The 230,686-nt window shown below is 40.5% G+C and carries 201 protein-coding genes, 6 tRNA genes, 6 rRNA genes, 4 pseudogenes and 1 riboswitch (1 of these 218 only partly in view); of the genes and pseudogenes, 100 read left to right on the top strand and 117 right to left on the bottom strand.

Translation table 11 applies throughout. From position 1 onward, the window contains the following. The first annotated feature begins 631 nt into the window (after positions 1-631). The 5 genes from QE422_RS18590 (at position 632) to QE422_RS18610 (ending at position 5,027) form a co-directional block, all read left to right on the top strand. Entirely contained in the window at positions 632-1,201 is a 570-nt protein-coding gene (locus QE422_RS18590) for a DUF4840 domain-containing protein (RefSeq protein WP_307461635.1), read from the top strand. 189 nt (positions 1,202-1,390) lie between these two features. Further along, positions 1,391-1,936, top strand: a complete 546-nt coding sequence (locus QE422_RS18595) for a DUF6134 family protein (protein WP_307461638.1) — start codon at positions 1,391-1,393, stop codon at positions 1,934-1,936. A gap of 262 nt (positions 1,937-2,198) precedes the next feature. Then, on the top strand, positions 2,199-2,696 hold the full coding sequence (locus tag QE422_RS18600; protein ID WP_307461640.1) for a hypothetical protein: 498 nt from the start codon (positions 2,199-2,201) through the stop codon (positions 2,694-2,696). 1 nt (position 2,697) lies between these two features. Continuing rightward, a complete protein-coding gene (locus tag QE422_RS18605; RefSeq protein ID WP_307461643.1) occupies positions 2,698-3,963 on the top strand; it encodes a hypothetical protein in 1,266 nt (421 codons plus the stop codon). After that, positions 3,954-5,027 carry a glycosyltransferase family A protein gene (locus tag QE422_RS18610; protein ID WP_307461646.1) on the top strand — a complete coding sequence of 358 codons (1,074 nt, stop codon included), beginning with the start codon at positions 3,954-3,956 and terminating at the stop codon, positions 5,025-5,027. Before QE422_RS18605 ends, QE422_RS18610 begins: the two co-directional genes overlap by 10 nt. A 554-nt stretch (positions 5,028-5,581) precedes the next feature. Here QE422_RS18610 and QE422_RS18615 read toward each other — a convergent pair. Both QE422_RS18615 and mce read right to left on the bottom strand, forming a co-directional pair. Next, positions 5,582-5,655, bottom strand: a tRNA-Ile gene (locus QE422_RS18615). Positions 5,656-5,716: 61 nt separating this feature from the next. Beyond that, positions 5,717-6,115 (bottom strand): methylmalonyl-CoA epimerase, encoded by a 399-nt coding sequence (gene mce, locus QE422_RS18620; RefSeq protein WP_295222142.1) that lies wholly within the window; start codon positions 6,113-6,115, stop codon positions 5,717-5,719. An 89-nt stretch (positions 6,116-6,204) separates the two neighbouring features. On the opposite strand from mce, the gene rbfA reads away from it, so the two are divergent. From rbfA to QE422_RS18660, 8 genes are all read left to right on the top strand, one after another. Continuing rightward, a complete protein-coding gene (gene rbfA, locus QE422_RS18625; protein ID WP_307461649.1) occupies positions 6,205-6,564 on the top strand; it encodes a 30S ribosome-binding factor RbfA in 360 nt (119 codons plus the stop codon). A gap of 3 nt (positions 6,565-6,567) precedes the next feature. Next, positions 6,568-7,806, top strand: coding sequence for an ABC transporter permease (locus tag QE422_RS18630; protein WP_307461652.1), 1,239 nt, complete (start codon positions 6,568-6,570; stop codon positions 7,804-7,806). A gap of 49 nt (positions 7,807-7,855) precedes the next feature. Next, entirely contained in the window at positions 7,856-9,658 is a 1,803-nt protein-coding gene (locus tag QE422_RS18635; RefSeq protein ID WP_307461655.1) for an endonuclease, read from the top strand. Between the two features lie 62 nt (positions 9,659-9,720). Continuing rightward, positions 9,721-10,458: a shikimate dehydrogenase gene (locus tag QE422_RS18640; RefSeq protein ID WP_307461659.1), complete on the top strand. Its 738-nt coding sequence runs from the start codon at positions 9,721-9,723 to the stop codon at positions 10,456-10,458. A 78-nt stretch (positions 10,459-10,536) separates the two neighbouring features. After that, positions 10,537-12,342 carry a DUF349 domain-containing protein gene (locus QE422_RS18645; RefSeq protein ID WP_307461661.1) on the top strand — a complete coding sequence of 602 codons (1,806 nt, stop codon included), beginning with the start codon at positions 10,537-10,539 and terminating at the stop codon, positions 12,340-12,342. A 59-nt stretch (positions 12,343-12,401) separates the two neighbouring features. Continuing rightward, positions 12,402-13,433 (top strand): bifunctional diaminohydroxyphosphoribosylaminopyrimidine deaminase/5-amino-6-(5-phosphoribosylamino)uracil reductase RibD, encoded by a 1,032-nt coding sequence (gene ribD / locus QE422_RS18650; protein ID WP_307461663.1) that lies wholly within the window; start codon positions 12,402-12,404, stop codon positions 13,431-13,433. Positions 13,434-13,583: 150 nt separating this feature from the next. After that, entirely contained in the window at positions 13,584-13,733 is a 150-nt protein-coding gene (locus QE422_RS18655) for a hypothetical protein (protein ID WP_307461666.1), read from the top strand. Between the two features lie 125 nt (positions 13,734-13,858). After that, a complete protein-coding gene (locus tag QE422_RS18660; RefSeq protein WP_307461669.1) occupies positions 13,859-14,461 on the top strand; it encodes a YigZ family protein in 603 nt (200 codons plus the stop codon). Here QE422_RS18660 and QE422_RS18665 read toward each other — a convergent pair. After that, a complete protein-coding gene (locus QE422_RS18665) occupies positions 14,458-15,147 on the bottom strand; it encodes a zinc metallopeptidase (protein WP_307461672.1) in 690 nt (229 codons plus the stop codon). The two genes, QE422_RS18660 and QE422_RS18665, sit on opposite strands and share 4 nt — an antisense overlap. Before the next feature lie 104 nt (positions 15,148-15,251). Between QE422_RS18665 and QE422_RS18670 the strand changes: the two genes are divergently transcribed. The 18 genes from QE422_RS18670 (at position 15,252) to QE422_RS18755 (ending at position 33,629) form a co-directional block, all read left to right on the top strand. Next, positions 15,252-16,379, top strand: a complete 1,128-nt coding sequence (locus tag QE422_RS18670) for a GNAT family N-acetyltransferase (protein WP_307461674.1) — start codon at positions 15,252-15,254, stop codon at positions 16,377-16,379. A gap of 40 nt (positions 16,380-16,419) precedes the next feature. Beyond that, positions 16,420-16,596 carry a hypothetical protein gene (locus QE422_RS18675; RefSeq protein WP_307461676.1) on the top strand — a complete coding sequence of 59 codons (177 nt, stop codon included), beginning with the start codon at positions 16,420-16,422 and terminating at the stop codon, positions 16,594-16,596. 121 nt (positions 16,597-16,717) lie between these two features. Next, the gene (locus QE422_RS18680) at positions 16,718-17,089 is read left to right on the top strand and encodes an NADH-quinone oxidoreductase subunit A (protein ID WP_100378322.1); all 372 of its coding nucleotides are present in this window, start codon (positions 16,718-16,720) and stop codon (positions 17,087-17,089) included. A gap of 102 nt (positions 17,090-17,191) precedes the next feature. Further along, the gene (locus QE422_RS18685) at positions 17,192-17,752 is read left to right on the top strand and encodes an NADH-quinone oxidoreductase subunit B (RefSeq protein WP_149248588.1); all 561 of its coding nucleotides are present in this window, start codon (positions 17,192-17,194) and stop codon (positions 17,750-17,752) included. 5 nt (positions 17,753-17,757) lie between these two features. Continuing rightward, positions 17,758-18,252 carry an NADH-quinone oxidoreductase subunit C gene (locus QE422_RS18690; RefSeq protein WP_294300051.1) on the top strand — a complete coding sequence of 165 codons (495 nt, stop codon included), beginning with the start codon at positions 17,758-17,760 and terminating at the stop codon, positions 18,250-18,252. Positions 18,253-18,319: 67 nt separating this feature from the next. Beyond that, entirely contained in the window at positions 18,320-19,543 is a 1,224-nt protein-coding gene (gene nuoD, locus QE422_RS18695; RefSeq protein ID WP_307461684.1) for an NADH dehydrogenase (quinone) subunit D, read from the top strand. Positions 19,544-19,644: 101 nt separating this feature from the next. Continuing rightward, complete coding sequence (nuoE, locus tag QE422_RS18700; protein ID WP_294198523.1) at positions 19,645-20,154, top strand: NAD(P)H-dependent oxidoreductase subunit E; 510 nt, start codon at positions 19,645-19,647, stop codon at positions 20,152-20,154. 79 nt (positions 20,155-20,233) lie between these two features. Beyond that, entirely contained in the window at positions 20,234-21,592 is a 1,359-nt protein-coding gene (gene nuoF, locus QE422_RS18705; protein ID WP_307461686.1) for an NADH-quinone oxidoreductase subunit NuoF, read from the top strand. A gap of 1 nt (position 21,593) precedes the next feature. After that, positions 21,594-22,490, top strand: coding sequence for a hypothetical protein (locus QE422_RS18710; RefSeq protein WP_307461689.1), 897 nt, complete (start codon positions 21,594-21,596; stop codon positions 22,488-22,490). A gap of 41 nt (positions 22,491-22,531) precedes the next feature. Then, complete coding sequence (locus tag QE422_RS18715) at positions 22,532-23,530, top strand: 2Fe-2S iron-sulfur cluster-binding protein (protein WP_294224835.1); 999 nt, start codon at positions 22,532-22,534, stop codon at positions 23,528-23,530. Between the two features lie 168 nt (positions 23,531-23,698). Next, positions 23,699-24,763 (top strand): NADH-quinone oxidoreductase subunit NuoH, encoded by a 1,065-nt coding sequence (gene nuoH / locus QE422_RS18720; protein WP_294224832.1) that lies wholly within the window; start codon positions 23,699-23,701, stop codon positions 24,761-24,763. 111 nt (positions 24,764-24,874) lie between these two features. After that, a complete protein-coding gene (locus QE422_RS18725) occupies positions 24,875-25,432 on the top strand; it encodes an NADH-quinone oxidoreductase subunit I (protein WP_149248595.1) in 558 nt (185 codons plus the stop codon). Then, positions 25,432-25,929, top strand: a complete 498-nt coding sequence (locus QE422_RS18730) for an NADH-quinone oxidoreductase subunit J (protein ID WP_294300079.1) — start codon at positions 25,432-25,434, stop codon at positions 25,927-25,929. Before QE422_RS18725 ends, QE422_RS18730 begins: the two co-directional genes overlap by 1 nt. A 4-nt stretch (positions 25,930-25,933) precedes the next feature. After that, a complete protein-coding gene (gene nuoK / locus QE422_RS18735; RefSeq protein ID WP_027380123.1) occupies positions 25,934-26,263 on the top strand; it encodes an NADH-quinone oxidoreductase subunit NuoK in 330 nt (109 codons plus the stop codon). Positions 26,264-26,265: 2 nt separating this feature from the next. After that, complete coding sequence (nuoL, locus tag QE422_RS18740) at positions 26,266-28,179, top strand: NADH-quinone oxidoreductase subunit L (RefSeq protein WP_307461699.1); 1,914 nt, start codon at positions 26,266-26,268, stop codon at positions 28,177-28,179. Positions 28,180-28,181: 2 nt separating this feature from the next. Beyond that, entirely contained in the window at positions 28,182-29,675 is a 1,494-nt protein-coding gene (locus QE422_RS18745) for a NuoM family protein (protein WP_307461701.1), read from the top strand. 16 nt (positions 29,676-29,691) lie between these two features. After that, on the top strand, positions 29,692-31,077 hold the full coding sequence (locus tag QE422_RS18750) for an NADH-quinone oxidoreductase subunit N (RefSeq protein WP_307461703.1): 1,386 nt from the start codon (positions 29,692-29,694) through the stop codon (positions 31,075-31,077). Positions 31,078-31,328: 251 nt separating this feature from the next. Beyond that, positions 31,329-33,629, top strand: a complete 2,301-nt coding sequence (locus QE422_RS18755) for a GAF domain-containing protein (RefSeq protein ID WP_307461706.1) — start codon at positions 31,329-31,331, stop codon at positions 33,627-33,629. 59 nt (positions 33,630-33,688) lie between these two features. Here the strand turns inward: QE422_RS18755 and QE422_RS18760 are convergent, their stop codons facing one another. Next, positions 33,689-34,861 (bottom strand): Pycsar system effector family protein, encoded by a 1,173-nt coding sequence (locus QE422_RS18760; RefSeq protein WP_307461710.1) that lies wholly within the window; start codon positions 34,859-34,861, stop codon positions 33,689-33,691. Between the two features lie 38 nt (positions 34,862-34,899). On the opposite strand from QE422_RS18760, the gene QE422_RS18765 reads away from it, so the two are divergent. Continuing rightward, on the top strand, positions 34,900-38,604 hold the full coding sequence (locus tag QE422_RS18765) for a metallophosphoesterase (RefSeq protein WP_307461713.1): 3,705 nt from the start codon (positions 34,900-34,902) through the stop codon (positions 38,602-38,604). 522 nt (positions 38,605-39,126) lie between these two features. Here the strand turns inward: QE422_RS18765 and QE422_RS18770 are convergent. The 11 genes from QE422_RS18770 to ruvX form a co-directional block, all read right to left on the bottom strand. Then, positions 39,127-39,999 (bottom strand): hypothetical protein, encoded by an 873-nt coding sequence (locus tag QE422_RS18770; RefSeq protein WP_307461716.1) that lies wholly within the window; start codon positions 39,997-39,999, stop codon positions 39,127-39,129. A gap of 4 nt (positions 40,000-40,003) precedes the next feature. Then, complete coding sequence (locus tag QE422_RS18775; protein WP_307461718.1) at positions 40,004-41,083, bottom strand: FUSC family protein; 1,080 nt, start codon at positions 41,081-41,083, stop codon at positions 40,004-40,006. Beyond that, a complete protein-coding gene (mazG, locus tag QE422_RS18780; RefSeq protein ID WP_307461722.1) occupies positions 41,084-41,851 on the bottom strand; it encodes a nucleoside triphosphate pyrophosphohydrolase in 768 nt (255 codons plus the stop codon). A gap of 748 nt (positions 41,852-42,599) precedes the next feature. Beyond that, positions 42,600-42,761, bottom strand: a complete 162-nt coding sequence (locus tag QE422_RS18785) for a hypothetical protein (protein ID WP_307461725.1) — start codon at positions 42,759-42,761, stop codon at positions 42,600-42,602. Positions 42,762-43,101: 340 nt separating this feature from the next. Then, a complete protein-coding gene (locus QE422_RS18790) occupies positions 43,102-43,326 on the bottom strand; it encodes a hypothetical protein (protein WP_307461727.1) in 225 nt (74 codons plus the stop codon). 657 nt (positions 43,327-43,983) lie between these two features. After that, positions 43,984-44,919 (bottom strand): DNA adenine methylase, encoded by a 936-nt coding sequence (locus QE422_RS18795; RefSeq protein WP_307461729.1) that lies wholly within the window; start codon positions 44,917-44,919, stop codon positions 43,984-43,986. Positions 44,920-44,921: 2 nt separating this feature from the next. After that, positions 44,922-46,478, bottom strand: a complete 1,557-nt coding sequence (locus tag QE422_RS18800; protein WP_307461730.1) for an ATP-dependent endonuclease — start codon at positions 46,476-46,478, stop codon at positions 44,922-44,924. Positions 46,479-46,788: 310 nt separating this feature from the next. After that, positions 46,789-47,439, bottom strand: a complete 651-nt coding sequence (locus QE422_RS18805) for a hypothetical protein (protein WP_307461734.1) — start codon at positions 47,437-47,439, stop codon at positions 46,789-46,791. A gap of 350 nt (positions 47,440-47,789) precedes the next feature. Next, positions 47,790-48,353 carry a DUF5606 domain-containing protein gene (locus tag QE422_RS18810; RefSeq protein WP_307461737.1) on the bottom strand — a complete coding sequence of 188 codons (564 nt, stop codon included), beginning with the start codon at positions 48,351-48,353 and terminating at the stop codon, positions 47,790-47,792. 98 nt (positions 48,354-48,451) lie between these two features. Beyond that, positions 48,452-49,024 carry a peptide deformylase gene (gene def, locus QE422_RS18815; protein ID WP_307461740.1) on the bottom strand — a complete coding sequence of 191 codons (573 nt, stop codon included), beginning with the start codon at positions 49,022-49,024 and terminating at the stop codon, positions 48,452-48,454. Further along, positions 49,021-49,437: a Holliday junction resolvase RuvX gene (gene ruvX, locus QE422_RS18820; protein WP_307461743.1), complete on the bottom strand. Its 417-nt coding sequence runs from the start codon at positions 49,435-49,437 to the stop codon at positions 49,021-49,023. Before ruvX ends, def begins: the two co-directional genes overlap by 4 nt. 229 nt (positions 49,438-49,666) lie before the next feature. Between ruvX and QE422_RS18825 the strand changes: the two genes are divergently transcribed. Further along, positions 49,667-50,143, top strand: coding sequence for a histidine phosphatase family protein (locus QE422_RS18825; RefSeq protein WP_307461745.1), 477 nt, complete (start codon positions 49,667-49,669; stop codon positions 50,141-50,143). A 204-nt stretch (positions 50,144-50,347) separates the two neighbouring features. Here the strand turns inward: QE422_RS18825 and QE422_RS18830 are convergent, their stop codons facing one another. Next, the gene (locus QE422_RS18830; protein ID WP_307461747.1) at positions 50,348-51,892 is read right to left on the bottom strand and encodes a serine hydrolase; all 1,545 of its coding nucleotides are present in this window, start codon (positions 51,890-51,892) and stop codon (positions 50,348-50,350) included. Positions 51,893-51,978: 86 nt separating this feature from the next. Between QE422_RS18830 and QE422_RS18835 the strand changes: the two genes are divergently transcribed. The 5 genes from QE422_RS18835 to QE422_RS18855 all read left to right on the top strand — a co-directional run bounded on the left by QE422_RS18835 (position 51,979) and on the right by QE422_RS18855 (position 55,270). Then, on the top strand, positions 51,979-52,476 hold the full coding sequence (locus QE422_RS18835; protein WP_307461750.1) for a metallophosphoesterase: 498 nt from the start codon (positions 51,979-51,981) through the stop codon (positions 52,474-52,476). A 54-nt stretch (positions 52,477-52,530) separates the two neighbouring features. After that, positions 52,531-53,025: a Smr/MutS family protein gene (locus QE422_RS18840; RefSeq protein ID WP_307461753.1), complete on the top strand. Its 495-nt coding sequence runs from the start codon at positions 52,531-52,533 to the stop codon at positions 53,023-53,025. Between the two features lie 18 nt (positions 53,026-53,043). After that, entirely contained in the window at positions 53,044-53,760 is a 717-nt protein-coding gene (locus QE422_RS18845) for a DUF3822 family protein (RefSeq protein WP_307461756.1), read from the top strand. 60 nt (positions 53,761-53,820) lie between these two features. Next, positions 53,821-54,405, top strand: a complete 585-nt coding sequence (locus QE422_RS18850) for an RsmD family RNA methyltransferase (protein WP_307461759.1) — start codon at positions 53,821-53,823, stop codon at positions 54,403-54,405. A gap of 262 nt (positions 54,406-54,667) precedes the next feature. Beyond that, entirely contained in the window at positions 54,668-55,270 is a 603-nt protein-coding gene (locus QE422_RS18855) for a nitroreductase family protein (protein ID WP_307461762.1), read from the top strand. Between the two features lie 51 nt (positions 55,271-55,321). On the opposite strand, the gene murI is transcribed toward QE422_RS18855, so the two are convergent. The 5 genes from murI to QE422_RS18880 all read right to left on the bottom strand — a co-directional run bounded on the left by murI (position 55,322) and on the right by QE422_RS18880 (position 60,624). Continuing rightward, positions 55,322-56,152: a glutamate racemase gene (gene murI / locus QE422_RS18860; protein ID WP_307461764.1), complete on the bottom strand. Its 831-nt coding sequence runs from the start codon at positions 56,150-56,152 to the stop codon at positions 55,322-55,324. Between the two features lie 65 nt (positions 56,153-56,217). After that, positions 56,218-57,342: a radical SAM family heme chaperone HemW gene (gene hemW / locus QE422_RS18865; protein ID WP_307461767.1), complete on the bottom strand. Its 1,125-nt coding sequence runs from the start codon at positions 57,340-57,342 to the stop codon at positions 56,218-56,220. 52 nt (positions 57,343-57,394) lie between these two features. Further along, complete coding sequence (locus QE422_RS18870) at positions 57,395-58,345, bottom strand: type IX secretion system membrane protein PorP/SprF (RefSeq protein ID WP_307461770.1); 951 nt, start codon at positions 58,343-58,345, stop codon at positions 57,395-57,397. A gap of 51 nt (positions 58,346-58,396) precedes the next feature. Then, positions 58,397-59,470: an RluA family pseudouridine synthase gene (locus tag QE422_RS18875; protein WP_307461773.1), complete on the bottom strand. Its 1,074-nt coding sequence runs from the start codon at positions 59,468-59,470 to the stop codon at positions 58,397-58,399. 71 nt (positions 59,471-59,541) lie between these two features. Beyond that, positions 59,542-60,624, bottom strand: a complete 1,083-nt coding sequence (locus QE422_RS18880; protein ID WP_307461776.1) for a PASTA domain-containing protein — start codon at positions 60,622-60,624, stop codon at positions 59,542-59,544. Positions 60,625-60,779: 155 nt separating this feature from the next. Here QE422_RS18880 and QE422_RS18885 point away from each other — a divergent pair, with 155 nt between their 5' ends. From QE422_RS18885 to QE422_RS18895, 3 genes are all read left to right on the top strand, one after another. Next, complete coding sequence (locus QE422_RS18885) at positions 60,780-61,766, top strand: D-alanine--D-alanine ligase (RefSeq protein WP_307461778.1); 987 nt, start codon at positions 60,780-60,782, stop codon at positions 61,764-61,766. 5 nt (positions 61,767-61,771) lie between these two features. Next, on the top strand, positions 61,772-62,239 hold the full coding sequence (gene coaD / locus QE422_RS18890) for a pantetheine-phosphate adenylyltransferase (RefSeq protein WP_307461780.1): 468 nt from the start codon (positions 61,772-61,774) through the stop codon (positions 62,237-62,239). A gap of 85 nt (positions 62,240-62,324) precedes the next feature. Continuing rightward, positions 62,325-62,957, top strand: coding sequence for a trimeric intracellular cation channel family protein (locus QE422_RS18895; protein WP_307461783.1), 633 nt, complete (start codon positions 62,325-62,327; stop codon positions 62,955-62,957). Between the two features lie 482 nt (positions 62,958-63,439). On the opposite strand, the gene QE422_RS18900 is transcribed toward QE422_RS18895, so the two are convergent. Further along, positions 63,440-64,009: a DUF2892 domain-containing protein gene (locus QE422_RS18900; protein ID WP_307461786.1), complete on the bottom strand. Its 570-nt coding sequence runs from the start codon at positions 64,007-64,009 to the stop codon at positions 63,440-63,442. 101 nt (positions 64,010-64,110) lie between these two features. Next, entirely contained in the window at positions 64,111-64,596 is a 486-nt protein-coding gene (locus QE422_RS18905; RefSeq protein WP_307461789.1) for a dihydrofolate reductase, read from the bottom strand. 78 nt (positions 64,597-64,674) lie between these two features. Between QE422_RS18905 and QE422_RS18910 the strand changes: the two genes are divergently transcribed. The 5 genes from QE422_RS18910 to QE422_RS18930 all read left to right on the top strand — a co-directional run bounded on the left by QE422_RS18910 (position 64,675) and on the right by QE422_RS18930 (position 69,449). Continuing rightward, positions 64,675-65,283: a LemA family protein gene (locus QE422_RS18910; RefSeq protein ID WP_149248286.1), complete on the top strand. Its 609-nt coding sequence runs from the start codon at positions 64,675-64,677 to the stop codon at positions 65,281-65,283. Beyond that, entirely contained in the window at positions 65,283-65,714 is a 432-nt protein-coding gene (locus QE422_RS18915; RefSeq protein ID WP_307461791.1) for a TPM domain-containing protein, read from the top strand. The genes QE422_RS18910 and QE422_RS18915 overlap by 1 nt, the downstream gene beginning before the upstream one ends. Then, entirely contained in the window at positions 65,695-66,498 is an 804-nt protein-coding gene (locus tag QE422_RS18920) for a YgcG family protein (RefSeq protein WP_307461795.1), read from the top strand. Before QE422_RS18915 ends, QE422_RS18920 begins: the two co-directional genes overlap by 20 nt. Positions 66,499-67,046: 548 nt before the next feature. After that, positions 67,047-67,568, top strand: coding sequence for an NAD(P)H-dependent oxidoreductase (locus QE422_RS18925; protein ID WP_307461798.1), 522 nt, complete (start codon positions 67,047-67,049; stop codon positions 67,566-67,568). 3 nt (positions 67,569-67,571) lie between these two features. Next, positions 67,572-69,449: a monovalent cation:proton antiporter-2 (CPA2) family protein gene (locus QE422_RS18930; protein ID WP_307461801.1), complete on the top strand. Its 1,878-nt coding sequence runs from the start codon at positions 67,572-67,574 to the stop codon at positions 69,447-69,449. On the opposite strand, the gene QE422_RS18935 is transcribed toward QE422_RS18930, so the two are convergent. After that, positions 69,450-70,268: a head GIN domain-containing protein gene (locus QE422_RS18935; RefSeq protein ID WP_307461804.1), complete on the bottom strand. Its 819-nt coding sequence runs from the start codon at positions 70,266-70,268 to the stop codon at positions 69,450-69,452. Between the two features lie 234 nt (positions 70,269-70,502). Here QE422_RS18935 and QE422_RS18940 point away from each other — a divergent pair, with 234 nt between their 5' ends. The 4 genes and pseudogenes from QE422_RS18940 to QE422_RS18955 all read left to right on the top strand — a co-directional run bounded on the left by QE422_RS18940 (position 70,503) and on the right by QE422_RS18955 (position 74,025). Beyond that, positions 70,503-70,868 (top strand): SPW repeat protein, encoded by a 366-nt coding sequence (locus QE422_RS18940; RefSeq protein ID WP_307461807.1) that lies wholly within the window; start codon positions 70,503-70,505, stop codon positions 70,866-70,868. Positions 70,869-70,998: 130 nt separating this feature from the next. Next, positions 70,999-73,141: pseudogene (locus QE422_RS18945) on the top strand (M3 family metallopeptidase). A 106-nt stretch (positions 73,142-73,247) separates the two neighbouring features. Next, positions 73,248-73,568, top strand: coding sequence for a superinfection immunity protein (locus QE422_RS18950; protein WP_307461810.1), 321 nt, complete (start codon positions 73,248-73,250; stop codon positions 73,566-73,568). Between the two features lie 79 nt (positions 73,569-73,647). Further along, positions 73,648-74,025, top strand: coding sequence for a YchJ family protein (locus QE422_RS18955; RefSeq protein WP_307461813.1), 378 nt, complete (start codon positions 73,648-73,650; stop codon positions 74,023-74,025). A gap of 466 nt (positions 74,026-74,491) precedes the next feature. On the opposite strand, the gene QE422_RS18960 is transcribed toward QE422_RS18955, so the two are convergent. From QE422_RS18960 to QE422_RS18970, 3 genes are all read right to left on the bottom strand, one after another. Further along, positions 74,492-74,992, bottom strand: a complete 501-nt coding sequence (locus tag QE422_RS18960) for a peptidylprolyl isomerase (RefSeq protein ID WP_307461815.1) — start codon at positions 74,990-74,992, stop codon at positions 74,492-74,494. 110 nt (positions 74,993-75,102) lie between these two features. Next, complete coding sequence (locus tag QE422_RS18965) at positions 75,103-75,354, bottom strand: VF530 family DNA-binding protein (RefSeq protein ID WP_149248297.1); 252 nt, start codon at positions 75,352-75,354, stop codon at positions 75,103-75,105. A gap of 62 nt (positions 75,355-75,416) precedes the next feature. Further along, on the bottom strand, positions 75,417-76,271 hold the full coding sequence (locus tag QE422_RS18970; protein WP_307461821.1) for a hypothetical protein: 855 nt from the start codon (positions 76,269-76,271) through the stop codon (positions 75,417-75,419). Between the two features lie 67 nt (positions 76,272-76,338). On the opposite strand from QE422_RS18970, the gene QE422_RS18975 reads away from it, so the two are divergent. The 5 genes from QE422_RS18975 (at position 76,339) to QE422_RS18995 (ending at position 80,636) form a co-directional block, all read left to right on the top strand. Further along, positions 76,339-77,430, top strand: coding sequence for a sensor histidine kinase (locus QE422_RS18975; protein WP_307461823.1), 1,092 nt, complete (start codon positions 76,339-76,341; stop codon positions 77,428-77,430). 6 nt (positions 77,431-77,436) lie between these two features. Beyond that, positions 77,437-78,111 carry a LytTR family DNA-binding domain-containing protein gene (locus QE422_RS18980; protein ID WP_307461826.1) on the top strand — a complete coding sequence of 225 codons (675 nt, stop codon included), beginning with the start codon at positions 77,437-77,439 and terminating at the stop codon, positions 78,109-78,111. Positions 78,112-78,482: 371 nt separating this feature from the next. Next, positions 78,483-79,232 carry an intradiol ring-cleavage dioxygenase gene (locus QE422_RS18985; RefSeq protein WP_307461828.1) on the top strand — a complete coding sequence of 250 codons (750 nt, stop codon included), beginning with the start codon at positions 78,483-78,485 and terminating at the stop codon, positions 79,230-79,232. Between the two features lie 130 nt (positions 79,233-79,362). Further along, complete coding sequence (locus QE422_RS18990; protein WP_307461830.1) at positions 79,363-80,004, top strand: hypothetical protein; 642 nt, start codon at positions 79,363-79,365, stop codon at positions 80,002-80,004. A 134-nt stretch (positions 80,005-80,138) separates the two neighbouring features. After that, positions 80,139-80,636 carry a hypothetical protein gene (locus QE422_RS18995; protein ID WP_307461832.1) on the top strand — a complete coding sequence of 166 codons (498 nt, stop codon included), beginning with the start codon at positions 80,139-80,141 and terminating at the stop codon, positions 80,634-80,636. A 162-nt stretch (positions 80,637-80,798) separates the two neighbouring features. On the opposite strand, the gene QE422_RS19000 is transcribed toward QE422_RS18995, so the two are convergent. From QE422_RS19000 to QE422_RS19010, 3 genes are all read right to left on the bottom strand, one after another. Further along, positions 80,799-81,824 carry an LLM class flavin-dependent oxidoreductase gene (locus QE422_RS19000; protein ID WP_307461834.1) on the bottom strand — a complete coding sequence of 342 codons (1,026 nt, stop codon included), beginning with the start codon at positions 81,822-81,824 and terminating at the stop codon, positions 80,799-80,801. 173 nt (positions 81,825-81,997) lie between these two features. Next, positions 81,998-83,065 (bottom strand): acyltransferase, encoded by a 1,068-nt coding sequence (locus tag QE422_RS19005; RefSeq protein WP_307461836.1) that lies wholly within the window; start codon positions 83,063-83,065, stop codon positions 81,998-82,000. Positions 83,066-83,079: 14 nt separating this feature from the next. Then, complete coding sequence (locus QE422_RS19010) at positions 83,080-85,221, bottom strand: S9 family peptidase (RefSeq protein WP_307461838.1); 2,142 nt, start codon at positions 85,219-85,221, stop codon at positions 83,080-83,082. A gap of 425 nt (positions 85,222-85,646) precedes the next feature. Here QE422_RS19010 and QE422_RS19015 point away from each other — a divergent pair. Together QE422_RS19015 and ygiD are read left to right on the top strand one after the other, a co-directional pair. Further along, a pseudogene (locus tag QE422_RS19015) lies at positions 85,647-86,160 on the top strand (YceI family protein). A gap of 78 nt (positions 86,161-86,238) precedes the next feature. Continuing rightward, complete coding sequence (gene ygiD / locus QE422_RS19020) at positions 86,239-87,066, top strand: 4,5-DOPA dioxygenase extradiol (RefSeq protein ID WP_307461841.1); 828 nt, start codon at positions 86,239-86,241, stop codon at positions 87,064-87,066. 52 nt (positions 87,067-87,118) lie between these two features. Here the strand turns inward: ygiD and QE422_RS19025 are convergent, their stop codons facing one another. The 5 genes from QE422_RS19025 to hutH form a co-directional block, all read right to left on the bottom strand. Beyond that, positions 87,119-87,388, bottom strand: coding sequence for a hypothetical protein (locus QE422_RS19025; RefSeq protein WP_307461843.1), 270 nt, complete (start codon positions 87,386-87,388; stop codon positions 87,119-87,121). Positions 87,389-87,783: 395 nt separating this feature from the next. Next, positions 87,784-89,280, bottom strand: coding sequence for a S8/S53 family peptidase (locus QE422_RS19030; RefSeq protein ID WP_307461846.1), 1,497 nt, complete (start codon positions 89,278-89,280; stop codon positions 87,784-87,786). Between the two features lie 109 nt (positions 89,281-89,389). Then, positions 89,390-90,124: a hypothetical protein gene (locus QE422_RS19035; protein ID WP_307461849.1), complete on the bottom strand. Its 735-nt coding sequence runs from the start codon at positions 90,122-90,124 to the stop codon at positions 89,390-89,392. Between the two features lie 29 nt (positions 90,125-90,153). After that, positions 90,154-90,621 (bottom strand): DUF2059 domain-containing protein, encoded by a 468-nt coding sequence (locus QE422_RS19040; protein WP_307461851.1) that lies wholly within the window; start codon positions 90,619-90,621, stop codon positions 90,154-90,156. Positions 90,622-90,629: 8 nt separating this feature from the next. After that, the gene (gene hutH, locus QE422_RS19045; protein ID WP_307461854.1) at positions 90,630-92,117 is read right to left on the bottom strand and encodes a histidine ammonia-lyase; all 1,488 of its coding nucleotides are present in this window, start codon (positions 92,115-92,117) and stop codon (positions 90,630-90,632) included. 132 nt (positions 92,118-92,249) lie between these two features. Here hutH and QE422_RS19050 point away from each other — a divergent pair, with 132 nt between their 5' ends. Further along, the gene (locus QE422_RS19050) at positions 92,250-93,011 is read left to right on the top strand and encodes a hypothetical protein (RefSeq protein ID WP_307461856.1); all 762 of its coding nucleotides are present in this window, start codon (positions 92,250-92,252) and stop codon (positions 93,009-93,011) included. Positions 93,012-93,092: 81 nt separating this feature from the next. Beyond that, positions 93,093-94,883, top strand: a complete 1,791-nt coding sequence (uvrC, locus tag QE422_RS19055; RefSeq protein ID WP_307461859.1) for an excinuclease ABC subunit UvrC — start codon at positions 93,093-93,095, stop codon at positions 94,881-94,883. A 179-nt stretch (positions 94,884-95,062) separates the two neighbouring features. On the opposite strand, the gene QE422_RS19060 is transcribed toward uvrC, so the two are convergent. The 4 genes from QE422_RS19060 to QE422_RS19075 all read right to left on the bottom strand — a co-directional run bounded on the left by QE422_RS19060 (position 95,063) and on the right by QE422_RS19075 (position 100,765). Next, positions 95,063-97,942 (bottom strand): T9SS type A sorting domain-containing protein, encoded by a 2,880-nt coding sequence (locus tag QE422_RS19060; protein WP_307461862.1) that lies wholly within the window; start codon positions 97,940-97,942, stop codon positions 95,063-95,065. An 82-nt stretch (positions 97,943-98,024) separates the two neighbouring features. Continuing rightward, a complete protein-coding gene (locus QE422_RS19065; protein WP_307461864.1) occupies positions 98,025-98,783 on the bottom strand; it encodes a hypothetical protein in 759 nt (252 codons plus the stop codon). Positions 98,784-98,791: 8 nt separating this feature from the next. Further along, a complete protein-coding gene (locus QE422_RS19070) occupies positions 98,792-99,874 on the bottom strand; it encodes a PorV/PorQ family protein (RefSeq protein ID WP_307461865.1) in 1,083 nt (360 codons plus the stop codon). 12 nt (positions 99,875-99,886) lie between these two features. Beyond that, positions 99,887-100,765: a DMT family transporter gene (locus tag QE422_RS19075; protein WP_307461868.1), complete on the bottom strand. Its 879-nt coding sequence runs from the start codon at positions 100,763-100,765 to the stop codon at positions 99,887-99,889. A 400-nt stretch (positions 100,766-101,165) separates the two neighbouring features. Here QE422_RS19075 and QE422_RS19080 point away from each other — a divergent pair, with 400 nt between their 5' ends. Continuing rightward, positions 101,166-102,794 (top strand): acyl-CoA carboxylase subunit beta, encoded by a 1,629-nt coding sequence (locus QE422_RS19080; protein WP_307461871.1) that lies wholly within the window; start codon positions 101,166-101,168, stop codon positions 102,792-102,794. Between the two features lie 145 nt (positions 102,795-102,939). On the opposite strand, the gene QE422_RS19085 is transcribed toward QE422_RS19080, so the two are convergent. The 12 genes from QE422_RS19085 to QE422_RS19140 all read right to left on the bottom strand — a co-directional run bounded on the left by QE422_RS19085 (position 102,940) and on the right by QE422_RS19140 (position 118,698). Then, positions 102,940-104,379 (bottom strand): AAA family ATPase, encoded by a 1,440-nt coding sequence (locus QE422_RS19085; protein WP_307461873.1) that lies wholly within the window; start codon positions 104,377-104,379, stop codon positions 102,940-102,942. 57 nt (positions 104,380-104,436) lie between these two features. Next, positions 104,437-105,558 carry a VWA domain-containing protein gene (locus QE422_RS19090; protein ID WP_307461876.1) on the bottom strand — a complete coding sequence of 374 codons (1,122 nt, stop codon included), beginning with the start codon at positions 105,556-105,558 and terminating at the stop codon, positions 104,437-104,439. 495 nt (positions 105,559-106,053) lie between these two features. Beyond that, a 5S ribosomal RNA gene (gene rrf / locus QE422_RS19095) occupies positions 106,054-106,162 on the bottom strand. Between the two features lie 151 nt (positions 106,163-106,313). Next, a 23S ribosomal RNA gene (locus tag QE422_RS19100) occupies positions 106,314-109,073 on the bottom strand. 158 nt (positions 109,074-109,231) lie between these two features. Beyond that, a tRNA-Ala gene (locus QE422_RS19105) sits at positions 109,232-109,305 on the bottom strand. Between the two features lie 80 nt (positions 109,306-109,385). Continuing rightward, a tRNA-Ile gene (locus tag QE422_RS19110) sits at positions 109,386-109,459 on the bottom strand. 222 nt (positions 109,460-109,681) lie between these two features. Continuing rightward, positions 109,682-111,198, bottom strand: a 16S ribosomal RNA gene (locus tag QE422_RS19115). The 16S, 23S and 5S rRNA genes sit together here with 2 tRNA genes alongside, the layout of an rRNA operon. 2,355 nt (positions 111,199-113,553) lie before the next feature. Further along, positions 113,554-113,662 (bottom strand): 5S ribosomal RNA (rrf, locus tag QE422_RS19120). Positions 113,663-113,813: 151 nt separating this feature from the next. Further along, a 23S ribosomal RNA gene (locus QE422_RS19125) occupies positions 113,814-116,573 on the bottom strand. A 158-nt stretch (positions 116,574-116,731) separates the two neighbouring features. Next, positions 116,732-116,805: transfer RNA gene (locus QE422_RS19130), tRNA-Ala, on the bottom strand. 80 nt (positions 116,806-116,885) lie between these two features. Beyond that, a tRNA-Ile gene (locus tag QE422_RS19135) sits at positions 116,886-116,959 on the bottom strand. A gap of 222 nt (positions 116,960-117,181) precedes the next feature. After that, positions 117,182-118,698, bottom strand: a 16S ribosomal RNA gene (locus tag QE422_RS19140). Between the two features lie 814 nt (positions 118,699-119,512). Between QE422_RS19140 and QE422_RS19145 the strand changes: the two genes are divergently transcribed. Next, a complete protein-coding gene (locus QE422_RS19145; RefSeq protein ID WP_307461569.1) occupies positions 119,513-119,650 on the top strand; it encodes a hypothetical protein in 138 nt (45 codons plus the stop codon). Positions 119,651-119,865: 215 nt separating this feature from the next. Continuing rightward, a complete protein-coding gene (locus QE422_RS19150; RefSeq protein ID WP_307461879.1) occupies positions 119,866-120,267 on the top strand; it encodes a hypothetical protein in 402 nt (133 codons plus the stop codon). A gap of 164 nt (positions 120,268-120,431) precedes the next feature. Here the strand turns inward: QE422_RS19150 and QE422_RS19155 are convergent. From QE422_RS19155 to greA, 7 genes are all read right to left on the bottom strand, one after another. Further along, positions 120,432-120,505 (bottom strand) — tRNA-Met (locus QE422_RS19155). A gap of 44 nt (positions 120,506-120,549) precedes the next feature. Then, entirely contained in the window at positions 120,550-121,836 is a 1,287-nt protein-coding gene (locus tag QE422_RS19160) for a TlpA disulfide reductase family protein (protein ID WP_307461882.1), read from the bottom strand. Positions 121,837-121,897: 61 nt separating this feature from the next. Continuing rightward, positions 121,898-122,125 carry a signal peptidase gene (locus QE422_RS19165; protein WP_307461886.1) on the bottom strand — a complete coding sequence of 76 codons (228 nt, stop codon included), beginning with the start codon at positions 122,123-122,125 and terminating at the stop codon, positions 121,898-121,900. A 5-nt stretch (positions 122,126-122,130) separates the two neighbouring features. Then, on the bottom strand, positions 122,131-124,095 hold the full coding sequence (locus QE422_RS19170; RefSeq protein WP_307461888.1) for a T9SS type A sorting domain-containing protein: 1,965 nt from the start codon (positions 124,093-124,095) through the stop codon (positions 122,131-122,133). A gap of 77 nt (positions 124,096-124,172) precedes the next feature. Further along, positions 124,173-125,360: an ATP-dependent Clp protease ATP-binding subunit ClpX gene (gene clpX, locus QE422_RS19175; protein WP_307461889.1), complete on the bottom strand. Its 1,188-nt coding sequence runs from the start codon at positions 125,358-125,360 to the stop codon at positions 124,173-124,175. Positions 125,361-125,431: 71 nt separating this feature from the next. Next, positions 125,432-125,821 carry an HIT family protein gene (locus QE422_RS19180; protein ID WP_307461890.1) on the bottom strand — a complete coding sequence of 130 codons (390 nt, stop codon included), beginning with the start codon at positions 125,819-125,821 and terminating at the stop codon, positions 125,432-125,434. A 27-nt stretch (positions 125,822-125,848) separates the two neighbouring features. Further along, positions 125,849-126,319: a transcription elongation factor GreA gene (greA, locus tag QE422_RS19185; RefSeq protein WP_307461892.1), complete on the bottom strand. Its 471-nt coding sequence runs from the start codon at positions 126,317-126,319 to the stop codon at positions 125,849-125,851. 109 nt (positions 126,320-126,428) lie between these two features. Here greA and QE422_RS19190 point away from each other — a divergent pair, with 109 nt between their 5' ends. The 3 genes from QE422_RS19190 to QE422_RS19200 are packed head-to-tail and all read left to right on the top strand — an operon-like array spanning position 126,429 to position 128,047. After that, complete coding sequence (locus tag QE422_RS19190) at positions 126,429-126,881, top strand: hypothetical protein (protein WP_307461895.1); 453 nt, start codon at positions 126,429-126,431, stop codon at positions 126,879-126,881. A 3-nt stretch (positions 126,882-126,884) separates the two neighbouring features. After that, positions 126,885-127,334: a D-aminoacyl-tRNA deacylase gene (dtd, locus tag QE422_RS19195; RefSeq protein WP_307461898.1), complete on the top strand. Its 450-nt coding sequence runs from the start codon at positions 126,885-126,887 to the stop codon at positions 127,332-127,334. Positions 127,335-127,363: 29 nt separating this feature from the next. Continuing rightward, a complete protein-coding gene (locus tag QE422_RS19200) occupies positions 127,364-128,047 on the top strand; it encodes an FKBP-type peptidyl-prolyl cis-trans isomerase (RefSeq protein WP_307461899.1) in 684 nt (227 codons plus the stop codon). Between the two features lie 82 nt (positions 128,048-128,129). Here the strand turns inward: QE422_RS19200 and QE422_RS19205 are convergent, their stop codons facing one another. The 29 genes and pseudogenes from QE422_RS19205 to QE422_RS19345 all read right to left on the bottom strand — a co-directional run bounded on the left by QE422_RS19205 (position 128,130) and on the right by QE422_RS19345 (position 152,453). Next, complete coding sequence (locus QE422_RS19205; protein ID WP_307461902.1) at positions 128,130-128,642, bottom strand: hypothetical protein; 513 nt, start codon at positions 128,640-128,642, stop codon at positions 128,130-128,132. Positions 128,643-128,691: 49 nt separating this feature from the next. Continuing rightward, positions 128,692-129,231 carry a hypothetical protein gene (locus QE422_RS19210; protein ID WP_307461904.1) on the bottom strand — a complete coding sequence of 180 codons (540 nt, stop codon included), beginning with the start codon at positions 129,229-129,231 and terminating at the stop codon, positions 128,692-128,694. Between the two features lie 125 nt (positions 129,232-129,356). Then, complete coding sequence (locus QE422_RS19215; RefSeq protein WP_307461906.1) at positions 129,357-130,730, bottom strand: DUF4153 domain-containing protein; 1,374 nt, start codon at positions 130,728-130,730, stop codon at positions 129,357-129,359. Between the two features lie 10 nt (positions 130,731-130,740). Beyond that, the gene (locus QE422_RS19220; protein WP_307461908.1) at positions 130,741-131,037 is read right to left on the bottom strand and encodes a hypothetical protein; all 297 of its coding nucleotides are present in this window, start codon (positions 131,035-131,037) and stop codon (positions 130,741-130,743) included. Between the two features lie 2 nt (positions 131,038-131,039). Beyond that, positions 131,040-131,525, bottom strand: coding sequence for a Coq4 family protein (locus QE422_RS19225; RefSeq protein ID WP_307461910.1), 486 nt, complete (start codon positions 131,523-131,525; stop codon positions 131,040-131,042). Positions 131,526-131,625: 100 nt separating this feature from the next. Then, on the bottom strand, positions 131,626-132,465 hold the full coding sequence (locus QE422_RS19230; RefSeq protein ID WP_307461912.1) for a metallophosphoesterase: 840 nt from the start codon (positions 132,463-132,465) through the stop codon (positions 131,626-131,628). 12 nt (positions 132,466-132,477) lie between these two features. Further along, on the bottom strand, positions 132,478-132,768 hold the full coding sequence (locus tag QE422_RS19235; protein WP_307461914.1) for a hypothetical protein: 291 nt from the start codon (positions 132,766-132,768) through the stop codon (positions 132,478-132,480). 66 nt (positions 132,769-132,834) lie between these two features. Beyond that, entirely contained in the window at positions 132,835-133,125 is a 291-nt protein-coding gene (locus tag QE422_RS19240) for a transcriptional regulator (protein WP_307461917.1), read from the bottom strand. Positions 133,126-133,130: 5 nt separating this feature from the next. Beyond that, entirely contained in the window at positions 133,131-133,601 is a 471-nt protein-coding gene (locus tag QE422_RS19245; RefSeq protein WP_307461920.1) for a hypothetical protein, read from the bottom strand. Position 133,602: 1 nt separating this feature from the next. Further along, positions 133,603-134,220, bottom strand: coding sequence for a hypothetical protein (locus QE422_RS19250; protein ID WP_307461922.1), 618 nt, complete (start codon positions 134,218-134,220; stop codon positions 133,603-133,605). A gap of 187 nt (positions 134,221-134,407) precedes the next feature. Beyond that, on the bottom strand, positions 134,408-135,172 hold the full coding sequence (locus tag QE422_RS19255; RefSeq protein WP_307461924.1) for an enoyl-CoA hydratase/isomerase family protein: 765 nt from the start codon (positions 135,170-135,172) through the stop codon (positions 134,408-134,410). Positions 135,173-135,482: 310 nt separating this feature from the next. Then, the gene (locus tag QE422_RS19260) at positions 135,483-136,169 is read right to left on the bottom strand and encodes an SMUG2 DNA glycosylase family protein (RefSeq protein WP_307462403.1); all 687 of its coding nucleotides are present in this window, start codon (positions 136,167-136,169) and stop codon (positions 135,483-135,485) included. Positions 136,170-136,226: 57 nt separating this feature from the next. After that, a complete protein-coding gene (locus QE422_RS19265; protein WP_307461927.1) occupies positions 136,227-136,772 on the bottom strand; it encodes an SMI1/KNR4 family protein in 546 nt (181 codons plus the stop codon). Between the two features lie 66 nt (positions 136,773-136,838). Beyond that, a pseudogene (gene paaZ / locus QE422_RS19270) lies at positions 136,839-139,335 on the bottom strand (phenylacetic acid degradation bifunctional protein PaaZ). A gap of 79 nt (positions 139,336-139,414) precedes the next feature. After that, the gene (locus QE422_RS19275; RefSeq protein WP_307461929.1) at positions 139,415-140,245 is read right to left on the bottom strand and encodes an alpha/beta hydrolase; all 831 of its coding nucleotides are present in this window, start codon (positions 140,243-140,245) and stop codon (positions 139,415-139,417) included. Positions 140,246-140,275: 30 nt separating this feature from the next. Continuing rightward, positions 140,276-140,869: a transferase hexapeptide repeat family protein gene (locus QE422_RS19280; protein ID WP_307461932.1), complete on the bottom strand. Its 594-nt coding sequence runs from the start codon at positions 140,867-140,869 to the stop codon at positions 140,276-140,278. Between the two features lie 152 nt (positions 140,870-141,021). Next, positions 141,022-142,230, bottom strand: coding sequence for a 3-oxoadipyl-CoA thiolase (gene pcaF, locus QE422_RS19285; RefSeq protein WP_307461934.1), 1,209 nt, complete (start codon positions 142,228-142,230; stop codon positions 141,022-141,024). Between the two features lie 37 nt (positions 142,231-142,267). Then, positions 142,268-142,681, bottom strand: a complete 414-nt coding sequence (locus QE422_RS19290; RefSeq protein WP_307461938.1) for a PaaI family thioesterase — start codon at positions 142,679-142,681, stop codon at positions 142,268-142,270. A 272-nt stretch (positions 142,682-142,953) separates the two neighbouring features. Next, the gene (locus tag QE422_RS19295; protein ID WP_307461941.1) at positions 142,954-143,265 is read right to left on the bottom strand and encodes a hypothetical protein; all 312 of its coding nucleotides are present in this window, start codon (positions 143,263-143,265) and stop codon (positions 142,954-142,956) included. Positions 143,266-143,339: 74 nt separating this feature from the next. Beyond that, the gene (locus QE422_RS19300; RefSeq protein ID WP_307461944.1) at positions 143,340-144,482 is read right to left on the bottom strand and encodes a 3-hydroxyacyl-CoA dehydrogenase NAD-binding domain-containing protein; all 1,143 of its coding nucleotides are present in this window, start codon (positions 144,480-144,482) and stop codon (positions 143,340-143,342) included. Between the two features lie 40 nt (positions 144,483-144,522). After that, positions 144,523-144,876, bottom strand: coding sequence for a four helix bundle protein (locus QE422_RS19305; RefSeq protein WP_294244552.1), 354 nt, complete (start codon positions 144,874-144,876; stop codon positions 144,523-144,525). 35 nt (positions 144,877-144,911) lie between these two features. Next, positions 144,912-145,712 carry an enoyl-CoA hydratase/isomerase family protein gene (locus tag QE422_RS19310; RefSeq protein ID WP_307461949.1) on the bottom strand — a complete coding sequence of 267 codons (801 nt, stop codon included), beginning with the start codon at positions 145,710-145,712 and terminating at the stop codon, positions 144,912-144,914. Between the two features lie 186 nt (positions 145,713-145,898). After that, positions 145,899-146,336 (bottom strand): 1,2-phenylacetyl-CoA epoxidase subunit PaaD, encoded by a 438-nt coding sequence (paaD, locus tag QE422_RS19315; RefSeq protein ID WP_373463443.1) that lies wholly within the window; start codon positions 146,334-146,336, stop codon positions 145,899-145,901. A 194-nt stretch (positions 146,337-146,530) separates the two neighbouring features. Then, positions 146,531-147,280: a 1,2-phenylacetyl-CoA epoxidase subunit PaaC gene (gene paaC / locus QE422_RS19320; RefSeq protein WP_307461953.1), complete on the bottom strand. Its 750-nt coding sequence runs from the start codon at positions 147,278-147,280 to the stop codon at positions 146,531-146,533. 72 nt (positions 147,281-147,352) lie between these two features. Beyond that, entirely contained in the window at positions 147,353-147,634 is a 282-nt protein-coding gene (paaB, locus tag QE422_RS19325; protein WP_002981782.1) for a 1,2-phenylacetyl-CoA epoxidase subunit PaaB, read from the bottom strand. 103 nt (positions 147,635-147,737) lie between these two features. Next, positions 147,738-148,673: a 1,2-phenylacetyl-CoA epoxidase subunit PaaA gene (paaA, locus tag QE422_RS19330; RefSeq protein ID WP_307461975.1), complete on the bottom strand. Its 936-nt coding sequence runs from the start codon at positions 148,671-148,673 to the stop codon at positions 147,738-147,740. Between the two features lie 137 nt (positions 148,674-148,810). Continuing rightward, the gene (locus tag QE422_RS19335; protein ID WP_307461978.1) at positions 148,811-149,896 is read right to left on the bottom strand and encodes a 2Fe-2S iron-sulfur cluster-binding protein; all 1,086 of its coding nucleotides are present in this window, start codon (positions 149,894-149,896) and stop codon (positions 148,811-148,813) included. Next, entirely contained in the window at positions 149,896-151,212 is a 1,317-nt protein-coding gene (locus QE422_RS19340) for a phenylacetate--CoA ligase family protein (protein ID WP_307462405.1), read from the bottom strand. The genes QE422_RS19335 and QE422_RS19340 overlap by 1 nt, the downstream gene beginning before the upstream one ends. A 632-nt stretch (positions 151,213-151,844) precedes the next feature. After that, positions 151,845-152,453: a TetR/AcrR family transcriptional regulator gene (locus QE422_RS19345; protein WP_307461980.1), complete on the bottom strand. Its 609-nt coding sequence runs from the start codon at positions 152,451-152,453 to the stop codon at positions 151,845-151,847. A 461-nt stretch (positions 152,454-152,914) separates the two neighbouring features. Here QE422_RS19345 and clpB point away from each other — a divergent pair, with 461 nt between their 5' ends. The 6 genes from clpB (at position 152,915) to QE422_RS19375 (ending at position 159,861) form a co-directional block, all read left to right on the top strand. Further along, positions 152,915-155,509: an ATP-dependent chaperone ClpB gene (gene clpB / locus QE422_RS19350; protein WP_307461983.1), complete on the top strand. Its 2,595-nt coding sequence runs from the start codon at positions 152,915-152,917 to the stop codon at positions 155,507-155,509. Between the two features lie 426 nt (positions 155,510-155,935). Further along, positions 155,936-156,490 (top strand): hypothetical protein, encoded by a 555-nt coding sequence (locus QE422_RS19355; protein WP_307461986.1) that lies wholly within the window; start codon positions 155,936-155,938, stop codon positions 156,488-156,490. Positions 156,491-156,541: 51 nt separating this feature from the next. Then, positions 156,542-157,156: a hypothetical protein gene (locus QE422_RS19360; protein WP_307461990.1), complete on the top strand. Its 615-nt coding sequence runs from the start codon at positions 156,542-156,544 to the stop codon at positions 157,154-157,156. After that, positions 157,135-157,920: a sensor histidine kinase gene (locus QE422_RS19365; RefSeq protein WP_307461993.1), complete on the top strand. Its 786-nt coding sequence runs from the start codon at positions 157,135-157,137 to the stop codon at positions 157,918-157,920. The genes QE422_RS19360 and QE422_RS19365 overlap by 22 nt, the downstream gene beginning before the upstream one ends. Further along, complete coding sequence (locus QE422_RS19370) at positions 157,917-158,558, top strand: response regulator transcription factor (protein ID WP_307461995.1); 642 nt, start codon at positions 157,917-157,919, stop codon at positions 158,556-158,558. Before QE422_RS19365 ends, QE422_RS19370 begins: the two co-directional genes overlap by 4 nt. A 304-nt stretch (positions 158,559-158,862) precedes the next feature. Then, positions 158,863-159,861 carry a zinc metalloprotease gene (locus QE422_RS19375; RefSeq protein WP_307461998.1) on the top strand — a complete coding sequence of 333 codons (999 nt, stop codon included), beginning with the start codon at positions 158,863-158,865 and terminating at the stop codon, positions 159,859-159,861. Positions 159,862-159,923: 62 nt separating this feature from the next. Here the strand turns inward: QE422_RS19375 and QE422_RS19380 are convergent, their stop codons facing one another. From QE422_RS19380 to QE422_RS19395, 4 genes and pseudogenes are all read right to left on the bottom strand, one after another. Next, complete coding sequence (locus tag QE422_RS19380) at positions 159,924-161,786, bottom strand: M1 family metallopeptidase (RefSeq protein WP_307462000.1); 1,863 nt, start codon at positions 161,784-161,786, stop codon at positions 159,924-159,926. 1,119 nt (positions 161,787-162,905) lie between these two features. Continuing rightward, complete coding sequence (locus tag QE422_RS19385) at positions 162,906-163,739, bottom strand: endonuclease/exonuclease/phosphatase family protein (protein ID WP_307462003.1); 834 nt, start codon at positions 163,737-163,739, stop codon at positions 162,906-162,908. Between the two features lie 171 nt (positions 163,740-163,910). Then, positions 163,911-166,110: pseudogene (locus tag QE422_RS19390) on the bottom strand (M1 family metallopeptidase). Between the two features lie 143 nt (positions 166,111-166,253). Beyond that, positions 166,254-167,135, bottom strand: coding sequence for an SDR family oxidoreductase (locus QE422_RS19395; RefSeq protein ID WP_307462004.1), 882 nt, complete (start codon positions 167,133-167,135; stop codon positions 166,254-166,256). Between the two features lie 245 nt (positions 167,136-167,380). Here QE422_RS19395 and QE422_RS19400 point away from each other — a divergent pair, with 245 nt between their 5' ends. Continuing rightward, positions 167,381-169,015: a DUF1800 family protein gene (locus QE422_RS19400; RefSeq protein ID WP_307462006.1), complete on the top strand. Its 1,635-nt coding sequence runs from the start codon at positions 167,381-167,383 to the stop codon at positions 169,013-169,015. A gap of 4 nt (positions 169,016-169,019) precedes the next feature. Then, the gene (locus QE422_RS19405) at positions 169,020-170,639 is read left to right on the top strand and encodes a DUF1501 domain-containing protein (RefSeq protein WP_307462008.1); all 1,620 of its coding nucleotides are present in this window, start codon (positions 169,020-169,022) and stop codon (positions 170,637-170,639) included. 77 nt (positions 170,640-170,716) lie between these two features. Here the strand turns inward: QE422_RS19405 and QE422_RS19410 are convergent, their stop codons facing one another. Beyond that, positions 170,717-171,130 (bottom strand): DUF1573 domain-containing protein, encoded by a 414-nt coding sequence (locus QE422_RS19410; RefSeq protein ID WP_307462010.1) that lies wholly within the window; start codon positions 171,128-171,130, stop codon positions 170,717-170,719. Positions 171,131-171,286: 156 nt separating this feature from the next. On the opposite strand from QE422_RS19410, the gene QE422_RS19415 reads away from it, so the two are divergent. The 3 genes from QE422_RS19415 (at position 171,287) to QE422_RS19425 (ending at position 175,969) form a co-directional block, all read left to right on the top strand. Continuing rightward, the gene (locus QE422_RS19415) at positions 171,287-172,534 is read left to right on the top strand and encodes a sensor histidine kinase KdpD (protein WP_307462012.1); all 1,248 of its coding nucleotides are present in this window, start codon (positions 171,287-171,289) and stop codon (positions 172,532-172,534) included. A 14-nt stretch (positions 172,535-172,548) separates the two neighbouring features. Beyond that, on the top strand, positions 172,549-173,229 hold the full coding sequence (locus tag QE422_RS19420; RefSeq protein ID WP_307462014.1) for a response regulator transcription factor: 681 nt from the start codon (positions 172,549-172,551) through the stop codon (positions 173,227-173,229). 433 nt (positions 173,230-173,662) lie between these two features. Further along, on the top strand, positions 173,663-175,969 hold the full coding sequence (locus QE422_RS19425) for a GH92 family glycosyl hydrolase (protein ID WP_307462017.1): 2,307 nt from the start codon (positions 173,663-173,665) through the stop codon (positions 175,967-175,969). A gap of 79 nt (positions 175,970-176,048) precedes the next feature. On the opposite strand, the gene QE422_RS19430 is transcribed toward QE422_RS19425, so the two are convergent. Further along, positions 176,049-176,426, bottom strand: coding sequence for a helix-turn-helix domain-containing protein (locus tag QE422_RS19430; RefSeq protein WP_307462019.1), 378 nt, complete (start codon positions 176,424-176,426; stop codon positions 176,049-176,051). A gap of 111 nt (positions 176,427-176,537) precedes the next feature. Here QE422_RS19430 and QE422_RS19435 point away from each other — a divergent pair, with 111 nt between their 5' ends. Then, positions 176,538-177,143, top strand: a complete 606-nt coding sequence (locus QE422_RS19435) for an FMN-dependent NADH-azoreductase (protein WP_307462022.1) — start codon at positions 176,538-176,540, stop codon at positions 177,141-177,143. Between the two features lie 60 nt (positions 177,144-177,203). On the opposite strand, the gene QE422_RS19440 is transcribed toward QE422_RS19435, so the two are convergent. Beyond that, positions 177,204-178,535 (bottom strand): dihydroorotase, encoded by a 1,332-nt coding sequence (locus QE422_RS19440; RefSeq protein ID WP_307462025.1) that lies wholly within the window; start codon positions 178,533-178,535, stop codon positions 177,204-177,206. Positions 178,536-178,701: 166 nt separating this feature from the next. On the opposite strand from QE422_RS19440, the gene QE422_RS19445 reads away from it, so the two are divergent. The 9 genes from QE422_RS19445 to QE422_RS19485 all read left to right on the top strand — a co-directional run bounded on the left by QE422_RS19445 (position 178,702) and on the right by QE422_RS19485 (position 186,415). Continuing rightward, complete coding sequence (locus QE422_RS19445; RefSeq protein ID WP_307462028.1) at positions 178,702-180,120, top strand: lipopolysaccharide biosynthesis protein; 1,419 nt, start codon at positions 178,702-178,704, stop codon at positions 180,118-180,120. 150 nt (positions 180,121-180,270) lie between these two features. Beyond that, on the top strand, positions 180,271-181,287 hold the full coding sequence (locus QE422_RS19450) for a sugar phosphate nucleotidyltransferase (RefSeq protein ID WP_307462030.1): 1,017 nt from the start codon (positions 180,271-180,273) through the stop codon (positions 181,285-181,287). A gap of 105 nt (positions 181,288-181,392) precedes the next feature. Further along, on the top strand, positions 181,393-182,238 hold the full coding sequence (locus QE422_RS19455) for a DUF4292 domain-containing protein (protein WP_307462033.1): 846 nt from the start codon (positions 181,393-181,395) through the stop codon (positions 182,236-182,238). Further along, on the top strand, positions 182,235-183,800 hold the full coding sequence (locus QE422_RS19460) for a peptidoglycan DD-metalloendopeptidase family protein (protein WP_307462035.1): 1,566 nt from the start codon (positions 182,235-182,237) through the stop codon (positions 183,798-183,800). The genes QE422_RS19455 and QE422_RS19460 overlap by 4 nt, the downstream gene beginning before the upstream one ends. A 30-nt stretch (positions 183,801-183,830) precedes the next feature. After that, complete coding sequence (locus QE422_RS19465) at positions 183,831-184,037, top strand: twin-arginine translocase TatA/TatE family subunit (protein ID WP_307462038.1); 207 nt, start codon at positions 183,831-183,833, stop codon at positions 184,035-184,037. Between the two features lie 14 nt (positions 184,038-184,051). Then, positions 184,052-184,666, top strand: a complete 615-nt coding sequence (locus tag QE422_RS19470) for a DUF4254 domain-containing protein (RefSeq protein WP_307462041.1) — start codon at positions 184,052-184,054, stop codon at positions 184,664-184,666. Beyond that, the gene (locus QE422_RS19475) at positions 184,663-185,121 is read left to right on the top strand and encodes a hypothetical protein (protein ID WP_307462044.1); all 459 of its coding nucleotides are present in this window, start codon (positions 184,663-184,665) and stop codon (positions 185,119-185,121) included. The genes QE422_RS19470 and QE422_RS19475 overlap by 4 nt, the downstream gene beginning before the upstream one ends. A gap of 16 nt (positions 185,122-185,137) precedes the next feature. After that, complete coding sequence (gene ribA / locus QE422_RS19480; protein WP_307462045.1) at positions 185,138-185,734, top strand: GTP cyclohydrolase II; 597 nt, start codon at positions 185,138-185,140, stop codon at positions 185,732-185,734. A gap of 141 nt (positions 185,735-185,875) precedes the next feature. Continuing rightward, complete coding sequence (locus tag QE422_RS19485; protein ID WP_307462048.1) at positions 185,876-186,415, top strand: hypothetical protein; 540 nt, start codon at positions 185,876-185,878, stop codon at positions 186,413-186,415. Positions 186,416-186,921: 506 nt separating this feature from the next. Here the strand turns inward: QE422_RS19485 and QE422_RS19490 are convergent. Then, positions 186,922-187,446, bottom strand: a complete 525-nt coding sequence (locus QE422_RS19490) for a hypothetical protein (protein WP_307462051.1) — start codon at positions 187,444-187,446, stop codon at positions 186,922-186,924. 117 nt (positions 187,447-187,563) lie between these two features. Between QE422_RS19490 and QE422_RS19495 the strand changes: the two genes are divergently transcribed. From QE422_RS19495 to bshA, 3 genes are read left to right on the top strand one after another with little or no spacing between them, the layout of a single operon-like run. Beyond that, on the top strand, positions 187,564-189,255 hold the full coding sequence (locus QE422_RS19495) for a glycoside hydrolase family 3 protein (RefSeq protein ID WP_307462053.1): 1,692 nt from the start codon (positions 187,564-187,566) through the stop codon (positions 189,253-189,255). A gap of 14 nt (positions 189,256-189,269) precedes the next feature. Further along, positions 189,270-189,917: a hypothetical protein gene (locus tag QE422_RS19500; RefSeq protein ID WP_307462055.1), complete on the top strand. Its 648-nt coding sequence runs from the start codon at positions 189,270-189,272 to the stop codon at positions 189,915-189,917. An 18-nt stretch (positions 189,918-189,935) separates the two neighbouring features. Further along, entirely contained in the window at positions 189,936-191,084 is a 1,149-nt protein-coding gene (gene bshA, locus QE422_RS19505; protein ID WP_307462058.1) for an N-acetyl-alpha-D-glucosaminyl L-malate synthase BshA, read from the top strand. Positions 191,085-191,148: 64 nt separating this feature from the next. On the opposite strand, the gene QE422_RS19510 is transcribed toward bshA, so the two are convergent. Then, positions 191,149-191,337: a hypothetical protein gene (locus QE422_RS19510; protein WP_307462059.1), complete on the bottom strand. Its 189-nt coding sequence runs from the start codon at positions 191,335-191,337 to the stop codon at positions 191,149-191,151. Positions 191,338-191,384: 47 nt separating this feature from the next. After that, entirely contained in the window at positions 191,385-191,519 is a 135-nt protein-coding gene (locus QE422_RS19515) for a helix-turn-helix domain-containing protein (RefSeq protein WP_307462061.1), read from the bottom strand. Positions 191,520-191,743: 224 nt separating this feature from the next. Here QE422_RS19515 and QE422_RS19520 point away from each other — a divergent pair, with 224 nt between their 5' ends. From QE422_RS19520 to QE422_RS19545, 6 genes are all read left to right on the top strand, one after another. After that, complete coding sequence (locus QE422_RS19520) at positions 191,744-193,345, top strand: hypothetical protein (RefSeq protein ID WP_307462064.1); 1,602 nt, start codon at positions 191,744-191,746, stop codon at positions 193,343-193,345. A 17-nt stretch (positions 193,346-193,362) separates the two neighbouring features. After that, positions 193,363-193,926, top strand: a complete 564-nt coding sequence (locus QE422_RS19525) for a DUF6705 family protein (RefSeq protein ID WP_307462065.1) — start codon at positions 193,363-193,365, stop codon at positions 193,924-193,926. 44 nt (positions 193,927-193,970) lie between these two features. Next, the gene (locus QE422_RS19530) at positions 193,971-194,939 is read left to right on the top strand and encodes a hypothetical protein (protein WP_307462068.1); all 969 of its coding nucleotides are present in this window, start codon (positions 193,971-193,973) and stop codon (positions 194,937-194,939) included. A gap of 230 nt (positions 194,940-195,169) precedes the next feature. Beyond that, positions 195,170-196,447 (top strand): DUF2851 family protein, encoded by a 1,278-nt coding sequence (locus QE422_RS19535; RefSeq protein ID WP_307462069.1) that lies wholly within the window; start codon positions 195,170-195,172, stop codon positions 196,445-196,447. Beyond that, positions 196,437-196,658: a PspC family transcriptional regulator gene (locus tag QE422_RS19540; protein ID WP_307462071.1), complete on the top strand. Its 222-nt coding sequence runs from the start codon at positions 196,437-196,439 to the stop codon at positions 196,656-196,658. The genes QE422_RS19535 and QE422_RS19540 overlap by 11 nt, the downstream gene beginning before the upstream one ends. Before the next feature lie 2 nt (positions 196,659-196,660). Continuing rightward, the gene (locus tag QE422_RS19545) at positions 196,661-197,173 is read left to right on the top strand and encodes a GNAT family N-acetyltransferase (RefSeq protein ID WP_307462073.1); all 513 of its coding nucleotides are present in this window, start codon (positions 196,661-196,663) and stop codon (positions 197,171-197,173) included. A 30-nt stretch (positions 197,174-197,203) separates the two neighbouring features. Here the strand turns inward: QE422_RS19545 and QE422_RS19550 are convergent, their stop codons facing one another. After that, positions 197,204-197,983 (bottom strand): carboxypeptidase-like regulatory domain-containing protein, encoded by a 780-nt coding sequence (locus tag QE422_RS19550; protein ID WP_307462074.1) that lies wholly within the window; start codon positions 197,981-197,983, stop codon positions 197,204-197,206. Positions 197,984-197,988: 5 nt separating this feature from the next. Beyond that, on the bottom strand, positions 197,989-198,735 hold the full coding sequence (locus tag QE422_RS19555) for a carboxypeptidase-like regulatory domain-containing protein (RefSeq protein WP_307462077.1): 747 nt from the start codon (positions 198,733-198,735) through the stop codon (positions 197,989-197,991). Positions 198,736-198,919: 184 nt separating this feature from the next. Between QE422_RS19555 and QE422_RS19560 the strand changes: the two genes are divergently transcribed. Continuing rightward, a complete protein-coding gene (locus QE422_RS19560; RefSeq protein WP_307462079.1) occupies positions 198,920-202,060 on the top strand; it encodes an exodeoxyribonuclease V subunit beta in 3,141 nt (1,046 codons plus the stop codon). A 56-nt stretch (positions 202,061-202,116) separates the two neighbouring features. Here QE422_RS19560 and QE422_RS19565 read toward each other — a convergent pair whose 3' ends face one another. The 7 genes from QE422_RS19565 to folE all read right to left on the bottom strand — a co-directional run bounded on the left by QE422_RS19565 (position 202,117) and on the right by folE (position 211,258). Next, a complete protein-coding gene (locus QE422_RS19565; RefSeq protein WP_307462081.1) occupies positions 202,117-202,626 on the bottom strand; it encodes a ferritin in 510 nt (169 codons plus the stop codon). Positions 202,627-202,755: 129 nt separating this feature from the next. Further along, the gene (locus tag QE422_RS19570; protein ID WP_307462084.1) at positions 202,756-203,217 is read right to left on the bottom strand and encodes a hypothetical protein; all 462 of its coding nucleotides are present in this window, start codon (positions 203,215-203,217) and stop codon (positions 202,756-202,758) included. Between the two features lie 176 nt (positions 203,218-203,393). Beyond that, complete coding sequence (locus QE422_RS19575) at positions 203,394-204,461, bottom strand: hypothetical protein (protein ID WP_307462085.1); 1,068 nt, start codon at positions 204,459-204,461, stop codon at positions 203,394-203,396. Between the two features lie 136 nt (positions 204,462-204,597). Beyond that, positions 204,598-207,246, bottom strand: a complete 2,649-nt coding sequence (locus QE422_RS19580; protein WP_307462086.1) for a 4-alpha-glucanotransferase — start codon at positions 207,244-207,246, stop codon at positions 204,598-204,600. Between the two features lie 126 nt (positions 207,247-207,372). Further along, positions 207,373-208,539 (bottom strand): T9SS type A sorting domain-containing protein, encoded by a 1,167-nt coding sequence (locus QE422_RS19585; RefSeq protein WP_307462088.1) that lies wholly within the window; start codon positions 208,537-208,539, stop codon positions 207,373-207,375. Between the two features lie 333 nt (positions 208,540-208,872). Next, positions 208,873-210,339 carry a cysteine--tRNA ligase gene (gene cysS / locus QE422_RS19590; protein ID WP_307462089.1) on the bottom strand — a complete coding sequence of 489 codons (1,467 nt, stop codon included), beginning with the start codon at positions 210,337-210,339 and terminating at the stop codon, positions 208,873-208,875. A gap of 253 nt (positions 210,340-210,592) precedes the next feature. Next, entirely contained in the window at positions 210,593-211,258 is a 666-nt protein-coding gene (gene folE / locus QE422_RS19595; RefSeq protein ID WP_294301902.1) for a GTP cyclohydrolase I FolE, read from the bottom strand. Between the two features lie 98 nt (positions 211,259-211,356). On the opposite strand from folE, the gene QE422_RS19600 reads away from it, so the two are divergent. Together QE422_RS19600 and QE422_RS19605 are read left to right on the top strand one after the other, a co-directional pair. Next, the gene (locus QE422_RS19600; RefSeq protein WP_307462091.1) at positions 211,357-212,511 is read left to right on the top strand and encodes a hypothetical protein; all 1,155 of its coding nucleotides are present in this window, start codon (positions 211,357-211,359) and stop codon (positions 212,509-212,511) included. Between the two features lie 21 nt (positions 212,512-212,532). After that, entirely contained in the window at positions 212,533-213,021 is a 489-nt protein-coding gene (locus QE422_RS19605) for a hypothetical protein (RefSeq protein WP_307462093.1), read from the top strand. Positions 213,022-213,080: 59 nt separating this feature from the next. Here QE422_RS19605 and metF read toward each other — a convergent pair whose 3' ends face one another. From metF to QE422_RS20040, 8 genes are all read right to left on the bottom strand, one after another. Beyond that, the gene (metF, locus tag QE422_RS19610) at positions 213,081-214,040 is read right to left on the bottom strand and encodes a methylenetetrahydrofolate reductase [NAD(P)H] (RefSeq protein WP_307462095.1); all 960 of its coding nucleotides are present in this window, start codon (positions 214,038-214,040) and stop codon (positions 213,081-213,083) included. A gap of 81 nt (positions 214,041-214,121) precedes the next feature. Further along, on the bottom strand, positions 214,122-216,782 hold the full coding sequence (gene metH / locus QE422_RS19615) for a methionine synthase (protein ID WP_307462097.1): 2,661 nt from the start codon (positions 216,780-216,782) through the stop codon (positions 214,122-214,124). A gap of 7 nt (positions 216,783-216,789) precedes the next feature. After that, the gene (locus QE422_RS19620; protein ID WP_307462100.1) at positions 216,790-217,881 is read right to left on the bottom strand and encodes a fatty acid desaturase; all 1,092 of its coding nucleotides are present in this window, start codon (positions 217,879-217,881) and stop codon (positions 216,790-216,792) included. Between the two features lie 86 nt (positions 217,882-217,967). Continuing rightward, entirely contained in the window at positions 217,968-218,978 is a 1,011-nt protein-coding gene (locus QE422_RS19625; protein ID WP_307462102.1) for a homocysteine S-methyltransferase family protein, read from the bottom strand. Between the two features lie 103 nt (positions 218,979-219,081). Next, entirely contained in the window at positions 219,082-219,534 is a 453-nt protein-coding gene (tnpA, locus tag QE422_RS19630; RefSeq protein WP_307462105.1) for an IS200/IS605 family transposase, read from the bottom strand. 345 nt (positions 219,535-219,879) lie between these two features. Then, on the bottom strand, positions 219,880-221,040 hold the full coding sequence (locus QE422_RS19635) for an O-succinylhomoserine sulfhydrylase (RefSeq protein WP_307462108.1): 1,161 nt from the start codon (positions 221,038-221,040) through the stop codon (positions 219,880-219,882). A gap of 142 nt (positions 221,041-221,182) precedes the next feature. Next, positions 221,183-222,724, bottom strand: coding sequence for a homoserine dehydrogenase (locus QE422_RS20035; RefSeq protein WP_373463428.1), 1,542 nt, complete (start codon positions 222,722-222,724; stop codon positions 221,183-221,185). A 3-nt stretch (positions 222,725-222,727) separates the two neighbouring features. Next, on the bottom strand, positions 222,728-223,666 hold the full coding sequence (locus QE422_RS20040; RefSeq protein WP_373463429.1) for an alpha/beta fold hydrolase: 939 nt from the start codon (positions 223,664-223,666) through the stop codon (positions 222,728-222,730). A 57-nt stretch (positions 223,667-223,723) separates the two neighbouring features. Then, positions 223,724-223,832: riboswitch (SAM riboswitch) on the bottom strand. A 187-nt stretch (positions 223,833-224,019) separates the two neighbouring features. Here QE422_RS20040 and QE422_RS19645 point away from each other — a divergent pair. Continuing rightward, positions 224,020-226,632: a glucosidase gene (locus QE422_RS19645; protein WP_307462111.1), complete on the top strand. Its 2,613-nt coding sequence runs from the start codon at positions 224,020-224,022 to the stop codon at positions 226,630-226,632. Positions 226,633-226,863: 231 nt separating this feature from the next. After that, the gene (locus tag QE422_RS19650) at positions 226,864-228,552 is read left to right on the top strand and encodes a T9SS type A sorting domain-containing protein (protein ID WP_307462114.1); all 1,689 of its coding nucleotides are present in this window, start codon (positions 226,864-226,866) and stop codon (positions 228,550-228,552) included. Between the two features lie 77 nt (positions 228,553-228,629). On the opposite strand, the gene QE422_RS19655 is transcribed toward QE422_RS19650, so the two are convergent. The 3 genes in view from QE422_RS19655 to QE422_RS19665 are tightly spaced (at most 32 nt apart) and all read right to left on the bottom strand, a layout consistent with a single transcriptional unit that may run on beyond the window. Further along, positions 228,630-229,055, bottom strand: coding sequence for an OsmC family protein (locus tag QE422_RS19655; RefSeq protein WP_307462117.1), 426 nt, complete (start codon positions 229,053-229,055; stop codon positions 228,630-228,632). Positions 229,056-229,061: 6 nt separating this feature from the next. Beyond that, entirely contained in the window at positions 229,062-229,769 is a 708-nt protein-coding gene (locus tag QE422_RS19660; protein WP_307462119.1) for a phosphodiester glycosidase family protein, read from the bottom strand. A 32-nt stretch (positions 229,770-229,801) separates the two neighbouring features. Continuing rightward, positions 229,802-230,686: the 3' portion of a DUF58 domain-containing protein gene (locus QE422_RS19665; protein ID WP_307462122.1), read on the bottom strand. 438 nt of this gene lie beyond the right edge of the window; only the last 885 of its 1,323 coding nucleotides appear in the window; its start codon lies beyond the right edge, outside the window; its stop codon occupies positions 229,802-229,804.

Consider the following 230,686-nt stretch of genomic DNA (forward strand, 5'->3'; position numbering starts at 1 on the left):
ACGGTAGCTTATCCGGTTTAAATCACTTCCTAATTCCCATTCAGAGCTATATGCTGGCAATTCCCTGTCTTCATATGGTCTGAGCCAAATTTAAACCAGACGTCGTATTTAAGGTTTTATGAGTCTCCATTCTGATTTACTCTTCATATTTATTTATGAAGCTGATGATTTATTTAAATCGTATTCAGCATACTGTCATTTACCGAAATAGTAAAAGCAATCAAAATTGATTTCTAACTGATCTCATCCATCAACTATAGCTATCAATAAAGCCATAGATTTTTTATTTATAAAATTACCGTCACTTTTGGAAGTTATTTTTTCTATCACCTGTTTTTAAAAGGTTCTTATAGGTTGGATTAAATATAAAATCTCTGACGGATATTTTGCCATTCCATTTCTCTTCGCCAACTTATTTAAGTACCCTTCGACTAGATTATAAGTTCCGGTTTTCCCTACCCGAAAGCGATGCATACAATGTGATTAATGGTAAGTATTTAAAATTAATTAACTGCAAATCAATAATTTATTTAAATACCTATATTTTTCATGCAAGGTTTTTAAAAAGCTGCATTTATTAAATGAGTACTCAAGATAATTACATTAATCAAATCATTAATCACACACAAAAATGAGAATTTCAACAATATCAAAAACATTAACCGCAGTTCTGGCTATATCAGCTCTTTGTTTCACTTCCTGTAAAAAAGATACCTTTATTACCACGGACAATACACAGGCTGTAGGAGGCGAATATTCAGGAGAACTTAGTGTAAAAGGGAGTGCTATAAAAAAATATACTACCAAATTCAGTATTGGGGGCGTAGGCATAGAGCTGAGCCAAATCCCCCTGGACGAGATTATTCCATTGGTTGTAAAAGACAGTAAGCAGGCACAGGCAGCACTGGCTAAAACACCGTTCGGTTTGCTCACCATGGATTACTCAGCAGTTTCAATTGAGTCCGGAATAATCGATGTATATGCTACCCCGGAGCAAATGAAATTTGATGTCCTTGAAGATGGGAAAACGAAGAAAGTTGCTGTAACCTTTAATGTATATAAGCAGCCGGTATATAACGCTTATACAAAGTTGATCAACTTTGAGTTACAGGTTACTCAGATTTCCGTGGATGGAAAATCTGTAACTGCCGCTCCGGTAAATTTCAATTTCATTCAATGCAAAAATCTCAGTGCCAAATAGCATAAAGATCCTGAGAATACCCCATGCCGTAGTGAATGGGGTGCTTAACACTTTATTAGATGCAAAACAAAGCATCAGAAACAGCTAGCTGAGTTTACTATACTTAGCGTTTCAACCGGTAATAAAAAAGAACTACATATGAGAACTTACTGTATCCAGTCACTGGTATTTTTAATATTCATTTCAACAATGGCATCCGCGCAAAACACGGTTCTATATTATGACGTCATTCATCATGATAAGGTGGTAGGCAACACCGTTGTTAAAAAGATGGGTAATGATCAAAATTTTAATATCACGTTGCACTTCTCTGCAGATATTAATTTTCTTATTAAAAGAGTGGTCATTCAAGGTAAAGAACACGCACGGTTTGAAAATGGAATTTTGCAATATGGTTCCATATTTCGACAAGCCAATGATAAAATTAAAACCGACAAATCAATAAAACGCTTAGGAAGTTCTTACACGGTACATGATGGGAACCAGTCCCGCACAGTAGGGTTAGGAGAAATACACGATAATATGCTAAGTCTGCTGTTTAACGAACCCCAAAAAGTTAATGCAATATATTCCGATAACCAGCAGAAACTGGTCAATGTAAAAGAAACTTCTCCCCATCAATATATTATTCCGGGAAAAGATGAAAGCAGCAGTACCTATATTTTTCAAAATGGACAATGCAGCAGGATTATTATTAAAAGCGACCTGTTGACTTTACAATTAGTACGAAAATAAAAATCTGGTCGAGAACCATGCTAAGACTTCTGACATTGTTAAGAATAATTTCAGAGATAAGAATAATGCGCGCAAGAAAACCATCAACGTCTTAGCTTCGAATTTCTGCTTTACGGCTTTTTTCATTTTATTAAATAGGGTCTCTAGGACTAGATATCTGTATTAATCCTTTATCCTAATTAACCGTTACGAACTGTCGATCACTACACGATAATCAAATGTATTTGATTAATCTTTCCTGTAAACTGTCAAAACTAAACTTATGAATAAAACCAAAACAACTGCTCTTATTTTAGGAGCGCTATTTTTTGCATTCCATCTAAATGCGCAAAAAAAAGAATTTAAAAACGATTCAGAAAAAAGAAAGCTACAACACCTGCCAGATCCTATTCCTTTTAAGGTGGCCCACGGGTATTTTATTAATTATTCAGTTAAAGGTAAAATCACGGAATCCAAGGTTGAAACTCAGGCCCAGTTTGATAAAATATTTAGTTCCGCTGCAGTGATGGGTGAAGATGGACTACCTACTAAAATTGACTTTACAAAACAATACGTGATTGCCGTAGTGAAGCCAGATACCCAGAAAGAGACTAATTTAATTCCGTTAAGCCTCCAAGACAACAGGGATGGAAAAATAATATTTACCTACGGTGTTAAACTTGGAAAAATCCACTCCTACATTTCATCTCCTCTTTTGCTAATTATTGTTGATAAGGACCATAATGGAAATATTGTAATTAACGAAAAATTTGTTCGGTAATATGATACTCAATCTATCCAGAAAAAAAACGAGCTGTTCTTTATTTTTATTTTTTTCGCTAATTATAGCATGCTCACAGATAGCAGCATGTTCAGAACGTGAAGATCCATTTTTTCCGGAAAACGTACCCACTATTCCGGACAACAAAAAGGAATATACAGGTGTTATCGAATACTTTACCGATAAGGGTACCATTAACATTAACACTCTTGCAAATGCAAATTATCCCGGTAAAAATGAGTCTTCCCTGATCAAAAACATCAGCAATCCAAATTTTAGCTATTGCCACCCGGATGTGGAATATTTTCCCTCCGGATTCAACGGATATAAATACTGGATGGTCTTCACGCCATTTTTTGGCAGTGTGGGAAATGTAAAACTATCTACAAGATTTGAAAATCCTACAGTTGTTGTTTCAAATGACGGACGTAACTGGACCTGTCCCAAAGGTAATTGTGGCCCTATACAAATGGCTCCAAGCATTGGTGAAAGTTTCAGAGAGAGAAAAGGAGAGGAAGTTCAGGGGTTCTGGTCTGATGTAGATTGGAATTATGAACATGGAGAATTTTCGCTTTATTTCAGAGGCAGCATGATAAAGGCCCAGGCATTAAGGAAAAGAGGAGCAAAAAGCATCAACAATAGCAGAAAATTAATGAAGAATGCCCAACGCACCATTGTGCGCCAGACCTCTAAAGACGGAGTTTCCTGGACGCCAATGGAAGTTGCTTATACCAGCAATCCACCTTATTCGCCAAAAAACAACCATATCCTATCGCCATCTTTTGTGTATAACGGCAGTCAGTATATAAGCTTTGAAGTGGAGAATAATATCAGTTCCAATTTTCCCGGAAATAATCCTTCCTACGTCATCAGAAGAACATCCGCCAATGGTTTGGATTTCTCTGAATTTAAACAAAGTAAAGTGGTGAATTTTATAAATAAACCCTGGAAAAAAGACAATCCCCAAGATGCACCCTGGCATCTGCAGGCATCCTATGTGGATGGATATTATTTTTTATGCATTGCGGTAGGAGATGTGAAAAGGTATACCTCGGAAAGTCTCTATCTCGCGGTATCAAAAGATGGTCTGAATTTTAAAGTTTTCCCCAAGCCCATGGTAGAGCATAATGCCTACCGATCATGTGTATTTCCGATGCATAGCACTACTGAGCTGATAGATTTTGGCGCTGTAATCGGGTTTAAAAATGGTGTTTTTACCTACAGGGAATTTCATATAAACAAATCAAACCTTAACCAATGGATATAAATAAATCTGCTCAGAATAGAAAAGATTTTCTGGTATCAGTAGTCATGCCAATATTTAATACGAGTGAATTTTTATCAGAAGCAGTAAACAGTGTACTCTGTCAAAGTTTAGAAGATTTTGAACTGATTTTAGTAAATGATGGAAGTACTGATAATTCCGCGGATATCTGCCAGGAATTCTTGAGACATGACAAAAGAATAAAATATTTTCATCAAAATAATGCAGGAGTTTCGGCTGCAAGAAATCTGGGGCTCAGGCATGCTACCGGACAATACATCTTTTTCATGGATTCAGATGACACTATTGGTATAGAGTTTCTTGAAACATCATATGTTGTTTCCATATATCAAGACACTGACATCACTATATTGGGTAGTTATTTCTGTAATAGTAATGTTCCCATCCCTGCACTTCCGACCTGCGCTATGTTTTTAAAAAGGGATTTTTTAAGATCATATAAAGAGATCCAATTTCCAGAAGGTATACAACCGTGTGAAGATGGTTTATTTTCCCATCAATTACTTGCTTTAACATCCCGTATCGGTGAAAATCCAAACGCTATTTATCATCATAGAAGCCATGAGAATCAAAATCACATAATAATCAATGGAGACTGCGATAGTGTATTGATTCAGATATATCAATGGAGAGAAATTTTGGAAAAATTTTATATGAAATTTGATCTATATCCAAAAAAATACTTCCACTTAGCTCTTTTCATTCAGCACGAACCCTTTGAATTAAGGTATATAGGAATGCCGCTTGATAAAGGGCAAAAATATTTGTTGCATAACCTTATAAAATGCTGGATGTTCCCTGTTTTTCAAAATTTAAAGAAAGAAGAAATCAGAATGCTGTCAAAACCATTTTTATACTTCACCACCACTGATAGCCCTACTGATTTTGACCAATTTTTTGAAAAATACCGATATTGGAGAAGGATAAAAAAAGGAGTCTTTCAATTTTTGGTTCGCTTTATTGTTATAAAGAGCGTGAGAAGAAAGTTAAGGCATAAAATCAATGAAAATTTTAGAAAGGATGACGATCTTATTTATAGAGCATAAGCAGTTCTCCTAATGGCAGTGGAACTATACATCCTTAGTAAGTAAACGCAGGAGATCTCACACTCTACTTGTTTTTTCAGAGACATTCTTACTTTGGAAAATTTGTTAAAAGCTTAAAAAGAAATGAAGCGGCTGAAGGATCAGTCGCTGCCGAAAAACAAAATCAGTATGTAGAAAAGATAAAGGCTTTAAAAATAGCAAATTAAGAAGTATGACTGAATTTTAAAGTTTTCCCCAAGACCATGGTAGCATAACGCGTACCTATCGTGTGTATTTCCTATGAATGGCAATTCTCAGAAAATAGAATTTGGTGCAGTAATTGGGTTTAAAATGGCATTTTTACTTATCGAGAATTTAGTCTTAGTAAATCGTATCTTAATCTCTGCGTATAATGAAAATAATATCTAAACGAAAATAATTTTTTAAATATAGATTGTAATTCCGATAGTCATACAGGTAAATTTTATTTTACAATAAATACATTTGCAATAAAAGTTTAAATCTTAATAATATAAAAACTAAAAAGCACTTACAGTTGTAAGTGCTTTTCAACGTGGTCCCACTTGGGCTCGAACCAAGGACCACCTGATTATGAGTCAGGTGCTCTAACCAACTGAGCTATAGGACCGCAAAATTGGCTGAATTTTGTGACTGCAAAAATAACAAAATTTCCGGCATTACAAAATTTTTTATGGTTTTTCTTGGCACAATTCTACCAGGACGCCGTTGGTGGATTTCGGGTGAAGGAAGACAACGAGTTTATTATCAGCACCTTCTTTGGGTTCTTCAGAGATAAATTCAAAACCTTCTTTTTTCAGTCTTTGCACTTCGGCCGCAATATCTTCTACTCCGAAAGCCAGATGGTGGATGCCCTCCCCTTTTTTGCCGATGAATTTGGAAACCGGACTGTCTTCCCGGCTCGCTTCCAACAGCTCGATCTTGCTTTCACCGGCGGCATAAAAGGAAGTGGTTACCCCTTCCCGTTCCACCGATTCTTTTTTGTAGGATTCTTTTCCCAGCAGCTTCGCAAAAAGTTCGTCGGAAACCCCTAAGGATTGTACGGCAATCCCGATATGTTCTAATTTCATAAAGAATAAATAAATTAAGTCGTAATTTTGAGTCGGCTACCAGATTTCGGGGTACCAATTCAAACAAAAGTACTAAATTTGCAGAAATTATGGAAAGTAACAGACAAAGAAAAGTAGCCCAGATTATACAGGAAGATTTCGCAGAGCTTTTCCGCAAGCAGGCATCAGAAAGCAAGCAGAGCATTCTGGTATCGGTTTCGGATGTAAAGGTGACGCCGGATCTCAGCATTGCCAAGATTTATTTAAGCATCTTCCCGCAGGAACACCGTAAGGCGGTAATGAAAGAGATCGAGGAAAACAAGGCCCAGTACCGCAATTTTATCGGCCAGAAAATGGCCAAGCAGGTGCGCGTGATCCCGAATCTTAATTTTTACCTGGATACCACGCTGGACGATGTTGAAAAACTGGAGCGCGAACTGAGAGGCGAAGGCGATAATCCTATTTTGTAACCCTTGAAAAACATTGCCTTTTATATTGCTTCCCGATACCTTTTGTCAAAAAAAGGCAGCACGGCCGTGACCTTTATTACCTGGTTGGCGGTCGGTGCAATGACGGTAGCCGTTACGGCAATGTTTGTGATCATCTCCGTATTTTCAGGACTGGAAGATCTCAACAAGGACCTGATTTCCAACCTTCACGCCGACCTGACCATCAAAAGCACTTCCGGAAAGACGCTGAAAGACCTGGATCAGATCACTTCGGTTTTAAAAAACAACAATGAGATCAGCCATTTTTCCAGGGTCATTGAGGAAAAAGTCTACATCAGCTTTAACGGAAAAGGCGATATCGCCTATTTACGCGGCGTTGATTCGGCTTATACGACCGTCAACCCGATCAATAAAGAGATTTTTTACGGCGTTTATCCCAGCTTTAAGTATTCCAATGAAGTCCTGATGGAAAATTCACTGGACATCCGGCTGTCTGTTCCGGTAGCTACGGAAAACGGCTATGCCACGGTATTCATGCCGAAGCCGGGAACCGGGATCATCAACAAGGAAGAGGATATTTACAATAAAAAAGACATTTTGGTCACCGGACTTTTCCCCGGAAAAGACCAGCTCGACAATTACATCATCGCGCCGATCGAACTGACGCAGGAATTACTCAATCTTCCGAAAAATTCAGCCTATCAGATCGTGATCAGGCTGAAAAACCCTGAAAATGCCGATGCCGTAAAACAGCAGCTTACCACTTCTCTCGGAGGCAGCCTTACAGGTGAAAAGACACCTTCAGGAAAAGAGATCGAAATCAAAACCAAACAGGAAGAGAATGCCGCATTCTGGAAAATGATCAATACCGAAAAGTTATTTATCTATTTAATTTTTGCACTGGTTATTTTCATTACCACCTTCAACCTGGCAGGTGCCATCATTATCCTTCAGCTGGATAAGAAAGAACAGGCCAAATCTTTGGTCTCATTAGGTTTCCCATTAAGCCATCTGCGGCAGGTATATTTTTATACCGGAATCCTGATCGTCGTATTGGGAATCATTTCGGGGCTGATCCTGGGAACAGGCCTTTGCTACTTCCAGCAGTACACCGAATTCTTTAAAGCCAACGAAACCCTACCTTTCCCGGTAAAAATTGTCGGCCAGAATTACCTGATCGTTGCCCTTACCGCCTCCTTGTTTGGATTTGGTATTTCGTGGGTATTTTCAAAAATCAGCAGGGAGTATATTACTAAAAATTAACACGTTCCCGTGTTCGTTTTTTTGTACCTTTACGCCCCAATTTTTAAAAATGAAACGAAATCTATTCCCCTTTTTACTGATTTTTGCGTTTATCAGCACCTTTGCGCAAATTCCGACCGGTTATTATGACGGAACCGCAGGCCTTACCGGCGCTGCTTTGAAAACCAAACTTAAACAGATCATTACCAACGGACATGTAGACCATGGCTACGGTGGACTTTGGAACGGCTATCAGACCACAGACCGCGATAATATCGCGATGTCAGGTTATGAAAATGACAACACGATCCTGGACATCTATTCCGAAAACCCAAACGGTACCGATCCTTACACTTATAACTATCCAAGCGGACAATGCGGATCATACAACAGTGAAGGCGACTGCTACAACAGGGAACACGTTGTCCCTCAAAGCTTGTTCAACAGCAATGCTCCGATGGTTTCCGATATCAATTTTATCCGGCCTACCGACGGAAAGGTAAACGGGATGCGGTCCAACTTCCCTTACGGAAAAGTGGGCTCCGCCTCTTACACTTCCCAGAACGGATCAAAATTAGGGACTTCCTCTTCTCCTGGATATTCCGGGACGGTTTTTGAGCCGATCGATGCCTTTAAAGGAGACATTGCCCGAATGATCCTGTATTTTGTAACGAGGTATGAATCTCAGCTTTCCGGCTTCGGAACTGGAAATATGCTGGGCGGTTCGTCTTTTCCGGGATTACAGACCTGGGAGCTGAACCAGCTGCTGGCATGGCATGCGGCAGACCCGGTTTCCGCGACGGAAATTTCCAGAAACAACGCCTCGTATAATTACCAGGGAAACCGGAACCCGTATATCGATCATCCTGAATATGTAGCGCAGATCTGGGGTACACCGGTTGCCGATACCCAGGCTCCTACCGCTCCTACGAATTTAGCGACAAGCAATCCTTCTTCAAATTCCATTTCTTTAAGCTGGACAGCTTCTACGGATAATGTGGGGGTAACCGGTTATGATATTTATAAAGACGGAAACTTTTATGCAACCGTTACAGGAACAACCGCTACGGTTTCGGGATTGAATCCATTGACGACTTACAGTTTCTACGTAATCGCGAAGGATGCGGCAGGAAATGCTTCTGCAGCAAGCAACACCGCTCAGGGCACTACTCTTGCGGGAGGACAGCCTGGAGGAAGCTGTGGAACGGAAGATTTCTCCAATATTCCATCAGCAAGCTCTTCTTACACCACCCAGAACTGGACGAGTAACAACATCACCTGGACGGCTACTGATGCCAGAACCGACCAGAATATCAACGGGACCGGAGACAAAGCCATTACCATCAGAAACGGAAACTTAACAAGTTCTACCATTTCCGGAGGAATCCAGAGCTTGACGGTAAAAGCACAGTTAAAGTTTTCAGGTACCGCAGGTAACTTGGATCTAAAAATAAATGGTACGACGGTGGGTACAATTCCTTATTCCTCTACTTCAACCCAGTCATTTACCATTAACAATATTAATGTGAGCGGAAACGTTGTAATCAGCATTGTAAATCCTGTAACCGATAACAGAGTTGCCATTGACGATTTAAGCTGGACCTGCTACGGCGTTCTGGGAACGGCGGAAATTTCAAAAGATCAATCGTCTTTCAGCATCTATCCGAACCCGGTAAAAAACAATGAATTGTTTGTAAAGGGGGAAAACCTGAGCCGCATTTCGAAAGCGCAGATCTATGATTTCTCAGGAAAGCTGATTGAAACCTTTGAAAATCCTTTCAGACATTCAAATAAAATCAATCTTAAAGGTTTGGTTAAAGGAAACTACATCCTGAAAACGGATGTCTTCTCCGCGAAATTTATTGTAGACTAAGATTTAAGAAATATTTCATCCTGAAGACCGGTTTTTTCCGGTCTTTTTTTTATTTTTATCCTATGGATTCCAATAAAAAATTAGGGCTGATCGGGAAAAATATTTCCTATTCCTTTTCAAAAAAATACTTTGAAGACAAATTCCAGAAACTGATGCTGAAAGGCTATTCGTACAGCATTTTCGACTTACCGGAACTCCATGAAGTGGAAAATCTTTTTTCCAATCCCGAATTATTGGGATTCAACGTTACCATTCCGTACAAGGAAAAAATCATCGGATACCTGGATGAATTAAGTGATGAAGCGCAACAGATCGGCGCCGTCAACTGCGTCCTGATTGAAAACGGTAAAAAAAGAGGCTATAACACGGATGCATTCGGATTCGAAAAAACATTGATGCTCCATAAAAAGCCGCACCAGCATTCCGCGCTCATCTTAGGAAACGGCGGAGCGGCCAAAGCCGTAAAATATGTGCTGGATAAATACGGGATCCCTTCTCTTACCGTTTCCAGGACTACGGAGATCAATTATGAAAATTTGGATAAAGAAACCGTGGAACAGCACCAGATTATCATTCAGTGCACTCCGGTGGGTACGTTCCCGAATGTGGAAGACTGCCTGCATTTTCCTTTTGAAGGAATTACCAAAGACCACCTGATCATCGACTTAATCTACAATCCGAACTACACGAAATTCATCATCAATGCTTCCGAAAAAGGAGCAAAAACCGTGAATGGCTATTATATGCTCGAACAGCAGGCAGAAAAAGCCTGGGAAATTTGGAATTTTCAAAAAAAATAACTTAACTTAGTATTGTATTTGGCTTTTTAGCCATATATTTAGAGGATATTATAATGCCACTCACATAAACGATTTGCTATGATTACAGAAAACAATCTTTCTGAAAACGAGGAGAACAAGAACGACCAGGAAATCCCTCAGGAAAAAACATCAGAAAATGTCTCATCCCACGATGAAAACATTCCCCATGAAGAGCCGGAACATGAAGAAGAACATGCAGATGTGGAAATCTCTCTGGCTGATGCGCTGAAAGAAATGGAAAAAATCATCAATTCGCCGAATGCCGGTGAAGATTTTAAGAAATTCAACCAGCTGAAAGAAAAAGCAAGTCATTACATCCATGATGAAGTGGAAGATAAAAAGCATGAATACGTAGAAGCCGGAAATGCCCCTGAAAACTTCAGTTACGAGCATCCTTCCCAGGCGAGGTTCTCCGCTTTGGTGAATATCTTCAGAGAAAAGCACGACGATTACCAGAAAGGCCAGGAAGAAGAGCAGAAGAAAAATCTCGATCACCGCCAGAGCATTATCGAAAGGCTGAAAAACCTGTATACCAATTCCGAACCGGGTACCAACCTTTTCAAATCCATCCGTGAGATCAAGGAAGACTGGTCCAATGCCGGACAGGTGGCCAAATCGGAATTCAGAATCCTGAACAACAACTACTTCCATCACCTGAACCAATTCTATCAGATGCTGGACCTGAATAAAGAATTCCTGGAGCAGGAATACAGCCATAACCTGGAAAAGAGACAGCACATCATCGAGCGTGCCAAGCAGCTTGAACATGAGCCGGTAATCCAGAAAGCGCTGAATGAGCTTCAATACCTGCACAAGCTTTGGAAAGAAGAAGCTGAGCCGGTAGCAGAAGAATTCCGTGAAAAGACTTGGGAAGAATTCAAGGAAATTTCCAACAAAATTCACGAAAGAAAATCCGAGCTTTCAGCAGCCATCGAGACAGAACAGGCCGGTAATCTTGAAAAGAAAAACCAGATTATTGCGGAGATTAAAAAACTGTCTGAGCCTGCGGAAAATCCTAACCACAACTACTGGCAGAACGCCATCCGAAAAGTGGAGGATCTCCGTACCGAATTTCTGAAAACCGGAAGTGTTCCGAGAAAGCTTTCCAACCAGAACTGGAATGACTTCAAAACTACCCTTAGAAATTTCAACACGACAAAGAATACCTATTATAAATCGTTAAAAGGATCTCAACAGGCCAACCTGGAAGAAAAATTAAAGCTCATCCAGACGGCAAAAGACAACCAGAACAACGAAGAATGGGATATCGCCGTTCCTTTATTTAAAAAGCTTCAGGAAGACTGGAAGAAAATCGGACATGTTCCGAAGAGCATGACCAATAAAATCTGGGACGAGTTCCGCGATGCCTGTAACGCGTTTTTCAATAATTACCGTGAAAAGAGCAATGCTTCTACCGACAACTGGAAAGAAAATTACAAGCAGAAGAAAGCCATCCTTGAAGAGCTGAAAACCGTAACCAACGAAGACGGCAGCATCGAAAGGATTGAAGCCATCAAAACGGCCTGGAACAACATCGGGAAAGTGCCGAGAGACAAAATCTCCATCAATACCGAATTCAACAAAACATTGAGAGAGAAACTGAAGCTCAACAAAATCAATGAATTTGAGCTGAAAGAAGAAGGTCTTTCTGAAAACCAGTTGACTGATAAGGCCAGAAAAATGAAGAGCCAGATCTCTGATCTTGAAGCCGAAATCGTGAAGCTGGAAAACAACCTGGCATTCTTCAAAAACCCATCCAGAGAAAACCCGCTGCTGAAAGATACGTACAACTCCATCGACGAGAAAAAGGCACACCTGGAAAACTTAAAACAAAGTCTCCACACCATTATTGCAGGAGAATAAAAAATAATCTTAAATCTTAAAAGCGGAGCAAAACATTTGACTTCGCTTTTTTCATGAGTATGCAGGACGAATTTTATATCAAAAGAGGAATTGAGCTGGCCCAGAAAGCCCTGGGCAAGACCTATCCCAACCCTTTGGTCGGAAGCGTGATCGTACACAACGGTAAAATCATCGGGGAAGGCTATCACTATAAAGCTGGGGAAAACCATGCGGAAATCAATGCCATCGAATCGGTGGAAGACAAATCCCTGATTCCGGAATCTACGATTTATGTTACACTGGAGCCTTGTGCGCATTACGGAAAAACGCCGCCGTGCGCTTTAAAGATAAAAGAACTCGGCTTCCGTAAAGTGGTGATCGGAGCCATGGATTCCCATGACAAAGTAAACGGAAAAGGAAAAAAAATCATCCAGGATGCCGGGATCGAAGTAGTGTCTGGGATTTTAGAAGAAGAATGCATCAAGTTGAATAAAAGATTCTTCACGTATCATGAAAAGAAGCGGCCATACATCATCCTGAAATGGGCACAGTCAGCCGACGGTTTTCTTGATAAAAATTTTCAACCCACGGCAATTTCCAATTCGTTGGTGAATCAGTTCGTGCATCAGCTGAGAGCCGACGAACACGCGATCCTGGTAGGAACCCAAACCGCTTTGAATGATAACCCGAGCCTGACGGTGCGAAATGTGAAGGGCGTAAATCCGGTAAGAATATTAATTGATTTTGATTTGAAAGTCCCTTCGAATTTCAGCATTTTTAATCAGACGGCGAAAACCATCGTTATCAATTCCGTAAAGGAAGAAACTCATGAGAATATTCATTTTATTAAGATTAAAAAAGAGAATTTCCTTCAGGAACTGATGGACGCTTTATACAGAGAGCAGATCCAATCCGTGATTATTGAAGGCGGAAGATTTACCCTCCAGCAGTTCATCGACGGAGATCTCTGGGACGAAGCGATCATCATTAAAAACGAAAACCTCAGGCTTGAAAATGGGACTGAAGCACCTCAATTTACCGGCAGGAAACCCTTACGCACAGAAGATTTCAGAGACAACAGTATTGAATTTTATCAATATCAGACAACATAACAGATTCATTATCAAAACATAAATTAACAAATACATGATAATTTTTCACTGTTGTTTGAAATTAATTAAGTAACTTCATGATCCATTTAAACCAATACATCATGAAAAATTTAAGAAAATTATCAAAGAAAGAATTAAAATCCGTAAACGGTGGAATCCAGACCTGCGATCAGTATTGCAACCCGGAATCTTACAGATGTTGTATTCCACGAAAGGCATATTATTGCGCTCCCATTGGCAGCCCATGTCGATAGAGCGGAATACTTGGCTGATCCGATGGAATCAACTTGGATAAGCTAAAAAATGAAAAATTACAAAAAAGAGAGCTTTAACAGTTCTCTTTTTTGTTTAGGCCTTTCAATTAAAAATTTTACCTTTGAAAAATAATTCTAAAATAACAGGCAGAAGCATTTTCCTCATTACCTATGTTCAGTTTTAAAACGATAGAATCTCCGGTTGAAAACACCTTATTAAAAGAAAAGGGAAGCAAGTTCATCGGCTTTGCCTTTCCGGTGAACAATGAAGAAGAACTTAAAAATGCTTTGGAAAAGATCTGGTCCGAACATCCGAAAGCAACGCATCATTGTTACGCTTTCAGAATAGGACTGAATGGAGAAAACTACCGTGCCAACGACGACGGCGAGCCATCCGGAAGTGCTGGGCTGCCGATTTACAACCAGTTATTGGCCAATGAAATCACCAATGTCCTGGTGATTTCCGTACGCTACTATGGCGGAACAAAACTCGGAGTTTCCGGTTTAGTAAAGGCTTACAAAGAATCGGCTAAAATCACGCTGGAAGAAGCCCGGATTATGACAAAGGAACTGGAAACCGTAGTACAGATCAGTTTTAATTTTAATCAGCAGAATGTAATTTTCACTCTGCTGTCGAAGTACGATGCAAAAGTTCTACAATTCGATGCCAACGAAAACTGTATCGTGACGGCTGCTTTAAAGCTTTCCCAAAAAGAAAGCATCTCGGAAAAACTTTCCGAGATGCATTATGTTTCATTTGAATTTACAAATTAATTCCTTCTTCCTCCCATCAGTAAGGAAACGAAGTATAACAACTGGACCAGTGATCCGATCGCAGCCACCACATAGGTTCTGGCCGCCCATTTCAGGCTGTCCTTTACGCCGACATATTCCTCTGAAGTTACGGTTCCCGTATCTCTGAGCCACTTCATTGCTCTGTTGCTCGCATCATACTCCACAGGAAGCGTTACGAAAGCAAAAAGTGTTGTTAACGCGAACATAATAACACCAATCGTCAGGATCAGCTTATTTCCGCTCATTGCCATCACCAGGATACCGCCCATGATAACAAACTGCATCAGGTTTGAGCTGATGCTCACTACCGGTACCAGTTTTGAACGCAATTGTAACATTGAATATCCTACTTTATGCTGTACCGCATGTCCGCACTCATGAGCCGCAACAGCCGCTGCCGCTGCATTTCGCTGCATGTAGACTGCTTCAGAAAGATTTACCGTTTTATTTTCAGGATTGTAATGATCTGTCAACTGCCCTGGAACCGACATTACCTGTACATCGTTGATTCCGTTATCCCTCAACATCTTTTCCGCCACCTCCTTACCAGAAAGCCCGTTTCGGAGATGCACCTGCGAATAGTGCTCAAATTTTGATTTCAACCGCCAGGAGACATACCAGCTCACCGCCATTGAAATGATTATGATTAAATAATAACCGCCCATCTATAAACTTTGTAATATATTTTTTCAACCGAGATGATGTAAAAACTGTGCCAAAGTTTTATATTAATTTATTTATATTTGTCCTATAATTCCCCTAGAAAATCATGTCAGAAATTTCAGTTATTGAAGTAAAAAGTGCTGATCAGCTCAAGCAGTTTGTAAGATTTCCGATGGATCTGTATAAAAACAATCCCTATTATGTCCCTTCTTTTGTGAATGAGGAAATCAACATCTGGAATCCGGCAGAAAATCCCGCAATGGAATACTCGGAGGCAAAACAATTTTTGGCTTACAAAGACCGCGAGCTTGTGGGCAGAATTGCTGTAATGATCAATCATAAGGAGGAACATGAACTAGGGATCAGAAAGGTACGTTTCGGATGGATCGACTTCATTGATGATGAAAAGGTTTCAAAGGCCCTGATCCAGAAAGTAATAGAATACGCCGGAGAAAAGAACATCGGGAAAATAGAAGGACCGATGGGGTTCACGAACCTGGATAAGGCCGGAATGCTGACAATGGGCTTCGATAAGCTGGCCACAATGATCGGAATCTACAACCATGCCTATTACCCGGAACATCTGGAAAAACTGGGCCTGACCAAAGAAAAGGAATGGGTGGAATTCGAGCTGCAATTCCCGGAAGTATTGCCCGACAAGATACACAAATTCAATGAGTTGATTTCCCAGAAGTACAAACTGAAGGTATTGGATTTCAAGTCGAAAGAAGAGATTATTGAATATGTGGATCCGATGTTTGACCTGTTGGATGAAACCTATAAACATCTGTCCACTTACACTCCGATTTCGGACGAACAGCGGAAAACATACAAAGAGAAATATTTTAAACTCATCGATAAGGATTATATCGTCTGTGTTGCCGATGATACGGACCAGCTGGTGGCTTTTGCTATTACCATGCCTTCCTATTCCAAAGCGTTGCAGAAATCCAAAGGAAAGCTGCTGCCCTTCGGATGGTGGCATTTTCTGAGAGCCGGAAAGAAAAACGACCGGGCGAATTTTTACCTGATCGGGATCCATCCGGATTATCAGAGAAGAGGCGTTACTTCGATCATCTTTAAGGAAATATGGAAGCTCTTCCGCAAAAAGGGCGTAAAATACCTTGAAACAAACCCTGAACTGGAAGAAAATAAAAGCGTTCAGCTGCTGTGGCAGGACTATGGTCCGGTGAACCATAAGCGAAGAAGAACCTATTCCCTGGAAATTAAATAATTCCCTCCTCAAAAAGTAGACTTATCAGAAATTCTAAGATATGAAACCACACCTTATCGTTTTCGGAATTTTAATTGCCGGATTTATTGCGTACAACTTATTTTTCCAGGCTGCGGACGAACGAACGAATACGGCCATCAACATCATTTACGCCAGTGTGCTTTTTGCTTATATTTCATTTATGGCCTACTCGCTCCTCAGAAAAATGAAGAAATAAGCGTTATTTTTACTGATTCTAAATTATACGTTTCATCCATTTTCCAGCCACATTTAACCTCATAAATTTCATGCTTTCTTGTTTATTCGCTAAATTTGCAAATTGAGATAATAATGCAAAAATGAATTTACCTGAAAGTTATATTCCAATCCTTTTACAGGCAGGTGTTGCGATAGGTTTCGTAGCCATTTCTTTGCTTGGAGCGCATTTTTTAGGTCCGAAACAGAAAAAAGGAAATTCTGTGAAGAACCAGAGCTGGGAATGTGGAGTCCCGGTAGAAGGAAATGCGAGAACACCGTTTTCCATCAAATACTTTTTAACAGCGGTATTGTTCGTATTATTCGATATCGAAATCGTATTTTTTTACCCGTATGCGGTAAACTTCAGAGAATTCGGAATGGAAGGATTCCTTGCGGTACTTACCTTTGTAGCCATCTTTTTCATGGCATTTTTCTATGTATGGAAAAGAGGAGCACTGGATTGGGATAAGTAGAGGAATAGAAATTGTAAATGACTGTTTTAGACAATACGAGTGGCTTGAAAACTAACATTAACACTCATTTCTGATCTAAAATTAAAATCTTAAATCAATCAAATGTCAGATAACAAACCAGTAATAAGAACAGATGCACCGGCTCCGGAAGGATTTGAAGGAGAAGGCTTTTTCGCAACGAAACTGAGCAGTGTAATCGGGATGGCCAGAAAATTCTCTCTTTGGCCGCTGCCTTTTGCAACCTCTTGCTGCGGCATCGAGTTTATGGCAACCCTGAACCCAACGTATGACGCTTCTAGATTCGGGATGGAAAGAAACTCTTTCTCCCCGAGACAGGCAGATTTACTGATGGTTTGCGGAACCATATCCAAGAAATTAGGACCGGTCCTAAAAGAAGTATACACCCAGATGGCTGAGCCGAAATGGGTAGTTGCCGTAGGTGCTTGCGCATGCAGCGGTGGTATTTTTGACACGTATTCCGTATTGCAGGGAATCGATAAAATAATTCCCGTGGACGTATACGTTCCGGGATGCCCTCCCCGACCTGAGCAGATCATCGAAGGGGTAATGCAGGTTCAGGCTCTTGCAGAAAGCGAAAGCATCAGAAGAAGAGATACACCTGAATACCAGAAACTATTAGATTCTTACAATATTAGCAACTAACGGAAATGACCAACGAATTTGTATTAGAAGCCATCACAAGAGAATTTCCGGAATCCGTTATCGCAAGTTCGGAACCTTACGGGATGCTGACGGTTGAGGTAAAAAAAGAAGACCTGAAAAAAATCGTTCATTACCTGAAAGATTCTTCGCTGGAAATCAATTTCCTGACGGATGTATGCGGCATTCATTATCCTGAGTTTCCGGATAAGGAAATCGGAGTGGTTTACCACCTGCAGAATATGATGGCCAATTTCAGACTCCGTCTGAAAATCTTTATGTCCAGAGAAAACGTAGAAGTGGATTCTTTAGTGGATCTGTATGCAGGAGCCAACTGGATGGAAAGGGAAACCTATGATTTCTTCGGAATTAAATTTAAAGGCCACCCGGACCTCAGACCGATTCTGAATATGGAAGACCTGGGTTACCATCCGATGCTGAAGGAATACCGACTGGAAGACGGGACAAGGACCGATAAGAACGATGATATGTTCGGAAGATAAAAATATAAATGATTAATGATGATTGATCAGTAATCAATTATCACTTATCGATTATCAATTATATATTATGAAAGATAACTCATTATCTAATATACTTAACCAATACGAAAGTAAGGAACAGATTGACGGACAACTGTATACCCTCAATTTAGGACCTACCCACCCTGCAACGCACGGGATTTTCCAGAACATCTTAACGATGGACGGAGAAAGAATCCTTCACGCAGAGCAGACCGTGGGATATATCCACAGGGCATTTGAGAAAATTTCCGAAAGAAGGAATTATTCTCAAATCACTACCCTTACCGACCGTATGAATTACTGTTCTGCGCCGATCAATAACCTGGGTTGGCATATGACGGTTGAAAAACTGATCGGTGTTGAAGTTCCGAAGCGTGTAGACTATATGCGTGTGATTTTAATGGAACTTGCCAGAATCGGTGACCACCTGATCTGTAATGGGGTAACCGGGATGGATTCAGGAGCGATTACAGGGCTTACCTATATGTTCATCGAAAGAGAACGTATTTACGATATGTACGAGCAGATCTGCGGGGCAAGGATGACCACCAATATGGGAAGAATCGGAGGTTTTGAAAGAGATTTCACTCCGAAGTTCCATGAGCTGATCAAGGATTTCCTTAAAACCTTCCCTCCTAGATTTAAAGAATTCTGTACGCTTCTTGAGAGAAACAGAATCTTTATGGACAGAACCATCGGTGCAGGAGGCATTTCTGCAGAAAGAGCATTAAGCTACGGGTTTACCGGTCCGAATTTACGTGCAACAGGCGTCGACTATGATGTGAGAGTCGCACAGCCTTATTCTTCTTACCAGGATTTCGACTTTATCATCCCTGTGGGGACATCCGGAGATACTTACGACCGTTTCATGGTTCGTCAGCAGGAAATCTGGGAATCGATCAAAATTATCAAGCAAGCATACAAAAATCTTCCTGAAGGACCGTTCCACGCGGACGTTCCGGATTTCTACCTGCCAGAAAAAGCAGATGTATACCAGAAAATGGAAGCATTGATCTACCACTTCAAAATCGTAATGGGAGAAACCGACGTACCGAAAGGTGAAGTTTACCATGCGGTAGAAGGAGGAAACGGAGAATTAGGATTCTATCTGGTAAGTGACGGCGGAAGAAGCCCTTACCGACTGCACTTCAGAAGACCTTGCTTCATCTACTACCAGGCATATCCTGAAATGATTACAGGTTCTGTAATTTCTGATGCGATTGTTACCATGTGTAGTATGAATATCATTGCGGGAGAATTAGACGCATAAAACGGTAAAAAGTACAGTGTACCATGTGCAGTGTACTTAAAAATATAAACAGATAATAATACTTTGTACTTTGTACAATGTACATTTTACAACAAAATAAAATGAGCGAAACAATAGCTTTTAAACCGGAAAGTTTAGCACTGGTGCACAAGATGATGGCAAGATATCCTGAGGGAAGACAAAAATCGGCCCTTATTCCTGTACTTCACCTGGCACAGAAAGAATTCGGAGGATGGCTGGACGTTCCGGTAATGGATTATGTTGCGGAACTGCTGAGCATCAAGCCCATCGAAGTATACGAAGTGGCTACTTTCTATACCATGTTCAATATGAAACCGGTAGGTAAATATGTACTGGAAGTTTGCAGAACGGGGCCTTGCATGGTTTCGGGAAGCGAAAAAATCCTTAATCATATCCGAACCAAACTGAACATTAAGGACGGGGAAACTACGGAAGACGGAATGTTTACCCTGAAGCCGGCCGAATGCCTTGGAGCGTGCGGATATGCTCCGATGATGCAGCTGGGGAAATTCTTCCACGAAAATTTAACGATTGAAAAAGTAGACGAAATCCTTGATCTTTGCAGAGAAGGACAGGTTGCTTTGGACTAATTGAATTTTAATATCAAATAAATAAGAAGCGTACCACCGGAGCCAAAAGCTATCGGCCATTCGCTAAAAGCAAATAAAAATGAGTAAAAAACTTTTACTTAAAGACGCACATGTTGAAGGCATCCGCTATTTCGAAACCTACCGCAAGCAAGGAGGTTACGGAGCAGCAGAAAAAGCCCTGAAAATGACACCGGACGAAATCCTGGAAGAAGTAAAAGCTTCGGGACTTCGCGGACGTGGAGGCGCAGGATTCCCGACCGGGATGAAATGGAGCTTCCTGGCAAAACCGGAAGGCGTTCCGAGACACTTGGTGGTAAATGCCGACGAATCGGAGCCTGGAACATTCAAAGACCGTTATCTGATGGAATTCCTTCCTCATCTTCTGATCGAGGGAATGCTGATTTCATCATACTGTTTAGGTTCCAACACTTCGTACATCTATATCCGTGGGGAATATTCATGGATTCCGGATATTTTAGAAGAAGCGATTGAAGAGGCCAAAGCAGCAGGATTTTTAGGTAAAAATATATTAGGAACAGGTTTCGATCTTGAAATCTATGTTCAGAGAGGTGCCGGAGCCTACATCTGTGGGGAAGAAACGGCCTTGCTCGAATCTCTTGAAGGAAAAAGAGGAAACCCAAGACTGAAACCGCCATTCCCGGCTGTAAAAGGACTTTGGGAAAGACCAACCGTAGTAAACAACGTTGAATCGATTGCGGCTATTGTTCCGATCATCGATATTACCGGAGCGGAATATGCTAAAATCGGCGTAGGAAGATCTACCGGTACCAAACTGATTTCTGCCTGCGGAAACATCAACAAACCGGGCGTTTATGAAATCGATATGACGATTACCGTTGAAGAATTCATTTACTCAGAAGAATATTGTGGCGGAATTAAGGACGGAAAAAGACTGAAAGCCTGTATCCCGGGTGGAAGTTCCGTTCCGATCGTTCCTGCCAATTTGTTATTAAAAACCGTAAACGGAGAACCGAGATACATGAACTACGAATCTTTGGCTGATGGTGGTTTCGCTACCGGAACCATGATGGGTTCAGGAGGGTTCATCGTGTTGGATGAAGACCAGTGTGTGGTGGAACATACCATGACTTTGGCAAGATTCTACAACCACGAAAGCTGCGGACAATGTACGCCTTGCCGTGAAGGTACGGGATGGATGTACAAGATTTTGAAGAAAATCGAGAAAGGAGAAGGAAAAATGGAAGATATCGATCTGCTTTGGGACATCCAGAGAAAGATCGAAGGAAATACGATCTGCCCATTGGGTGATGCGGCGGCATGGCCGGTGGCAGCAGCGATCCGTCACTTCAGAGACGAGTTTGAATGGCACGTGAAAAATCCTGAGTTGTGTAAAACCCAGAATTACGGGCTTGCCCATTATGCAGATCCAATCCCTGCTGTTGAGAACAATGCTTAAGATGAAAAGTTTACTGGTAGCTGGGTTAATGATTTCGGGTTTTATCTTTGGACAAAGAGCGACAAATGATACGATAGGAGAATCAACCCTTGAAGAAGCTTGTGCTTTTCCTGGCAGATTATCTATTAAGCAAAAAGAAAAACCTTTACCATTAAGCAAAAAAGGACAGATGTTCGCTTTCTTCGGTTGGAACAGAGGCGCTTTCAGCAACTCGGACATTCATTTCACCGGAAACGGCTATGATTTTCAGCTGAACAATGTATCTGCAAAAGACAGACCTACGAAATTGGGGATTGTATATATCGATCCGTCTTGGTTTACCGTAGTTCAGTATAATTTCAGAGCAGGTTATTTTATTAAAGATAATTTGGCTTTGGTACTGGGAATCGATCACATGAAATATGTGATGAATCAAAACCAAACGGTTGATTTTTCAGGAACAATTTCAGATCCTAAATATGCAGCCATGGTACAGAACGGACAGGTAAATCTATCTGATGAGCAGTTCCTTACCTTTGAGCACACAGACGGTCTTAATTATGAAAATTTAGGACTTGAGAAATATAAAAATCTTGTTCACAAGAAAAATATAGACCTGGTATGGTCTTACGGAGCCGGTCTAGGTTTCATGTTTCCGAAAAGTAATGTAAAACTTTTTGGCAATGAACGGAGCGACCGTTTCCATGTAGCCGGTATGGCAACCGATCTGAGATCGAGTTTAAACCTGGTTTTCTGGAACCACTGGATGATCAGGGCAGAAGCCAAAGCCGGGTACATCAATATGTGGGACATTAAAACCACATTGAACAACAAACCGGATAAAGCCCGTCAGGATTTTGTTTTCGGACAGGTGCTGGCAGGAATCGGATATACATTTAATACGAAAAAGTATAATTAAACAGAGCTTAATGGCTAAGGCATAAGCGAAAAGCATAGAATATGAGCGAAGAGGTTAAAAAATTTAAAATAACTATAGACGGACAGACCACCGAAGTTTTGCCTGGAACTTCTATCCTGGAAGCTGCCAGACAGATCGGCGGAAAATCCGTACCTCCGGCAATGTGCTATTACAGCAAATTGGAAACCAGCGGAGGAAGATGCAGAACTTGCTTAGTGGAAGTTTCCAAAGGATCTGAAGCAGATCCGCGTCCTATGCCGAAATTGGTGGCAAGCTGCAGAACCAATGTAATGGACGGGATGGAAGTGAAAAACCTTTCTTCCGAAAAGGCACAGGAAGGCAGAAAAGCCGTAACTGAGTTTTTACTCTTGAACCACCCGTTAGACTGCCCGATTTGTGACCAGGCAGGAGAATGCCACCTTCAGGATCTTGGCTATGAGCACGGCGTGGAAAACACCAGAACGGAATTCGAAAGAAATACTTATGATGCCGATGACTTGGGGCCTCACATCAAACTGAATATGAACCGTTGCATCCTGTGTGCAAGATGCGTACTAGCTGCTAACCAGCTTACCGGAGAAAGAGAGCACGGAATCCTTTTCAGAGGAGATCACGCTGAAATTTCAACATATCTGAATAAAGCCCTTGATAATGATTTTATCGGAAACGTAATCGACGTTTGTCCGGTAGGGGCATTAACAGACAGAACCGCACGTTTTGCGAGCAGAGTATGGTTTACCAAACCGATGAATGCTTCTTGCAACTGTGGAAAATGTTCCGGAAAAGCAGTGGTTTGGATGAAAGGAGACGAAATTGTAAGGGTAACGGCCCGAAAAGACCAGTGGGGTGAAGTAGAAGAATTTATCTGCGATACCTGCCGTTTCGAAAGAAAGAGCCTGAGCGACTGGAACATCGAAGGTCCTAGACATATCGACAGACATTCGGTGATTTCACTCAACCATTACGAGAAGCCTAAAGACGAATTGAGAGTCCTAGATAATCCGATGGCAAAAGAGATCAGCGAAAAAGACGAAAAATAAAGAGTTGGATGCTGGAAGAAGGAAGCCGGAAGTTTAATATAAAACTCACCTACTGCTTTCAACATCAGCTGTTTAAAAATATAAAAAATTGGTAATGTGATGATGAGTCGATGCCACGATGTACTGAACATCCAGCTCCGGCTCCCATCTTCAAACATTTAAATAAAAATGGATTTAATTACATTTAAACTTATACTTGTATTAGCACTTTTCCTGCTTTCGCTGACGATCGCAGCCTACTCTACCTGGGCGGAAAGAAAAGTAGCATCTATCATGCAGGACAGGATCGGGCCGAACAGAGCCGGGCCTTTCGGATTGCTGCAGCCTCTTGCGGATGGTGGAAAGTTTTTCTTTAAAGAAGATTTCACCCCTGCCAATGCGGAAAAATTCCTTTTCGTGTTGGGTCCGGCATTGGTGATGTTTATTTCATTGATTACCGGAGCGGTTATTCCTTGGGGTAAAAGTTTAAATATCGCCGGTACTTCGTACGATCTTCAGGTGGCAAACATCGACGTAGGAGTTCTTTTCATTATCGGAATGGCTTCTATCGGGGTTTACGGGATTATGATCGGAGGCTGGGCTTCCAACAACAAATATTCATTACTTGGGGCCATCCGTGCTTCTTCACAGATGATTTCTTACGAATTGGCAATGGGATTGGCTTTGCTTTCCATCATTATGATGACGGGAAGTCTTGATCTTAAAGAAATTACGGCAAGCCAGACCAACGGAAAATTGTGGGGCTTTATTCCATGGGTTTCCGGACTGAACTGGAATATCTTTTATCAGCCGATTGCTTTCCTTGTTTTCTTCGTTGCTGCTTTGGCAGAAACCAACAGACACCCTTTTGATTTACCGGAATGTGAATCTGAATTGGTAACCGGATATTCTACGGAATATTCTTCGATGAAATTAGGATTGTACATGTTCGGTGAATATGTGAATATGTTTATCTCCAATGCTTTCATGGTCGTTCTTTTCTTCGGAGGATACAATTATCCGGGAATTGAATGGGTAACGCAGCACTGGGGTGAAAATACCGCAGGAATTTTAAGTGTTGTGGCATTTTTAACCAAGACGGTAATCGGAATCCTGATCTTCATGTGGATCAGATGGACACTGCCGAGATTCAGATACGATCAGTTAATGCACCTGGGATGGAAAACGCTGATCCCGATGGCATTGGTAAATTTATTAATTACAGGAGCCGTAATCTTAGCTTTTGCCAATTAATCATCTGAAATAAATTAATTTGAAAATTTGATAATGTGACGATGAGCTGCTGTGACGATGAAATTTCCATCTCTCCGCCTCCATCTTCTAACATTTAATAATAAAAAATAAATGAAACTTACAAACAGATCAAAAGTTGTTTCCAATAAAGAAATGACCCTTGCTGAAAAAATCTACCTGCCTGCAATCTTTACAGGGATGGGGATTACCTTTAAGCATGCTGTAAGAACCGTACTGAAAGGAGCACCCGCTGTATATGCGTATCCGGAAGTACAGAAGCCGAGAGCAGAAATCTGGAGAGGCCAGCACGTTTTGAAAAGAGACGAAGAAGGCAGAGAAAGATGCACCGCTTGCGGACTTTGTGCGGTGGCATGCCCTGCAGAGGCCATTACCATGACGGCTGCTGAAAGAACAAAAGAGGAAAAGCACCTGTACCGGGAAGAAAAATATGCATCGGTATATGAAATCAATATGCTAAGATGTATCTTTTGCGGGATGTGCGAAGAAGCCTGCCCGAAATCTGCGATCTATCTTACCGACCGTTTGGTAGACGTGGAAACCAACAGAGGTTCTTTCATTTACGGAAAAGACAAATTGGTGGAAAAAATAAATGAAAGGATTGATATCACTGAAAGACAGTCCGAGAAACAAAAAAATGCGGTAAAATAATGGATCAGTTTTTATTTTTCTTGGTGGCGTTTTTAGCAGTGGCAAGTGCGGTGTATTTCGTATTTGCAAGAAATCCTCTCTATGCTATTTTGTCATTAATTGTTACAATGTTTTCGATTGCGGGTATGTACATTCTCCTGAATGCACAGTTTCTTGCGATTATCCAGATTATAGTATATGCCGGGGCGATCATGGTATTGTTCCTGTACATCCTGATGATGCTTAACCTTAATAAGCAAGACGAAAGTAAGAAGAACAATACTTTAAAGTTTGCCGGTGTTTTTACGGCAGGTCTTCTGTTAATTGGAGTTTTGGGAGTATTCAGAGGCGTACAGCAGAATCATGTGGCTGTAGCAGATGCTGATGGAAGCATCGGGCTTACCAAAAACCTGGGCAGACTTTTGTTTAATGAATATGTTTTACCGTTTGAGCTTGCATCCATCCTTATTCTGGCAGGTATTGTAGGTGCGGTATTAATCGGTAAAAAAGATTTATAAAATTATGGGAGAAGTAAATACATTTATACAAAGCATCCCTCTGAACTACTTCATCATCCTTTCGTCAGTATTATTCTGTCTGGGCGTGTTGGGCGTATTGCTGAGAAAAAATGCTATTGTTATTTTGGGTTGTGTAGAGCTTATGCTGAATTCGGTAAACCTTTTACTCGCTGCATTTTCGGCGTACAAAGGAAACGGCGACGGACAACTTTTAGTTTTCTTCATTATGGTGGTGGCTGCTGCGGAAGTGGCAGTAGGTCTGGCAATTATTGCTATGCTTTATAGAAATACCCGTTCTGTTGATGTAAGTATATTTAATAAATTAAGAGGATAAGAATGGAAAATTTAGTGTATGCAATAATACTTTTACCACTTTTAGGTTTTCTTATTAACGGGTTATTCGGGAAAAATCTTCCAAAAATTGTTGTAGGGAGTTTGGCTACGGCAATGGTTTTTGCCTCTTTCTGCATCGCAGTAAGTATTTTCCTGGGTTTCAATTCCGAAAGCCAGCCTGTAATTGTAAAAGCTTTTGAATGGTTCAGGGTAAACGGGGTTCAGATCAATTTCGGATTCCAGATCGATCAGCTGTCTTTGATGATGGTGATGATCATTACAGGAATCGGTTCTTTGATTCATCTCTACTCTATCGGATATATGAGCCACGATAAAGGTTTCTATAAGTTTTTCACTTATCTGAACTTGTTTATCTTCTCCATGTTACTTTTGGTAATGGGAAGCAACTACCTGATCCTGTTCATCGGATGGGAAGGCGTAGGATTGTGTTCCTATTTACTGATCGGGTTCTGGTATACCAACGAAGAATACGGTAAAGCAGCAAGAAAAGCATTCATCATGAACAGAATCGGTGACCTTGCGTTGCTGATCGGGATTTTCATGTTGGCTTCTCAGACCAATGCTGTCGATTATCTTACCATTAGAGAAAATGCAGGAAAATTTGAACTGGACGGAAGCGTAATCATCTTTATTACGGCAAGTTTATTTATCGGTGCTACCGGTAAATCGGCTCAGGTTCCTCTATATACATGGCTTCCGGATGCGATGGCCGGCCCTACCCCTGTTTCTGCGTTAATTCACGCGGCGACGATGGTAACGGCAGGGATCTATCTGGTGGTACGTTCCAACTTCTTATTCACACTGGCGCCAAGCGTTCAGGACGGAATTTTATTCATCGGCTTCCTAACGGCTGCGCTGGCAGGATTCTACGCCCTGCGTCAGAACGACATTAAAAAAGTTTTGGCCTACTCTACCGTTTCACAGCTTGGATTCATGTTCATTGCTTTAGGATTGGGTGCTTATACAACTGCCATGTTCCACGTAATGACACACGCTTTCTTTAAAGCCCTGTTATTCTTAGGAGCAGGATCTGTAATCCACGCGATGAGCAACGAACAGGATATGCGTTTCATGGGAGGATTGAAAAAATACATTCCTCTTACGCATGCTACTTTCCTGATCGGAACCCTTGCTATTTCAGGATTCCCTCTTCTATCGGGGATGATCTCAAAAGACGAAATTCTGGTAGCTGCCTTTGCTAAAAACCCGATCTATTGGGTAATGTTATTTATTTTAGCGGCAGTTACGGCAACTTATATGTTCAGACTGTATTATCTTACTTTCCACGGGGAGTTCAGAGGTACGGAAGAACAGAAACATCATCTGCATGAAAGCCCGTCTAATATGACGCTGCCTTTGATCGTACTGGCTATCTTTTCCGTAGTAGGCGGTTTTATCAACCTTCCTCACTTCATCGGACATGGTCATTACGCCAAATTAATGGAATGGCTTAAGCCGGTGCTTACTGAGGAGAGCTACAACCAGATGGAAGCTACCCTTTCGGGAGTTCCTTTCGGTACTGAAATGATTCTTTTAGGCGCAACGGTTTTAATGTTCTTCTGTGTTTGGTTTTTTGTTAAAAATACATACGTCAACAAGAAAAAGCAGGCCTTGCCGGAAGAAATGTACACCGGATGGGAAAAACTGTCTGCCAAGAAATTATATGTTGACGAACTTTACAATGCGATTATTGTAAAAACTGTTGAAGGATTAGGACGCGGAGGAAGAATGTTTGATAAAGGAATTCTTGACCGTTTTGTAGACTTCGTAGGCGACGGCGCTGAAGACAGCGGAAGAGCCATGAAGCGTATCCAGAACGGAAATGTGGAGAACTATATTCTTATCATGTCTTTGGCGGTGGGAATTATATTAATTGTTAACTTTTTATTACAATAATAATGTCGGGTTTGTTATTAACATTATTGCTATTACCTCTGGTAGGTTCGGGATTAGTTTTTGCCTGGAAAAACAATTCCAGCAAATATTTGGCACTGGGAATTGCGTTGGTACAGATGCTCGTTACCTTCTACATTGCAGCGGATTTTGATTTTAATCCGACGGTAGACAGCGTATTGCAGCACGAGATCAATTACCCTTGGTCACAGTTTATGAAGAGCTCTCTTCACTTCGGGATCGATGGGATGAGCCTTCTTCTTTTATTGCTGACGAATATTTTAACGCCGATTATTATTCTATCTTCTTTCAATGAAAATGTAAGCTACAGAAATACATTCTACGGACTGATTCTGATGATGCAGTTCGGGTTGGTAGGTGTTTTCACATCGCTGGACGGATTGCTGTTCTACATTTTCTGGGAAGTAACCTTGATTCCGATCTGGTTTATTGCCGGGCTTTGGGGTCAGGAAAATAAAAGACTTGAATTCACAACGAAGTTCTTCGTCTATACCTTTGTAGGATCATTATTTATGTTAGCCGGATTGATCTATGTGTACAACCACTCTGCATCATTCGCGCTTACGGACTTATATAATGCCCAGCTGAACGAAACGCAGCAAACGGTGGTATTCTGGTTTATCTTCTTTGCTTTTGCAGTGAAGTTACCGGTATTCCCTTTCCACACCTGGCAGCCGGATACCTATACGTATTCACCGACTCAGGGATCGATGCTTCTATCGGGGATCATGCTAAAAATGGCGATTTACGGGGTGATGCGTTATTTACTGCCGATCACACCGCTTCCTATTGCTGGGATTTCGGGGCAGATCGTAATTATTCTGGCTATCGTAGGAATTGTTCACGGTGCTTTAATCGCGATCATCCAGACCGATATGAAGAAGATCATTGCTTATTCTTCTTTCTCCCACGTAGGACTGATGGTGGCGGGTATTTTTGCTTCTGCCGTAATTTCCCTGAGAGGAACGTTCAACATCGAAGGAGCTGAAGGAGCTTTGGTACAGACTTTTGCCCACGGTATCAACGTGGTGGGTCTGTTCTACTGCTGTGATATTTTATATAAGAGATTTAAATCGAGAGACATCCGACAGATGGGAGGGCTTGCAAAAGTAGCACCGAAATTTGCCGTATTGTTCCTGATCATCATTCTGGGTTCAATGGGCGTTCCATTGACCAACGGATTTATCGGAGAATTTATCTTGTTGAAATCTGTGTATGATTTTAACGGGTTAGCAGCAGTAATCGCTGGTCTTACGGTAATCCTTGCCGCAGTCTATCTGTTGAGATTCTACGGAAAGGCGATGTTCGGACAAGGTGATGAAGCCGTATTGAGTACAGCAAAAGACCTTTCGGCAGTAGAATTCTCGGTATTGGCCAGTTTAGCGGTTTTTGTGATCGTATTCGGTATTTTCCCGCAGCCGATCATCGAGATGGTGAATAGTTCGTTGAAGTTTATCTACCAATCAATGGTAAGCTAATTTGATATTTTAAAAAATGAGTGTTTTAATTATTGTTTTCCTAACGGCAGTTGTTGCGTTATTTTCAGGAGTTTTTGAACAAGGGAAATTCGCAAGATACATTGGGATTTTGGGATTAATCATCGCATTATGGGTAAGTTTTATGCCGGAACTTTCGTTCTTCGGACAGTACAGGCATATGTATGACTATACCGAAAATACGGCGCTGTTCACTAAAATATCAATCGTAACGACTTTATTGTTGTTCTTTTTGGGAGGGTTTGCCTTCAGCAACCACAGAAGCCACCAATCGGAACTGTACGCTTTGATGCTTTTTGCTCTTTGCGGTGGGATCATCCTTTTCGGATACCAAAACCTGGTAACGCTGTTCCTGGGAGTGGAAATTCTTTCGATTCCTTTATATGTAATGGCCGGAGCCAACAAAACGGATCTGAGATCTAACGAAGCTTCGATTAAATATTTCTTAATGGGTGCATTTGCGACAGGTTTCTTACTGTTTGGTATTGCATTCATCTACGGAAGTACAGGAAGTTTCGATTTATATAAAATCCAGGATTTCGGAGTTTCGAATCCTAAAGATGTGATGTTTATTCTTGGGGTGTTGCTTATTCTATGTGCTCTGGCATTTAAAGTAGCATTGGCACCTTTCCACATGTGGAGCCCTGACGTATATTACGGAGCACCTTCACTGATCACAGCCTTTATGGCAAGTGTGGTGAAGATCTCAGGATTTTTTGCCCTGTTCAGACTGATGACTATCGGATTTGGAGGAGTAACGGCAGAATGGATCAACGTTTTCGGGGTATTCCTGATCATTACTTTACTATTGGCGAATGTAATGGGTCTTGCCCAGACCAACGCCAAAAGAATGCTGGCTTACTCTTCGGTTTCCCACGCGGGATACATCGGATTGGTATTCTTCGGAATGACGAGCCTTTCCACTTATAACCTGGCATTCTACCTGTTTGCTTATGCTTTATCAACCGTAGGGGTTTTCATGTGCCTGATCTATGTTGAAAAACTGAAAAGAGAAACATCTTTCGGAGCTTTCAAAGGATTGGCAAAAACAGAACCTCTGCTTGCAACGGCAGCAGCAATTTCCATGCTTTCCATGGCAGGGATTCCTTTAACAGCCGGTTTCATGGGTAAATTTGCCTTGTTTTCCCAGGCAATGAACTCCAATCACGGGGTATTCCTGGTATTGGTCGCGGTATTAGGCTCCGCCCTTTCTATTGCTTATTATTTAAGACTGATCATTTCCATGTTCTTCTTTAAAGAAAGCTCATTCAAATCTTCTGAAAAGGTAACCCTTACTTATAATATTGTAGCGGTATTTGTTATTGCTTCGATTATTGTATTGGGTGTGTTCCCGGATCTATTTGCAAGACAGTTCGGATTATAAAATATTTTATAAATCCTCACCATATAAAAGCACAGCCTTCAGGGTTGTGCTTTTTTTCTTACAAATCCGAAAGACAGAAAAAGATTTCGAATACAATAAAAGCTTAGTTTAAATAAATACGTTTTACTTCAACGTTGTGCATGAGCCTGAAAACTTTATTGGGACTTTTTTTAAGCTAAAACTCTTATTCAAAGCTCCGGATTCGTCCTACCAATCATAGTTTTTTCATACCTTTACTTTAAATTTCAGCTTTGTCGGACCTCTATAAAAAAGACACTCCCTTTCAGGTTTATATTTCATTCAAAAAATATTTGGATGTATTGGAACATATCCGGTACAACGACCGCCTGGAGTACCGCGTCAATTATGCTGAATCCCTGATTGAAAAAACAAAAAACTTCCGCGAACTGAGGGACGGGTTCGAGGATACCCGCTTGCTTGAAAAAAATGAAGACCTCATCCGGCTTCTTCTGGCAGACCTCTTTCCTACAGGTCTAACCAATAACGAAATAAAAGCAGCCGGTATTCCCCTTTCCAACATTACTTTCAACTATACCGAAAGATTTAAGGCGATACTGAAAGATGCCGGAAAAGACTTTGAAATAGAGCTTCGGAATATCGACGATGATGAGTTTTACGTATTCTGTTGCTGCCTGATCTTACAAAGTTATTTTAAAAGAGACATTAAAAGCACCCTCCCGCTATACTATGACATTCCCAACAGGCAGGGAATCATGAAGCATTATAAAATTTCGGTGAATGCCGATTTTACGGAAGTCTATCCTACGGAAGGCGCCCGAATCCCTTCGGAGGAAGTAATCGATATGCTTCTCGAAAACCTGGATGATTTCAAGCTCTGGAAGAAATATTTCCCTTCCAAATCCTGGGTTTTAACAGGCTTTTCAATCGTTTCTCTGGTCGACTGCACTTCTGAAGTAGCCTTGTCAGACCTTAAGTCCAGCATGATCCAGATCGATCCCGAAAACCTGAAGCCGGACGAAAACCTCAGGGAAATTTTCAAATCTTATTTCGATGTTGCCCAGCTGAGCTTCGGGCTCATGCTCTTCAATGAAAAAGACCAACGGCTGGAAAAGCTCCCGATCTATGAAAACGTCTTTACCAACCACATCTTGGATTTCTGGATCAATACCTTTGATGAAGAAATCCGGAAAAATACATTTACCAATCTGAATCATAATTCCAGGCCGATTGTGGTTTCCAATATCGAAAACCTGGACGATGAGATCAAATCGCTGCCCTCATTCAGGATCCTGAGAGACAACGAGATTAACAGCTTTATGGTAATTCCGATTATGAAAGACGGCGCGCTGATCGCCATGATGGAATTTACCTCCCCTATTCCGAACAGCTTCAACGGACTGAAACTGAAAAAAATGGAATTTTTTACGGATATGATCCTGTTCTCGCTCAATCGGTTCAGCTTTGAGAAGAACTATCAGATCGAAGCAATTATCCAGAGGGAATACACCACCATCCATGACAGTGTGGTCTGGAAATTCAGGAATGAAGCGGAACGGTATTTCAACGCCTCGCTGGCCAAAAAGATCTATACCTTAAAACAGATAGCCTTTAAAAATCTTACACCGCTTTTCGGCTTTTCCGACATCCGGTCTTCTTCGGAGAAAAGGTACTACCTGATGCTTGAAGATCTTAACCAGCAGATCCATTGCCTCCAGGAAATTTTTGCTCTGATCAATTCGGACTCAGAGAAATACATCCTGGCCCTTGACATTTTTGAAAACGAACTGAACCATGAAATAAAGGCAGATACCGAGCAGCGATTCCAGAGATTGCTGCGGGACGAGATCCACCCTTTTCTTCAGGGCAAGCTTGAAATAAAATCATCCAGTGAAGTAAAGGCCAAAATCAAAGATTATTTCACCCAGGTTTTTGTGCAGAACGGGCTTTTCTACGCAAAAAGAAAAAGCCTGGACGATTCCATTACCCTGGTCAACCGAAAGCTGGCGGATGTACTGGATGAAGCCCAAATCAAGGCCCAGCAGATCTTCCCGCATTATTACGAAAGATTCAAGTCCGACGGCGTTGAACATAATCTGTATACAGGACAGACCATTGCTCCCGATCTGAATTACCATTTTAAAGTAGTCCATAAGCTGAGATACTGGCAGCTAAAGACCATCTGCAATATGGAACTCGAATTCCGGAACTTCAGAAAGGATCTTCCCATTCATCTTGAGATCGCTTCCCTGATTTTTGTTTACAACGAAAAAATAGACATCCGCTTCAGAATGGATGAAAAACGTTTTGATGTAGACGGTGCTTATAATTCGTATTACGAAATCATCAAAAAACGCCTGGACAAAGCGCATATAAAAGATTCCGAAGACCGGATTACCTGTCCCGGAAAAATCACCGTGGTGTATTTTGGTATGGAAAACCAACGGGAATATCTGGATTACATCAGCAGGCTTCAGAAAAAAGGAATTCTTCAGAACGACACGGAGTTTTTTAAGGTAGAAGACCTTCAGGGTATTACCGGGCTCCTGGGATTGAGGGTTTCTTTAGCATAAAAAACTCATCCAAATTACTGAATGAGCTGATATTTCTTATCTTCTGTTTTACTTTGCCTCTAAAGACTTAAAAAAGCATATCCGAATGACAGTACGGAAATAATAATTCCGGCCATAAAGATCTGGTAAGTGATCGACAGCAACCTGTATTTCCTGTCCAGTACTTTCCCTAAATAATAAAGGTCTTTCACCATAGAATCATAGATATAATCCCGGTCTTTGATGAGAATATGCATCGCATTCTGGTAATCGTCGAAAATCATCCGGTTGAAATTTCCGAAGAATAAAAGATTGACTTTTCTGTCGGTTACGTCCTGTGCCGTAAACCGCACTTTGGTAACGTTCGGCTTTGTGGATAAAATCGCAAAAATAATTGTAAGAACACTTGATACCAATAAAATAAAGCTCGGAATAATCAGGTGTGAATTTCGTGGTGCATCCAGCTTCGGAACCAATACGGAAAGGCAGACGGAAATAATAATGGCATTAACGGACAAAAGAATGTTTGCCTTACTGTCTGCAATATCACTCAGTCTCGTGTGGTTGCCCAGAGTTACCCGGAACAGCGTATCTACGCTGCGGTCGGACTTCGGCTCTTTTTCTTTGTCCTTCTTGCTTTCGGATGCTTCTTTCTTGCCGTCATCCTTATCCAGCTTTTTCTCTATTTTTTTGATGTTCTTTTCTTTCAGAGGCTGCCAGTTCTTTTTGGCATAATCGGTATAGAATTTATGCTTGTTTTTAAGCATATCCAGGTTTCCTGAATTCCATTCGTCGTTGGAGTAACATCGGACATTCGTCAGTTCCCACTCTTTTCTCAGCGTATCGGAAATTTCATTGTAATCATGGCTGGCAAAATGGCTGCAGTCGGCATCTTTTACAATTTTTTCCAGTAAGTTCTGCGGCTGATAGGTAATTTTGGTTGCCAAAATCAACCGCGAAACCTCATCGATATCATTTTCCGGATAGCCTTCCTGCTCGAGAAAGCTTCTTGCAATTTTTACGCCTGCTTCCTCATGCTCTTTGGCACATTCTATGTATCCAGTATCATGAAACCACAGCGCCAGCAGGACTTTTTCCTGATCTTTCTCTGAAACCTCCGTATTTCGCAGAATTTCCTCAGCTTTATTTACCGTGAATGTAGTATGTATGAAATTATGATAAAAATATACCGAAGATAGTTTATCTTTGAATAAGGCTTCAACATAATCTTTGGCTTTGTGTAAAATATGCATCACCGAAATTTTATTAATGTAAATTTATGAATTTATACTTGAAAACGCATCTAAAAAATACTTCTGTTGCTCTCAGGTTAGTACTGTCTGCCGGAGTGCTCTATTCCTGCGCAACATATAACGTAAAAAAGGGCAAAAACGTATCTGAAGTACAGCGCTCCGACCTACTGGCCGGCAACGATTTCAAGCTTTTTCTGGTAGGTGATGCAGGAAATGCCGACGAACCCCAGGCACAGCAGACCCTTGATTTACTGAAAAACCAGCTCGAAACAGCAGACACGAATTCGATGCTGATCTTTCTTGGCGACAATATTTATCCGAAAGGAATGCCGGCGAAATCCGACAAAAATTATGAAATTGCGAAAAAAAAGCTGGAAGATCAGTTAGCTTTAACAAAAAACTTCAAAGGCCGCACCCTGGTAATCCCGGGAAATCATGACTGGTACAGCGGGCTTGAAGGGATAAAGGCGCAGGAAAATTTTGTAAAAAATTATCTAAACGATAAGAAAGCCTTTTTGCCGAAAAATTCATGTCCGATCGATGATATCAGCCTGACCAAAGACATCAAACTGATTGTGATCGATTCCGAATGGGCATTGCTGAACTGGGACAAATACCCGGGCATCAACAAAGACTGCGATATCAAAACCCGCGAAGACCTTTTTACAGAATTCAAGGATTTAATCAATAAAAACCAGGATAAAAGGATCATCGTTGCCCTGCACCACCCGGTGATCAGCAGCGGAACCCATGCCGGATACACTTCTGCAAAATCGAACCTTTATCCTTTAAAAAGCAAAATACCGGCTCCCGGTGTGGCAAGCCTCATCAATGTTGTGAGAAGCGCTTCAGGAGCCAGCCCGGAAGATATCAACAACCGGCATTATGCGGATCTGGCAGGCCGCATCAGAAGTATCGTGCAGGATAAGGATAACGTTATTTTTGTTTCCGGACATGATCATAATCTACAATATCATAAAAGCCGTAACATCCGGCAGATCGTTAGCGGTGCCGGCTCCAAGGTCGACCCGGCTTCCATTAAAGAAGATACCGATTTTTCTTACGGAGGAAGCGGTTTTGCCGTTTTAAACCTCCGGAAAGACCAGAGTTCCGATGTGGAATTTTTTTCCACGAAAAACAATACGGCAGAAAGTCTCTCCCATATTCAGGTAACTGAAAAGCCGAAAGAATTCGTGAACAATTATCCCGATACCTTTCCTTCGGCTGTGTCCTCCTCCATTTACCCGGAACGATTAACAAAGAAAGGGAATTTCTACACCTGGCTCTGGGGCAAGCATTACAGGAAATATTACGCGATGCCTGTTGAAGCTCCTACAGCCGATATTTCAACGCTGGACGGCGGTTATACCCCCTTCAGGGAAGGCGGCGGGAACCAGTCGAACAGCTTAAGGCTGAAAGCAAAGGACGGGCAGGAATTTGTAATGCGGGGTGTTAAGAAAAGTGCCGTCCGCTTCCTCAACAATATGGCCTTCAGGAAAAGTACCTTTGGAAACGAGCTGGACAATACCTTTCCCGAAAGGTTCCTTCTCGATTTTTATACAACCAACCATCCTTTCACTCCGTTTGCTGTAGGAAATATGGCCGATAAAATCGACCTTTACCACAGTAATCCGAGGTTGTTTTATATTCCGAAGCAGAAAGCTTTGGGAGCATACAATCAGCATTATGGTGATGAAATGTACATGATCGAAGAACGTTTTTCATCCGACCCGAAAACCCTGGCTTCACTGGATCATGCAGACGATATCGTCTCAACGAATGATGTCCTGAAAAATTTTAATAAAAGCTACAAATATTCCGTCGATCAGGAAATGTACATCCGCGCACGGATTTTCGATATGCTGATCGGCGACTGGGACCGCCATGCCGACCAATGGAAATGGGCGGAATACAAAGACGGCGATAAAGTGGTCTACAAACCGATTCCGAGAGACCGGGATCAGGCTTTCAGCAATTATGACGGCGCAGCCTTTAAGGTCATTATGAATATCCCGGCCATACGCCACATGAAAACCTTTAAAGACGATATCAAAAACATAAAATGGTTCTCCATGGAGCCTTACCCGCTGGATCTCGTTTTTCTGAAAGGAGCCACTGAAGAAGACTGGATTGCCCAGGCAAAATACATTCAGGAGCATCTGACGGATCAGGATATTGACGCAGCTTTTACCAATCTGCCGAAAGAAGTACAGGATGAAACCATTACCGACATTCAGAGAAAGCTGAAAAGCAGAAAGACGAAACTGGAAAATTATGCTTCGCAGTACTATCAGGTCCTGCAGAAAAAAGTACCGCTGGCCGGAACCGTACATCCTGATAAATTCGTGATCACAAAAACCGGGAATTCCGTTAATGTAAAACAGTTTAAATTAGATAAAAACAAGGAAAATCCCGAATTGGTTTTCGAAAAGACCTACGACGATTCCAAAACAAAGGAACTCTGGATCTACGGGCTTGAAGATGACGACATCTACGAAGTTTCCGGTGACGGCAGGCCGAAAACGAATATCCGTCTGATCGGAGGGTATAATCATGATACTTACAATATCTCGGACGGCAGTAAGGTTAAAATTTACGATTTTAAATCCCAGAAAAATACGTACAATACCAAAGGTGCCTCAAAGCATATCTCTGATGATTACAATGTCAATACATACGATTATAAGCATCCGAAATACAATTTCTTTGCAGGCTATCCGAATGCCAACTTCAATCCGGACGACGGCGTGATTTTAGGGGTTGTTGCCAACTATACGGTAAACAATTTCATCCGCGATCCATATACGCAAAAACACAGCCTGAGAGCCAATATGTATACTGCTACCGGAGGCTTTAACGTCGGTTATAAAGGAATCTTTAAAAAGGCCATCGGAGGCTGGGATGCAGGCATCGATGCCTCGTTTACCACCCCATACTTTGCACGGACCTTCTTTGGGTTGGGCAATGAGACCATTTATGATAAAGATGCAGTAGACAGAGATTATAACCGGGTTAGGATTTCACAGATTAAATTTGCACCTTCGGTTTCAACCACCAGCTGGCACGGGCTGAAACACCAGTTCCAGCTCAATTTTGAACATGCTGAAGTACAGAGAAACGACGACCGTTTTATTGCCGTTTCGCCTGATGTACGTCCTGAAGTATTCAACGGACAGCAGTTTGCCGGTGCCAATTATACCTTTGGTTTCAGAAATCTGGATAATACCGCCTTCCCTACCCTCGGCTTGGAATTTGCTTTGAATGCAGGCTGGAAGGCTAACCTATCGGAATTCAACCAAAACTTTGCTACCTTCCAGGGAACATTAAATATCTTCCACCGGATTGATAAGCGCGGAAAATTTGTCCTCGCTAATTCTGCCAATGCCATGATCATTAACAATAATAATTTTGAATTTTACCAGGCAGCAGCCATCGGCGGGAACAACAAGATGCGTGCTTACCGTAACGAAAGGTTTGCCGGAAAATCCTATGTGGTGAACAATACGGAACTGCGATGGGATTTCGGACGCATCAGAAACAGCATTGCGCCGGCCAATATGGGTGTCCTGATCGGTTATGATCTGGGAAGGGTCTGGATGGACCGTGAATCCTCCGATAAATGGCATCAGGGCGTGGGTGCGGGATTCTGGCTCAACATTCTCGAAATGTTTTCCGCAAGGATCGATTATTTCACCGGGGAAGACGGCGGAAGAATTTCAGGCGGGGTCGGACTTGCGTTTTAAATTATGGGTAATGAATAATCGGTAATGAGTAATGGGTAATAAGCAATAAGCAAAATTATATTTTGACAGAGTCTTAAAATTCCTGCGAACAAAAATCTGCGCAATCTGCAATATCTGCGTGATTATCCATCAACGCAAAGTTTTTACTTTCCGGAGGAATATTTTAAGGTGGCAAAGAGGGATCAGCCAGCTGATTGATGAAGCTATACGGCAGCTTCACGAAGCAAATTTATTTGCCTTCGCCTTCTAAAATCAACGGTATGAAATTCATCTTTGCGTTAAAGAACCTTCGCAACAAAAATCTGCGCAATCTGCAATATCTGCGTGATTATCCGTCAACGCAAAGTTTTTACTTTCCGGATGAATATTTTAAGGGGCAAGGAGAGAATCAGCAAGCTGATTGATGAAGCTATACGGCAGCTTCGCGAAACAAATTTATTTGCTTTTGCTTTTTGAAATCAACGGTATAAAAATTCATCTTTGCGTTAAAAAACTTCCGCAACTAAAATCATCAGTTGGATTTTACTTCAGATTGAACCGGTAGACATTTCCTCCCGTTTTTTTATCCTTTTCATCGGCGATCAGCAAAGCGGTATCATTCAGGAAGGTGATGGCTTCTTTCTGCGAATTATGATTCAGTGATACGGTCCGGATTTCTGTTTTGCTGAAATCGTTGGGAGCAAAACCAGTCAGGATGTTGATATTTTTATGGTTCAATAAAACAATCTTATCTTTCGTGCTGTTGATGGTAGCAGAAGTAATCGCGGCATCACTGTAATTTCCGTGAAGTTTCAGCCGGCCTATTAATTGAGCTTCAAAATCGCCTTCTCTATTGGGAACCCGGAAAACCAGGAACGTTCCGTCGAAGCCTTTGCTGCGGTTTTTGGTAAATAAATAAAAGCTGCCGTCCATTTCTACAAACGCTTCACAGTCATACAACCAGTTTGATTTTTTAGGAGGGAATTCCGTCTGCCCTTCATAGTGGAATTTCGTAGTCTGTATTACCTGGGTCGACTTTTGTGCCGTGTTTTGAAGATCAATTTTTAAAATCGATAAATCCTGACGGTCGTTCTCGTTATTCCCGAAATCCCCGATGTACAGATGGCCTTGCGGATCGGAAGTAATGTCTTCCCAATCGTGGTTGTCTGCATTTTCTACCAAGACATCGGCGATCAGGCTCCCCTGCAGATCGAGACCATAGACTACATTTTTGTTTCCCTGGTCTTCAATAGCCCAGATGGTGTTCTTATCTTTGGACATTGCCATTCCGGAAACTTCCTTCAACTTTTTAGGCAGGGAAAATTCCACCTTCAGTTCATCTGTTTTAGGAGAGTCCTGAGCCTTCGGATTGCAGCTCCAAAGCAGGAATGCTGACAAAATAACAACACGCAACATATTTTTATTTTTTTAATTTTTTAAACTGAAAATAAGAAAACCGGATATTCTTCTCTAAGTTATTAATAATCTGCTGATGGTGCAGAAAAAATCCTGCCGCAAGACCGAGTAAGCTTCCGATAATGGTATCCAGCAGCCTGGCCTGCATCAGGTGTTCCACATTATGATGAACATCGCTCGCGGTTTCTGCCAGGAGAATCGTCAAAGGGGTAATAAAAACCACCGCCAGACCGTAATTCCGTACAACCAGCAATTCGATAATAAACTGCAAAACCGTGATAATAATGATCATGGTTATTTTTTCGGGATTGAATAAAAGAATGAGCCATACGAGGCCAATGCCGATAAAAGTCCCGAGAATCCGGTGCATGTTCCGCTGGCGTACATGCTCAAAGTTCCGTCCCTGAATGATAGCAACCGTAGCAATAGAGATCCAGTAGGTATTTTTAAAGTCCAAAAGGTGACCGATGATCAGCGTGAGGGCCATGAAAATTCCGATGATCGTACTTTCAACAAATTTGGTATATCTTCTTTTGTTAAAAGTCCTCCGCGGAACCGTCACCACTTCACTCTTTTCGACAAAAACCGAATACAGGAATGCAAAAGAGCATGATAAAATGGCTCCCATCGCCACCAACCCTACCCTCAACGGAATCAGCTCCAAATCAAACTTGTAAGTGCTTGCCATAGCCGCTACCATAATGAAGAAAAAGTTTCCCGGAGGCGGAATTTTAAAATACGAAGAAATGAAATGAGCCAGGAACGAAACGATGGCTACGGATAATGCCGCAAAATAAATATTAAATCCAAAAAAAGAGCTTGCGGTAAATGAAAATACAATCCCGAAAGCACAGATTGTCAGGTGGATCATCCGCTGCGTAATCGGAGCCGAGGTAAAGTACAGGATTGTTAAAGCTCCCAAACTGGAAAGTGCGCCATAGTTCGGTTTTCCCAGGAAATAGCCAATGAACAGGCAGCTGCCTATGCATAGGGCGGCAAGAAACGGAAAATGCCATTTCCGCTCCGTCTGCTTGAATTCCAGCAGATACTGGAACCGGTGGTGTATCGGATTCTGAACTTTCATTTAAAGTGTGCGTTTAGCCTGTTCCCAGAGAACATCCATTTCTTCCAGCGAGAGATCCGCCAGGTTAACTTCCTGCTCCAGTGCTATAGTTTCCATTTTCTGAAATCTCGAAATGAATTTCAGGTTAGTTCTTTCCAGCGCAGAATCCGGATTGATCCCTGAGATTCTGGCATAGTTGATGAGCGAGAAAAATACATCTCCCAATTCCTGCTCTTTCTTATCCAAATCGGTTTCTTCATGAAACTCGCGGATTTCTTCATCCACTTTTTTCCACGCATCTTCCGCATCATGGAATTCGAATCCGATTCCCTTCACCTTGTCCTGGATCCGGTAGGCTTTTACCATGCTTGGCAGACTTTTCGGAACACCGCCCAGAATGGATTTGTTGCCTTCTTTCAGCTTCAGCTTTTCCCAGTTCTGCTTTACTTCTTCTTCATCTTTCACTTCGGTATCCCCATAAATATGAGGATGGCGGAAAATCAGTTTTTCGTTTAGGGAATTGATGACATCGGCGATATCAAAACTTTCTTTTTCCGAACCGATTTTTGCGTAAAACACCAGGTGCAGCAAGACATCGCCCAGTTCTTTTTTAATCTCCTGAAGATCGTTCTGCAAAATCGCATCCGAAAGTTCGTAGGTTTCTTCCAGCGTCAGATGGCGCAATGATTCGAGGGTCTGCTTTTGGTCCCACGGGCATTTCTCCCGCAGATCATCCATAATATCAAGCAACCGTCCGAAAGCTTCCAGTTTTTCCTGTTTGGTATTCATAAATTGAGAATTCAAGTCTTACAAATTTACGGCAAATATTCTGTTTGATTCTTTTGAGCTTACAAATCTCCCGCGGATTTCCACAGATTTTCACGGATGACTGCGTTTAATTTTAACACATGAGTCACATAGAGAATTTTTAGATAGGCTGAAAATATTTTAGAGCACTTCAGAAAAAAATCAGAGATTTTTAAAACTCATGGGTTCTGAAATGTTTTCAAAGCTTTCCTCTTTCATCTCATGTTTCTAATGTGTAAAATTATAAACCATAGATTATGGCAGATTTTCTCGTGGGATGCGAGGCTTCGCGAACCTCAGCCTGACAGTGCCCATTTACAGGTTAATTGAGTTAAAGTAAAATAGTTGTAGATTAAGCAGAATATAAGTTCAAACCTAAATTAGCGTTCTGTCATCCTGAGTCGAAGGATCTTTGTAAGGCATTATTAAGGACTTTGAAGCATCAGCCGTTGGATCATCTTTCCTCAGAATCGTGAAAGTATAAAAATTAAAGATTTAAAAACTTTTACGGGCTTATTTTTCGCTAAATATTCAACTTTATTTATGCAATATCCATGTCTTTTGCGGTGAAAAATCTCCTACGGATTGCATGGATTTTCACAGAGGACTGTGTATATTTTAACGTATTAATGACGAACGATGTAATGGCTTTTAAAAATTACTGACCGGTATCCAAATTAAAAGTTCCTCCGTCGGGAAGAACTTTCGTACAATTCAGTTTATAAGATTCTTATCCTTCTACCGGTTCCGGAACGATAATATAACATTCCGAGTTAATCGGGACGCAAACTGCAGCTTCAGGACAGTAATAATTCAAGGGAGGACATTTTGGAGATTCCGCTCCTTTGATGGATTTCAGTTCTTTTCTTGACAGGGTTTTTAAATTTTTCATAATGTTAGAATTTGGTTTGGTTAAAAAATGATATTATTTTTATACAGCTAAAGTTAGTAAAACATTGATATCAAAAATTTTATTTATTATTTTTTTTATCCCGTTAAAAAATGATCATTCTGTACAGAAGTATTTCTCAAACCAAAGTACATAAGTTCAATACCCGTTTGTCATTCCCGCAGAGAATTGCAATATCGTACCAGAGAATCGCATAAAAAGATTTGGATTTGAATCCAAATAGAGCGGCGAAAGAAATCTCCCGCTGATTATGCAGATTTTCATCGATGATAGTATGGCTTCGACTTCGATCAGCCATCAAGAATGCGGAGTTCGGAGAGAGCTACTTAGGCTTATTTAAATCATACGTGTGGATATCCATTTTGTTTTCATCAGCATCGCGCCTTTTTTCCAATTGCTGAACATTTTTATTGAGATCACTCTGGGTGCCTTCCAGGTAATTTTTATCAGCAAATTGGGTATCGGTGACTTTATATTTTTGAGAGCCACATGAAACACATACTGTCAGAAAAAGGAGTGTAATTAAAGGATAAACCAGAGTTCGCATATTTTTTTTCCGAAAAATACAATTAAATTATTGAAAAAATGGCTTAGTACGAATGTAGATCAGAATTACAAAGAGACTTTCAACGAATCTCACGGATTTTCACAGATGATGTGACGCTTCGAGAGCCTGGCAGTGTATATTTAGAGTTTAGTTTGAATTAAAAATAGCTGGGTGATTAAGCAGAATATAAATTTAGACTTATATTAGGATTATGTCATTCTAAGGCTTCTGAAGGATTTCAGTAAGAGATTTGAAAGCATCAAAGCTACCGTGAAGCAGTTTTATAATGAAAGTGAGACGAAGGTGATGGAAAGTAAGTTTGTGGGGATTGAGGGGATTGAGTAAAAAACTCCTGAGGTTTCAGGAGTAATAACTGGTGTTTAATGTAAAATATTAGCTTAGTATTTCAGTTATAAAATTTCTATCGTTTTTTGAGATTTTGTTTTAATTTGTATTCTTTAGAGCTAGGTATTGTTAGGAGCTCCTGAACAGATGGGAAGCTCTGGCGCAATCATTGTTCAGAATACCTCCGGATCCAATCTCCTAAAGCTAATTAGTTGTTTTCAATCTTGTATTATTCTAAACAATAGCCTTATCTTATTTTAAAACTTCTTAAAAAGAAAATATAAAAGTCTCTTGCAATAAAAAAGTAGAAAATCAATTCTCATTTAATATGCCATTCGCTAACACAATATTCTGTTTTGGCAATTTTTTTTGTCTTATTTTTTTGGCCGAATTGAGCATCTTTATAGATTTTTTGTATTTCAAATTATCGGAGAAAATAATAATTTCTTCACCTATTTTATTAGATGTTGATTGTGAAATATTAAATGAGTAAGTTTTAAATTTATTATATGTATCTTTTATAAATTGACTATTATCGTAAGATAAAATAAAATCCAAATCCAAATTATTTAAGTAATCGAACAATTTAACGTGATCATTATTTTTGTAAAAATTTAAATAAAGTTCTGAACCTTTTAGATGATATGGCGGATCTAAATAGATAAAAATAGAATCTAAACTTTTAATATGATTAAGAAAGTCAATTGCATCTAAATTAAAAAAATGAATGTTACTACGTTTTTCATAAATTAGTCTAATTTTTTCAACAAGCTTACTTTTGTTAAATCTGGCATTAATCTTATATTTACCATTCTGATTTTGCCCTCCTATAACACCACCTTTTATTACACCAGAAACATTTGTTCGGTTTAAAAAAAATGTAGCCTGTGCAATTTCAAATGGATTATGGTTATGTGCATCATTAAGTATATTTTTATAATAATGCCAATTATCAACTGTTATTTCTAAGCTCTCAATCCAGTTACAAAATTCATCCGCTTGATTCAAAATACTATTCCAAAATGAGTAAATAGAATTATCGAAATCGTTTAAATAAATTTCATTTACTACACCTTCAAATAACAGTTTTAATGCAAGACCACATCCTCCTGCGTAAGGTTCAGCATATGATTTGCCCAAATATTTATTTTCATTAATTAAGTTGGATACAAATAAGTATAATCCATTCTTTCCACCAGGGTATCTAAGCGGAGAGTAAAATGACATTTTTTTTTTATTGGCTTCCAATTTTATTTTTTGAATGTTTCGACAAAATTATTAAAATCAAATATAAACTGATCATATATATCCTTGTTTTTTTGTATCCACAAATTAATAATTTTACTACAAGTATTCCCACTTCCCCAATATGACTTCTGAGAATTAAACCAATTTTTTGCTTTTATTCGATCAGTTCTTATATCATTAATTCCAAATTCATGAAAACACAATTGCTTATCATAACCATTATGTAATTTATCCCAAATATCTGATGATTCTTTTTCGGCATATAGCATTTCAGCTAATACTCTTTCTGGAGATTCATTTCCAGGTAATAAAAGAAAATTTTTATAATTTTTTATTACTCGCATATTGTTTGGTTCATTTCTAACATCGCCATCTAAACAGATAATACTTTGTGGAAAATTAAAACCGTGTATTTTCTTTCTTACAAGTTCTATGTAATTGGAGCACCCCATAGAACATTGTAAGAAATTTAAGGAAGATTTTCTATTTTTTATCAAACCCTTTAAAAATATTTCACCTTCTTTATCTTCAGTAAATACATTTATTTTCAGATCCTTTGGCTTGACAGTTAATGTAACCTTTAATTTATTTTGTATGAAATTAAAGGTTGGCTTCTCTATTATATTTATATTATCATCTAATTTTTGAAGATATACAACTTTAATTTGATCTTTTAATTTTGTATCCTTTTGATATTCACAGGCTAATTCAATAAGATTTAAAGAATGAGTCGTGAAAATAATTTGAATTTTGTATTTAGAAGAAAATTTTCGTAAATATTCAAATAATTTAATTTGAGATGCTGGGTATAATGTTGTATCAATCTCATCAATCACTAAAATACCTTTTTTATATTCTTGCGGAAATTGTTCTTTTAATCTTTTGAAAGATAATATTGATAATAAAATTTTTCCCAGATTATCTTGACCAGCCGAATTCATACTCCAATCATAATAGCTTGTACTAAAACCAATAGTATTCTTCTGCTTACTTTCTAAATAATTGAATTCATCAATTTCTAAATCTGGAGTTATTAATATTTTATTATGCCATTCATTAAGTAATTTTACTTCATCATCAGATAATGTTATTTTAGAGCTTGCAGAAATGCTACTATCTTCTCCAATTGGAAATAATCGAGACAAGCTTAAATATATTACTGGATATTGTAGATAGCCAGACCCCTTAGATCTATCACCGCGCTTCCAAAATCTAATTTCTCCCGTTTTCGAATCTCTTATAATACTTTCGATAGTAAAAATAGGATTTTCTTCATCCACCGTAAATAATGTCCATGCATGATCCTTTGCTTTGTCGAATGATTTAGATAATTTAAATTTTTCAGAAAAAGATGATTTATAGTTTCCTCCGCAAAGTGGTTTTTCATTATATAAAGGATTCGTTTTATCAGTAATTGAAAATGGTTGACTTAATAATCCTAAAATTGTAGTTTTTTGAGTTCCATTTTGACCAGCTATAATTGTAATATTTTCACCTAGCTCAAAATTTACATTTTTAAATCCTCTAAATTTTTCAATTTGAATTTTATTAATTAACATGATTTGTTTTTAGTTTTTAGTTTATAATATGATTGCATATAACTTATTTATATCCGCCATATATTACCGGATATACACCCAAATTTGTAATAATAAGCGCTAAATATAAGTAAAAGTTTTTTAGATTACTTGTAAATTGAAAAACTGGTTTTCTAATATCCAGGTATGTTCAGGAAAATTACTCCATTTATAGCATAAATAACAAATGTAATAATATGAAATTGTTCATATTTATGGCAATTCGTATTTATACGGAATTTATATATAGAAAATAGTAAAAATGTGAATAATAGTTTTTTCATGGATAGTTTTAATTAAATGACTCCTTTAAAGTTTTTTCGAGGAAAGAGATTAGTAAATTTCGCTTAGGGCGTAATTCCTTCAGTTTTTCGAGTCTGTAATCGTTAATTTCCTTTTTAGACTGCATTAACTTATTATGGCGCGTCGTTAAGTTCGCTTCACCTCTAATTATAAAATCAACATCGGAGAAGTGTTTTTCAAATTCATTTTGTATTCCAACTAATTTTAAGCTTACTTCTGATCGTAATTCATAAAATTCTGATTCGCCTATAAAAATTTCAATCTCACCTTCTTTTAAATTGTAATTAAATTTTACGGCATTTATTCTCTCAAGTAAACTATCATTTTTAGATTTATAGTCATCCCCTCCAATACTTGAATAAGCATGAAATATTAGTCTTTCCCAATTATTGTAGGCTCCAAAATAATCTAAAACAATTTTTCGTTTTAAAGCATTATAGTCGATCTCTCCACTTGAACGAATATTGATTTTTGACTCTACAGTCTTAATTTTTTCAGTGATCTCTTCGATGTCTTCTTTGGTTGCCACATTCTTACCCTTTTCCGTAAAATAAGATGGAAAGTAGTTTTTTATTAAGAAGAATAATGCGAGAGTAATTACGATTTGTATTACAGTGAAAATCAGAAATTCCCAATCCATGTTAATAGTTTTTATTTTCAAATATAATAAAAAAGTGATAAAATTATTTGTAGTTATCTTTTACCATTGTTATTACTATTTTACACTGTCTATTTGTTCCCACTGAGACTGCAGCAACATCGAATAAAAAACTAGTGGTAACTGCTTCTCCCGGCTTATTATCTTTAAAGCTTATGGCACGACTTCAAAAATTTAAGTAAATTTCAAAGTACAAGGCAAAAATTACAATACATTAATATTCAGATTATTCAGACAATTTATAGTATATTAAATTTCTATTTCAAAAATTTAGTAACAAAAAAACCTCATCAAATCTGATGAGGTCCCAATCTTAAATTGAAATTAAGGAATTATCCCTGCTTTCTGTGTGTGCTTTTCGGAGCGGCTTTTGCTGCGGAAGTAGCCTTTACTTTAGGGGTTGCAGGCTTTTCAGCTTTTGGAGCTGCTTTTTTAGGCGCTTCTTTTTCTACGTTTACTTCTTCCGTTGCCGGCTCACCGTCTAAGGTTTCAGGCTCTGCTTTTACAAAGCTTTCCGGCGTGATGTATCCTGCTTTGTGAAGGATGTTGTACCACTGGGCCAGTTTCTTGATATCGGAAGCATATACCCTTTCGGTATCATAATTCGGAAGAGAAGCCACCATGAATTCTTTTAACTCAGCATCACTTGATTTGTGAGGAATAGCTTCTTTATAGTCGTAATTTTTAGCAATATTTTCAAAAACTTCAAACAAAGGAACTTCTTTATCGAATGTAAACATCGCAATGTTATCAAGAAGACTCACCTGGCTTGAATTCCCGATACTTACTTTCTTTTTGGTGGTAACATCCTCAATGATGAATCCGTTTTTCAGTTGGGATACTAACTTGAAAAGTCCCGGTTTTCCGGAAATTGAAATTATTTTTTCTAACAGCATAATTTTATTTTTTATAATTCTACAATCGGTTCCTGCACTTCAACGGGCTCGGTGTAAGAACGTTCTGCGTTTCTATTTATTATTTTAATTAATTCAGATTACTTTGGGAATCTCATTTTGTAACCGATGCTTACGTCACCCTGGGTAATTTTTGTCAGCTTACCTTTCACCAGCTTCTTTTTTAAAGCGCTTAAATGGTCGGTAAACAAAATCCCCTCGATGTGGTCATACTCATGCTGGATTACGCGGGCTCTAATATCGGAAAAAGTTTCTGTATGTTTTACAAAATTTTCGTCATAGTATTCGATGACAATGGTATCTTTTCTCTTTACGTCCTCGCGTACATCCGGAATCGAAAGGCATCCTTCATTAAATTTCCATTCCTCCCCCGATTCTTCAAGGATCTGGGCATTGATAAATACTTTCTTGAATTCTGCCAGCTCATCCTTAATATCTTCATAGTCTTCGTCTTCTGCCAGCGGACTTACGTCGATCACAAAAAGACGGATATCGAGACCGATCTGCGGTGCAGCCAGGCCAATTCCGTTGGCACTGTACATTGTCTCGAACATATTCCCTATCAACTCCTGAAGCTCAGGATAATCTTGATCAATATCCTTTGCCATTTTTCTTAACACAGGATCGCCAAAAGCTCTTATCGGTAAAATCATCTTGTTCTCTGTTCTAAAAAATTCTGCAATATGATGGTTGCACTTACTTTATCTATTAATCCTTTTTCCTGTCTCTGTTTCCTGCTTTTCCCGCTTTGGGAGATAAAAAACGAGGCCATTTTGGAGGTAAACCTTTCATCGAAGCGGTGGACTTTTACAGCCGGAAATTCTTTCTCAAAAATTCCGATGAACTTCAAAATATCCTTTTCCACTTCAGATATATTCCCCTTCAGGTCTACAGGAAGGCCTATTACCACATCATCTACCCGGTTTTCGCTGAAATATTTTTTCAGGAAGGGGATGATGGATGGGGTCGGTACGGTCTCCAGCCCGCTTGCAATAATCTGCATATCATCTGTTGCAGCGATGCCACAACGTGCTTTTCCGTAATCAATTGCAAGGATCTGTCCCATAGGTTTGCAAATTTAGTAAATTTTAATGATTTTATTCCAAATGCAGTTTTTTATTACCGGCAGCGCCGTTTTGAATAAGCATTGTTACTTCCCACATAATTCATCATTACAGGAAATGCCTGTCTGTATTGGGATTGGATACGAAAATTTTATTCTTTTGCCGTGTTTTTTTATAAATCACACTTTATTACACTAATTTTTTATAAATTTAGTTTTCTAAAAACGGAATATGAAGAAACTCATCCTCGTAAGACATGCAAAAAGTGACTGGCCGGAAGAAACCGACGACTTCAACAGACCATTGGCAGACAAGGGTTTGGAGGAAGCGATGCATATGTCTAAATTTATGAAAGACAACAATGTGGCGATCGATTACTTTGTTTCGAGCCCTGCAGTGCGTGCACTGAATACATGCAGAATATTCAACCAGTCCTACAACATCGACATTACGACGAACGAGAAGCTTTACAATCCATTGGAAAGCAATTTTGAATCGGTTATCTATAATCTGGATGACAGCCATGAGTCGGTGGCTTTTTTCTCGCACAACAACGGGATTTCCAACTTTGCCAATTCCATTTCCCAGGATATTTTCCATTTTCCGACCTGCGGAGTAGCCGGCTTTGAGATCGACTGCAATTCGTGGTCTGAATTTGACGGCGCCCGAAAGAAGTTGCTGTTCTTCTATGAACCTGGAAAAATCTAGCCTGAGGGGGTCTTCATTCAGGCGGGAGGCGGGAAGCTGGATGCAGGAAGTTTCTTCTTTTAAAAGTCAAGAACGACAATCTCCTATTTTTTGCATCTACTGAAGGGAGATATTGGTTACAGTTCTCTCATTACTTTTTCTTTATAAACTGCTGAAAATAAAAAAACGGACCGAAGCCCGTTTCTTTTACTATCTATTCCGAAATTATTTTCTTCTTAAATCCAGGTCTTCAAAATCAAAACTGAAATCCGTAACGTCGGAGATCGGCTTTAATCGGGCAGACTGTGCTTTTCCGGTTTCATCATAATCAAAGATCATATAAGCATCTGCATCGTAGCTTCGGTCGTCCCATCTGATGATAAATGAATTGTTGGAATACGGCAGCAGCTCCCCTTTTAATCTTGGCGATCTTTTACATGAGATCCGGTACGTATTTCCCTGCTGGATAACTTCAACATCACCGAACCAACGGTCGTTGTAGGTTGCTGTAAATTGTTCTGCTTTCGGTTGAAGGTTTTTATCTTTTTTGAAAGCTTCGGATTTTGCAAACGCTTCCTTCTTCTGCTTATCGAAAATTTCTTCCGTCTTCTTCATCCGGTCGCCATAGGTTTTCAGCCAGTTCCGGTCGGCAATTCCGAGATAAGAATCTTTCACGGTATTGGTAACGGTGTTGAAAGCCGCTCCCGACTGCTGGTTGGTTAAAACAACAATCCCCAGCTTCATATCCGGAATCAGGGTAAACTGCGTTACGGTTCCGATCAGCCCGCCTGTATGCTGAACCTGCTTGTGACCTTTCACGTCGCTTAAAAACCAGCCCATTCCGTATCCGTAGAAGTTGGTATCATAAGGATTTTTTGCTGCTACGCTGCTCGGAATCTGCAAGCTCCAAAGCTGCTGCACATTTTTATCCGAAACCAATTTTTTCCCGTCTTTTGTGGTAAAATTATTCAAAAGGCAGTCTGCCCAGAGCGTCATGTCTTTGATGTTGCTCAAAATTCCTCCGGCAGCATTGGCCGTTTCGTTCCAGTCGTGGGGAACGGCAATGGCTTTTCCGTCCACCGGAGCGTGGGCATCGATTTTATTGCCTACGGATTTTGCCCTGTTGTAACTTCCATAACTTGAATTCATGCCGACAGGCTTCATAATCCTTTGCTCTACAAACTCGGCCCAGCTTAACCCCGACACGCGGTGAATCACTTCCCCGGCAACGATAAACATGATGTTGTTATAGTCCAGCGTTGTCCTGAACGGGTTTTCCGGCTTCAGGTATCTTACATTATGAACAATGTCATTCACCGTTAAGCTTCCGCCTTCCGGAAAAAACATCAGATCGCCCTGTCCGAGACCTAATCCTGCCCGGTGTGTTACCAGATCTTTAATCGTAACATTCTGGGAAACATACGGATCGTACATCTGGAATTCCGGAATGTATTTCGAAACTTTATCGTCCCAGTTCAGTTTCCCTTCATCCGCTAAGATCGCCAGCGCAGTACAGGTAAACCCTTTGGAGTTGGATGCAATTCCGACAAGGGTATTTTCATCCATCGGCTGCCTGGTCGTTAAAGAACGTACTCCGAATCCTTTCGAGTAGATTACTTTTCCGTCTTTGATAACGCCGACCGACATTCCCGGAACGTCAAATGTCTTTAAGGTGTTCTGAATTAATTCATCCAGTTTTTTCTCTTCCACCTGAGCCTGAGCCATACCGACCGTCAGCAGGAGAAGGAAAAAAGAAAGTTTCTGCTTCATTTTTAAAATTTTTCCAAATGTAATAAATATTGGATGATGCTGATAAAAAACTAAATCTTCATAACTTTGCAGGGTAAAAAAATTTAATGACAAAAATCCTGCTCCTTTCCGATTCCCATTCTTACATCGACGACCGAATTTTAGAATATGCCGGCCAGGCCGATGAAATCTGGCACGGTGGTGATTTCGGAAGCATGGAGGTTATCGAGCAGCTTGAAAAAATTAAACCGCTGAAAGGCGTTTACGGAAATATTGACAATGCGAAGATCCGGTCTGAGTTCCCTGAAGTAACTCGTTTTACGTGTGAACAGGTGGAAGTCCTGATGATCCACATCGGCGGCTATCCCGGGAAATATACACCGCTGGCCAAGCAGGAAATTGCGGAAAAGGCACCGAAATTGTTTATTTCCGGGCATTCGCATATTCTAAAAGTGATGTTCGACCAGAAAAACAACCTGCTGCACCTGAATCCCGGAGCCTGTGGAAAACAGGGCTGGCATAAGATGCGGACCATGATGCGGTTTGTGATCGACGGTGCGGAGATAAAGGACCTGGAAGTTATTGAATTGGGAACGAAATTCTGAGATTAAAAATTTAAAATTCAAAGTTTAAGGTTAATTGTCTGAAGATTAAAAATTATGAAAATCGGTGATACAGTTTCGGTGGTGGATGAGGATTTAAGCGGGGTAATTACTTCGGTGAAGGGGAATATCGTGGTTTTTAAAGACGAATACGGTTTTACCTACCAATACCCGAAAGAGAAGCTGGTCCCGAAGATTTCGGATTTTTATGAAAACATCAAAGTCGTTAAAAAAGCAGAGCCGAAAAAAGTTACCTCCAAAGGGCATCAGAAAAACCCGATGATCCTGGATCTTCATTTTCATAACCTGGTTAAAAACCCAAATGATTACGACAGCTTCGAAAGGCTTTTTATTCAGAAGGAAAGGCTGATGGAAACCATTAACTTCTGCCGGAAACATCATCTGAAAAGACTGGAAATCGTACACGGCATCGGAGACGGAGTTTTGCAGAGAATGGTGTACGATACTTTAGAAAGCCAGACGAATATCGATTTTTACAACAAGGAAATACTTCATCATCAATCGGGTGCGGTAATGGTAGAATTTCACTAAATTTGCAGGAATCAGATTATGAATATACTCAATTTACTTTTTACCAAGGACGGATTGATCTACCAGATTGCCAGAAATAAGAGCATTGTGGAGGAAAAATCATATTTCGTTGACGAGGAATCTCCGGAAAATTTTATTGCCGAAACGCTGGATCACGTCCTGCTGAAACAGAGATTTGATGAAATCCATGTCATTTCAGCGCTGAATCATTTTACGCTGATGCCGGAAGGTTTTTCGGAGCATGAAACCGGCTTCGACCTGATTGCCTTCAATGCACCTGTGGATAAGGAAAAAGAAGAACTGATGCTGTCCATCAATGAAAAATTTAAGATCCAGTTCTACTATACTTTCCCGAAAGATTTTTACAAAAAGATCAAGGAATTGGCGCTGCCGGTTCAGTTTAATTTCTCGGGTGAAAAGTTTTTAAATTCCATTCAATACAAAAACGGCAAAGAAATCCACATCAATCTTTATCATAACCAATGTGAGTTTTTTGCCATAGACAACAAAAAAATTATCTTATACAATAACCTGGATGTAAATTCAGAGGTTGATTTTCTTTATTTTGTGATGTTTACGTTAAGCAAAATCGGTTTCGGGATCAATGAAACCCACTTTTTCGCTTACGGGGAAACAACGGAAAATGAAACCTTCATTTCAGAATTGCAGAAATTCGTAAAAAACATGAAGATTGTATTTGATAATATTCCAAACAAAAATTTTATCTTAAATTAGGTTCATAATCTGCTAACGGGTGGAGACACTAGCAGTTTAATACCCTATAACCCAACAACTATGTACAGAATCATTTCAGGCAAATGGAAAGCCAAGAAAATAGCGGCTCCGAAAAATTTTGATGTAAGGCCGACCACGGATTTTGCAAAAGAAGCATTGTTCAGCATTTTGGAAAATACCTACGATATGCAATCGATCTCTGTGCTGGACTTGTTTGCGGGAATCGGCTCCATTAGTTTTGAGTTTGCTTCAAGAGGCTGCCAGGATATAACTTCGGTAGAAATGAACCCGAAGCATACTTCTTTTCTTAATTCTACGGCTTCAGAGCTGGGATTCAGCCTGCAGGTGAATGTTCAGAGAGGCGATGTATTCGACTGGCTGAAGAAATTCAGGAATAAAAAATCTTTTGAAATCGTTTTTTCCGATGCGCCTTTCGAAATGGAAGAGAAGAAATATCATGAAATCATTTCTCTGGTATTGAACAATAAATATTTAAAAGAAAACGGCATTCTTGTCGTTGAGCATCAAAGCCGCATGAAATTTGACCATCCGAACCTGATCGATACCCGGAAATACGGAAACGTAAGCTTCAGTTTTTTTGAGCCGAATAAGGAAGAAAAAGAAGATATTCCAACCATAGAATAATAGAATAATAGAATAATCAGGAAGTTTTCCTGATTATTTTTTTGATGTCTATATCTACCTTTTAAGAAGTACAGGAAACAGAAACAGGCTTTTTAAAAACGTTTAAATATTTTACTACCAGTTCTGGTTTTACAGCTATACCCATACGGCAGGACTACGATATTATTTATCACTTAAATTTATACTATCATTCTTTACCGTTATTGCAAATGTTCAAAACATACAATAGTTTTGCAACTATAAAAAATATAGTTTAAAAATTATGAGCTTTTTAGAAAAAATGAAATCGAGATATACGGTAAAAAAGTATAATCCGAATGGAAAGATAAGTGATGAAACGGTACAACAACTGAAAGACATTTTACAGCTGAGCCCTTCTTCTATCAACAGCCAGCCGTGGAATTTTGTCTTTGTGAATGAATCTTCAGAAAACAGGGAAAAGCTTGCCGATGCCTCTTATTGGAACAAGGATAAGGTAGTCAACAGCAACCTGCTAATCGTATTCCAGGTGCTGAAAAATCCGGAAGATTTTGAAAAGCAGATCAAAGGGTATCTGCCGGAAGGTTCCATCAATTATTATAAAAACTTTGTGAAGTCTAAAGGTGAAACAGCCATAAAATCGTGGATGGCACACCAGGTTTACCTGTCATTGGGTGTACTGCTTTCCGCCTGTGCTGAAATGGGCCTCGATTCTACACCGATGGAAGGTATTGAAAATGATAAATACGATGAAATTATCAACAATGATAAATACGAAACCCTTTTTGCCGTAACTGTAGGCACAAGATCGGAAGAAGATACCAACCAACCCGTGCATACGCCTAAGAAAAGGCTGGAAAGTTCAGAGGTGATCGTGGAGATCTGATTTAATTCAAATAAAAAATAAAAGCTGTCTCTTCACGGGACAGCTTTGCTTTTATAGAACTTTCAATTCAAGATCGATGGTTTTTCCGAAAAATTTCTTGGAAATCTTTTCGAAGTTTTTCGTAAGATCCGAAAGATAGAAATGGTAATTCGGATTGGGATTCTGGTCATTCAGGAGATTGTATTTATCCAGGATAATTTTCAGATGATTGGCCACAATATTCGGGGAGTCGATCACGCGAACCCGGTTTCCGTAATACTGCTTGATTTCATCAATTAATAAAGGATAATGGGTACATCCCAGGATCAGGGTTTCAATATTCTTAAGCTTACTGTTGCTGAGGTAATTGTAAATGATGGCATGGGTAATCGGATGGTTTTTAAAGCCTTCTTCAATCGCAGGAACCAACAAGGGTGTTGCCAGTTCATCCACTTTAATCCATTTATTGTGCTTCCGGATGCTTTTTTTATATAAGCCTGAATTCACTGTTGCTTTTGTCGCAATAACCCCAACGTTATTATGAATCTCGTAGGATACTTTTTCTGCCACCGGATTAATCACATCGATTACGGGAACTTTTCCCGCCACCGACAGCATCACTTCGTTCAAAGCATTGGCCGTCGCCGTATTGCAGGCAATAACGATGGCTTTGCAGTTTTGCTCCAGCAGAAAGTTGGTGATTTTGGTAGAATATTCGATGATGGCTTCCCTTGATTTTTCACCGTAAGGAAGATGCTTGGTATCGCCGAAATAAATAAGGTCTTCATGAGGAAGCAACCTTTTGATTTCTTTAGCTACCGTTAATCCTCCTACTCCGCTATCGAAAATCCCGATAGGCTGTTTCGGTGAAAGGTGCGAGTAATCCTGTTTTTTAGTTTTCAAAATAACGTTGAAATTTTATGCAAAAATAAGGAATTTTGTCACGTAAAATATGACGTGAAATTAATTTAGACAATAAACAGGTCCGAAGCGATCCCATCCGCCATAAACCAGTGCTTTTCAGGAATCTTCAGATGGTTGTTTTCAATAACGAGGATTTCCTCATCCAGTTTCTGTTTGATTTCACGCTGGAAATGCTCCAGGATCCGGTCATCAAATTTTCCCTTTAAGCTTTCAAGATCAACCCCCCAGATGGTCCGCAGGCCGATCATGATCATTTCATTGAACTGGTCTTCCCGGGAAAGGAGCTCCTCCTCTTTCGCCAAAAGATTGGCGTTGAGCTTTTTAATGTACTGTTGGTTGTTGGCAACATTCCAGCTTCTGATATCCGTACCGTTGTATGAATGGGCAGACGGGCCGATTCCCAGGTATTCCTTGTATTTCCAATACGAAGAATTATGTCTTGAATAAAAGCCGGGCCTCGCAAAGTTGGAAACCTCGTAGTGTTCAAACCCACGGTCTTTCAGAAAATCCGACAGATAATAAAATTCCCGGTTCTGCTCCTCTTCTTTCGGACTCATGACTTTTCCTTTGGAGATCCAGTTTTCCAAAGCGGTTTTAGGCTCTACCGTTAAAGCATATGAAGAAATATGGGGCACTTCAAGCGCGATGGTTTTATACAGGTTTTCTTTCCAGATTTCCAGATTGGAAGTGGGTGATCCGTAAATGAGATCAATGCTTAAATTTTCAAAGCCGAAATCCTGCGCCCTCTTAATGGAATCTTCCGCTTCATTGGCGGTATGTGCACGGTTCATCAGTTTCAGATCGGCTTCAAAAAAACTCTGGGTTCCGATGGAAAGCCTGTTTACCACAGAATCGGATAACCCTTTTAAGAAGTTTTTATCCAGATCATCCGGGTTCGCTTCCAACGTAATTTCAATATCTTTTTCGAAACTGAAATATTTCAACACCTCATCGATCAGAGATTTTATTTCATCCGCAGAAAGAACAGAGGGTGTCCCGCCGCCGAAATAAAGGGATTGTAAGCTTTTGTTCTGCAATTCATCTTTTCTGAGAAAGATTTCCTTCTTCATAGCAGCCAGCATTTCATCCTTAAAATTCAAGGAGGTTGAAAAGTGAAAATTACAATAGCTGCATTTCTGCTTACAAAAGGGGATGTGAATATAAATCATAAAAAAAGAGCCCTGAAAAATTCAGAGCTCAAATGTATTTAAATTAAATCAATTAATATCTATAACCTCTGTGGTTAATGAAGTTGTCGAAGTTATACCCTAACCCGATCATGAAGCTGTTTCCTCCGTACTGCTGGATGTCAGACAATCCTAAGTTATACGTCGCCCCGATCATGAATTTGTTGAATCTTACTTTTACAACCGGTGCAATCTGAAGCTCCTGACTGTCGAATCTGTTCTGAACAGAACGGTAGCTTACCCCGAAGGAGAATGCATTGATATCGTTGAAGAACGTTGCCATCAAGTTATAATCAATCGTTCTTGTAGAGTTTGTATTAAGGTTAATTAATGCAGACGGTGTGAAATAGATGTTATCTCCAATATGCCAGTCATATCCTAAGTTTAAGAAAAACTTGATCGGAGAAGGCTCACGTCCGTTTACAATCGCTTCATCATTGGTAAGAGCGATATCGTTTACGGAAACCCCTGCGAAGATATTTCGGTAAGTAGCCTGTGCCCCAAAGTTGGCATAAGCCATGAAGATGTTGCTTTCGCTTCCCTGCAATAAAGGATCTGAAGCATCTTGTGTATTAATCTTCGAATAATCAAAATTCATGTTATAGAAACTCACACTTGTACCGAATGAGAACTGGTCTTTTCGGTCTCCTTCGCTGCTAAGAGGAATAAAATATGAAGCACCCGCCGTAATACCTCCGGCAGAAATAGGCCCGTTGCTGTCTCGGAATACAGATAAACCTGCACCTACCCTATCAAAGATGTTCGCGTTGATCCCTACCGACTGTACGTTGGGAGACTCACTGAACTTCGAAAATTGCTGCTGATAGTTAAGATTAAGCTGCACATAGTCGGTCTTTCCGTATTGTGCCGGGTTGAACAAAAACTCACCATCTAAAAGATATTGTTGATAGTACGGTAAAGTTTCTTGTGCTTTGTATGCATTTGACAAAAGAGCTAAACATACGATAGCATATAGTTTTCTCATAACAAATCTTGATTTCAATTCAACAAATATAAAAAAATTCTCAATATATTTTTAGTTTTCTAAATAATTTCTCCATTTTTTTACAGCATCCGCCATATCTTTCGGCATTGGGCTTTCAAAATATAATTCTTTCCTGGTGGTGGGATGTATGAATCCTAAAGTATGAGCATGAAGCGCATGTCTCGGCAGGATTTCAAAAACATTTTTGATAAACTGCTTATACTTAGGAAGATTCACGCCGCGGAGCGGGGTATGGCCTTCATATCTTTCATCATTAAACAGCGTATGGCCGATATGCTTGAAGTGCGCCCTGATCTGGTGCGTCCTTCCGGTTTCCAGCTTACACTCTACCCAGGTCATATATCTAAACCTTTCCAATACTTTAAAATGCGTTACGGCATGTTTTCCCTGGCTTCCGTCTTCATAGGTATGCATCTGCATCCTGTTTTTCGGATGGCGCCCGATATGCCCCCTTATCGTTCCTTCGTCATCCTGCACATTTCCCCAGACAAAAGCCCAGTACAGTCTTTTGGTCTTCCGGTCAAAGAACTGCTTAGCCAAAAAGCTTAAAGCAAATTCGGTTTTCGCGATCACCAGCAATCCGGAAGTATCTTTATCAATCCTGTGAACCAACCCTACCCTGTCCAGATCCGATTTCTGACCGTTCTGTTCGAAATGGTAAGCCAAAGCATTCACGAGGGTTCCGTCCCAGTTTCCAAAGCCCGGATGCACCACCATTCCGGGATCTTTATCTACAACGATAAGATCATCATCTTCGTATACGATATTGATCGGAATATTTTGCGGAATGATAACATTTTCTCTTGGAGGATGGGCCAGGAGTACGGAGATCTGATCTCCAGGCTTCACACGGTAGTTCTGTTTTACAGGGGTTCCGTTCACCACCACATTACCGGCTCTGCAGGTCTGTGAAATTTTGTTTCGTGAAGAATTCTGGCGGAAAATCAGTAAAAACTTGTCGATTCTTAATGGCTCCTGGCTCTTATCCACCGTGATATTAAGATGTTCATACAGCCCTTTATTTTCCTCATCAATATCAAGATTATCGATACTGTTTTGGTCTAATAATTCTTCATCCAAAAAATCTTCGTTATCTTCTGCCATTGTTTTGTCTTTTATACAAAAAGCTTCAACATAATGAAAGTTGAAGCCTGTATTTTATTATAATTTAGAGATTAATCAATCACCATCCTTCTAGCCTTTGGCTTTTCGGTTACCGTTGTCGCAGGCTTACTGCTGTTTGAGCCGGAAACGTTTCCTGAAGCAGTGGTTCTGGGCCTGTTGCTTTCTGTGGTAGAGGTCGCCGGTTTTGCATTTGTTCTTGACGTTTCCGTTTTGGGTGTCTCCGCAGAAGGTTTTGGCGTTTCTTTTCTCGGGGCCGGAGCCGGCGGAGCCTCGTAGCTTGGCTCTTCCCGTACAGGCATTTCCTGATACTGGATCGGAGGCAAAGCGGTATCCACTTTCATTCTGTAGGTAGAGTTCAGCTGTTCTATTTTAGCACTTAATTCTGCGAGTGTCCTCTTACTTGCCCAGAGATCGATCTGCATCCCCTGGTCTCGGACGTCTCCTGCTGCCGGATCCTGATAGTAGATTACATCGGATTCGTCCTTGCTGCCGTCTTCATGATCCACGATTCCTACTTCAAACATACTTCTGGCAATAACCTGTCTTGCTTCCTTCACCGTTAATCCAACGACGTTAGGAATGGCAATATTTCGGAGAGGCCCGGAACCGATGACTACATCAACGGTGGAGAATCTTGCCAGCTTGGTTTTAGGCTTTACTTCATTGCCATTATATAAAATACGGATCACCGCATCTTTCTGAATGCTCGGTTCGAAAATGGTATCTCCTACTTTTAGTCCTACCTGCTCCAGTCGCTGGAAAGCAAGACCTGAATATTTGTTGATAACATCCGGAACTTCTACTTTCGCCCATGTTCTTGGGTTTACTCTAAGTTGGATAGCCCTTCCGTCTTTCACGCGGGAACCCGGAACCGGATATACCTGCAGCACCTGGAAAGGTCTGTATTTCGGATCATAATTGAAACTGTCCACTTCATATTCCAGCCCTGAATCATCCAGTATTTTGATTGCTTCCTGCACGGATTTATTTACAATATTCGGAACGGGAATTTCCTGACCGTGATGGGTATGATACTCCAACCAACGGAACGTAAGCCAGACCAACCCCACAAAAACACCGATGGCTACGATTAAGTTCAGTAAAACTTTCCAATTGAAAAGTGATTTAAGCATACTTAAAATGACTATTATTAGACAGCAAATATAATTAATAATTTTAGAATGTCCTTTTTATTTAACACATTTCACTTTTGACCTTAAATTTTCCGGATTTGCATTTATCCGTTCTATAAAATCATTAAATTTGCCTTAATTGATACTAGACAAAAATGAGCAAAAAACAAGTTGCCGTAGTAATGGGAGGCTATTCTGACGAATATGTCGTATCACTGAAAAGCGGACAATTAATCTATGATTCTTTAGACAGAAATCTTTACGACGTATACAAAGTAGTGATCCTGAAAAACGAATGGTATTTTTTAGGTGAAAATGATCAAAAGTACGCTATTAATAAAGGAGACTTTTCCGTGACACTCGGCAATAATGAGACTTTACAATTTGACGTTTGCTTCAACATCATCCACGGAACACCGGGTGAAAACGGGATTCTTCAGGCTTACTGGGATGCCATCGGACAAAAATACACCGGTTGCGATTTTTACCAGAGTGCCCTTACCTTCAATAAAAAAGATACATTAGCCGTCCTTTCAAAATACGGAATCCCTTCTGCCAAAAGTGTGTACCTTAGAAAAGGAGAAGAAATTAATGCTGATGAAATCATCGATTCTCTTGGACTGCCCGTTTTTGTAAAACCTAACCAGTCGGGATCTTCTCTCGGAATTTCAAAAGTAAAGGAAAAATCCGAACTGATTGCAGCAACAGCCGTTGCCTTTAATGAGGATGATGAAATATTAATTGAAAGCTTCCTCGATGGAATGGAAGTTTCCGTAGGCGTAATTGATTATAAAGGAGAGACCATCGTTTTAGGAATTACCGAAATTGTTCCTCAGAATGAGTTTTTCGATTATGAAGCTAAATATGAAGGTGCTTCCGAAGAAATTACCCCGGCCAGAATCGATAACGAGACAAGAATCCGTATTGAAGAGATTGCTAAAAGAGCGTATAATTCCTTGGGAATGAGCGGATTTTCCAGAAGTGAATTTATTCTTATGGATGGTATTCCGTATATGCTTGAAATGAATACCAATCCCGGATTCTCACCGGCCAGCATTCTTCCGCAACAAGCCAAAATTTACGGAATTTCTATTACCGACCTTTGCGGAAACGAAGTTGAAAAAGCTTTATCTAAAAATTAAAACGTATGAAAATTGCTGTATTCCCGGGTTCATTCGATCCGATTACTTTAGGCCATTACGATATTATAGAAAGAGCTGCCCCGCTTTTTGACAAGCTGATTATTGCGATCGGGCAGAATTCCCAGAAAAAATATATGTTTCCTTTGGAGAAAAGAATCGAATTCATTCAGAATTCCGTAGCTGAATTCCCGAATGTGGAAGTCGATTTTTTTGAAGGACTTACCGTCGATTACTGTTTTGAGAAAAATGCCCAGTATATCATCAGAGGCCTTCGAAATCCTGCCGATTTTGAATTTGAAAAAGCCATCGCCCATACCAACAGAACGTTAGCCCATAAAAAGCTGGAAACCGTATTCCTACTCACTTCCTCCGGAAAATCCTTCATCAGCAGCAGCATCGTGAGGGAAATCATCAACCACGGCGGAGAATATGAGCTGCTGGTACCGGATTCGGTTAGAGTGGAGAAGAAGTAAAATGATTGATAATCGATAAATGATGATTGATGAAAAATCCGATTAAAAAAATCAATTATCAATCATCATTTATCATTCATAAAAAATGCACGAACAGTTCAATTTTGCCATAGAAGTCCTTGGAACGATCTCCTTCTCGATGTCGGGGAGCTTTGCTGCGATGCAGAAACGTCTGGATCCTTTCGGGGTATTGATTATTGCATTCGTCACCTCGGTAGGCGGCGGAACCGTTCGGGATCTTCTGCTGGATATTCCGGTTTTCTGGATGCATGATCTTCTGACCTGTGCCTTGATTATCCTGACGAGTATTTTCACCATGATCTTTAAATCGTTTGAGAAGAATTTCAGGGTGACCTTGTTTATTTTCGACAGTTTCGGGCTTGGACTGTTTACGATCATCGGGGTTCAAAAAGGACTAAATGCCGACATTCATCCATTGATTTGTATCGGCCTGGGAACCATTACCGGCTGTTTCGGCGGGATCATCCGGGACATATTGCTTAACAGGATTCCTCTGATCTTCAGGAAAGAGATTTATGCGACAGCCTGTATTTTAGGCGGCTCTATTTTTTTATTATTGACAAGATTTACGACATTAACTTATACAGTAATTCAGGTATTCACCATCCTGCTCATCGTTTCGATCCGCACCTTAGCGGTAAAGTATCATTGGCAGATCCCGAAATTCTACGGGTACGAGAATAATGCGGAGATGTAGTTTTCGTGAATTTGAAATTAGCCTTCGAATTAATTGGCTGGAAGATGGATGCCGGGTGCTGGAAGATTTCCTGGCAATCGTTTTATGATGATGGTTTAAAGATAAATTTGAAAAAATGGATTACTTCGGATTGCTTCGCCAAAAAATTTATCCCAATGACCCATTTTTCAAAGCACCGGAACCACCTCCGTCGCCTAAATTTACTCAATAGAAAATCAGCGAAAGATCAGATGCTCCGATTTATACCCGGTTAAACCTCATAGGTTTTGAAAACCTATGAGGCTTAATAGCCCAGATAGAAGCGGCATCCTTTTTCTGCACCGGCAGAAAAAGATACAGCGGATAGCGGGAATAAGCTCCTGAAAAGCAATGTTGTGTAAAAAGGGAAGCTATGTCGATTAAACCTGTTTGTCTGATGCCTGACCAAATAAAAAAAGCACCTGAAATCAATCAGATGCTTTTTGTCTTTATCAAGTTCTTTATTAAGAGAATTTTCCTCTGTTTCTCATGTTCGGATTGTGCATATGCTTCTGCATGGTTGGCATTTTTAGCTGGTCTTTCATCATTTTGATCTGATCGGTCATCATTCCGGCACTGTCCAGTCTTTTAGCTTCATCCAATAACTTCTGCCCTTCCTGTTTTCTGCCTTTGGAAATAGCCGCCGCCGCAAGATTCAGGGTAGCCATCGCTCTGTCGTGCTTCATGTTCAATCCGTATTCTAAAGCTTTCTTCATATAAGGTTCCACTTTGGTTGGGTGGTCCTGAGCCTGGGTAAGTCCCGTTAGATAATGGTAGTACCCATACTGGGTTTTATGAAGCTGGGATTTATAATCTGTGATGTTTTTAAGCCATTCGCCGGCCTTTTCCATATTCTGCTTTCTCAGCTGCCAGAAAGCCAGAAGGATATATTCGTTTTTAAAGAAGATAAGAATAGGCAGTGCTGCTAAAAGAAAAACAACAATTCCCCAGCCCAAACTTCTCGTGAAGATCATCATGTAAAGCCCTAACAGGATAAGAACTGCCGCAACGGCAATTTTTATATATTTATTCATTATTAAAATTTAGAAGTGCAAAGATAAGAAATTTAAGATTCAAAGTTTAGGGTTCAAGGTCTAAAGTTTTCAGTGAACTTATTGATTGAAAACTTCAGATCTCAAATCCTTTCATAGGTCTGAAAACAGAAATCATACTGATTCTTTTCATCTTTTTCATGACTAATTTCATCTGTTTTTTTCCAGATTTTAGGGTCGATCTTCGGGAAGAAAGTATCCGCTTCAAGCTCGGCCTTTACCAGAGTTACCTCAAGCCGGTCTACGATATCCATCGTCTGCTCATAGATCTTTCCGCCTCCGATAATGAAAATTTCCTCATCGATTTTCTTGGCAAACTTCACGGCTTCCTTGATGCTTCCAACGATCAGAATTCCTTCCTCGAACCAGTCGGTTTTTCTAGACACAACAATATTGGTACGATTGGGAAGCGGTTTTCCGATGCTTTCATATGTTTTCCTTCCCATGATCACCGGATGCCCCGAAGTGATCTCTTTAAAATGTTTCAAATCTTTCGGAAGATGCCAGAGCAAACGGTTTTCGAAACCGATTTCGTTCTTCTCTCCCATGGCCACCACAATTGTTGTCATTAAAATAAATTTTTACAAAATTAGCACATAATTTGTATATTTGGTTAGAACAAAAAAATATTAAAAAAATTTCAAACTATGAAAAATAAAGGTTGTCTGAGCGCAGGAACTATCGGTATCGCTCTCCTTATTATTGTTGCTGTCCTTTTCTTCTGGGGCAAAAGCGGCTACAATAATTTCGTAACGAAAGAACAGAATGTTAACACCAAATGGTCTAATGTTGAAACCGTATATCAGAAAAGAGCGAACCTGATCCCGAATCTGGAAAGAACAGTAAAATCCTATTCCAAATTTGAGCAGGAAACCTTAACAAAGGTCGTAGAAGCGCGTTCCAAAGCAACCTCTATCAATATTGATCCTACCAATATGACAGAGCAGGATCTGGCAAAATTCCAGGCAGCACAGGGTGAACTTTCCGGAGCCTTAAGCCGATTGATGGCCGTAGTGGAATCTTATCCTAACCTGAAAGCGGATCAGCAGTACATCAATTTCCAGAGGGAATATACCGCGATCGAAAACAGCATCAGAACGGAAACCGTTTATTATAACGCGGCAGCCCAGGATTATAATACTTCGATTAAAACGTTCCCGAATAATATTCTGGCGAACTTCACCAATTTTAAAGAAAAACCTTATTTCAAAGCGGCAGCAGGAGCTGAAAAAGCGCCTGAAGTATTTTCGGAATAATGGCTACTCCTTTCCTAACAGACCAGCAGATAGCTTCCCTTGTGGAAGCTATTCAGTCGGCGGAAGAACATTCTACCGGTGAAATCAGGGTGCATATCGATACGAATACCGATGAAGACAATGCTAAAGTTGCGTTGAAGGTTTTTGAAGAATTATGCATGAACAAAACAGCCGAGAAAAATGCCGTGCTGTTCCACATCAATTTTGAACGGAAATACCTGACGATTATCGGCGATACCGGGATCCACAAAAAAGTAAGCCAGGCTTATTGGGACCGCCTGCACGATTATATTACTTCCGAATTTGCCAAAGGAAATTATTATAAAGCCTTAAAAAGCGGCATTCTGGAAACCGGAATGGAGCTTAAAAAACATTTTCCCGTAACCGGAGAAAACCACAATGAACTTCCTAATGAAATTACGTTCTCTTAAACTAGTTTTTTCATTTTTACTGATCTGCTTCTACAGCTTTGTAGCAGCTCAATACACGGTTCCCCCAAAACCGGGTGTTCTGTATCCTGTTTTTGACGAAGCCAAGCTGCTGAAACCACAGGAAATAGACGCACTGAATAAAAAACTGATTGCCTTTGCAGATTCTACCTCTACCGAAATCGAAGTGGTTATCATTCCTTCAACCAAAGGGGAAGATGTAAATTTTCTTGCGACCATGTTCGGAGAGAAATGGGGCATCGGAAAAAAGAACGTTGACAACGGGATTATTTTTCTAATCGCCACTGAAGACCACACCATGTCGATCCAGCAGGGCCGCGCAGTGGAACAGTATCTGACGGCGTCGGTAGCAGGGCAGATCCTGGATTACATCGTGACACCCCATTTCAAGCAGGGCGAATGGTATGAAGGTATTGATCGCGGTACTTTTTCCATTATGGAAGCGGTTCAGGGGAAATTCAAGCCTTTGAATAACCAGGAAAGCAAAGGCGACGGCAGCCTGACGAAAATTATTATCATTGCTTTTATTATTTTTATCCTTCTCGCGATTTTCTTTGGAAACAGAGGTGGCGGAAAAGGAGGTGATGACGATGACGATGTGATCATCTCCAGAAGAGGACGCAGAAATTATCCGGGTGGATTCTTCCCTTTTCCAGGCAGCTTCGGCGGTGGATTTGGAGGCGGAAGTTCCGGCGGAGGCGGTGGATTCGGAGGCTTTGGCGGCGGTGGAAGTTTCGGAGGCGGTGGTGCTTCGGGAGGATGGTAGCAGATTTAATACTTAATTCTAATTCTATCTATTAGTATTATTATCTCATCCTTGTCATTCTGAAAGAATCTAAACGCAAATATTTCCAGTAGGTCTTTATACGCTATTGAAATCTTAAGTGATAGCAAAAATTGTGTTGGGATTTCAAACTTATATTTCCAGTATTTTTGTTATTGACGAAGTGTACATAGTCGATTGCTGAATAAATCCTGATACGAATTTTTCCAAGCAGGCATTTAATCTATATGTGGATTCCCATGTGATGACTAGTATTGCGTTAAATTAAAAGAAGATTGGCTAAATTGATTTACAGTATATTATTCGATATGCTTTGTTATTACAATACAGATCCGAAACAGACCTTTAATTCACAATCTTTTCTATTTAATTCAGTCTATAAGGTCAATATTACAAAAAAGCAAATTTTCAATCATTAATATTAATTTATATTAACATAAATCCTCAATTTTAATATTAAAAATTAATAAACCTGCCCGATTTCTATTTTTAATTCAAAACTTTTTCATTATATTTACTAAAAACAGGTTATGAAGAAGACATTGGTAGTTTTTGCACACCCTTATCTGGAGCATTCCAATTCGAATGCGGAACTCATCAATTTCTACGTCCGTCATCAGCATTTTACCCTTCGGGATCTTTATGAAGAATATCCTAATTTCCACATCGCCGCTTTTAGGGAAAGAAAAAGGATCAGGAATTACGACCGTTTTATTTTCCAGTTTCCGCTTATCTGGTTTGGAACACCTCCCCTCTTAAAACTTTGGATTGATGAAGTGTTTGACCGGGAATGGCTGAAAGAAGGGGAATATAATCCGCTGGAAGGCAAAGAAGTCTATATTCTGGTAACCACCGGTGGTAAAGAAAGGTCGTTCAGCAAAGAAGGGACTTACAAATTTACCGTGGAAGAGCTGATCAGCGGACTGATTGTCTCTTTACATGTCTTTAAAGCCAACATCAAGAATATCAAGATTGTTTACGAAGCCAACAAGCTTTCAAAAAAAGAAATTATTCTGCACAAAAAGCAGTTTGTAGAACTTCTCAATCAATAAAATATGGAAACAAGCTTAGCAATGAATACCCTGATCTTCTTGGGCGTAGCCATCATTATGGTTCCGCTGGCGAGAAAATTCGGGCTGAGTTCCGTCATCGGATACATTGCCGGCGGAATCATTATAGGGCCGTATGTCCTGAAGCTGACGGGTAGGAATGTAGACGACATTATGCACGCCAGCGAATTCGGGGTAATTATGCTTCTCTTTTTGGTAGGGCTCGAGCTTGAGCCCCGCAAATTCTGGGAGATGCGGAAAAAGATCATCGGCCTCGGCATGACGCAGATGCTCCTGACCATAACGCTGCTTTTCGTTGTTTTCTTATGGGCAGGCTGGAAAGTGGATAAAGCAGTGGCTGTTGCCATGTGTTTTGCGCTTTCTTCCACAGCCATCGTTCTGCAGACTTTACAGGAGAAAAACAGCCTGAACACCCTGGCCGGGGAAGCTTCTTTTTCCACTTTGCTCTTTCAGGATATTGCGGTTATCCCTATCCTTGCCATCCTTCCACTGATCGCCCATCATAAAGTGACCAACAATGATAATGAAATCCATGTCATTATCCAGAATCTTCCGCAGTGGATGCAGTTTGCCACGGTGATCCTAGGAGTGGCTATTCTCATCCTGTTGGGAAGGTATGTTTTTGTTCCCTTTTTAAGGTATGTTTCAAAATCAGGAATGACGGAACTGCTTACCGCTTCGTCACTGTTTCTGGTAATCGGTGTATCGGAACTGATGATCGCTATTGGCCTTTCTCCTGCCTTAGGCGCTTTCCTTGCCGGAGTAATGCTGGCCAACAGTGAATTCCGCCATGAACTCGAAGCACAGATCGACCCCTTCAAAGGTTTATTGCTGGCGGTATTTTTTGTAAGCGTAGGTTCGACTATGAACTTTAACATTATCGCAGAAGATCCGCTCTTTATTTTCAGTACGGTTTTTGCGGTGCTGGCGATCAAATTCATAGTTCTTTACATGATCGGGAAGTTTTTCAGGATCGATACGCCGCAAAGCTTATTTTATGCTTTTGCGCTTTCGCAGGTGGGGGAATTTGCTTTTGTACTGACCAATTACGCTTCCAGTCTTTATCTGCTGAATTCTGAACTCAATGCGCAAATGATGGCCGTAACGGCCATTACAATGTGCATTACCCCTTTTCTGATCATCATCAATGATAAATTTATCACACCGAGATTCATTAAGGAAATACCTGATGCTGAAAATGACTTTAATATCCTGGATGGAAATATCCGGCAGAAGAAAATTATTATTGTCGGTTTCGGGCATTTCGGAAGTACGGTCGGCCGGCTTTTGAAGGCCAATAAAGTTTCATCAACGATCCTGGACCGGGATTCGGACCGGGTAAAGCTGCTGAGAAGCTACGGATTCAAAGTATATTACGGAGATGCTACGAAAATCCCGACCCTTCGTGCTGCAGGCATTGAAGATGCCGAAATTCTGGTCCTTTGCCTGGACGATCCGGAAGACAATAAATTTATCGCCAATGTCGTAAGGGAAAATTACCCCAACGTAAAAATCTTCGTCCGAGCCAAGAACAGGATTGATTCTTATGAATATTTAAACAGCGGCATCAATAACATTTATCGTGAAACATTGGGAACAGCCGTAGACATGGCTGTGGATGTCCTACACGAAACCGGTATGCGGAAATATGCCGCCCGCCGTCTCGGGCAGAGGTTTATGGCTATTGATAAGGCCTCTATTCGAAAGCTGGCGAAATCGGAAGATGATGACGAAATCCATCTTTTTACCACAAAAGAAATCCTCCAACGAGAGGAGGAATTACTGGCTTATGATAATCTGAATTTCGACAATCAGCAATGGGAAGATTCTTCCATGGATGAAGAAGAAGAAAATGAAAGCTGATTACTGAATGCTTACACTTCCGCCACTGCTCTCTTCTTTTTTGATTTTGGTTACATTTCCTTTTTTATAAATGCTGATACTTCCGCCGGAAGAGGCTTCTGCCTGGATAGAGGAAGATGCGCTGATGTCTACGCTTGCTCCGCTGGAAGATTCTGCTTTCAGATTTTGTACCAGTACATCTTTTGCAGAAATACTACTTCCCGAAGAGGCATTTACTTCAGCATTTTTGGATTTTCCGGATAAATCGATGCTTGCCCCTGATGAAGCATCCACATCGAGATCCACCGCCCAGATTTTACCGTCGAAACTTCCGCTGCTGTCGATAGAAATATCAAAATCATTGGCTTCCAGATCGCCGGAAACAGCTGCAGAGCTTGATACTTCCACTTCCATTTTATCCTGTACAAATCGGTCTCTAACGGTAATCTTAGCTGCAGAATTGGCATTGAGCTTCGAGAAATCTTTGGTATAAATTTTTGCGGAAACATTATGGCTGTTCATTACCCTAATCCCCGGCTTGTAATGAATATGAAGTTCACCGCCGTTGTTATCCACCAAAACCTCATCTATAATATTTTCGGGAGCGGAGATCACCACTTTTTCCACATCCGATTTGATAACTTCTGCATCTATGGCCTGGGAAACTTCAATTTCATCAAAATCTCCTGTCACAGTTCTTTCTCTCATGGGCCCGTTGTCTTTGCTGACCACTTTCTCCACCCAATTGCTTTTTTCATTCTCACGGCTGTTTCTGTCGTGCTTTTCACATGAGGCCAGCAATAAAAAGGCTGAAAAAATAAAAATAGTTTGCGATTTCATGTTTACTGATTTATTTGATTAATGTGTTATTATTTAGTAACAACTAAGGTATAAAAAATATTACATCGGTTTGAATAATTATATAATCACGATCATAACCAAGATTTTTTAGATGGATTGTTTCTATAAAGCGCAAAACAAAATACGCTAAAAATCAATTATTTATACCATATTTTATTTTTCAATGGTATAAGGATTGAACTAAAAAGCCTATCACCAAAAAAATAAAATATTATGATTTCATCAAAAACACATGCTGTGCTGGATTATGTGGTCGGCATCCTGCTGATCGCTGCTCCGTGGCTTTTTGGATTTGCCGATAATACCGCAGCTACTACCGTTCCTGTATTATTAGGAGCTTCAACGCTGGTCTATAGCCTCTTCACAGACTATGAATACGGCCTGGCCAAAATGCTGCCGTACAAGGCACATCTTACAATTGACTTTATTGCCGGAACACTCCTTCTGGTTTCACCGTGGCTGTTCGGTTTCAGCGACCGGGTTTATCTGCCTCACGTTATTTTGGGAGCTTTTGAACTATTGGCCGTTATGATGTCCAGAAAATCAACTTCTCTGGTTCACAGACCCAAACAGATCTGACAAAATTTTTACCCTGCAACATCAGATAAGGCTTCCTGGATTTCAGGAGCCTTATTTTTTATTCCTGTATGATCTTTCTTTATTAATAATTTAAGTTTTAATATCTTTATGGTTTATTAATAAATAATTTATGAAGAAGATTTCATCGGTATTATTAATTTCTGCATTAGCATTTAATCAATCTTGTACAACAATGAAAAACACCGATACCAGCAAAGAAATTCCGGTGCCTGACGCATCGCTTTCCTCCAATCCTTTGATGAGGAAAAGCAAACTTCAGTATGAAGCCCCGGAATTTGATAAAATTAAAAACGAACATTTTAAACCGGCTTTTGATTTCGGATTAAAGCAGCACGACGCCGAGATTTTACAGATCGCAAACAACCCGCAGGCCCCTACTTTTGAAAATACAATCGTAGCCCTGGAAAAAAGCGGCGAAGTGCTGAGAAGAGCAATGATCGTGTTCTCTAATCTTACCAGTGCCAATACCAACCCTACTTTACAGGCGCTGGATGAGGAATATGCTCCGGTTTTTGCAGCCCATTCCGATAAAATGTACCTGAATGAGAACCTGTATAAAAGAATCAAAGCCATTTCTGAAAACGGTCTGGACGCGGAAAGCAAAAGGCTGTTGCAATTTTACAGACAGAATTTCGAGATTGCCGGAGCCAATCTTTCGGCGGCAGATAAGGAAAAATTAAAGCAGATCAATCAGGAACTGGCTTCCCTATCCACCCAATATTCCAATAAATTACTCGAGGCCAGAAAGCAGGGCGGTGTGTTCTTTGCCGATGCCAAGGAACTGGACGGACTTTCGGCCGATGAAATTGCAGCCGCAGCAAGTGATGCCAAAAACGCGGGAAAACCGGGGCAGTATCTGTTAGCCTTACAGAATACCACCCAACAGCCGCTTTTACAAAATCTGAAAAACAGAGCTACCCGGGAAAAGCTGTTCAAAGCATCCTGGATGAGAGCGGAGAAAGGTGATGCCAACGATACCCGGGCCACCATTGAAAAACTGGCAAAATTAAGATTAAAAAAAGCACAGGTCTTAGGCAAAAAAAGTTTTGCCGAATGGAAGCTGCAGGACCAGATGGCCAAAACTCCGGAGGCCGCTACCAAACTTATGAACCAGATTGCCACCCCGGCTGTGGAAACCGCAAGACGTGAGGCGAAAGACATCCAGGACCTGATCGATCAGCAAAAAGGCGGTTTCAAATTAGAGCCGTGGGATTGGAATTTCTACGCCGAACAGGTAAGAAAAGCTAAATTCGACCTGGATGAAAGCCAGATCAAACCGTATTTTGAAATTACTACTGTTCTTGAAAAAGGAGTTTTCTTTGCCGCTGAAAAATTCTACGGACTAACGTTCAAAAAAAGAATGGATCTTCCGGTTTACCATCCAGATGTCGTAACCTACGAAGTTTTCGATCACGACGGAAAATCGTTGGCGATTTACTACCTGGATTTTTACACCCGGGATTCTAAAAACGGCGGAGCGTGGATGAGCAACTTTGTAGAGCAGTCGTATTTATTGGGAACAAAACCGGTGATCGTAAATTGCTACAATTACCAGAAGCCGGCTCCCGGCAAGCCTTCCCTGATCAGCTACGATGATGTTTCCACGATTTTCCATGAATTCGGGCATTCCATTCACGGAATGTTTGCCAGCCAGAAATATCCTTCCCTTTCAGGAACCAATGTACCGCGGGATTTTGTGGAGTTTCCTTCACAGATTAATGAACATTGGGCTTTGGACCCGGTAGTTCTGAAAAACTATGCCTTGCATTATGAGACCAAACAACCGATTCCACAAGCTTTGGTGGATAAGATCAAAAAAGCAGCGACTTTTAATCAGGGGTATATGACTACCGAACTGGTTTCTGCTGCCGAATTGGATATGGACTGGCATACGGTAACCGATGACAGCCAGTTGATTCCTGTATTGGATTTTGAAAAACAATCCTTGGCAAAACACGGATTTACATTGGCGACTGTTCCGCCGAGATACCATACGCCTTATTTTGCACACATCTGGGGAGGGCGGGTACTCTGCCGGATATTACGCTTATCTGTGGTCTGAGACTTTGGATAATGATGCCTGGGAATGGATCGAAGAAAACGGAGGATTGACCAGAGAAAACGGAGACCGCTTTAGAAAATACATTCTTTCGGTAGGAAATTCCGTAGACCTGAATCAGGCATTCAGGGATTTCACAGGACATGATCCTGATATCAAACCTTTACTGAGAAACAGAGGTTTTATTAAATAATTTTGAAAAGCATTCATTTCTGGATGCTTTTTTTAATTAGTATTTAATTGTAAAATAAATATATTTGGTAAACTAATTTTTAACCTAAAAATCTTCAATACATGAATTGTTTAACCCTTTTAAGCCTTTCCTGGCAGCATATATTAATTATCTTAATTTTATCCCTTCTTATTTCATTCCCACGTTTGTTGCTTTCAGTAGAAAAAAAGCAAATACCGGAGCCATCTTCGCATTAAATTTATTTCTGGGTTGGGCACTGGTCGGCTGGGTAGGAGCATTGATCTGGGCGTTATCCAACGAAAAAAGTAATCAGCAGACAACGACTGAAAGTAATATCGATCAACTGACCAAATTAAAAATGCTTCATGATCAGGGTGTAATTACCGATGAAGAATTTGAAATTCAAAAAAATAAATTATTACGTTGAAAGATTCTTACGTTTTGTAAAATGAATTTGAATTTTAAATGTCCGAAAAATTTTAAGACTTTTGCTTTAAAATAAAAAAATGAATTGTCCCTGCTGTTCCGGAAACGCTTACGAAGATTGCTGCCAACCATACCATACCGGAGAAAAGAATGCGCCGACTGCCGAAGCGCTTATGCGTTCCCGGTTTTCTGCCTTTGCCATCCCAAATGGAGACTATCTGATGGAAACCACTCTTCCCAGCAAAAGAAAATACCATAACCGGAAAGATCTGCAGGAATGGGGAGAAATCAATACCTGGACAAAACTCGAAATTGTGGATAAGCCGTCTGCAAATAAGGTTGAGTTTAAGGCTTTTTATACGGATGAAAACGGCGATTCGCAGATTCATCATGAATTATCCACCTTCAAAATGATTCAGAACCGATGGTTTTACGTAAGTGGAATATTTTTAGAATAGACTTTTACGAACGGGCTTAATTCTTCCACTAATTTCACGGATTTCCACAGATGAGACGGCTCCAACTCCGCTCAGCCATCAAAAACGCTTTCTAGACTGTAGTGGAATAACATTTATTACATTCAGCACACCGGTTGTCATCCCGCGAGGGATCTCGACACAGTATTAGAGATGCAGAAAGATTAAAGTTTGATGACTACAAAAAGGAAAGACAAGAAACCCTCCACAGACAGCGTCATAGCTTCAAGTACCTAATCTACAAAATAGCAGTTAAGCAAAACACCGATAAAAATCTTTGATTTTCTTCTTCTGTGTTCTAAAATAGACGCCAAGCAGAAAAATAAAATCTTCTGTGACTTATGTGTCAAAAAGCTTTTGTAACTTCTTGGTAAAATTCTTTAGGTTAATTAAACCATGGAGTATACAAAATAAAAATGTCCGGTTTTTCCGGACATTGTATTTGATGTTAGTGAGCTTCGTTTCCGTCGATCCCGTGCGCGTGACCGTGTGACAACTCTTCTTCCGTTGCAGGACGCGTATTTAAAATTTCCACCTGGAAATCCAATACTTTTCCTGCCATCGGGTGATTAAGATCTGCAATCACCGCTTCCGGCGTAACCTCTACCACGAATGCCTGGAAATTATTCCCCTGGTTGTCGGATAATGGCAATATGGTCCCAACAGGAGGCACTCCGGATTCGTTGAACATGTCGATCGGCAGCTGTGCAATGGCATCCGGCTGTTTTTCACCGTAAGCTTCCTCAGGCTGAATGGTAAAAGCGGCTTTATCACCTGCTTTTAAGCCATGGATATTCTGCTCAAACTTTGGAATCATCATTCCCACACCGTACAGAAATGTAAGTGGATTTTCTGCTGTTGTTTCTTCTACAAGAACCTTACTTCCATCTTCTTCGATTGTGTGAAGTATGTAACTTACAGCTACAACATGATTGTTTTCGATTGTCATATTTTTTTCTTTTTTCGTGAATTTACTCACGATTAACAGTACAAAGATACTGCTTTTGAAATCATTGACCGAAGAAATGTAAGGTTAAAAACAGTCTCTGCAGTAATGTTTTACTTTTGTTTTCCGGCTTCATTCCGCTTCTTTTCCCGCAGCATAAAAAGATAAAGACTTTCTACCTTGGCTCGGGCCCAGTCTGTTTTTCTTAGGAATTTCAGAGAGGAATTAATGCTCGGATTATCGGTAAAACACCGGATATTGATCTGCTCGCCCAGTTTTTCAAACCCGTTGTAATAGGCTACCAGTTCTTCGAGAATGGCATCCAGTCTTTTTCCGTGTAGGGGATCTTTCGATTGCTGTTCCATGCTGTAAAAGTAGGTATAAATTGTATTTTGATAACCATCAATCCTGAAAATAAAACCAGAATCTATGGTTCCGTCTTTTCCTGTTGAGATTTTTCTTTCTTATTTTTAAGAATATTTTCTGACATATTTTTAAAATCTTCCGTTTTCATAATCACGAGGTTATTGTTTGGATTCCAGATGCTTACTAATTTTTCGGAAACCGTTGTATACTCTTCCCAACCTGTAAATCTCTGATATAGCATTAATGTACAGATGTCGGTGGGCGTGATGGCCTGCCAGTTTTCAATGACATGAGAATGTACACCACCGACCGTCTTCCCTGTTTTTTCATCATTGATATTCTGGACGATCATACTGTTATGAAGCTTTTCTACTTTTTTAATTTCGTTTTTATCCGTAAATGTAAGTAGATAATCATTCCCAAATACCACAACATTACTGATCGAAGGGCCTGTAAGCACATACACTTTCTTTACATTGTTCCGGATGATCGGGACAATATTTAAACTGGTATTTTGGTAATGTTTGAATATGGTATCTGTTTTTGTTCTTTCCAGGGCTTTCTGCCGTATCGTAAAATAATCCTTCTCTACCGGAGTAAAATCTCTCTCCGTTATATCCAGCTTCGCATCATTGGGATTATAGTTTGCAGGAAAAGCAATTGTTGCCAAAACCTTGTTTTCCTTGGAAAAGAAAATGCATTTTGGAACCTGATCATCGATGTAGGAAAAGTAACCTCCTATGTTTTCTCGGGCTTGGTAATTAGCCATAAATACATCGGTGCCGTACCAGCTTGCCATTTCGCTTCTGTACAATTCTATTCCTTCCTCATTAATTTCACGGGCTGTTTTTTCAAGATGCTGCGCATTTAAGAGACAGGAAAATATAAGTGACAAGATGATCAGAATGTTTTTCACAATATTAGTTTTCTTCAAAAATAGCATTAATATTATTATTTTATCAAACTTTTCCTATTTTAGTTTCATGAAAAAGCTTTGGCCGCACCTCATCCTGATTCCTCTCCTGCTGACGATTCCCATTGTCTCTTCGCCGGATTTTGACGGGACGCTGTCGGTCTTCAGGGTTTCCCCTTTCCAGAGGGAGTTTATCCGTTTTGTGCTTTTGATTGTTTTCTTCTATCTGAACCTGAATATTTTTCTCCCGAAATTTTACAGCCGGAAAAAATATCTATCTTTTACCGTCTGCACGCTGATCGGTTTTGGAATAATGGTCTTCTTACCGTATTACCTTACCGCGGAGAATATTTTTACGGGAGTTTCCTCTCAGATGCAAATGGAACCGCCGGGAATGCCACCCAATGGAAATTTCCAGCCCCCGCCGATGAATGGAATGCCTCCATTCGATAATTTCGGACCCAAAAGAAACGACGGATCGTACCGCCAGATGATTTTCTCTTCTGTTCTTCCGTTTCTGTTTTCTTTTTTATCCTCCCTTTTCATTTTCCGGAACATTGAGCAGAAAAAGCTGGAACGGTCCAAAGCCAAAGCCGAATTGTTAAATCTAAAATATCAGCTGCAGCCCCACTTCTTATTCAACACATTAAATTCCATCTATTCCCTGGCTTTACTAAAGTCCGACGATGCGCCGGAAGGAATTCTGAAGCTGTCTAACGTTATGCGGTATGTAGTCCAGGAAAGCAGCAAGGATTTTGTGGATCTCGACAAAGAAATCGAATATGTAAAGGATTATATCTCGCTTCAGCTGATACGGACAGACAGCAGCCTGGATTTTTCCTATACTGAAACCGGGGAAATGAAAGGCTGGCAGATCGCTCCCTTTATTCTGGTCAATTTTATTGAAAACGCCTTCAAATATGGCTTTGATGCAGAAAAGAATTCAAAAATTTCAATACGGATTGCGATTCAGGGAAATGTTCTGCACTTTACGGTTTCCAACAACATCGTCAATGAGAACAAAACCGGTAAAAGCAGCTTTAAAGTCGGGCTGAAAAATACCCTTGAACATTTGCGTCAGGTGTACGGGAAAAATTATGATCTTATCATAACTGATGACGGAAAAACCTATGCAGTAGACTTAAAAATTAATTTAACCTGAAAAATCATGATAAAAGCCATCGCCTTGGACGACGAAATTCTGGCCTTGAAAATTATTGAGAATTATGCCGGAAAAATTGAAAACCTTTCCCTTGAAAAGACGTTCAACATCCCGAGCGAGGCCCAGAAGCACCTCAACAAGTATCCCGTGGACCTCATCTTTTTGGATATTGAAATGCCTTCTAAAAACGGAATGGAATTCTTCAAAAATATTTCCCAGAATACCAAAGTTATTTTTACCACTGCGTATTCGGAATACGCCGTTGATGCCTTCAACATCAATGCGGTGGATTATCTGTTAAAACCTTTTTCCTTTGAGCGGTTCAGGGCTGCGGTGGACAAAGTAAAGCCCGGCCATGAATCCGACGATTTGAAATACCTGTCGATTCGCGCCGATTATAAGCTTCACAAGATTAATTTTGACGACATTCTCCTTATTGAAGGACTGGATGATTACATCCAGATCCATCTTACGGATCATTCCAGGATCACCGCCCGCTCTTCCATGAAAAACATCCTCGAAAAGCTTTCCGATAAAGACTTCGTGAGAGTCCACCGGTCTTACATTATTCCGGTTAATGCCATCAGGACAATTGTCAACCGCAATATTCATATCGGCAACTTCATTATTCCGATCGGGGAAACCTACAAAGAGGCTGTAATGAGAATAGTAAATAAATAAATCCCGGATCTGACAGTTTCTATTCTGGTCATATGATTTTTTGGAGCGGTTTCCCGCTTTCCGTTGCAATCTTTTTTTTCAAAAAAGGATTTTCTCTTCAATCGGGGCTAAAAACGGAGCCGGTAAAAGAACAGTTTGGAGAATAAGACCATAGCCCTTCTTTACCGTCCGGAATCATGATCCGAAATCGCCTTGCAGCAGCGTATTCTTAATATTTCTTAAAAAATCAGCCTTTACCGACACATTTTAACCGTTTACCTCATAAATTTTATCAGCCTTTTTTTTCAGAATACATTTGGTGTAAGAAATTAAAGAACGGTGAAATGAAGATCGGTATTTCTTAGATCATTGTTAACCCTAAAAAATATCTTATGAAAACAATAGACAGAAAAGGCTTTTTGAAAACCCTCGGTTTGGCAGGGGTAACCGCTGTTGCAGCACCTCTTTTGGTACACTGCGGAAGTGATGACGATATGGGCAGTTCGACCGGCAATACTTCGGGATCGAATTCAGGATCAGGATCATCGGCAACGGGATGTTCCGTTACCAATTCCGAAACGGAAGGCCCGTTTCCTACAAAATCACCCTCAAGTCTGGTTCAGACCAATATCGTAAGCGATAGGACAGGCGTTCCTTTTACAATCGCAATTACCGTTCAGAACGTAAATACAGGATGTACGAATCTGCAGGGCGCTATTGTGGACATCTGGCATTGCGATAAAGATGGAAACTATTCGGAGTACGGAGGAACCGGAATGCAGTCTGCCAATTACACCTCGGTGCATTTCTTAAGAGGCCGACAGACAACCGATGCCAGCGGAAAAGTAAATTTCACCTCTATTTTCCCGGGTTGGTATAACGGAAGAGCAACCCATATCCATGTGCATATTTATAATTCTTTAGGCCAGTCGCTGCTGGTGACACAGATTGCTTTTCCTGAAGGAAATGACAGTGCGGTGGTTCAGGTAGCTGCAAGTACAGGCTACAAAGGCATGAGCGGATATACCTATAATGCGAATGATAACGTGTTCGGTGACGGAACCTCCAATGAAATGTCCAGTATCTCAGGGAGTGTAAGCGGAGGTTTTGCTCTGACCCACACCATAAAAGTTTCGGCTTAAAGAAAAGAGAGAAGTTGTTTAGATATCAGTTTATTACCCGCTTTCCACAGCGCGCACAGATTTACGGGATCGTGAAGTAAGATAGAATGTGTTGATCTGTGCCATGTGGAAATAGCTTAAAATCAGAAAGATGTTAGTTCAGAACCCATCAAGAATTTTTAAATTCGATCTTTCAGTCTGGAAGAAAGAAAAATCCTGTGTGGTGAAAGAAATGGTCATGAAAGATATTTCAGGGCTAAGAAGATCTACGGAGATTGTTTTTGAGGAAAGCGGAACATTCGATTGGCATTGTCCCGAAAATACAACGGTTCTTATCATTGTTTTATACGGCGAAATCCTGATTGATGATTTTGAAAATCCCGTTTCTGCAAATCAGGTCTTCAGTGTACAATCAGATAAAAGTCATTACTTATCCATCAGAAACCATTTCCCGGATGAGAAAGCAGACATTTTATTGCTTGAGCTGGAAAGTAAAACGGCCAACCGCTTTTTTGCGGTAGAAAATCTGAATATTACTGAGAAAAACACCCTCATCCGGATTTCTGAGAATGCAGGCTATCCCAATTTTATAGGATTGTATGAAGGCCGAAAAGAAGAAACATATACGCTGTATCAGCAAGGCAGGTCTATTTTCGGAATGGTAATCAACGGAGCATTTGAGTTCCAGAACCGACTATTGGAAACCAGGGATGCCATCATGATATCCGGTATCGAAATGCTGGAGTTTGAAGCATTAAGTGAAAATGCACTGATCCTGCTTCTGGAAGTTTGAATATCATTCCAAAAAGAAAAGCATGACAATCCAGATCCGATCATGCCTTGAGTAATCGGATATTTTATATTAGTTTGTTTAGATCAGGGGGCAGATCACGCAAAAGGCTGCCCTGATTTTTAAATGGTAAATGTATGAAGGCAAAAATTAAACTGGCATTCCGGATTGTTATCGACCGGAACTCTACACTGGCATGGGACCGGTATATTTTTGAGGATACTTATTTTGAATATAAAATCCAGCATCAGGTTTTTGATGATCCGGAAAACCCGGTGAAGAATTACTGGGAGCTGCTGGCAAAGAATCCAAAATCCGAAAAAATTCCGTTCCTGTTGAGCACGGCAGTGGTAAACTATGTTTCGCAACTTAACGGAGAAATAAAAAGTCTGCCCGATGTTCTCGGCAGCACATTTTTTCCGATTGAGCATTTCAGGCTGGACCTGATCAGCTCAAACGTAGAAGATCCTTCCAAACATAAGCTCGGGCTCACATTTTATACTCCCGAACTGCTGCTGATCGATATTATTGACAACAAATACCTGTTGAGCAGAAATCTTTCAGGAGAGACGTTTGAGACCTATATGTTCGGTTTTCATCCGCAGGTAGCCATTGCTTATTATGCTCCGGTATGACGGGAAGCTGAAGAAGACAATCAAACTTTTTCGGATCTGCTTTCAGGACTGCTTATAATGTAAATTAATTGTTTTTACAATAAACTTAACCTTCAAAGGATAAACTATAGATTTGATTTATTAAGGAAAACGCTCCGCTGAAAATCAGGGGAGCGTTTATTTTTACAGATGCTCGACAACCGGTTTTACTTCTTTACCGAAAAGTTCGATGGATTTCATCATAACGTCATGCGCCGGATCCCCGACATCCATGTGCCCGATAAATCTTGTGATGCCGAAAATTTCTTTCATGTAGGCGATTTTGTCGGCCACTTCTTTCGGACTTCCGATAAATAAAGCGCCGTCCTTGCTTCTTCCGCCCTCATACTGCATCTTGCTAAAAGGCGCCCATCCCCTGGAAGAGCCAATGCGGTCCATTTGTGCTTTATAAGTATGGAAATATCCGTCGATTACTACAGGATCATCGCTTACAAAGGTATGCGAATGAATAGCGATCTGCATCTGGGATACATCATGACCGGCTTTCTTATATTCCTGCTTGTAGAATTCGATCAGATTCCTGAATTGTACCGGCATTCCTCCGATAATCGCTACGATTAAAGGCATTCCCAGTTCGGCAGCCTGAAGTACCGATTGCGGCGTGCCGCCCACGGCTCTCCAGATCGGCAGTTTCCCGTTATTTTTCGCTCTCGGGTAAACCGTCTGATTCTGCATCGGTGCACGGAGCCTTCCTTTCCAGGTTACATTCTCCTCCGAATTTATTTTCAATAGCAAATCGAGTTTTTCTTCAAAAAGTTCCTCGTAATCATTCAGCGAATATCCGTAGAGCGGGAAAGACTCGATAAAGCTTCCTCGGCCCACGTAAATTTCAGCACGTCCGCCGGAAATTAAATCCAGTGTCGAAAAATCTTCATATACCTTCACCGGCTCGGAGGAGCTCAGTACGGTAACCCCGCTGGCCAGCCTGATATTTTTGGTTACACTTGCAGCTGCCGCCAGAACGATTTCCGGGGACGATACGGCATAATCGGGACGGTGATGTTCACCCATGGCAAAAACATCAATTCCCACTTCATCCATCAGTTTTACCTGCTCCAGGATTTCGCGGAGTTTAACGCCTGCATCTCTATATTTTCCGGTAGTCTTGTCGAACGACAGATCGCCGAACATTCCTATTCCTAATTCCATATTGTTGATTTTATAGAGACAAAGGTACGGCAACTAAAAATCAGAAACATTGATGTTTGTTAAGAACGGAAGGAGACAAAATATTTATTTATAACTGGAAGAGGTAGGCTGGAAGCTGAAAGTTTTTCAGCCCATAGTACAAACAATCTAAGTATCAAATAATCGAATTCACCTTATTTAAATTTCAAAAACTGTTTTTCAAACAGATGATAGGACAACACAGAAAATAATACGGAAGAAATGAAGGACAGGAGTATAATGATCATCCAGCTCAGCCCGAAATAAATTCCGATTTTAGAGAACAGCATAATGCAGATCGTGTGGAACAGGTACAGCCCGTAGGTGTACTTCCCGAGCCATGCTAAAATGCTTTTATCGGAAATCTTAAACGCATTTTTTTTGCTTAAGGTAAATAAGATCAATCCTGAAAATAAGATGCTGAGGAGCAAAGAGGATATTTTCAGATCGGAAATTAACGAAGTATTAGCGATGGTTACAATAACCAGTAGCACCAGCACGGTATACATATATTTATAAACCGCAGGAATACCGCCCATTTTTTCAATAAGATCTTTTCTGAATACAAAGAGAAAAGCCGGAATAGCCCCGAAAGCAAAATAGTGGATATTGGTAAACAGATCCACCGTATCGATTCCGTATTTTTCGTAAATGGTCTGCATGGTGAACGAAAAAATGATGCAGCCTGCTAAAAGCTTCGGGACATTCTTTAAGGAAATAAAATAAAAGACCAACCCCCAGAAAATATAAAAATGTTCTTCGATACAGAGCGACCAAATTACTGTGATGGGTGAAACATTGGGAAGCTGGTGGGTAAACATCCCCCTATAATTTTCAAGAAAAGTGAGCGTTAAAAACCAGTTGGGCTCGTAACCTTCATTGGAATACGGAAGATTCAGAAAATTCAGAATAAACGGCGTGCACATGGCAAAAAGAACCATTGCATAATACAAAGGCCAGATCCTTAAAATCCTTCTTTTAAAAAACTTTTTTAACGGGATTTTGCCTTGGTTATTTATTTTCTCAAGAATAAGGATATAAGTGATGAGAAAACCGCTGAGGACAAAGAAAAAGGAAACACCAATCCCGCCTTCCTTGGAAAAATAGCGAAGCCAGCTATCCTGAGGAACGGGGGAATGGTGTAGGAAAACCAATAAAAAAGACAGAAACCTCAACGAATCAAACGTGTGAAAGTGTACTCTGTCTGTTTTTATGAAATTCATTATTACGATCAGATTTATTTTTTCAGATACTGATCAAAATAATCCGTTACTTTCTGCATAAGATGCACCCGGTCTTTTCCGATCACGTTGTGCGGATGGCCCGGATAAACAAAATAATCCATCTGGATTCCGTTGTCCACTGCCGATTTTATAAATTTGATGGAATGCTGCCACACCACCACATCATCCTGCGCGCCGTGGATCATCAGTAATTTTCCTTTCAGGTTCTGCGCTTTGTCCAGAAGATTGGCCGTTGCGTAACCCTGCGGATTTTCCTGCGGTGTATCCATGTATCTTTCTCCGTACATGATCTCGTACATGCTCCAGTCGATCACAGGACCTCCGGCCACTCCAACTTTGAAAACATCCGGCTTGCGGAGCATAAAGCTGGTGGTCATAAATCCTCCGAAACTCCATCCGTGAATTCCCATTCTTTCCGAATCTACGTAAGGAAGGGATTTCAGATATTCCACGCCCTTCATCTGGTCGTTCATCTCATTGGTTCCCAGGTTTCTGAATACCGCCTGCTCGAATTTCAGACCGCGGTTGGCAGAACCTCTTCCGTCCATGGTAAAAATAATGTACCCGTTCTGAGCCATGTATTCGTACCAAAGATTACCGGATGCCGGGAACGTATTGGTAACAAGCTGAAGGTGCGGACCGTTGTACAGGTAAACGATTACCGGATATTTTTTATTGGGATCAAAATTGGTCGGAAGGATGATCTTTCCGTATAAAAGCGTCCCGTCGTCTGCTTTAAGGTTTACATTTTTAATTTCCGGACGCTGGTAGTTTTTCAGCGTGTTTTCTGCCGTCAGCAGGTTGCTTGTTTTTAACGTATTGGTATTGATGATGTTTGCCACTCTTGGAGTGTTGGCATTGCTGTATACATCATACAGGTAATTTCCGTCACTGCTTAATATTCCGGAGTGTACGCCTTCTGCATTGTCCAGTCGCTGCATTTTGAAATTGGCCCAGTTGATTCGGTACAGGTGCTTCTCCAGAGGCGTTTCTTTGGTAGACGTGAAATAGATTTCCTTTTTCTTTTCGTTAAAGCCTAAAATTTCATTCACCAGCCATTCGCCTTTCGTGATCTGGGCAACCAGGCCTTTCTCCAGACTGTAATGGAATAAGTGGTTGTACCCTGTCCTCTGGCTTTGCCAGATAAAATCCGTATTGGAATTCGGGAAGAAGGTGAGCGGATGCTGCGGCTCAACATATTTATCGCTGGTCTCTTCAAACAAAGTTTTCACCAGGCTTCCGGTTGCTGCATCATACTGGTTCATTTTCAGATGATTCTGTCCTCTGTTTAGGACACCGACAAAAATATATTTTGAATCCGGGCTCCACGTTACGGCCGTCAAATACTGGTCTTTTTCTCCTGCGATATTCAGGAAGATGGTTTTCTGGCTTTTGATATTGAAAACGCCCAACGTTACCTGGTGCGAGGTTTTCCCTGCCATCGGATATTTGATGTTGTGGTTTACCGCGGGAGTTACTGACCAGTCGATGATCGGATAATCCGCGACCATGGTCTGATCCATTCTGTAAAACGCTACACTTTCGGAATTGGGTGCCGGGAAAATCCCCGTATCGATCCCGAATTCATTGCGGTGTACGTTAGCAGCTCCGTTCAGAATATTTTCATTGCTGTCGTTGGTTACCGTGATGATCTTTCCGTTCCTGCTTACAAATAAATTATTCTTTACGGTATAGGCAAAAGTTTCATTGTCACCGAAAATTTTTACATTCTCTGCATTTTCGTCTACCGTTGCGGTATTTTTCATCTTCCAGTCGCTGCCTGATTTCTCCATCCAGACCATTTTGCCGTTGGTATTGAAATAGCCTTTTGTGCTTCCGGTAAATTTAATTGGCGGAACCGCTTTGAATTTTTGGTCTGCCAGGTTCCTGTTCAGCTGCGTAAGCGACAACAGGGTATCCTGCTTTTTCGTTTTTATATCTGTTATCAGGTACCCCCCTTTTACGGCCTGGATGTACGATTTTCCGTCTGCAGACCATGAAAACTGGGATATATTTTTAACGGCGAGATTGGTCCTCATCCCGTTTACCGCCTCCGCCATTGTAAATTTTTGGGTCTGAGCCAATGCGCTGCCTCCCAAAACCAGCATGCATAAAGATAATTGATAGAGCTTCATTGTATAAAATTGAATCCTCCAAAAATAAGAAATAAATATCAATCGTTAAGAAATGTTAAATTAAAACATTCGTAAAATAAAACTGTGGTAGGGCCGGAAAATATTGCGTAACTTGATGTGAATGAATGGTTGATGGTTGATGGTTCCGGTTGAGGGGATTTGGCTGAAGGTTGTGAGCTTAGGTTGATTTTACCGACCGGTTGCTGACGAAAGACTGCTGCCCTAGCCCCGATTGCCGCGGCATCCTTTTTTTGGATGGACAGCGCCCGGAGAAAAAAGATACAGCAGAAAGCGGGAAACAGCTCCTTATCCATCCGAAACATAGAACCGAAACTCGTAACATTCATTTCTTATCCTACGTCAATGTTTTGTAGGGGTAAACTGATCTACATTTGCATCATAATAACAACAAAAATATTAATACAATGGCAACAAAATGGAATTTAGATCCTGCACACAGTGAAATTACCTTCAAAGTAAAACACATGATGATTTCCAACATCAAAGGAAACTTCACCAACTTCACTGCGGAAATTGAAGCGGAAGATGATACTTTCGCCAATGCTAAAACAACGGCTACCATCCAGACCGATTCTATTTCTACAAACAATACCGACAGGGATAATCACCTGAAGTCTGCAGAGTTCTTCAATGCTGAGGCAAATCCTACCATCACTTTCGAATCTTCTCGCCCTGAACAACGAAGTGAGCGGTAACCTGACCATCAACGGGATTACAAAACCGGTGGTTCTGGATGTAGATTTCGGAGGAATTAATGTAGATCCGTGGGGAAATACGAAAGCTGGTTTTTCTTTCGAAGGGAAGATCAACAGAAAAGATTTCGGACTGAACTGGAATGCTGCACTTGAAGCAGGTGGCGTTATGGTAAGCGAAGAAGTAAAAATTGCCGGAGAATTACAGTTTGTAAAGCAGGCATAATTTTCTAAACATATTTTAAAAGGTTCAGGGATTTTCTAAAAGCCTTGAACCTTTTGTTTTTTCTAAAAGTGACGAACAATGAACCTCAACGATCTCCAACACATCAGCGAAAATTTCAAACCAACGCAGAAGATGCCCGTTCTTTTCCTCGGGCACGGCTCGCCTATGAATGCGATTGAAGAAAACCAGTTTGTACAGGGATTCCGAAAAGCGGCGGCCGAGATTCCCAAGCCGAATGCCATCTTATGTATTTCAGCCCACTGGTTCACGGACGGAACCAAAGTGACGGCGATGGAAATGCCAAGAACGATCCACGATTTCGGCGGTTTCCCGCAGGCGTTGTTTGATGTCGAATATCCTGCTCCGGGAAATCCCGGGCTTGCGGCAGAAACAGCAGCATTATTGGCACCGGTTCCTGTAGAGGAAGATCATAGCTGGGGACTGGATCACGGAGCCTGGTCGGTGATTAAGCATATGTATCCGGAAGCTGATATTCCTGTTATCCAGATGAGCATCGATTACACGAAATCTCCGCAGTATCATTTTGATCTGGCCAGACGGCTGAACAAGCTCCGTGAAAAAGGGATTTTAATTATCGGCAGCGGAAATGTGGTGCATAATCTGAGACTGATCGACTGGAGAAACATCAATACCGTCGGGGCCGGCTGGGACTGGGCCATTGAAGCGCGTGAGAAAACCAACAACTGGCTGCTGGACGGAAATTTCCAGCCGATCATAGACTATTACAGGCAGGGCACTGCTATTCAGCATGCAGTTCCTACCCCGGATCATTATCTGCCTTTGGTTTATACGCTGGGGCTGAAAGAAAAATCGGAAAGCCTGGTTTTATTTAATGATGAACTGATCGGCGGTTCGCTGAGCATGACGAGCGTAAGAATCGGATAAATAAAAAAACCGGAAGAATAATCCCCCGGTAACCATGATTAGGCTAATGCTATTAGATTCTGTGAATAGAAACTACATGCGGCTGGCCGTCGATTGGAGCATAAATTTCCACAATCGCTTCCCAAACCACATCTGCAGGGGGCATTGTAGCCTCGCATCTGAAACGGTAGTTGGTTCCGTTTACCAATTGCGTAGACACTTCCTGCGGGTTATATTTTACGCCTACAAATCCTTCCATTGCTTGGTCGAATACTTTTTGGTCTTCTGGGGTAAGGGCATGGTATTTTGTCCACCCTCCTACTACTAAATCTTGTGTTTCCATGATGATTATTGATTTTGTTTTTTTCCTACTCGTATGGCTTTTCGGATAACGCCCGTTTAAAATGGTTTTCAGCTCCGGGTTATTAGTTTTTTGTTTGTGATCACAGGTCAAAGGTAGGACACCCAATCCGAATACTCTACAGTACATCTACCCGTTTTTCACTTTGCGTAGAAATACTTATTTAAATTATAAATCCGCTTAATGGCTGGAAGATAGAAGCAGGAGGATGGAAGTTTTATCAATATTATGGCTGAGAGACTTCTTCCCTATCCATCTGTACGGGTTTTAAAGAGTTATGGGAATTAAAGAAATCCCTGATCATCTTTCTTCTTTTAATTAAACAAAAAAGCAATGCTGCGCACAACATTGCTTTTTATATTTACCTTACATCCTGATTACTGTACTGCCTGCAATACATTGATATTTCCATATCCGAAATCTGAATTCGGGCTCGGATAATAGGTGGAAGACTGCCTCATTTTATTTAACACCTGGTCTCTTGTCCAGGAAGGATTTTTTGCCCATACCAGTGCTGCAATTCCTGCTGTGGAAGCTGTTGCGACGGAAGAACCGCCCACATAATCGGTCTGTCCGTTGTAATAGCTGAGCACCGGGATATTACTTCCTGAAGCCCGCTCCATCTGATAAGTAAAATCGATTTCGGCTCCTGAATGGCAGACATCGCATTTCTGGTTGGACGTGTTTTCTTTTACTCCGGTGATGGCCTGTGCTTCAGGCATCCAAGCCGGGAAGATTACGCCCACGAAATTGGTAAAGCTGGTCGAAGTTCCCCCCGCACAGAAAATTAATTTTCCTTTTGAATAGGCATACTTTACGCCGTCTTCAATTTTTCCTACAGAGAAAATATGTCCCATCGACATGGAAATGATTTTCACATTGATGTTATTTCCCAATTCCGTAAAAGCAATTTTCACCCCGTTCTGCTCATGGTATCCATCCAAAACTACGTTGGACGCTGCGCGGTACGTTACCAGGTTGGCATTATAGGCTACTCCAACCGGCTGTCCCAGATTGTTCCGGGGTGCCGCCGCCGCTGAAGCCATGCTGGTTCCGTGACCGCATTTATCTGCAGAGCCATCATATCCGGTACTCCACGGCCATGCGGAATCAACATAAACTCCGTTTTTACTGATGGTTCTTCCCGATGACAATCCATTGTTGAAACTACTTCCCAGTAAGGTCTGTTCAGAAGAAACTCCGCTATCGATTACCCCGATGGTCACGCCTTTTCCGGTGCTGTAGCTCCAGGCATTAATAATGTTGTGCTTTGCAAATGACCATGGTGCTTTTGCGTTAGGAGAAACGGTAGTGTAATCGGAGGTACTGAGAACCGCAGATTCGAATCCGCAACCCGATGAGTTGCTGCTTGATTTTGCGGTTGCTCCGAACTGTCTTTCATTTTCGAAATAACGGTAATCGGCAGGCTCCAGGTAACGGATGTTTTTCATTTTTCTGAGTGCGATGACGGTTTCCTGCTTTTCAATGGCCACATCGATCTGATTTAAATAAGGGTCTGAAGACAGTAGAATACGGTCTGTTTTGCCTTCATATTTCTGAATCAGCTCCAGGATTTCGTTCTCGATGGCTTTGCTGTCGGCATCCAGGCTTCTGTCGAATGAAGAACCGAACCCGATGGAAGCAATCTTGTTCCCCTGATAAACCGCGCTCCATACAAAATGATCGGAAGATTCGTTCCATGAGAATCGCCCTTTGGTTTTAATGGTTTCATTGATTTTTTCATTAATCTGTCTGGCCGTTAACGGATCTTTCTGCGTAATTTCGGTTTCGGTAAGATTGCCCTGAAGGTCGTCTCTATTGCACCCTGTAAAAACAGAGATTGATAATAATAAATAAAAGACACTTTTTTTCATATAAATAATATTTGATTTGTACAACCAATATATCACTTTAGACTGAATTACAGCCGATTGAAATTTAAATAATCTTTAATTCTGTTATGCTTTGAATAGTACCAAAATACTATTTCAGCTGAACTTCTATCCTCCTCCTGTTTACATCCAAGGTAATCCATTTCTCTTGCTCATTTGCTTTGGGAATACAATCGATAAGGCTTTTACGGTTTTTATAGTGGTTTAATGATTTCTTTCCAAACTTGATTTTCATTTCGTAAATATTTTCGCCTCCATTTCCGATCCAGGCTTTTGTAATAATTTGTTTATGCTTTTCAAGATTTTTATAAAGCAAAGATTCCGGATCTTCCGGTACATGCATAATACCATCGCACCAAAAAGATTGAACGTAATATTCAATATCTTCATGTTCTACACGATCAAAATCAAGTGACCATTCCAAATGACTGCAAAATTCTATATTAAACACCGGTTCCTCAAGATTATAATTGAATGCGCCACAATCCGGACATTCCGTAAATTCCCCATTCAAGGTTTCTGCTTCACACACGACACAGCAATCCCGTCTTTTATTAAGATGACTAATTATGGCTCTGGCCTCATCGCTATTTAAGTTAAAGTCATCGATTAGTTTTTTTTCGAGTGATAATACAGAATTATTTTGTCTTAAAACATATATATCAAGTTTCTGCTCTTCCGTAAGAGGTAATTTGACAATTTCTTCTTTACATTTTTTGCAATAAATTCTCATGGTAAAATTTTTCTTTTTCAAATATTTTATCTCTGACAATAAATAAAATGTTAACCAATTTAATTTTTGAGTTTTTATATAAAGTTTAGCCATTAAAAAGGCTTCCAAACGGAAGCCTTATATTATTGACCTTTTGAAGGCATGGGCGGCGGAGGCGATTGATAGCCTTTTTGCTCATTTAATTTTTCAACCAGTTTTTTCCCCAATTTCTGCCCCCAATCTCGTCCTATTTCTACACTCTCTTTCATGATTAAAGGTGTATTCACAAGTACTTTTTGACCAATAGGAGTTTTATAAAATCTGATCAGTTCATCTAATTCAGATTCCGTATAATATTTTGCATAAATCGGAATATACAAGTTAGAAAATTCTTCGGAAGAAACTTCCTTCATGAAATCATCCCAAAATACGTCAGGAATATTCTTGTAATTTTCTTTAAAGGTGCTGACAAACTGCTTAGCACCCTGTACGGCCATTTTGCTTACTCCTGTAACTTCAATCAGTTCTTTTGCCTTTGTTTCTCTGGAAGATTGAGCAAAAGTGATTATGCTTACGAAGATAAGAACCGCTGCTACATTTTTTTTCATCATCTTATTATTTAATTGACCACAAATTTCCTATCATTAATCAGCTCTGCAATGGCCAGCATATCCTGCCCGATCAGACGGTCGTCTTCAAGCTTTGCCACTTTGGAACGGAGAATGGCAAAGTTCTCTTCAATAATCTTAGAACATTTCGCCGGCCTTCTGAATTCCAGCCCCTGTGCGGCAAACATCAGCTCAACAGCCAGGATATTTACTAAATTTCCCAGGACCTGGTTGAATTTTCTTCCGGAAATACTTCCCATCGAAACATGGTCCTCCTGCCCTAAGCTGGTCGGAATGGAATCTGCGGAAGCCGGGAAACAAAGCGTTTTATTTTCCGTCACCAATGCCGCGGAAGTGTACTGAGGAATCATAAACCCTGAATTTAACCCTGAGCTTTCCGTTAATAATCTTGGCAGTCCGTATTTTCCTTCCAATAGCAGGTAGCTTCTCCGGTCTGAAATATTACCCAGTTCAGCCGCTGCCAACGTCGCGTAATCCAAAGGTAAAGCCATCAGCTGTCCGTGGAAATTCCCTCCTGAGATGGATTCTTCGGCACTGAGAACGATCGGGTTGTCGGTAACGGAGTTCAGTTCCGTTTCCGCCATCAATCTCAAATGTTCGAAAGCATTCCGGCTGGCTCCGTGTACCTGAGGAACACATCGCATGGAATAAGGATCCTGCACCCGGTCGCAATATTCATGGGATTTCAGGTTGTCGGAGCCTTTTAAAAATTTCAACATTCTGGCCGCTACTTTTTTACTTCCCTCAAAAGGACGGATTTCATGAAGCTCTTTTTTGAAAGGGCTTGCCGAGCCTCTATACGCTTCAAGGCTCATCGCTGCCGCAAGATCCGCAAGATCCAGCAGATATTCGAATTTTTCCAGGCCTTTGATCGCGTGGGCCAGAATAAACTGGGTTCCGTTGATTAGTCCAAGACCTTCTTTCGGACCTAAAACCAGAGGTTCGAGGTTATTTTTCTCCAATACCTCAGCTGTTTCAAAGATGTCATTTCCTACCCATACTTTTCCCAGTCCTAAAAGCGGCAATACCAGGTGCGCCAAAGGTGCAAGATCACCGGAAGCCCCTACAGATCCCTGCTCCGGAACCACAGGAATGATATCTTTTTCCAGCATCAGGATCATACGCTCGATCACTTCCAGGGAAACTCCGGAAAATCCTTTTGAAAGGGCATGAACCTTAGCGATCATCATGATCTTCGAAAGTTCTTTATCAATTGGTTTTCCAACACCAACGGCATGGGAAATAATTAAATTATATTGCAGCTGCGCTGTTTCCTCTTCAGATATTTTCACATCACATAAAGGTCCGAAACCCGTATTAATCCCGTAAACCGTTCTGTCTGACTCAACAATTTCCTGTACGTTCTTTTTAGATTTTAAAATCTGCTCTCTGGCAGTTTTATTCAACTGCGCTTTATCAGGAGTTTTGCAGATCTCCAATACATCATGGAAACTGAAAACATCAACACCGTATATCATTTTCAAAATTTTGTCTTAAAATTACACATTTAGCCAGTATTGGGAAAACTAAATTTCCCCCGGTTATATTTTTCTCAAACCAATCAATTAATTCAGTACTTTTACCGCCGAAATTAAAAAATTAATATCCTTATGAAACTTAAATTTTTACTGTTGGCCCTATCTCTTGCGGGCACCGTTTCTTTTGCACAGAAAGTAAAATACTCCAAAGAAGAGGTCAAAAAAATGGAGCAATACCTTTTTAACGAAGGCTTTAATACCCCATCCACCAGAAAAACCTCTACCGTTATCTTGAAAGACGGATCTTCCCATAAAGGATTCTGCAGCAAAACCGACACTAAGAAGGGACAGATTTTTGAAGTTACCCTTAAAGACAGCCTTACAAAGAAAAATGAGGTTTTCGATGCGGAGCAGATCGCCGAGATGTACATCTACCCAAGCAATGCCGAAAAGATCTTGAAAGTAGGAAAATACATGGGCAACGTGCGGAATTACGGTGCGAAAAAACTGACGAAAACAACCAATAGCGATAGAATTTACTTTATCAATCAGACCGTTTCTCTGAAGAACAAAAAAGATGATAAAGAATTTTTAATGCAGGTCATCAACCCTGGATTTGATGATATCATTTCAGTATATCACGATCCGCGGGCAAAAGAAACCGGAGGTGTTTCGCTGGGTTACGGCCCGCAGCTCGGCGGCGGAGTAATCAAATCCTATTATGTAAAAAAGGGAAATAAGGTGATGTGGCTTCATAAAGATGACTTCGAAGACAATTACGATTTTCTATTCGGTGATAATGCTGAATTCATGAAAAAGTATCCTAAAAATTCAGTGGAATGGGATTATTTCAGCTTCCTTATTAATGAATACACGAACATGAGCAACGGATAACCATCAATTTTAACATAATATTGTGCAGCCATAGGATTTCTATGGCTTTTTTCTTGCTCTTTAATTCCGTAATTTTGTTATATGAATCCTTCTTTAGAATTACAGCTCAAAACTTTACCATCGGAACCCGGCGTTTATCGTTATTATGATAAAAACAATCAGCTTTTGTATGTGGGAAAGGCCAAAAATTTAAAGAAAAGGGTTCTCTCGTATTTCAATAAGAACCTTCCGGGCTACCGGATCAAAATCATGGTCGGAAAAATCAACCGGCTTGAAACCACGATCGTGAACAGCGAATACGATGCCCTTCTTCTGGAAAACAACCTGATCAAGGAGCATCAGCCGTTTTATAACGTCATGCTGAAGGACGACAAAACCTACCCGTGGATCTGTATAAAAAACGAAGACTTTCCCAGGATTTTCCTGACAAGGACCAAAATTAAAGACGGCTCGGAATATTACGGACCTTACGCAAAGGTACGTCCGGCCAAAATCTTACTGGATACCATCAAACATATCTATAAACTCAGAACCTGCAATCTAAACTTAGCTCCTGCCAAAATTGAGGAAGGAAAATACAAGGTCTGCCTGGAATACCATATCAAAAACTGTGAAGGGCCCTGCGAAGGACTTGAGAGCAAGGAAGATTATGATGAAAAAATAGATGCGATCCGCGGAATGATTAAAGGAGACTTCCGGAAAGCAAAGGAGTACCTGATGAACCAGATGATGAGGTATGCAACGAATCTCCAGTTTGAAAATGCCCAGATCATCAAAGAACGGCTGGACGCGTTGGAAGATTATCAGTCTAAAAATACGGTTGTGAATCCCAGTATTGATGATGTGGACGTCTTTGGAATGACAAGTGACGAAACTGCGGCATATGTAAATTTCTTTAAGATCAGGAACGGAAATATCATCCAGAGCTTTACCACGGAAATTAAAAAGATCCTTGAGGAAAGCGATGAGGAAATTCTGGAAGAGGCGCTGATTGAAATCCGGCAGAAATTCAATTCGAATTCGAGAGAAGTGCTTCTGCCCTTCCATTTATCGGTTGAAATCCCGAATGTAAAGCTGATTGTACCGAAAGTGGGCGACAAAAAACGGATCGTCGAGCTTTCTGAAAAGAATGCGAAAGAATACCGCCTGGAGAAGCTGAAGCAGGTACAGATTATAGATCCGGAAAGACATACCAACCGGATTATGGCCGAAATGCAGAAGCTGCTGAGAATGCCGGTAGAACCGCGCCATATCGAAGGTTTCGATAACTCGAACATCCAGGGGACAAATCCCGTTTCAGCCTGTGTTGTTTTTAAAGACGGCAAACCGAGCAAAGCAGATTACAGGATTTTCCACCCCAAAACCGTAGAAGGACCGAATGACTTTGCCACGATGGAAGAAGTGATTTACCGCCGGTACAAAAGACTGTTGGAAGAAGGAGACAGCTTACCGCAGCTGATCCTGATCGATGGTGGTAAAGGCCAGCTGTCTTCTGCGGTGAAAAGCCTGCGCCTGCTGGGACTGTACGGAAAAATTACGATTGTCGGAATTGCAAAAAGGCTGGAAGAGATTTTCTTCCCGGATGATCCGATTCCTTTATACTTGGACAAAAAATCTGAAACTCTGAAAATTCTGCAACGCGTTAGGGATGAAGCCCACCGTTTTGGGGTAAAGCACCACCGGACAAGAAGAAAAAATTCAACGATAAAATCCGAGCTGGAGGAAATCCCCGGAGTTGGTGAAAGAACGATCGAATTGCTGTTATCTAAGCTAAAATCCGTAAAGCGGATCAAAGAATCAAACCTGGAAACGCTGGAAGAAATTCTCGGGAAAAGCAAAGCAAAAGTCATTTATGATTTCTTCAACCCATAGAGAATAATTACAAACAATTAGTAAATATTAAATAATTTTTTAAAAATAAAATTCATAATATTTGTTAATTTAAATAATTTTTATAAATTAGACAACGTTAAACACCGCTTAACAACTTCTAAACATTTAAATTTACAAAACTAAAGAGACTGCCTTTTCAGACAGTCTCTTTTTAATTATTATTTTTTAAGAATTTTACTCAGGAATTCTCCTTTGCTTGTTTTTATCTTTAAGAAATAGATTCCTGACGTCAGCCCGGAAATATTTACTTTTCCGTTGAAATCTGAAACTTCTTTGATTAATTTGCCTGATGTATCGTATAATTTAAGGCTTTCAACTTTAACATCGTTTTGAATTTTTAATGAAAACTCATCAGCAACGGGATTCGGATATACCTGAATGGATGAATTACCGGTCTTCGTATTGGCTGCTGCATCATTTACTGCCAGATAAACAGGAAGCGGATCTGTAACAGTATATAATTCGTTTCCGTGCTCCTTTGTATAAATGGTTAAAAATAATTTTTCATTATCGGTAGCCATTTTCAAAATATTTTCGTTGGTTAATAACTGGTTATCGTCATTGGTAATAAAAATATCCAATGGAGCTGTGCCCGCCGGAGTTCCGTTGCTTCTCCAGACCTTTTGGGAAGCTCCATTAAGGAAATACAGGTAATTATTTGCACAAGTCATATCTTTTATTGCAGAAAAATTGGCTCCTAAACTTACCGTTCCTGCGGTTGTACCGTTAGTTTTCAACAACTCCGTCGAATTGTTATTGGTGAAAAACAATTGATTTCCGCATTTTTTAAATTTAACATCCCCGAAAAAGTTAACGGGTGCAACTTGCGTGGTTCCGGCCACCGTTCCGTCGGTAGAATAAAGTCCGCCAGGATATCCTTTCACAACATAGAATAATTTATTATTAAGGATCTCCGTATCACTATTGATACCGGACGAGCTGTATAGCTCGTTGTGAGACTTTAATAAAACAGCAGAAGCCAGATCGCCGTTGGAAGCAAAAAGTTCCGTATTGGAAGTATTTGTAGACCCTTCTTTTCTTGTTGAATACAGTAATTTGTTATTTAAACTTCCGACAACCTTTATATTTCCGTCGGATCCGTCCTGGAAATTAATCTGAATTGTTTTTATTGTATTCGCTTCGGTTCCGTCGGATTTCCAGACGCCCAGTTTTCCGTTTTCTTTGGCCACAAAATAAGCAAAGCCATTCAGCACTGTTGTTTTTGGGTCGGTATTGTACATACTGCCCATGCTTTCGGTTGAAATATCTTTTACCAGAACTACCGTGCTGGAATTATTATCAATCTTCCAAAGCTCTGTTCCCAGCACGTTGTTGTATCCGGAAAACAATAAGGTATTGTCATTAAGATTAACGAAAAAAGAATTATCATAAATAACGGTATTTCCTGTAGATATAACCGCTGAATTTGCAGAAGTTCCGTCTGTCCTGTAGAATCCACTCACCGGATTGGGCGTGTTGTTTTTAGTGTAGAGAAAGTTTCCGACTTTAAAAAGACTATCGTTAAAATCCGTATACATTCCCGGGCCAGAAGATCCATAGGTAAAATTGGTAAATCTTGTGATCTGCTGGGTCGTTTTATTTCTCTTGTAGAACTGGCTGTTGGATTCCCGATCTGTCGCAATAAAAATCAGATCATTATTCAGCAATTCGTAGGAATGAGGCGAACTGCTTTCATACCTGCTAATATCCGAAGCCAGGACAGCGGATTGCGCAGACGGATCCAAGGTATATAATTCCATCCCATTCTTAGGGCTGCTTCCTGCCAGATACAGTTTTGAATTAAAATCCACTACCCCATTAGCGGCCGTCATCCCCAACGCCGACATTTCGAAGGTCTGTGCAGCATTTCCATTGGTAATCCAGAAACGGTTTCCTTCGTTGGGTTTTGTAAGAATTAAATACTGCCCCTCTGAGCTTTTGCCATACAGCATATTGTTGGTAGGCGTATTAAATAAAACGGTTCCGTTTTCCGTTCCGTCCGTTTCCCAGATATAATTGCCGTAGCCCGGACTTATTCCGTTTGCGCTGCTGTCGAAATAAATTTTATTGCCAACTTTCAGAAACTTCTGATTGATACTCATAGAGCTGGTCGTTCCGGGATAGATATCCTTTAAAATTTTTGTTCCCGCAACCGTTCCGTCTGAGACCCATGGCTCCAAACCTCCGTTGGTGGAACTGAATCCTGTAAAGACAAAATAATCTCCCCCAGAAGCACCTTCTAACTGAGGGGAATTCTGCATAGGCAGCAGAGGGTTTGTCCCTGCTGTGGTTCCGTCACTTTCATAAAGCACATAGCCCGTTGCCGTATTCGCCATGAAATAGAACTTCCCGTTGTTCAGCGTCAGCATTTTGAAATCATTCGAAATACTGCTTCCGCTGTTGGGGGCGATATCTTTTATCAAAGAGGTTCCGGCAGCGGTACCATCGGATTTCCATATTTCTTTGCCCGAAATCCCATCATTTGCCGCAAAGATCAATTGATTATTGTAAGGGTATAATTTTACATTCCCGGAATATTCAAATGTTTTCAATAAGGAAAGGTTATTCGAGCCTGTATCGAATGCCCACAGCTCCTTATTCTGATAGTAGAAAATTTTATTTCCTACGACGGTAAACTCATCAATGGAATAATTAGAGTTGATGTCCTGCCTTTTTACGGTTCCGGCAGGCGTTCCATCCGTTTCCCAAATCTGATAACCTGAATAGTTTTGCTGTGCCAAAAAGTAGACTTTGTTATTCAGCTTTACAAATATGGAATTGGACGGGATTCCACTATTATGCCCGGCAAAAACATCTTTCAGCAATGTCGGCTTCTGTGTTGCGGTATTATAAACCCAGGGTTCCAATCCTTCATCTGCATTTCGGGATGCCGCAAAAATAATAAGATCATTAAGTCTTATTAAATTGTTTGGAGAACTTCCTGCCCCATAATGAATCTCGTTTAGCTGGGTGTTCAGCGTCTGAGCATAGGAATACATTGAAAATGCAGCCAATAAGGTCGTACAAATCTTTTTCATGGTTCTTTGTTTTAAAAATTAAATCCTTAACTCATTCTTTCGTTTGAATTAAGGATCAGGTATTTTTTATCTATTCTGTAATTTATTTTTTCGAAAATATCTCCTTTGTATAATTGCCGTTAGCCTGTGGCATTTCTATAACGATATTCCCGTTTTCGTAATATCCCAGGGTAGATTCGCCGTTCTGAAGCTTCACTCTGAAGACCTCATTTTTAGTAGTTGCTTTGAAAGTGGCAAAAGGTGATGAACTGTTGTTCCCAACGAGAATAAACTGAGAAGCATCGATCTGGATTTTCTGAAGATCCGTCTTCCCGTTGCTGAAACGTACGGCTGTATTTTCCACCGGTGTCGAAGAGGCAACTGGCTGCGAAGAAACACTGGTTTCCTGAACTGCCGGCTGAACTGCAACTTCGGCAGATACCTGATTCACAGGACTTGCCGGAGAAATCGATACGAAAGTCTGTTTCAAGGCGTCCTGATAGCCTTCCTTATATTCTTTGATATTTGAAGATCCTTTCGCCGAAGAGATTACTTTATCGTTGCAGTCTTTGAACTGAAGCACTACTTTATTTCGCAGAAAACCGCTGTCATTCACCACATCTGCCGTTAAAACGTTACAGGGATTGCTCTGAGCTTCCGCCGGCCACTGCAGTTTATCCGCAGGGATCACCAGATAATTCTTGCTTCTTAAAACTTTGGTCAGCATCTCTCCTAATCCGTAATCTTCTTTTTTAAAAGTTGAAAATTTTGCGGGCAGGGAAATGTATTTATAATCCGAAACCTTCTGTCCGAAAGCAAGCATCGAACAGGTTGTTAGTATGAGAAGTAAAATTTTTTTCATAATGCAATTTAATCATTTCTAAACTGTCCGATGTCCAGTTTCAGCGAGAAAAAGTTGGAATAGAAATTCGATCCGCCAATTCCTGAATTTGTGATGGCATAATCCAGTGTAAGGCCTCTGTACCGGATCCCGATCCCCGCGCTTGGCTGGAAAGAAACTTTTCTTCTGAGATCCTCAATATCGGTGATAGATTGGAATCTGTTGACTCCCAATCTCACAAAAATCATTTTCTGGTATCCCAGTTCGGCTCCTGCATACGGTGTTAAACTTGCAAAATCCGTAGAAACCAATGCTGCTGTTTTAGCGAAATCTACATTGATCCCGGCTTCCGGCAATACATACACACTGCTGTTGATCTCAAACATTTTACTGGCCCCCACGTTTAACTTAGGCATCGTAAGCTCCATTTTGTCCTTCGGTGCCGGGTTGAATTCTTCCCCGTTTACGACAGTAGAAAGTTCTTTCTGGTTAACACTCCAGAAATTTACCGTAGTGGTGGCATCTCTCAGCATCCCTCCCAGCTTCCAGCCGTTGTCCAGCTTGTAGATGGCTCCGACATCAAACCCGAAACCGTACCCATTAGCAAATTTCCCGACGTTCCGGTAGACAATCTTGGCATTGATCCCGACATCCAGTTTGGTATTTCCTCCGGGATTAAAAGCATAAGAAAGAATCGCCGCGTAGTCGGACTGTGAAAATTTCGTGATTTTATCGTAGTCGATATTCCCCTCCGTATCAATAAGCTGAGTAGTATTTAAGATATTATCTACCCCAAGCCTTACGACGGAAACCCCAAAAACCCCTGTTTCCAGAACTTTGGCATAAGCCAGGTAATCGTATTTGGCAATAGATTCGAAATATTCGGCGTGCATAGCAGCACCCTGCCAGTCTTTTTCCACACCCATTAAACCTGCGGGGTTCCACATCGGAGAGTAGACATCATCCTGGTTGGAAATTACGGCTCCTCCCATTGCCAACCCTCTGGCTCCTGCCCCGATATTCAGGAATTCATTGGAATATTTCCTGATGATCTGAGATTGCGACATCCCGAAAACCAGGGCGAACACAAGTAAAAGATATTTTTTCATCATATCAATTGATGCTTAATTTAAAGTTTTTTGTTTCTTAGCTTTTATCAATCCGTTGACAATGATTGCCAGTATCATAACTCCTGAAGCGATATAAAAAACCGGACTCATGTGTTCTGATTCTCCAAAGATAAAAAAAGCTAGTATAATTCCGTAAACCGGTTCTAAATTAACTGTTAAAATTAACGTAAAAGGGGAAATGTATTTCATCAAGTTCACCGATTCCAGCATCGGAAAGGCTGTGAAAACACTTGCTAGTAAGCCTATTAACGCAATATCGCGGTAACTTATTTCATTGATCTCAAAAATCTGTCCGCTGAAAAGATAAAACAGCATTAAAATAAACCATCCGGAGAATATTTCGTAAAAAATAATGTTTCCCGAGCTCGTCTTCCCAAACATCTTTCCGTTGAAAACAGAAAATATCGTCCCGAAAACGGCACAGAGTACTCCATAAAAAATCCCTTCTTTGTATTGGAATTCCGTTTTAAATATCAATAGAATGCAGGCAACAATCACCACACCCATGATTACCTCTGAAATGTCGATCTTTCGTTTAAAAATTACTGGTTCCAGAATCGAAGCAAACAGGGTCGACAGCGACAGGCAGCTCAGCGCGATCGAAACGTTGGAAATTTTAATGGAATGAAAGAAACAGTACCAGTGGAGCGCCATGGTAAATCCGATAGCGGCCAGCTGGAAAAAGACCTTTTTGGAAACCTTAATGCTGTCTTTCCTGAAAACACGGATGTAGACAAAAAGACAGACTGCTGCAAACAGCATCCTATAAAAAACCAGAATCTCGGCATTCGCATGAATCAGCTTTCCCAAAATTGCCGTAAATCCCCATAAAAAAACAATTAAATGCAACCTGAAAAGCGCTAATTTATGCATATCCTACCTTCTTATTCTATTTTTGCAAATTTACAAATCGATTTTACAATTCGCATCATAAATTTATAGTAAAACCTTTGATTTTTTGAGAAAATTTAAGAGTATAAAGAGGCTGAAAGTACTTGAAAGTAGATCAAAATAAAAAAACCCTGAAAATTTATTCAACTTTCAGGGCCTTCAAATAATAAACTATTAAAAAAATAAACTAGGAACTAGAGAAGTATGAGATATCACTCTCACTTTCTCTATTGTAAAGTTAGCAAATTACGAACCATAAAAAATATATTTTTTGTTAAATATTTCATAAATTTCTGAAAACCAATTTATTAAACAATTGTTTACATCAATTTCCATTCCATCTAAAAAATAGTATCTTTAAAGGGAAAAAATAGAAATTTTTATGGACATCGAATTCAATAAAAGAGAAGATCAGAACAGATTAAAATTATCCGAGATCAATCGCCTGCTTTCAGAAATAAAAAAAGGCGGTGGCGAAAAGAGGCTTCAGAAGCTTCGTGAGGAAGGTAAAATGACGGCCAGGGAAAGGATTGAATATCTTCTCGACAAGAATTCGGATTCCATAGAAATCGGTGCTTTTGCCGGCTATGAAATGTATGAGGAGCACGGCGGCTGCCCAAGCGGCGGCGTGGTGGTGGTGATGGGCTATGTTTCCGGGAGACAATGTATCGTTGTGGCCAATGATGCTTCGGTAAAAGCCGGAGCCTGGTTCCCGATAACGGGCAAGAAAAACCTTCGGGCCCAGGAAATTGCCATGGAAAACAGGCTTCCTATTATTTATTTAGTAGATTCAGCAGGGGTTTATCTGCCGATGCAGGACGAGATTTTCCCGGATAAGGAAATGTTCGGGCGAATTTTCAGGAACAATGCCAAGATGAGCGCGGCAGGAATTATTCAGATTTCTGCAGTAATGGGAAGCTGTGTTGCCGGTGGTGCCTATCTTCCGATCATGAGTGACGAAGCGATGATCGTGGAAGGAACAGGTTCTATTTTCCTGGCAGGAAGCTATCTCGTAAAAGCAGCAATCGGAGAAAGTATCGATAATGAAACGCTGGGCGGCGCAACCACGCACTGCTCAATTTCCGGTGTTACCGATTATAAGGCAAAAGATGATAAAGATGCTTTGAACCGAATCCGAAACATCATGAAGTCTTTAGGAAGTACGGAGAAAGCAGGTTTCGACAGAATTGAAAGTGCCCAGCCGAAAGAAAAGCCGGAAAATATTTTCGGGATCATGCCGGTTTCACGGGCAGAGCAATACGATACCTATGAAATCATCAAATGCCTCGTAGACCATTCGGAATACGAAGAATACAAGCCGGATTACGGTAAAAGCATCATCTGTGCCACGGCAAGGATTGACGGCTGGTCCGTAGGAATTGTGGCCAACCAGAGAAAGCTGGTGAAGAGCGGAAAAGGCGAAATGCAGTTCGGAGGTGTAATTTATTCCGATTCTGCGGACAAGGCCACCCGGTTTATTGCCAACTGCAACCAGAGAAAAATTCCGTTGGTTTTCTTACAGGACGTTACCGGGTTTATGGTCGGTTCAAAATCCGAGCATGGCGGGATCATTAAAGACGGGGCTAAAATGGTTAATGCCGTTTCCAATTCGGTGGTTCCGAAATTTACAATCATTACCGGGAATTCTTATGGCGCAGGAAATTATGCCATGTGCGGGAAAGCATACGATCCGAGACTGATTGTCGCCTGGCCATGGGCAGATCTTGCGGTAATGGGTGGCGCTCAGGCCGCAAAAGTACTGGCACAGATTCAGGAATCGACTCTGAAAAAACAGGGAAAAGAAATTACCGAAGAAGAGCATAATGAAATTTTAGAGACGATTTCTAAAAAATACCAGAAGCAGACCGAATCGACGTATGCAGCTGCAAGACTCTGGACGGACGCCATCATTAATCCGACCGATACAAGAAAATGGATCTCTATGGGAATTGAAGCGGCCAATCATTCGCCTATCACCGAAAAATTCAGCTTGGGTGTGATACAGGTTTGATAATTGATAATTGATAATTGATAATTGATAATTGATAATTGATAATTGATAATTGATAATTGATAATTGATAATTGATTATAAATAAAAAAGATGTGAAATTTCATTTCACATCTTTTTTTACAGAAAATTTTCAGATTTATTTATTACGAAAAGAAAACGCCGGTTCTGAATCTTTCTTTATTTAGCTTTTTATTGACAGCTAATCCCCACAGGATAAATTCTTTCAGGAACAGCAGATCTTCCGGCTTGGTATCAGGCTGGTATTTTTCGATGATCTTATCTAATGGACTAATCTTATTTAAATTTTTAGCATATGTTTCATCCGAAGATTCATCGGTGATTTCCAGGAAGCCGTCGTCTTCCAGGAACCAGTCGGTAATCTGGCTGAACGGGCCGTCGATATTCTTTTTTTCAAGCTTTTCAACTTTAGGGAAATAGGTCATAAATAATGTCTTTATCGCATTGTCAAGCAGCATTTGGGCAACTGCTTCCGCACCTTCCTGCTCTCCTTCATATACCAGTTCCACTTTACCCGTAATGGCCGGGATCACCCCAACGAAATCGCTGAGTCTTACCGATGTGGTTTCTTCTCCTGTCAGTAAAGCCCTCCGTTCTGCCGTACTTAGTAAATTTTCAAAAGCGGTGATGCTCATACGGGCACTTACCCCACTTTTAGCATCTACATATTCACTTTCCCGGGCTTCAAAACCGATCTGCTCCAAAAGGTCTTTCGCCAGGTCCGGAACATACACCCCATTTTTCTGACGGCTGTCCAAACTTGATTCATAACTGGTAATTTCTTTCGCAATCTGAATAGTTTCGGGATAATGCGTTAAGATCTGTGATCCGATACGGTCTTTTAGAGGCGTAACAATACTTCCCCTGTTGGTATAATCTTCCGGATTTGCGGTAAAAACAAACTGGATATCCAGCGGCATCCTTACTTTAAACCCACGGATCTGCACATCGCCTTCCTGAAGGATATTGAATAAGGAAACCTGAATTCTTGCCTGAAGGTCGGGTAATTCGTTAATAACAAATATACACCGGTTCGCACGCGGAATCATTCCGAAATGGATAACCCGGTCGTCGGCGTAAGACAGTTTAAGATTAGCTGCTTTAATCGGATCAACATCTCCAATAAGATCAGCTACCGTTACATCCGGGGTCGCCAGCTTTTCGAAAAACCGCTCATCACGATGCAGCCATTCAATCGGCGTGTTATCGCCCTCGGCAGCAATCAGTTCTTTGGCATAACGGGAAATCGGATTTAGCGGATCGTCATTAATCTCGCTGCCCTGCACCAAAGGAATCCATTCATCCAGCAGTGAGGTCATCATTCTTGCCAACCTTGTTTTAGCCTGTCCTCTTAATCCTAACAGATTAATATTATGTCGGCTCAGGATAGCCTGTTCCAGCTGAGGGATTACTGTATTTTCGTAACCGAAAATTCCTTCAAATACAGATTCTTTATTTTTTATTTTATCTCTTAAATTATCTCTTAGTTCGTCTTTGATGCTTTTGGTCTGATAACCTGATGCTTTTAACGAACCTAATGTTTTTATCTCTGGCTTTGCAGTCATTGTACTTAAATGTAATTATAATATTTGATTGATGTTTAGAATATCAATTGTAAATGGTTAACGTATTTTTTTCTTACGGTTGGCTTCATAATCTTCGAAAATCATTTGACCGAGCCCATTAAGTCCTGTATAAAATGCTTTTCCCTGGTTGGCTTCCGTAAATTCACTTACAAAATGCTGAAGATAAGGATCCTGAGCAATCATAAACGTCGTAATCGGAATATGCAGCCTGCGGGCCTGTGCAGCCATATTGTAACATTTCTGCACTACATAGTCGTCCAGGCCATAAGAATTCATATAATAAGTACCATCGGGCTCCCGCACACAGCTGGGTTTTCCATCCGTGATCATGAAGATCTGTTTATTGGTATTTCTTTTTCTCCTTAAGATATCCATCGCCAGCTGAAGCCCGGCAACGGTATTGGTATGATACGGCCCCACTTGCAGATAAGGAAGTTCCTTAATCTTGACCGGCCATGCATCGTCACCGAAAACAATAATATCCAACGTATCCTTCGGATAACGGGTCGTAATAAGCTCAGCCAAAGCCATGGCTACTTTTTTCGCAGGTGTAATACGGTCTTCTCCGTATAAAATCATACTATGGCTGATATCGATCATCAAAACCGTACTCATCTGTGACTGATGAATACTGTCTTCTACGATAAGATCATTCTCCGTAAGATGAAAATCCCCGATTCCGTTATTAATCTGGGCATTCTTTAGACTCTCCGTTATAGAAATTTTCTCAACAGGATCTCCGAAATTATAGTTTCTGAATTCTCCGGTTGTATCTTCGCCGGACCCACTTTTTTTTGTTTTATGATTTCCGGTCCCGCTCTTCGCCAGATTTCCGAAAATCTGGTTCAAGGCCTGCTTACGGATATTCTGCTCCATCTTTGAACTCAGCCTGATTCCATTGCCGCTTCCGTTGGGATCAACTTCTTCCCGAATGTAGCCTTTCTTTTTAAGATCTTCAATAAAATCTTCAATAGTATATTCCGGTGTCGTAAGCTGATATTCTTCATCCAGCATCCGGAGCCAGTCAATCGCTTCATCAAAATCTCCCGAAGTATGGGTTAACAGATCGGTAAAGATTTCCAGCAACCTGTCGAACACCGATAATTCCGGCGCCTTGTATGTTTCAAATCTGAAACCTCTCACAATATGCTCTTTCATATTTTAAAGTTACGATATAAATGCAGGATAGCATAAAAGATTTCGTCTATTTTAGTTTTTATGATTAAGAATAATTGCTTGGTAATTTAAAGAATTTTCAGGAGCTTAATCCCGCTATTTGCTTCTACTCCTCGCGCCTGTGCTTTTGCTTCACTGATGCCTTGGCTTTCCACCGCTTGCTGCGTGGTATATGCTGCTATCGGGGCTAGGGCGGTTGGAGGTAGTTGAACAATGGTCTAGTGTAAGTGAGGTTCTAGCAATAAATGATAAGCAATGAGTAATGGGTAATGGTTAATGGTAAATGAATGATGAATGATGAGGTAAGACTTTGTATAGGTTGTGGTGCTATGATTGCTGCTGTATTTTTCCTTTCTTGGGAGCATCCTCTTTAAACTTTAAACTTTAAACTTTAAACCTTGAACCTTGAACTTTAAATCTTGAATCTTGAGCAAAAAAAAAGTCTCATACAAATAAATGCATGAGACTTTTAATAAAAACTGGCGGCGACCTACTCTCCCGCTATTCGCAGTACCATCGGCGCTGGTGGGCTTAACTTCTGTGTTCGGAATGGGAACAGGTGAGCCCCACCGCTAAAACCACCCTAAAGGTTGTATATAGGTTTAAGGTTTTTAGTTTTATGTTCAAAGTTTATCACTTTGAATTTTAAACATTGAACCTTAAATCAATTTATCGGTAAATTTCATCACAAAGGCAAAACCTTGGTTGCACTTATAAGGCTTTATTGAGAACCAATAGGCAATAAATCTACGGGTAATTAGTACTACTCGGCTATGCTGTTACCAACTTTACACCTGTAGCCTATCAACGTGGTCATCTCCCACGACCCTTAAAAGATGTCTCATCTTGAGGCGAGTTTCACACTTATATGCTTTCAGTGTTTATCTCTTCCAAACATAGCTACTCAGCGGTGCACCTGGCGGTACAACTGATACACCAGAGGTTTGTTCAATTCGGTCCTCTCGTACTAGAATCAAGCCCTCTCAAACATCTAACGCCCGCAATAGATAGAGACCGAACTGTCTCACGACGTTCTGAACCCAGCTCGCGTGCCACTTTAATGGGCGAACAGCCCAACCCTTGGGACCTTCTCCAGCCCCAGGATGTGACGAGCCGACATCGAGGTGCCGAACCTCCCCGTCGATGTGAGCTCTTGGGGGAGACTAGCCTGTTATCCCCGGAGTACCTTTTATCCTATGAGCGATGGCCCTTCCATACGGAACCACCGGATCACTATGTCCTGCTTTCGCACCTGATCGACTTGTAGGTCTCACAGTCAAGCACCCTTATGCCATTACACTCTACGCACGGTTACCAAGCGTGCTGAGGGTACCTTTGAAAGCCTCCGTTACTCTTTTGGAGGCGACCACCCCAGTCAAACTACCCACCACGCAATGTCCTTCTAAAAGAAGTTAGGCTCCAAGTAAGTAAAGGGTGGTATTTCAACGTCGGCTCCACAAACACTAGCGTGCCTGCTTCAAAGCCTCCCACCTATCCTACACATTACTTACTCAAAGTCAATACGAAGTTATAGTAAAGGTTCACAGGGTCTTTTCGTCCCATTGCGGGTAATCGGCATCTTCACCGATACTACAATTTCACCGAGCTCGTGGCTGAGACAGTGCCCAGATCGTTACACCATTCGTGCAGGTCGGAACTTACCCGACAAGGAATTTCGCTACCTTAGGACCGTTATAGTTACGGCCGCCGTTTACTGGGGCTTCAGTCAAACGCTTCGCTTACGCTAACGCCCTTCCTTAACCTTCCAGCACCGGGCAGGTGTCAGACCCTATACAGCATCTTTCGATTTAGCAGAGTCCTGTGTTTTTGATAAACAGTCGCCTGGGCCTCTTCACTGCGGCCAGCATTGCTGCTGGCGTCTCTTCTTCCGAAGTTACGAGACTATTTTGCCTAGTTCCTTAGCCACGACTCACTCGAGCACCTTAGGATTCTCTCCTCGACCACCTGTGTCGGTTTTGGTACGGGTTGCTTCACTTCGGCTTTTCTTGGATCCGATTACACTACAGCAGCTTCGCCCGAAGGCTAGGCCTTGACACTTCCGTCCGTCTTTAGTAGCTACATCGAACCGTCCCCTTTTTAGTGTGAGCAAGTATGGGAATATTAACCCATTGTCCATCCACTACCCCTTTCGGGTTCGCGTTAGGTCCCGACTAACCCTCAGCTGATTAGCATGGCTGAGGAAACCTTAGTCTTTCGGTGAGGGGGTTTCTCGCCCCCTTTATCGTTACTTATGCCTACATTTTCTTTTCTATAAGCTCCACCAAGCCTCACGACTCAGCTTCTACGCCGATAGAATGCTCTCCTACCAGATGTAATATAATTACAAATCCATAGCTTCGGTATTCTGTTTATGCCCGATTATTATCCATGCCGGACCGCTCGACTAGTGAGCTGTTACGCACTCTTTAAATGAATGGCTGCTTCCAAGCCAACATCCTAGCTGTCAATGCAGTCCAACCGCGTTGCTTCAACTTAACAGAAATTTGGGGACCTTAGCTGTTGGTCTGGGTTCTTTCCCTCTCGGACATGGACCTTAGCACCCATGCCCTCACTGCCGTAGAACATTTATTAGCATTCGGAGTTTGTCAGGAATTGGTAGGTGGTGAAACCCCCGCATCCAATCAGTAGCTCTACCTCTAATAAACTTATATACGACGCTGCACCTAAATGCATTTCGGAGAGTACGAGCTATCTCCCAGTTTGATTGGCCTTTCACCCCTACCCACAGGTCATCCGAAGACTTTTCAACGTCAACCGGTTCGGTCCTCCACTTTGTGTTACCAAAGCTTCAACCTGCCCATGGGTAGATCACAAGGTTTCGCGTCTAATCCTACTAACTATGCGCCCTATTCAGACTCGCTTTCGCTCCGGCTCCGGACCTGAAGTCCTTAACCTCGCTAGTAAAATTAACTCGTAGGCTCATTATGCAAAAGGCACGCCGTCACAGAATTAATCTGCTCCGACCGCTTGTAGGCGTACGGTTTCAGGTTCTATTTCACCCTTCTATTCGAAGTGCTTTTCACCTTTCCTTCACAGTACTTGTTCACTATCGGTCTTTCAGGAGTATTTAGCCTTGGAGGATGGTCCCCCCATATTCAGACAGGATTTCACGTGTCCCGCCCTACTCATTTATCACTTATGTATGCCTTTCATATACGGGGCTATCACCCTCTATGGCCGTTCTTTCCAGAACATTCTATTAAACATATAAAAGCTTTTGGGCTAATCCGCTTTCGCTCGCCACTACTTACGGAATCTCTTCGATTTCTTTTCCTCCGGGTACTTAGATGTTTCAGTTCTCCGGGTTTGCTCTCTAATAAATTAGAGTAATACATCTTCAATGTATTGGGTTGCCCCATTCGGACATCTCGGGATCAATTCGTGTGTGCCAATCCCCCGAGCTTTTCGCAGCTTACCACGTCCTTCTTCGCCTCTGAAAGCCTAGGCATCCGCCATACGCCCTTAACGATTTCTTTCCTATTTTTAGGTTACTCAAGCACTTATAAGTGCTCGGTTTTCTCTTTGTGATGTCTTTACCGTTAATGTCAATGATCTTAATATCTTCTCTTCCGTCTGATGAACAGATGTTGTTTTTGGCTCCATCCGTAACTTTTAAATCAAACTTCCAAAACTGTGGAGAATAAGGGAGTCGAACCCTTGACCTCCTGCGTGCAAGGCAGGCGCTCTAGCCAGCTGAGCTAATTCCCCCTCTAGTAGTTTAATGTTTAAGGTTTCATGTTCAATGCCTTAACCTTGAACCATAAACTTTAAACCTTCAACTTAATTAGTAGTCTCGGGCAGGCTCGAACTGCCGACCTCTACATTATCAGTGTAGCGCTCTAACCAGCTGAGCTACGAGACTCTGTTATGAGTGATAAATGATAAGTGATGAATGATATAGTTACTATAGTCATTCCCTTCTCTCACCTCTCTTCTCAATCTCTTATCCCTTATACTAATTTCTAGTGGGTTTTGTATTTTTAATATAAGCAACCAATAAAAAACTAAAGCTTGAACTTTAAGTAAGTCCTGTGGACATCTTCATGTCCGTAATTTTGTTTATTCTCGTATGAACGAGACTCTAAAATGAGATGTTCCAGCCGCACCTTCCGGTACGGCTACCTTGTTACGACTTAGCCCTAGTTACCTGTTTTACCCTAGGCAGCTCCTTTTACGGTCACCGACTTCAGGTACCCCAGACTTCCATGGCTTGACGGGCGGTGTGTACAAGGCCCGGGAACGTATTCACCGCGCCATGGCTGATGCGCGATTACTAGCGATTCCAGCTTCATAGAGTCGAGTTGCAGACTCCAATCCGAACTGAGACCGGCTTTCGAGATTCGCATCACATCGCTGTGTAGCTGCCCTCTGTACCGGCCATTGTATTACGTGTGTGGCCCAAGGCGTAAGGGCCGTGATGATTTGACGTCATCCCCACCTTCCTCTCTACTTGCGTAGGCAGTCTTACTAGAGTCCTCAACTTAATGGTAGCAACTAGTAACAGGGGTTGCGCTCGTTGCAGGACTTAACCTAACACCTCACGGCACGAGCTGACGACAACCATGCAGCACCTTGAAAATTGCCCGAAGGAAGGTCTATTTCTAAACCGATCAATTCCCATTTAAGCCTTGGTAAGGTTCCTCGCGTATCATCGAATTAAACCACATAATCCACCGCTTGTGCGGGCCCCCGTCAATTCCTTTGAGTTTCATTCTTGCGAACGTACTCCCCAGGTGGCTAACTTATCACTTTCGCTTAGTCTCTGAACCCGAAAGCCCAAAAACGAGTTAGCATCGTTTACGGCGTGGACTACCAGGGTATCTAATCCTGTTCGCTCCCCACGCTTTCGTCCATCAGCGTCAGTTAAGACATAGTGACCTGCCTTCGCAATTGGTGTTCTAAGTAATATCTATGCATTTCACCGCTACACTACTTATTCCAGCCACTTCTACCTTACTCAAGACCTGCAGTATCAATGGCAGTTTCACAGTTAAGCTGTGAGATTTCACCACTGACTTACAGATCCGCCTACGGACCCTTTAAACCCAATAAATCCGGATAACGCTTGCACCCTCCGTATTACCGCGGCTGCTGGCACGGAGTTAGCCGGTGCTTATTCGTACAGTACCTTCAGCTACTCTCACGAGAGTAGGTTTATCCCTGTACAAAAGAAGTTTACAACCCATAGGGCCGTCGTCCTTCACGCGGGATGGCTGGATCAGGCGCTAACCCATTGTCCAATATTCCTCACTGCTGCCTCCCGTAGGAGTCTGGTCCGTGTCTCAGTACCAGTGTGGGGGATCACCCTCTCAGGCCCCCTAAAGATCATCGACTTGGTGAGCCGTTACCTCACCAACTATCTAATCTTGCGCGTGCCCATCTCTATCCACCGGAGTTTTCAATAATAAATGATGCCATTCATTATATTATGGGGTATTAATCTTCCTTTCGAAAGGCTATCCCCCAGATAAAGGCAGGTTGCACACGTGTTCCGCACCCGTACGCCGCTCTCTCTGTCCCGAAAGACAAATACCGCTCGGCTTGCATGTGTTAGGCCTCCCGCTAGCGTTCATCCTGAGCCAGGATCAAACTCTCCATTGTATGTTTGTTCCAGGCTCACTCAAAGTTTCTTTTACGCTTTAGTTTTTCCTTACTTGGTTGTTATATTGTATGTCAATGATCTTCTTTATCTCTCGCTTTGTAACGAAGCAGTCTTTTCTGTCAGTGCTGCTTTCGTATTTGCGAGTGCAAAAGTAATAACTTATTTTTAAATGACCAAATGTTTTGAAAAGAAATTTTAAAGTTTTTTTCTTAACCTTAACCCTCTCTAACATTCAATCCCTCTACTCCTGCGCTCCCCTTAATCGGGACTGCAAAGATACAAATCTTTTTTATTCCCGCAACTCTTTTTAAAAAAAAGTTTTTGATCCTAAAACCGATTAAACTGCATCTTCCATAACCATAGAAAAGTGTTTATTTTTATTCCAAAAGAAATAAAAAACAAACCTTCTATCTTTATATAAAGTAGTTTTGTTTAAAATAATGTCCGCTTATCTAAAAGCTCTTCTGCGCTTACTGAACTACTCTCGTTTTCAGTGGGGCAAAGATAGAAACTTATTACCCAATCCTCCAAATATTGTTAACATAATATTCATATTAATTGTCCTTTGTGGGAAACTATCGGCAGTAAGATGCTAACAGCACAGAAGTTAAAAGATGCTTTAGACTTATCCACATTGAGGGAAACATGGCTTTAGGTTTAGGAAAGGTGAAGAAAGCTAGAGAATGAAAGGGTTTGAGAGCGGGAGTATTGGAGAGTTGGAGGGCGAGAGTACTGGAGTTGTAGGGGAAAATTGTCTTTTAAAAGAAAGAATGCGAAGGGTTTGGGGAAGTATCTTGCAGAGGAAGGGGAAGTGAGAATGCTAAAATAAAGAGCAGAGAAAATGCAGATTAATCAAGAAGAAAGTAAATCATGAGAATGAAAAAGGAAAGCCTGTAAAGTGAGAAGGAAAAATAAGCATGGAATGAAGTATTGAGGGATGAAGTAAATGGATAAATAAAATAGATAACCGCAGATCCATAATAACTGCATACAAGATCACACCCCTTCAGGGCTGGATTATTACCGCGGTTTTTAACCCCGGGCTATTGATAAAGCCCTTTCAGGGCTCGACTTTTTAAATAACTGTTCTTACCCCAGGCTGCGCCCGGGACTGATGTAAACCGCCCCTGCAGGACTTAAGGCTATTTGAGGTTGGTGTTTATTATAGGTGTTCCTAATTAGTATAAAAGATAGATGCATTCATATTAAAGAAAAAGGGAAAAGACAGATTGTTATAGACTGCCTGTCATAAAAGACGACCACCATAGCCCGGATCGTAGCGGCTACCCCACAGTACGCAAAGGCAAAGCTGGAGGATCAGCCGCTGGAAAGCCAGGCGCGAGGAGTAAAAGCAAAGAGCCGGATTCAGCTCCTATAAAAATTGAAAGTTGGAGGGGTGTGGAGTGACTTAAGTTTTTAGAGATAGGTGGCTAAACGGAAAACTTGTTTAAAGTTATTTACACAAAAAAGTGCCGAGAAAAAAGGGAATTGGCATCATTAGAAAAATCTAAAAATTCTAAAACTATTAAACAAGATAAAATAGAGTTGATAATCGCTCACCCAAGTATAAAAAAAAGGATTTCCGAGCCAATTAAATACATTGAATGTATTAATTGATTATAAAAACATCTAAAAACAATCTTGTCAATGGAGATAATTAAGTCTTGAAGAAATTTTTTATGAAGAGAAAGCTGGCAAAGTATCTACTATTATTTCAATAAATGGAATAAGAATAATAACTTTAAAAAAGTTTGAATTCAACATCTTATCAAAAATAAGAGATGCTTGATTCACTAACTAGTAGCCAAACTCGAAGCAAAACTAAGATTAATCTAAGGCTATCAAGATAAAAGCATATCATAACGAGTAATATCATTTTCCTTTGTGATAGTCAAGGACAGGTAATCTAAATTATTAAGTCAATGAGTGGACCAATCACTATGCTAATACTAATAAAGATATTTTAGAAGAGATTTAGCTCTTCTTGATTAAATATCATCTGAATAAATTTATATTATTTGGCGTTCACTATTTAGGCCTTAAAAAATTAAAAGTTTAAAAGCTTGGATATATAATATTAGACAGACGTTAATCACAATAGTGTTATGATGTGCTAAAGTTTCGCATAATAGACGTTAACAGATAAGAAAGGTATGATTAATAATTGATGAATGATGAGGTAAGACTTTGTATAGGTTGTGGTGCTATGATTGCTGCTGTATTTTTCCTTTCTTGGGAGCATCCTCTTTAAACTTTAAACTTTAAACTTTAAACCTTGAACCTTGAACTTTAAATCTTGAATCTTGAGCAAAAAAAAAGTCTCATACAAATAAATGCATGAGACTTTTAATAAAAACTGGCGGCGACCTACTCTCCCGCTATTCGCAGTACCATCGGCGCTGGTGGGCTTAACTTCTGTGTTCGGAATGGGAACAGGTGAGCCCCACCGCTAAAACCACCCTAAAGGTTGTATATAGGTTTAAGGTTTTTAGTTTTATGTTCAAAGTTTATCACTTTGAATTTTAAACATTGAACCTTAAATCAATTTATCGGTAAATTTCATCACAAAGGCAAAACCTTGGTTGCACTTATAAGGCTTTATTGAGAACCAATAGGCAATAAATCTACGGGTAATTAGTACTACTCGGCTATGCTGTTACCAACTTTACACCTGTAGCCTATCAACGTGGTCATCTCCCACGACCCTTAAAAGATGTCTCATCTTGAGGCGAGTTTCACACTTATATGCTTTCAGTGTTTATCTCTTCCAAACATAGCTACTCAGCGGTGCACCTGGCGGTACAACTGATACACCAGAGGTTTGTTCAATTCGGTCCTCTCGTACTAGAATCAAGCCCTCTCAAACATCTAACGCCCGCAATAGATAGAGACCGAACTGTCTCACGACGTTCTGAACCCAGCTCGCGTGCCACTTTAATGGGCGAACAGCCCAACCCTTGGGACCTTCTCCAGCCCCAGGATGTGACGAGCCGACATCGAGGTGCCGAACCTCCCCGTCGATGTGAGCTCTTGGGGGAGACTAGCCTGTTATCCCCGGAGTACCTTTTATCCTATGAGCGATGGCCCTTCCATACGGAACCACCGGATCACTATGTCCTGCTTTCGCACCTGATCGACTTGTAGGTCTCACAGTCAAGCACCCTTATGCCATTACACTCTACGCACGGTTACCAAGCGTGCTGAGGGTACCTTTGAAAGCCTCCGTTACTCTTTTGGAGGCGACCACCCCAGTCAAACTACCCACCACGCAATGTCCTTCTAAAAGAAGTTAGGCTCCAAGTAAGTAAAGGGTGGTATTTCAACGTCGGCTCCACAAACACTAGCGTGCCTGCTTCAAAGCCTCCCACCTATCCTACACATTACTTACTCAAAGTCAATACGAAGTTATAGTAAAGGTTCACAGGGTCTTTTCGTCCCATTGCGGGTAATCGGCATCTTCACCGATACTACAATTTCACCGAGCTCGTGGCTGAGACAGTGCCCAGATCGTTACACCATTCGTGCAGGTCGGAACTTACCCGACAAGGAATTTCGCTACCTTAGGACCGTTATAGTTACGGCCGCCGTTTACTGGGGCTTCAGTCAAACGCTTCGCTTACGCTAACGCCCTTCCTTAACCTTCCAGCACCGGGCAGGTGTCAGACCCTATACAGCATCTTTCGATTTAGCAGAGTCCTGTGTTTTTGATAAACAGTCGCCTGGGCCTCTTCACTGCGGCCAGCATTGCTGCTGGCGTCTCTTCTTCCGAAGTTACGAGACTATTTTGCCTAGTTCCTTAGCCACGACTCACTCGAGCACCTTAGGATTCTCTCCTCGACCACCTGTGTCGGTTTTGGTACGGGTTGCTTCACTTCGGCTTTTCTTGGATCCGATTACACTACAGCAGCTTCGCCCGAAGGCTAGGCCTTGACACTTCCGTCCGTCTTTAGTAGCTACATCGAACCGTCCCCTTTTTAGTGTGAGCAAGTATGGGAATATTAACCCATTGTCCATCCACTACCCCTTTCGGGTTCGCGTTAGGTCCCGACTAACCCTCAGCTGATTAGCATGGCTGAGGAAACCTTAGTCTTTCGGTGAGGGGGTTTCTCGCCCCCTTTATCGTTACTTATGCCTACATTTTCTTTTCTATAAGCTCCACCAAGCCTCACGACTCAGCTTCTACGCCGATAGAATGCTCTCCTACCAGATGTAATATAATTACAAATCCATAGCTTCGGTATTCTGTTTATGCCCGATTATTATCCATGCCGGACCGCTCGACTAGTGAGCTGTTACGCACTCTTTAAATGAATGGCTGCTTCCAAGCCAACATCCTAGCTGTCAATGCAGTCCAACCGCGTTGCTTCAACTTAACAGAAATTTGGGGACCTTAGCTGTTGGTCTGGGTTCTTTCCCTCTCGGACATGGACCTTAGCACCCATGCCCTCACTGCCGTAGAACATTTATTAGCATTCGGAGTTTGTCAGGAATTGGTAGGTGGTGAAACCCCCGCATCCAATCAGTAGCTCTACCTCTAATAAACTTATATACGACGCTGCACCTAAATGCATTTCGGAGAGTACGAGCTATCTCCCAGTTTGATTGGCCTTTCACCCCTACCCACAGGTCATCCGAAGACTTTTCAACGTCAACCGGTTCGGTCCTCCACTTTGTGTTACCAAAGCTTCAACCTGCCCATGGGTAGATCACAAGGTTTCGCGTCTAATCCTACTAACTATGCGCCCTATTCAGACTCGCTTTCGCTCCGGCTCCGGACCTGAAGTCCTTAACCTCGCTAGTAAAATTAACTCGTAGGCTCATTATGCAAAAGGCACGCCGTCACAGAATTAATCTGCTCCGACCGCTTGTAGGCGTACGGTTTCAGGTTCTATTTCACCCTTCTATTCGAAGTGCTTTTCACCTTTCCTTCACAGTACTTGTTCACTATCGGTCTTTCAGGAGTATTTAGCCTTGGAGGATGGTCCCCCCATATTCAGACAGGATTTCACGTGTCCCGCCCTACTCATTTATCACTTATGTATGCCTTTCATATACGGGGCTATCACCCTCTATGGCCGTTCTTTCCAGAACATTCTATTAAACATATAAAAGCTTTTGGGCTAATCCGCTTTCGCTCGCCACTACTTACGGAATCTCTTCGATTTCTTTTCCTCCGGGTACTTAGATGTTTCAGTTCTCCGGGTTTGCTCTCTAATAAATTAGAGTAATACATCTTCAATGTATTGGGTTGCCCCATTCGGACATCTCGGGATCAATTCGTGTGTGCCAATCCCCCGAGCTTTTCGCAGCTTACCACGTCCTTCTTCGCCTCTGAAAGCCTAGGCATCCGCCATACGCCCTTAACGATTTCTTTCCTATTTTTAGGTTACTCAAGCACTTATAAGTGCTCGGTTTTCTCTTTGTGATGTCTTTACCGTTAATGTCAATGATCTTAATATCTTCTCTTCCGTCTGATGAACAGATGTTGTTTTTGGCTCCATCCGTAACTTTTAAATCAAACTTCCAAAACTGTGGAGAATAAGGGAGTCGAACCCTTGACCTCCTGCGTGCAAGGCAGGCGCTCTAGCCAGCTGAGCTAATTCCCCCTCTAGTAGTTTAATGTTTAAGGTTTCATGTTCAATGCCTTAACCTTGAACCATAAACTTTAAACCTTCAACTTAATTAGTAGTCTCGGGCAGGCTCGAACTGCCGACCTCTACATTATCAGTGTAGCGCTCTAACCAGCTGAGCTACGAGACTCTGTTATGAGTGATAAATGATAAGTGATGAATGATATAGTTACTATAGTCATTCCCTTCTCTCACCTCTCTTCTCAATCTCTTATCCCTTATACTAATTTCTAGTGGGTTTTGTATTTTTAATATAAGCAACCAATAAAAAACTAAAGCTTGAACTTTAAGTAAGTCCTGTGGACATCTTCATGTCCGTAATTTTGTTTATTCTCGTATGAACGAGACTCTAAAATGAGATGTTCCAGCCGCACCTTCCGGTACGGCTACCTTGTTACGACTTAGCCCTAGTTACCTGTTTTACCCTAGGCAGCTCCTTTTACGGTCACCGACTTCAGGTACCCCAGACTTCCATGGCTTGACGGGCGGTGTGTACAAGGCCCGGGAACGTATTCACCGCGCCATGGCTGATGCGCGATTACTAGCGATTCCAGCTTCATAGAGTCGAGTTGCAGACTCCAATCCGAACTGAGACCGGCTTTCGAGATTCGCATCACATCGCTGTGTAGCTGCCCTCTGTACCGGCCATTGTATTACGTGTGTGGCCCAAGGCGTAAGGGCCGTGATGATTTGACGTCATCCCCACCTTCCTCTCTACTTGCGTAGGCAGTCTTACTAGAGTCCTCAACTTAATGGTAGCAACTAGTAACAGGGGTTGCGCTCGTTGCAGGACTTAACCTAACACCTCACGGCACGAGCTGACGACAACCATGCAGCACCTTGAAAATTGCCCGAAGGAAGGTCTATTTCTAAACCGATCAATTCCCATTTAAGCCTTGGTAAGGTTCCTCGCGTATCATCGAATTAAACCACATAATCCACCGCTTGTGCGGGCCCCCGTCAATTCCTTTGAGTTTCATTCTTGCGAACGTACTCCCCAGGTGGCTAACTTATCACTTTCGCTTAGTCTCTGAACCCGAAAGCCCAAAAACGAGTTAGCATCGTTTACGGCGTGGACTACCAGGGTATCTAATCCTGTTCGCTCCCCACGCTTTCGTCCATCAGCGTCAGTTAAGACATAGTGACCTGCCTTCGCAATTGGTGTTCTAAGTAATATCTATGCATTTCACCGCTACACTACTTATTCCAGCCACTTCTACCTTACTCAAGACCTGCAGTATCAATGGCAGTTTCACAGTTAAGCTGTGAGATTTCACCACTGACTTACAGATCCGCCTACGGACCCTTTAAACCCAATAAATCCGGATAACGCTTGCACCCTCCGTATTACCGCGGCTGCTGGCACGGAGTTAGCCGGTGCTTATTCGTACAGTACCTTCAGCTACTCTCACGAGAGTAGGTTTATCCCTGTACAAAAGAAGTTTACAACCCATAGGGCCGTCGTCCTTCACGCGGGATGGCTGGATCAGGCGCTAACCCATTGTCCAATATTCCTCACTGCTGCCTCCCGTAGGAGTCTGGTCCGTGTCTCAGTACCAGTGTGGGGGATCACCCTCTCAGGCCCCCTAAAGATCATCGACTTGGTGAGCCGTTACCTCACCAACTATCTAATCTTGCGCGTGCCCATCTCTATCCACCGGAGTTTTCAATAATAAATGATGCCATTCATTATATTATGGGGTATTAATCTTCCTTTCGAAAGGCTATCCCCCAGATAAAGGCAGGTTGCACACGTGTTCCGCACCCGTACGCCGCTCTCTCTGTCCCGAAAGACAAATACCGCTCGGCTTGCATGTGTTAGGCCTCCCGCTAGCGTTCATCCTGAGCCAGGATCAAACTCTCCATTGTATGTTTGTTCCAGGCTCACTCAAAGTTTTTTTACGCTTTAGTTTTTCCTTACTTGGTTGTTATATTGTATGTCAATGATCTTCTTTATCTCTCGCTTTGTAACGTAGCAATCGTTTCTGTCAGTGTTGCTTTCGTATTTGCGAGTGCAAAAGTAATAACTTATTTTTAAATGACCAAATGTTTTGAAAAGAAATTTTAAAGTTTTTTTTCTTAACCTTAACCCTCTCTAAACATTCAATCCCTCTACTCCTGCGCTCCCCTTAATCGGGACTGCAAAGATACAAATCTTTTTTATTCCCGCAACTCTTTTCTAAAAAAAGTTTTTGATCCTAAAACCGATTAAACCGTATCTTCCATAACCATAGAAAAGTATTTATTCTTTATTCCAAAAGAAATAAAAAACAAACCCTCCATCTCTATATAAAGTAGTTTTCTTTAAAATAATATCCGCTTATCTAAAAGCTCTTCTGCGCTTACTGAACTACTCTCGTTTTCAGTGGGGCAAAGATAGAAACTTATTACCCAATCCTCCAAATATTGTTAACATAATATTCATATAAATTACTCTTTGTGGGTAAGTAGGAAGGGTAAGGCCCTAACAGCACAGGAGTTAAAACAAGCTTCAGACTTATCCACATTGAGGGAAAGTTGCCTTAGATTAAAGGAAAGGTGAAGAAAGCTGGAGAGTAAAAGAGTTTGAGGACGGGAATGTTGGAAGAGTTTAAGGGCGGGAGTGCTGGAGCGTTGGAGCGTTGGAGTGTGAGAGGGTCTTCTGGAAGGAGGTATGGGGAAGTGAGGGTCGGAAAGTTGGAGGATGAAAGGGTATCGCGGAAGGATGCGAAAGGGTTGGCGGGAAGGAAGTAAAGAAAGAGGAAGAGCAAGAGAGAATGGAGATTTGGGAAAGGAAGAAAGTAATCATGAGAATGAAGAAAAAGGAAAGACTGTAAACTGAGAAGGAATAATAAGCATGGAATGAAGTATGGAGGGAAGTAATAAATGGATAGATAGATAGATAGATAGATAGATAGATAGATAACCGCAGATCCATAATAACTGCATACAGGATCACGCCCCTACAGGGCTGGATTAATACCGCGGTTTTTAACTCTGGGCTCAACCCTGGGCTATTGATAAAGCCCCCGCAGGGCTTAAGGCTACTTGAGGTTGGTGAGTATTTGTTATAGATGTTCTTTTTATTATAAAGGAAAGGATGCCTTTATTAAAAGAAAAGAGGAAAAGACAGATTATGACAGACTGCCTATAACAAAAGACTACTACCCTAGCCCGGATTGTAGCGGCTACCCCACAGTACGCAAAGGGAAAGCTGGAGGATCAGCCGCTGGAAAGCCAGGCGCGAGGAGTAAAAGCAAAGAGCCGGATCCAGCTCCTAAACAAAAATTAAAAGCTAAGGTTGCAGAGTTGAAGGAGTTTGTGAGTATAGATGAAAGTGTTGGAATTTGTCTTGAAAAAATTCTTATAGTTAATCTAAGATTTGAAATCAGGGTTATAAAAAGTCTAATAAGGATAGTTTTTCCAAGTTACCTGATGAAATATTTAATTAGTAAATAAAATAATAGTCTATTTGGTAAAAAACGAAGTATAAGTTCTAAAATTGTGATAGCTGAGTATTCATTCAATATAACAATTTTAAATTTTTGAAATTTCACCAATTTATCATACTGCTAAAAAAAATAAAAAAGGCTGTAAGAAAAATCTTACAGCCTCTGTTTTTGTAGCGAAGACGGGAATTGAACCCGTGACCTCAGGGTTATGAATCCTGCGCTCTAACCAACTGAGCTACCTCGCCGTTTTGGTGGTGCAAATATACAAAAATATTTACTCCCTCCAAATTTATTTTAAATTAAAATATTCCAAAACATCGGCAACATGCTCTGGTTTATTGATTATCTTATTGTTAGCATCCAAAATAAAATAAGTTGGTGTTGCGTGAACATTATAGGTATCCACATAACTGCTGTTCCAGCCTTTTAATTCGGAATCGTTTACCCAAGGAAAGGCTGCAATCTTTTTAGCGTATGAATCTTTATCAACGTCCATTGACAGGCCGACTACCTGAATATTTCTAGCTTTTAACTCATTATATTTTGCCAACAATTTTGGCAGTTCTTCTTCACAATGCGAACACGTTGATGACCAAAAGATAATGACTTTCTTATCCGCCTTAACATCATACAGTGACTTTGCATTTGTATTGACAGCAGACTGAAATTTATAATTCGGAAAAGCTGCACCGATTTCAACATTTGCATTGGACTTCAAAGTCGAAGCAAGTCTGTCGGTAATCGTACACTTGAGATTTTTAGCAAGATTTAAATACTTATTTTTAAATTCCTGCATATCGTATACATCAAAAATGTCTATCAATTCTGAGAGAACGGTCTGTCCACGGGGAGTTTCGACCTTTAAACGGTCTAACAGTTTATCTACAGAAGCAGCCACCTTGGTATTCCCCCCAGAATTAAGGTAGGAAACCAAAACAGGTCTTAACAGTGAGGAAGTTTCCAGCATATCGTTTGACTTATCGATAAAATTAATAATTTCTTCCTGACTAGGCTTTTTGGCCGGATCATTTGAAAGGAATTTGCTGTAATTTGTATTGTAATAGTAAATAAAAGGGTGCTGGCTTTGATCTATTCCTTCAGAGCCTCCGGAAAGCCTACTGATTTCAGTTTTCAGTGCTTTTCCAAAGTCCGTATTGTCTTTATAGTATTCTTTGATCTGTGATAAAGCAGGAAGTATAAGTTCTTTTTTCTGAGAACCTTCCTGAAATTTACTCATCAACTCATTGGCTTCATCAAGATAAACAATATCTTTTACTTTATTTCCTTGGGTATCCAGTTTAACATTTACGTTTTTATTTTCAGAGATAAAGTTGAAGGTATTATTTGAACCAGGGAAATAAACCTTCATCATACCCATATAGTTTTTGGGATATTTGAATATCCAGACATTATTTTTACTTTGCTCTTGAGTGAATATAATATCTTTTGATCCGTTTAAAGTATATAAAATAGCATCTTGATCTTTGAAATCGGCAGGAGCCTGAATCGTAACCGTAAATTGAGCCTGTAATGAAAATGCAGCCAACAATGCTGAAATCGTAAATGTCTTTTTCATAGGGTAAAAATAAAAAAACTCTCCGATTAATCGGAGAGTTTACTATTATTTTAATAAAATTTTATGCTTTTTTGCTTGTGTACTTTTTATTAAAAAATACGATAAACATTACAGCGATAATTCCCAATGCATATACATACATATCGATCGGAGAAGCTTGCGCCCCTGGTCCAACCGTTCCTCTATTGGCAGTACCGGAGTCTGGTGCCGGTGGCATCTTCTGTGCATTAATTAGAAGAAATCCAAAAATTAGAAAAAAAGCTGAAACTAGTTTATTTATTATTCTCATATTTATTATTTTAAGATTTTGGTATTAACAGTTTCTCCTTTATCGGAAACAACTTTTACAACATAAGAATTTTTAAGTTTACTATCAAGTTCGATTACAAAATCTGTTGAAGTGTTAACTGCTTTCTTGGTAATCACCAATTTACCACTCATATCATAAACCTCAATATCTGCTTTTTTCCAGTTAGGGTCGAATCTAACGATATAATTTTCGATTCCCGGATTGTACACAACCACTGTTCTAGAAGGAGACTTCGTTTCATTAGTTGCCAATACAACATTGCTTGGTTCACCGTAATACAAATCATATTCAGCTCCGTTTACTGGGATAACCGCTCCCTGAACAGCCTGCTGAACAGTTCCGTTTTGTGATTTGTAATAGAAACCAATACCTGAAGAAAGAGCATGAACACCGTTGCTTACTGGGCTAGCATCTTCAAGAATTTCAAATTTATAAGACTTTATGGTATTAAGATCAAAATTTTTCATTTTAATATTTTTACCTTTAAAGTTATTCTCGTTTGCTTCATTGATATATAACCAATACTGCCCAAGATAGTTACCGTCAATACCTCCGGTAGGAGATTCTTCATAAGTACCTAAAATATCACTAGTATCTAAAGTTACCTGGGTTTTTGCCTGTGCTACAGAATGCCCGGTAGTTCCATCAGGATATACAACATAATAAGTTCTTGCCACTTCATTACCGTTGATATCAAGTCCAATAACACCTAATTGTTTTACTGTTCCTGTATTGGTATTTTTGCTAGCCGTTACACTATAAGGTGTAGAAGCAGCTCTCGTATAGTAATTGAACCTTCTAAGATTTGAAAAATTCAGCTGTTGTGCTGACGCTCCCAAATCGCTGTTCAACTTAATAACAAAAGTTCCCATAGGTCTAACCATCATATAATTAACATCTCCTGTTGGCACACCTGACGAGAAAGTAATAAATTTATATGCTGCACCACCTGATGTTAAAGTTCCCGCTGAGCTGGTTTGTACAGCATTTGGAGAAATTTCAAGTCTGACACCTTGTATATTTGTTAAATTAATACCATCTCCATTGGTTTCGTTTGTAGCAATCTGAGAAAGATCAAGATTGGTAAGGAATGGATTACCGAATTGATAAATGTTTTTTCCGTAGTTTGAAGACCAAGCTGTTGTTACGAACTCATCCTGAAGATAAGAATAATACTTTTCATTATACTGGTTAAGCGCATTTCCGTTAACTCCGAAATTTACGTTAAGGCCAGCACCCTGCAAAGTAGTAGAAGCACCAATATCAGTAAGCGGTCGCCCTTTTACAGTTCTTGTTGTATTGCTTACGTCAAGCCCTAATCCTCCCAACATATAATAAGCAAACCCATCAAGACCTATTCCGAACTTGTAACCGGTACCAAAATTCTTTGGCACTACATTGATATTATCATTCCAAAGAATTTCATTTTTAGAATATCTCGTATTGGTAAAAGTTTTCCCTAATTCTGCACTCAATGTAGATGCAGTCTTATCATAAAAAGGCATACCAATCTGCTGATAAGTCCCATGATTCACTGCTCTGAATTCCTGGTCTACAATTCCTGTAATATTAGCTTGAGGAACTCCTGTTATAAACAGCTGACCATAAGTATAAGCCGGTGTTGCAGAAGAAAGGTTGGTATTATATGTAGAATATGCGGTTTCTTCATTAAGCTTGTTAATAAAATTACCTCCGCCAGTAGCTTCAGTTTTATCAGCATTTCCTGTTGTAATGGTTTTAAAAGAATCTGAGGAAGTTCCCTGAACCATGAAGTTACCATGGTTTTCAATCTTACCGGTACCTCTCATCTGTAATCCGCCTCCACTGTAAACCAGTGTACCTTTACTCACATACGTAGTAGCAGCGTCGTCTACATGTATCAGAACATTCTGCGCCTGAACAGAACAAATGGCTGTTAGTAAGCCAATAGCAAATAAACTTTTTCTCATTGTATATAAATATTTGTGTGTTAATACAATATCTCAATTGCAAAGGTATACCTTTTTTACTAAAAAACAAAAATATTTTATCTATTAACAAAAATATTATCTTCCGTTAATATTATTTCCTGCTCCTCCCCTATTGAAAACATATAATCTTCCAGTACTTTCTCTGTTGTTCCTCTCAAACCCCTTGCTCCAAGGCCCTTTTCCATTGTTTCTTCTACAATTTTTTCCACTGCTCCATCAGTAAACACCAACTGGGTTCCGTCCATTTTGAAAAGTTCAATAAACTGATTCACAATCGAATTTTTCGGTTCTTTCATGATTCGTACCATGGTTTCTTTGGTAAGTTTATCAAGGTACGTGATGATCGGAAATCTTCCCAAAAGTTCGGGAATTAATCCGAATGAACGAAGGTCAATCGCATTAATATTTGTTAATATGTACTCGTCTTCATCAGTTTTATTGATCTTTTCAGAGCTGAAACCGATCGCCTGCTTATTCATCCTTCTTTCGATAATCTCCTTAATTCCATCGAAAGCACCTCCAGCAATAAACAGAATATTTTGTGTATTTACCTGGATGTACTTTTGGTCAGGATGCTTTCTGCCTCCCTGTGGCGGAACGTTTACAATACTTCCTTCCAGCAACTTCAGAAGTCCCTGCTGTACCCCTTCTCCGGAAACGTCTCTCGTGATACTCGGGTTATCCGACTTTCTTGCAATTTTATCGATCTCATCAATAAACACAATTCCCTTTTCTGCTTTCTCTACATCGTAATCTGCCACCATCAGAAGCCTGGAAAGAATACTTTCCACATCTTCCCCTACATATCCGGCTTCGGTTAAGATTGTTGCATCTACAATACAGAAAGGCACATTCAACTCTCGGGCAATTGTTTTTGCCAACAAGGTTTTCCCGGTTCCTGTTTCACCGATCATGATGATATTGGATTTCTCCAGCTCTACTTCACGGTTTTCTTCCTGCGCATGAAGCAGTCTTTTATAGTGGTTGTAAACCGCGATCGACAATTGTTTTTTTGCTTGGTCCTGTCCGATAACATACTGATCAAGGAATTCTTTGATCTCTTTCGGCTTTTTAAGTTCGTTTATATTTTCTGCAGGAGCATATCCTGATTTAGATCCGCTGTCTTTTACGATGGCGTGAGCCTGTTCGATACAGTTTTCACAGATAAAGCCATTCTGTCCGGAAATCAGCATCTGCACTTCATTTCTCTTTCTTCCGCAGAAAGAACATTGGTTTGAATTCATTTTTATATTACTCTAATAAAGGTATAGATAAAAGAAACCCGCAAAATAAGTTTCACGAGTTTCTGGTATTTTTAAGAATTTATAATGGAGTCCCGAATCTCGGTGTATTCGTCATCCGTAAGTTTTAGCCGCTCGTTTTTAAAATTCATATCTTCCACCTGGTTCAACGGAATTAAATGAATATGAGCATGAGGAACTTCCAATCCTACAACAGCGACTCCTACCCTTACGCAGGGTACCGCGTTTTTTATTTTTTTGGCAACCTCCTGAGTAAAGCCCCAAAGGTTTTTATATTCTTCGCTTTCCAGATCAAAGATTAAATCCACTTCTTTTTTAGGGACCACCAATGTGTGTCCTTTTACCAGGGGCATCGCATCCAGAAAGGCAATAAAGTTTTCATCTTCAGCTATTTTATAGGAAGGGATTTCGCCGTTAATGATTTTTGTGAATATCGTGCTCATTTTTTAAAATATAAAGATGAGGATCTGTTATAAGGTAATGTCTAATACTTCAAACGAAAGCTTATTGCCGTTCGGTAACGTGATGTCTGCCGTTTCTCCTACCGCTTTTCCCAGTAAGCCTTTCGCAATCGGTGTATTTACCGAAATCTTTCCGGCTTTAAGGTCGCTTTCGTTATCCGGAACCAGGGTAAATACCTGCTCCTGTTTTGTAGCATTGTTTTTCAGCTTTACCGTCGTTAGGATGGAAACTTTTGAAGTATCCAGCTGGCTTTCGTCTATAATTTTTGAACCCGAAATAACGTCTTTCAGCTTAGAAATTCTCATTTCCAACATTCCCTGTGCTTCTTTCGCCGCATCGTATTCTGCATTTTCAGACAGATCTCCTTTATCTCTAGCCTCAGCAATCTGCTGGGTAATTTTTGGTCTTTCTACAGTTTCCAACTGTTCCAGCTCAGCTTTCATTTTCTCCAGCCCCTCCTTTGTAACATAGCTTGCCATAATTTTCAAAATTTAGTTTTAGTATAAAAAAATAATCCGACATTTGCCGGACAATGTTTTCGAGTTGTAATCGTTTAATTTTTACAAATATATAAAAATTTAAATTCAAATGAAAAAAAGTTTCTCAATATTATCTATCATCACACTATTGATTTTCAGTAATTTATCCATAAATTCCTGTGGAACGCGTGAAGATACCGTAAGTTGTTTCCCGACGAACCCAATCAACGTAAGCTTAAATCTGAACCTTCCTGCTTATTATAACCTGAACCAGGTTGGCGGATGGGTATATATCAATGAACAGCAGTCCGGAACGAGAGGGCTGATCGTCGTAAGGGCATCAGATACCACCTTTAAAGTATACGACCGGAATGCACCGCATATCTGTCCCGATAACAACACGACGCTTGAAGTTCAGGACAACATCAGAGTCGTCTGCCCGAAAGATAATGCCCAATGGATTCTGCTGACAGGACAGCCTACCGCCGTGGCCAATATTCCGCCGAAGACTTACCTTTATAATTATGATCCGGGAAGCAAAGTATTAAATATTTATTATTAAAAAATGAAAGTTGTTGTGCAGAGAGTTTCCGAAGCCAGTGTAAAAGTTGACGGACAGACCGTAGGTGAAATCGGGAAAGGATTGATGCTGCTGATCGGTATTAATGAAAATGATGAGAAAAGTGATGCCGACTGGCTTGTACAGAAAATTCTGAATCTGAGAATCTTCGGAGATGAGGATGACAAATTAAATCTTTCCGTGCAGGATGTAAAGGGAGAAATTCTTTGCATCAGCCAGTTTACACTAATTGCCGATTATAAAAAAGGCAACCGCCCGTCCTTCATCAAAGCGGCAAAACCGGATAAAGCGGTTCCTTTATTCGATTATTTTAAAGAAGAAATTTCAAAATCCGGACTGAAGACCGAAAGCGGAATCTTCGGTGCTGATATGAAAGTTTCGTTAATTAATGACGGTCCGGTTACCATTGTGATGGATTCCGTTACAAAAGCTTAAATTCGCAAAAAATATATTTATATTCAACAATGAAAAAAACCTTAATTACCTTGGTTCTTCTTACAGGAGTAAACCTTGCATTTGCCCAGAAATCGTACACCGACGAACAGAAAGCTTCTTATTATATCGGTCTTGATATTGCCCAGAATATGAAAAGACAGGGCTTCCCGGCAGATGCCGAACTGCTGGCGCAGGGAATCAAAGATGCATTAGCGGATAAGCCTACGCTTTTCCCGAAAGAAGAGATGGGAACCTTCCTGCAGGGCTTTATGCAGAAGCAGAATGAGAAAAAACAGGCGGAAGCAAAAGTAAAAGCTGAGGAAAATAAGAAGAAAGGAGCTGATTTTCTTGCCAAAAACAAACTGAACAAAAACATAAAAACTACAGCAAGCGGCCTGCAGTATGAAGTTTTAAAGGAAGGTGACGGAAAAACAAAACCTACCGCCTCAAGTACAGCAAATGTATTGTACACCGGAAAATTAATGGACGGAACCGTATTCGACTCTACTGATAAAAACGGAGGAAAGCCGATTGAACTGAATCTTTCAGGAGTAATTCCGGGATGGACAGAAGGGATGCAGCTGATGAGCAAAGGGGCAAAATACAGATTCTATATTCCTGCAAACCTGGCTTACGGAGACAATGGTGCCGGAAACGTGATCCCTCCGGGAGCGACTCTTATTTTTGATATCGAACTGGTGGATTTTAAATAAATAATCCTCAACCCATGATACATCAAAAGCGCCTTTCAAAATATTTGAAGGGCGCTTTTTTTAAATAAACTTTTATAAAAAATTAATTAGCAGGCACACTGTTGAAATTCAGTGCTACCCTAAGGGTCATATCTGAGCTTGTCTGATTTCTCAATTCATATACCGTTCTTACGGTAACTCCTGTACTTTTCACCACATTATCTAGGAATCCTGTATTTTCAAGATCAAGAGTAATGCTTGATGCATCAGTGGAAATATTGGATCTTGATGCAACCAGCTGCTCTCCCGTTCCGTTTGATGAAATGTATACTTTAATCGATTTAAAAGCGTTAAGTGTTCCGCCCGCAGGTGAAGCTACCGATACTTTCGCATCCGAAATCCTAACGTCTTTGATTTTCGCATCATTGTTTCCTCCGAACCAAGTCTGGATATTGGAAGCGGTTGCCGTGGAAGAAACTTCCTTATCAGCAGGAACGCCGGTAGAAATCAGTACGTTTGCCGTATAAGGAAATGTATTCTGAACCAACGACTGCACGGTGCCGCAACTTACCAAAGCTGCTGAGGCCACTGCCGCTGTCAAAAATATATTTTTCATAATGATAAATTTTAAATTTGTCTTTGCAGAAATTATACCAAATTGAAAATTACTCCACACTCACGGTAAAACTTCCTTTGGTATTGCCGGAAGCCATATTGCTTTTCCCGACAATCAGCCATACTTCACCTTTCCCTTTGATATCATAGGTAATTTCTCTTCCGAAAGGTCCGTCGTAATCTCCGTTTGGCAGCTTGATCTGGTTAAAACGGATGTTGAAATCTTTTACATCGGTTGAGATTTTTGCTTTAAGGGTAGATTGGTTCACATTGGTAATCTTGAGGATAAATTCCTGATCGTCCTTTGTAAACTCTTCGCCTAATTTAAAAGGAAGCTGTGCAGCATCGGCAGTCCGGATAATCTGCCCGTCTTTTACATTCCTCATCACCCCTTTGCTTAAAACCTCTTTCGTTTTAGGCGCATTATTGATAATGGAATCCTTCATTTTTACAGCTGCGGAATCTGCTTTTTCTACCGGAGATGGCTGTTCCGAAACCACCGTAGAATCCGTACTTTTCGTTTCCTGGATTTTCGGTTCTTTTTTACAGGAAATGATCATCAGTGGGATGAGCAATAAGGATTTTTTCATAATACATCTTTTTTAAAATTAAACCTTCCGGCTTTTTGAAAATACTTTGAAGCGAAAATTGTTCCAACCGAATAGTTAAACCCATTTTTACTTTTAGATTATTTCTGATTAAACTAACGGTTATTTTATGGTAGAGTCTGATAATATAAGACTTTAGAAAGGAACTTTTCGTTTTGCTGTAATTTCACCTGTTCCGAATTTAAAATTTCTGATTTCAACCGGTGATCATTCTTTTCTTCCGCATATTTCAGCAATTGCTTTTCATTAAAATTTATCTGCGTACGATGGTAATTTAAGTCAAAATCCTTACGCTTCCTGTTTTCTTCGGTAATGATCCCGCCCCAGTTGATATAGCTGCAGATCAGGACAGCACCGTAAACATACCAGGCCATTGTGTTGAAAAGAAAGGCATTTCTTTTTCTGAATTGTATTTTAACCATTGTAAGAACAAGACCGATTAAGGAAAGAATCAGGAACGCATAAACGCCGAGCCTTTTGTACGTGCATCCATAATTAATGATGTATTCCGAGTTTTTTACCATTGCGGAAATAACGAGAACGGCATTCAGAACCATCCAGATCCCGGCCAATATTTTCATGAAACCTGCTTTCGGATCAAAATTAAAATTGGATTTAAAATAAAACATAATGACCAGAATTGACATCACGATAGACAGGATAACCGCATTTACCCGTTCATGGGTTTCTTCCGAAAGCCGTACAGGGGTCTTGACCGCCTCATAAAACTGTTCGTAATTATAAGTAATGATGAAAAATATCAACAGGACATTTAACGCGAATAAGGATACAACACCGCTCATCCTTTCAGCATCAAGATCGAGAAAGGAATATGTCGGCTTCTGAATAACCCTTTGTTTAAAATCGTTCTCCAGCATCCGGTTGTTTTTGTAAATAAATCTCTCCACCGCAAAGTTCCAGTAATTGAACGCAATGAAAAATCCCAAAACGATCATGGCTATGAGTTGCCAAAAATTAAGATCCAGTTCCACATCTGTAAAAAGACTGGCAAAATGATCACTTCCCGCTGCGTAAATGCCGAAAAATACAGAAACCAAAATGAGTGGGATCAGTACGAAAGCGAGGGTCTTCTGCCATAATCCGGGAACATTTCTTTTCGGAAGCCATTTATCAAAATTTAAAATCCGGAAAAGTGAAGTAAAGAAGTTGATAACGAAAACCGGAATCAGCAATAGGATCTTCATCCTTCGGTTCCTAGACCGATAGCTCAGCAGAAGAAGAGAGCCTGCCACTGCCAGAAAGGATGGAAAATCGCCATACCAGGCAAAGGCAAAACTGGAAAGAATGCTCGTTGCAAAAAGGAAGATAAAGGTTTTGGTTTTATTCCTTTTAGGGGTTCTGAAGAACGTGAGGAAGGCATAGACCAAGCCGATGATCCCGAGATTCAGTCCCACATTCTGATCATAGAAGAGGATAACAAAAAGAATGGTGGTAAGAAATATATAATGATGTGTTTTCATAATATTGTTTTTAAGAGATACAGTTGATGACCGCCAGGAAATAAATAATGCTTATCGGTATATTCAGGAGCAACAGGACCGCCGAATTTCCATGTGGCTTATTATCGGCGATATTCGAAATAAATAATGTTAGTTCATAAAAGAAAACAATGATATTAATAACGGCCGCCGCTAAAACATAGTAAAACCCGATGGTGAGCAGAAACTCCCTTCTGGTGAGTAAAAAGCTGATGAGAATAAGGGTTCCCAAAGCAAAGGAAAGATAAAACGCCGTTTTCCCTTCCGAACTGAATTTTATATTGTCCATAACTAATGCAAAACGGTTGAATTTTTCTGTTGGATAAAATCTTTCAGATGATCGAAATTCTGCCAGAGCAGGGCTTCAAAATCCCAGTGGTAGAAAGGCCGCATATTTTTGCCTTTTCTGTAAGCATTCATATAGACTCTGAAATATTCCGGTAAGATCAGGCTTCCTAAAATGATGGCGGCTAACAGATGGGCATTGAGCTTCCCGTTTCCCAGCAGCAGAAACTGCATGGCAATCTCGTCTTCGAAATGGGTTCCGCAGCCCGTAATCAGGTGATGAACATCATGATCTTCCATTTTCGGAATCATGCTGAACCCGTGTTTCCTGTAAAACTCCCCAAGCTTTCGTCCCAGAGAATCTTCCTGAAACTCTAATAGCTGCTGTTCGGTAAACTGCCACTGTCTTTTCTTTTTCTTAAAATATTTCCGGTAAAGTTTCTGGGTTTTATCGTAAACGAAAAGCAGAAATCGGACACGTAATTTTTTCATAGTTGATCGGTTTTGGATAAGTTTTAATTTAAAAGGTTCTCAAAATTTGGCAGGGTGTATATCTCTTAATTTTAAAAGGAATATCATTATAATTGATTCTCTAAACCTGGGTTAAGGTAAACACCGTAATTTCCGGACGCACCATAAACCGGACCTGAAAGGAGTGTCCCAGAGCACGGTTGATATACAACATTCGTCCGTCTTCCAGATCAATCTCTCCCGAAGTATATCTGCGGTTTTTTACAGGAAGAAGCGGAGTAATGATTCCCGGAATACAGCACTGCCCGCCGTGGGTATGTCCGCTCAGAATCCAGCCTCGGTAACCGTTCCAGATGTCTTTGTCGCAGGCATCGGGATTGTGGCAGAGAATAATGTTGGCTTTTGAAGGATCATGGTTTTTCATTATTTCCTGCGGTGCAAAATTCGGTGACCAGAGATCTTCGAAGCCGATGAAATTCAATCCGTGGCTCTCTTTCTGCTGATTTCTTAACATCATAATACCTGAATTTTCCGCAATCTTACAGATCTCATCAGCCACCTTGGTTTCCAGCCAGTCGGTTCCATAGTCATGGTTGCCTAGAATTCCAAAAGTCCCAAAGCTTCCGAGCACGGCATGGCTCATCACTTTTTTAAGATCTTCACGCTCTTCTGCATTTCCGTGATTTACAAAATCGCCGGTGTACACTACAAAATCAGGGTTATAATTTTTAGCTTTCTGAAAAGAATCAATCAGGAAATTCCAGTCGAAGCGTGTTCCGACGTGCAGGTCTGAGATCTGCATCAGGATTTTTCCCTCCAGATTTGCTGGTAAGTTTCTGACAGGCATTTTCCTTTCCACAAATTCCAGCCAGAAAGGTTCGACCTGCCATGAATACAGCATAGGAAAAGTGGCCACTGCCGAGATCTGGAACAGTCTTTTTAAAAATGTTTTACGGTCCATCACATTCTTATTTTAACTTCCCGCAAAAGGACTCCCGAAAATTCCGACTGCCAATTCGGCCCAGATCAGTACCAGCACCAGGAGAATAACAAAGCAGATGGCTAATTTGGAAAGAATTTTTCTCTTTGACCGGATAACCAGATTAACAAAGAAAGCTGTCCCGAACAGCAGTACTGCTGCAATAAGAAAATCGGATACCGACCAGTTCCATCCTTCCACAAATGTATTTCCAAGAAGTGCCAGGAGGAGCAGTAAAACCGGTACCGCAAAGATAATTGTTGTTTTTTGTCTGTCTAAAATCATAAGTTTTAAATTTAATAATTAAAAGTACTTTGTATTTCAAAGTTAAAATATAAAAAAATATATCGTTTACCTTCCTAACAATTTTTCCAGGGCATTGAGGTGTTCCGTGAAAGCTGCTCTTCCGTTTTGGGTAACTCTGTAGGAAGTCTTCGGCTTTTTGCCTACAAATTCTTTCTTTACTTCTATATAAGCCGCTTTCTCCAGCGCATTGCTGTGGCTCGCCAGGTTACCGTCCGTAATCTCCAATATGCTTTTCATTTCCGAAAAATCAACCCAGTCGTTGACCATCAGAACGGACATGATGCCCAGTCTTACACGGCTTTCGAATTCTTTATTGAGTTGATTTATTTTTATCATTTTATTTAGTCTTGTTGTCTTATATGCTCTAGCATAATGACTTTATTGTTGGCAAACTTCACAATCAGCTGATGGTCTACAAAACCAAAGCCGGCACTCGTTCCTGCATAATACTGCCAGACATTTCGTTTTTTATCTTTCAGGTCCGGACTGCCTAATTTTTCTTTCACTTCGGATGAATCTTTATCAATCAACAATTCTCTATCAATGAGATCATCAATCATTTCATAATTATCCGTTCCGCTTTCCGTTTTTAGATTTAACCGCCATACAACGGAATCAAAATCTCTGCTTTTTTCTCTGGTCATACTGAAAATCAGAATAAAAACGATCAGAAAATAAATAACCGGAGAAATAAAAACACCTAACAGGGTACTTTTTAAAAACCTTCTCTTCCTATTCTTAAATACAACTGAAAAGATGCCGAAAATGGCAACCGCCAGGATCAGAATAATTAAAAAAGCAGAACCCTCCATTTTATTTATACTTTCTATGCATAATCAGTCCGTAGACAATATGCAACACTCCAAACCCGACCGTCCAGAAAATCAATCCCCATCCCGGAAAAAACAAGGAGATCAGGCCCAAAACAATTTGACAATATCCCAAATATTTAACATCCGTCAGCGTATACCGTTCCGCACTTACCAAAGCCAATCCGTAAAAGATCAATGTTGCCGGCGCAATAAATACGAAAAGATGATGGTACAAAAGCCCCAGGCAAAAAAAACCTCCCGTCACTAAAGGAACTGCAAAGGTAATTAAAAGCCGCTTAGTGGTTGCATCCCAAATCTTCAGTCCTTTCTTTCTGCTTTTATTAGCGGTAAGAATATAACCGCTGAAAACGGCAACCATCAGAATTACAACCCCAATCAAAACCAACTCTTTTACCAGAGCAGGCCCAAAAATATTTCTTTTCCCATCAAAATAGTCGATCCCTTCTCTTTGAAAAACAAAATATACATACCCTGCACCAATAACAGCTGCCAATCCTGCCACCACACCGGATAATCCGCTTAATGAAATAAACCGTGAAGAACGCTCCATCATGGAGCGGATGTGTGACAAGTCTTCGTGATAGTTTTTTGATTTCATAAAAAGAACTTTGAATTACAAAGTTAATATTTATTTTGAATGTGCAAAATTTTTTTCGGAAAAAATGGATAATAGTGAATGGTCAATTCATTTTCCTCGTCAATTTTAAATCAATCTAATTTTTACTAAATTCTTATGGCTAAAACAACCGCCGGAAAACCGGCGGTTGTTATGTATAAGATCGAAGCTATTTTGCTCTCAGTCTTTCTTTAATTGCCCCGATATTCTTTTTCGCTGACTCTTCAAGGATGAGGCTGGCACTCATGTGAATTCTGGCAGGCATCAATTCATTAAAATGGTCTGTTCCTTCCCAGGATACTTTTTTAATGAGTGCCAAAGCATCGCTGCTTCTGTAAGCTAAAGTCTGAAGAAATGTTTCCAATTTGGCATCCATTTCTTCGATATTTTCAGAAACCGAATGGTAAATATTGTGCTGCTTGGCCCACTCCGCCGATCTGAAATCCGCATCGATTGCCATTGCTGAAAATTGCGACTTCCCTATTTTTCTTTCCACATAAGGGCCGATCACGAAAGGACCTATACCCAGATTAATTTCCGTTAAAGCCAACGCAGCGTGTTTTACGGCAAAACAATAATCGGCACCACAGGCAATCCCTACGCCCCCGCCGGTTGTTTTTCCCTGTACCCGCACTACCACGATTTTTCCGCAGTTTCTCATGGCATTGAGGACCTTTGCAAAACCTCCGAAAAACTTTGTTGATTTTTCCAGCTCTTCAATTTCCAGCAATTCGTCGAAACTGGCGCCGGCACAGAACGCTTTTTCACCTTCACTTTTTATTAAAATGGCTTTTACCTCATCTTTTGCTCCTTCATCCAGAATCGTCTGCGCCAGCTTTTCAAGGATGGCTCCCGGCAGAGAATTGCTTTTCGGTGTTCCGAAGGTAATTTCGGCGATATTGTTTTTCAGTTCTGATACTACAAATTCGTTCATTTTTAATTTAAATTGGATTTTTACAAAAATAGGAAAGTTCGGCGAAAAGCAGCATTATGTCTTGTCATTATAAATGAATCCGCTAATTCAATAAGTAAAAATACGTAATCTTAAATTTGGTACTTTCTACGCTACCGCAAAATTAATATTTGCCGTTACTTTGACTTGTCGATGAGACCAAATTAAATACTCATCTGAAAATCTTTAGCAATCAATTCAAAACTAATAACCATAAAAACTTGATATTGCAGAATATCGTCAAGATTCTAAATGCATAAATGAGAAGAAATCCCCTGTTGTCAGGGGATTTTTATTTTTTCAAAGCTAAAATATATTTATCAATATACAGCTGCTTCTCCTTCGATTTGTATTGCTGAATGTACCGGGGATGTTCCAAAACCGTCAATTTTTCAAACAAATTAGCTTCCCGGTTGATCTTTGCAATAAAATCCGCATTCTTTTTACCCATGATAAAAACTTCGGAAGTATCCAGATTCAGGCTGAGGTGCTTTTTTAAGGAACTGATCATAAAATCCTTAACTTCGTTAAACAGGGCTTTATCATCATAATAATTGGCATTCACCCAACCGCTTTTCGATTTCCGGACGATGGCCAGCGGGAAAGGAGAATTGATATAAACATCACTGTAAAATGCTTCGGCTCCGCCATATTCCGCAATCATATCATAAACGAAAACGGATGAAACTTCGTGGGTGTAGGCTGAAGTCATTTTAATTCCGCATACGCTTTCCAGCCTTTTGGTATCGGTAAAGGGCACTCCCGTAACTCCGGAACCGTGGCGGCTGGGATTGATTCCCAAAAGAAACTTACGCCGAATGGAATCGTTGTAATATTTGCGGTAAAACTGTTGCATGACGTCCAGTGTTTCCGGATTATCCAGATAAGGATTCATCACCATGAAATCATCGGGAAGCGTACCACTGTAGTGGAGGGTTTTGTTGAATTCGATAACCTGTTCTGCAAAAGTTCCTTTCATATTCGAGTTTAACATTTAAAGATCAATATTTTCCTTTTATCGCTTTCTATTCAGTTCTCAAATGTCTATATCCTGATCAAAATACGCTTCTTCTTTTAATCCTTCGATAAAAGTTTTAAAGTCTTTAGCCAGAAATGTTTTTCTATAGTCCGCTTCCTGATCCACATGCACGACTTCCGGCTCACCACTTTTTCCACACCTGGAATAATCCAGCAGGATCATGTCGTGTCCTGCAGAAGGACAGTCACAGACATACACTCCATCATCAGGATAGCCCCATTCTTCGATCATAAAACGGCTGCCAAGCTCTCCGCAAAGCGCATAGGTCTTTTCCCTTCCGATCCCCATGATTCCGGTAATGGCAATATGGTCATCTGCCCATGAAGTGCTTTCTGCCGTAGAAAAGCAGCTCCTTTCTACCAATCCGCCATTTCGGATGCGCATCAATTCGATATAAGATGCTGGAAGTTTGTACCCCAGTTCCTGCTCTACTGAAAGAATGGTTTCATCATCCGGGAAAGGTTCGGTGTAATCCCTTTCCGAATAACTGCTTTCATTCCAGAAACCGGTAAAATCAAAGTCTTTGATAAATTGCTGTTCCATTTGGTTTATATTAAAAAAGAGCCTCTTTAAAAAAGGCTCTTTTAAATTTATGAATTTTATTTTACATTACACCAATCCGAACTGCTCGAAGTGATGGGTAAAATGTTTTCTGTGCATCAGCTCCCACATTTCCTTATTGAGTTTTCCGAATACAAAATTCATATGTTCGGCCTGTGGATTTTCTTTGTAATATATCGAAAATCTTTTCAGGTTATCCAGGAATGACTGTTTTGCGGCATCCAGGTTTTTGTGCTTCGGTTCAGGCAATGATCCATCGGCATCCAGGAACGGTGCCTGGAAGTCTTTCGGCATTTTGCGGTGATTGTATAGGGAATCCTGCCATTTTTCCAGCTGTTCTTCAGGAGTGAAGCACCGATCGGCTTCCGGTTCGCCTAAACTTACCAGTACACCGTGCTCCAAATGTTCGATCATCTGCTGAGGAGACATTTTCCCCCATTGTGAAGTGGTATTTTCCGTTAAGCCATTCAGGATTTTCTGAACATTCTTTACATTCAGGTCGATAAATGGTGATTGTTTGGCTACCAAAGTAAGAATCGTTGCTACACAAACTACTTCTTCTCTCTGGTTGACCACTTCCACCAGCCATTTCACCACGCCGGACGGGATATTTCTTCCCTTTACCCCACGGTTGATTTTTTCCTTGGCCGTTAAATAAACGGTAATTGTATCTCCGGCATACACCGGTTTGAAGAACGAACAGTTTTCCAGCCCGTAGTTCGCAATCACCGGCCCTTTTTTTCCGGAAACGAACAACCCCGCCGCTGCGGAAAGAATGAAATATCCGTGGGCAACTGTTTTGTCGAAAATAGTTCCCGTTAAGCTCGTTGCATCGGTATGGGCATAGAAATGATCCCATGAAACGTTGGAGAAATTTACGATATCCGCATCGGTAACGGTTCGGCCTGCCGTTTCCAGGGAATCCCCTATTTCGACTTCTTCAAAATACTTCCGGAAAGGATGCTTGTCTGAATATTTCTTTTCTGCCCCCTGCTGGTATACTTTGGTAATCGCGGTCAGGATATCCGGGGATCCCTGAATCGCGGTTTTCTGAAGGAAGAAATGAAGACCGTTCAGTCCGCCCATCTCCTCGCCTCCTCCGGCTCTTCCGGGACCACCATGCATCAGCGTCGGAAGCGGTGAACCGTGACCGGTGCTTTCCTTGGCGTTATCCCGGTTCAGAACGAAAATCCTTCCGTGCTGGGAAGCCATTTTCCATGACGTTTCGGCCACAAACTGATCATCATACGAAATAATAGACCCAACCAGACTTCCTTTTCCCCTTTTTGCCAAAGCTGCCGCTTCTTCCGCATCTTTGTACGGCATCAAAGTAGAAACCGGTCCGAAGGCTTCGACATCATGAGAGATATTCTTTTCAAAAGGTTTATCGTTAAAGAACAGTTTAGGACTCATGAATGCACCATTTTCGTAATCGGCATCCACCAGTTCGTGCTGTCCGTCGTAAATCAGTTCCGTTTCCGCTTTCAGTAAATTTACTTTTCTTAAAACTTCATCGTACTGCTGTCTGCCAACCAGGGATCCCATCTTCGTTTCCCGGCTCAACGGGTTTCCGATTTTGGTCTGGTCCAAAGCTTTTGATAAAGCCTGCTGTACATCGCCCCACCAGGTTCTCAGGAACAATAATCCTTCTGATGGCCGTACATTTCTGTCCTGCTTTCGTGGTCATTTCGTTTCGGACTTCCTTGATGAACAAATCGAATTCCGGAGTGCCCGGCTTCGCTTCCAACCCCAAGATGGAACAGTTCAACGAATCCGCCTCCATATTGAAACGAACGGCATTGCCTGCCACCGACGGTAACGATTTTAATTTTCTTCCGGTTGTTGCCGAACCGGTAAACAGTACGGAATCCCCGTCCTGAACATAATCAAGGATATTTCCCGGTTCTCCGCAGACCAGCTGTACCGCTCCTTCAGGCAAAAGACCACTTTCGATCATATCCTGAAACACCGCATTGGTAAGATAAGACCCGAAAGGTGAAGGTTTCACGATAGAAGGAACACCGGCCAATAAGGAAGTCGAAAGTTTTTCCAGCATCCCCCAAACCGGGAAGTTGTACGCGTTGATCTGCACGGAAACCCCTTCGCTCGGCGTAAGGATATGGGTTCCCAGGAAAGTTCCGTTGGCTGAAATTTTCTGTGTTTCCCCATCCACCCAGAATGGGGTGTTCGGAAGCATTCTCTTGGCCAGTCCGGAATAAGTAAAGAAAGTACCGAAACCGCCTTCGATATCCACCCACGAATCCACATGGGTGGCGCCCGTTTTATAGGATAATTCGTAATATTTTTTCTTTCTTTCAAGAAGATAGAGTGCTACTTTTTTCAGCATTTCCCCACGGTCATAGAACGTCATGGACGAAAGGTTTTTGTATCCAACGGTCCTTCCGTAGTCCAGTGCCTGTTCAAAATTAAGCCCCTCCGTATCTGAAACGGCCACCTGCTCTCCTGTCACGGCATTAAATAAAGGAATTCCGGTTCCGGTTCCTTCGATCCATTCGCCGTGGATATAGTTCTTTAGTTTTTGCATACCATTTAATTTAACAATGTATCAATTTAACAGTTTACCAATAATTATTACACTGATACATTTATAGATTGTTTCATTTTTACTTTTTCGGTTCCTGATAGGGAAATAGTTTCAACAACCCTTCGTACAAACTTCTGTGCAGAATGGTGGCGTGGTTATCTGTTTCCATCATCTTATATTCTATCGTCCAGTTTTTCTTTCCCGCTTTTTTCAACACATCATCCAGATCTTCAGCATCTTTTACTATTACCGGATGTTCCCCTTTTCCGACGGAAATATAAATAAATTTCTTCGTATCCGGAATTTTAGCCAGCCATTGGGTTGCCCCCTTCAAAAGGCTTTCATCATCCCACCATAAACTTGGGCTGATGATAAAATAATTATTGAACAGCTCCGGTTTTTTCAGTAAAATTTCTGTCGCCAGCAAGCCGCCCAAAGATTGTCCGAATACATATTTTTCCGTTACCTTAAACTGATTTTCGATATACGGTTTTAATTCTTTTTCAAGAAAACTGATGAATTTATCGGAATGTCCGGTTGTAGGGTAATCCTTCTGTAGATCTTTCAAATCCGTATGAAAGGTAAAATCTCTTTTCCGATCAGTATTGGCTATTCCTACCACAATGGTTTCCGGCATGGCATACATCTGATTGAAAAAGTGAATCAGTCCGCTAACATGGATAAAGTCTTCATTCATGCTTCCATCCATCAGATAAATGACCGGATAGGATTTGGTCTTATCAAAATTCTGCGGAAGATAGATATTCAATATTCTGTCTTCATTTAAAATTTTAGATTTCAATGTTCGGATTTCACCAATCGTTAAGGGTTTTACATTGTTGTTCTGGCCCGAAACCATAACTGAAAGCCCAAACATCATGATGAAGATCAGAAGAATTTTTTTAATCATTTTTACTTTACTTTTTCTAAACCTCGCAGTTTACTTCACATCATCCCAAATACTGTAATCGATAATTTTAGTTGGAACCTGTTTTACATATTCGGTGAACGGCTCGCAGGGCAGAATGGCATCTTTCCCTTCCCTGGCCAGTTCCTGATACAGTTTTGTACCTTCGGTTTTCCATTTGATCATTTCATCGGAAACATCACGGATAATCTTTGCCGGGCTTCCGACAATCAGCTTTCTGGCTTCACACCTGAAGTTGGCGGGCACAAAAGCCAAAGCTCCGATTATACATTCGTCACCGATAATTGCTTTGTCCATCACCACGGCGTTCATTCCCACCAGGCAGTTTCTTCCAATATGTCCGGAATGGATGATGGCTCCGTGGCCGATATGGGCCGATTCTTCGAGAATGGTTTCAATACCCGGAAAAACATGCAGGGTACAGTTTTCCTGAACATTCGCTCCGTCTTTCACGATGATTTTCCCCCAGTCGCCGCGGATCACCGCATTCGGGCCCACATACACTTCTTCACCGATTTCCACATTCCCGATCACCACCGCCTGCGGATGAATGTAGGCAGAAGGTTTGATGATGGGCCGGATGCCATGGTAGGAGTAGATATTCATAAATTTTTTGTTAAAAATTTAATGTAACAATGGATTAATGTACAAGTTTACCTATAGATGCTTCAACAGGCTCAGCATGACATTACGCAAAATTGTTTCACGGCTACATTGTTACATTGTTACATTGATAAATTGTTATACTATTAAAAAAGTTATACTTTTTCAATCACCATTGCATAGCCCTGTCCTACACCAATACAAAGGGTACACAAGGCATATTTTTTATTCTGTTTTTGCAATTCCATAGCGGCAGAACCAATGATCCTGGCTCCAGAAACTCCAAGTGGATGACCGATGGCAATAGCGCCTCCGTTTGGATTTACTCTGGAATCATCGTCTTTTAAACATAATGATCTCGTCACCGCCAAAGCCTGGGCGGCAAAGGCTTCATTCAGTTCGATGACATCCATATCATCCAGTGACAGGTTTAATCTTTTTAAAACTTTCTGAGAAGCTTCTACCGGGCCAATCCCCATGATTCTTGGCTCAACCCCGGCAACGGCGGAACCTAAAATTTTAGCAATAGGCTGCAGTCCGTATTTTTGTACGGCCTCTTCACTGGCTAAAATCAATGCCGCAGCGCCGTCGTTCATTCCTGAAGCATTTCCGGCGGTTACCGTTCCCCCTTCTTTTCTGAAAGCAGGGCGAAGTTTCGCCAGTCCTTCCATTGTAGAAGTCGGTTTAATAAATTCATCTTTATCGAAAACTTTAGGTTCTCCTTTCTTCTGTGGGATTTCCACCTGTACGATTTCTTCCGCTAGCCTTCCGTTTTCCTGTGCTTTGGAAGCTTTCTGCTGAGACCACAGCGCAAACTGGTCCTGGTCCTCACGGCTGATCTGGTGCATATCGGCTAAGTTTTCCGCTGTTTCCCCCATACCGTCAACACCGTACATTTCTTTCATTTTCGGGTTGACAAACCTCCATCCGAAAGTAGTATCGAACATCTGGCTGTCTCTTCCGAAAGCTGTGCTCGGTTTTGACATTACATACGGCGAACGCGTCATGTGCTCTACACCGCCGGCAATATAAATTTCGCCCTCGCCTGCAGCTATCGCACGGAAGGCATTGGCAACGGCAGACATTCCCGAAGCACACAGCCTGTTAACGGTCTCTCCTCCGATTTTATAAGGAAGTCCGGCCAACAGCAGGGCCATTCTCGCCACATTCCGGTTATCTTCCCCGGCCTGGTTGGCACATCCGAAGATCACATCCTCGATTTCCTGTACCGGAACTTCCGGATTTCTCGCGATGATCTCTTTGATGACAATGGCTGCCAGATCATCGGCTCTTACTTCTGAAAGGCCACCGCTTAATTTCGAAATCGGAGTCCTGATATAATCTATGATATATACGTTGTTCATTAATTTTAATTTAACAATTTAGTAATGTAACATTGAACTAAAGTTCCGTTACTTTCTTTCCTATTTTATACACAGTCCCTACAAACTTGGCGACCAGTTCATCGTTCTGATTCGTGATTTTGATATCGTAAACTGCTGTTTTCCGGGTTTCGTTGGCGAGGATACTTTCTGCCCTGAAAACATCACCTTCTTTTCCGGCTTTGGTAAAATTGATGACACAGTTTAAGGCCACTGCGGCGTCTCCCGAATTGTTGGATGAAAAGGCCAGTGCCGAATCGGCAAAGGCAAACGTAACGCCTCCATGTACCGTTTTCAGCCCGTTGATCATTTCTTTTTTAACGGGCATTTCTATTAAACAATAGTTCTCTTTAATTTCAATCAGTCTGATATTCATCCATTGGGAAAAATAGTCCTGACCGAGCATATATTCTGCAACCTGTTTGGGTGTCATTTATTCTTATTTAAATTTTTGAATTTTATCAAATCTTTCCATGTGTAATCTCTTCCGTCAAGAATGAAAATAGCAAAGAATACGAAGACGAAATAAAATACAATCCCATAGATACCCATGACTTTTTCATTATCCCATCCGAAATAATAGAAAAGAAGTTTAAAAACAGAGAAAAATACAACAGAAAGTACTGCATGTACAAGAGAGCGTAAAAGGTTTTTCTTTGTAAATATTCTTTTAAGCATGGCTTTTGGCTTTATATTATATATTTATTACCGTGCTATCTCTGCATATAATTCATCAGCCAACCGATCGTAAATATTCATGGTTTTACCCAGAATAATTTGAACGTTGGAAAGATTCTCCGTATGTAAAGCATCGCTTTTATCCTGATAAGAAGCGTCGAGATCGATCCCATCCTCCTGTGCGATTCTTTTAATTAGGGCCTTATACTTTTCATTGAATTTACCCAGCAGTTCAAGTTTTTCCCGATCATCTTCGATTGAAGAAAGCTCCTGAACCAGATATTCTTTTTCAATGAGAAGCCTGGTTTCCAATTCGGCTCTGAATCTTTCTATATTCATATTATTGATTTGAAAATTAATCAATTTGAGAATTTGAAAATATTGTAAAAAACCATTTCCAAATTAATCCATTTTCAAATTGTCTCATTTAATTTACGGAGCAACGGGCTTTGCCTGTACCTTTCTTCCTGATATTCTTCGTAAAGACCTTGCAGGGTTTCAGAGATTTTTTCGTATCCGATTTCCTGTCCCCAGGCCAATAATCCTTTCGGGTAATTTACGCCTTTCTGCATCGCCAATTCAAGATCCTGATCACTGGCAATGCCTAATCTTTTGGCTTCTACCGCTTCATTGATGAGCATGGAGATGATTCTCAGGAAAATCTGCTGGTAAAGTGCCTCATCCTTTTGAGGTTCGGGTTTGGTCGATCCTTCCGCATAATCATAGAACCCTTTTCCGGTTTTTCTACCGTGGAGCTTGGCTTCCGACATTCTTTGCTGCAATAAGGAAGGCTTGTATTTCGGATCGTAGAAATAATCTTTATATACGGTTGTGGTTACAGAGAAATTCACATCCACTCCGATAAGGTCCATCAATTCAAACGGTCCCATTTTAAAATTTCCTAAAGTTCTCATGGCATCATCCACCTGTTCCGGTGTAGCAATGTTTTCTTCCACCATCCTTAGTCCTTCTCCATAATACGGACGGGCAATCCTGTTTACGATAAATCCCGGAATATCTTTAGCGATAACCGGTGTTTTCCCCCAGTCTTTCATGAGATTGTAGATTTTTTCCGGCAATGACTGTTCAGTCAGCAGAGAAGGGATTACTTCTACCAATGGCATCAGGGGCGCCGGATTGAAAAAATGGATTCCGATGAAACGTTCGGGATGTTTCAGTTCCGCACCAAGGGAGGTGATGGAAATAGATGAGGTATTAGAACCAATAATACAGGTTTCGGAAACATGGTTTTCCAGTTCTGTGAATACCTTCGTTTTAATTTCTTTATTTTCAATGATGGCTTCTATGACCAGCTGGCAGTCTTTAAATTCCTTCAGTTCTGTAGCGATGGAGATATTGGATAAAATTTCAGTCATTTTTTCGCCTGAAATTTTTTGCTTGTTTACCAGTTTAGTAAGTGTCTTTTCCAAACCGAGGGTGGCTGTTTCCACCTGTCTGGCATTCGCATCATATACCCATACTTTGCATCCGTTGGTAGCCGCTACCTGTGCGATGCCTATCCCCATATTTCCGGCACCGATGATTCCTATATTCATATATTGAATTTGAAAATTTGAGAATATCTTAATTTGAAAATTATTTAATCTTGGAAGTTGAAATGATTTTCGAGAGAATCAGGATAATTTCTTTGAGTTCTGAAAATAATTTTTCATCCGGCGACTTCAGATAAGGAGACATCATACATAACAGGAGCCAGTACTCTGTCTCATCTGCTTCTTTTGCCGCAATTTTTAATTTATGAATGAAATCTGCTTTGCTTTCTGCATTTTGAGCTTCTCTAACATTTGCACCAATAGATGTTCCTGCCTTAAAAACCTGATTAGCTAAAGGATACCTTTTAGCTTCATATAAAACTTCAGAAAATTCGATTATTTTCAATGCAAAATCAAAAGTCTTATTAACGATGACATTTTCTTTATCATTTCTCATTTTCAAATTCTTAAATTACTATATTTTCAAATTGATTATTTTCCTTTATAATCAGGCTTTCTTTTCTGTAAAAATGCGTTTACGCCTTCGATGAAGTCTTCTGTTCCGGCAGCTTCCTGCTGAAGGTCGGCTTCCAGTTCCAACTGTTCTTTCAAAGTGTTGTTATATGAATTGGCGAATGCTTTTTTGGTTAATTTGATGGCTGCTGTCGGCATGTTAGCCATTTTCTCCAGAATTTCCATCGACTTGGAGTTGAACTCTTCTTCAGCAAAAACCTCAGCGACCAATCCGTATGATTTTGATTCTTCAGCCGATAATTTTTTTCCGGTAAAGGCTAAATAATTTGCCAGTTGCCTTCCCAATAATTTCGGTAAAAAATAGGTTCCTCCGGTATCAGGAATCAATCCGATATTGGAGAAAGCCTGGGAGAAATATGCTTTGTTATTGGCCAGTACAAAATCACAGATCAGGGCAAGCATTGCGCCGGCTCCTACTGCAGGACCATTTACCAAAGCTATTACCGGCTTTTTGCAGCGCGTAAGTTCCATTACCAGTGGGTTGTAATAATCCGTTACAATTTTCCGGATGATGTCATGGTCGTGGTGTTCATTACCGGTAACGAATGCATCATCAAGGTTCTGTCCTGAACAGAATGCCCTTCCTCTCCCGGAGATGGCTACACACCTTACGGCAGGATCATTGCTGCACTCATGAATAAAATCCTTCAAGTCTGAAAGTGACGGCTTTGTCAGCGCATTCATGGTTTCCGGCTGGTTGAGGTAAGCGATTTTCAGCTTTCCTTCAAAATGCGTCTCAATATCGAGTTGTGTGTACATAGCTTTAATTTTTTAATTTGAAAATTAGATTATTTGAAAATTAGATTATTTGAAAATGGTTAAAAACTGTTTTTAAATTTACACATTTCCGAATGAATCAACAGGTGAGCCCATACGAATTTGAAAAAAATTTAAGATAATCCCTTACAATTGTTAAATTTTCAAATCAGCACATTTTCAAATTGATTAATGGCATTTAAAATAATCAAACGGTTCCAAACAATCCAGGCATTGGTAGGAAGCCTTACATAAGGTAGATCCGAACCTGCTGATCTGCTTAGTGTGTTCAGAACCACAGCGTGGACACTTTTTCGGTTTCCCGATATGATGTTCGTCGGCTCCTTTTTCAGGAGGAGTGATTCCATAAGCCCGTAGCTTTTCCCGGGCTTCATCCGTCAACCAGTCGGTCGTCCAGATAGGAAACATTTTGGTGATTACTTTTGTGTCCCAGCCGTTTTCCTTCATGATCTTGATGATGTCTTCCTCAATGGTAAACATGGCAGGACAGGCAGAATACGTCGGCGTAATGGTAACTTCACAGGAATTTTCCCCGGTTACTTTCGCTTCCCGCACAATACCCAGTTCCACTATGTTGATGACCGGAATTTCCGGATCGGGAACCATTTCTAATATGTCTAAAGGATTTCTCAATCTTTTTAATTCTGAAAAGTTTTTAAACGCAAAGTGCGCTAAGTTTTTTTGATAACTACTTGTTTTTAAGTTCGCAAAGGCGTTCTACTCAGCAAAGCCATCAAAGTATAATTTTAACAGCAGTACAAATTGTTACGTTGTGAAACTGCTGCATTGTTCCATTAATCTTACCAGGTACATCCCGGATACGCCCTCTGCATATATTGTAGTTCACAAAGGATAAATCCGAAATATTCCGTATGATATCCTGTTCTGGATTTCGGCTGCATGAAAGGATTTGTTGGATATGCTAATCCAAATTCAGCAAAATCTTTCTGTGTGATCTCCAGAAACTCTTCATACAGCGCATCTGCATCCGGAACTATATTTAAAGCAACCAGATCATCCTCGCCTTCGGTTTTTGCAAACAAACCTTTGGTATATTCCCAGATATTTTCAATAGCCTTTTCCAGACGGGATCTGCTTTCTTCTGTTCCCTGGGCGAAGATTTTCATCCAGGAAGCCGTGTGGGTATAATGGTAACGTACTTCTTTTAAAGATTTCTGGGCAATAGCAGAAAGCTCTTCGTCCGCAGATTGGGATAAAGCTTCATATATCAGCTTTTGATAGATTGCAAAGACATAGACTTTCAGAATCGTCTGTGCATAATCTTCGTTGGGAAGTTCAGTCCAGTGGGCATTCACATATTCATGCTCATATCTTAAAAAAGCAAGATCGTCTTCCGTTTTGCCGTTATCGATCACTCTCGAAGCGTACACATAAAAGTTGTTGGCCTGGCCTAATTCATCCAAAGCGATATTCGTTAACGCGATATCTTCTTCCAGATAAGGACCTTCCCCACACCATGCCGACAAACGCTGCCCCATGATGAAGCTATCGTCTGCCAGTTTTAATAAATAATTGTATAATGGATTCATTTTTCAATTTTTGTAAAATGTAAAATGTCGGAATGTATAATGTACTTTTTACATCTGACATTTTACAATGGATTACATATTTTTTACATCGTTAGGAATCTCATAGAAAGTCGGATGACGGTACAGTTTGTCGTCTGCCGGATCGAAGAATGCTTCTTTGTCCACCCCTTCGGAAGTAACGATATATTTGCTCGGTACCACCCAAACGGAAGTTCCCTCTTTTCTTCTGGTGTAAACGTCCCTGGCATTCTGCAACGCCATTTCGGCAGTCGGTGCCTGTACGATTCCTACGTGTTTGTGGGACAATCCCGGTTTAGTCTGGATAAACACTTCCCACATATCTAAATTTGCCATAATTAAATTAATTTAACAATGTATTAGTGTAACAGTGTATCAATGAAATGCTTCGACAAGCTCAGCATGACAGTAATTGTTACATTTTTACATTGGTATTATATTATTTTACTGCTACATTGCGCTCTGCAAACGCGGCGGCCGCTTCTTTTACCCAAGCATTCTCTCGCTGGGCTTTTCTTTTGGTTTCGATCCGCTTTTTGTTGCACGGTCCGTTTCCTTTCAGGATTTCCATGAATTCATCCCACGGCAGTTCCCCGAAATCGTAATGCTGTCTTTCTTCATTCCATTTCAGGTCTTTATCCGGAATGGTTAAGCCTAAGAATTCAGCCTGGGAAACCGTAACATCAACAAAACGCTGACGAAGGCTGTCGTTGCTTTCTCTTTTCACCCGATAATTCATCGAGATTTTGGAGTTTGGCGAGCTGTCGTCATTCGGTCCGAACATCATCAATGCCGGCCACCAGAAACGGTTTAGAGAGGCTTGTGCCATTTCTTTCTGCTGCTTGGTTCCGCGGCAAAGTGCCATCAGGATTTCGTACCCCTGTCTTTGGTGGAAGGATTCTTCTTTACAGATCTTCACCATCGCCCTGGAATAAGGCCCGTAGGAATTACCCATCAGCATCACCTGATTCATAATCGCGGCACCGTCTACCAGCCATCCGATCGCACCGATATCTGCCCAGCTCAACGTCGGGTAGTTGAATATGCTTGAGTATTTGGCTTTCCCGGATAGCATATCTTCATAAGTCGCATCACGATCGGCTCTGATGCTTCCGTCCCCTAAAGTTTCGGTAGCGGAATACAGGTATAATCCGTGTCCGGCCTCATCCTGAACTTTAGCCAGCAAGGCCATTTTTCTTCTCAAAGAAGGTGCTCTGGAAATCCAGTTGGCTTCCGGCAGCATCCCTACGATTTCAGAATGGGCGTGCTGGGAGATCTGACGAACCAAAAGCTTCCTGTAATCATCAGGCATTACATCTTTCGGCTCTACTTTATTTTCGTCGTGTACGTATTGTACGAATTTTTCTAAGTCCATAAATTAAAATTTTAAAAATTTTAAAATGCAACAATATATAAATGTAACAATGTATCAGTGTAATAGTATATCAATGTCATAATGTATAAATACGGCAATAATTGTTACATTGGTAAATTGTTATATAGGTATATTAATTACACATCATAATTCAGCATCACCACGTTGGTGGTCGGGTGGCACTGGCAGGTCAGCACATAGCCTCTGGCTACTTCTTCCTCGGTAAGCGCATAGTTCTTTTCCATGAAGACTTCTCCTTCCAGAACTTCAGCTTTACACGTACAGCACACTCCTCCTTTGCAGGCAAACGGCACGGGAAGATTGTCCTTTAATGCTTTATCTAAGATACTTTCTTTTTTTGAGTTGAGGTGGAATGAATATTCATCGTCATCAATAATCACCGTCACCATGCTTTCGATATTGGCAATGGCCTTGAATTCATCGCTCATCTCTTCTGAATTTTCGTCATCCGGAGCGGTGAAATATTCAAACAAGACTTGGATGGCCGGCACTTTTTTATCTTTTTTCAGATAATCCGCCACACTTTTTATCATTTCCGAAGGGCCGCAGATGAAATAGGTAGCTTCCTTAACATCGATCTCAGGATGCCGTTCAAAAAGCTGTTCAAGTTTATCCGGACAGATCCTTCCTTCAAATAGTTCATCCTCATGTTTCTCGCGGCTTACCAGGTAAATGACTTTCAGTCTTCCGTTGAATTTCTGCACCAGTGCTTCAATTTCCGCTTTCTTCATCACATGGTTCATGCTTCGGTTGCTGTAAAACAGATACGCATTGGAATCCGGTTCCTGGTACAAACTTTCTTTGATGTTGGAAAGCACAGGACTGATTCCGCTTCCCGCAGCCAGTCCGATATAGGTTTTCACGTTGGTCGGGTGATACGAAGTATTGAAACCGCCCATCGGAGGCATGACTTCCAGCACTTCATCCATGTGAAGATGTTCGTTGAAATAGCCGGAAACTTTTCCGCCTTCCAGCAGCTTAACCAATACTTCCAGCGTATTGCTTTTTTCGCTAGGTGCATTGCAGATGGAATAAGAACGCCTTTCTTCATTTCCGTCGATCATCATACGGAAATTAAGATACTGCCCCTGCTTGAATCTAAATTTATCCTTCAGCTCCTCAGGGATTTCCACGGCTACATTCACGGCATCCGCTGTATCTTTCTGAACCTTTACGGTTTTTAGTTTATAAAATGAATTCATTATCTTTTGAGTATTCTATTGATTTTTCCTCCTTCGCATTTCGGCAGGCTATCCTGAGCATGAATCTTTACCGCTGTCGTAATGCCTACGCGTTTTTTTATTTCGTTTTCTATATTTTTTCCGAATTTCCTGACAAAAGTAAGATATTCATCGGTATCCTGCTTCAGTTGTGAGGTTTTTATAAAGTCAGCATCAATTTCCACATCAATATCCAATGCTACGCACATCTGTTCTTTCTCTACCGGCGTCAGGTAATAGTTGGGCACTACTCCCGGCAAATGCGAAAAGGCTTCTTCAATCTGGCTTGGGTATACATTTACCCCTCTTACGATCAGCATATCATCTGCTCTTCCGAGGATCGGCTTCATTTTTACCATCGTCCGCTTTCCTTTTTCATCGTAATACAGACTGGTGATATCGTTGGTCCAGTAACGCAGGAGCGGCATGGCTTTTTTCGTCAGTGTGGTAATCACCAGGACCCCTTCTTCTCCGAAAGGAACCGGCTGTTTGGTAACCGGGTCTAAAATTTCAGGATAAAAATGATCTTCCCAGATGTAAGAACCGCCTTTTTCCTCAAAGTCTTCCACCGAAACTCCGGGACCGATGATTTCGCTCAAACCATAAATATTTACGGCATGGACCCCCAGACGTTCTTCAATATGATGCCGGATGATTTCCGTCCACGGTTCTGAACCGAGCACCGCATATTTCAGGCTGATGTCTTCAGGAGCAATTCCTCTCTTTGTCAGTTCGTCTGCAATCGTCAAAGCATAGGAAGGTGAGCAACAAAGGACTTCAGGTTTAAAATCCATGATCAGGTCTACCTGTCTTGAAGTCATTCCCCCTGAAATCGGGAGCACACTCATGCCTAGCTTTTCCGCTCCGTAATGAAGTCCGAGTCCGCCGGTGAAAATACCGTATCCATAGGCATTGTGCAACTGCATTCCCGGTCGGGCTCCTGCTGCATTCAGTGATCTCGCAACCACTTCACTGAACAGTTCGACATCTTCTTTTGTATATCCCACCACCGTCGGTTTGCCTGTAGTTCCGCTGGAGCAGTGAATCCGCTGCAGTTCGTTTTTCGGAACGGTGCATAATCCGAACGGATAGTTGTCTCTCAAATCCTGTTTGTAGGTAATCGGCAGTTTAGCAATATCTTCAATGGATCGAATATCTTCTGTTGAGAGTCCGGACTCCATAAATTTCCCTGCATAAAACTCCGATTTCTCACCCAGATATTGTACCAAATTAACCAACCTTTCGGACTGAAGTGCCCGCAGCTGATCCAATTGCAAATATTCTACTGAAAAATCCATAACTAAACTAACTAACATTTGTTAGGTGTAAATGTAAAAAGATTTTTTGTTTCTGCCAAATTTTTATGATTTTCGTCATGTAGGGTGTTTTATCATTGAATAGTAGGAATTTTAACACGTAAGAATATGAGATTTTTGGGATAAGTCTTTGCACATACTTTAAAACACATTAATAAATTAAAGATTTTAAAAGGTTTTGATAATGATCAATAGCAAATAGAAGTTTACCATTATCCTTGTCATTCCGTAGAATCCCAACCCCAATGTTTCCAAGCTTTTCTCTAATACTATGTTTAGATTCCTCCGGAATGACAAACAAGCTGTTGAAGTGTTTAGTTAAAATAGAATTGGAATTTAACATAATTTATAGGTGATGATTTGTAAAACCCGTTCGGAGTTGACCGTAAAAATTTAACCACAAAGCAGCAAAAGATATTTATGCTATATCATGAAGTTGAATACAAAATGTGTAGAAGCACACAAAAGTTTTTAAAAATCTTTGATTTTTATTTCTTATGTGCTCTAAAATATTTTTCCAGTCTATATAAAAATTCTCTCTGTGACTTATGTGTCAAAATAAACGTAGACAGCTGTAAAAATCTATGAACCCTGGGAGAATAAAAAAGCTAGCTTTAAACATTACGTTTTCCCAACAGTCCAAACAGAATCTTATCCCGGATTTCATCGGTAATTTCCGTGGTGGATTCCGTGTTTCTTTTGAACCAGAAATAGGAATTGTTGAGGGTATGGAGAATAAACCTGGTAGTGAAGGATGGCGACCTAAGTTCCCACTGCTCTGCTTTATAAATATCAGAAATCAGCTGCTCTACTTCCTGCTGATAGTTTTTCCGAAGTTCAATAAATTCAGGGAGTCTTTCTTCGAGATGCTTCCATTCATTGGAATAAATATGGGTAACGTCACGGTTTTGAAGAACAACGGACAAATGCCTTTCGATAAACAAGTCGAGTTTTTCCCTCGGGGCTGCCGATGTATTTTTTACCTGCTGAAGCTCATCGAAAAATTCCTGGGCAATCCCAAAGCAGATCCACTCCAGGATTTCTTCCTTAGAACGAATATGCGCATATAGTGAAGCCGCCTTGATATTCAGCCGGGTGGCCAGGTCGCGCACGGAGCTTCCCATATACCCTTTCTCCTTGAAAAGTTCTACGGCAACGTCTAATATTTTCTTTTGTTTCTCTTTAAGTTCCATCAGGCAAAACACAAAAGTACTTATTTTCATTGTAAAACAGGATTCTGGAAATATGATTTTTAATGGCTGCCCCAATTCACATTGACCTTTATTTATATCATCCGTCACAAATGATCTGAATTTTTCCATATTTTCATCGGAGAAACTTTCGGGTATTGTCATCAACGTCTGTTGCCTGTAAATTATAACTATTTACTGCATGACGATTATTCCGGAATATTTTATTAAAATTTAAAGAATCGGAAATTTTGTCAAGTTATTTTACACTCAAAAATGAATATTCCGGAAATTTTGTCCTTATTTTTTGAAAATTCAATAATTGAATACTTTTTGCGATACTCTTCCTGAATTAAATGATTAAATGTGATGGAGGGCATCAGAAATTAGAAAATCGGATTTGAAAAACTTAATATTTATGAGACTTCTATGGTCTGAAATCTGATGTCTGAAATCAATAACTTGAAACCGAATAACATCAAAAATAAATAGATATGAATTTAAATCAATATACTGTAAAATCGCAGGAAGCCATCCAGGCCGCACAACAGGTAGCCATGGAGTTCGGCAACCAGAGCATTGAGCCCCAACATCTTCTTGAAGGTATTTTTCAGGTAGATGAAAATATTTCGCCCTTCTTACTGAAAAAGTCCGAAGCGGACGCTGCTTTGGTAAGAGAGCGCAACCGTGAAAATTTAGAAAAACTCCCAAAAGTACAGGGAGGGAATATTTACCTGTCCCAATCGGCCAACAAAGTATTGCTGGACGCCCCAAATATTGCCAAAAAGATGGGCGACGAATATGTAACGATCGAACATTTATGGCTTTCTTTAATCGAAACAAATTCTGAAGTATCGAAGATGCTGAAAGATATGGGCGTAACGAGAAACCTGCTGGAGGGCGGAATTAAAGAATTGAGAAAAGGAAGCAAAGCCACTTCTGCCAGTTCGGAAGAGACGTACCAGTCCTTAAATAAATATGCTAAAAACTTCAACGAATTAGCCGCAGAAGGAAAACTGGACCCGGTAATCGGACGTGATGAAGAAATCCGGAGAGTACTGCAGATTCTTTCAAGAAGAACGAAAAACAACCCGATCTTAATTGGTGAGCCGGGTGTAGGTAAAACTGCTATCGCAGAAGGAATAGCCCACAGAATTATCAGCGGCGACGTTCCAGAAAACCTGATGGATAAAACATTGTACTCATTGGATATGGGTGCTTTGATCGCAGGAGCCAAATACAAAGGGGAATTTGAAGAAAGACTGAAATCAGTAGTTAATGAGGTAATTAAATCCGACGGCCAGATCATCCTTTTTATCGATGAGATCCACACTTTGGTGGGAGCCGGCGGTGGCGAAGGTGCCATGGATGCAGCCAACATTCTGAAACCTGCTTTGGCAAGAGGTGAATTAAGAGCCATCGGTGCTACTACTTTGAATGAATATCAGAAATATTTTGAAAAGGATAAAGCATTAGAGAGACGTTTCCAGAAAGTGATGGTGGAAGAACCGGATACCGAATCGGCTATTTCCATTCTTCGGGGAATCAAAGATAAATATGAAGCGCACCATAAAGTAAGAATCAAAGACGAAGCGATTATTGCCGCCGTAGAAATGTCGCAGCGGTATATTTCCGACCGTTTCCTGCCGGATAAAGCGATTGACCTGATCGACGAAGCTTCTGCCAAATTGAGAATGGAGATCAATTCCAAACCGGAAGAGCTGGATGTGCTGGACCGAAGACTGATGCAGCTTGAAATTGAGCTGGCTGCCATTTCAAGGGAAGGCAATCAGACCAAAATCGACCATTTGAAAGAAGATATTGCCCGGATTTCAGAGCAGCGTAACGAGATCAATGCCAAATGGCTGAAAGAAAAGCAGAAATCTGAGGATTTAACCCAGATTAAGAAAGAGATTGAGTCACTGAAACTGGAAGCGGAAAGGGCTTCAAGGGCCGGAGATTACGCCAAAGTAGCGGAGATCCAGTACGGAAAACTGCGTGAGAAAGAAGAGGAGCTTTCCAAGCTTGAACTGGAAATGCAGAACCATCAGAATGAACTGATCAAGGAAGAAGTAACTTCTGAAAATATTTCTGAAGTGATCGCGAAATGGACCGGAATTCCGGTTACCAAGTTGCTGCAGTCTGAAAGAGAAAAATTATTAAATCTCGAAACCGAACTTCACCACAGGGTGGTAGGACAGGATGAAGCCATTACGGCAGTCGCCGATGCAATCCGAAGAAACAGAGCCGGATTGAGCGATGATAAGAAACCGATCGGCTCCTTCTTATTCCTGGGAACCACCGGGGTCGGAAAAACCGAGCTGGCTAAAGCTTTAGCAGAGTTTTTATTCGATGATGAGAACAATATGACGAGAATTGATATGAGTGAATATCAGGAACGTCACAGTGTATCCAGATTGGTCGGTGCGCCTCCGGGATATGTAGGTTATGATGAAGGCGGACAGCTGACGGAAGCCGTGAGAAGAAGACCATATTCCGTGGTACTGCTGGATGAAATTGAAAAAGCCCATCCTGATGTTTTCAACACGTTGCTTCAGGTTTTGGATGATGGACGTCTGACCGACAATAAAGGAAGAGTGGTAAATTTCAAAAACTCGATTATCATCATGACCTCGAATTTGGGTTCCCACCTGATTCAAGAGAATTTTGAAAATATTACCGATGAAAATCAGGATGAAATTGTTGATAAAACGAAAGATCAGGTTTTCGATCTGTTGAAACAGACCTTACGTCCGGAATTCCTGAACAGAATCGATGAGGTGGTATTGTTCCAGCCTCTAAGAAAAAAAGAGATCGGAAAAATCGTGACCTATCAGTTAAGAGGATTTAATGAGATGCTTTCCAAACGAAACATCATCATGACCGCTACTCAGGATGCCGTGGATTACTTAATGAACAAAGGCTATGATCCTGCCTTCGGGGCAAGACCGCTGAAAAGAGTGATCCAGCAGGAAGTTTTGAACAGGCTGTCGAGAGAAATTCTTGCCGGAAAAGTAAACGACGGGGATAGAATCACACTGGATTATTTCGATGAAACCGGTCTGGTTTTCAGACCTACTGATTTATAAGTAGTTTTTTTTCATATATATTATTTTTGTAGTAAGTGCCGCAGATTTTTGTCTGCGGCACTTACTTTTAAATTCATTGATTCTATATACGCAAAGTCCGAAAATATTTTTTTCATACTAACTGTTTTAAATTCGAAAGTGCTTCGACGGACTCAGCATAAACTTTTTCACTCAGCAAATGAACACAATACCCTCTTTACATTATGAGGTTAATTAAAACTTTTAGCAAGTAGTAACAATTTCCGTAGCTAATTACTACGTAATTTAATTAAACGATTTTTTTACCAAGCTATCTAATCTTTACAATTTTAATCCAAATTCACAATCCGTAAAAACCCCATAAATAATCAGGAAAAAACCGTGTGGTATCAACTTGTTTTTTACGAAATTTGCAGGACCAACTAAGATTTCATTAAAAACGAGCTTATGAAAACAAAGCCTAACCCTTTAGAAACAGAGACCGTGGAACTGGGTACAGCACCCAACACCATGAACTGTGATTTTATCAGAACGCTGATTGATAATTACAGGAAGAATCAACTGATGTCTGTAAAAGACACTATGGGAATTGATGATGCCCATGCCATTCATTTTGATCTGGCGACGCTTAAAAAATTCATTTCCGATATCGAAGCGGACGCGCAGAAAACGCATCCAAAGGCAACGCCGGAAGACCTGGGCATCCGGTTTTACTATGCTGCTTACCCGAAAACTGCCGACTGGGACATCATGGCCGGCACACCTATCGGACAGGAATATGCCGAAAGACACACCCTGGTGATGGTTCCGACCGTAAAAAGAGAAGATGAAAACGGTGAGTCGCTCTGCTACGATTTCAGTCCGATCAATGCCAGCACAGCCAATACGGGTGAAATGATCGCTATGGCCTCAGCCAGAGGTACGGGCTCGCAGGGAGATCTGATTTCTCAGAATCACGGATCCCTTTCTCCTCCAAGCGATCCTAAATTAGAACTGTTTTAATTTATTTTATAAAATACGATGAGTGAATTTCAGAACGTTTTACAGGAATCTATGATATGGATAGAGGGACTTACAGCCCTTATTTCCATTATTTATTTTTACAGAGTAAAAGATGAGTATTGGAAATACTTTTCATATTACCTGATTATCATTTTTCTTTCTGAAGTTTTCGGGAAATGGGGACATTATATTATAGATTATGACAAACCTGCTTTTTTTAATTATTTTGTTATTCCTTTAGAGTTTATATTTCTGTACTGGCTCTATGCAGCAAAATCATTTGGAAAAAAGAATTTATTCTACATCATCACCGCATTATACCTGTTGTCGTTCCTACCCAATGAGTATTTTTTTAAAATGAAAAAGATCATATTCTCATTCAACTATACATTCGGGTGTTTAATTCTAATGATTTTAGTTGTCATGGAATATTATAAACAGGTAAATTCATCGGAAATTCTTAACTTCAGTAAGAATAGAATGTTCTATATTAATTTAGGGGTAACGCTATTTTACATCGGGACCTTACCGTTCTGGACATTTTTCAGTATTCTGAATGAATATAAAGAACTGTTTAATATCTACTTTAATTACTTCCTGATTTCCGGAATAATTATGTATCTGCTATTTTCAACTTCAATTATATGGGGAAAACAGAACTACTAATAACCATTATTCTTTTTAATATATTCTTCCTGTTTTTTGTAGTTGCAGTGATGGTCTACATCCGGAAATACAAACAGCGAAAGAAAGAATACCTGAATGAAATTGAAGTAAAAAACGAAATCCATAAACGGGAGCTGCTGGCCACACAACTGGAAATCCAACAGGCAACGATGCAGCAGATCGGGCGCGAGCTTCACGACAACATCGGCCAAAAACTCACTTTGGTAAGCCTTTACACCCAGCAGCTTTTGTATGAAAACAAGGTTCCCGAGGTAAGCGAAAGAATAGACCAGGTTTCACAGATCATCAACCAGTCACTACAGGATCTGAGGAGCCTTTCAAAAACGCTGACGGATGATAACATCAACCAAAAAGAAATCGTAACTTTAATCCAGGAAGAAGCGGACAATACCAATGCATTTAAAAAGTGCCATGTTGATTTTAAACATAACTTTCAGCAGCTTGACCTGGGATTTGTCCACAAAAATGTACTGCTGAGAATTACGCAGGAATTTATTCAGAACAGCATCAAACATTCCCAGTGCCGGAATATCTTCATTAGCCTGAACACTTCTGAAGAGTCGCTTTGGGAACTGAACATTCATGATGACGGCATCGGGTTCGACCGGTCGAACATTACCTCAAACGGGATCGGGCTTACCAATATGAAAAACAGGGCCGAGATCATCGGAGCCCAATTCAGCCTTGAAAGTGAGAAAAACAAAGGAACCACGCTCAACATTATTTTAAAAAGACAGCCATGAAAAAAACGATAGTGATCGTTGATGATCACGTCCTTATCGCCAAAGCACTGGAAGGAATTATCGGAAATTTTAAAGAATTTGAAGTCATTTACGTGGCGGAAAACGGTAAAGATCTTATTCAGAAATTTGAAAACAACAGTAAAATCCCCGACATTATTCTTTTAGACATCAGCATGCCCATTATGGACGGCTTTGAAACCGTTCTCTGGCTGAAGGAAAACCATTCGTCCATTAAAGTAATGGCACTGAGTATGCAGGGGGATGATAAAAGCGTAATTAAAATGATTAAGAACGGGGCCAAAGGGTACCTCCTTAAAAATACACACCCGAAAGAACTGGAAAATGCTTTGACCAAATTAAATGAAGACGGCTTTTTCTATCCCGAATGGGCTTCGAAAATCATTTTTTCCAATCTGAACAATGAAGATCCGGCAGGCAACATCCGCATTTCGGACCGTGAAAAGGAATTCCTGAGATATACCGTTACCGAGCTCAGCTATAAGGAAATCGCCGATAAAATGTGCTGCAGTCCGCGAACAGTGGAAAGCTACCGCGATCAGCTCTGTGATAAGCTGGATCTGAAAACCCGTGTCGGCCTGGCAGTCTTTGCTATTAAAAACGGATTTGCGGAATCTTAAGAGATAAAACACATTCACTCATATTTACTTTCAATTATCCTTTCCTGTTTTCAGGGGAGGATTTTTTATGATCAAATCTAAACATACTCACAACCACATGTATTTAACATCAAAACCGCATATAACCAAAAACCTTTTATAATAAAATATTTACAACAAAAACACGTTTTAAATATACATTAAACAACACATATTAAAAAATACTATTGATCGAATAATAAAATAATTCAACAATCCTGTGAAATACTTGCACAGGAATTTCAAAAATTATAATTTCATCCTACATAACAAAATATTTATATTCATGAAAAAGTTAGTACTCGGAGCGCTTATGCTTGGCTTCATGTCTGCCTGCAACAGCGACAATCTTTCCAACCAAAATGAGGAATCTCAAAACAACCTTACCGCTTCCACTTCGGGAACTGCATTAAGAAGAGGCTGCGCTTCTGAAGAAATCAGAAAAAATGCCCTTCAGAGCAGTGCCGAACTGAGACAAAAATATTCAGAACTGGAATCCAGAACCGAAAAATTCGAAAATGACCTGAAACTCGGAAAAGTATTGTCTGACGGTTCGGTAGAAATTCCGGTGGTGGTAAATGTATTATACAGAACTTCTTCGGAAAACCTTTCCGACTCGCGTATTGCCGAGCAGATCGCGGTCCTGAATGCCGATTATGCAGGAAGCAACAGCGACGCCTACAAAATCCCGAACGAATTCCAGGGTGTAAAAGCGGGTGATGTAAAAGTAAGATTCAGACTGGCTAATACCGTAAGAAAATCGACTACAAAAACCAGCTGGAGCACCAATGACGCCATGAAAAAATCGTCCAGCGGAGGGATCGACGCCACCAGCCCATCCAATTACCTGAACATTTGGGTAGTAGGAAATATGGGACAAATTTTGGGCTATGCTACTTTCCCTGAATCTGCGGGATTATGGAATGACGGCGTGGTAATCGCAGCACCTTACTTCGGAAAAACAGGAGCTTCTTCACCGTTTAATCTAGGACGAACCGCTACCCACGAAGTTGGTCACTACCTCAACCTAAGACACATCTGGGGCGATGCCAATTGTGGAAACGACCTGGTAGCCGATACCCCTACCCAGACCGGAGCCAACTCAGGAAAACCGAGCTACCCGCTTTACAATACCTGCAGCGGTACCCAGAGATCGGTGATGTTCATGAACTATATGGATTATGTAGATGATGCGGCGATGTTTATGTTCTCTGCCGGACAGAGATCCAGAATGCAGTCGGTAGTTGCTTCTTCAGGAGCAAGATCCGGACTGAGACTTTATTAAGCTTTTCAAATTAATTTTTATAAAAAACCCGGCTGTTCTTTTAAACAGCCGGGTATGTATTTTTATAAAGCTTTCTGATTGTCAGCCGGGGTATAATCCATAAAAATACCGCCATCCAACTGTACCGCTTTCACTTTCTTTTTAATCGGCACGGTGAGTACCATCTGTTTCTGGTCTTTTTCCCAGACCGCCGGAGAGAAATGCAGTTTTTCTACCGTTCCGTCCTCATAATTAATTACTGCATCAAAAGGAATCGCAAAACCACCTGCATTTTCAACATTTACCGTCAGAAGATCATTCACTTGCGCAGCATTGGTTACTTTCAGATCGATATAATTGTTGGTGTAGAACCAATTATTAAAGAACCAGTTCAGGTTTTTTCCTGATCCTGTATTCATCGAATTGAAATAATCCCAAGGAATCGGATGCTTTCCGTTCCAGTTGTTCATGTAATGATGTAATGCTTTTTTGAAGAGATCGTCGCCCAGATAATCTTTCAAAGCAAGATAAGACAGGGAAGCTTTTACATACGAATTGTTTCCGTAGCCTGCGCCACTCACCTGGGTACTCATGGAAATAATCGGCTGGTCCTGTTCGGCAGAAGGATCGTTGATCCATCTTTTTACCCTGAAATTCTGGTAAAATTCTTTGGCTTTCGCTTCACCGTTTTCATCAATCCCGATCAGGTATTCCAGGGTGGTTGCCCAGCCCTCATCCATGAAAGCATAACGCGTTTCGTTGATCCCCATATAGAAAGGGAAATAAGTATGCGCAATTTCATGGTCGGCGGTAAGCCTGGCGTCCTGGAAATCATCCGGAATGCTGGTATCATTGATCATCATCGGGTACTCCATATCGGCATACCCCTGGATCGCTGTCATTGCATTGTATGGATATTCCACCCCCGGCCAGTTCTTCGAGAACCAATCGAGGTTGTAGCGCATCCATTCTACATAATGCTCAAAATCCTTGGCTCCGTTTTTATATCCTGCCTGCACGCTGGCCCTTTTGGTTTTCAGCTGTACGCTCGCCCCGTCCCAGACATAGTGGTTGCTTAAAGCAAAACAAAAATCGGTGATGTGGCTGGCTTTGAATTTCCAGACATTCCACTTATTCGGCTTGGTCACTTTTCCAGATTTCATCTCATGTTCGTTCGCGATGTGAATCACTTTATCGCTTTTTAAAGAAGATTTGTATCGCTTCAGATATTCCGGCTGAAGAACGGCTTCGGGATTCAGAAAGTCCCCGGTCGCCCATACGACATAATTTTTCGGGGCGGTAATGGCAAAGCTGTAGTCATTAAAATCATTGTAAAACTCCTGACGGTCGGAATGCGGAAGCATATCCCAGCCATTATAATCGTCGTATACGGAAATCCTCGGGAAAGAATAGGCAACATAAAATGTTTCAGGATCAATCTGCCCTTCTCTCCCACTCTGTACCGACAGCGGATATTCCCATTCTATTTTCACCTCCGCTTTAGCTTTGGACTTTAAAGCCGTATTCAGCTTTATTTTTTCTACCGTTCCCCAGTCGTCACTGTTTACCGTATACTTTTCGCCATTTACGACAAAGGATTTGATATGTAATCCGGACGAAAGGAAGTCTTTTGAAACCATTCCGGATCTCGGCGCCTGCGGTTTATGGAGATTATTGACGAACCGTATGGCCAGTTCATTAAGTGCATTCGGGCTGTTGTTGGTATAGACAATCGTTTCTTTTCCTGAAACCACCTTCGAATTGGCATCTACTTTTACCTCGACATTATACATTCCTTTATTCTGCCAATAGTTCTTTCCCGGAGCACCCGATCTGTCGCGGGTCCCGTTTTCGTATGCTTTTTTAATATTTCTCGGCATATACAGTTCCTGTGCGGAAAGCTGCCATGAAGCCAAAAGCACAACGCCCAAAATAATTCTCTTCATTAAATTTCTGTAGGTATTTAATTCCATATAAAAGTACAAAAAACAGCAATACCGGACTTATTGCACCTGCAAATTTTTGTACCACGGAAAAAAACAGTTTCCAGCAAATCAATTCTGAATCTCCACACCGGAAATTGTGGATAACTTTGTGGATAAGTCGGGGGAATACGTTTGTGGATAAGTTTCAAAATATTTTTTTAGGTTAAAAACTATTCGGTAATTTTTTAATATCAAATAATTAAAAAATATAAAATTAATAATGAGTTTTCCACAAAAATATTTATCCCACTTTTGCCAATATGGATAAGTACGATCATCCTCTTATCTGATAACACTAATACGATGTCGAGATTCCTACGGAATGACAAACTTTGAGCTGTATGTTTAAATTCGCATTCTGACAGCTTTATTGTTTCTAGATAATCCAAACATGATTTTTTTACATGCACGATTTAATACTATGTTGAGATTCTTGCGGAATAACAAACTTTGAGCTGTATCTTTAAATTCGTATTCTGACAGCTTTATTGTTTCTAGATAATCCAAACATGATTTTTTTACATGCACGATTTAATACTATGTTGAGATTCCTGCGGAATGACAAACTTTGGGCTGTATCTTTAGATTCGTATTCTGACAGCTTTATTGTTTCTAGATAATCCAAACATGATTTTTTTACATGCACGATTTAATACTATGTTGAGATTCTTGCGGAATAACAAACTTTGAGCTGTATCTTTAAATTCGTATTCTGACAGCTTTATTGTTTCTAGATAATCCAAACATGATTTTTTTACATGCACGATTTAATACTATGTTGAGATTCCTGCGGAATGACAAACTTTGGGCTGTATCTTTAGATTCGTATTCTGACAGCTTTATTGTTTCTAGATGATCCAAACATGATTTTTTTACATGCACGATTTAATACGATGTTGAGATTCTTGCGGAATGACAACTTTGCGTTTAATCTTTTAGCTGGTATTTTACAGGAGCTTTGTAATTCGGTAGGAATCCGAACACGAATCTTTCCACTATCCGATTTACGGAAAATAAAAAAGCGCATTTTGAGATGCGCTTTTTAATGGTATGGAAATACTAGTTTTATTTAAACCTTTATTATTTCACAAACTGCAATTCCGCCAATACCGGAAAGTGGTCTGAAGGATACAGCAGGTTTTCTCTTCGGTCATTGATATGACGGTGGGATTTTATCCTGAACCCTTTTACAAAAATATAATCGATTCTTTCTTTTGGAACTTCATTCACATTGAATCCGGTGAACGTTCCTTTTGGTCCGTAATGTTTCGTTTCGGAATGGTAGAAAGAGTCCTGTAAGTTTTTCGACATAATTTTAATCGGTTCCGAATCTTCCGTCAGGTTGAAATCTCCGCTTACGGTGACCGGTAAATTTTTAGGATTGATCTCCTTGATTTTCTTCAGGATCAGTTCCGAAGATCTTACCCGTGCCACATTTCCGACATGATCAAAATGAAGATTAAGCGCCATAAATTCCTTTCCTGATTTTTTATCTTTGAAAACCGCATAAGTACAAATCCTGTTCAAAGCGGCATCCCATCCTTTCGACGGCTTTTCCGGCGTTTCGGAAAGCCAGAAGGTTCCGGAATTAACGACCTTTAGCCTATCCGTATCATAAAAAATTGCTGAGAACTCGCCTTTTTCTTTTCCATCATCCCTGCCTACACCTACATAATCGTAATTCTTCAGACCGTTCTTGATATCTTTCATCTGCTCCGGCAGCGCTTCCTGTACTCCGAAATAATCTGGATGATAGTACGTCAGCAGATCCGCCACATCCTCTTTCCGGTTGGTCCAGGAATTTTCCTTATCCGAATCCACATTCAGCCTGATATTGAAGCTCATTACTTTGAGGTCCTGTGAAAAGCCACATGCAAAAGCCAATAGAAATACGATTGAAAATTTTAAGTTCATTATTTTTACTTTAAAGATCAGACAAAAATAGAAATTATGTCTCAGAAAGAGACTATAAAGCCTGAAGTTTCCTGTTATATTTCGTTCATAAAAAAAGCTCCGGAATTGTACCGGAGCTTCACTATTTAAATATCATGCAAATTATGAATACATGATGCTGCAGGATTAAAATTATTCTTTGGTAAACTTAAATTCTTTCCCACCCTGATTGAAAGTGATGGTTTTCTTATCCTTGCTGAAGATCATGGATATCTGCGCCATTTCAAAGGTGAAGGTATTATCCCCGGTATATTCCAGCGGAAAAGCCTGCTGGCCGGTAGCCTGAGCATACAATTTATTATCTTTCTCCGTAAATGTAATTTTCAATGGAAGATCTTTGCTGCCGTAAGTTCCGGTGAAGTCTTTAATGTTAATTTTTTCCATAGGTTTTGCCTGAGCAGAAGTCCATGTGTTATTTTTGGCATCTACGTCCGGAATCTTGGAATTCGGATCCAGTTTTACCATATCGATCTCTTTATTGGAGTCGATTTTAAAGGTCCATTCCTTATTTCTTTTCCACACTTCAATCGGCAGTTTCACCATCTGTTCGGTTCCGTCTTTGAACTTCACCTGAACAGTGGTTGGCATTGGCAACTGTCCGATATTTTCAACAGTGATCTGAGCTCCGTTTTTAAAGTCCCCATTCACATATTTTACGTTTTTCACCGCCTGATCGATTTTCCACTTGTTGATGAACCAGCCTCTCCAGAACCAGTTCAGCTCCTCACCGGAAACATTTTCCATGGTGTGGAAGAAATCCCAAGGCGTTGGATGTTTGAACGCCCATCTTTCGATATAGGTTCTAAAAGCTTTATCAAATTTTTCAGGTCCCAAAATAGATTCCCTCAACATACCAAGACCAAGCCCCGGCTTGAAATAAGCCAGGATCCCGATGCTGTTTTCTTTCATATTGTCCGGTCCCACCATGATCGGCTCAAAATTGTCATTCATCAGGAAAGCCCCCATCTGAGCTACATTTTTCTTTTCAGCATATTCCCCTTTGTTGAAAGCATCCGTTGAAAGTTCGTTGATAAACGTGTTGAACCCTTCATCCATCCAGGCAAACAGCCTCTCGTTGGAACCTACAATCATCGGGAACCAGTTGTGTCCGAATTCATGATCGGTAACACCCCAAAGTTCGCTTCCTTTGGAATTCATGTGGCAGAACACAATTCCCGGATATTCCATCCCGCCTTCGTTTCCGGCCACGTTGGTAGCAGCAGGATAAGTGTACGGATACCATTTTGCAGAATAATGTTCGATCGCCGCTTTCGTATATTCGGTGGATCTTCCCCAGGCATTCTGCCCGGCACTTTCTACAGGATACGCCGAAATAGCCATCGATTTTTTACCATTCGGAAGATTTATCTTTGCCGCATCCAGGATAAACGCAGGAGAAGAAGCCCATGCAAAATCCCTGGCCTGGGTAATTTTGAATTTCCAGGTTTTCGTACCGGTCTGCTGGTTTTTCCCGATCTCGGATTCCGGACGGACCATCACCGTTTTATCACTATTCGCAGCCTGCTCCCAACGGCTGTTCTCCTCTCTGGAATAAACGTCTTTCGGGTTCAGCAATTCGCCTGAAGCCACCACATAATGGTTGGCAGGAACGGTAATATTTGCGGTAATGTCTCCATATTCCAGATAGAATTCGGATGCTCCCAGATAAGGCATTGTATTCCAGCCCAGCACATCATCATAGACACACATTCTCGGATACCACTGGGCAATGGTATAAATTTTACCGTTTTTCGTATCCTGGATTCCCATCCGGTCGGAGCCGTATTTCGGAGAAAGGAAAGAATATTCTATTTTGATTTTAGCCACGCCGCCCTGCGCCTTCAGTTCGGAAGGAAGATCGATTTGCATCCGGGTATCGGTAATGGTATACTTTACGTCTTTGCCGTCCAGCTTTACGGATTTTATTTTGTATCCTCCTTCAAATTCCTCACCGTGCGCCCCGTTTCGGCTTCCCGACATCGGCACCACTGCGTTTCCTCTTGAATCTTTTGCAAATAAATTCTGGTCCAGCTGCAGCCACAGAAAAGCTAATTTATCTGTACTGTTGTTGGTATAGGTAATTTCAGCAGTTCCTGTAATTTCATCTTTGGCTTCATTGAGGCTCACATTTAAATTTATAGCTCGCCGAATTCTGCCAGTAGGCATAACCGGGCTGTCCGCTTGCGGATCTCGTCGGTGTACCGGTCTGGGTATAGAAAAACGGCTTGAAGGCTTCTACATAATCATATTTCGGAGCTTCCTGAGCATAAGAATTTCCTGCAAAAGCAAAAATTGCAACGGCAGAAAGCAAATTGGGAAATTTTATTTTCATTAGATAAAAGATTTGAACATTTAAAAATAGGTAAAGAAAATATCAGACTTGTTACAAATAAAATGAAAATATCAGAAATTTTTATTTCTAATGGCGAATGAAAAAAGAAAATCCCTGATCCTATTAGTAATCAGGGAAGATATTTAGTTTGATTTTTTCGATTTAATCATTGCTTCCAGCGCATCCCACATTTCCTGCGGAATATCTTCCAGCATATTGAATTCTCCGGCGCCCTGTAGCCATTCGCCACCATCGATCGTCACCACTTCCCCATTCATGTAGGCTGAATAATCGGATACCAGATAAGCAGCAAGGTTAGCCAGCTCCTGATGTTCGCCTACTCTCCTCAGCGGTACTTTTTTCCGCATATCGAATTTCTCCTGAAGGTCTCCCGGCAACAGCCTGTCCCAGGCTCCTTTCGTCGGGAACGGTCCCGGAGCAATGGCGTTGAAACGGATTCCGTATTTGGCCCACTCTACCGCCAAGGATCTTGTCATGGCCAATACCCCGGCTTTTGCACAGGCCGACGGAACCACATAGGCAGAACCCGTCCAGGAATAGGTGGTCACAATATTTAAAACCGTTCCCGGTGTTTTGGAATCGATCCAGTGTTTCCCGATGGAAAGGGTACAGTTTTTTGTTCCTTTTAATACAATATCCAAAATGGAATCGAAGGCAGAATGGGTAAGCCTTTCGGTAGGGGAAATAAAATTTCCGGCAGCATTATTCAACAGGATATCAATTCTTCCGAATTCTTTCAGAGTTGCTTCTTTCATGGCTTCTACCTCATCCCAGTTCCGCACGTCGCAAGCTACACAAAGTACTTTGCCTCCGGTTTCTTCTTCCAGTTCTTTGGCCGTCCCTTGCAGTTTCTCCAGGTTTCTGGAGGTAATGACTACTTTGGCGCCCAGTTCGAGAAAATATTTGGTCATGGCTTTTCCCAGGCCGCTTCCGCCTCCGGTTACAATGGCTACTTTATCTTTTAAAGCTCCTTCACGAAGCATAGGTTGTGTATAGAGATTCATAATTCTGTATTTAATGTCGGTGGACTTCTCTTCTGTTCGTCACCGTGTGTCCCGTAAATTTACTATAAATATTTATTTCTCCCGACTAAAAAACTATGTAGGATATACAAAACCTTTTCCCCAGCAATACAAAACACCGATAATTCAACATATCAATAAACTTAATATTAAAATCACATTAAATTTAAATTAAAAATACCATATTACTATTAAAATTGTAAATTTGTTCAAAAATACAAACCATCATGCCAAGCCTTACTCCCAAAACCAATGTCCTGGGATTTTCGAATGCCTATCATCTTCTGAGACGGACTACCTACAATATCACAAAGGCAAAAATTCTCGACTTTGCGACCAAGACGCCACAGCAGGCCCTTTCGGAATTGTTTACCTTCAGCAATCCGGTTCCGTCTTCACCACTTAACAATATTGGGGAAACCATTGTTCCCACCGCATCAAACCCAACGATTACGGACAGCCAGAATACAGTGAACAGTGTAAAATATGATCTTTACTGGTGGCTGCACAGTGCCTTAAAAGATCCTTCAGCACAGCACAAAATCGTTTATTTTCTACACATCCTGTTTGTAACGGATGACGGCGCTTCTTTCTGGACAAATTTCGATTACCGGGAACTCTTGAGGTTTCATGCCAATGGCAGCCTTAAAGATCTCGCGATAAGGGTAACCCAAAATGCGAGAATGCTGATGTTTTTAAATAATAACCTGAACCAGAGCAACAGCCCCAATCAGAATTATGCCCGGGAGTTTTTGGAGCTTTTCACGATTTTAAAAGGTCCTCAGATCGCTACAGGAAATTATACGAATTATACGGAAACCGATGTACAGCAGGCAGCAAGGGTGCTTACCGGCTTTTCACTTACTTCGTCCATCCACCTGGATAAAACGGCAAGGCTCAATTCCCTGGATCCTGTTACCAACATCCCTACCGGCCAGGTAAAAGTAAATACCCATGATACCGGAAACAAAACGTTTTCTTTGGCTTTCAATGCCCAATCGATTACGGGAGGAACCACGGAAGCAACCATTAAAACGGAGCTTCAGAACTTTGTGACGATGATTTTTGATAAAGATGAAACCGCAAAGGCCTATTGCCGGAGAATGTACCGCTATTTTGTCGGAAGACAGATTACTTCGGACATAGAAACGGATATTATCGTTCCTCTGGCTGCTTCACTGAAAGCCGATAACTACAATATTATCCCAACACTTACCACCCTTCTCAAGAGCAAGCATTTTTATGATGAAGAGGACAGCATTACAGGAGATCAGACCATTGGAAACATTGTAAGAAACCCGGTAGAGCTTTATTTTCATCTGTTTTCCCTGCTTAATCTTCAGCTTCCTTCGTATACTGCCAATCCGTCGGCCATACATAGCCTGATGGGCGTGGTAAGTAATTACTCGTCCAATATGGGAATGCCGGTCTTCAGTCCGCAGTCGGTGAATGGATATGCAGCTTACTCAAGCAGCCCGAACTATGATAAAAACTGGATCACGACTTCCTCACTTAGGATACGGTACAACAACACCATCGATTTCTTTATCAACGGGCTTACCTACAACGGCTTTACTTTTAAACTGAATAATGCCGCATTTGTAAAAGACAGCGGGTATTTTTCAAATCCGGCAAATGCAGATACCCTGGTCACGGAATTTCTGCAGATGATGTTTGTGGAGGTGCCGGACGGTACGCGGTATGACGAGTTTAAAACGATTTTCCTTAACAATTTAAGCCCGATCAACTGGCAGAATGAATGGAACAACTACACCAGCTCCGGAAATGCAAACAATGTAAAAATCCCGATCGACCGGCTGGTGAAAGCAATCATCAAATCTCCTGAATTCCAAATACTCTAAGATCATGAACAGAAAAGACTTTTTAAAATTAGTTTCTCTCGCAGGAGTAGGTGCTCCTTTTTACCTCAACGGAATGCCGTCCAGGTTTATGAATCAGTTTTTGGATTTTCAGCTGAGCTGCGACGTTGTAAACGACCGCTCCCTGGTCATTCTGAGGCTTGCCGGAGCAAATGACGGGCTCAATACGGTAATCCCGGTGAGCCAGTACAGCACCTATGCCGCGCTGCGTCCGAACATTAAGATCAACAGTTCGGGAACCGGAAGCTATATTCCGCTGGACAGCACGGTGGCCTCCGGCAAGCTTGTCGGACTGAATCCTTCCATGACCGGATTTAAAAACCTGTATGATTCCGGAAAGCTTTTATTAATGAATGGCGTAGGATACCCAAACCCAAATTATTCGCATTTCCGCTCGGAAAACCTGATGTTCTCAGGGAAGGACGGTTCTGTCAATTCGGATCTGCTGGACGGGATATTCGGAAGGTATCTGGGTGCCCTGTATCCGGGATTAGCCGGAAATCCAACCACACTGAATCCGGATCCGCTGGCCATACAGATGGGCAACCTTAATCCATGTCTGTTTTACGAGCATACGACAGAGAAAAACATCGAATATAATATGACGGGCTTCCAGTCCACTGTTTTCAGCAATTTAAACCTGGTAAATTCTGAATACAACGATCTTTTAAGCTACATCAAAGGTGTTGCTGCCAGTATGGATGCTTATTATAACCGGGTAATGCAGGTTTTCAATGCGGGAAATAATTCCACGACTACCTATCCTAATTCTTCGCTGGGCAAACAGCTGAAAACGGTTGCGAGAATGATTAAAGGCGGAAGTAAAACGAAAATATTCCAGGTAAATCTAAGCGGATTCGATACCCATGTCAACCAGGTACAAGCCGGAAGCACCCATTTGGGAACCCATGCGAATCTTTTGGGAGATATTGCCAATTCGGTTGCCGCTTTCCAGGCGGATATTCAACAGCTCGGTATTGCCGATAAGATCATGACCGTTACGTTCAGTGAGTTCGGAAGGCAGGTCCGAGAAAACGGAAGCACCGGAACCGATCATGGCGACCTGGCACCGTTCTTTGTGATCGGTAACGCTGCGGCAGCAGGTATTTTAGGCGACCACCCGGTATTTACCAATCAGACTAGCTTTTACTACAACCAGAACCAGCGGAGATACGATTACCGGCAGATCTTTGCTTCACTTCTTCAGGACTGGCTGGGCGCAAGCACCAGTTTGATGGTAACTTCCGAGCTCGATTATTATGTCACCGGAAACCAGAAAGTTGATGTAATTTCCAATGCACAGAAAGCAGGAACGGTTTGTTCCACCACCCTGGGCACTTCCAACGTGACTTCAGAAAAAGGCATCAAAGTCTACCCGGTGCCGGCAAGCCAGTATATTTACGTAGATGTTGAAAACAGAAGAAATACGGAAATAAAATACCAAATGCTCGATATGAGCGGAAGGGTTATTCTTCAGCGTGCGGAAAGGTCGGTTTCCGGCCGTATCGAAATTAATGTTTCATCAGTTCCGCAAGGAAATTACATCCTGAAACTTACGATGGATACAGAGGAAATCAGCAAAAAAGTGATGGTTTCGCATCATTAATCAACAAACCGCTTGTCAATTAAATAAAAACAGCCTGATCAAATGATCAGGCTGTTTTTATAACAAGATTAAATTAATTAAGAAGCCACTACCGTTCCTTTGAACGAAAGGGTCTTAGGTGTTTTGCTGTCGCTTGTCGTAACGTTTACCGTTTTCATAAACGGTCCTGCGTTCGCTGCATTATAGCTCGCTTCCACAAATCCTACTTTTCCAGGAAGGATAGGTGTTTTGGTATAGTTTGCTGTTGTACAACCACATGAAGGCGCTACGTTTTCAATGATGATCGGCTTTTTTGAAGTATTAGTAAACTCAAATCTGATCAGTTTCGGTTTTCCCTGAGGAATATTTCCTACTTCAATGGATTCTGATTTCCATTTGATGGCGTCTGCCAATACTTTTACTACAGGAGTACCTTCAGCAGGAAATACATTTGCATAGAAAGGAGAACATGCCATAACCGCTAAAAGCGCAGTAATTTTTAAATTTTTCATGATATACATTTTAATGATGATTAACCGATATTTTCTTTAACAGAACAAATGTAAGCGGAAAATCCGGATATGTCCTGTTAACCGCTCTCAAACATTTGTTAATAAGTTGTTAATGATCAAAAATTAATAATATTTTTGGATAATATTGTCCTGCAAATGGAAATCAAGAAACTCAATATTATCATCACCCTCGGTTTTGTGGCCATTATCGGTATTCTGATCGCACAGCTTCTCTGGACGCGGCAGGCCTATAATCTGGAGGATAAAAAATTCAACCAGACGGTAAATATTGCTTTACTGGAAGTGGTAGAGAAACTTTCCGGCGGAAAAACCTCTTTTACCGAAAGCCCCGTGCAGAATATTTCCAATGATTATTATGTGGTGAACATCAATAACGAGTTTCACCCTGACGTTTTAGAACATTACCTAAAAACTGAATTCACCCGGTTTCAGATCAATACCGATTATGTATACGCGGTTTACAATTGCCACAGCGACAAAATGCTGTACGGAAAGTATATTTCAAAAGATCAGGGCGAATCCAATCATAAGGTTATTAAATTTCCGAAGCACAAAAATCTGGTATATTATTTTTCCATCCGTTTTCCCGATAAAACGACCTACCTCGTCAGTTCGCTGAGGTTTTGGTATCTGCTCACTTTTGCATTGATTGTTATCCTTCTGGTCTACGTTTACTCCATTTATACCATTATCCAGCAGAAAAAATTCTCGGAGCTGCAACGGGACTTCATCAACAATATGACCCATGAGTTCAAAACCCCGCTATCTTCCATCCTCCTTGCTTCGGAAGCACTCAGCAAGCAGGATGCGGTAAAAGAAAGCTCCAAATTGCGGACCTACACTTCCATCATTACGGATCAGGGCAACAAGCTCAACCATCATATTGAGAAAATACTGAATATTGCAAAAAACGATGCATCAGGCTTATCGATGAAACCGCAAAGAATTGTTTTACTGCCTTTTATCCGGGAAATTGCAGAAACCATCAGGCAGAAAAATGAGAATGTTTCCATTGAACTTCACATCGACGAAAACATTTCGGTGATTGCCGACGAGTTTCATTTCGCCAATATCGTTTTCAACATTCTGGATAATTCCATCAAATACTGCGAAACAAAGCCGGTGATTATTATTTCCGCTCATACCGAACAAAAAGGCTTATATTTAAAGTTTAAAGATAACGGAATGGGAATCCCTGCTAAAAATATGCCTCATATTTTTGATAAATTTTACCGGGTAAACACGCCAAAAAGCGAAGAAGTTACCGGTTTCGGACTGGGTTTGTTTTATGTAAAAAAAGTCGTCCGGCAGCACAGCTGGAAAATCTCTGTGGAGAACAACAGTGACAAAGGCATTACAACTACCTTGTTCATCCCTTTTTAGATCTGCAAAATACCATGGAAAAATCTAAAATCCTTTATGCCGAAGATGATCAGACAATTGCTTTCCTGATTCAGGACAGCCTGGAGAATCATTATGACATCTCCTGTTTCTCCGACGGAAAATCTGCCCTAGAAGCCTTTCACCGTGAGGCATTCGACATCTGCCTCCTGGACATCATGATGCCGGAGATGAACGGTTTTGAACTGGCAGAGCATATCCGCAGCAAAAATTCTGAAATCCCTATTATTTTTATTTCCGCAAAAGCGCTGAAGGAAGACCGGATCAAGGGACTGAAAATTGGCGCAGATGATTATCTGGTAAAGCCTTTCAGCATTGAAGAGCTGATCCTGAAGATCGAGGTTTTCCTGCGGCGGTCGAAAAAAGCGACCATTGCTCCACCAAAATATAAGGTTGGGAAATTTGATTTCGATCCTAAAAATTATACGCTACAGGATTCGATCAGCACCACGACCCTCACCCAAAGGGAATCCGAACTGCTCTTTTATTTTATCCGGAACAAAAATACGGTGCTGAAAAGGCAGGACATCCTGAAAGCCATCTGGGGCGATGATGATTATTTTATGGGCCGCAGCCTGGACGTTTTTATTTCGAGGCTGCGTAAAGTGCTTGCCAATGAAGAAAACATTATGATTGAAAACCTTCATGGGATTGGCTTCCGCTTTTCTGAGAAGTAAGTGTTTTTGGCTACACAGGATGAAAAGTGTTTTTGTCTGAGATTCATATTTACAAAAAGAAAAGTACGCTGTAGATTTGCCATCTTACAGGAAGATAGAACTCCTCCGGAGTTCGTTTTGGCGAAATTCCGATATGCATACTACACAGATATTGCTCCTCCGGAGCAAATTCAATTAGATTAAACTATGCCGTGATGGAATATCAGAAATTTATTTTCAGCCTGTTAAAAAGATGAAAAGCGAAACTAATGAATCAGATATAAGTATAGTTTCTCTCAAAAGAATAACAACATGGTATTGTTAATTAACTTCCAGGGAACAATATTTACAAAGAACTTCCAGCATCCTTCATCCCTCTTCCAGCCAATTCTTTCAAATACTCAAACAATAAATCATTATCTTTTAATTTTATATAAATTTACCTTCACAAAAAATGTTATTTATGAAAAGGTCAGGGACTGCTGTTTTTATATTTCTTTTATTTTCCACTTTTTATCTTAAAGCTCAGAACTCCGAAAAACTTTACCGGTATGTAAACCCGTTAATCGGAACGGAAAAAATGGGACACACGTACCCCGGTGCGACCGCCCCATTCGGCGCCGTACAGCTAAGTCCGGAAACCGATACGATTGCGTATGAACTGAACGGCAAGTACAACGGTGAAGTGTATAAATATTGCGCCGGTTACCGGTATGAAGATAAAACCATTGTGGGCTTCAGCTCGACGCATTTCAGCGGAACCGGCCATTCCGATCTCGGGGATTTCCTGATCATGCCGACGGTAGGAAAGTTGCAGCTGAACCCGGGAACAGCTGCTCATCCGGAAAACGGTTACCGAAGCCGGTTTTCACACCAGAATGAAACTGCCGAAGCAGGATATTACAAAGTAAAACTTGACGATCACAATATTCTGGCAGAACTTACAGCAACAACCAGGGTCGGTGTCCACCGCTATACCTTTCCGAAATCCGATCAGGCCCACATCATCCTGGACCTGATGGCTGGAATTTATAATTATGACGGCAAAAATGTGTGGACCTACGTTCGAGTGGAAAACGGGAATACAGTGACCGGCTACCGGCAGACGAATGGCTGGGCGAGAACAAGAACCGTTTATTTTGCCATAAAATTTTCAAAGCCTTTTATTTCTTACGGACAGAAGAATTACGATGGCAGGCAGATCTACAACGGATTCTGGCGAAAATTCGACCAGACGCGAAACTTCCCGGAAATTGCAGGGAAAAACCTGAAAATGTATTTCGACTTCAATACGAATGAAAACGAAGCTATTGAGGTAAAGCTTGCCATTTCACCGGTAAGCCAGGCCAATGCCCTGGAAAACCTGGAAACAGAAACCGGAAACCTGTCTTTTGATCAGGTGAAAACACAAACCCAGGAAAACTGGAATAAAGAACTGAATAAAATCGTCATCAAAGGTTCCGACACCGAGAAAACGAATTTTTATACGGCGATGTATCATACGTTTATTAATCCTACGGTATATACTGACGTTAACGGAGAGTATAAAGGGTTAGATCAGAACATCCATAAAGCGGATGGCTTTACCAATTACACCACTTTTTCGATCTGGGATACGTACCGGGCACTTCATCCTTTCTTTAATATTATCCAGCCTAAACGAAACGGGGATATGGTACAATCGATGATGGCCCACTACAACCAGTTTTCGATGAAAATGCTGCCGATCTGGTCCCATTACGCCAACGACAACTGGTGTATGAGCGGTTATCACAGCGTGAGTGTGGTGGCGGATGCAATTATTAAAGGAAATTACCCGGGTGATGCCAGAGAAGCGTTGAAAGCCTGTGTGGAAACGGCCAATAAAAGAAATTACGAAGGGATCGGACAATACATCGATTTGGGTTATATCCCTGCCGAGAAAAACGGAACTTCGGTTTCCAATACGCTGGAATATGCTTATGACGATTGGGCGATTGCCCAATTAGCAAAACATCTGGGTGAAACGGAAATTTACAATACATTTCTCAAACGCTCTCAAAACTGGAAAAACAATTTTGATAAGAGCATCGGATTTATGCGTCCGCGACTGGTAGACGGAACCTTCAAAAAGGATTTCAATACCCTGAGCACCCACGGACAGGGATTTATCGAAGGTAATTCCTGGAACTACAGTTTCTTTGTTCCTCAAAATCCGGATGAACTGATCCAGATGATGGGTGGAAAGAAAAAATTTGCTTCGAAGCTGGACGAATTGTTTACCATGCATCTGCCGGATGAATTTTTTGCCGATACGGAAGATATTACCCGCGAAGGAATTATCGGCGGTTATGTCCACGGAAATGAGCCGGCACATCATGTCGCATACCTTTACAATTGGGCAGGACAGCCGTGGAAAACCCAGGCGCAGGTAAGAAGGATCCTGGAAATGCAGTATAAAGCCACCCCGGACGGACTTGGAGGAAATGATGACACAGGACAGATGAGTGCCTGGTATATCCTGAGTTCCCTGGGCTTTTATCCGGTAGCTCCGGGTTCGGAAGACTATTCCATCGGAAGCCCGGCAGTTGACAATGCCGTGCTGCATCTGGAAAACGGAAAAACTTTTGAAATCGAAGCCATTAACCAAAGTCCGAAGAATGTATATGTACAGAAAGTCCTGCTGAACGGAAAAGAGATTAAAAATTCTATGCTGAAACATTCGGAAATTATGAACGGTGGAAAGCTGAGCTTTTACATGAACTCTAAGCCTAAGAAATAACATTGGGCTTTACCATACTAAACTTTGTTTAAATAACGACAAAAAAAAAGACTGCATAATTGCAGTCTTTTCTTTATAATCAGGACATTTCCTCTTTAATTTTAATTTTATGAGTCTTCCCCCATTCGGCCAGTGCGCCAATCACCGGTTTCAGCGTTCGGCTGTAATCCGTTGAGATATATTCCACGACGACCGGGGTCTGCTCGGCATGTACAACTCTTTTTACAAAGCCGTTCAGCTCGAGATCTTTTAATTCATTAGAAAGGACCCTGGCAGAAATCCCCTGAATTTTTCTCTGCAGTTCATTAAACCGGATATTCCCGTTTTCCTGCAGGACAATGATAATTTTCAGCTTCCACTTTCCGCCGATCACATAGATGGCATCTTCAACGGAAGCAAGATGTCCCGAACATTCCTGAACCGTCAAAGGCTCTTCAAAACCGACCGTATTTTCCATAAAACTTGACTTATTAACTAACCTAAAGGTTACTGCTAACCTTTTGTTTACTACTAACTTTTGATAAGCAAATGTACATAATTTTGCTAGAGAAATTTTAAATAAAAAATCATGAAAAATATACTTCATATTATTTCAAGTCCGAGAGGAGAAGTATCGGTAAGCCGAAAATTGGGAAATGCGGTGGTAGAAAAAATCCTGGAAAAGTATCCGGATGCGGTGGTAAAAGAGCGCGACCTTACAAAAAGCCAGGTTCCTGTTTTAGAAGAAGTACACATCAATACTTTTTTCTCGCCGCCACAGGATCACTCTCCGGAGCAGCAGGCAATCAACAGTTATTCTGAAGAATTGATCGCTGAACTGAAGGAAGCTCAAATTATCGTTATCGATTCTCCGATGTATAATTTTTCAGTTCCGACAACGCTTAAAGCTTATTTCGATTTTACTTCCCGAGCAGGATATACTTTTAAATATGAAGAAAGCGGACCCAAAGGTTTACTGGACAAGAGTAAGAAATTATACATTGCCTTTACTTCAGGCAACATCTATTCGGAAGGACCTTACCAAATTTATGATTCGAATGTACCTTACATCAAGCACATTTTTGGATTCTACGGGGTGACGGATGTCAGTGTTTTCCGGGCAGAAGGATTATCCATTCCCGGAATCATGGAAACCTCATTGGAAAAAGCAGTTGAAACCATGAAAATCGATTAATAATTCTTTAATGAAGCCAGAAAAAAGCCTTTCAGATTTTGAAAAGGCTTTTTAATTATCTTAAATTTCAAAAAGCAACCGCTCTCCGAATCTTTCCTCGTTAATCTTCCCATTTTCATACACCAGGTTTCCGTTGACAAAAGTATGGGTGACTTTGGAATGGAAATCCATTCCTTCCAACGGACTCCAGCCACATTTGTACAGGATATTTTCTTTGGCAACCGTCCAGTTTTCATTCAGATCAACCAATACCAAATCTGCTTTGTATCCTTCTCTGATGAATCCTCTTTTTTCAATCCTGAACAAGATGGCAGGATTATGCGCCATTTTTTCAACGATTTTCTCCAGAGAGATTTTACCGTTTTTATAATTTTCCAGCATCACCGTCAAAGAATGCTGCACCAACGGCGCTCCGGAAGGGCATTTGGTATACACGTTCTGTTTTTCTTCCCAGGTATGAGGCGCATGGTCGGTGGCAATAACATCGATCCGGTCATCAAGCAAAGCTTCCCACAATCCATCCTTGTCTTTCTGGGTTTTTACAGCAGGATTCCATTTAATAAGACCGCCTTTCGTTTCGTAATCTTCGTTGGTAAACGTCAGGTGATGAACACAGACTTCCGCAGTGATCTTTTTATCTTTCAGTGGGATATCATTTCTGAAAAGTTCGGTTTCCTTTGCTGTCGACAAATGGAAAACATGAAGCCTCGCACCAGTTTTCTTTGCCAGCTCAATTGCTTTTGAGGAAGATTTGTAACAGGCTTCCTCGCTTCGGATGAGGTGATGGAATTTCACGGGAATATCTTCACCGTATTCGTCAATATATTTTTGGGTGTTGGCCTTAATGGTCGCTTCGTCTTCACAGTGAACCGCGATCAGCATTTTGGTATTACTAAAAATATTTTCCAGGGTTTCCGGATTATCCACCAGCATATTTCCGGTAGATGAGCCTAAGAACAATTTGATTCCGGGAACATTTCTGGGATCTGTTTTCAGCACTTCTTCCAGATTGTCATTGGTTCCTCCCATCATAAAACCATAGTTGGCGTATGCTTTTTTGGAGGCAATTTCATATTTATCGGCAAGCAATTCCTGCGTCACGGCGTTCGGAACGGTATTCGGCTGATCGATAAAACTTGTTGTCCCACCAGCAATCGCCGCCTTTGATTCGGTTTCGATGTCGCCTTTATGCGTTAATCCCGGTTCCCGGAAATGCACCTGGTCATCAATCACGCCCGGCAAAAGATACCTGCCTTCGCCATCAATTACCTGATCGGCCGTTTCCGAAATTCCGGACTCTATTTTAGAAATTAAATCGTTTTCAATTAAAATATCGCTTTCAACAATCTTTCCTTCGTTGACGATTTTTACGTTTTTAATTAAGGTTTTCATTTTTACTTTTTTACAATTAGCTAGTACCTGCTCCGGCTTCAACTTTGTCAAAGTTCAGAACTTTGACAAAGTTTTACGTTCCAAAATTAAGGTTTATGAATGAATTTTAGCCCCGCGGATAAAAAATCAATTTCGAAATATTTACATTTGCATAAAATTTCAGATTTTGAAAAAACTTCTCAACGAGACTATTATTTATGGAATCGGGGCTATTATGCCGAGGATTATTGTCGTGCTGTTGAATTATTTATTTATTAAAAATATTGACAACAGTGCATTTGCTATTTTTACCAATCTTTATGCCCTCATATCATTCGTTAATATTGTTCTTTCGTTTGGCTTTGAAACGGCTTATTTCAGATTTTCATCCGATAAGGATAATGAGCAAAAAGTTTTTAATACCTCTTTCTGGTTTCTAACGGGATTATCTACCATTTTTCTTTTATCGGTTTTGCTATTCAATCAACCTATTGCCAATGTCTTCGGATATTCGGCAACACCAGAATACATTAAGTGGTTTGCATGGATTGCGTTTTTTGATAATATTCTTGTCATTCCATTGGCCTGGTTTAGATTTCATAACAGACCTATTAAATATACAGCCATAAGGGTTATCCAGGCAGTTTTTCAAAGTGCTTTTGCCATTGCACTTTTTCTATATATTCCACAGGAATTCAGTTTAAAATTAGGACTAAAAGAAAAAGTTTCTTACCCTTTCTACAGTAATTTGGCAGCCAGTTTTCTAGGAGTATTGCTTGTTCTTCCGGTCATTTTAAAAGTTAAGTTTCAGTTTTCAAAAGAGCTTTTTCAACAGATGATCAAGTATTCATGGCCAATTATGATTGCCGGGCTGGCATTTATGGTAAATGAAAACTTTGACAAATTTATTCAGAAGTTCATCATTGATGACGGTGAGGCAGGAGCTTATGGCGGCTGTTATAAAATGGCCGTATTGATGACGCTTTTTGTAACGGCTTACAGAATGGGAATCGAACCTTTCTTCTTTAAACAGATGAATAACGAAAGTGCTAAAAATACTTACGCAAAAGTAACAGAATATTTTTCATTTTTTGCGTCGGTAGTTGCATTGGGAATTATTGCCAACGTTTCCTGGCTTAAATTACTGCTTGTCCCAAATAATTCTTATTGGATCGCATTAAATATCATCCCTATTATAGTAATTGCCAATCTGTTTTTCGGAATTTATTATAATCTTTCTACATGGTATAAAGTAACCGACAGAACGAGAGTTGGGACTTACATTTCATGGGCTGGTGCCATCATCACCATTATTTTAAATCTTGTATTTCTGAGAAAATATGGATTTATGGTTTCGGCTTGGGTCACGCTTGCAGCTTACTTTACAATGATGGTCATTTCTTATTTTTTAGGTCAGAAATATTATCCTATCCCCTACAGAATGAAAAAGATATCATTTTTTGTAATTCTTCTTGCAATTTTCAGCTATGTCATTGTCGTATTTTTCAATTATAACCTGTGGATTGGTAACCTTTTATTTATTCTGTATACGGGAGTTTTGATCTATTCTGAAAAAGAAATGCTGCTGTCGAAAATCAGAAAATAAGATTTGGTCTTTAATTTGCTGCATTCCGGTGCTGTTCGAAATTAAACAAATATTTAAAACACCTTACAATAAATCTATACAGAAAGCTTTTATTGCTATCTTTAGCAAAAATTAAACGTTCTAAACAAAAAAACATACTCATTATTATCTATGAAAATTATTGTTCCTATGGCTGGACGAGGATCCAGATTACGCCCACATACACTCACTGTTCCGAAACCGCTTATTCCTATTGCCGGAAAGCCAATTGTACAGAGGCTGGTAGAAGATATCGCTAAAGTTGCAGGGGAAGAAATTGAAGAAGTGGCATTTATCATAGGGGATTTCGGTCCGGAAATCGAGAAATCACTTCTCCAGATTGCTGAAAAACTAGGGGCAAAAGGAAGCATATATTACCAAAACGATCCTTTGGGAACAGCTCATGCCATCAAATGTGCAGAACAGTCGATGAGCGGAGATATTGTGATTGCGTTTGCAGATACGCTTTTCCGTGCGGATTTTGTGCTGGATAAAAATTCAGACGGTGTGATCTGGGTGAAAAGTGTTGAAGATCCTTCAGCATTCGGAGTAGTAAAACTGGACAACTATGGTTTCATCACGGATTTTGTTGAAAAGCCGACGACTTTTGTATCCGACCTGGCCATTATTGGGATCTATTATTTCAACAGTGCTGAAAAGCTGATGGATGAAATCAACTATATCATGGATAACAACATCAAGAATGGTGGCGAATATCAGTTGACAACCGCACTGGAAAACCTAAGAGCAAAAGGGGCGAAATTCACGCTGGGTAAAGTAAACGACTGGATGGACTGCGGAAACAAAAATGCTACGGTAGAAACCAACAGCAAGATCCTGGAATATGAAAGAGAAGAAATGAAAAATTATCCTGCTTCTGCACAGATCGAAAATTCCCTTATCATTCAGCCTTGTTTTATCGGGGAAAATGTGAAGATATCCAATTCGAAAGTCGGTCCTGGAGTTTCTCTAGGTAATAACACCATCGTTGTGAATTCCAATATCGAGAATTCATTGATCCAGGAAAACACACAAATCAACCACGGAAATCTTTCCAATTCGATGATCGGTAATTCCGCGCAGTACTTCGGAGTTGCCCGTGAGATTTCATTAGGAGATTATTCCGTTTTGGATTTTTTATCTAAATAATTTCCCGATCAGAAAATATTTAATTTAAATACAGTATATTCAGACCACACAAAACATTTTGTGTGGTTTGGCGTTAATATTGCAACAATTTATCAAATTTCCTACATGAAAAAGTGGATTCCGTTACTTATCCTTACCTTCCTGATTTATAGCTGCAAAGCCCGTAAAACGGCTGTACAGACCAATCAGAATTCAGACAGTACTGCTGTAGCCAATACTGATCCTGACAATATATCCAATGACGGAAAAAATGTAGCGGACCGGTTGGATTTTTATCAGAAAATCTACCTTCATCCTCAGTTCGACCATCTGAAAATCACCAGTAAGATCACGGCGGACAATATCAAAGTAAGCCCTCTTGATGCAATTATTTATATCGAAACCGATAAGAAGATCTGGTCCCGTATCGATTTCCTTTTCTTCAATGCCGCAAGAGCCTTGATTACTCCAGAAGGCATCAAAGCGATGGACAAGTATAACAAAAATTATATCGATTCTGATTTTGATTATTTAAACAATCTTCTGAACGTTAATTTTATTGATTACAAGAATTTGGAAAAGCTATTGCTGGGAAGAACATTTTTTACCATCAGCAACAGAAATGCAAGAATTGTAAAAAACAACGACGGTTATCTGGTGGAATCTATTTCCAATATTAAAATCGCCACAAAGGACGGTGACCGTGAATATAAAATCATGATGCAGTATTCCGATGATTTTGATCTGATGACAGTCAACTTAAGGGATGTCGATTCCAATGATTCCATGCAGATCGACTATAGCAATTGGGAATTACAGCCTAACAATGTGCGGCTCCCAAAAAATGTTAAAATAATTATAAAAGGAAGCAAAAACAGCCAGATTTTAATAGAAAATACGAAATTTGATTTTTCTAGGATGGATACACCCTATTCTGTGCCATCCAGTTATAAGAAAATTGAGATTCAATGATTAAAAAATTTAGCTTTTTAATAGGTATTTTACTGTTCGGATTCCATAATGGGCAGAATCAGAAAAAGGAACAGTTGCAGAAGCAGAATGCTGAACTTAAAAAACAAATTGCACAAATAAATACAGATCTGGCAAAGACGAGAACGGAATCCAAATTGTCCGTAGCTTATCTCGACAATGTTAATAAAAAACTGGCACTCAGGGAAAAGGTGTACACCAATACCCAAAAGGAAAAAAGGTTTATTGAAGACGACATCTACCTTCGTCAGTTGGAAATCAACCGCCAGAACAGAGATCTTAAAGTTTTACGAGACAATTATGCCAAAGTTCTCGTAAATGCTTATAAGAACAAAGGCGTACAGAATAAGGTGACCTTTATTCTTTCTGCTAAAAATCTTGGGGAAGCGATAAGAAGGGTTCAGTATCTGAAGCAATATTCCGATTATCAGGATAAGAAAGCAGCAGAAATTACCAATGCAGCAGAAAAAATAAAAAGAACAATTGCACAAAGGCAGAATTCGGTAAAAGAGAAGGCGAATCTTTTGGTCAATCAGCAGAAGGATCTAACGACCATCAATGCCGAAAGAGCACAAAAGGAGCAATTGGTTACAGAATTTAAAAAGAATGAATCCAAACTTACGGCTGAGCTGAGACAGAAACAGACCCAGTCTAAAGCTTTGGAAGGACAGATCAGAAGCATCATTGCAGAAGAGATAAGAATCGCTAAAGCGGAAGAAGAAGCAAGGAAAAAAGCAGAAGCCGAAAAAATCCGTCTGGCAAAAATTGCCGCAGAGAGGGAAAAAGCGAGAATCGAGGCTGAAGCGAAAGCACGTGCCGAGGCACTGGAAAAAGAAAGACTCGCAGCAGAAGTTGAAGCTAGAAAAGCCCGGGAACTGGCAGATAAGCGTGCAGAGGAAGAAAGAAAACGTAATGCAGAAGCAGCTCGTTCTGAAGCCACCGCAAGGGATGAAGCCCGAAAGGTAGCAGCGAAAAAAGCATCTGACGAAGCCGCTGCAAAAGCAAAAGAAGCTTCAGATAAACTGATTGCAGCAAGAGCAGCAGAAGCAGCACTTACCAAGAAAAAGGAAGATGATAAGAAGGCGGCTGAGAGTAAGGCAATGACGAACTATGGAGTAACTACTGTAGCCGGAAGTAATTTTGCCGATAATAAGGGAAGATTGGGATATCCTGCAGATAAAATCGGCCAGATCACCCACCGCTTCGGAAGACATCCGCATCCTGTTTTTAAAAATATTGATGAGGAAAACAATGGGATTAAAATTTCTGTACCGGCCGGAACGCGTGCAAAATCTGTATTCCCCGGAACCGTATCTTCGGTGCTGGCAAACAGTGACGGAACAAAGACCGTTATGTTGCGACACGGCAATTACTTTACGATCTATTCCAACTTAGGAAGCGTAAGTGTTTCAAAAGGTCAGCAAGTCTCTGCAGGAACGCCGGTTGGAGTGGTTGGACAGGATTTCGATGGAACCTATACCCTTGATTTCCAGGTATGGAACGGAAGTACACCGGTTGATCCATTAGGTTGGGTTTCTTATTAAAAAAAAACTAACTTTGTAAAAATTTTAGAAATGAATACATTAGCAATATTGTCATTATCTTGGCAACACATCCTGATCGTAGCGATCATCCTTCTTTTACTTTTCGGAGGTAAAAAAATTCCTGAATTGATGAGAGGAGTAGGTTCCGGTATCAAAGAATTTAAAGATGCAGTGAAGGAAGAGGACAAACCAGGTTCTGAAAACAAAACCACAAACAATACTCCTTCCGGAAACTAAAAGTCTTATACCCGATGAATTTTACAGAGACTGCATGGAAAGTCTTCAATAAATCTATTGAAGATTATCACGTGTTTGATGACGTTAATGCCCTAATTAATAACCCGTTCGAGAAAGATACTTTGGAACGGATTTTGTATGCAAAGAACTGGATTGATACCGTTCAATGGCATTTGGAAGATATAATAAGAGATGAAAATATTGATCCGGCTGAAGCGCTTTATTTGAAAAGGACAATAGATGCCTCCAACCAGAAAAGAACTGATCTGGTGGAATTTATAGACAGCTGGTTTCTTAAAAAATACGAAGATATAACTCCTAAACCCGATGCAAAGATCAATACTGAAACTGTCGCATGGGCAGTAGACAGGTTATCTATTCTCGCATTAAAGGTTTATCACATGTCGTTAGAAGCCAACAGGGAATCTGCTTCGGAAGAGCACAGAGCCAATTGCCAGGCAAAGCTGGATGTTCTTCTTACCCAGCAGGAAGATCTTTCGACTTCTATTAATCAGTTGCTTGCTGATATTGAGAACGGTGACGTTAAGATGAAGGTGTACAAACAGATGAAGATGTACAACGATGAGAGTCTTAATCCAATCCTTTATCAAAAGGGGCAGCAAAAATGAAACAAATAATTTTTTTTGGAGTACTGATCATCACTATATCTTCCTGTACCACGGAAAAGCCTAACTTCTCTCCGTTATCGAACAGTTTTTATAGTGAAGCTAAAGGTTCGGATTCGGATAAAGAAACGCAGAACAGCATTGAAATGAACGTTAAAGAAAATGTAAATGCTTCTGAAATTTCCAATCTTACCGCAACATTTCCACAATTTAAAATTACAGCTTTAAATACTGAAATTACATCCTTGAAATACAGTCTGCAAAACTATCTGTATGCCATTGATGCCAATAATGTATCCGGAAAAAATAAAGCGTTGAAAGACTTCGAAAAATCTTATAAAAAAATCCAGAAATTAAGACAAAGCCTCAACACCGACGATAACGAAGTTCTTAACAGATATCTGGTAAGGCTGAAAAGCAATGTTTCAGCGATTGAAGATTCTATAAAAAGAAATTAAAACCAACAGGAATTCAATGATTAAAATTCAGGCGGAATCCAACGTTCCTACCGAATACGGAACATTCCGAATGATCGCCCTCTCCGAAAACGAAAACGACTGGATGCCTCATATGGCCATCATCGCAGAACATACGGATTTTTCAAAACCTGTAAATGTGCGTTTCCATTCAGAATGTATTACCGGGGAAGTTTTCCATTCAAAAAAATGCGAATGCGGACAGCAGCTGGATGCTGCTATGAAGTATATCCACGAGAACGGAGGCATCATCATTTATCTTCGTCAGGAAGGTAGAAATATCGGAATCATCAATAAACTGAAAGCGTATTCTTTACAGGAACAGGGATTCGACACGGTAGAAGCCAATCTGAAGCTCGGGCTTCCTGCTGATGACAGAAATTTCGGAGTTGCCATTGAGATTTTAAATTTATTAGGTGTAAAGGACATTAACCTCCTTACCAATAATCCTGATAAAGTAAAATATGTACAGGAAAGCAATATTCATCTCAATGCAAGACTTCCTTTACAGATTCCGGCCAATGAGATCAGCAAAGGATATCTGAAGACCAAGAAAGATTATTTCGGTCATCTGCTGGATGATAATGAAAATTAAATAATAAAAAACGTAAGCATCAAAAGAAAATTCTTTTGATGCTTTTTATTTTTAAAAATTTAAGTTTATAAAGTACGTATGACAAAATATCTCACAATTTAGTGTTTAATTTATTTTTTTTATTTTCGCAAAAAATAAGTTATGAAAAAAACATTATTGGTATTATTATCAATATTTACTTTATTAAATTGTGCCACAAATGATATAATAAATGAAGTAGATAACTCTTCAATTTTACAATCTAATCAACAAACCACATATTTAGCTAAAGAAGCTGCTAAAGGAGTTGGTTTTGATCATGTAATAGTTGATCTTTCATTTACAGATGGAGTAAAAAATGATAACGGCGGTTGTACATTTAAATATATAGCAAGTACTGCTATTGACAGTGATATTCTTGAGTTAACATCTTGCTTTGGTCCTAATCCTATTTATCAAAATAATTATCTTGTTAGAGGATATGGAAAACCTCGTAGAGCTATGTATGGTGAAAATTGGTGGGGAGTTCTATTAGAAGCTACAAATAAAGGAAAAACAGTAATAAATCGAGGAGTATCAGAATTGATAAATGATGATACTTCTAAAGCAATTTCAATTGAATATCCATTCGAAAAAAATGCAACATATCAGGTAATTTTGACAACTGAAATAAAAGATGTAATTTATAATATAAAAAATTGACATTTATACATATAATGATGATAAATTTGATATAGATCAAAGCGAAGCTTTTCCAACAATTATAGTAGAATTAAAATCGACACCTGATATAATAGGACCTGATCCCTGCTCAGATAGGCCTACTGTACCTACTGTTTTTTCTTCTGAACCTAATTACTATAAAAAGCAAAAAGCAGAAATTATCAACAGGATAAAGGAACAAAAGGAATTTGTCTATAATTTTTCTACTTTGGAATCCAAGAATGGATTACTAATTTATTTCCTACCAGAAAAATCTGAAAGAGGAGCGTCATATGTACCACAAAGTCATTTTTCAATGGATCTAAAACATGTAAAAGTTATTAAAAAGGCTTATGATGCTACTTATTATATACCTCCAACTAATCTAAATAATAATCCTTGTCCAGGTTATAGAACCTGTCCATAATTTAACAATAAAAATAAAAGCTCCGGAAATGTTTCCGGAGCTTTTTTGTAATTATAAAAACTGAAAAGATATATTCTGCTTATTTGCTAACTGTTGTTTTAATTACTTTGGATTCATCGAGATTATAGTATTTTACAACTGCATTATAATCGCTATAATCTACACTTGCTTTACCAGAACTTGCAGGAACTAAAACAACTCTGAACGTCTGGTTACTTAGATATGTAGTTGCCTCAGTTGATGACATTGAAGAAAGATTAAAATTTGCGTTATCAATTCTAATCTGTACATTTTGAGAATCAAAGACAAAATTATAGTCAAACTTTCTTGCTGATGTAGAAGTTGCGTTATCTAAATACCAAGTATATGGAAGCTGCTGCCATGCATTTCCAGCTTTTCTATATACCAACACAACATCCGTACTTTGAATATTAATTCCTTGAGTAAAAGCATAACTGTTTCCACTATTAAATGACCCAGTAACATCTCTCATCTGCGAATAGGTATCATTGTCCTGATAAGGAACATCATTATCATTGTTATCACAACTGAATATAAACAGGCTTACAAAAGCCAATAGTAAAATCGGAAGAATTTTTTTCATTTTATAAAAGTTTAGTTGTTTATTATTTATGAAGCGTATTCAAATCATATACCAAAAAATTCAAAAACATTGTTTTCATCATTTTTTTAATTGTATTTTTGTTCTTATTCAATCATTATGAAGAAACTGGTTTATACATCACTCTTTATTTTCCTATTTCTAAGCTCTAACATTACAGCTCAGTACGTACCGAAAGATATTTCCAGACGCGATATGAAAAAGGCGGGTGAATGGGTAGACAAAACATATAAAAAACTTTCTCAGGACGAAAAATTAGGCCAGCTTTTTATCGTTGCCCTGTATACCAACCGAGGTGAAAGTGAGATTGCTAAAGTACGGAATATCGTTGTACATGATAAAATCGGAGGGTTGATTTTGATGCAGGACGATGCTGCACGAGAAATTAATCTCGTAAATGAATTTCAGCAGAAATCCAAGGTTCCTTTAATAATCGGGATGGATGCGGAATGGGGAGTATTCCAGCGGATTCCTACTGCTCATAAATATCCGTGGGCTATGACACTGGGCGCCATTCAGGACAAAAATCTGATTGAGCAGATGGCGGCAAAAATCGCGGAAGACTGCCACCGAATGGGCATCAACTGGGATTTTGCACCGGTAGTTGATGTAAATACCAATCCCAACAATCCTATTATCGGGAACAGAAGTTTCGGCTCGGAAGTAAGCAACGTGGTAAATTCGGCCTTATCGTATGCCAACGGCCTTCAGAACAGCAATATACTGGCGGCGATCAAACATTTCCCCGGACACGGCGACACCAGTACGGATTCCCATCTGGACCTGCCTGTAGTTTCCCACAACCTGGAAAGGCTGAACGCTGTAGAAATCGCCCCTTTTAAAGCTTTAATGGATAAAGGAATCGGTGGCGTTATGGTTGCCCATTTGTATGTTCCGGCCCTTGAATCCGGAAAAGGCATTCCGGCTTCAGTTTCCAAAAACATTATTACCGGACTGCTGAAAGATAAATTGGGTTATAAAGGATTAATTATTACGGACGCTTTAAATATGGGCGCTGTTGCCAATAAATACAAACCGGGAGAACTGGATGCGATGGCTTTTAAAGCGGGGAATGACATTATGCTTTTTTCACAGGGTGTAGCAGAAGGAAAGAAATTAATCCAGAAAGCCATTGATAACGGAGAAATTTCACAATCCAGAGTGGAGGAAAGTGTAAAGAAAATTCTTTTAACAAAATATTTTCTGGGGTTGGATACCTATACTCCCAAAAATCCTGAAAACATCAATTCGGATTTAAATAATGATTCCCATAAAACATTGGTTCAGAATTTATATTCCAATGCCCTTACGCTTTTAAAGAATGAAAAAAGTCTGCTTCCTTTAAATAACAGAACAGTATATTACGTTCCTTTGGAAGAAGCACCTTATCAAACCTTTGCCAATCGGTTAGGAACAGATATTATCATCAAGAAGGCAAGCGAGATCAATACGATTCCTGCGAATTCTACGGTGATTGTAGGGTTTCATAAAGACAATTCCACGGCTTACAAACCTTACAAGATCTCCGATGTCTCAAAGAGAACCCTAGCTGATTTAACGAAAAATCAGAATGTCATCCTTACAGTTTTCGGAAGTCCATATGCCCTGAAGGATATCGACATTTCAAAAGTGCCGACTGTTCTTGTTTCCTATGAAAATAATGATGACTCGATGACGGCGACTGCAGATGCTCTGAATGGTAAGACAAAAATCCACGGCAGGCTCCCCGTTTTGGTTAATGAGACACTAAAGGCAGGAATGGGGATTGATTTACCTGGTTCACAAGAATAAATCTGATCATTAAAATGGTTTCAAAAATTATTAAACTTGCCGCTTTTTTAACTATTTCAGTTTCCAGCTGTATAAAAGCCCAACAATTTGATGCTACTTTGTACTTTTTAGACGGAAGCAAAAGAACAGGAAAGGCAGATATGGTATCCAACGAAGAGCTTAAATTGGCTTTCATCGAAAATGGCTCTAAGAAGAAGGAAAAAATAAAAGCAACCTTACTGGATAAAGTTGAATATACTAATCTGAGTGACAACCAATCCGTGACTGTAGAATTTAAGGAATTTACCTATTATTTTTTATCTGATAAACCTAAAACCGGTTATTGCTGGATGAACAAAATAAATTCAGGCGAAATTTCAACTTATGTTGCTTATGCCTTTGATGGAGGAGTAAATAATGGATATCATTATACCGTAACACCTTCTTCCCACGAATATTTCTTCTTTCAATATAAAAATGAAAAACCTCAGGAAATCTACATTAATAACAGTATTTGGACTCTCAATAAAAAGCAGATGCTAAGAAGACAGGTTAAAAATTTCTTTAAAGACAAATGTCCGAAACTTGTAAAAGATTTTGAGGCAGAAAAAATAGTAATTAAGAATAATAATCCTGAAGCACTTCGGCAGTATTATAACGAGAATTGCAGTACAAATAATTAAAAAATACCACCAAAATAAATGAAAATAGGCATACTTTGCTATCCGACCTACGGAGGAAGCGGAATTGTAGCAACAGAGCTGGGAATGTCCCTGGCCAACAAAGGCTACGAAGTCCATTTCATCAGCAATGCGCTTCCCGCAAGACTAGACATTACCAATCCGAATATTTTCTTTCACCGGGTAAATGTTCAGACCTATCCGCTGTTCCAGTATCAGCCTTATGATATCGCGCTGAGCTCGATGATTTACCGTGTTGTAAATCTTTACAAGCTTGATCTTCTTCACGCGCATTATGCAATTCCTTATGCGTATGCAGCCTTTACCGCCAAGCAGATGCTGAAGGAAGATAACAACGATGTTCCTTTGGTCACTACCCTTCACGGAACGGATATCACATTGGTGGGCCAGCATCCAAGCTATAAGCATGCGGTGGAATTCTCCATCAACCAGTCGGATGCCATTACTTCGGTTTCCGAAAGCCTGAAACGGGATACCCTGCAGTTTTTCAAGATTAAAAAAGAAATCCAGGTAATCACCAACTTCATTGATAATTCCGAATTTGAGGAGCGCAATGAATGTCAGAGAACCCAGTTTGCCAATCCGGATGAGAAGATCTTAATTCACGTATCCAATTTGCGTCCGGTAAAACGGGTGGATGAAGTACTGCAGATTTTTAAAAATGTGCAGAAAAAAGTAAAATCGAAATTGGTTATCATTGGGGAAGGCCCGGATATGGAAAAAGTGAACCAGTTTTTGGAAGAAAATCCGGACCTCATCTCTAAAATCCGTTTACTAGGAAAGGTAAACGACCTGTATAAAATCCTTCAGCTATCGGATGTATTCTTATTGCCTTCGGAGCAGGAAAGTTTCGGTCTGGCTGCCTTGGAAGCAATGGCTGCCCATACTCCGGTCATCAGTTCCAATGCGGGAGGAATTCCGGAAGTAAACATCCAGGGAGAAACCGGCTTTCTGGCAGAAATCGGAAATGTGGAAGCCATGAGCAACTACACCATCAAACTGTTGAGCAATGAGGAATTACTAATTTCAATGAAAAAGAATGCCAAAGAACAGGCTATCAAATTCGATCTGAAAAACATCCTTCCGATCTACGAAGAAATGTACCGCACCACGATTGAAAATTTTAAGAGTGAGCTGACGAAAGCTTAGGCTTTTACTGATATAATATCAAAACCTAATAGTAAAAAAAACTGTTAGGTTTTGTTTTACCAAATTATTTCTGCCGGGATTTCAGCAGTTTATTCTCTTCCTGAAGCTTCCGGTTCTCGGTTTTCAGCCTTTCGTTTTCTTCTTTTAAAAGGCCGATATAATCTTTTTGGCTCTTTAATAAAAACTCAGGCACATTATAATAATAATTGGTATTGTTTCCAAAATTTCCCGAACTGTTATCAAAATTCTGCATAACATTAGGAGGTTCAGAATTTTCCTTGATTTCTTCAACCTCAACCTCTAAAAGCTTGGCAATACGTTCCCACTCGCTGTCGGAATACCCGCCTCTCCTTTTTCCTTTCTCTGGTACTGGGTTTGGCTGATGTTCAGATGTTCCGCCACATCCTGCTGGGAAAATTTCTTCTGCTTGCGCACCCGGATAAGATTCTCTTTACCATAAGCTTATTTTCTACAAATATAGGATCATGCGAATAAACCCGAATAAAATTCGCCGGAAAATTTCTGATTTTTATTTTAGATTTGCTATGTACATCTAAAGATTGAAATTTTTCACCTTCTTTTCCAACCAATAGACAAAAAAATGCCTCTGTAATAAAAAAAGAATAGTATCTTTAACCCATAAAAAAACATTAATACCCATGAAGAGAAAAATTATTCTCCGGCTGTCTTATCTGATAGCCTTTTTGACCGTTTTCTGGTCCTGCCACAACGAAGATTTTGCCAATGGCAAAGCAGAACCCCAAAGAAACAATGCCAATTTCTTCCTGCATTCTACAAAGGGAGGAGCTGCAGCCAGAGGCGGTGTCGATTATGTATCAATTCTGGAAACTTACAACCGCGAAAAAGATTTCCTCTCTACCATGTCCGACCAGCAGGGAATGCCGATCTGGGATAAAATGCAGGTATTAGACAACGGTGAAAAAACCGTTCTCTACGTACCGCTTTCCGCAGACCGGAACGGACTAAGTTCGCTGCTGATTGTGAATATTGATGAGGAAAATGCGGTTTCCCGTCTTCAGAATTTTACCAATGGTTATCTGGAAGCGTATGTGTACAATGCGGATAACCCGACAGCGAAGCGTAAACTGCTGATGGACACCTTTCTGCAGATGGATTTCTTCACCTTTGGCCATCAGGAGTTCACTAATCTGCCGAAAGATATCTATAAAGGTTCTACCGAATACAACAGGCTGAATATTTTGGATGCAAAAATACAAGTCGAACAGAATAGAGGATTTATATACAATACGATATGTACAACCTATCATTATTGTGTACATGGTCACAGTGCTTCTAACTGTGATTATGGACACTGTACCTGTGGAGGACTGATCAGCTGCTTCATGGTAACTTCCTGCACAACATCTGCTACCTGGATCGATGATGATCCTTTCCCTTCCTTTCCCGGTGGAGGTGGTGGTGGAGGCGGTCCTGGCGGGTGCAATTCCTGTCCGACTAATACCCCACCGAAAGATCCGTGCATGATGAATACCGTATTCTACAGAATAAAGCCCGGATGTCTTGGAAATGCAGGAGATCCTGGGATTGATGATCTTGATGATCCTTGTGTAAAAACAAAAAAGATGTTTCAGAAGCCAAAAGTACAGCAGGCGATACGAGATGTAAGTAGTCAAGCAAAACAGGCTGCATTGGATGTCAATGAAGGGGAAATTGGAAGAATAGAAAAGAACGGAGATTTTTATCCGGCTGATGTATCAGAGGACCATCACGTCACTTTCAACAATATCAATGGAGCTACGGGTATTTATCATAACCATACTTACAATGGAGCTAAAATACATTCACCAGCAGATATTTATTCAATATTAAATTTTGCACAGCAGCAGCCTTCATCAAATTATGGCGATGCATATGTAGGCATGATAGGTGCACAAAAATGCTATCCTGTTGTTGCCGGTTGTTACAGGATGTTCCATTATCTCATCCGTTTCAGCGGAACTACAGCGGATCTGTCCCAAAGTTTTACAGAGGATGAAATTCTTAAGTTCGAAAAGGATTATAAAGATCTTGAATCAGAATTACGTGAAAAACCATTATTTGTTGATTTTTTAGGGGATGTCACTCTGAACAAAAAAGGTTATGAGAAATTATTTTTTGAAACCTTAGCTAAAATGGGATTATCGAATAAAGTCATCTTACAGCGGGTAGATGATGATGATAAAATTTATAATATTAATTTAGATGCTAACGGAATTCCTGAAGCTATACCTTGTCCATAATTTAAAATGAAAAATAAATGAAAAATACACTTTTTTTAATCGCTCTTATAATTAGTTTAATTTCTTGTAAAGGGCAACAACTTCCTTTAAATACATTTATGGATGATATCCCATCAAATGCGCATGTTAAGGATTTAAATAATGAATTGAATCCTTACGTTGGAATTTACAAAGCGAATTATCAAGGAGAGGATATTACACTTTATATTACAAAGGTTAATGATAAATTAGAAGAAAGATCTAATAAAAATTTTTATCGAGATGCTTTGGTTATAAAATATATAGTTAAAAATTCATCAGGTATAGTATTACAAGATACCCAAAACAATAATATTCCTAATATTGAACTATATAGTACAAGAATAAGATCTTATGATAATTCCGTAATTTTTTATTACAGTGGAACTAATTGTCGCGTCGGTTGGGGAAATGTATATATAAAAAAAATAAATGCTACCCAGATTTCCTGGTTGTATCAACCTAATGACAGAGTAATACTTCCCGGACAATGTCCCGGGAATCCCGATCTGAAGATTTATCTTCCAGAGACAGAAAATCCTTTAATTTTTACAAAGCAATAATTGAAGAGGCTGTTTAAAAAAGCCTCTTTGCTAAAAAACACACTATGAAAGATCTATTTTTAAAAACACTTTTTATTTCGGGTATTCTATTCGCAATATCCTGTCATTCCCAAACGGTAGTTGTCCGGGGTATTGCAAGAGATTCCTTAAAGATCAACAACGCTATTGGTATTGTAATAAACGATACGATCAGAAAATTCAGAGATAAGGCGTTGGAGGACGAAGAATTTAAGAAGGAAAATTGGTATAAATATGATGGATTGGTTAAAAAATTCATGACCACGCCTGATTTTCCTGAAGGAAATTACGAGATAAAGGCAAAACTCACAGATACCTTATATTTTCATAAATTGCGATATTCCACCCAAAAATATAAAGTTGCCGATATAATTCACAATAATATAAAGGTAGTTTTAGCGCCTACACCCTGTATTCCTTTTAAAAAGTGCGACCATCAGAAACCTTCTAAGCTATACACTTTTGTGGGAAAGAAAATAGAGGTAAAGGATGTCGATCAATCCAAATACTGTGGGTTATCGTTAAGCAGTGAGTACAAAGCCAGGTATGCTGTTGAAGAAGAATTTTCAGAACATTATCCGGATTCAGAAATTGTTTTCAGTGCTTATAATCATAACAGCATGTACGAGTATGATTTCAGAAATTATGAACATATATTGCTTTTTGTAAAAGAATATTGCGGTGACTTGGTTGAAGATTATTTTTTCCCTGTCTATAAAACAGAGGATGGAAGATGGGCAGCTTCTGTTGATCCTTACATGGAAGATTATTATAAACCTGATCAGTTTCCTCCGGTAAATATCCTCTTTGACCAATCAGTAGCTTTTAATTTGTTAAAAACGAATAAAAACCCATCTGAAGAACAAATTATACAATTGAAAAAATTTAAGTTTCCTGAAAAATACTATAAAATAGAAAACGGAAAAGCGATTCCGGTTATGGGGAGATACGCAGAAAATCTTGTTCAGCTCTGGAAAGAAATTTCAAAGAAATAAAGAGAATAAACACAACAATCAAGATGCTAAAAAGCATTGAATAATAACGTTTTAAACTATCCGAACTTTACATCATTGGCTAAAGTCTACTCCATTCCCGTAAAATAACAATTTGAAATAAGCATTTTTATAAAAGCAAAAAATAAATACAAAATCCGGCTTATCATCAAGCCGGATTTTTTTATACATCATTCAAAATTCCTAAATTAGCTCAACACAAAAAAACACTTATGACGGAAAAATTACTCCAATACCTTTGGAACTACAAAATTTTCAGCCGTTTCGATTTTAAAAATACGGCAGGGGATGCGGTTGAAATTCTTGAATTCGGCAAATGGAATACCGATGCCGGACCTGACTTTTTAGCCGGAAAAATCAAGATTAACGGCGTTGTTTTCGCAGGAAATATCGAACTCCATGTCCGGTCTTCCGACTGGATTTTCCACAATCATGCTATTGATCCCAATTACCATAACATTATTCTTCATGTGGCCTTTCAGCATGATATTGAAATTCCAGAGCTTGTTGAGAAAAATATTCCGACACTTGAGCTGAAGGACCATGTTGATCCATCGGTTTTCGGGAAATATGAAAAACTGATCAGCGGGACACAGTTTATTCCATGCGAACATATTTTGGATCCCGGTAAGATTCCGGTACATTTCCACGAAGAAAATATTCTTAAAAAGCTGGAAGAAAAAGCGTTGGAGCTGGAACAGAATTTAATTCAGTTTAAAAATAATTTTGAAGCGGTTTTGTTTCACAGCCTGGCTTATTCTTTTGGGCTAAAGGTAAATGCCTTTATATTCAAGCAGATGGCGGAAAGCATTGACTTTACCATCATCAATAGAGTAAGGCAGAACCGGACCCAGCTGGAAGCCCTGTTTTTCGGGATTTCAGACTGGCTGGGAGATCCCGGAGATGAGCAGACGAAAATATGGAAACGTGAATTTGATTTTATTACAGCCAAGTTTAACATTTCCGATCTGAGATTCCGTCCTAAATTTTCACGGCTGCGTCCCCCGAATTTTCCAACCCTGCGCCTGTCTCAGCTGGCAGGATTATACCATCAGCATCAGAACCTTTTCTCAAAAATCATACAGATAAAAAAGACGGAAGATCTGTTTGATCTGCTGAAAGACGTAAAAGCTTCGGCGTATTGGGACAACCATTTTACTTTCGGAAAAGTGTCGAAGACCGAGTATCCTAAAATTCTTTCGAGAGATTTTATGGAATTGGTCATCCTGAATACGATCCTGCCGATGAAATATACCTATCACAAATACCACCGTGAAGATATTGCCGATGAAATCATCAACTTTTACAGCCATATTCCTGCTGAAAAAAATTCGGTAACGGATGGATGGAAAGCTTTGCGCATACCATGCCGGAATGCTTTGGAAAGCCAGAGTCTGATTTATCATTTTAAAAATTCCTGCGAAGAAAAAAATTGCTTAAATTGCAGTATTGGATTTAAACTTTTAAAAGAGCCTTCACATGCTAGATAATATCCGCCACAAGATGGAAAGAGAATGGTTTGGTGTCCTTACCAGGACAGGTGCAAAGCTGGGCATTCCGGTTTCCAAGCTGCGTGTATTTTTCATCTATTCTACATTCGCAACCGCAGGTTTTTTCTTTTTAATTTATTTGGGCCTGGCCTTTACACTTTGGGTAAAAGATATTTTTATCACCCGCAGACCCAGTGTTTTTGATTTATAATTATGGAATTTTTACAAATTACTTCCGCTGAAGATTACAGGGTTCAGGAGATTTTTGACGCCTATTGCAAAACTTTTCCTGAGAATGAAAGACGGGACTGGAATAAATTACACCCTCTTTTTTCACACCCTAAAGTAAAAATCATTTCGGTACTGCATGAAGCGAAAAACATCGGCTATCTGATGGTTTGGGAACTGAGCAGCTTTACCTTTGTGGAACATTTTGAAGTTTTTGAGGAATTCAGAAACCAGAAGCTGGGATCTGCCATTACCCAATATCTTTTCGAAAATTATCCGAGAATCATCCTTGAAATTGAACACGGGCATATAAATGAAGAAACCCAGCGTCGCTATTCCTTCTACCGGAAAAACGGCTTTTCGCTGATTGACGAAATGTACGTTCAGCCGAGCTACGGGCAGGGAAAAAATCCCATGGAATTATGGCTGCTGGCCAATTACATTCCTGAAAACCTGAAGGAAGTAAAAGACGAAATATACGATATTGTTTATCATTAAAATATAACCGGAGCCAAGAACTTCGGTTTTTTATTTTCCGGTGTTGGACTCTTTCAGCCTTTTAACAAAAACAGGAAATGCATCTTCCATTCTTGACAGGGCACCCGTTAGATTTTTAGCTCTTACAAATGATCTTATCTGTGGCTTACTCGTAAAAGCAAATTCAATGAATTCGGAAATTCTTTCAGCCGGAACTCCTTCTTTAGTAAAATATTCATCCTCTACCCTATCCCGGATCCAGGCAATATCTTCCTGAAGATCATCGTAGCGGTACTGCCGCTTCATCCTTCGCGCATCTCCGCTTACCAAATCGTAGAGACCCTGTACATTAAGATTCCCCAACAGTATCGGAATCAGCACTTGTTTTACATCTGCAGGGGTTTCCCGCATTTTGCCCACCGGCTGCGGAAGGCCTACCGCATCTTCTACGATCTGCGATTTGTCAACTTTAGCAACCGCTCTCGAATCCTTAGCAATATTCCCGGTAATTTTAGCGACTTCCACTTCTTCAATTTCCTGCGCAACTCTGGTAAGCCTGATGTTCAATTCTTTATTGATGCCGTACAACGCCTTTATCGAGGCCCTTTCAAAACCATTACGAACAAACCGTATCTCATCGTCCGGCGAAGCGATTTCGATAGCAAAAGAGCCGTCGTCGGCAGTATAGGTTTTCCGGTCTGAAGCCATATTCATAACCGTTACTGCCGGTAAGGCAACCCCATCCTCATCGGTGATTCTTCCTGAAATTTTCTGCTGTGAGAATATATTTATGAATATAAAAAGCAGTATAATGGATAATCCGGACTTCATCGAAATTATTTTTGAGTTTGCGGTGCTCTGTAAGACGAGATCCTTACCAGTACCGCCCGTTGAAACCTCATCAGATCGGCATCGCTGCAAAAACCATATTTCAGGATATTTCTACGCTCAAAACCTCCTGCGAAAACGTAGTAGATAAAATGCTGGATAAACGTCTTGTCTATTTTAAGGTCTGTAAAATACTTTTCTCCCAAAGCAGAAGCCAGGTAATTGGCAAAATCCAGGTCATCCCATTTGTCTTTCACTTTACCAATAGAAAATCCCTGTCCTTTTGGTTGCACAAATTCACCCGGTCTTGCCGCCAAAATTCTCGGATCAGATTTCTGAGACATATAAATTGCCAGGTCACTTTTCAGCTTTTCCACTTTTCTCGGTGGGTTCAGGTTTTTAGAATCGATCTTGATATCGCCTGTCAGGTTTTTTTTGATTTCCACTTCAGCAATCAGCTCGGCAGCCCTTACCAGTGTTACATTAATCGATGAACTTATATTGTCCCGGGTCACTTTTTTATTAATCCTTTCAAAGCCGGTCTTTACAAAACGGAGCTCATCCCCTGCCCTTCCCGAAATCATAAAATGCCCGTCGCGGTTACTCAGTACCCTTTCATCCGTTCGGATATTGATAACGGTAACATCAGGCAGTTCATTGTTATCCTCGGAGGTTACCTTCCCGAAAATATAATCCTGGGCACTGATGTTGATGAAAAAAACAGTAAATAAAATAAAGAATAGTTTAATTTTCACGGACAGTTTTTTAATGGAACAAAACTAAAGCTATTTTCAGACTAAAACAGAAGTTTAACCACAGTTAACGTGTTTTAGGATTTCTTTTAGAATTTTATTTTCAAAACTGTTAAATACCCGCTGAAAATTGTTAAAATTTCACTCAAAAATTAGCTAACTTGCAGTTTGAATTCTTATTAAACGCATGCAAAATTCGTATACAGTTATCAACGCTTCAGCAGGTTCGGGAAAAACGTATGCCCTGGTTCAAAGGCTTCTGATGATCTGCCTCCGCTACCCTAATCAGCAGCAGTCGATCAGGAATATTCTTGCGTTGACCTTTACCAATAAAGCAGCCAACGAAATGAAGGAAAGGATCCTGACGTGGCTGGGAAATTTCTCTGCCGATAATTTTGCAGAAAACGGGGATTTAAAAAATATTCAGAAAGCTTTTGAGGCAGAAGGCCTGAAAATAACCATTGATGACCTTCATCAACGGGCCAAAAAGATGCTGGATTATGTGCTTCACAATTATTCAACCCTAAACATCGGAACAATCGACCGTTTCAATTCGAGGCTGGTGAGAAGCTTTTCTTATGAATTGGGGCTGGCAAAAAATTTCAATCTTGAGATCGAAGCCGAACCGTTCCTGATAGAAGCCGTGGATAAAATGCTGGACCAGATCGGGGAAAACGAGGTCATCTCGAATTCTTTTATGGATTATGTGGATTACAGCCTTGAAAACAATGAAAGAATTAATTTAAATAAAAGCCTTTACGGTTCGGCAAAGGAGTTTGTGAAGGATATTCACTACGAACATCTTAAAAACAACAAAGATTTCGACACCACGAATTATGAAAATATAAAAAATACACTCCGAAAGGAAATTGCATTCAATAAGAAGCAGGCCGCAGAGCTGGCTGCAAAATCTATTGACCTTTTCCGGTCAAAAAATATCGAGATTGAAGATTTCGCCCAGGGTAAAAACGGGATCGGTGGTTTCTTTACCAAAGTGCTGGATTTTTACCAGCAAAAAAGACCGGGATTTCCTTTTCCGACTACTGCTGAAGACTCCGTAGTGAACAATTACCGGAAAGGAGCTTCGTCAAAATCCAAGAGCAAAGAGCCGGAAATTTTTGAAGTGCTGGACCAGCTGCTGGAAAACAGGATGCAGCTGATTCTTCTGTATATTGAGACGCAGAAAAAGGAGAAAATTCTATCGGCCCTGCTTCCGCTGAAAGTGAATAAAGACATCCAGGATGAATTGAAAAAGATCGAGGAAGAAAACGACCTCGTTTTACTTTCAAAATTCAATATCCTGATCAACGAAAATCTTAAGAATGAGCCTTCTGCTTTTATTTATGAAAAAGTAGGATCGCAGTTCCAGCATTATTTCTTTGATGAGTTTCAGGACACCTCTGAACTTCAATGGCAGAACTTCCTGCCGTTGCGCGACCATTCCATTTCTACGGAGAATACTTCTTTTACGCTGGTAGGAGATCCAAAACAGAGTATTTACCGCTTCCGGGGCGGGGAAAGCAAACTGATGCTGGACATCATCAATAAAAAAGAAAGAACGCCCAAACAGGCAGATCTCCTGGTTCTGAAAGACAACTGGCGGAGCGCCAAAAATATTGTGAAGTTCAATAATGAGCTTTATAAATACCATTCGGAATACCTGACGGAAGAGCATAGAAATATTTTCGGGATTGACGGCGAACAGAATCCGAAATCTTCCATGGAAGGCCGTGTAAAAGTAAACCTCATTGAAAATCTCACCAATGAAGATTTCTATAACGATACTTCCGAAAGAATGCGGAAAGATATTCAGGAAATTCTGGATAACGGATTCAGGTTTTCAGACATTACCATTCTGTGCCGGGGAAATTTTGATATTTTCAGCTATTCACAGAAGCTGGGCAACCTGAAAGTAATGTACCGCGGAGAAGAAACGAATGTAAAAACGATTTCAGACAAAGGGCTTACCCTGGAACTTTCGAATACGTTAAAAGCAGTTATCGAATTCCTGAGATGGGAAACCAATCCGAAAAACAAACCGAATCTGATCATGATGATGTACTACCTGAATAAGCTGGGAAGAATTCACATGGCCGATTTTACGCTGGAAATGAAAAAAATCCTGGATATCGAAGGCCATGAGGAGGTCATGCAGTTTATTCAGGAAAAATATTCTTTGAAATTAAGGCAGGATAATTTCCCGAGGTTTAATCTGTATAATTTCATAGAGTATTACATCAATGAATTCTCGGTGGAATATAAAGAAACCGACTTCCTGCTGAACTTTCTGGAAATGCTGTTCAACTTTACCCAGAATGCCGGAGCCAGCATTAAAGAATTTTTAAAATACTGGGATGAAGAAGCTTCAACATATACGATACAGGCTTCTGAAAATATCGATGCGATACAGATCATGACGATCCATAAGGCAAAAGGGCTGGAATTCCCGATTGTTTTCATCCCGATGATGAACAAAAACCGGGATTCGGAATTCACCAACTGGTTTGAAACAGCTACTGACAGCGCTTTGAGATCGGTAAACATCAACCAATTTAGTAAGAATCTTGAAGTATACGATGAAGAGATCGAGATTTTCAACAAGCAGAATGCTTATAAGAACCTGGTGGATAGACTGTGCCTGCAATATGTTGCAACAACTCGCCCTGTCGAACAGCTATTTTTCTATATTCAGAAAGCGAACAAAACATCGAACAATCTTGAACTGCTGGAGTTCCTTCAGTCTAAAAATCCTGAGAACCTTGATGAGTTCGATATCTATGAGATCCATCCCGAAATGCTGAAAAAATATTCTAAGGATAAAGCCTCGCATTTCGAGACCAAAGATATTCCGGCTTTAAAAAACGTCAGCGAAAAAAACACTTCGATCAAAATTGCCACGCCTTCCAAAAATTACCAGGTACGGGTGGAAAAAGTGAGAATCGGGCTTTTTGTTCACGAGCTGCTCTCTCAGATCAACACGGAAAAAGATATCCGCAAAGTCCTGGAATGTTACGTTCTGGAAGGCCATATTACGATTGAAGAAAGCGAAGAAATTCACAGAAACCTGGAAGAGATCATCCGGAATAATGCTGAATTTTTTGATGAAAAATGGGAAGTTATCAACGAAAAAGATATTATGATTACAGAAAACGGGGAAAGCCGTGTCTACCGTCCCGACCGTATCCTTAAAAGTGATGAAGGTTATATTATTGTTGATTTCAAGACGGGTGACCCATCGGCAAAGGATGAAAGGCAGATCGGAAATTACAAAAACATTCTGGAAAAGCTGGGAAGGAAAGTACTGAAAACGCAGCTGATTTATTTATAAACATTAAAAAAGTGGACTCTAAAAAGCCCACTTTTTCTTATTTTATATTTAATTCATTAAGCCGTAGCATCCGGAGTGAAAACCCTTTGTGCCAGTTCCTGATCGAAAAGATACAAGGCTGACGGATTATCGCTTACCATTTTTATTTTGGTCACCAGCTGTGAAGCACTTGCCTCTTCTTCCACCTGTTCGTTGATGAACCATTGCAGAAAAGAAGTGGTCGCAAAATCGCCTTCGTCGTTGGCATTCTTCACAATATTGAAAATACTTCTGGTAACCACTTTTTCGTGGGCCAGCGCTTTTTCAAAGATGTCAATGGCATTAGCGAATTCGTGCGGCGGCTTCGGAATTTCACCGATAATGATTTCTCCACCCACGTCATTTAAATAATCAAACATTTTATCCGCATGCATCAGTTCTTCTTTGCTCTGTACTCTGAAATAATTGGCAATTCCGTCGAGGTCTTTCCCGGAAAACCATGCAGACATAGAAAGATAATATTGTGCCGCATACTGTTCGTGGGCTATCTGTTCGTTAATTAATCCTGCAATTTTTTCGCTTACCATAAGTCATAAATTTAAGGCCAAAATTAGGGAATAAAACCCCGAAATCAAAGGTTTTATATAAAACTAATAAAAAAGAGCGGAATATATTCCGCTCTCCCACACATTAAAAAAATCAAAATTATAAACTACTTATTTTGCATCCGGAGCCGTATTCATCGGCTTATGCATTCTTGGCCCCTTGAATCCTTTTTCTTTCATCGCCATTCTTCTCTGCTCCATTTTTTCTTTTCGGTCTGCCTGCCATTTATCGTATTGCTGAGGCGTAAGAATCTGCTTCATTTCCGCATCCATCTGTGCTCTTTTTGCTTTCATCTGCTCCATTCTTGCCTGGCGTTCCCCTTTGTTTTTTTCAAATTCAGCCTTCATGTCTGCCTTCTTTTTATCATGCAACGCTTTGATCTTATCTACCTGAGACTGATTCAGATTTAAGTCCTTCTGCATCTGTGCCAGATGTTCCTGCTCTCTCTGCTGGAATTTTTCTTTCATTTCCGCTCTCTTTGCCTGTCTCTCCTGAGGAGTCGGAGTCGTTTGCTGAGCCATTGCAAAACTTCCCATTCCGATAAATGCTATCGCTAAAACCAATTTTTTCATATTCTTAAATCTTTAATTATTTATTTTATATCTTTTTGATTATCTGTTAAAACAAAAGTTAAACAGAAAATTTCACAAATAATGTTAAATTTTAATATTAATTATTTAACATGATTAAAATAAAAAGAGCAGATCCTAAAATCTGCCCTCACACCACTTAAATATAATATATGAAATTAATTTTTTGCAAATCCGTTTCGGAAGCCGCCATTTCCTCTGCTTTCTCCACCGCCTCTGTTCTGCTCTCTCGGAGCATGGTTTTCATTTCTTCTGAAACCTCCGTCGTTTCTAAAACCACCTCCATTATTTTCACGTCTAGGGGCCTCTTCCCTTCTTACTTCACCACCTCTAAAACCACCGCCATTATTCTCACGTCTTGGAAGTTCTTCTCTCTTTATTTCGCCTCCTCGGAAACCGCCACCACGGTTGCCACCGCTTTCAGCTCTCTCGGTACGGAATCCCCCATTGGGTCTTACTCCTCCATTATCACCATTTCCTCTGAAGCCGCCATTATTTCTTACTCCCGGGTTATCGTTTCTGAAGATCGGATTTCGGTTCCTATTTTCAGCCTGGTTGCGGAATCCTCCGTTACCGTCTCTTACTGATCCTCTGAAACCGTTGTTTGGTCTGTCGCTTCCTCTTACAATATTAAAAGTAGGGTTATCCATTCTGTGGAATCTTGTCCGGTCTACCCTGTAAATATTGATGTTTATATTTCTGTATCGCGGCATTGGCCTGCAGATCGCTCCGTAATGGGTTCTCCTGTAATCCTGGAAATACGCTACCGGGCTATACCCTCTGTAATAATTATTCTGGAATACGACAAAAACTCTCGGTCCCATAATTCTCTGCAATGCGTAGAATCGGTCGTAATACCATCGGTCCGGGTTATACCGGTAGAAGTTGTTCCATGTAGCAAAGCTTCCGTACAAGGCATTCAGTCTCATAATCTGGTCAATCTGCCAGGGACTCATTCTGTTTTGAGCAAAGAATACATTCCAGTTGATACTGATGATACTGTTTCTGTAATCATTGTAATTGGTCATGTAATAATCCTGTGGATAATAGTCCTGAGGATAATTGTAATAATAATCGTCCGGGAAATAATTCTGATCATCCTGATCACTGTAATATCCTCCGTCATTATCATAATAGCCGTTATCATCCCAGCCGCCGTTTGGATACTGTTGAGCGAACGACAACGTCGCAATACCCAAAGCAAAACCGATCAATATTTTTTTCATTTCTATAGTCGTTAATTGGTTAATATAGCAGAATTCTTAATTCTATCTTTTTGATATAAATAAAAAAAAGAAGTTAAATCGTATGATAAAACTTCTTTTAATTTATTGTTAAATTATTGATAATCAAATATTAAATTTACAATCTCCCACTGTCTTTCACCCAGTAAGCGATCTTTTTATTAAAATCAGACTGTTCTTTCAGGTTTTCGAGATTCAGGTGCATTCTGTATCTCCAGTAGTGCGGGAATACTGCGGGATTATTAATCCTTTCGTTATCCATCTTAGGGTTTACCAGGTTCTGATCCGTAGCAAAGAATTCCTGAATAGGGAAAATCGCCAGCATGGCATTGTTATAAAGATGCTGCTTCATGATAATCTCCGCTAAATGGGCATTAAGTTCTTCCGGGGCTTTGCCGTACTGAACCAACTGCTGATTGAAATACTCCTGGATCAGATCCGGATTTTCTTTCCACCACTGCCGCAGCGTCGAGCTGTCGTGTGAAGAAGCCGTCACCACATTCAGGTAGCCTGCATTTTTCGGATTATAGAAAGGGATATTATCGGAAGGCATCCGCTGAACTTTTAACGCAACAATCGCCAGTTCGTCCATTACCGCCGGAACGCAGTCCGGGACCAGACCGAGGTCTTCCCCGCAGATCAGCATTTTGGTAGCATTGAGGATCACAGGAAGTTTCTCCATGGCCTTTTCCTGCCACAGCTGATCCTGTCTCTTGAAGAAGTAATCATTGTAAAGATCGTAGATTGCTTTCTTCTCCCAATCCGAAAGGAATTTATAAGAATCGGTATAATATACATTGAATCTTGGGTGATATACCACCTGACCGTTTCGTTCTTCACTTAAAAACAGGACATTGGCACAAAGCGAAATCAGCTGTTCTTCAATCGGGTTCGGATTTTTCTTAAAGAAATCGGATAGTTTTCGCTGGGTATCAAATTCTTCTTTAAAGGAATACGTACCGTCGTGGTTATTGCTGATAAATTCCAATGCCTTTTCCCGGTCTTCCCCGAAATAATTCCAAAGAACCTGATCATTGATAAACGGTTTGCAGTATCTGTCGAAATTGAACGGGATATGCCGTGCATTAAATTCTTCCAGAGTAACCGGAATTGCGGGGTAAAAATATCCCAGAATTCCCTGGGTAGCGGAAACCGGCATTCTCCAGATCCGGAAAAATCCTAAAATATGGTCGATCCGCATGGCATCAAAATACTGTTCTAATGCTTTGAACCTGTTTTTCCACCATTTATAATCATCCGCTTTCATGGCTTCCCAGTTGTAAGTCGGAAATTCCCAGTTCTGCCCCAGTTCCGTAAACTGATCCGGCGGTGCACCGGCCTGGAAATCCATTCCGAACAGTTCCGGTTCCGTCCAGGCTTCTACAGAATGTCTGTAAATCCCGATCGGCAGGTCTCCTTTTACAGAAACTCCCAGGTTGTGGGTATAACCAATCGCTTCTTTCAGCTGCCTGTGAAGCTGATACTGCACCCATGCATGAAGCATCGACGCATCATAATCTTTGCTTTTCGCCGTGAAGAATGCAGCTACTTTTCCGGCAATATATTTTTTATGGGTTTTCCATTCGTTGAAATTCGGAGTGCTGTACTTATCTCTCAGCACACAGAATGCAGCATACGGAATCAGCCAGCTTTCGTTATCTTTAATGAATTTTTTAAAGTTTCTGTCCTTGTAGATCTTTTCCTTATCATGATTAAAAATGGCTTTAAGATATTTCCATTTTCCCGCAATCATTTTTTCGTAATCGATAAGCTCCAATGCGTTCAGCTCAGCTTTTTCTGCCTGATATTCTTCCAACAGACTTTCCGGCAGCTTAAAATCAAGATTTTCCAGGGAAATGTACTGCGGATGCAGCGCATATACGGAAACCGCAGCGTAAGGGTACGAGTCCGTCCATGAATAATTGGCGGTCGTATCGTTGATCGGCAGGATCTGGATAATACCGAGACCGGTTTCATTGGTCCAGTCTGCGAGCTTTTTAAGATCGGAAAATTCTCCGACACCGAAGCCGTCTTCCGTCCTCAAAGAGAAGATAGGAACGGCAACCCCTGCATCATGATACATCTGATACAGCTTAAATTTAAAGTAATGATTGGAGATGACCTGAAGAACATCTTTCTGCTGATTCGGCACCGCAAACCGGTTTTCACCGTTCTCCACATCAATTACTTTTCCTTCCGTACTGTTGTAAAGACAATATTTGTACTGAATAAATTCGTTCTCAGGAATTTCGAGCGACGTCTCCCAGATTCCGAAATCGGTCTGTGACAGGTAAATAGCTTTTTCATAGTCCCAGTTCCCCAATGAAGCCGTACTTCCGAATAAAACAATCTTCCAGTCCGGATGATATAACGGAGCTTCTATTCTGAATAAATGGGTATGTTTTTTCAGGACGGAAATTTTTTCCGGCTTAAAGGTGTTCAGCTTATTGTGAAGAATTTTATTATTTAAATAGTTTTCCGGAAAATTCTTATTGTTCCATTCGTCGAAAATGACAAATTCTTTATAGTTGTGCGGAAAATTCAGCTGATGCGGAACAAATTCTTCCCGAAGGACCTTTCCCCTGTCATCCACCAGCCGGTACTGATAGGAAATCGATCTGGAAAAATAATCCACCTCGCATTTCCACAATCCATTTTCCCCGTAAAACATAGCATGAGTCTGCTGTACAGCACCTTCATCATTGATCACCAACTGCAACTGCTCGCCGACTTTTGTACTGTAACCTACATTAAAGTATAGCTTCATTTATATTTTTTTTATAAAAATACGTTATAATCCTGAAAAAGAAAACTTATTGAATATCAAATATTCATTAAAAAAACCTTTCCAAAAGGGTTGAAAAGGTTTTTAAGTTTTACTTAAAAGCAAAGATTATTCCGAAACCAGAATTTTCTTGTTCAGTAATATTTTTCCCGCTTCGTCGGTAATGCTTACCAGATAGGCGCCGCTTACCAGGTTTTTAAGATGAACCTGTTGATTCAGGGAGCCGTCTTTTACCGATAAATTCTGCTTCATCACATTTTTTCCGGAGAGATCGAAAACATTCAGCCGGATATTTCCTTTTACGGATTTGTCGTGGACGTTTATATTGATCAGCTGATCTTCTACTCTTGTAGGATAAATATCAAGGTTGGCAAAAACCGTATTCGAGACAGCCCGGTCATTTGCAAAATATTTGCTGGCCAGATCATAAATATGTAAGTTCTGCCCACCTTCCATCGGTCTTGCCTGTAAAGTATTGAGATCTACTTCATAGAGAGAAGCACCTTTGGCACTGGCGATCACTACTTTCCCTTTTGAATTCACTGCTGAACCGTTCACAGAATAATGATCCGGAATACCGGAGATCTTTCCGACAAATTTTGCCTTCAGTTCTTTTGTTGAAATTTTGAATACATTTCCTGAAGCCGAAAAAATGTAGAAATTGTTATCGGCATCGGCAATCATATCACCTCCAAAACCGGTTTCAACAATTGTGAAAGAGTTTTTGCCGTTGGAAGCATCATCTTTAATAATTCCCAGATCATTTACCACATATTGGCTGCCTTTTCTGCTGATCTGCAAAAACTGAGTTCCCGCATTATTTACTGCATAAATATTCCCGTCGTATCCGGTGGCCATTCTTGTAAAATGGGAATTGATATCGCACGAGGTTACTCTTGCCACGTTGTTTTCTACCAAAGTGATTTCTTTTGTTTTTGCATTTAAAACATAGATATTGGAGGAAAACATCGGCATATAGACGAGATTGTTGTTGTATGGATCATAAGCCAGGGTTGCCATATTCACGGCCTGGGCATTATTATACGTGTTTTTATCTTCAGCCACTGAGCCGTTTCTGCTTTGTGAAAATACGTTTGCCTGAGTATCCGACGTAAAAACGGTTTCTCCTGAAGTCCCACTTGTTCCGTCAATGGCCCGGAAATCATTGAAAACGATATTCGGGGTATCTTTTCCGACCAAAGCAAAGAAGTCCTGCTGTGCAAAAGCGTTCGCGCCTGTCAATAACAAGAATAAAGGTAGTAAATGTTTTTTCATAGTATTTAAATTTAATGTTTAATCATTTTAGTATGACTAAGTTACATAATTTTAGAATTGATTGAGAAAAAATTTTGAGGTTGAGGCAAAGACTGATGTTCGGATTTTATATAATGTGAACCCGAAGTAGAAATCGGATTAATCGGCTGGAAGAAGGATGCTGGATGCTGGAAGTTTCTGACTCACCAAAGTGAATGCTGCTCTCTTACATAAATAAACAACTGAAAACAAAATAAACACAATTGATTTGGAATTATATAATACTTCCAAAGTTTAATCATAAAAAAACTCCCACAAAACGTTGTGAGAGTTTATATCTGAATATTTTTTATATTAGTTCAAGACGTATGAAGTTCCGTCTCTTCCGTCTTTCAGCTCGATGCCTTCTGCAAGCAGCTTATCACGAATCTGGTCGGACAGTTCGAAATTCTTCGATTTCCTGGCCTGGTTTCTGAGCTCGATCAAAACTTTCAGTGTCTGATCGAGTTTTTCATTGTTGTTTTCTTCAATGGTCTGAAGTCCTAGTACGTCAAAAATCAAAGCATTCAGCGTAGATTTCAGGTCCTCTAAATCTTTAGTCGAAATGGTTTCTTTGCCGTCATTTAAAGCAAAAATGTATTTTACCACTTCAAACAGATGTGCGATCAGTACCGGAGAATTGAAGTCATCCGTTAATGCATCGTAAGCTTTATTTTTCCATTCCTCCAAACTGAAACCGGATTGTTTTTCGTCATTCGGAACGATTGAGTTCAGTACTTTTACCGCTTCCATTAATCTGATAAACCCTTTCTCACTGGCCAGCATCGCATCATTGGAAATATCCAGCACGCTGCGGTAATGCGCCTGCAGGAAGCAGAAACGCACGATTGACGGATGGAAAGGCTTTTCAAAGAAATCATTTTCACCGGTTACCAGCTGCATCGGCAGGATGTAGTTTCCGGTGGATTTGCTCATTCTCTGGGAGTTCATGGTGAGCATATTGGCGTGCATCCAGTAATTTACCGGAGCGGCGTCATTACAGGCTTTCCCCTGTGCAATTTCACATTCATGGTGCGGGAATTTAAGGTCCATTCCTCCGCCGTGGATATCGAAAGTTTCGCCCAGATATTTGGTACTCATTGCTGTACATTCCAGGTGCCATCCCGGAAACCCTTCGCCCCAAGGCGAATTCCATCGCATGATGTGTGCCGGGGAAGCTTTTTTCCAAAGGGCAAAATCCTGCGGATTTTTCTTTTCCCCCTGCCCGTCTAGGTCACGGGTGTTGGCAAAAAGCTCTTCGATATTCCTTTTGGATAATTCTCCGTAGTTCAGTCCTCTTTTATTGTATTCCAGCACGTCGAAATAAACCGATCCGTTGCTTTCGTAAGCAAAACCTCTTTCGATTAATTTTTGGGTCAATTCGATCTGTTCCACGATATGCCCCGTCGCTGTAGGTTCAATATTCGGTGGCAGCAGATTGAAAAGCTCCAGCACTTTATGAAAATCTACGGTATATTTCTGTACGATTTCCATCGGCTCCAGCTTCTCCAGACGGGTTTGTTTTACGAAACGGTCGTTGTTTACATCACCGTCATCGGTAAGGTGGCCGGCATCCGTAATATTTCTGACATATCGCACTTTATATCCAAGATGCATCAGACTTCTGTAAATGAAATCGAAGGAGAGGAAAGTTCTCACATTTCCCAAATGCACGTTGCTGTAAACGGTGGGTCCACAAACGTACATTCCCACGTTTCCTTCTAAGATGGGTTTAAATATTTCTTTTTCGCCTGCAAGCGAGTTGTATATTTTTAATTGCATGATTGTATTCAAAGTTCTAAGTTTAAAATTTAAGGTTGTTCAACAGGTTATCGGTTACAACAGATAATGGTTGTAATGAAAATCTTATGTGAAACTTTTTTAAATTTTATCATTCTAATTTTATTTCCAAAAAACTTCATGCTTAAAAGCCAACAAGAATTCGATAATATTTAGTTCTATTAACCTCATTCTTTTCTGAAAGACATTTTGAAGTTTATGTTTTATACCATTTAATTTAAAATTACGCTTTTGCTTAATCCAATTTTGCATGGCTCCCTACATAATGAAGGAATTCCTGTCTGGTAATCGGATTAGTTCGGAAAATCCCGCTTAATTCCGCCGTAATGGTTGAACTTGCCGTATCTTTTATTCCTCTACAGTTTACGCAAAGATGCTTAGCATCGATGATACAGGCTACATCTTTGGTTCCCAGGGCTTCCTTTAAAGCGTCCACGATCTGCATCGTCAGTCTTTCCTGAACCTGCGGTCTTTTCGCATAATAATCAACGATCCTGTTGATTTTTGAAAGGCCGATAACTTCACCGTTTGAGATATAAGCTACGTGTGCCCTTCCGATAATCGGTAAAAAGTGGTGCTCGCAGAACGAATATACGGTAATATCTTTTTCCACCAGCATCTGGCGGTATTTATATTTATTTGAAAAGGTAGAAATTCCCGGCTTATTTTCAGGAAGAAGGCCTCCGAAAATTTCATTTACATACATTTTCGCAACCCGTCTTGGAGAGTCTTTTAAGGAATCGTCTGTCATATCCATTCCCAGTGTTTCCATAATTTCTCCAAAAAGTTCGGTAATTTTTTCTATCTTCTCTTCCGGTGATTTATCAAAAGCATCTTCCCGTATAGGCGTATGTTCTTTTCCTGTGAAAATATCATCGTCGTTATCCGTAAAATCAACCATTTTTATTTAATTTGCACAAAAATACGGATAAAATTTATTCGTCATATTTAATTTGGCCGAAAAACATTATCTTTCGCCTCCACTATCATTTTTACCCCATGATTATTGCTGAAGAAGTACAAAACGACTCCCAGAAAAAGGAATTTTTAGAGTTTCCGGCAAGGCTTTACCAACAGGACAAGAATTACATCAGACCGCGGAATATCGATATTGAAGAGGTCTTTAATCCAGAAAAAAACAAATTCTTTAAAAGCGGAGAATGTACCCGGTTTTTATTTAAAAATAAGAAAAATGAAACAGTGGGAAAAGTTGCGGTTTTTATCAATGAAACCTATCATCAGCAACAGCCTACCGGAGGAATCGGATTTTTCGACTGTATCAACGATCAGGCTACGTCTGATTTTATTTTTGACCACTGTAAAAGCTGGCTTCAGCAGAGAGGAATAGAAGCAATGGACGGACCCATTAATTTCGGGGAGCGTGATAAATTCTGGGGACTGGTAATCGAAGGTTTTATCGAGCCTCTGTACGGAATGAACTACAATTTTCCTTATTACAAGGATCTTTTTGAAAATTATGGATTCAAGATCTACTTTGAGCAGCTTTGTTTCTCCCGGCCGATCTTCGCGGAAGTATCCCGGGTTTTTACAGTGATGCATGCGAAACACAGCAAGAATCCTGATATTTCGGCAAAGCCGATGACAAAAAATAACCTAGGGAAATTCGCAAAGGATTTTACCGAAATCTATAATAAAGCCTGGGCTGCACACGGTGAAGGGAAACGCATGGAAGAATCGAAAGTCCTGAAAATGTTTAAAACGATGAAGCCGATCATCAATGAGCATATTTCATGGTTTGTGTATGAGAAAGAGAAGCCGGTTGCAATGTGGATGAATCTTCCGGACACCAATCAATGGTTTAAATACCTGAACGGAAAGTTCGGACTTTGGGAAAAGCTGAAATTTTTATGGCTGAAGAAATTCAGAAAAAATGAAAAGATGATTGGTCTTGTATTTGGAGTGGTTCCGGAGTGGCAAAGAAAAGGCCTTGAAGGATACATGATCTGGGAAGGCACACAGCATCTGAGAAAGCATACCGACTTTAAAGTGACCGAAATGCAGTGGATCGGTGATTTTAATCCAAAAATGATAAGAATTGCTGAAAACCTTGATACCACCGTAACCAGGAAACTGGCGACCTACCGGTATCTTTTTGATCGAAATAAAGATTTTGAAAGGCACCCTGAATTGTAATGTAAATCAAATTCTACCGTAATGACCTCAATCATTGTTTTAATTATTATTTTTCTGCTTTTTCTTTTATCAATTCCGGCCATCATTTTTTTGATCGCTTACCTTGCAGCAAGAAGCCGCAGAAAAAAACAGCAGCTTTTGCTTGAACAGATCGGTACTCCCGAATATTATGCTTTTGTACGTTACAATATGGGAAATGCCCAGAGCGAATTTTTTAAAATCAAAGCTTTCCAGGGCAGCGGTATGATCTATATAGAAGGTGACCGTATTCATTTTGTAGACACTTTACATCAGCATCCTTATACATTCCCGTTGCAGGAAAGCATCATCAGATGGGAAGATATCAATATAGTCAACGGACTTTTAAAATGGTTTTCGGTACAGGATCAGGAAACAAAGTATTATTTCAACATCGAAAGCGGAATGTTTATCTTCAATCTGAATTCTTCAAAACCGACGACCCACAGTGTTTTTGAAAAACTTTTGCAATATCAGAGCGAAATCCGTTAATTCCAAACAAAAAAAAGTCCTGCTTTCGACAGGACTTTCAAAAGATTCATTTTACTTTATTAGAATAGCGCTCCGGCTACTTTTTTAATATTATCGCTTTTCCCCATGGAGTAAAAGTGCAATACCGGAACTCCGAAATCCAGAAGTTCCTTACATTGCGCGATCGCCCATTCGATACCGATCTGCTTCACGGCTTCGTTGTTTTTAGCATGCTCCACTTCATTGATCAACTCTTCCGGCAAATCGATTTTAAAGATCTGCGGTAAGATTTTCAGGTGTTTTTTGGTGGCAATTGGTTTGATCCCCGGAATGATCGGCACCGTGATTCCCATTTCACGGGCTTTTTTTACGAATTCGATATATTTTTTATTATCAAAGAACATTTGGGTAACAATGTAATCGGCACCAGCATCTACTTTCTGCTTCAGCCATTTCAGGTCGTAATTCATGGAAGGGGCTTCCATATGTTTTTCGGGATAGCCTGCTACACCTATACAGAATTTATTGTGCTCCTCACATTCTTTTTCTTCATTATGCAGGTATTTCCCTCTTCCCAGGTTATTGATCTGATGCACCAGGTCCATCGCACTGGCATGTCCGCCGGAGGTTGGCTCAAAATACTGATGCCCTTTCATCGCATCCCCCCTTAAAGCCATTACGTTATCGATCCCCAGATACATACAGTCGACCAGCAGGTATTCGGTTTCTTCTTTTGTAAAGCCGCCGCACAGCAAATGCGGAACGGTGTCTACATTGTATTTATGCTGAATAGCCGCACAGATCCCCAAGGTTCCGGGACGCATCCGGGTGATCCGGCGTTCCATCAGCCCGTTTCCTTTGTCGATGTAAATATATTCTTCCCTTGAAGTCGTTACATCAATAAAAGGCGGCTTAAATTCCATTAACGGATCGATGTTTCTGTAAAGGTCTTCGATTCCGATTCCTTTCTGTGGCGGAACAACTTCGAGGGAAAATAAAGGTTTTCCGTTTGCGTTTTTTATGTGGTCGGTGATTTTCATTTTATTTTTTATTGCTTGTTGAAAGTTGCCGGTCAGTGGAATGATAATACATCCAGCAACAATTAACCCTTCACTATTCTATTAATCTGCTAAATTCGGTGACAGCCATTTTCTCGCTTCCTGCAAAGAAATTCCTTTTCTTACGGAATAATCTTTCAACTGGTCTTCTGCGATTTTTCCCAAGCCGAAATATTTGGCGTGCGGGCTTCCGAAATAATACCCGGAAACCGAAGCGGTCGGGAACATTGCTAAACTTTCCGTTAAGTACACCCCGATGTTTTCTTCCACTTTTAGAAGATCCCAGATGGCATGCTTTTCCAAATGGTCCGGGCAGGCCGGATAGCCGGGAGCCGGACGGATTCCTTTGTACTTTTCGGCAATCAGTTCTTCGTTGGTTAAGTTTTCCTGATTGGCATAACCCCAATATTCGGTTCTTACTTTTTTATGTAAAAATTCGGCATAGGCCTCTGCAAAACGGTCAGCCAAGGCTTTCACCATAATCGCGTTGTAATCATCGTTGGCTTTTTCATATTCTTCAGCCAGTTCATCGGTTCCAAAACCTGTAGTTACACAGAAAGCCCCCATGTAATCAGTTTTTCCGGAACTTTGGGGAGCGATGAAATCACTTAAAGCCAGGTAATCTTTTCCTTTGGAACGCTGCGCCTGCTGTCTGAGCGTAATAAATTTCACCTGCTGCTCATGATTTTCATTGAAGATCAGAATATCATCCGTTTCATTGGAGTTGGCTTTAAAAATCCCGAAAATCGCTTTTGCCGTCAGTAATTTTTCGTCTAGAATCCTTTTTAAAATTACCTGAGCATCTTTAAACAGTTCTGTTGCCTGTGCTCCCACCACCTCATCTTCAAGGATATTCGGATATTTGCCGTGTAGGTCCCAGCTTCTGAAGAATGGCGACCAGTCGATAAAGGGCAGCAATTCTCTTAAATCCTGATTTTCAACAACCGTAATTCCCAGTTGATTAGGTGTGAAGATCTCTTCATTTTGCCAATCGATTTTAAACTTATTCTTTCTCGCTTCTTCTATTGAAACATAGTCTTTTTCTACCTGCCTGTTCAGGAATTTTTCGCGGAATTCCGAATAGTCATTCTTTAAGTCTTCCACATACTCTTTATTCCGGTCGCCCAGCAATGAGCTTACTACGTTTACGGCTCTGGAAGCATCATTTACATGGACTACGGCATTTTTATATTTCAGATCAATCTTTACCGCCGTATGTGCTTTTGACGTGGTGGCTCCGCCGATCAGCAAAGGAAAATTCAGGTTTTGTCTTTCCAGCTCGGAGGCGATATAGACCATTTCGTCGAGACTTGGCGTGATCAGTCCGCTCAGCCCGATAACATCCACTTTTTCTTCAATCGCTGTCTGGATAATTTTTTCAGCAGGTACCATTACGCCCAAATCAACAATTTCATAGTTGTTGCATCCCAATACCACACTTACGATATTCTTTCCTATGTCATGAACATCGCCTTTCACCGTAGCCATCAGGATTTTCCCGTTGGCGGGTTTGGATCCGTCCTTTTCCGCTTCAATAAAAGGCTGTAAATAGGCCACCGCTTTTTTCATTACCCTTGCCGATTTTACTACCTGCGGCAGGAACATTTTCCCGCTTCCGAACAAATCTCCGACAACTCCCATTCCGGTCATCAGATTAATTTCAATAACATGTAGCGGTTTTGCGGCCTGCTGTCTGGCTTCTTCCACATCCTCTTCGATGAACCGGTCGATTCCTTTTACCAGAGAATGGGTGATTCTTTCCTGTAGAGGTTTTGTACGCCATTCCAGTTCTTCAACTTTTTCTTTTTTAACGGATTTGTGCTTTTCGGAATAGTCCAGAAGCCTTTCGGTGGCATCTTCCCTTTTATCAAGAATAACATCTTCTACCAGCTCCAGAAGCTCTTTATTGATTTCATCGTACACTTCCAGCATCGCCGGGTTTACGATTCCCATATTCATTCCTGCCTGGATCGCATGGTAAAGGAACACGGAGTGCATCGCTTCTCTTACGGTATCATTTCCTCTGAATGAAAAGGAAACGTTGGAAACCCCACCGCTTACCGATGCATACGGAAGGTTTTGGCGAACCCATCTCGTTGCTTCAATAAAATCGATGGCATTCCGGCGGTGTTCATCCATCCCTGTTGCTACAGGAAATATATTTAAATCGAAAATAATATCTTCTGCCGGGAAATTTAAACGATTGACCAGAATATCATAGGAACGTTTTGAAATTTCAAGTCTTCGTTCATACGTATCCGCCTGCCCTACTTCATCAAATGCCATTACAATTACGGCGGCCCCATATCTCTTGATGGCCTTGGCCTGTTTAATAAATTCTTCCTCCCCTCCTTTTAAGCTGATGGAATTCACAACGCATTTTCCCTGCGCGACCTGCAATCCCGCTTCAAGGATTTCCCATTTCGAAGAGTCGATCATCAGGGGAATTCTGGCAATATCCGGTTCGGAAGCAATCAGATTTAAAAATTTGATCATGGAAGCTTTCCCATCGATCAGCCCATCGTCAAAATTAACATCCAGAATCTGCGCACCGCCTTCTACCTGGTGGCGTGCAATATCCAATGCTTCTCCGAATTTTTCCTCTTTTATTAATCTTAAAAACTTTTTCGACCCGGCAACATTGGTTCTCTCCCCAACATTGATAAAATTGCTTTCCGGTGTAATAATCAAAGGCTCCAGCCCTGATAATCTTAAATATTTCATCAATTTATTATTCTTCTAAAATATAGTATGCGTTATTCGCATTCTGCTTCAGCAAGTCCACATGCTTTCCTAAAGCAGTAAAAATCGGAAACCGCTTATAGCCGAGATCATGTTCCCTTGCAAATTCTTCGATTTCCTCGGTAATTTCATTATAATAAGCATAACTGTAATTTGGGAAAAGGTGATGGGCTACGTGAAAGTTGAAATTTCCCAGCACATTCCGTACAAACCAGTTGTTTTCTTTTAAATCATTGGTCACTTCCAGTTGATGGCGGATCCAGCTGAACGGCAATCCGTTCTTTTCATCAAGCTTCGGAAAAGCATTATCGGGAAGCGGATGCAGCGGCAACAGGACAAACAGGGCAAAAATACTTGCTGCAATCACCTGTAAAAACCATGCTCCCAAAGCCAGCCCGATTGAGACTTTGAAAAACAGGATGGGAACGGCAATCTGATAGAAAAAGTAAAATAGCTTATAAGCAACCATTTTAACTTTCTCTTTTATCGGAATTGCTCCCTGGGTTTTCAGGATTACTCTTTCCTTATCAAAAAAGTCCCGGAAATCCCTGATGAACATCCAGTTGAAAAGGTACAGCGGATAGACCAGAAAGAAAAACCGGTGCTGGTATTTCTGGATGCCTTTCGCTTTTATCCACGGCACGATCAGCAGCAGTCCGCTTTGTTCGATGTCCGTATCCCAGCCGTCTACATTAGGATACGCATGATGGCTGGCGATATGCCTTTTCTTCCAGATATAAGAGTTGGCTCCTACAAAATCAAAGATTTGCAGCACCACGCTGTTAAGTTTTTTATTTTTAAAAATATTATTATGTGCTGCTTCGTGAATTAAATTTAAATAAATCAAAACCAGTGAAATCCCCATCAGCACAAAGCTTGAGATGTATACCCACGGCCGGTCGGCATTAAACAGAGCAAATACATATAAACCGAAATAGACCAAAGGAAGAATGACTGCTTTGATCTGAATATAAATATCGCGGTTTTCTGGAATGGATTCTACTCTTCGGTTCACTTTTTTCCTTAGTTCATTAAACAGTTTGGCATCTTCCGAATCTTTTAAGTAAATAGGTTTTTCCATTATATTAAATTTTGCGTGATAACTTAAATATAACAGTAAAAATTGTTCCCTTCTATTCTTATTTCATCAAAAATTTCACATTAAATTCAAACAAATTCTTTCCGTTTTCTCGGCGGATATTGGGCTACCAAATCTGCGATGGCCTTGATGTGCTCCGGTGTTGTTCCACAGCAGCCTCCGATGATGTTGATCAGTCCTTTTTCAGCATATTCCTTAATCTGTCCGGCCATGTCTTCCGGCGTTTCATCATATTTCCCGAAAGCATTTGGCAGTCCTGCATTCGGATAGGCTGACACATGGAATTCCGAATTGTGCGCCAGTGTTTCCAGATAAGGCGTCAATTGATTGGCTCCCAACGCACAGTTGAACCCTACACTCAGCAAATTCAGATGGGAAACGGAGATCAGGAATGCTTCTGCCGTCTGCCCGCTCAGCGTTCTTCCCGAAGCATCGGTGATGGTTCCGGAAACCATGATCGGGATTTTGATCCCTCTTTCATCCTGAAGTTCATCAATCGCAAATAATGCGGCTTTGGCATTCAGCGTATCGAAGATGGTTTCCACCAGCAGAATATCGGAGCCGCCATCCAAAAGTGCTTCACACTGCTGTTTGTAAGCAATTCTCAGTTCCTCAAAGGTAATGGCTCTGTACCCGGGATCATTCACATCCGGACTTAAGCTTGCCGTCCTGTTGGTAGGGCCAATGGATCCGGCGACGAATCTCGGTTTATCAGGGTTTTTAGCGGTGTATTCATCACAGGCCTTTCTGGCGATTTTTGCCGATTCATAATTTAAATCATACACCAGATCTTCCATGTGGTAGTCAGCCATTGCAATCGTGGTTCCCGAAAAGGTATTGGTTTCGATAATATCCGCGCCTGCCTCCAGATATTTTTTGTGGACTTCTTCGATCGCATGGGGCTGGGTAAGGGACAACAAATCATTGTTTCCTTTTACCGGATGCTCCCAGTTTTTGAAACGTTCGCCACGGTAGTCTTCTTCTTCAAATTTGTACCGTTGCAGCATGGTGCCCATTGCTCCGTCGAGAATTAAAATTCTTTCGGATAGTGCTTTGTATAGTTGTTCTGAGTTTTTCATTTTTCTTTTTTTTGCCCTGAAGGGGCTTTATCATTAGCATTGGGTACAGCCCAATGTTTAAATTATTTACCTATCACTAAAAAGCCCTGAAAGGGCGGAGTCATTAATCCCAGACGTATTCCTCATTGTATTCCACATTATATTTTTTAAGAAACGCCCGATATTCGTCCTGAAAATTTTTTATTTTGTGATGTTCTTCCTGTTTCTTAATATAAGCCGTCACAATCTCAATTTCGGTAGGATTTACCGAAAATGCTCCATAGCCGCTTTGCCAATAAAAAGAAGAGAATTTTGCATCTTTGGTTTTCATCCATTGGGATGAAGAAGACTTTAATTCTTCCAATAATTTAATCAAAGTAATTTTCTTTGATAACAAACATAAAATATGAACATGATCTTTATAACCGCCAACCTGAATAGGATTACACTCTAAATTTTTACATACGCCGCCTAAGTAGTTGAACAGTTCCTCTTTAATATCATCAGAAATAAGAGGTTCTCTGTTTTTTGTACTGAATACGATATGGATATAAATTTTATTCAGAGATTTTGGCATGTTCTAATTTTTATTTTTTACCTGCGGCTCTACCACAGGCTGTTGATTTCACTCTTTCAGGGCTTTGCTGCTTCACATTTTTTTTATACCTACGGCTGCACCGCAGGCTGTTGATTTCGCCCTTTTAGGGCTTTGCTGCTTTACATTTTATTTTATACCTGCGGCTGCACCGCAAGCTGTTGATTTCGCCCTTTCAGGGCTTTGATGCTTTATATTTTATTTTTATACCGGCGGCTGCACCGCAGGCTGTTGATTTCGCCCTTTCAGGGCTTTGCTGCTTTTATTTTTATACCTACGGCTGTACCGCAGGCTGTTGATTTCGCCCTTTCAGGGCTTGCAATTGAATCAATCCAACGCCTGTTTCAGATCCGCAATAATATCATCCACATGTTCCAAACCGACTGAGCAGCGAACCAATCCTGCCGTGATTCCAACTTCGTTTCTTTCATCGTCGGTTAATTTGGAGTGGGTGGTGGATGCAGGATGCGTAACGATGGTTCTCGTATCTCCGAGATTGGCAGAAAGGGAACACATTTTAATTTTATTCAAAAAGTTTCTTCCCCCTTCGATACCGCCTTTGATTTCGAAGGCAACGATATTTCCACCCAGTCTCATCTGTTTTTTGGCAATTTCATAGCTGGGATGAGATTTCAGGAAGGGATATTTTACCAATTCCACATTCGGATGGCTTTCTAAAAATTCTGCTACTTTCAAGGCATTTTCACAATGTTTTTCAACACGAATAGCTAATGTTTCCAGACTTTTGGACAATACCCACGCATTGAAAGGCGACATCGCCGGTCCTGTATTTCTTGCGAACAGGTAAATTTCACGGATCAGATCTTCTCTGCCGACTGCTACGCCTCCTAAAACCCGACCCTGACCGTCGATTAATTTTGTTGCAGAATGCACTACGATATCAGCTCCATATTTAATGGGCTGTTGCAGATAAGGCGTCGCGAAACAATTATCCACAATGAAGATCAGATTGTGTTTCTTAGCAATTTGCCCGAAAAACTCCAGATCCAACACCTCAATCGCGGGATTGGTAGGCGTTTCCAGGTATAGGATTTTCGTGTTTGGCTGAATGTACTTTTCAACATTTTCGGCATCTTCCGCTTTGAAGTAGGTGGTTTCAATATTCCATTTCGGGAAATACTTGGTGAACAAGGTGTGCGTAGAACCGAAAACCGACTGGCAGCTTACGATATGATCGCCCGCGTTCAGGAGGGTGGCAAACGTTGAATAAATCGCAGCCATTCCTGTCGCAAAAGCATAACCTGCTTCAGCACCTTCCATTTTTGTTATTTTATCGGTGAATTCCGTTACGTTTGGATTAGAGAAACGGCTGTATAAATTTTTTGGCTTTTCCTCCGCAAAACTCGCCCGCATATCTTCCGCATCTTCAAATACGAAGCTTGACGTAAGAAAAAGCGGCGTCGAATGCTCATCAAACGGGGTTCTCTCCGTTTGGGTTCTTATGGCAAGGGTTTCAAAATTTTCCATACTCTATTTATTTTACCAATGGAACAGTGTATCAATGGAACAATTCAATATCATGACTGATTCGGCATGCCAATTAAATCAGCGGTAAATTGCTACATTTTTAAATTGCTACACTATTGCATTGCTCTATTGTTACATTATTTTATTTCGTTTCACTGACTCTTAAAATGTCTCCGAATACCCCTCTTGCGGTTACTTTCGCTCCGGCTCCGGCTCCCATGATCACGATCGGGTTTTCGCCGTAACTTTCAGTATAGATTTCGAAGATGGAATCAGATCCTTTTAATTGGCCTAAAGCCGAGCCAGCAGGAACAGAAATCAGATTTACATCCAGTTCCCCTTTATCTTTCTGAAGGTCTCCGTGAAGATCTCCTACATATCTCAGAACATGGCCCGGTGCCTGGTTTTCTTTGATTTTCTGATACTCTTCATCCAGTTCCTCCAATCTGGAAAGGAATTCTGATTTTGAGATATCCAGCAGGCTTTCAGGAACAAGATTCTGGATTTTGATGTCATTGAATTCATTGATCAGGTCGAGTTCTCGTGCCAGGATGAGCAGCTTTCGGGCAACATCGTTTCCGGACAGATCTTCTCTGGGATCAGGTTCGGTATATCCTTTCTCCAATGCCTCAGTGATGATGGTGGAAAACTTTTCGTCTCTCAAAGAAAAATTATTAAAGACGTAGCTTAATGTTCCGGAGAACACCCCTTTGATTCTTGTGATATTTTCTCCTGAAAGATGAAGAAGCTTGATGGTATCAATTAAAGGCAAACCGGCTCCCACATTGGTTTCATAGAGGTAACGTCTGTTATTCTTATTTAATGTATATCTCAGTTTACGGTATTCCTCAATCGGAAGGGTGTTGAAGATTTTGTTCGATGACACCAGATCAAACCCGTTTTCGGCCAATGCATGATAATTGTGCACAAAATCTTTACTCGCTGTATTATCTACAACAATTAAGTTTTCCAGCTGATTTTCTTTTGAGAACCGGATGAGCTCCTGAACGTTCGACGGATTTTTCGCCGTCTCTACCTCATCTGTCCAGTTTGCACTGAAGCCTTTTTTGTTAAAAGCTATTTTTTTGGAATTGGCAACGGCTACCACTTTAAGATCAATCTTTTTACGCCTTCTGATTTCTTCTGAAGATTCCAGGACCTGCTCTATTAAAGTTTTTCCGACATTTCCATGACCGATGATGGCCAAATGCACGGTTTTCGGTTTTTTGGAAATTTCAGATTCGATAATGTTTTTTGCTTTTTCATCCTGAGAGGAGGTTACAACAATGTTTACCCTTTTTTCCGCTGCAATCTGGTTAAGGAGCAATGGAAAGACATTGTTCCGTGCCAACTCTGCCAATACTTTGTTGAAATCTTCAGCCACAAAGCCAATAACCGATACATTATTTATGCTGTAGATCTGGGATACTTTCCCTGATTTTCTTTCTGCCTCAAATTCGTCAATCAGGCAATTCACCGCTTTTTCAGAATCGCTTTCCTGTACGAGGATGGAAATTCCGTTTTCGATAGCCTGCTGGGAAATGACTCCCACACTGATTCTCGCTAAGGTCAGCGCCTTAAAAATCCGTCCGTCGATTCCGATTTCGCCTAAGAAATCTTCTCCTTCAAATTTGATGATGGACCTGTTTTTCAAAAATTTTATTTCGTTTGCATTATTCTTCATCGTCTACAAAATATTTTTAATGATCGTATTTAATTGTTCGTATTCCATTAAGAAGGCATCGTGCCCATGTATTGACTGTATTTCATGATAGGAAACCTGATCCTTATGCTCTTTTAACTTGTGATAGCACATTCGAATTTCAGAGGACGGAAAAAAAAGGTCCGTGTTTACTGAAACCAGATGAATCCGGGCTTTAATGTCTTTCAAACGGGATTCCTCGGCATTAATATTCATCAGCAAATGATTCATTAATTTATAAGATTTCAAACTAAATCTTTCGTTTAAGGCATTTCCGTGATAAACCAGCCAGTCCTCAGATTCAAGTCTCTGCTTTTCCTGACTGTATTTATTTCTGAACCTTTCATTTAACGATTCCGATGTACGGTAACACAGCATCGCATGGATCCGGGCTTTTTGCAGGGGCTGGTCTTCCTGATTCAGTAAAAATTTCTGAACGAGACACTGTGCATGAAGCCAGTCGTGGGTTTTGAAATCACAGGCAATGGGAATAAAGATCTCAGCAAGTCCTGGATTTTTAACGAGCATTTCCCAGCCGATTCCTCCTCCCAGCGAGCCTCCGATAATAGCATATAATTTTTTGATCTGTAAAATTTCGATCCCTTTCAAGAAGATGTTGGCAATATCTGAAGGGGTAAAATCTTCATATTCATCAATAAAAAAATCATCGTAGCCGTTTCCGGGAATATTGAAACACAGAACCGTATACTGATCCGTACCGATCACCTGATGATTTCCGATCAGCTTTTTCCACCACCCTCTTTCTCCGGAAACTTCCGAATTTCCGGTGAGTGCATGATTAACCAAAATAACAGGTGCAGAAAACAGTTCTTTTCCGAAAAGCTGATAGCTTAACGGAATATCGTATTCCCTGCCGGAATTTGTGCGATACGAAAAGGTAATATGTTTAAGTTCTGTTTTCAATTCTATTATTTTAATACAATTGAAAATGCCACAGGAAATGGCTGAAAGAACTTCAGTAAGTTATCTGTCCAAAAATAATTCTGGTAGAACGTAGCACCTTCATTGCTTGCGCAAAGGGTTGCTAAGGTTTCACAGGGTCTAATCCCTCAACCTTTCTTGATAACATTTTCAATATTTGAATGAACGAATGGTGCAAAGATAGAACTTTTCTTTTAAATATTTATAAAAATTTTATTTAACATTGCAACACCCGTCAACAGAAGGCTTCCGGAGAAATATTAAAGATAATTTAAATGATAAGGGTTGGAATTTTTTTCAAAAAAAACTACCTTCGTAAGGAAACCGTTGAAAATATGATTGCAGAAAAACAAAGATTACAGGACAGCAACTGGAAAAACTGGGGACCTTATGTAAGCAACCGGCAGTGGGGAAATGTACGTGAAGATTACAGTCCCAACGGCGATGCATGGAATTTCGCCAATCATAACAATGCAGAAAGCTATGCGTACCGGTGGGGAGAAGAAGGAATTGCCGGAATCTCCGACGCCAAGCAGATTTTCTGTTTTGCCCTTTCATTCTGGAACAAGAAAGACAAAATTGTAAAAGAACGGTTCTTCGGACTCAGCAATCCTCAGGGAAATCATGGAGAAGATATTAAGGAAATATTTTATTACCTGGATAATACACCTACCCATAGTTATATGAAGATGGTGTATAAATATCCCATCAATGAGTTCCCGTATGATGAGATCCGTTCCGAAAATGCCAGACGGAGCAAAAAGCAGCCTGAGTATGAAATCTTCGATACTGGAATTTTCGATAAAGATGAATATTTCGATATTTTTATTGAATATGCCAAGGCAGACCATAATGATTTTTTAGTCCGGGTTACGGTATGCAACCGAAGCCAGATCGATGCCCCGATTGTTGTGGTACCAACGGTTTGGTTCAGAAATAACTGGAAATGGGGTTACAATACATATAAAGGCCAGACGAATGCTTCGCATGAAGGCTGCATCAATATCGATCATGACAGTATCGGAATTAAAAAGTTTTATTCGAGGGACATGAATGCAGAAAGTGTTTTCTGTGAAAATGAAACGAATAATCCGAAACTTTACGGAGCGCCTTATCCGGGAAACACCTATTTTAAGGATGGAATCAACGACTATATTATTTACGGAAGCAATACCGTAAATCCTGAAAAAAGAGGCACAAAAGCTTCTTTCCTGATTGATGAAATCGTTGGTGCAGGGCAGTCGGAAACTTTTGATTTCAGATTGTCGCCATATGATCTGGATGAACCTTTTGAGGATTTTGATGAGATTTTCAATATTCGGATTACAGAAGCTCAGGAATTTTATGATGAAATCCAGAGTGATGTGACGGACAGTGATGAAAGAAATGTACAGCGACAAGCGTTTGCCGGACTTCTCTGGAACAAGCAGTTCTACCATTACAATGTAGGAAAATGGCTGAAAGGCGATCCTAATTTTGTAGCTCCAAGGGATTTTAATCATTATGTAAGAAATACGGAATGGAACCACCTTCACAATAAAGACATTATTTCAATGCCCGATAAATGGGAATATCCGTGGTATGCAACCTGGGACCTTGCTTTCCATTGTGTACCGTTAGCCCTCATTGATGCGGAATTTGCCAAAGGACAGCTTCTTTTATTAACAAAGGAATGGTATATGCACCCGAACGGGCAGCTTCCCGCTTACGAATGGAACCTGAGCGATGTAAATCCGCCGGTACATGCCTGGTCCTGCTTCAGGGTTTTTAAAATTGATGAAAAACAGAACGGGAAGGCTGATCTTTTATTTTTGGAAAAAGTTTTCCAGAAATTACTTCTGAATTTTACCTGGTGGGTTAACCGGAAAGATAAAAACGGCAAAAATATTTTCGGCGGAGGTTTCCTCGGACTCGATAACATCGGGGCTTTTGACCGGAATATGGTCTTAAAAGACGGTCAGCATCTCGAACAGGCCGATGGTACCAGCTGGATGGCAATGTACGCACTGAATATGATGCGGATCGCCATGGAACTTGCCCAATATTATCAGGTCTATGAAGATATGGCCATTAAATTTTTTGAGCATTACCTCTATATTGCCGAGGCTATGGAAAACCTGGGTGACGGAACGAAAGGACTCTGGAATGAAGAGGACGGATTTTTCTATGATGTCCTACAGCTTGGCAACGGCGACAGTGCTTCGCTAAGACTGAGAAGTATCGTTGGATTGATTCCGATGTTTGCGGTGGAAATCATTGATCATCATCTGCTTGATAAAATGCCGAATTTTGTAGAAAGAATGGAGTGGGTACTGAAAAACAAGCCGGAACTTACCAAGCTGGTATCGCACTGGGAAGAGGAAGGCCACGGGAGAAAACATCTAATGAGTATTCTCCGCAAAACTAGGCTGACCAAAGTTCTATCCCGGATGCTGGATGAAAAGGAATTCCTAAGCCGATACGGAATCCGTGCCATGTCGAAAGTCTATGAAGAAAACCCATTTAAGTTTTCTGTACACGGAACTGAAAATGTGGTCTACTACACGCCTGCGGAAAGTGACAGCCGCATGTTCGGCGGAAACAGCAACTGGAGAGGACCGATCTGGTTCCCTATTAATTTCCTGATTGTAGAAAGCTTGCAGCGATTCCATTTTTATTACGGAAACAGCTTAAAGGTGGAACTGCCTACCGGAAGCCATGAAATGAAAAATCTGGATGAGGTAGCCCAGGATATCAGCAACCGGCTGTGTTCTATTTTCCTGAAGGATGAGGTAGGACAAAGACCCTTTAATGGAGGAAATCCTAAGTTCAATTATGATGAGAACTTTAGAGATTATATTACTTTTTTTGAGTATTTCCACGGGGACAACGGCCGGGGCGTCGGTGCCTCCCATCAGACAGGTTGGACGGCTACTGTCGCCAAGCTTCTGAAACCAAGACAAAATTGAACATAAGACCTTATTTATATGAAAGCCTTCTATTTCCGGAAGGCTTTTTTATTGTGGTATATGTTATTACCGTGGATGAATACATAGGGATTTAATAGTTAATATCTATTAAAAATAGCATTTTCAATACATTTTATCTTATTTATAAAAAAAATTAATATCAAAACCTTCTATAAGATGAATTTTTGATATCAAATCCCTATATTAGCAACGAAAAAATAAAAATCATTTATGAAAGGAAAACTACTCTCTTTTACCGGGCTTATTCTAGCCGGTATGTTTACGAATCAATTGCATGCACAGAACTATCAGCCTTTAGCTGTTCAAAGCGGTTTTAATGCGGATGTAATTGCGAATGGAGTCGGACCATCCGCTTCCTCTACCAATAATGATGTAGATGGTGCAAGTTATGCATTTGTTTCCCGAGATTTTAAGTTAACAGCAAGCAGTACGGCACTTACTTATGGGCTTCCGGTAAATGGAATTATCAACTCTGCCGTAGCCTCAACCTCCGGACTTACTTATCAATTGGGATCTTACAGTGCCAATAATTCTTTAAGACTTCAAAATGCAGGTGACACCGGAACTTTACAATTTTCGAATCCTCTATCCGCAACTGTAGTCTATATGCTGGCAACAGGCGGAAGCGGCCCCTGTACGGTAGACGCCACTGTTAATTTTACAGATAATACTTCACAAACATTTACTGGTGTCGCTATTTCTGACTGGTACGGCGGAAGCAATTATGCCATCCAAGGGATCGGGAGAATAAAGAAGACCAATGATAATCTTGAGTCGGGTTCCGGAACCGATCCCAGACTGTATCAGCTTCCTTTAGCAATTGACGCAGCCAACCAGTCCAAAACTGTAAAAAGTGTAACCGTTGCCAAAACAGGAACAGGAGGAATCCCTAATATCTTTGGTTTTGCAGTAAATGTTTACAATTCCTGTGCAATGCCGACTAGTGTAACTGCTACGACTACTATGAATGGCGCCTCTGTATCCTGGACTGCACCAGCCAGTGCCCCTTCTGCAGGATATCAATATTATCTTAGTACTTCTTCTACAGCTCCTACGGCAACAACCACTCCTACAGCAAGTGTAGCATCAGGAACTTCTGTCACGCTGAATAGTTTAACTACTGGACAGACTTATTACTTCTGGGTAAGATCAAACTGCGGAGGTTCTTCACAAAGCTACTGGACCATGACCCAGTTCACGCCGGGACAATTAACAGCAACTTATACTACAGGTGATATCAGTAGTGATTATGCGAGTTCAGAGCCAAGCGCAACAACAAGCATCGCTTGTTCAGGAACTGTATCCGTAAGTATTCCTGCAGGTTATAAAATAGCATCTACAAAGGTTAAGTACCAAATGACTTCCACCAACCTTGCTTACATGGAAGAGCAGAGAAGTATATTGGTCTGTACAACAAATAATACCCCTGAATCATCTACGTCTTCCGGGACAGGATCTCAGCAAGGTACCTACACATATGAAAGATCCGGATTAAACATTGCCAATAACCTTACCGGTACTGTAAATTTTCAATTAAGAGCGTGGAGAATGTGGGGTAATGAAAGTGCGGGTTGTGATGCATCTTATACAAAAGTAGACAACGGAACCTATACAGTAACCGTTACCTTACAGCCGGCTTCAGCTTTGGCAACCAATGAAGTAAGCACGAAAGGAAGTGAAAGAATCGCTTATCCGAATCCATTCGCGGATACCCTTTATCTTGAGAAAGCGGAAAATGTGAAAAAAGCGGTATTGACAGATCCTTCGGGAGTTGTGGTTACCACTGTTGAAAACCCTTCTTCTGCATTATTCTTGGGCGGAATAAAATCAGGAATGTATATTCTTACCCTAACCATGAAAGATGGTTCTGTGAAGAGTATGAAAACGATTAAAAAATAAATAGTTTACACATTCATACTAAAAAACCCCGGTCGGAATATATTCTGACCGGGGTTTTGTTTTATTTAATTTAAAATTTATGCTTCTGCAATTTCTCCGTTGACGAAAACTTCGTATCCGATTTCTACATTCGGTTCCAGTGTTTTGGAAACCGAGCAGTATTTTTCAAAGGAAAGCTGAGCCGCTTTGTAGGCTTTCTTAGGATCGATATTCCCTTCCAGAAGAAATTTTACTTTGATGGATTTAAAAGGTTTTGCATCATCAACGGGAATTCTTTCCCCCTCCACTTCAGCCTGGAAACCGGTAATTTCCTGCCGCTGCTTTTTAAGAATAGCAACCACATCGATTCCGCTGCATCCGGCCACGGCCATCAGGACACTTTCCATCGGGGAAACTCCTTTTGCACCGGGCTGTGTCGTATTATCGAGAAGAATTGAATTTCCCTGGGAGTTGGTACATTCAAATAAAAAATCGTCGTTGATTCTGTTAAGTGATATTTTCATTTTGATTTATTTTTTTGATTTTGTTACCCCGATTATGACTCCAAAATTTCCGTCTTTCTGTATCCACTTTTTCTCGGGGCAATAGGTTCTTGAAACAAAACCGTCAAGATACAAAGCTGTTTTGCACCCAAACTCTTTGAATACAGAAGCAAAATTATAAAAATTTACTTCTTTTTTAGACATGATGAAAACGATATTTCCATCTTTCAAAATCCCTACTCCGTTTCTAATGTTCGTATTTTTGGATTTTTCCTGAAAAATAGGATTGATTTTCCCATCAACCAGCAAAACTGGGCCTGATTGGGTAGCTTGTTTTATATTGGAATACAATCTGAAATCTTTTGTCTGAATTATTCCGGCATCATTATTTTTTGTAAGATAAAATACACCGTTAGGATGAAGATAAAAATTACCTTTGCCTGATGATAAGGTATCGATAGGATTCAGGATTTTAAAATTTTCAATGTACAGCCCTTTTGGAGAATTGTCTATGTTAAACATTCCACCATTCATCGCAAACTTTAATTCTTTTTTATCCCGCTCAATTTTACTCTTTAGATTATTGATGTTTTTGAGAATTGTCACATCATCGTCTTTCCAGTAAAAAGAAACAGGTTCAGTTTTAGGATTTACTTTAAATATTACAAAATCATCCTCATGTCCAACTTTTCTACCACAGGATAAAACAGCAGTACCAAAAGATACCGTGATCAAAACAATTCTCAGGAGCTTTATAAAATGGATCACTATAAAATCCCTCTCGCCTTAATTTCGAGATATTTATTGATGACATCGATGTTCAAATTTTCAGGCAGTGTATAAACGGTATAAATCCCATATTTGCGGAGCTCCTGGATGATCAGCTTTTTTTCGAACTCAAATTTTTCTGCGATAATTTCATCATAAATCTCCTGCATGCTTTCTGGATTTTTGTGAATTAAGGTCTGCAATTCAGAATTTTTAAAGAAAACTACGACCAGCAAATGGTTCTTGGCAATTCCGCGCAGATATTTCAGCTGGCGGTTGAGACCGTCAAGGGTTTCAAAATTGGTGAATAACAACACCAGGCTCCTTTGGTTCAGAGAATATTTTACATCCTGATATAACCTATTGAAATCGCTTTCAAAAAAATCTGTTTTGATGTTGTAGAGTGCTTCCGAAATTTTCCTCAGCTGTCCCGATTTATTTTCCGCAGCGACTTTATTTTCCGTTTTTTTAGAAAAAGTCATCATCCCGGCACGGTCTCCTTTTTTTAGGATAATATGGGATAATGCCATCGTCGCATTGATCGAATAATCCAGCAGGCTCAATCCGTTGAAGGGCATCTTCATCGTTCGGCCTTTATCGATCAGCATGAAAATACGCTGGGACTTTTCGTCCTGAAACTGGTTGACCATCAGACGATTTGTTTTGGACGTTGCTTTCCAGTTGATCGTCCGGATATCATCACCCGGCACATAGTCTTTAATTTGCTCAAATTCCATAGTGTGGCCCAGTTTCCTGATCCTTTTAATTCCGTCTAACAGAAATTCGCTCTGCAATGCCATCAGCTCATATTTCCTCAAATGGATAAATGACGGATAGGCCGGCAGGTTTGCATCTTTCTGAAAGCTGAACCTTTTTGAAACGAA

The sequence above is a fragment of the Chryseobacterium sp. SORGH_AS_0447 genome, assembly GCF_030818695.1.
Classification (GTDB): domain Bacteria; phylum Bacteroidota; class Bacteroidia; order Flavobacteriales; family Weeksellaceae; genus Chryseobacterium.

Coding starts and splice junctions, on each gene's coding strand:
- QE422_RS19355 (WP_307461986.1), top strand. CDS start 155,936: ATGAAAACAAAGCCTAACCCTTTAGAAACAGAGACCGTGGAACTGGGT.
- QE422_RS18605 (WP_307461643.1), top strand. CDS start 2,698: ATGATACTCAATCTATCCAGAAAAAAAACGAGCTGTTCTTTATTTTTA.
- QE422_RS19475 (WP_307462044.1), top strand. CDS start 184,663: ATGAAACAAATAATTTTTTTTGGAGTACTGATCATCACTATATCTTCC.
- QE422_RS18855 (WP_307461762.1), top strand. CDS start 54,668: ATGAGCTTTTTAGAAAAAATGAAATCGAGATATACGGTAAAAAAGTAT.
- QE422_RS19405 (WP_307462008.1), top strand. CDS start 169,020: ATGAACAGAAAAGACTTTTTAAAATTAGTTTCTCTCGCAGGAGTAGGT.
- QE422_RS18990 (WP_307461830.1), top strand. CDS start 79,363: ATGTTAGTTCAGAACCCATCAAGAATTTTTAAATTCGATCTTTCAGTC.
- QE422_RS19220 (WP_307461908.1), bottom strand. CDS start 131,037: ATGGACAATATAAAATTCAGTTCGGAAGGGAAAACGGCGTTTTATCTT.
- QE422_RS18995 (WP_307461832.1), top strand. CDS start 80,139: ATGAAGGCAAAAATTAAACTGGCATTCCGGATTGTTATCGACCGGAAC.
- QE422_RS19485 (WP_307462048.1), top strand. CDS start 185,876: ATGAAAAAAACATTATTGGTATTATTATCAATATTTACTTTATTAAAT.
- QE422_RS18690 (WP_294300051.1), top strand. CDS start 17,758: ATGACCAACGAATTTGTATTAGAAGCCATCACAAGAGAATTTCCGGAA.
- QE422_RS19165 (WP_307461886.1), bottom strand. CDS start 122,125: ATGAGAATAATAAATAAACTAGTTTCAGCTTTTTTTCTAATTTTTGGA.
- QE422_RS19385 (WP_307462003.1), bottom strand. CDS start 163,739: ATGAACTTAAAATTTTCAATCGTATTTCTATTGGCTTTTGCATGTGGC.
- QE422_RS19440 (WP_307462025.1), bottom strand. CDS start 178,535: ATGAAAACCTTAATTAAAAACGTAAAAATCGTCAACGAAGGAAAGATT.
- QE422_RS18965 (WP_149248297.1), bottom strand. CDS start 75,354: ATGGAACAGCAATCGAAAGATCCCCTACACGGAAAAAGACTGGATGCC.
- QE422_RS18960 (WP_307461815.1), bottom strand. CDS start 74,992: ATGACAATCGAAAACAATCATGTTGTAGCTGTAAGTTACATACTTCAC.
- QE422_RS19225 (WP_307461910.1), bottom strand. CDS start 131,525: ATGAAAAAATTACGTGTCCGATTTCTGCTTTTCGTTTACGATAAAACC.
- QE422_RS19495 (WP_307462053.1), top strand. CDS start 187,564: ATGAAGAAACTGGTTTATACATCACTCTTTATTTTCCTATTTCTAAGC.
- ribD (WP_307461663.1), top strand. CDS start 12,402: ATGCAGGACGAATTTTATATCAAAAGAGGAATTGAGCTGGCCCAGAAA.
- pcaF (WP_307461934.1), bottom strand. CDS start 142,230: ATGAACAACGTATATATCATAGATTATATCAGGACTCCGATTTCGAAA.
- nuoH (WP_294224832.1), top strand. CDS start 23,699: ATGGATTTAATTACATTTAAACTTATACTTGTATTAGCACTTTTCCTG.
- QE422_RS18850 (WP_307461759.1), top strand. CDS start 53,821: ATGTACAGAATCATTTCAGGCAAATGGAAAGCCAAGAAAATAGCGGCT.
- QE422_RS18635 (WP_307461655.1), top strand. CDS start 7,856: ATGAAACGAAATCTATTCCCCTTTTTACTGATTTTTGCGTTTATCAGC.
- QE422_RS18835 (WP_307461750.1), top strand. CDS start 51,979: ATGACAAAAATCCTGCTCCTTTCCGATTCCCATTCTTACATCGACGAC.
- mce (WP_295222142.1), bottom strand. CDS start 6,115: ATGAAATTAGAACATATCGGGATTGCCGTACAATCCTTAGGGGTTTCC.
- QE422_RS19050 (WP_307461856.1), top strand. CDS start 92,250: ATGAAACTTAAATTTTTACTGTTGGCCCTATCTCTTGCGGGCACCGTT.
- QE422_RS19400 (WP_307462006.1), top strand. CDS start 167,381: ATGCCAAGCCTTACTCCCAAAACCAATGTCCTGGGATTTTCGAATGCC.
- bshA (WP_307462058.1), top strand. CDS start 189,936: ATGAAAATAGGCATACTTTGCTATCCGACCTACGGAGGAAGCGGAATT.
- QE422_RS19075 (WP_307461868.1), bottom strand. CDS start 100,765: ATGCATAAATTAGCGCTTTTCAGGTTGCATTTAATTGTTTTTTTATGG.
- QE422_RS19245 (WP_307461920.1), bottom strand. CDS start 133,601: ATGGAGGGTTCTGCTTTTTTAATTATTCTGATCCTGGCGGTTGCCATT.
- QE422_RS19005 (WP_307461836.1), bottom strand. CDS start 83,065: ATGAATTTCATAAAAACAGACAGAGTACACTTTCACACGTTTGATTCG.
- QE422_RS19295 (WP_307461941.1), bottom strand. CDS start 143,265: ATGAATATAGAAAGATTCAGAGCCGAATTGGAAACCAGGCTTCTCATT.
- QE422_RS19540 (WP_307462071.1), top strand. CDS start 196,437: ATGCTAGATAATATCCGCCACAAGATGGAAAGAGAATGGTTTGGTGTC.
- QE422_RS19410 (WP_307462010.1), bottom strand. CDS start 171,130: ATGAAAAATTTAAAAATTACTGCGCTTTTAGCGGTTATGGCATGTTCT.
- QE422_RS19560 (WP_307462079.1), top strand. CDS start 198,920: ATGCAAAATTCGTATACAGTTATCAACGCTTCAGCAGGTTCGGGAAAA.
- cysS (WP_307462089.1), bottom strand. CDS start 210,339: ATGCAATTAAAAATATACAACTCGCTTGCAGGCGAAAAAGAAATATTT.
- QE422_RS18660 (WP_307461669.1), top strand. CDS start 13,859: ATGTTCAGTTTTAAAACGATAGAATCTCCGGTTGAAAACACCTTATTA.
- QE422_RS20035 (WP_373463428.1), bottom strand. CDS start 222,724: ATGAAGAATAATGCAAACGAAATAAAATTTTTGAAAAACAGGTCCATC.
- hemW (WP_307461767.1), bottom strand. CDS start 57,342: ATGATTTATATTCACATCCCCTTTTGTAAGCAGAAATGCAGCTATTGT.
- QE422_RS19205 (WP_307461902.1), bottom strand. CDS start 128,642: ATGAAAAATATATTTTTGACAGCGGCAGTGGCCTCAGCAGCTTTGGTA.
- QE422_RS18745 (WP_307461701.1), top strand. CDS start 28,182: ATGTCGGGTTTGTTATTAACATTATTGCTATTACCTCTGGTAGGTTCG.
- QE422_RS18875 (WP_307461773.1), bottom strand. CDS start 59,470: ATGGCAGAAGATAACGAAGATTTTTTGGATGAAGAATTATTAGACCAA.
- QE422_RS19550 (WP_307462074.1), bottom strand. CDS start 197,983: ATGAAGTCCGGATTATCCATTATACTGCTTTTTATATTCATAAATATA.
- QE422_RS18770 (WP_307461716.1), bottom strand. CDS start 39,999: ATGTTGCGTGTTGTTATTTTGTCAGCATTCCTGCTTTGGAGCTGCAAT.
- QE422_RS19030 (WP_307461846.1), bottom strand. CDS start 89,280: ATGAAAAAAAGTGTCTTTTATTTATTATTATCAATCTCTGTTTTTACA.
- QE422_RS18940 (WP_307461807.1), top strand. CDS start 70,503: ATGATTTCATCAAAAACACATGCTGTGCTGGATTATGTGGTCGGCATC.
- clpB (WP_307461983.1), top strand. CDS start 152,915: ATGAATTTAAATCAATATACTGTAAAATCGCAGGAAGCCATCCAGGCC.
- QE422_RS18610 (WP_307461646.1), top strand. CDS start 3,954: ATGGATATAAATAAATCTGCTCAGAATAGAAAAGATTTTCTGGTATCA.
- QE422_RS19520 (WP_307462064.1), top strand. CDS start 191,744: ATGAAGAGAAAAATTATTCTCCGGCTGTCTTATCTGATAGCCTTTTTG.
- QE422_RS18810 (WP_307461737.1), bottom strand. CDS start 48,353: ATGCTGTTAGAAAAAATAATTTCAATTTCCGGAAAACCGGGACTTTTC.
- QE422_RS19455 (WP_307462033.1), top strand. CDS start 181,393: ATGAAAAAGTGGATTCCGTTACTTATCCTTACCTTCCTGATTTATAGC.
- QE422_RS19625 (WP_307462102.1), bottom strand. CDS start 218,978: ATGAAAAACTCAGAACAACTATACAAAGCACTATCCGAAAGAATTTTA.
- QE422_RS18925 (WP_307461798.1), top strand. CDS start 67,047: ATGAAGAAGACATTGGTAGTTTTTGCACACCCTTATCTGGAGCATTCC.
- QE422_RS19620 (WP_307462100.1), bottom strand. CDS start 217,881: ATGGAAAAACCTATTTACTTAAAAGATTCGGAAGATGCCAAACTGTTT.
- QE422_RS19310 (WP_307461949.1), bottom strand. CDS start 145,712: ATGTACACACAACTCGATATTGAGACGCATTTTGAAGGAAAGCTGAAA.
- paaD (WP_373463443.1), bottom strand. CDS start 146,336: ATGGTTCCCGATCCGGAAATTCCGGTCATCAACATAGTGGAACTGGGT.
- QE422_RS19490 (WP_307462051.1), bottom strand. CDS start 187,446: ATGAAAAAAATTCTTCCGATTTTACTATTGGCTTTTGTAAGCCTGTTT.
- QE422_RS19415 (WP_307462012.1), top strand. CDS start 171,287: ATGGAAATCAAGAAACTCAATATTATCATCACCCTCGGTTTTGTGGCC.
- folE (WP_294301902.1), bottom strand. CDS start 211,258: ATGGTTGATTTTACGGATAACGACGATGATATTTTCACAGGAAAAGAA.
- QE422_RS19605 (WP_307462093.1), top strand. CDS start 212,533: ATGACCTCAATCATTGTTTTAATTATTATTTTTCTGCTTTTTCTTTTA.
- QE422_RS19290 (WP_307461938.1), bottom strand. CDS start 142,681: ATGACACCCAAACAGGTTGCAGAATATATGCTCGGTCAGGACTATTTT.
- QE422_RS19000 (WP_307461834.1), bottom strand. CDS start 81,824: ATGGAATTAGGAATAGGAATGTTCGGCGATCTGTCGTTCGACAAGACT.
- QE422_RS19420 (WP_307462014.1), top strand. CDS start 172,549: ATGGAAAAATCTAAAATCCTTTATGCCGAAGATGATCAGACAATTGCT.
- QE422_RS19215 (WP_307461906.1), bottom strand. CDS start 130,730: ATGAAAACACATCATTATATATTTCTTACCACCATTCTTTTTGTTATC.
- QE422_RS18830 (WP_307461747.1), bottom strand. CDS start 51,892: ATGAAGCAGAAACTTTCTTTTTTCCTTCTCCTGCTGACGGTCGGTATG.
- QE422_RS18685 (WP_149248588.1), top strand. CDS start 17,192: ATGTCAGATAACAAACCAGTAATAAGAACAGATGCACCGGCTCCGGAA.
- QE422_RS19065 (WP_307461864.1), bottom strand. CDS start 98,783: ATGAAAAAAATTTTACTTCTCATACTAACAACCTGTTCGATGCTTGCT.
- QE422_RS19655 (WP_307462117.1), bottom strand. CDS start 229,055: ATGAAAATATCACTTAACAGAATCAACGACGATTTTTTATTTGAATGT.
- QE422_RS18665 (WP_307461672.1), bottom strand. CDS start 15,147: ATGGGCGGTTATTATTTAATCATAATCATTTCAATGGCGGTGAGCTGG.
- QE422_RS18930 (WP_307461801.1), top strand. CDS start 67,572: ATGGAAACAAGCTTAGCAATGAATACCCTGATCTTCTTGGGCGTAGCC.
- QE422_RS18750 (WP_307461703.1), top strand. CDS start 29,692: ATGAGTGTTTTAATTATTGTTTTCCTAACGGCAGTTGTTGCGTTATTT.
- QE422_RS19530 (WP_307462068.1), top strand. CDS start 193,971: ATGAAAGATCTATTTTTAAAAACACTTTTTATTTCGGGTATTCTATTC.
- QE422_RS19525 (WP_307462065.1), top strand. CDS start 193,363: ATGAAAAATACACTTTTTTTAATCGCTCTTATAATTAGTTTAATTTCT.
- QE422_RS19180 (WP_307461890.1), bottom strand. CDS start 125,821: ATGAGCACGATATTCACAAAAATCATTAACGGCGAAATCCCTTCCTAT.
- QE422_RS18900 (WP_307461786.1), bottom strand. CDS start 64,009: ATGAATAAATATATAAAAATTGCCGTTGCGGCAGTTCTTATCCTGTTA.
- QE422_RS18935 (WP_307461804.1), bottom strand. CDS start 70,268: ATGAAATCGCAAACTATTTTTATTTTTTCAGCCTTTTTATTGCTGGCC.
- QE422_RS18870 (WP_307461770.1), bottom strand. CDS start 58,345: ATGAGAAAACTATATGCTATCGTATGTTTAGCTCTTTTGTCAAATGCA.
- QE422_RS19545 (WP_307462073.1), top strand. CDS start 196,661: ATGGAATTTTTACAAATTACTTCCGCTGAAGATTACAGGGTTCAGGAG.
- paaC (WP_307461953.1), bottom strand. CDS start 147,280: ATGAATCCATTATACAATTATTTATTAAAACTGGCAGACGATAGCTTC.
- QE422_RS18805 (WP_307461734.1), bottom strand. CDS start 47,439: ATGGATTGGGAATTTCTGATTTTCACTGTAATACAAATCGTAATTACT.
- QE422_RS18640 (WP_307461659.1), top strand. CDS start 9,721: ATGGATTCCAATAAAAAATTAGGGCTGATCGGGAAAAATATTTCCTAT.
- QE422_RS18895 (WP_307461783.1), top strand. CDS start 62,325: ATGCACGAACAGTTCAATTTTGCCATAGAAGTCCTTGGAACGATCTCC.
- QE422_RS18985 (WP_307461828.1), top strand. CDS start 78,483: ATGAAAACAATAGACAGAAAAGGCTTTTTGAAAACCCTCGGTTTGGCA.
- QE422_RS19145 (WP_307461569.1), top strand. CDS start 119,513: ATGAAAGGGTATCGCGGAAGGATGCGAAAGGGTTGGCGGGAAGGAAGT.
- QE422_RS19535 (WP_307462069.1), top strand. CDS start 195,170: ATGACGGAAAAATTACTCCAATACCTTTGGAACTACAAAATTTTCAGC.
- QE422_RS19080 (WP_307461871.1), top strand. CDS start 101,166: ATGGACATCGAATTCAATAAAAGAGAAGATCAGAACAGATTAAAATTA.
- ygiD (WP_307461841.1), top strand. CDS start 86,239: ATGAACCTCAACGATCTCCAACACATCAGCGAAAATTTCAAACCAACG.
- QE422_RS19465 (WP_307462038.1), top strand. CDS start 183,831: ATGAATACATTAGCAATATTGTCATTATCTTGGCAACACATCCTGATC.
- QE422_RS19565 (WP_307462081.1), bottom strand. CDS start 202,626: ATGGTAAGCGAAAAAATTGCAGGATTAATTAACGAACAGATAGCCCAC.
- QE422_RS19435 (WP_307462022.1), top strand. CDS start 176,538: ATGAAAAATATACTTCATATTATTTCAAGTCCGAGAGGAGAAGTATCG.
- QE422_RS18675 (WP_307461676.1), top strand. CDS start 16,420: ATGAAACCACACCTTATCGTTTTCGGAATTTTAATTGCCGGATTTATT.
- QE422_RS19450 (WP_307462030.1), top strand. CDS start 180,271: ATGAAAATTATTGTTCCTATGGCTGGACGAGGATCCAGATTACGCCCA.
- QE422_RS19370 (WP_307461995.1), top strand. CDS start 157,917: ATGAAAAAAACGATAGTGATCGTTGATGATCACGTCCTTATCGCCAAA.
- nuoD (WP_307461684.1), top strand. CDS start 18,320: ATGAAAGATAACTCATTATCTAATATACTTAACCAATACGAAAGTAAG.
- QE422_RS19235 (WP_307461914.1), bottom strand. CDS start 132,768: ATGATTTTAGACAGACAAAAAACAACAATTATCTTTGCGGTACCGGTT.
- QE422_RS18920 (WP_307461795.1), top strand. CDS start 65,695: ATGAAATTACGTTCTCTTAAACTAGTTTTTTCATTTTTACTGATCTGC.
- QE422_RS18670 (WP_307461674.1), top strand. CDS start 15,252: ATGTCAGAAATTTCAGTTATTGAAGTAAAAAGTGCTGATCAGCTCAAG.
- QE422_RS19425 (WP_307462017.1), top strand. CDS start 173,663: ATGTTATTTATGAAAAGGTCAGGGACTGCTGTTTTTATATTTCTTTTA.
- QE422_RS19280 (WP_307461932.1), bottom strand. CDS start 140,869: ATGAATATCTACTCCTACCATGGCATCCGGCCCATCATCAAACCTTCT.
- QE422_RS19460 (WP_307462035.1), top strand. CDS start 182,235: ATGATTAAAAAATTTAGCTTTTTAATAGGTATTTTACTGTTCGGATTC.
- QE422_RS18760 (WP_307461710.1), bottom strand. CDS start 34,861: ATGCATATTTTACACAAAGCCAAAGATTATGTTGAAGCCTTATTCAAA.
- QE422_RS19265 (WP_307461927.1), bottom strand. CDS start 136,772: ATGGAACAGCAATTTATCAAAGACTTTGATTTTACCGGTTTCTGGAAT.
- clpX (WP_307461889.1), bottom strand. CDS start 125,360: ATGAATTCAAACCAATGTTCTTTCTGCGGAAGAAAGAGAAATGAAGTG.
- nuoK (WP_027380123.1), top strand. CDS start 25,934: ATGGGAGAAGTAAATACATTTATACAAAGCATCCCTCTGAACTACTTC.
- QE422_RS19510 (WP_307462059.1), bottom strand. CDS start 191,337: ATGCAGAATTTTGATAACAGTTCGGGAAATTTTGGAAACAATACCAAT.
- QE422_RS18600 (WP_307461640.1), top strand. CDS start 2,199: ATGAATAAAACCAAAACAACTGCTCTTATTTTAGGAGCGCTATTTTTT.
- QE422_RS19025 (WP_307461843.1), bottom strand. CDS start 87,388: ATGGAAACACAAGATTTAGTAGTAGGAGGGTGGACAAAATACCATGCC.
- QE422_RS19395 (WP_307462004.1), bottom strand. CDS start 167,135: ATGAATCTCTATACACAACCTATGCTTCGTGAAGGAGCTTTAAAAGAT.
- QE422_RS18910 (WP_149248286.1), top strand. CDS start 64,675: ATGAAAAATAAAGGTTGTCTGAGCGCAGGAACTATCGGTATCGCTCTC.
- QE422_RS19210 (WP_307461904.1), bottom strand. CDS start 129,231: ATGAAAAAATCCTTATTGCTCATCCCACTGATGATCATTTCCTGTAAA.
- QE422_RS19645 (WP_307462111.1), top strand. CDS start 224,020: ATGATTGCAGAAAAACAAAGATTACAGGACAGCAACTGGAAAAACTGG.
- QE422_RS18845 (WP_307461756.1), top strand. CDS start 53,044: ATGAATATACTCAATTTACTTTTTACCAAGGACGGATTGATCTACCAG.
- QE422_RS19580 (WP_307462086.1), bottom strand. CDS start 207,246: ATGAAGCTATACTTTAATGTAGGTTACAGTACAAAAGTCGGCGAGCAG.
- coaD (WP_307461780.1), top strand. CDS start 61,772: ATGAAAATTGCTGTATTCCCGGGTTCATTCGATCCGATTACTTTAGGC.
- QE422_RS18775 (WP_307461718.1), bottom strand. CDS start 41,083: ATGAAAGTTCAGAATCCGATACACCACCGGTTCCAGTATCTGCTGGAA.
- QE422_RS18840 (WP_307461753.1), top strand. CDS start 52,531: ATGAAAATCGGTGATACAGTTTCGGTGGTGGATGAGGATTTAAGCGGG.
- QE422_RS19275 (WP_307461929.1), bottom strand. CDS start 140,245: ATGATTAAAAAAATTCTTCTGATCTTCATCATGATGTTTGGGCTTTCA.
- QE422_RS18975 (WP_307461823.1), top strand. CDS start 76,339: ATGAAAAAGCTTTGGCCGCACCTCATCCTGATTCCTCTCCTGCTGACG.
- QE422_RS19600 (WP_307462091.1), top strand. CDS start 211,357: ATGATTATTGCTGAAGAAGTACAAAACGACTCCCAGAAAAAGGAATTT.
- QE422_RS19090 (WP_307461876.1), bottom strand. CDS start 105,558: ATGAAAGAGCATATTGTGAGAGGTTTCAGATTTGAAACATACAAGGCG.
- QE422_RS19380 (WP_307462000.1), bottom strand. CDS start 161,786: ATGAAGAGAATTATTTTGGGCGTTGTGCTTTTGGCTTCATGGCAGCTT.
- QE422_RS19430 (WP_307462019.1), bottom strand. CDS start 176,426: ATGGAAAATACGGTCGGTTTTGAAGAGCCTTTGACGGTTCAGGAATGT.
- QE422_RS19060 (WP_307461862.1), bottom strand. CDS start 97,942: ATGAAAAAGATTTGTACGACCTTATTGGCTGCATTTTCAATGTATTCC.
- nuoE (WP_294198523.1), top strand. CDS start 19,645: ATGAGCGAAACAATAGCTTTTAAACCGGAAAGTTTAGCACTGGTGCAC.
- QE422_RS19260 (WP_307462403.1), bottom strand. CDS start 136,169: ATGAAAGGAACTTTTGCAGAACAGGTTATCGAATTCAACAAAACCCTC.
- QE422_RS18915 (WP_307461791.1), top strand. CDS start 65,283: ATGGCTACTCCTTTCCTAACAGACCAGCAGATAGCTTCCCTTGTGGAA.
- QE422_RS19570 (WP_307462084.1), bottom strand. CDS start 203,217: ATGAAAAAATTGGTTTTAGCGATAGCATTTATCGGAATGGGAAGTTTT.
- QE422_RS18725 (WP_149248595.1), top strand. CDS start 24,875: ATGAAACTTACAAACAGATCAAAAGTTGTTTCCAATAAAGAAATGACC.
- ribA (WP_307462045.1), top strand. CDS start 185,138: ATGATTAAAATTCAGGCGGAATCCAACGTTCCTACCGAATACGGAACA.
- QE422_RS19470 (WP_307462041.1), top strand. CDS start 184,052: ATGAATTTTACAGAGACTGCATGGAAAGTCTTCAATAAATCTATTGAA.
- QE422_RS19010 (WP_307461838.1), bottom strand. CDS start 85,221: ATGAAGCTCTATCAATTATCTTTATGCATGCTGGTTTTGGGAGGCAGC.
- QE422_RS19190 (WP_307461895.1), top strand. CDS start 126,429: ATGAAAAAAAGTTTCTCAATATTATCTATCATCACACTATTGATTTTC.
- QE422_RS19335 (WP_307461978.1), bottom strand. CDS start 149,896: ATGAATTCATTTTATAAACTAAAAACCGTAAAGGTTCAGAAAGATACA.
- nuoL (WP_307461699.1), top strand. CDS start 26,266: ATGGAAAATTTAGTGTATGCAATAATACTTTTACCACTTTTAGGTTTT.
- QE422_RS18730 (WP_294300079.1), top strand. CDS start 25,432: ATGGATCAGTTTTTATTTTTCTTGGTGGCGTTTTTAGCAGTGGCAAGT.
- QE422_RS18785 (WP_307461725.1), bottom strand. CDS start 42,761: ATGAAAAATTTAAAAACCCTGTCAAGAAAAGAACTGAAATCCATCAAA.
- QE422_RS19170 (WP_307461888.1), bottom strand. CDS start 124,095: ATGAGAAAAAGTTTATTTGCTATTGGCTTACTAACAGCCATTTGTTCT.
- nuoF (WP_307461686.1), top strand. CDS start 20,234: ATGAGTAAAAAACTTTTACTTAAAGACGCACATGTTGAAGGCATCCGC.
- QE422_RS18880 (WP_307461776.1), bottom strand. CDS start 60,624: ATGCTTAAATCACTTTTCAATTGGAAAGTTTTACTGAACTTAATCGTA.
- QE422_RS18645 (WP_307461661.1), top strand. CDS start 10,537: ATGATTACAGAAAACAATCTTTCTGAAAACGAGGAGAACAAGAACGAC.
- QE422_RS19500 (WP_307462055.1), top strand. CDS start 189,270: ATGGTTTCAAAAATTATTAAACTTGCCGCTTTTTTAACTATTTCAGTT.
- rbfA (WP_307461649.1), top strand. CDS start 6,205: ATGGAAAGTAACAGACAAAGAAAAGTAGCCCAGATTATACAGGAAGAT.
- QE422_RS19240 (WP_307461917.1), bottom strand. CDS start 133,125: ATGATAAAAATAAATCAACTCAATAAAGAATTCGAAAGCCGTGTAAGA.
- QE422_RS19340 (WP_307462405.1), bottom strand. CDS start 151,212: ATGGATTTTTCAGTAGAATATTTGCAATTGGATCAGCTGCGGGCACTT.
- uvrC (WP_307461859.1), top strand. CDS start 93,093: ATGAATCCTTCTTTAGAATTACAGCTCAAAACTTTACCATCGGAACCC.
- QE422_RS19250 (WP_307461922.1), bottom strand. CDS start 134,220: ATGAAATCAAAAAACTATCACGAAGACTTGTCACACATCCGCTCCATG.
- QE422_RS19035 (WP_307461849.1), bottom strand. CDS start 90,124: ATGGCTAAACTTTATATAAAAACTCAAAAATTAAATTGGTTAACATTT.
- QE422_RS18955 (WP_307461813.1), top strand. CDS start 73,648: ATGAATTGTCCCTGCTGTTCCGGAAACGCTTACGAAGATTGCTGCCAA.
- QE422_RS19365 (WP_307461993.1), top strand. CDS start 157,135: ATGGGGAAAACAGAACTACTAATAACCATTATTCTTTTTAATATATTC.
- QE422_RS19200 (WP_307461899.1), top strand. CDS start 127,364: ATGAAAAAAACCTTAATTACCTTGGTTCTTCTTACAGGAGTAAACCTT.
- QE422_RS19085 (WP_307461873.1), bottom strand. CDS start 104,379: ATGACTGCAAAGCCAGAGATAAAAACATTAGGTTCGTTAAAAGCATCA.
- QE422_RS18710 (WP_307461689.1), top strand. CDS start 21,594: ATGAAAAGTTTACTGGTAGCTGGGTTAATGATTTCGGGTTTTATCTTT.
- QE422_RS19585 (WP_307462088.1), bottom strand. CDS start 208,539: ATGAAAAAACATTTACTACCTTTATTCTTGTTATTGACAGGCGCGAAC.
- QE422_RS19650 (WP_307462114.1), top strand. CDS start 226,864: ATGAAAGGAAAACTACTCTCTTTTACCGGGCTTATTCTAGCCGGTATG.
- metH (WP_307462097.1), bottom strand. CDS start 216,782: ATGAAATATTTAAGATTATCAGGGCTGGAGCCTTTGATTATTACACCG.
- def (WP_307461740.1), bottom strand. CDS start 49,024: ATGATTTTACCGATAAGAGCTTTTGGCGATCCTGTGTTAAGAAAAATG.
- QE422_RS18825 (WP_307461745.1), top strand. CDS start 49,667: ATGAAGAAACTCATCCTCGTAAGACATGCAAAAAGTGACTGGCCGGAA.
- QE422_RS18590 (WP_307461635.1), top strand. CDS start 632: ATGAGAATTTCAACAATATCAAAAACATTAACCGCAGTTCTGGCTATA.
- QE422_RS18715 (WP_294224835.1), top strand. CDS start 22,532: ATGAGCGAAGAGGTTAAAAAATTTAAAATAACTATAGACGGACAGACC.
- paaB (WP_002981782.1), bottom strand. CDS start 147,634: ATGGCAAATTTAGATATGTGGGAAGTGTTTATCCAGACTAAACCGGGA.
- QE422_RS19375 (WP_307461998.1), top strand. CDS start 158,863: ATGAAAAAGTTAGTACTCGGAGCGCTTATGCTTGGCTTCATGTCTGCC.
- QE422_RS18885 (WP_307461778.1), top strand. CDS start 60,780: ATGAGCAAAAAACAAGTTGCCGTAGTAATGGGAGGCTATTCTGACGAA.
- QE422_RS19255 (WP_307461924.1), bottom strand. CDS start 135,172: ATGAACGAATTTGTAGTATCAGAACTGAAAAACAATATCGCCGAAATT.
- mazG (WP_307461722.1), bottom strand. CDS start 41,851: ATGAATACCAAACAGGAAAAACTGGAAGCTTTCGGACGGTTGCTTGAT.
- QE422_RS19305 (WP_294244552.1), bottom strand. CDS start 144,876: ATGAGAAATGATAAAGAAAATGTCATCGTTAATAAGACTTTTGATTTT.
- metF (WP_307462095.1), bottom strand. CDS start 214,040: ATGAAAATCACCGACCACATAAAAAACGCAAACGGAAAACCTTTATTT.
- QE422_RS18980 (WP_307461826.1), top strand. CDS start 77,437: ATGATAAAAGCCATCGCCTTGGACGACGAAATTCTGGCCTTGAAAATT.
- QE422_RS19160 (WP_307461882.1), bottom strand. CDS start 121,836: ATGAAAAAGACATTTACGATTTCAGCATTGTTGGCTGCATTTTCATTA.
- QE422_RS18680 (WP_100378322.1), top strand. CDS start 16,718: ATGAATTTACCTGAAAGTTATATTCCAATCCTTTTACAGGCAGGTGTT.
- QE422_RS19230 (WP_307461912.1), bottom strand. CDS start 132,465: ATGGACCGTAAAACATTTTTAAAAAGACTGTTCCAGATCTCGGCAGTG.
- QE422_RS19360 (WP_307461990.1), top strand. CDS start 156,542: ATGATATGGATAGAGGGACTTACAGCCCTTATTTCCATTATTTATTTT.
- QE422_RS19300 (WP_307461944.1), bottom strand. CDS start 144,482: ATGAATATAGGAATCATCGGTGCCGGAAATATGGGGATAGGCATCGCA.
- QE422_RS19345 (WP_307461980.1), bottom strand. CDS start 152,453: ATGAAAATAAGTACTTTTGTGTTTTGCCTGATGGAACTTAAAGAGAAA.
- dtd (WP_307461898.1), top strand. CDS start 126,885: ATGAAAGTTGTTGTGCAGAGAGTTTCCGAAGCCAGTGTAAAAGTTGAC.
- QE422_RS19635 (WP_307462108.1), bottom strand. CDS start 221,040: ATGGAAAATTTTGAAACCCTTGCCATAAGAACCCAAACGGAGAGAACC.
- paaA (WP_307461975.1), bottom strand. CDS start 148,673: ATGGACTTAGAAAAATTCGTACAATACGTACACGACGAAAATAAAGTA.
- QE422_RS18800 (WP_307461730.1), bottom strand. CDS start 46,478: ATGTTAATTAATAAAATTCAAATTGAAAAATTTAGAGGATTTAAAAAT.
- tnpA (WP_307462105.1), bottom strand. CDS start 219,534: ATGCCAAAATCTCTGAATAAAATTTATATCCATATCGTATTCAGTACA.
- greA (WP_307461892.1), bottom strand. CDS start 126,319: ATGGCAAGCTATGTTACAAAGGAGGGGCTGGAGAAAATGAAAGCTGAG.
- QE422_RS19040 (WP_307461851.1), bottom strand. CDS start 90,621: ATGATGAAAAAAAATGTAGCAGCGGTTCTTATCTTCGTAAGCATAATC.
- ruvX (WP_307461743.1), bottom strand. CDS start 49,437: ATGGGACAGATCCTTGCAATTGATTACGGAAAAGCACGTTGTGGCATC.
- QE422_RS18595 (WP_307461638.1), top strand. CDS start 1,391: ATGGCATCCGCGCAAAACACGGTTCTATATTATGACGTCATTCATCAT.
- hutH (WP_307461854.1), bottom strand. CDS start 92,117: ATGATATACGGTGTTGATGTTTTCAGTTTCCATGATGTATTGGAGATC.
- QE422_RS19575 (WP_307462085.1), bottom strand. CDS start 204,461: ATGAAAAAAATATTGATCGGTTTTGCTTTGGGTATTGCGACGTTGTCG.
- QE422_RS19070 (WP_307461865.1), bottom strand. CDS start 99,874: ATGATGAAAAAATATCTTTTACTTGTGTTCGCCCTGGTTTTCGGGATG.
- QE422_RS18905 (WP_307461789.1), bottom strand. CDS start 64,596: ATGACAACAATTGTGGTGGCCATGGGAGAGAAGAACGAAATCGGTTTC.
- QE422_RS18790 (WP_307461727.1), bottom strand. CDS start 43,326: ATGCGAACTCTGGTTTATCCTTTAATTACACTCCTTTTTCTGACAGTA.